This window comes from Nocardia sp. XZ_19_385 (assembly GCF_015355755.1).
Classification (GTDB): domain Bacteria; phylum Actinomycetota; class Actinomycetes; order Mycobacteriales; family Mycobacteriaceae; genus Nocardia.
Genome location: NZ_JACVEE010000003.1, coordinates 1 through 226,514 on the forward strand (window position 1 = coordinate 1; position 226,514 = coordinate 226,514).

The following is a 226,514-nucleotide window of genomic DNA, read 5'->3' on the forward strand; positions in this document are numbered from 1 at the left end:
GGCGGCAGCGATATCGGCCTCGCTCAGCCCGGCGCGGGCAGGGCAGAACAGTTTGAGCACGCCGATGCGTTCACCTCGCAACCGCATCGGCAGCGCATACACTGCGGCCCAGCCGCGGGCGCGGGCATGCTCGGCGAATCCGGGCCACCGCGCCGAGGACTCGGCGCCCAGGTCGGCCAACCGCACCTGCCGGCCTTCGCCGAAGGCGGTCAGGCTCGGGCCGGGCTCCACGGCGGGGGCCGGGAGCAGCTCCAGCAGCCGGGGCTCCTCGCTGGTGGCGGCCAGAACCTGCAACCGGTCCAGGTGGTCGGCGACCAGCACACCCGCCGCGGTGCCGGGCAGGACTTCGGCCAGGGTCTCGATCAGGTCTTGGGCCACTTCGACCGGGTCGTAGTCGGCGACCAGGGAATCGGCCAGACGCACGAAGGCATTGTTGAGGGCTTGCTCTCGGGTGGGCATCGAGGCTCCACTTCCACACGGCTGCTTTGCTGAACCGTGCTGGTTATTCGAGTCTAGGGCGCGCGCTGGTCCGGACCAACAGTGTCATTGGGGCTGAACCGAATCCGGTGTGCCACGACCTCGGCGGCCAGGGCCGCGATCGGGGCTCCGGTGGTGGCACAAGCTATCTATGCCGACCGCCGGAAACGTCGATGCGCGTCCCAGTCGTGCGCGACGGACGCTGATCTCGAGCTGCACCGGTGTGAGGCTAGACCGACCAGCTCGATCAGAGCGAAGGATTTCGGATGATTATCGTGCCGGGTAACGACATTCGAGGTTCCTCGGGGTTTCCGCCGAGGCGAACTACCAACTGCGTGCCGAGATGACCAACTCCACGTTGTCAGCTTCCAGGAACGATCCATCCGAGCCCGTTTCGACGAAAAGCGGCACTTCGAACGTCCCTTCTATGGCGTTGGCGTTGCCTTGAATCCAACTTGTGCCGGAGTCCGACAAACCGTGCACCGCAACGTCGGTCGAGCCGTCGCCATCGAAGTTCCCCCGGAAAAGGAACGAAGTGTCCGCGATGTCGAATCTGATGCCCTCGATACCGATGCTCGTCCACCCCGCAACGTCGCCGATATGGGGGTATAGGTGACCCAACTTGTGCATCTGCGCCGCGATGTCGGCGGGCAGCGATCTGGATCGGCGGCCTGGGTCTCGAGCTCGCGCGCGTAGGCGCGTTGCCGGCCGCGTTCTCGCGCAGCTCGGCGGCGAGGACGGGATCGTGGGTGCTCTCGGCGAGCAGGTCGTCGAGTTCGGCGTCGACGCCTGCCGAGGCGGACCCCCGTGAGCCCGTGCCGGATCCGGAGCCACTCGCTCGCCGCTTTGCCGCTGGTCCGTGGAGTTGTGCGTGATTGCCCGTTTCGAACCCGACTGCGCTGAGGCCGATCTCTAAAGCTACGAGCTGGTACGGCGCCACAGACGGGCGCCCCGCGGGGCGGAGCGTGGAGGGTTGGTGGGAATCAGTGACGACCTCGCCGAATTCTCCGGGCACCCTCCGATGCCCTCGGGGCCGTTCTCGCTTCGCAGGGCTACATCTGCACCAGCGACTGGGGCAAGCGGGTCGCGGCGTCTGGTGCCGGGCGCTACTTCGCTGGCGCCACGATCCGGATCGAAGATTTAGACCGATAGCAGCACATCGAGCCTCAGCCCCGGCGAGCCGAATTCGCCGGGGCTGAGTGCTGTCCCGGGCCTCATGTTTCCCGACCATTCGTCCCGCAAGGTGGGCCACGACCAAGGACGTCACGGTGATCGGCGACGAGCTCCATGGGCAACCAACCGGCACGCGCATGCTGCCCGACCATCTCGGACTCCGGCTGTGCTCATACTGGCAGATCCAGCTGGAGGCCTTGCGACACGCCGATGAGGCTCGTTTTCGGCCCGAAAGTTATCCACAGGGGGGTCACCTTTGAAGAACTATTTGCACCACCGGAATTGGGCTTGAGCAGCGGGAACAGCACCGCGTCGCCTGCATCGTCGAACCGCCCGTCTTCCGGCCGAAAGTTGTCCACAGGCTCGTTGTGGTGGCTGCTGCGCCAAACATACTGTGCACCTGTGAGATTCGGACCTATTAGCCCCTTCGGAACGCTGATTTCCCCGCATCTATTGCGTCGGTGGCGCGAAGTACTCTCTCGCACACCACCCGCTTGGGGTGGTTGCCGCTATGGCCCTTCGGGACTAGAGCGGTGAGGCGGCCCCTGCCACTACGGCGTCCAAACCTCGGCAGGGGCCGCGGCAACCCGGATATCTCTTGTGAGGAGGACCCAGGTCCATGAGGCTAACTACCTCGGCCGACAATTCTGGCCGATTTCCGGCTCGGCTGCACGCGACACAGGGACAGGCGGCCGCCCATGATTGAGCCGTTCGCCGGTTCGGGCGGGCAGGAACAGGCCGCCAAGCAGCGGCGAAACCGCCGCCGACGTTCCGATTCCCCGCCGGACTCGCGCCCCGCAGTCCAGCAGAACCGAAGACGGCCTGCACCACCAGAATCGCCTTCACCGCCCTCTCCTGCCCCGGCTGCGCGTCGGGATCTGCCGATCCTGCTGCTGGCGCTGACGGTCGGGATCGGTCTGTTCGTGGGTTTGGTGTTCGCCGGTGTGCCGGTAGTGGGAGCGATTGCGGGCCTGGGCGCGGTGGGCCTGTTCGCTCATCGTGTGGTGACCCTCATGCGCGGCTGAACAGCGCATACCGAACCTTAAGGTGCGGAAAGAACTTCAGTGTTCACACTCCGTCGTTACGGGCGGGGTGTGAACGATGAAACTGGGTTCGAGTGGTGGTGAGCCATATTCGGACGCTGCGGTAATCCACAGCAGGGAGACAGCTCGGAACATCCGCTAGCTAGCCGACGGGCGTGCATCGTTCGAGGCCTGCTGTCGAACTCGGCACCGCCGTCATCGCGGCCGAGGACGGTTCCATCGTGAGTGTCGCAAGATCCTGGCGAAGGAGGGCTGTGGCGGGGACGGATTCTGTACCGTCACGTCCGTGCCTGAGGGGGAGAAGCCTGTGCGTCGCGGTCCGGTCGAATTGCGCTGGCGCTCGGTTGGTCTCATGGCGGGCGGGGCTGGCGTAGCCGGGTTTGGGGCGGCCGCCTTGTCGGGAGTGACCACAAGTTTTTCTCAGCCGCTGGCCACGATGCTCGCCGGCGCAGGAGCACTCGGTGCGGGCGCTTTGGCCTATCTCAACGGGCAACGCACCCGAGCCCTCGATGCGGCCCATCATCAGGCTGATACCGACCGGGAGCGGGAGTGGCACCGCGACGACTCCCACCGAGCGCGGGAGTCGGCGCTGCGTGATCGCTACACCGCCGTGGCCGCGCAGATCGCCCACGAGTCCGCCGCCATCCGCCAAGCTGGGGTATACGCGCTGACCGCACTCGCCGACGACTGGCATTCCTTCGGCGAGGATGACGAGCGGCAGGTCTGCTCCAGTGGTACCTACGCGTCCCGTCGGTGATAAGCCCGAGAAGCCGGACCTATCCGAACGTGAGATCCGACAGACCATCGTCGGCATTCTTGCCAAACGCCGTCTCCGTGTGAGCGATGACCCGAAATCCTGGGCCGCAACCATCATCGAATTGGGCCGAGTCTCGCTCCCGGAGTGCGATCTCAGCGCCGTAGATCTCGCCGGTCTAGCTCTGGGTCGCGCGGACCTATGCGGTGCAAACCTGGATGCGGCGAACCTCGACGCCGCGAATCTGCGCTCGGCAAACCTGGCAGGCGCCAAACTGTTTGACGCGACATTGGTCAACGCGGATTTGTTTCACGCGAACTTGGCCGACGCGAACATGGACGTGGCGGACCTTACGGGTGCGGACCTGCGAGCGACGAACCTTGCTGGCGCGAATCTGCGCGGCGCGACCCTGATTGGCGCGCAAATGTTCCATGCGAACCTTATTGGCGCGAAACTGTTCCATGCGGACCTTACCGGCGCGAAACTGGCTGGCACGAGCCACGACGAAGCTACGGTCTGGCCAGAAGGATTCACTCCACCTACGCTGGAGTGAGCCGTTCGGAAACGATCTAAGGCAATCGCGTTGCATCTGTTGCGACGGCACTACCGTGCCCCGTTGCCGACAGTCGTATATCGGCTGGTCGAGTGGTGGGTTGCAGTTTGATCGCTGCGCATTCGACGCAGGTGTGCAGGCGATGTGAGCCACCGATCGCCTGGCAGGCGGCAGCAGTGGCGTGCCGCCGGGTCATCGGTTCGGCCCAGGTCGCGCGCTCGTAGCATTGGCTGTAGGAAGCGGCCGCACTGCACACCGTGGGTCCCACCGCGTGCGGGCGTGGATTGGCCGAATGCTCGGCGGCGCTGCGTGATCCGGTCGGCGACATCGTCATCAACCGGTTGCCGCTGGCGTCCACACTGTTCGTCGTGCCACCGTTTCGCCACGGCCGCGCCGCCACCGCCGAGGCGGACTTTGACGAGTTCCTGGCCGGGTCGGCCGGCGGGCGTGGTGAGATTCGGCGCAGCCTGGTGCTCGGCGAGATCCGCGCCATCTCGACTGCCGACCAGGGCAGCCAGTAGGTAAGCGGTGAGCCCTCGAGTTCGGGTGCCCGTTCGGCGACCTATTCTTTCGACTCTTCGAGGTTGCTGAGGGCGGCGCGGACTACAGGCAGTATCGCCGCTGGAATGCTGAATTCCGGTGCCCGCTGGTAGCTCGCAATCGACGGGTCGTAGTCGGTCGACAGCAAAGCCTCGGCATCGTCGGGGATCTGTTGTGCCGCTTGCAGCTTCTTGCGGATGGTGTTGATCGGGCGTGTGAATCCCCGCAAGTTCTCGCCGTCGCTGTATCCGGCGACGCGGTAGACGTCTGCGCGGGTGATCACTCCGCCCTGCTCGGCGGCTACGCGGATCACTTCAACCCGGTTGGCGTAGCCGTCGACGATGAGCTGGTGTAGCGCGTGCTGGACCGCGCTGACCGTCCACCCACCTCCGGTGAGGAGCGTGGGTTCGGTTGCCTCCGTGGCGATTTCTTCCAGAAATTGCTGAATTTTCGTACTGATCCTGCGGCGTTGGTCGTCTGTGTAGGCGGTGACGTCGATCTGGATCGTGACTCTGATGTCCGACATTCCGGCTTCCTTTGTGTGCTAGGTGTGCAGTTCCATCTGCACCGTCTTAAGTTAGATATGGATCTCAACACTATCAACAGTGAAAGTTGACATCGGCAGCCAGAATGCCACAGGCCGGTCCCCACGATCCAGCTGACGACACGACGAACCGATGGCGGTTTGGAGAATGTGTGGGGGAATGCGACCAGCGGCGCGGAATGGATGCAGGTAGTCGAGCAGGATCATCCTGCCTCCGTGGTGGGTGGTAGACGGGTCAGGAACGCTCGGCCTACCTGGCCGATCTCGTGCGCCAAGACGACCGGCGCCGGCGGCTGGCAGCGAATACCGCGACCCTGACCGCGGCCGCGGCTACACCCCCGATCACCTCGACGTTGACCGCCGGCCTTATCGGCGCGCAGCGTCGCACGGCCAGCTGATGGCGGCGCTTCCGCGGTTCGGGGAGGTCTCGCATGCCCTGGAGGGGTCGGTGCTGCCCGGCGGTATGCTGTGGCTGATCGTGTCCAACGACGACTACAACCGGATCAGGCGGCGGTTCGTTATCGTGGAAGTGGTCTCGGAGCCGCTCTCGGGCGACGCCATCATCTGCGATCTCGGCCCGGTCGGGGTGGCGATCACCGGCACCGTGCATACCGTCGGGCCGGGCTGGTTCGCGGGCTCGGAAGAGCCGATCGCGGTCATAGACGAGGAGACCGCGCGCCAGGCCGCCGACCAGATTCGGCACAACGTCCTGGGCCCGTAGCAACCTCGGGCCATCGAGGATCGATGTTCGGGCCGAAAACCACTCGCTCGCAGCGTAAGGATGCGCGACTATCGGAGGATGAGCAACCCCTTCGCGTCCGGACATGAATGCGACTGGCTGGCACCAGGACTCGAAGTTGTCGCGCTGCGTCTGGCCCGCGCTGACGCTGCCGTCTACGAGCTGTGCCGGGTCGCGGCTCTGTGGTCTATGCGGGGTCCGTTGGAGATCAAGCAGGTCGAGCGCACGGCCGGCGTCCTGGATATTGAGGTGATCGCGGTTCGGCCGGTGCCACCGGTGGTGGGCATGTTGTTCAGCGAAGCGGTGAACCATCTTCGGTCGGCGATCGAGAACACTCTGTTCTATCTGGTGGAGCAGAGCCGCGGTGCAGCGCTGCCCGAGGAGCAGGCGAAGCGGATTGAGATGCCCGTCAAGGCCGACTCGCTGGGTATGGCCGAATGGCACAAGTCGGTTGCCCGCAAGGTCCCCGAACTGGCCGCTGGCACCGTATTAGGGGGACGTGTTGCGGTCTTGCAGCCGTACGCGGATCCCACCGCGATCCCGTCCGTCGAACCAAGCGTGGCGGCCCTGATGGGCGTTCAGCCGGAATATGAGGCGCCCTTGGTTCTCTTGCAGCGGTACTCGAATACCGATAAGCATCGGTCGATTCGGGTTGGCGTCGCGCAGACGATGTTTAATCTCGACAGCACCCCCGATCCTGCCCGCAAGCGGGTGTTCGAGCCCATCGAGGTGGGGACGGTGCTGGCGAGGGTGCCGAAGGGCGTGCTTGAGTTCGGTGAGGCGCAGACCGCGGTAGTTGTCGAACGACCAGACACAGCAACGATGGTGGCACCGGCGATGGAGTTGACTCGCTTGCATCGGCATGTCGCTGACGTTGTGATCCCGACGCTGGTCACAGGTCTGGTCTTGCCGCGCAGCCTGCCACCAGGTCTTGATCTGGACGACACGGGTCTGTCCCTCCGCGAACGACTCCAGGTCGGCGATTGGGCGTACGCGACTGACCGATTCGGCCCTGAACGCGAAGCGCTCTACCTTAAGGCGATGCAGGCGCCCGCCCAGTTCCTCGATGTGGAACCGTCGGGCGAGTAAGCCCGGAGCTCGTGTGGCCGACTCTACGCGTGCCGCGTCAAGCAACACGGTCGCTGACCTAGTGCCGAATACGTCCTCGCAGAGGAATTGTCGCGGTAATGCGGTCGGGCTGACCGCGCTGGTCCGCGGCGTGACCCAACACGATGTTCGCGGTGATCGCCGCCGACGCGGCCGCGTGGCCCGCTACAGCTGCCCAATTACCGATATCCGGGTGGCGGAGCGCGCGGCCGGCGAACGCACGGTAGTGCCGATGACAACAAGTCGACCGGCAGTCCGTATCGACTGCGGGCGTCATGCGTGACTTGTCGATGTCGCGGCTGGGCGTCGCTGTTTCTCGGGCTGGTGGGTTGCGCGAGGTGCGAATCGACTGGCGTGGTATTTCGGCGGCGAGCAGCGCCGCTGTCAGGTTGGCGTGCTCGTCTTCGATGGTGGTGCCGTTGTGGCGGGCGCGCTCCTGGGGGACGAACAGCGGATCGGAGTGATCGCGTTGGTAGAGACCGGATCGCTGTCGGGGCACCAAGGTCAGCAGCCGCTGCTTCATGAGGTCGTCGTAGCGGCGGTCGGCGTCGCGCCAGCGCGCCGCGAGCCGTCGCAGCACGAGCGTATCGCGAACGCATAGGGCCTCAATCCTGTTGGCGCCGCCCCACACTCAGACGCACCTCCACCTCGAGGGGATGGTGCGCGCGCAGCCACCCATACCCGCGCGGCAACGAGATCAGCATCTTCCAGCCCGTGCAGACCGCGGCCGCCGTGGTGAGCGGCAGGACGCCGGTCTGGGCGGGCTGCTGAATCAGCTCCCACGGCGCGAGCATGCCGGTGAGGGCGTTGAGCGCGGCCGCCTCGGCGGTCCAGTGCAGCCGTTGATCGACCGCACGCCGCAACGCGGTGAACGCGCCGGGATCGGGGGCGTCGCCCAGGCTGGGCACCGGAGAGCTCTCGGCACGCCACCGCGCCGGCGGCGGGGCAGGTGCGGGGTCTTTCGGTGCGGGTGCAGGATGCGCGACCATGTTGGTGGCCCTTTCAGTCGGCCGAAGCCGGGCGAGATCGCGTCGTCGCCGTGGAAAGTTGCGACACGGTCTCCTCCGGTGCGTCCCCACGATGGGGCCGTGGCATCGACTGTGGACTGGGAATACTTTTCCGCCAAGCCTGGGATTACGCGCTGATCTGCGGGAATGTGTTTTCCCGCAGTGCTTTAGGTTTTCCCGTCGCGGGGCGCGGCGAGGGATTACGGTACAGGTGCGAACTACCACCGTACGAAGGACGACTGTGTCCAGGCCGCGTAAACGTCCCGACCCCACCGACGTTGCCGCGCCGATCTGCAATGCGGTAATCGACCTGCTCGAACGCGCCAACCTCTCCAATCTTGAGGTGTTGAGGCGCACGAAGCTGAGCATCTCGAAAACAACGCTGACCCGATACCTGCTGGGGCAGAACGGGGCTCGGCCCTCCCCCGAGCTGGTCGGCACCGTGGTCACCGTGGTCGCCGACGAGTTACGCGTCAACCCACACAGTCTCTACTCCGAGTACCCGGTGCTACGGGACTACGTGCAACCGGCCCCGGTGCCGCACAACGGCTTCGATGCATCCGAAGCAGAACAGGTACATCGCATCCCTGGAGATTTCGTGGAGAAGGTCGGCTGGCTGTGGGAACAGGTCATCGACGGCAACGAGTATATGGCCGCGGTTGCCCTGCATGGATTCTCCCCCGACCCGTTCAACGCCGCCGTTGCCTTGAGAATGATTGCCAAGCGGGACACCGGTGGCGCCGCAGCGCTGCTGCGAGCCCTCAGTGAAATCTACGGGCCCGCCTATGCCGAGAAAATTCTGGAGGGCCTGGATCGAGAAGCCGTGGCGAGTTTCGATGTGAGCAACTACCGCCAGAGCCCGCAGCCATTGTGGAACCCAGCTCACCGCGACATGCTTGAAGAGAGCAACCCCCGGCTCATCGGTCGCCGCCTCGGCATGCTGATCGGACGTGGTGACCACGCGCAAGCCCGGGAAGAACTGGCCAGGATCGCCGTGATGGATGCCCGATCCGGCAGTAGTAATGCTGTTCAGGTGCTCTACGGCATCGTTGAACCAGCACACCCCGGATACGAACGCGCACTCATTGCCTTGAACGCGGTGGTCACCCCGACAGATCAGAGCATGGCGTTGTACACCATCGTCGCCGCATTGTTGGTCGACGCGCGCGCCTCCGGCACCGCAGGCGATCACGACGCGCTGATCGCGGGGTTGTCACCGCCGGCTTTCGGCGCACTGCTTCGCCGGTTCAGCGCGCGGAGCCCGCTGACGAGCACCCCAGCGGGACGGGCAAATCTCACCGACTTCCTCGCGGCGGCGACCTTCGAGCAGGTCACGGAGGCGATGCCGCGAATCGACCCCGAACACAGCATCGATCAAATAGCCGCCGTGCTGCTCGCCGACAACCCGGGCCGCCTGCTCACTGTCACAGCCCATGTCCCCGGCCCTGCCGCAGAATTCGCACTGCACGCGTTCACACAATGCGAAACACACTGGCCCGAAGGCCCTTCGAAGAGTGTTTTCGTCGGCAAGCTCATCACCTACGTACGGAATGAAACCGATGAATTCCTCGCTTGCCTTGCTCGAACCTGGCCGCAGGAGACCATCGTCGAGCTGGTTGCGGGCATCATAAGCGGCCACGGGCACGGCACGAGCCAAGGTCTTCAATCCCTCGCGGCGCTCATCGTGTTCGCTGATCCGCCCTTCCGTGCGACGCTCACGCATCGAGTCTTCAGCGGCCTCGGCCACACCGACAGCGGGACTCGTCCCGAGGCGGATGCGGTGAAGACGTGGGTTGCGGTGATCGTGCGGTCCCCCGACATCGCGAAAGCCCTGGAGCCGACCGTCTCTGCGTTTCACGGTGCGATGCTGAAATTTCGCTATCCCCGGACACCGACGCAGGATGACCCTGTCTGGACACCGGAATTGGCCTGGAATACCGCAATGGAGGCACTTGAGGAAGGCGACTTCCCCACAGCGGCCGTGGAATTGCGGAAACTGCCACCTCGGTTCGATGCCACAAAACTTCCCTGGCTCAGTGCGAACAGTGGGGCGCCTGCCCCGGAAGCGGACCGAGACCCATCGCTCACCGAGCTGAACTGGCGGCTCGCACTGCGACGAGTTTTCCCGCCTCGCGCCGGACGCTAGCGGTCCCTCCTGGCGAGTCGGATGGCGATGTCGCTCCCGCGTTATGGTGTTGCCGCTGCACTCTTTTCACGGTGATCGAGGGGGAGGTCCACGGCTGGCAGGGCACGCCTGTGTGGCGCGGTAGCCGCCAGCTGTATCGGCGCGGGGCCGATCGTTGGGATTGCGCGGCATAAGGCTATGCGGACTTCGCGTCAAAAATTGCGCGCGCTAGGCACCTCCGCAGAGACCTTCCCCGCCGTGCGGCTACGCCTAGCGGCCGAACTCGACCGAGCCCGGGGCGCCGGACGGCTGTGGGGCGCAGTCAATCCCGCTTTCATTCGCTGTGGCTGGGCTCCAGCCAGTTAGCGCAGTTCAGCTCGTCCGCTCTCGCCATTGCGAGCCCACCACCCGACTACCAGTGGTCCGAAACCGGCAGGCAATGACCGAAATCGCGCGGGTAGGTGGCATTCTCGTTACCTTCAGCGGATGTGGCAGTACACCCTATGGGGGATGCTCGGTGCGGCTGCCAATTGCGGCGTCGTATTCCTCAGGCACAGCAAGCATGTGAAGGGCTGGCCTTGGCTGACAGCCAACGGTGGTCCGGGCGGAGATGTCTATTTGGCCTGGATCGCGGCCGAGATCGCCGTGGCCGGTGCGGGCACCTCCGCCCTCACCGCGATAGCGGGGGTCGCCAATGCAGCGGTCGCCTTCGGAGCGGGCGCCGCCGCTCCGGTGCTGGTGGAGAAGCTCGCCGCCTACGGTCAAGCAGCCTTGTCGGGCCCGGGAGAGCCTTCGGACGCTGAGAAGATCCGGAAGAAGGGCGAATTGCCGCCGGGCAAGCCTGCCGAGAAAGACACAGCGAAACAGCAGGTCGATGATGATGCCTAGCAACGACTCCTGGACACGACGGCTGCTGTCGGTAGCAGCTGGCACATGGCCGACATTCCAGCCCGCCCCTGCGGCTCCTCCCACCATTCACGACTCGTTCTGGCGACGGCTGCTCTCGATCACCGCGGGGACTTGGCCAGCATTCGAGCTCAACCCCGATCAGTACCGGCGGCCAGGCAAGGGCACATCAGCGGACAGTTCTGAGGGCTTGCTCGACGAGATTCGGCGCGCACCCAGAGAGCGCGGATGGCTCGTCCGCGAGGACAGGCTGCCCGCCTGGGACCTCACTAATGCGCAATTGTCCGGTCGGGATCTGACCGGTGCGAACCTGGTCAGCGCCAACCTCACCGGCGCGAACCTGACCGAGGCGAACCTGAACCACGCGAACCTTGTCGGCGCGAACCTGACCGAGGCGAACTTGTACGGTGCGAAGCTGGTTCACGCGAGCCTGCTCGGTGCGAAACTGATCCGGGCGGACCTGAGCGGCGCGGATCTGGATCGGGCGAACTTGACCGAGGCGAATCTGAATGGCGCGAAACTGGCCTGGGCGAATCTGAACCACGCGAATCTGTACGGTGCGAAGCTGATTCACGCGAACCTGTACGAGGCGGACCTGAACGGCGCGGACCTGAACGGCGCGGACCTGGAGGGCGCGGATCTGCTCGGCGCGAACCTGACCAGCGCGGAGCTGGGCGGCGCGAACCTTCGCGGCACGGATTTGACCGGAGCAGCCTTGCTCCGTGCGCATGCCCACATCGCGGATCTGACCGGTGCAAAGCTGACCAACGCGGACCTACGGAACACAAACCTGACCGGGGCGCTGCTGACGAGCGCGGACCTGACCGGCGCAAACCTGACCGGAACGGACCTGGGTGGCGCGAAACTAGTCGGGGCGACGCTGAGCCCGTTGGCCGAGTTGACGGATGTGTTGTGGTCGGAGGCAACGGAGTGGGGACACCGGGAGCACGAGATCTCGTTCCGTTCGAGGCAGACAGATTCCGGGCAATGGATACTTAACCCGACTCCCGGGAGATTCGATGGAGCACTGCAATCCTTGTGACGCATGCAGCCCGATGTCGGCTTCGCCGCACGGGTCGCCTGATAGTCCGTCGACGTGCACGTTACCGAAGCCCCTTCGGCCATCGGGGTTCAGTCGGCACAGCAATGGAGTCTCCTCCCCATGGAACTCCGCGTGCTGCGTGACGAGCTCGGCGCCGCCGCGCCGAGCGTTGAAGCGATCGCGAACGCGACAGAAGTTTCCCGTTCGGCGATCCACGCCGCGCTCGGTGGCAGGGCACTGAACACGACATTTACGCGACAGTCGCTGGTGGTGTGGCTACGGTCGGTGGCCAATCCTGCGGCTCAACATTGGCTGGTTTCGCGTTGAAATCGTTGTCCCACTCGAACTCCGGGGCCGGTGGCCCCCATTGCCGGGGTTCGATAAATCGGACCTTGCCCGTTCCGTAGTCGGTTGCCATAAACGTTGTCGGCCCCCCGAATGCAGATCTGTTGAACCAGGTGTCGCTGTTGAAGGTGGCCCTGTCGAACCTGGTGTCGCCGTTGAAGTTCGCGTCGGTGAACCTGGCGCGGCCGCTGAAGGTCGCCTCATAGAACCCGGTGCCGCTGTTGAAGGTCACCTCGCCGAATACTGTGGTGCCGGTGAAGGTGGCCCTGTCGAACCTGGTGACGCCGTTGAAGGTGGCGCCGGTGAACCCGGAGTCGCCGCTGAAGGTCGCCTCGCCGAACTCGGCGGTGCCATAGAAGGACGCCCTGTCGAATTCAGTGGGGCCATTGAAGGTCGCCTTCTTGAACCAGGCGAGGCTACGGAAGGTCGTCTTGTCGAACCTGGTGCTGTGGTTGAAGGTTGCCTGCTCGAATCCGGCGTGGCGGCTGAAGGTCGCCTCGCCGAACCACGTCATGCGGTTGAAGGATGCGCCGTCGAATGCGGCCTCGCCGCCGAAGGTCACCGTGTGGAACGTGGCGTCGCTGATGAAGGTCGTCCCGAGGAACCTCGCGCGGCTGCTGAAGGTCACCTCGCTGAACCGGGCGATGCCGTTGAAGGTCGCCCTGTCGAACCAGGCGCTGTCGCTGAAGGTCGCCGCGCCGAATCCGGCGGTGCCGGTGAAAGTCACTTCATCGAATCGGGCAGCACCGGAGAATACGGCCCCGGCGCAGGTCGACGTCTTCAAGGTGAGCGGTGCGGAAATCGAAATCACTTGCCGACCAACTGCATTCGGCTTCTGGGCGCAGGCGGCTCGCGATGACGCGAACGATAGTCTTCCGAACCTCGCTGTCGTTTTGTCGGTATTCGGTGTGTTCTTCCTGCTCGATCTCATCTCGGCGACTGACCACGCTCTTCGTCACCAGTTTCGTACGGCCGGATTCACCCTGTTCCGGGTCGTAGGGCAGGCGCAAGTAGCCGCACAGAACGTCGATGCACTGCTGCCGGCTCGCCCCGGATCTCTCGTCGGCGACACCGGCCATCGCGAATACCCCGGCGATACGAATAGCTGCGGACTTGTCGGCCAGCTGTGCTGCTGCCGCTCCGAACCTTTCCCACAACGCGGCCTCCCGCGCCTGTGCGGTGTCGTCGGCGTGCCGTTGTAGCTCGCGCGTCATCTGTTCGTTGTGATGTTCTTCGGCCTGTCTGCGGGTGTCTACGCCATTGAGGTAGGTCAGGATTCCGGCGGTGAGTACCGCCGTTCCGCCCAGCAGGGTGGCCCACGGCTGCGAAAGATGCGAGAGGCCGGTCTCCACCCCCGACAGCGCAGCCGCGCCGAACCCAGCTACCCCGGCCGCGCCCAACATGAGCCCCAGTGAGCGCCGCCGCAATTCGACCGACCCACGGCGCGTGGGCTTCTCCCCTTCGGACACGAACGCGACGGTACAGACCCCGGGCCCGCCTAGATGGGCCTTCGCGATTCAGACCCGAAGGCGTAACCGTACGGCGGAGCGAGTGCGTCACCCGAAGCCCTCCGCCGAGCTCGTTATCCGGTGCGCGAGAACCGCTTCCGGGCTGAAGCGGCGCGGGGGAGCGGGGCGTGCCAGCGGGAGGTGCCGTCGCCGCCGTCGGTGAGTATCAGTTCGGCGTTGTAGGGGCGGATGTGGCGGCCGGACACGGCCATTTCGAGGTGCACGCCTCGCACGCGCCCGGAGCCGGCGCCCAGGCCCTGGGCTTCGAGCTGAGTAACTACCCAGGGCAGATATCCAGGGCGGTACCGGGTGACATTGCCCTTGAGGCGCAAACCGCGGATGAACTGCTCGTAGCCGATCCCAGGGTGGAGCTGCAGCCGAAACACGTTGTCTTGGACGGCCTTATCCAGCGCCTGAGCATGGGTGAAAAACTGTTTGGCACCCCACCGTTTCATCGCTTCCTGCCGGATGAGGGTTTCGGCGAGCTTGCCGGCCTGCCAGGTCTTGCTGGTTCCGGGAGGGCCGTAGAGCACCAACTGCTGCTTCCACAGCAGAGCCTCGATGTCGGCTACCCCGTCAGTTGATCCAGATGACGGGGTGCCCCATATAGCGTGCAACGGCTGATGATTGAAATCGATGGAGCTGCGGCCGTCGTGGGTGTTGCCGTCGGGCAGAAAGGCCTGTAGGCGCTGGAGGATTGCGAAGAGCCGTTCGTCGACGTCAGTGGATGCGTCGGTGTCGAGGAAGCCGGCGAATGCTTTGGCGATCTGGCGTTTGTGTGTTCCGCTGGAGATCCGTTCGAACTCGTCGGGAAACAACAGGTGCAGAAGGATGTGTCGCATCTCGTTGGTCGACCATCGGGTGTCGTCGGCGAAGTCCCGGAGCTGCCAGGGGTTTTCCAGCAGTTCGATCCGGTGGTCGAGAGGTTGCTGTTTGAGTCGGAGTGCGAACTCGATGAAGTAGCCGAGCTGTTGATCGCGCCGGAGATTGAACCGCATCCCGGGATCGCCGATACCTTCGCCCAATGCGGCACCGACCGAGGTGGGCAGGCTGACTCCCGAGCCTTGCATGGTGCGTTCGATTGTCCGCCGCTTGCCTGCGGTGGTCATGGCGCTCGAGAACAGCAGATGCACGAGCATGGCTTCGGCGGTGAGTAGTCGCACCTCGACCGATGCGGGGGCGAGCTGTTCGTCGAGTTTGGTGAAGAACCGCCCACCAGCGGCCTCGCCAGCGAGGGGGTTGTCATTGAAGAGCCGGTGTAGTTCCTGCAACCGGTCTACCGACCACAGACCGTGGAAGTCCGCGAAGACGAGTGGCTCGTCTCCGAGAAGGCACTGCGACTTCCACCGGTGCACTGTCTGATCGATCTGTCCGCGTTGACGCTCGGTGTACCGGGCCACTACAACTCCTGAAGTACATGCCCCCACTGGACTCATCCGTCGTCGAGAATCTCAGAGCGGGAGGCGCATTGGCCAGTACAGATGGTCGTTTAGTTTGACGTTGACGTTGGCCGCGCGGACAGCGCCAACGCGAGTTGGAATTCGTTTCCGCAGGTCAGGATGTGGTGTTTGGAACCGGCCTTGGCGCGGGCAGGCGGGCTGGGATCTGACGGAGCGCAGCACTTTTCGCCCGCACGAGCCGTCGACCTGGATCCGGCGAGCCGAACTTCGCGGCGATCGTGGCCCAGTTCCCCGGCGTCGGCTACCCCCACACCCTGATGGAAGCAGTGGGCACCAGGATGCCCTGGCCGCGCAGCGTCGTCAGCGCGGCGAACGATTCCTCAAGTACGGTGCCTGGATCCGCACCGGTCGCCCGGCGAGCACTCCGTCGACGACGGTGGTCGGGGCCCGTAAGGACTCGACCAAGTCCGCGGTACTCGTATCGATGATGGTCGTTAGTCCGCGCGTGTGGGGGCGCGAGACAGCGACGTCGCCGGGGTTGCAGTCGAACCTGCGGACGAGTGCGGAATTGAACTCCGAGACCGGTGTGACGAAGGTATGCCTATGTCCCGCTCGGCACCTGGGGCGCAGGAAGTGATAGCGGATCCGCAGGAGCAGGCGACATCCAATCCTCGCCAATGCAATGCCATCGGCTACGTCGGGGCATATAGTTCTACTTGCAGCAACCGTGGTGTCGGGCACCCGGAACGAATCGAGCCTTGCGAGGGGCGGACGTGACCTCGACCTCGGATGAAGATCATTCATACATTGACAGTGCTCAAGAGAGCGAAGCTGCCAGCGATACCTCCCGTGCCCTAACACTGCTCCGTGAAGCGCAAGTAGCGCTTCGGGCCAGCAAGTTCGACGAAGCAATCGAACGCTGCGATGAGGCACAACCGTTGCTTATTACGTTGAACGAGGTCAAGTACACTGCGTTCCTCCAACTCATTTATGCCTACGCGTTGTTATCCATGCAGGATATCGATAAAGCGCAACCACGCGCAGCTCAAGCGCGCGAATTGTTCCAGTCACTGGGGGCGGAAGCCGAGACCACAAGTGCAGAAGGCCTGCTCGCCGCAATCCTTGCCAAGCAGGGCGCACGAGAGTTGAGCGCAAGCAACTACAGCACTGCGATTCGGATTCTTATTTCGGCTGAAAAGATTCACGGAGAGAATAGCGAAAGTGCACCCGCACAAGCTTGCAAGCTACTGCTGGGGTCCGCCTTTCTCTCAGAGGGTGAGCGCCAGTTGAAAGCTGGCGATCTGAAGGGCGCCGGCCAAAACCTCATATCCGCGCAAAACCTGTTCTCACACATCGGAAAGATTGAACGCGCAGCCTTTGCGGCATCACGCCTCGGTGCCGTGCACCTCCGCGAGGGCACACCCACATCGGCCGTCACGGCGTTCGAAACCGCCCGCGAATTCTACTCCCAAGCGGAATCACAGGAACTGAACGTCGCCATCTGCGACGAGAACATCGCCCGCGCTCACGTTTTCAGTGGAAGAGTCGATGTAAGCCTGCAACTTTTCGATAAAGCCCGCGCAACATTCGCCCAACTGGCACAACCTCGACGTGCCGCCTTGACGGACACGATATTTGGAGAAAGTCTTTACGGCTCCGGCTATAAGCAGTTGGCTAACCAGCACTTCGACAGGGCGATCGCCCAACTTAAATCCGCCAAAGCCGAGTTTGACCGCCTAGGCGATTCGAGAAATGCAGAGCGGTGCGGCGTCGACATGGGAGGGATTTGGCTACTTCGAGCCGAACGATTCAATGTCGACGAGGAAGTCGATGTGATCATTGAGAGGCTCGAATCTGCTGCGAGCGTCTTCGCAGAATCGAAAGCTCATCGAGCAGCGGCACAGTGTTTGAGCTTCATGGGGGATCGCTATTTGAAAAGCGAGAATTACCATGAAGCCGTCCGAGCGTATCAAACCGCCCAGATCGCATTCAATCAAGCCTCCGCGCCGATCGATGTCAACGACTGTCACAACAACATAGGTGTTGCGCAAGCCCTTCTCGGAAATGCAGACGATGCAATAGCGAATCTCCAGACCGCCTACTCTAAGTATGATGGCATCAAAGCGCACTATGCGACATCGATCGTGGACAAAAATTTGGCTGCGTGCAGGCGGCGCGAATCTGAACGGAGATCCTACTCTATCATCCATCATAATCTCCCGCACATCGAACAATTTTCTGACATACACGAGCTGCCAGACGGATCCGCGCCGAGTGTCTTCAGCCAGGGAAAGCAGCTGTATTTCGCGGCGAATCGAGACAACGATATTGAAGCCTTGAACAGGTCTATCGAAATATTCGGAAAGTGCGCTAAATCACCCGGAAGTGTCGAAATCTCCATCATGCTTGCCGGAGCTACATACCAACGCTTCAAGGAGTCGGGCTCTCTGGATGACATAACTGTAGCCATTGCAGAACTACGGCGGATACTAGCGCAGACAAGCAGGGTTGATCCAGCCTATACGCAATGGTCATACGGCCTGTCCGTGGCGTTACGATGTCGGTTCCAGCAGGCCAATGATGCCGTCGATATCCACGATGCATTGGATATCATCACCCCGGTCATTGATTCGATAGAAGTTGACAATTTGACCGACGCATCGACCGGGGCGGATGTTTTACGTGAATATGGAACCATTCTGTGTGAAATCTACGATTTCGAAGGTGGGCTCGGAAATATCGACGCCGCAGTCGATGCCTTACGTGCATCTCTGGAAATGTTACCCGCGGGCGAGCGCTCCAAAGAGCGGACGATAACAATCAATAATATTGCCGCAGCTCTGCGCAAAAGGCACGAAGCAACGCTGAATCCCGAAGACATACGCGAAGCTACGACCCTCAGTCGTCAAGCCATTGATGAAATGCCTCACGACTTGATTAACAAAGCACTGCTTTTTGACAATCTCGCCACTGCACTCAGGAGGTCATACGATTTCAGTAGAAATATTCGGGACCTCGACGATTCAATAGAATCGTATAAATTAGCGCTAGCGGAACCGTCAACAGAAAACAGCAGTCGGGCGAGTAGCCTTGCAGGCTTGGGTTTGGCGCTTCGATGGCGCTTCGATCATTTAGGCATCCTGAAAGACCTCGACGAATCAATCTCTCGCGGCGAAGAGGCGGTTCAGATTATCGAAGGAGCCACAACGGGTCGCCACACTGCTTTTGCCTTCTCTACGCTCGCAAGTTCATTGCGTGCACGCTACAGCCATACAGACGAAGTCGATGATATTCGCGCCGCATCAGCTTGGGCTAATAAGGCTGTGAACGCAATTGGCAACCACGATCCGGACCGGGCGTCTTACACCTATATCCTGGGTTCGATACTCATCGAGTACTATCAACGAGCCGGAAAAATCGAGCTACTCGATGAAGCCATTACGCAACTGCGCGCAACTGTCGCCAAGCCCCACGGGCAGACGTTCCTTCATCTAATCAATCTTGCTGGCGCGCTGCGACTGAGGTTCAATCAATCCGACGATAACGATGACCTCAATGCAGCTATCGACGCGCTCCGGCGAGCATTCGAAATTTCCGACATAGAACATCCAATCCGATCCAAGATCCTACACGATCTGGCTCAAGCCCTGCGTCGCAGATTCGATAAGATGAAGGTTCGCTCCGACCTGGACACCGTTGTCGGTCTAGCCCGCGATGCGATCCGGCTCGTGCCTATCGACCATACGATACGGCCAGGTTTGTTGACCAGCTTGGGTCTGGCCCTTAAGTTCCGATACTTTGCCCTTTCAAAGGTTTCTGGGACATCCGACCTCAACGAAGCGATCGATAGGTTCCACGAGGCAGTCGAAACTGCTGCGGCTGAAGATAAAGATCTCGGCACATATCTCCACGAATACGGAACCGCTCTTCTCGTACGCTTCAGGCTGAGCCGACAAGGTCTAGACGTCATTGAATCAGTGGCCGCATTACGTCGGTGTATAAGTGTTCTGCCGGAGGATGATGTTGACCGGCCGACAATACTGAATGCGCTAAGCGATTCGCTAGAAGAGCTGTCCACCCTGCCGGGCGACAGGGACGAGCTGGAGGATCTCGTCGAGACCGCCTTATTGGCAGCCACTCAAGAGCGCCGTTCTCGAAATAGAGAAGAGCGTGACTACAGTCTGGCGCGGGCAATGCGGCATCGTTTCGAATACCGTGGGCCAATATCCGATCTGGATAACTCGATAGAGATCTTCCGCAGAATCTCGGCGGCAGATTGTGATGCCGAGACGCACGCAAAATATCTGGGTGCGCTTGCCAGTAGCTTGAGCCTTAGATTCACCGCGACTGGGAATCTGTCGGACATCGATGAGGCGGTAGCGGTCGCACGGACCGCGGCTCGTGCAGGCGCGAACGGACCGCTAGCGTTTGCGTATGCGAGCGATCTCGGCGACGCCTTGAGGGTCCGTTACGAGACCAGCGGGCGCGCGGCAGATTTGGACCAGGCCGTCGACGCACTCCGAAACGCATTGGGACTTGTCGATCCGAGCGGCCATCTGGTGTCGACTTGCCACAATAACCTCGGCATCGCAATTCGCATCCGTTACGAGCGGTTCGGTCGGACCGATGACCTCCAGGAAGCCGTGGAAAATAATTGGCTTGCCACGGTCACCGCCTCGATTAATGACCCGCACTATTACAGATATCTTTCCAACTATAGTTTGTCGTTGTTTTGTTTGTATCGCCGTTATGGCAATGCCCAGCATCTGGACATAGCGATCGAGAAAGCTCGTCGCGCTGTCGACGCCTTGCCGGTTGGCCACCCCTCGCGCTCGCGTATACTTGCCAATCGTGGGATGACGCTGATGGAACGCGCTCGCCTGATCGGTGACGAAATAGATTTGGACGATGCGATCCAAGCCTTCACTGAGGCTGTTGACGCATCCGAACCAACGAGTGCGGGCTATGCTCCGAGCTGCAGCAATCTTGGCGCTGCCTACCACCGTCGATACGCAAAGACCAAGGACCCCTCGGATCTCACTGCCGCGATCAATATGTTGACGAAGTCAATCCAGCACACTCCGCCGCACGATTCCCGCTATTGCGCGCATCAAATGAATCTGGCGCGAGTCCTTAATGCTAAGTTTCTCGATTTCGGGTCGGAATCCGCTGGCAGACTTGCTTTGACCCATGCCCAGGATTCTGCCGGTCATCCCGGTGGCGACATCGATGAAAGAATTGAAGCGGCTCGGCTTTGGGGACGTATAGCACATGCCTTCGGTGATAGCGTTGCCGCATTGCAGGGCTATCGGTCAGCGGTCGGTCTTCTGCCGCAGCGAGCTTTGCGGGGTATGGATCGAGCGGACGGTGAGCGCCTTCTGGAGCGTTGGACTGGCCTTGCCTCCGAAGCTGCTGCCGTAGCCATCGACGTCGGTCAAGGCTCTGTTGCACTCGAACTTCTCGAGGAGGGGCGCGCTGTGCTGTGGTCCAAGATGGTCGAATCTCGCACAGACATTGATCGGCTACGCGCAGCCGACCAGGGTTTAGCCGATGAGCTGGCCGACCAGATCCGTGTCCTGGAGGCAGGGTCGAATGGCAGGAGTCGTCAGTTCGAGTCTTCTCACCCTGATCCGCGTATGGGGGATCGTGTCTTCACTGCCTCAATGACATTCGACGATATCGTAAACCGAGTTCGTAGAATCGACGGCCTCGATGACTTTCTCAGGCCCGTTCCTGCCATGGCTATGCATAGCGCCGCGTCGGCAGGACCTGTGATCGTGCTCAATGTTGCCGAGCGGCGGTGCGATGCCCTCGTCGTTCTGTCAGATCGAATCGATGTCATACCGCTGCTCGACCTTGAGTCAAAAGATGTCGTCGCCTGGTCGAAAAGGTATGTCGCTGCTCAAGAGATACTTGCAGATCCAAACTGCCGGCCGTTGGCGATGGCGGCGGCGGAGCACGAAGTAAGGCAAGCGCTTCAGTGGCTGTGGACATCAGTGGCGAAGCCGGTCCTGGACGGTGTCGGTTTCCTGGTCACCGAGCCACCGAAAATTGATGTCTTACCACGCTTGTGGTGGTGCCCGACAGGAGCGCTGTCGCTGCTGCCGATTCATGCTGCCGGGGAGGACTCAGGGAATAGCGTTCTAGACTACGTCGTCTCGTCCTACACGCCGACTGTGCGCGGTCTGATCGCAGCTCGTACGGCGCAGGGCGAGCCTAGCGGCCGCGGCTCGGATTTCTTGATTGTCGGTATGCCGAAGACCCCTGATCATGCTGATCTTCCTGCGGTAGAACACGAACTCCGCATCGTGAAGGAAATCTTTCGTCGTCCCGCCGAACTGATCGAATCAACCGCTACGCGATCGAATGTGCTGGAGGCACTGAGACTTCATTCGACGGCGCACTTGGCCTGTCATGGGGTACAGCGTTTCGATCAACCATCGGAGAGCGGCATTGTACTCCACGATGGCGTGCTGACGATTACCAATATTGTAGACGGGGAGCAGTCTGGTGGTGACTTCGTATTTCTATCAGCTTGTCATGGTTACACCGGGAGTTCGCGGTCCGCCGATGAATCAGTAACATTGGGGGCTGCCTTGCATTTCGTGGGTTGGATCCACGTAGTCGCGACAATGTGGAGCGTGAACGACGAAACGGCGGCCTTCATCGCATTTCACCTTTACAGCACGATCGTCGATCAGAACGGAAATATAGATCCGCGATCTTCCGCAGTGGCGTTGCACAATGCCACCCACATAGCTCGAGACGAGAAGGCATCGGAACTCTCCTGGGTTCCTTTCATCCATATCGGACCGTAGCCTCGCTAAGGCTTCAAATCATGACGGATGGCGGTACCGCCATACAGTCATGTCAACCGATTCAGGACCTTGAATCCATACGCGACTCCAGGCTGAATTGATCTCACGCTCGGATTCGATGTCTATCGGCAGCGGAATTCGTAGCGTGTTGAGTAGGTCGAACCGATGCATGTCGAAGGCAACGTGTAGTGTCTCACCATAGGTCAGCGCAGACTGGATTGCGGCAGCGTATGCCACAACACCCACGACGGCGGGCGCCAAGGCCAAGCAAGCCCACCAGCCAGATCCGGCAAGGAGCGCGGCGCTCGCAATTGTCGCAGTAGCGCCTGTCATGACCATGCGCGCTGATACATCAAGCTGACCTCTGGCGTCATCAACGATGATACGCATCCGGTCGCCCAGCACCGCATATAAGCGAGGCCACGCCGCCACGGCGCCGAATCCATAAGCCGATCCAGCGCTGGACTCGGCTGCTGCCAGTACGTTGCCGAGTGTGGTCGGCCGGATCTCCTCGTTCGGCGGAAAATAACGCTGCAGTCTTTGTACTGTCCTGCCAATTTGGATAATTTCTGCCTCGGTATACGGAGAATCGTGCTCGCGCGCCGTAAGCGGCTTCTCCAGATTTGCCTTTTTTTCACAAAATCGGCGCACTCGCCGGGACGCGAGAGATTTAGGCCAGTAGTAGCCTTCCAGGACGCGGAGGATCGCCTTTTGCAGAGGATGCAAGAGCAGTCCGAGAATGGTGACCACCAATACTATTACCAGCGCTTCACCAACTTTCAGTGAAGAAACTGTCCTCCATGCTCTTGAGAAGTCGAGTTCGCCCGGAGCCCCCGCCCAGATCAGGGTGAGAAAATAGAATGCCGCCAGATATGTCGGTAGAATGCTGACAAGATAGAATCGCCCGCGAGATGTTTCAGCAGATGCGAACAGCGAGGTGATGTTCACCTATCTCTCCAATGCATGGCCATCGTTGGGGCATCTAGGAGGTTCTCGGACGTCGAACCTGATCACCCAAAATCTTTCACGGCAAATAGTGCAAGACGTCGATAGCGCAACAAATCGCGGAGAACCAGCGAGGACGAGGCCGTCGCTCTGTCCTATATCACGGCTGGTTTTACCCTCAGAGCTCGAACCGCCGACTAGCTGCTTGAGTCTACCTGTCGCTGAATGACCGACGTAATCGCGTCCTGACCAGATCGCTACCGCGCCATCGACTTCTAGCCTCTCGACAAGGCCCTCAAGCGCATTGGCGACTTCATATATGGAGTTTTCGGCATCGAGCAGTAGTTTGACGGCATTGACCGGATATGGCCCATCGTCGAGTATACTTCGAATCCAGTCTATTTGGTTCACGTAGAGTTCCATCTCTATGCATGCGTTTAAGCATCTCTATAATCAAATAGCGAGTGAGCCTGCTAGTTGTTCTTATTTATTCTTGTCTGATGACAGCCCTAGAGCCCAGTAGATAGGACGGTTGCGGCGGAGCGGTGGTATCTGCCTCCGGAATATAGCTTCTACTTCTCCACTTTCATCTCGCTCCAGCGCCATTTGCCACCATTCGAAAGCCCGAGCAGGTCGACGCTGAGAAAGTTCGATATTGCCCAGTTGTAGCATGCAGTGTGCATCGCCGGCTTCTGCGCCGACATTCAGCCATCGGATCGATTCGCTCCTGTTGCCCTGCGAGGTAAAGAAGTTTGCCAGGTTGCGAGCGGCCCCCACGTGCCCAACGTCGAATGCGCGAACGAACCACCCCTCGGCCTCCTCGATATTGCCGTCGGCGCTATGTAGCGCTCCCAGGTTGTGCATGGCGAGCCCACTGCCGGCTTCGGCGGCGCGCTCATACCAAGACGCCGCCTTCTTGGTATCGCCCTGAATGAGCATCCGATACGCAAGCAAGCACATAGCCTCGATATTTCCCGCCAATGCCGCCTTCTGCAGCCATGTGGCTGCGTTCGACAGATTGTTGCGTCCTATGTAGATCATGGCGCCGATATCGCCTGCGCGCGCGGCCTTCAGATACCATCTTTCCGCTGCACCGACATCATTGTTCCGTGTGTACCTCAGGGCGAGCCAGCGCATGGCAGAACTCTCGCCGAGCGCCGCTGCCTTGCGGTACCACTGCTCGGCGTCCTGGTCAGCCCCCCGACGTTCCAGCACTCTAGCGAGGCCCTGCATTCCCGGACCGTGTCCAAGGTTCGATGCCTTCGTGTAAAGTTCCTCAGCTGTAGTGTCTTGTCCTCGTTTCTCAAACTCAAGCCCCTGTGCGGTAATGGCGTACAGGTCACCCGCCTTGACTGCAAGTTCGAGCCAACGGTCTGCTTCTTTTTCATTTCCACGATGGCGCAGCGTCGACGCGAGGTTAGTCATCGCGGGCGCGCTGCCCGACTCCGCCGCTTTCCTGTACCAAACCTCCGCTACATCGTGATCGCCCGACTCCGTCAGGATCGCTGCAAGGTGGAACTGCGCGTCCAAGTTCCCCGCCTCGGCGTACTGTGTCAGAAGCGTCATACCTCGGTTCGGCTCTTGCTCGGCCAATGACCCACCCCTGCACGCTCTTCGCCTGCATCGAGGTTGCAAGGTACTCGACGCGTCAGCCCATCGTACGACGAACGACTCGGTTGCCGCTGGAAGATAGCCTCCTGGGTGCAAGGGAGTGGTGCTGTTCCCGGCGAGACTTCAGCCATTCATCGCACACCTGCGAAACAGTGACGTCGACCCGGCCGACGAAAGTTCCTCCAGCGACGGCAATGCTGATTCGCCGGCACTCGCTACACGCCTGTTTGAGGGTGTCGTAGGTGAAGGTCCGGCGATCACGCTTGCCTTTTGAGCGCACTCCTACATCGATCTGGAACCAGTACGACTTCTTGCCGTTCGTGGCGACATGAGTGTTGATCGGCTCGGCCCGACGTGACTTTCTGGAAGCGCTGGCGGCGTTCAACTGCAGAACCTCCTGGGTGACTGGTGGCGGGCCCGCTGAAGTGAGATCGCCTGGGACAGCGAAATTGGGCCAGCCGCAGCTGGCTAGGCCTATCGCTGTCGCGGCCTTTAGTCAGCGAGAGGGCATGACGGCGATGTGAGCTGGGCGTTCATCCCGCCGCAGGTGACGGCAACGAGCTGCGCTTGCGTTGTTCGTGGCCTCCGTGCCGCGAAGGGCAAGAAAGTTCAGTCAATAGGCGCGTTCAGCTCTGAATGAGCGCAGGAGTGGTAGCCGGCAGTAACCACCATGCGGACCAAAAGTGCTGTCGATGGGCATCCGGATGCGGGATGTCATATCGAGCTGGGGTTGTCCTCGGAATCGACTGGCAATAGGAGGATCTCGCGGACCCATCGGGCCGGATGCGCACTCGCGCAGCTGGTACTTCGCCGGATTGGACCGCGGCGTAGAAAGTGGATCTGCCGATGCCAAGGAGCTGAGCTGTCTCAGCGACAAATATGGTTGGCCCGCACGGCGAGGCACCGGCCGCACCCCTGCACACCACGCGCACACCGCAACCGCACCAGCCTCCGGCGCCGGACGAGGCGGCTCCCGAGCATGGCGAACCCGACCGCGCGCTGCGCGAGTACCAGCGCGACCTGCGCCAGCGACCCGGCAGTGCCGCTTGGGCGATGAAAGAGACCGCGCGCCAGCGCCGGCCCAGCGCCCCGGTGACCTGCCCGAGCTGCGGCTACGCCCCGACCGAGCAGGCCGAATGCGGCCGCCTCGGTCAGGACATCAAGGTCAGCTGGATCGAACCCGTCCCGACCACCCCGGCGGCCTGCTCGAGGCTTGGCACTGCCACCGGTGCCGCCCCTCCGGGATGGCGGTGGCCGATATCGATTGCGCCGCTTGCGATTCGGCCGACCGCCCGCTGCTGGTCGAACACTGGGCCGAGGAACTGTGCCGCGACCGGCGAGGTCCCGGCGCTCGTACAGCGCGTACTCGCGGTGCGGCACTGGCGTGCGGTGCCCGGGGTCGGGATGATGTGCCCTGACCACCCCCAGTGAACACGCACCGCGAACCGCGAAGCACGCCAGAGTTCTACGGCCCGTCCTGCTGCGCCGCTTCGGTTCTCACGCGCGAGGATAAATTCCACAACAGGTTCATGACAACGAAGACCGCCAACGGGGCCAAATAATCCGCTGCCGAGTAGTCGACCGCAATGATCTCGCTCGGATGGTGGGTGTAGAGCCAAATCGCGCCGAGCTGACTCGCTGCACAGGCCAGCAGGCCAAGAAAAGAGAAGCACACGATGCTGAGGCGAGTCGGAGAGCGGAACTGGCTGAGAGTGACAGACCCGATGAGGATGCTGGCAAACGGAGAGCTCGCGATGCCGCCGGATCCCGCCACCAGCAGTAGGTGGGCGACCAGGCCTATGCCGAGCAGGCCGTACCACGGGGCGTGCGGCCGTCGGGCGCTCAACACCAGCAGCCACCGCGTGATTGCCAGCGGCGCGGTATCCAACCACGCCCTAAGCCGTGACGGCACAACCCATTTCGGGAGCTTGTCGCTGACCAATCGAGCAAGCCAGTTCGCGCATTGTCTTGTGGCGATACCCAGACGCACCAACCCGGCCGGGGCCACGCCCGTTCCGCCCGCAAGCAGGACCAGGCGCAGCCCGGTGAGAGCGAGTCCGGCGGTAACCATCAATACCTGTGGTTCCCAGTAGCCGATTTCGGTGCCGTCGAGCGCGCCGGTGAGGACCCACAGGACCGTGGCGATGATCGCGAGATCCGACATCATCAGCGCGAGCCACGCTCGGCGTTCGTCGGCCACGGCTTCCGCGGACATCAGGAAATCTCTGTTGCGGGCAGCTACCCGTAGGGTCCAGCTCACGAGCGGGGCGCCGCGCAGGTTCCGTGCCGCGGGGGCGAGCACGTCCGCGTGTCGGCGTTTCAACTCGTCGAGTTCGCCATGCCATTCGTCGTAGGAGCGCTGGCGGGCGTCCGCTGGCAACAGCCGAACCGCAGTCCAGATCAATCCGCTGGCCAGGGTGAACTTGAGCGATCTCCCGTACTGATCGAGTGGGGTCGTAAGAGTCATACCGCCGGTCCCCATCCTGGCTCGGGTGCGGCAGGCCGCCAGTCCGGGCGCGTTTTTTCCTCGACGGGCGCCAGGCGTTGGCGCATCTTGCTGATCTCGCTGTGGGCGGCGCTGGCCCCCTCCTGGGTCAGTTGGTAGTAGCGCCGCTTGCGCCGGCCTTCGGCGGACTCGTCGATGTCTTCCCAGGCGCTGGTGACCCAACCGGCGGTCTCCAGCCTCGTCATGATCGGGTAAATACTGCCGGTCGGCAGCCGGGTGCGCTCGGAGATCGCCAGGCCATAGTGCTCCTCATTCGGACGTACCAGCATCGTCTGTAGGACCTGGAGTGTCTGAACCGTCATCCGCACTTTTCCTAGCATGAAAGAGAGTCTACATTGGGGGCCAGAATAGATTCTCTATATAGGATCCGCGCTTGCGCTCACCCCGATCGAAGGAGTCGCACCCGATGAAAGACAACCCCACGGTGCTGGTGCTGTCACTGTGCCTGATGGTGGCCGTAGGAATCATCGTAGGCCAGCTCGCAGGGTTCCTCAGCTGGGCAGGGGGCGCCTCTGTGCCCCACGCGGTCATGCGTGGCGGCGCCGCATGCGGCGGCGTGCTCGCTCTGGGGATCGCCGTTATCGCGGCGCTCTGACCCTGCGGGCCGCACCGTACTGCGCGTGGCGGGACTCTATTCATGTGGTCGAGGCTCTTTTTACGGCGATGGTTGTGAAGTTATAGGCCGGGACGAGAGGATTCATCACGGCTTTCGAGTCGATCTAATCCTCCTGCACGACGACGAAATCTGGGTCGTAGAGGTAAGAAATCTCCTGGGGTCGCTTAGTGCAAATGCTGTCATGCGGTTGGCGGACGTACTGGAGCGGGTAGATGCAAACAGGAGGATCAAAGTGTCGTTCGGGCCTGTGACCAGGTCGGCACGCGCCGCTATTACTGAACGTGGCGGGATCGAGGTCATCGACGGGGAGCAGCTTGAGGGGATGCTCGAAACGTATCTTCCAGGCTGGCCAGACAATCTTAGTAACTAGCGCTGTGCCCCGTCTCGCGGTGATAGGTCGTCGGCACGACTTCGGTGGAGGCGAGGCCGCGCTGGCTTCTGCGGTGTACTGGTCAGTTTGCTTGGACCAGCGTCTGAGAGGCCAATGTTGAGAATGTGAGGCGCCGGCGTGCCAACCAGACCAGGCGTTGGTCCGCGACGGACCAGGCACACGCCATGTCGACAGCGGAGACCGGCCTGCTGTGTTTGCTTCGATCTACATCTTTTGCGGCGTGTCGCTGCGAAAGCTGGTGTGTGTCTCAACATTTGCCACCTGCTGCACGACTTCAAAGTATGACGCTTATGGTGGTACCTATAAGCCAGCGTGCGACGGCACCCTGGCCAGCGTGGTGTTCTACGTGCGTTCCATTGCTACCGGCACGCTGGGCTGATCAGGCGTGTTGGCTGGCTGAACTAGTACGGCGGCTCCGCGACAGATCGGGTTCCGATATGCGGCTTCCGTACGCTCAGCGTCTAGCGTGTTCCGCTGGCAAGGTGTGTAGTCGGCTTGCTGGAGGACAGCCGAAAGATGACTGACATCCCCGACGACAGGCTGACCAAGGCGCGGCGAAGGTGCGACGCGATCTTCCGCAGCCATTCGCGAGCGGTTTTCAAGATCGCCCGAAGGTCGCTCGACCATGAAGGCGCGAGCGACGTTGTGCAAGAAGTTTTCACCGCAGTGTGGGTTCAATACGAGCGTGACTTCGACAAGGTATCCGACGAGTCTCTCATTCGAATAGTGATGACCATTGCAACCCGAAGAGCTGCCGACCACGTACGCAAATTAGGCCACGGCTTCCTCCCGATGAATGAGTATACTTCCGATCAAATTCTTATCTTCATGTCTCACGGGATAACCGACCCGCTCGATAAAGTATTGAATCAGCAAGATTACGAACATTTCTGCGAGGTTCTTCTAAATGAATTGACGGATCGCGAATATCAGGCCGTGATGATGACCCACGTGCTCGGATTTGACGATAGGGAGATAGGCGAGCTGATGGGAGTCTCGGAAGGCACAGTACGGTCGCATAGGTCCAGAGCTCGAGTGAAAGTACACTACATCGTCCAGCGTGGCGGTCATCTTCATTCAGATTCCGCGAGACGGCACGAGCAGTCCTCGCATCGGAGGAAGGGTAGCGGAGGTGAATCCACAGCATGAATTTTGAAATGGAACACGAGCGCAACAAGTCAGATGTGGGGAGTCCGTCGCCTGACGAAGAGTACGACGTGGAGGCTGGGCTAAGGCAGCTACGGCGTCGGTTGGGCTTTGACAAGCCAGCCAACGGTATCCCTCAAGTGGCGCGGTGGAGCAGCCGCGGTGCCGACCAGCCGGCGCTGCGACCGCAAGTTCCGGTCGAGAGGGAGGATGTGGAGTGGGATCTGCCGGAGGTTGCTGCACGGGTCAGCGGGTTAATTGTTGGCCCTCTGAAGATCTCAAGTGCAATTACAACTCAGGTGGCAAGGCGACTGGGCAACTATCAAAACCGCGAGCAATGGGCAGTAAGCTGGCTGCCGGACAAGTTCTTCAGTCGCCGTCAGGCGTTAAGCGCCATGGTTATGGATGAAATCCTTGTTGACCCGCAGGATCTCGATAAATTGTCTCTAAAACGAATTTTGCGGGAACTTTCGAATGAGATGGGGATGACGCTGGCTGATGTGCTAGCCGAACATGCGGGCATTGGTCCTAGTTCATGGCGTCCCAGGGGCGTCGAACCGGTTTCAGGCACATTCGATTCCAAAAATGCTTAGTTGGCCGAGCTTCCGATGTTCATCGGTTGTGGATACTTCGCGCGGTTGTGAGAGTTGGAAAATGTCCTGCGGCGATGCCGGATTTTGTGATGGCGCTCAAGACGGCTCGTTTGTGCGATACGCGCAGACCAAGCCCTTCGATCTACTTGTGCTATTTACAGCGACTTCTGCGGCAGTGATAATGGTCACCGTCGGTCATGTCAACGCACCATTGCTAATAGCTGCCGGCGGACTGATTGCAGCCATATTCGGAGCTTGGCGAAGAAGTTGCGGGAAGGCAGGTGACGTTCAGCCGCTGCGAGGAGCGGTTGCGGACTAGGACCCAACCGGTGCGGCGGCGGGAACCTGGCTTGAGGTCGGCGGGGCTTTCCGATAGGACAAGCAGCGGCGAGTCAGATCGCCTTGGGAACCGGATGTCCCAAGGTCTCGTCGAACCGGTATGGACGACGACTCGATCGACCGCCAGGCCCTGCTCGACGCTGACCTGAATCCCGACGATCCTCTGGTGTGGGAACGCCAGCGTTGGGCGCACGATCTGCTGACCTGCCACGGCATGTGGCTGAAGTGGTGGGACGATCGCTGACCCAGGGACCCGAAACCGCCGGGTCTTGGATGGGACAATGCGCCGGATGGGCCCCGTCCAAGACTCTGCACCCTCATCCAGAAATAGCGTCTGAGCTGCACCTAGACGCCGCCGTCAGAGTTTTCGCTGCCGCGATCAACTGTTCACCGTCGAACAGGCGGTCCCGAATACTGTCGTTCGAAACAGCAGGTCAGGAAAACGTCAGTGGTTCCAAAGTGGTCGCTGGTCTGGACGCTCATCGAGATCGGTTCGCTGGTAACCGGATCCAGGCGATGGATCAGCTCGTCTGGTCGCCATCCGTAGGCGACCGTGGTCGTCGCGGCGACCAGACGGTTGAAGTCAGGGATGCGGCGCAGTTGGTCGAAGAGTTGCTGGGCGCGGGCAGAATCGCGGTGGCGTGCCAGCATAGCGAGAGCGGCGGCAGCGACTGGGGGTGCTTCGTGCTTCCAGTCGAGGACTGCCCGCCGCCCCTCGGGACTGAAGAACCACAGTATGAAATTGTGATCTGACTCGGCGAGACCGGGGAGCAGCCGTAGGGTTGAGGGGTTGGCTGCCAAGATGTCCCAGAGGTAGTTGTGGAACATCGCGCGCACACCGCGCTGCTCGTGATAGTCCAAGAGTTCTAGTCCGCTGGCTGCGGTGAGACGGCTGTGGAGATATACAGGTGGGGCGAGTTCGATTGCGGGATTCCACAACTCAAGCAGATACCGCGCCTGTGGCTCATCGAGTCCAAGAGCCTGCACGATCTTGTCGACGATGCGGTGTTCCGGCAAATGGTTGTTGGACTCGATCTTGCGGACCAGCGACGAGCTGATGCGAGCGCGCCGTGCGAGGTCTTCCTGGGTGATGTCTCGGTAGTTGCTGCGCAGGTGCCATAACCATATGCCGAAGTCGGGGATCTGCTTCGGTGGCCAGGTTTTGAGGCGTTTTGGCGGCTTGGGTCGGTCGCCGGGACTACTGCGTGGAGTTTGGTTCATTGACGGTTCCCTCTGTCATGGGGTGTTTTCCGCTGCCTTTCGTCAGACGGATGTACTGAGCGGTTGAGCCCCGAGCAGAACAACGTGACTCAGCGACAATCCGAAGAACTGTCTGACAAGCGGAAGGTGGCCCTCGCGACTCCGCAATCGGAATCGGATTCATGGCATGGGTCCATGGAATTCCGGCCCGATGCGGCATCTGATCCCTGGGTGCTCTATGGCACCAACTCGGCTATGGGGGTGGCCGGGTCTACTGTTCTTCACCTCTTTGCGCCCTTGCGAGCTGGAGCTGGACCGCTGCCTGTTGTGCTTACTGGAAGGCTTATCAATCCGTGCTCGCGAAACGATGGGCGCCAGCGAAGATCACGCACTGGAACGGTCAGCTGAATGTGAGGGAAGCGTGTGAGAAGGCTCTCGATCGCGACGCGTATCTCGAGACGAGCGAGGGGAGCGCCGAGGCAGTAATGCGGCCCGTGGCCGAATGCGAGGTGCGTGTCGCCGTTACGACGAGTGAGGTCGAGGTCGTCTGGGGCGGCGGTAAACCGGGGGTCGCGGTTGGCTGAGGCGAGTCCGAGCATGACCGTGTCGCCGGCAGGGATCTCGACACCGCCGATGGTCAAGGCCTCGGTTGCGAAACGCCTGATCGCATACTGGCTTCCGTGGGCGAATCGAAGCAGCTCCTCGATCGCAGCATCACTCAGCGCCGGGCCGCGGCGCACCAAAGTCAGCTGATGGGGATGTTCGAGCAGCGCCAACACGGCTTTGCCGATGAGGTTGACCGGGTTCTCGTAGCCGGCCCAGAAGATCAGGAATGCGAGGGAGACCAGTTGGACGTCGTCGATGCTGTCATCAGTGTGCGCTTGCGCGACTAGGTCGGACAGGAAGTCATCGGTTGGGTTGGAGCGTTTGTCAATCACCAGCTCCTGCAAGAACTCTTCGATCTGGGTGATCGCGTCGACGATCCGCTGAGGCCGGGTCGGGTCGGGCATGACCAGAGCGTTGGTCCCTGCCCGGAACCGCTCTCGAAAGTCTTCTGGAATGCCGAGAAGATCACCGATCACCGTGAGCGGCAGTGGGACCGCGAAGGTCTCGATCAGGTCCACCTCATCCTGATCAGCAATCAGGGAGAGGAGGCGATCGGTCTCGGCCTGAATACTCGCCCGCAGTCCTTCGACGCGACGAGGCGTGAAAGCCCGCGCGGCATGCCGACGCAGGCGCCGGTGGGTACTGCCGTCCCGGTTGAGCAGGTTCGCATCCAGTGCTGGTGGGAGATTGAAGCCCGTGTAGCCGCCGCGGCTGTGTTGGCGGTCGACCGAGAGGCGAGGGTCGGTCAGCGCTTGTCGTATATCTGTTTCGCGGGTGAGGAGCCACACCTCGGCACCATCGGGCAGTGCGATGCGGTGTACCGCACCACTTTCTCGCAGTGCGACGTGCACAGGATGCGGGTTCGTGAGGTAGGCCGTATCGAAAGGACAGGGGGCGTTCACAAGGCAACCTCCGAACTCGATGGGGCGCGGCGTAGGGAGGCAAGCACGTCGGCGACGACAGGAGAGCGCGCGAATGCGTCGGCGACCAAGAGCAGCCACTGCTGTTCTTCGTGCAGAGATTCGCCGGTCTGTTCAGGCTGATCGAATTCGCTGTCTACCACGGGCAGGGGCGCCTCGTCGGCGCGCTTCTTCTCGATCGCCGCCGCGAGGTTCGCCGCCTCGACGACCGCTTCGACCTCGAGCAGGCTCAGGCCCTCACTGTGGGCATGGGTCCGTGCCGCTGTGGCGACGGTCGGAGAGTAGAAGCGCTGCAACTGAATTCGTGCATCGCGGATCTCGACCATTCGTCGATAAAGGCGGAAGTCCAGCTGCCGAGGCGACCATCTGGCGGGTCCGCTGCTGTCAGGGGAGGCCAGGGCGATCCCCGGCAGGACATCGACTACGGCGCGCCACAACGGGCCCAGGCGCAGGTAGCTGCGGTAGCGTCCCACTTGTGCCCATGCCCCGGAGAGGGGAGGAGCCCACGTGGGCAGGGACCAGCCCAGCATCATCAGGATGGCAGCGCCCGCCGCGCCGATGCGGGCAAGCGGTTCCCACGGGTGGCCGGTGCCGCCGAGATGGGGCGCGATGATGTCGGCCGCACGCGCGCCCACGTACATCAGGCCGAAGGCGCTGCCGATGGCTGCCACGCGCAGGCCCCGGCGTAGTGACCCTGGCTCTACTTCACCGGAGTAGCGCCAGCACAGCCGCCCGGTTTCGACGAGGGTGAGGGCGTAGCAGCTCAGGTACAACACCAGATAGGCCTGGTAGGTGGGGATTTGTGCGGAATCTACGGCGAAGGTGTGCGGTCTGGTGGTCATCTGGGGGACCGACAGAGCAAACAATACCGACATCGCGACAATGACGAGGGCAGAAAACGCTAGCCGCCGGCGTATCCGACGCTTGGCCTCTTCCCATGGACTCGACCAAGCCAGAACTACCAGCTGTTGCACCACACCCGCTGCCAAGGCGCAACATTGGGTCAGCATCCCCGCCAAGTTCGGGACGCCTAACCCCTTGCTGACCGCGACGAAAACGGGTGGAATTGAGAGCCCGAAAGTGAACATCAGGCTGACGAAGTAGAGGCATAGCGCAACAAGGCCGGGTTCCGGTTTGCGGATCAGCGCAGGCAATCGGAGAAGTAGGGCGAGGAAGGCGATCAGGACACACGCCGGGTACAGTACGTAATTCACTTTGTCAGCCTCGATTAGTAGGGCGAGCCCAAAACCTTCTGTATTCGCTCCACGACGGGGGCGATATTGTCGGGCACTATCCACTCCGCTTGTGTCGGCCGCCACTCGTGAAGGGCCATGCCCATCACTGATGCGAACAGTTCGGCTTCTGCCTCCTGTTCATCGGAGTAGGCGGTCCGCTGAAGCATGCTGATGACGACGGAGGGATCGATATCTGGAAACATGAGTCGAGATCGCACGAGATCCAAGTCCGTGATCCCGCGGTGTTCGAAGATGAGATGGCCGATCTCGTGCAGGACCGTGTGGTTCTGATGCAGCTTCGAGGTATTCGTTGAGAAGAAGATCACGATCTCGTCCGGCGTACGCATCAGAAGGCCCGTGGGGCCCTCGGGTGGCATCACCGTCCCGATGGGGATTATCGGTCGCTGACACTTCGTGCTGACCCGCGCGAGCAGCGACTCGAGATCGACCGGGGTGTCGATCTCCTCGATGAGTGCGCCGCACCGCTGACTCATTCTCGACAACTCGTCGCTTGGCGAGCGACCCCAGAACGGCCGGCGAAGGTCGAAACCCATTACGGTTGCTCGCCTCGTTCGAGCCCGTGCAGGCGTGCGATCATCCCGTTCAGCAATTGAATGCTCGTTGGCGATAATTCGGAGATGCGGGCCAGGACATCTTCGGCGCCGGCAGCCTGCATGGTGTCGGCCAACGCTTGGAGACTCTGCAGCTGCTCCAGTTGCTGGTGAATCTGTCCGCTGCGCGGCGTGTCGAAGAAATACTCGGGATTGACACCGAAGAACCCGGCGAGCTTCTGCAGAGTGTCCCGCGTCGGGTTGCTCTTCTTGCCGGTGCGCAGTTCCGACAGCGCCCCGATTGAGATTCCGGTCTCGCGATGGACTTCTGGATGCGACCACGGTCCGCGGCCACGCGGATGAACATTGCGGAACAGATAGTCCACACGCTCAGCCAGGAATCGGCCTGTTCCTGTGGCGTCCTCTGCCACCGTATCCTCCTCGGTCTCACCCCGACCCTCCCTCCAGGCAGCCCCCGCTGCCTATCGCCACGATGATAGGGACTCTCGGTGGATTGTTCAACTGAGAACAGTTGCAACGCAATGAATTTGGGCTACTACAACTAGATCTGCACCTGGCGAGCGGCGGGATCTATCGCTGTGGCGACAGGCTTCAAAATTTGGAGGCGGTGTATCGCAGGGATGCGCATCCGTCCCGTCGTGGCGTTCTGCATCCGCGTCCGGCACGGCGCAGATTCTGAAGCTCTCCTCCTGCACTTGGGCAACCGCACAGGATAGGGCAACCCGTTCTGAACTGCAACAGGCTGGGCGGAAGAATCATCTGTGCCCCAGCGCTTTTGACACCTGAGCCATCGAGCCCGGTACGTTTCAGGACACCGGACCGGCGATAACGAGTGGTTCGGCACGAGCTCGGCAGCCTTCAAGATTGCCGACCGGAACCAGCTTCAACCCGTGCTCTGGTCGCGTCAACCGGCTGCCCTCGTTCTGATGCGCCCGACGAGCCGCCGCCCCGGCTGTCGACGTTGCAGGCTGTTCGCCTCAGGCTTGCCCAGCTGGTGCTGGAAACCGCTCGCTCAGAGGCGGTTCGGCGAGAAGTTCCCGAAAGAAGCAAGCGACAACGACGTTGTCGATCTGTGGAAAAGGTGCAGCTAAAGCGGGTTTCATGATCGACAAGCTCGTTACCGCCACACATCTTGTCACTCGAAAACCTTGCCCAGCACCCATTTTCGGGGTTTGGATATTGGAGCAATCGCAAACATCTCGAAAGGAAACAATTGTGGATCCCTTTGTCATCCTGCAGTGGGTGAACGGCGTACTGTCGATCGTCTCGAACGGCGTCTTCCTGGCCCAACAGGTCATCGGACTGATCTTCTAGCCAGCGCCTACGAGGTGGTCTCCCCGCCGCAACACCGCCGCTGGGAGACCACCGGACAGCGCTGAACAATTCTCGACAATTCCCTAACTCGACAACCCTGGAATAGGGCGTATTTGGCATGCTCAAAACACAAAACAAATGGGGCAAACAACCCTCAAGATACGGTCACCCATCGGTCACCGCCCGCGGCGCAACCTTCACCCGACGCCGGATCGCGGTCCTCAGCACGCTACCTGCCGCTGTGGTGCTGGTGTGTAGCGGAATCGCCTCCGCGGCAACACCGCTCGGGGAGGTCGCTGACCAGCCCGGCGTCACCAGCCCCACCCAACCCGGAACCACACCTGCCCCGCCGCCACCCCCGCCGGTAGAGCCCGCACCCGTACCCGAACCCGCCTACGAGCAGCCACCCGAAGTCCGCAACGCCGCCCCGAGCAGACCCACACCGTCCCCAGCACCCGCACCCCCGGTGGAATTGTCGGAGCTGCACTGGCCCGAACCGGTGCCACCGGTCGCCCCAATCGAGCCGCCGCCCAACAAGATTCGGATCGGTCAATTCGAAACCGAAACACCCCCGTGGCTACCACCGGAGGTCCGCGACACCATCAACGACGTCGCCGCCGGTGCCGAAGCCCAGGTCGCGACCGCGCTCGACTCGGTCGGAATCCCACCGGGCCGCTCGGACCGGGTCAGCGGCGCCACCACCGCCGGCCTGCTGGTCGGTGGAGCCGCCGGTGCCACCGTGGCCGGTGCGCCGGTCGCCGCCGCAGGTGCCCTCGTCGGCGGCGCGATCGGCGGCACCATCGGCGGAATCGCCGGCGCCGCAATAGGAACCGTCATTCCGGTCCCGGTCATCGGGACCGTCACCTCCGGCGTCGCCGGAACCGCACTCGGTGCCGCAGCCGGCGCGGCTGCTGGGGCGCTCATCGCCGGGGCACCGCTGGCCGCGATCGGTGCGGTTGTCGGCGGCACGGTCGGCGCGGGCTTCGGCGCCGGGGTCGGAGTGGGGCAGCCATGACCACCCATCAGAATCGGCGTGTTCGACCTGCGCTCTCCGCGCTGATGCTCGGTGCGGCAACAACTTTCGCTACCACCATGACGGCCGGTCCATCGCAGGCGGTCCCGATCGGGCCGGGCTGCCCGGGATTGTATGTTCTCGGGATCCAGGGCACTGGCCAGTCCTCGCCGACTGCTGATCCGCTCGCCGATACCGGCGTGGTAGGGGCTCTGCTCGGGCCTGTCGTGGCCGCGGTGCCGGGGTTGGTGCAGCGCAGCTACCTTGGATACGGCGCCGGCTTCGGCGGCATCGTGCCCGGCGGCGGACCCGACCCGTATGTCGCCTCGGTAACCGATGCGCGTGTTCAGCTCGACGCTGCTGCCCGCCAGATCACCGAGCAATGCCCCAACACTCTGCTCGCTGGTGTTGCGTATTCCCAAGGGGCGCACGCGATGTCGGCGTTCGCGCGGGACGTGGGCTCGGGTAACGGGCCCGTGGGCCCGGAGAAGATCGCCGCGATCGCGCTCTACTCCAACCCCACTCGATCCCCAGACAGCCCGATCTTCCCTGGCCGGCCTGGCCAGACCGTTCCTGATCCGGCTCCGGGCACCGCCGGTGGAGTTGTCTCCGGTGTGCAACTCGTCAACGCGCCCGCCGCGGGGAGCGGGCTCGATAGCAGCGCAGCCGGTTACGGAGAACTCGAGGGTCGCGTCGCCGATATCTGCGTCGACGGCGACCTGGCGTGCTCCGCACCTAGTCAGGCCAGCGTGCTGCGGATCGGCGCCCAGCTGTTCGCCCAAGCCAACCTCAACGACCCGATCAGCGCTCTGGCCTCGGTCAACGGTCTTTTCCACGCAGCCCTTGGCGAAGCCTGGGCGACGGTCATCAGCAGCGACTTCACTGTCGGCGGCGGCAACGTCGACTACACACCGAGCCAGAGCTTGTTGACGCGGATGATCGAGGCCGCCGACCCGCGCATTCCCGCCCCGACCCCGCAGGACGCAGACCTCGCACGGGCTCGGTGGGGTGAAATCACCGCCATTGTCGCGGCGAACCCGGTCGCGCTGGTGCCGAAGCTGGCCGGGCAGCTCGGTGCGGCATGGGGGCAGCTGGTCGCCGACAACGCATCCCTATCCGACCCAGGCGTGTGGCTGCACTTCGCCAACACCGTTGCCGCGCACAACGGCTACGCACTCAGCGGCCAACTCGGCTCCGGCATCGCCTGGCTCACTGCCTTGGCCCACGACATCGGACCCCGGCCATGACCGAACCGCGACTCGCCGACGACGAGTTCTACACCGCACCCGAGATCACCGGCCACCAGCCCGGAGCTCTACTCAAGATGCGTAAAGCCGTTCTGCCCCAACTCGACTCAGTCCAGGCGTGGCAGATCCTCTACGTCGCCACCGACAACTTCGGCGAAAAACTCCCCGCCTCGGGAAGCGTCATCGTCCCTGACTCCAACGCGGCCGCCGGAGCCGGGCCGCTAGTCGCCTATGTGCCCAGTTTCCACGGGATGGGCGGGCGGTGCGCGCCCTCGCAGCTGCTCCAGGGCGGCGCTGAGCGCGAAATCGATCACATCGCAATGGCGTTGGATCGTGGATGGACCGTGGCCATCCCCGACGGTCGGGGCCTTGGCGTCCACGATGTCGGTCCGCACACCTTCTTGGCCGGGTTCTCCGGCGGAGCAGCGGTGCTGGACATCGTGCGGGCCGCGCAAACGATCCCAGATCTGGACTGCCTCGACGCCCCGATCGGAGTCTGGGGTTACGCCGATGGCGGCCGGTACGCAGTCTGGGCCGCAGAGATGGCACCGGACTACGCCCCGGAGCTGGATCTGCGCGGTGTCACCGCTGGCGCGGTGATCGCCGATCCCGGCGAGCTGGCCGAACGATACGACCTCGGCCCCTATCCCGGCCTCGGATGGGCAGCGACGCTCGGGCTGGCCCGCGCCAACTCCCATTTGCCCATGCTGCACATGGTCAACCCGATCGGCCAGACCGTGCTGTCTTTCGTCCAGAACAGCACTGCCACACAGGTTCTGGCCAGGTTCGGGCGGCCGATCTCGCAGTATTGCGACCGAGCCGACCCGTGGTCCGACCCGGTCTGGCGCTACGCACTCGACCGTGAACGATCTGGCCAACGCAATCCCCGCTGCCCGCTGCACCTCTACCACGGCACCGACGACATCTTCGTGCCGATCGAGACCGCCGAGCATTTGCGCGATACCTACCGCGCAGCAGGCGTCGAGGTCAGCTGGCGCGACTACCAGTGCGGTCACTACGAAACCGCGACCGAAGGGGCGAGCGAAGCGGTGACCCGCTTGTCGGCCTACCTGCAGCACCAGCCCGACCGCCCAGACAAAGCCGGCCCCACCACGTTTCCGAGTGAGGCAGCCCCCTGATCCCTTCTCCGGGAAACCCTGCCCGCGTCCCTATTACTTCCCCTCGCGGGGCGCGGGCAGGCCCGAAGACCACAGACACCTACGAATTGAGGCCGAAACCCTATGAATTGCAACCACTCCTGGTGGATCGCGCGCCGCGTCACCGGATTCACAACGCGGGCGACCGGCGTGCTGTCGGGCGTGGTGGCGATCACGGTGATCGTTGGCGGGGCAGCTGCAGCGCAACCGCGCACCATCGACGCCCCGATCGAGGGCATCTGCCCGGCGCTATATGCCCTCGGCGTACAGGGACCGGACGAGAGCTCTACTGGCATCGACGTAACGACCGACAGCGGCGCGCTCGGCCAAGTTTTCGGACCCCTGCTCGCCGTTGCGCAAGGACTGGTGCAGCGGGCCTATATCCCGTACGGGCTTGGCGAGAACGGCGCACAGGAGCCCTACGAACAAGCCATCGAGACTGCGGCCGGACGGCTGGAAGCCGCCGCCGCTGAGGTCGTGCGCCGCTGTCCAAACACCAAGGTTGCGGTCGCCGGCTACACCCAAGGCGCACCCGCCGTAGCGAGGTTCGCCCAACGGGTCGGTGCAGGCAAGGCTGTCGTTGGCGCTGACCACATCGCGGCAATCGCTCTGCTGGCCAACCCATCCCGTGCTGCGGGCGCTCCCGTGATCATCGGGCGCGCGGGCGCCAGCAGCCCCGATGCGGTCCCGGGCACCCGCGGCGCCGAGATTTCGAAGATCGCCTTCAGCACCTCAGCCGAGGCTGGTAGGGGAGTAGACCGAATTGATACAACGGCAACCGGTTATGGAGCACTGACCGGCCGGGTCGCCGATCTCTGTGTCGCGGGCGACCTCACGTGCGCCACGCCGACCGAAGGCCCGATCGCGACCGCGATCACCAACATCGCCGCGCAATCCGACCTAGGGGACCCGGTCACTGCGATCACCACGATTGCGGAGTCCCTGGCGGCGACGGTCTACAAGACCGCCGTCGGAGTGGTCAACGAAGATCTGCACGGCCAGAGCCTCGACGAGCTGTCCTACGATCCCGCGAAGTCGCTGAGCCAGCGGGTTGCTGAAGCCTCGGATCCGAAAACGCCGTTACCCGGCATCGACGCGACACTCGCCGCAGTCCTGCGCGTGGGCACCATCGCCGTCAACGCGATCACAACCGTCGCGAAGAAGGTCATCACCCCGGCCACGATCGCCGAGCTCGCGACGGTCGGACTGGCGAACCCTTTGGCCGCGCTGGCCTCGCTGGGAACCAAAGTCGCGGGCGCGGTGGTCGAGCTGATCCCGCCGCGCACCGCCAACCGGTGGATCGAGGACGCCTTCGAAGCGATCACCACCAACATCAGCGACAACACCGAGCTGTACACCCTCTCCAGCGCTACCCAGTACAGCAGCGCCTCGGGGCGTCACGGTTCCTACAGCAGCGCACCCGCTACCCCGGCCGGGGAGTCCGCGTTCACAGGCGTGGCCGATTGGTTCACCGCCGCAGCCCGCGACCTTGCTGCCACGGTCTCCGTCAGCCGCACTCCAGCACCATCGAGCCCGGCCGCAGCCCCCACAAGCCCGTCACCGCCAGCCCCGACGACGACGCCACCGCCAGCCTCAGCGCCGCCGTTACCGTCCTCGTCGGTCCCGATTCCGAGTTCCGTTCCCGCCCGCGGCTCAGCCGCCCCCTGACCCCTTCGGGAGGGAGGCGTGTCAGCTCTGCACCTACCCCCCACAAGAGCTGATTCGTAAGTCGATCCCCGAGACGCTCCCCCCGAAGGGCCCACCCGAATCCATCCAAGGAGGTGAACCACATGGCTACCGATCCTCGAATCGACTCCCGCACCGGCGAAGCGCTGGGCTGGGGATGGCTCAACTCCACCACAGTCTCTCCGCTGCCCATCCACGGCATGCGCGACCCGCACAACCACACCGAGGAGCCAACCGACGAATGGGAATGGCTCGCACATGCCGCAACCGACCCCCAGCCCAGCGGCGCGAACAACACAGAACCGCGCCGCGGCATGCCGATGCCGCCCGTCGCGGTCTGGTTGACGATCGCGTTCGGCATCGCGGCCACGATCGCGGTGGTAGCCGTGCTGGCGCCGACCTCGCCGCAGCAAGACCGCGAAGCAGCAGCCGAACCCACAGTCGCGCTGGCGAGTACCTCAACTGTGCAGCCCTCGTCACCACCAGCTACACCGAGCAGCCCTGCCTGCACGGGACTGGCGGGATCCCTGGTCACCGCCACCACAGCATCCTCCGGCAGCAGCGTGATGCAGGCGATCAGCGGATTCGAGCATGCCTACTACGTTGCCCGCGATGTGGAAGCCGCGCTGCGGTGGCTGGCCCCGGGAGCAGGGATCGCACCCGAGCCGCTGGCGGCGGGCATCGCCTCCATCCCCTTTGGAACCGAGCACTGTGTGGCCATCACTGCGATCGCCGAGACCGCCGCGACGGTGCACCTGGTCGAAGTGCGCCCTGACGGACAACGCATCGACTACCTCCAGGTGATCAACGTCCGGCCCACCGGCGACGGCTCCGCGGTGATCACCAACATTCAGAGGCAGGGATCATGAGCGCAGCCCTGCACCGCCGCGAAGCCGAGGTCCTCGACATCGGACATCGCATGGAGCCCGCCACCGTCGCCGCCCCTCCACCACAGAGGCGAGCACCGTTCCGGCACAACGCATTACCGATTACCGGCCCGCACCCGCCCCTGTTCGCCGTCCTGGGCGCACACGGCGGAGCAGCCACCTCGACGCTGGCGCACTGGTGGGGCCCTGCCGCCGATTGCGGACTCGCCTGGCCGGCCTCACCGGCAACCACACAAAAAGTCGTCGTCGCGGCCCGCCTTTGCATGCCCGGACTGATCGCCGCGGCCGAGCGGCTGCGCGAATGGCACGCCGGACTGGCTCCCGAGGGTGTGGTGGTAATCGGGTTGGTGCTCTCGGCGGTGCGCCCAGGGCGGGTACCCGCGCCGGTGCGCCGCTACCGCGAGGTCGTCACCGAACTCGTCGGGTCGGTATACACGATCGGCTGGCACGACGAACTCACCAGGTGTGAACTCTCGGACCTCGTCGAATACCTGCCGTTCGACCCGCCGCCGAAGCGTCGTGCACCGATCACCAGCGCGGTGCCTCGCGATGTCCATCACGCCGGAGCGGCAATCATCGCCGACCTCGCACTGATCAGAAAACAGCTTGAGGCACAACATGATTCGGAGGATCCGTCATGAGTGCGACCTACCTGCTGCTGGAAGCCTCCAGCCTGCTCACTCAGGGAGAAATCAAGATCACTCCGAAGCCGCCGCCGGAGGCGGGCAAGCTCCTCAACATCATCAATTACATCGCGTGGATCGCGATGCTGGCCGGGGTCGCCTCGCTGATCTATGCCGGCGGCAAATTCGGCTGGGAACGATGGCATGGCGGGGCCTTGGAGTCTCCCAAGATCGTCCTCGGTGCACTGGTCGGCGGCATCCTTTCCACCACCGCAGGCGGAATCATGAACGCCATTGTCACCGGTGGTTGACCGCCGAAGCCACGTCTCCCTCCCATTGGCTTTGTCTCCCTAGGCAATTCGTCGAAAGAACTCTCATGTCGCTCGATACCCACCCTTTCGCCATCGCCGCCTCCGACGGTGTGCGACTCTCGGCAACCAGGATCGGCCGCCCCGACGCCCCGGCCACCATCGCTTACCTGCACGGACCGCTAGCCGATTCGACGTTCTGGACCCCGCTTACCGGTCGACTGCACCAGCGCTTGGGCAACGGCATCACCCAGCTCGTCTATGACCAGCGCGGACACGGCCATTCGCAGTGGCCGTCGAAACATGAACACACCACGCTGCGCCGTCTCGCCGAGGACCTCGACGCCGTGCTGACCCACGCGAGCGGCGCGGTTGTACTGGTCGTGCACTCCGCGTCCAGTCTCATCGTGCACACCTACGCCCAACAGCACCCCGACCACGCCGCCGACCTGGCCGGACTCGTGTTCTTCAACGCGGCCACGCACTTCAGGTTCCACGACATGGCGATGGTGCCCTCGCAGTGCCAGCCGACACTGTCACGGTTGCGCCGCCGGCGCCGCGGGCGTCTGGACCCGCTCGCCGCCGCAGGCCACGCGATGCTCGAGCGCCGCCTGCGCGCTCTGGACCGGCAAGGAAAACTCGCGCACTCTTTCGTCACCGGCGCTCGACGCGGTGATCCCCGCGTCCTGGCCGACTGGTTGCAGCAGTGCAACGAATTCACGCTGACCCCGGAGGTCGCGGTCGGGATGCGCTCGACACCGTCGTTCGTCCTCAGTGGCGAACTCGATCGCATCGTTGCTGCCGGCGAGTCCGCCCGGCTAGCGAATGCGATCTGGGCCGACTACGAAATGATCCCCCGCGCAACGCATTCGCTGCCCCACACCTACCCCGACTTCGCCGAGGACGCGGTCCTGCGCGCCCTTGAGGTCGCCTATCGCGACCACCAGTCCTTCCCCGCTTTCGAAGGTGCGGACTCGTGAGCGCCAAACCGCTGCCCGCCAGCGTCACCGACCCGCTCGTCCAGCTTCTGCAATGGCTGGCCTGGCTGGTCCTGGCGCTGTGCGTCGCCCGCGCGGTCTGGCTCGGCGGACTACTCGCGGTCCGGATCTACCGCGAGGAAAGCGTGGAAGGACTGTTCGGAACCGTCGCCGCGGCAGCTCTGCTCGCCTCGGCCGGCGGACTCGCTGCCGCGATCGTCGCCACCCGCTGACCCCAGGAGGAATCACCCATGGCACACCTAGTGCTACGCCGAGCCATCAGTTGCTCCGCCGCCTGCACGGCCCTCGCGATGACACTCGGCGCGCTCAGCTGCTCCCGCGATAGTGGTCCAGCATCGGTCGACACACCGGTCATCGATCTGCGTGTGCCCCCGAGTGAGCTGCGGTGGACGCCGTTCAACGGCATGCAGCTGCCGGTCGCACATCAAGGACCTGCCACCGATAATGGCGCGGTAGTGGCTGGATTCGACCGCTCACCTGTCGGCGCCGCGCTGGCCGCGATCCACGCCACTGTGCGCATGTCGGTGGCCCTCGACAGCCAGTGGCCTGCGGTGACCGCGGCGATGCTGGCCCCGGGGCCTGGCCGTGACCAGTGGGCAGTCCTTCGAACACAGATTTCGATCACCGAAGCCATGACCGGCGAAGCGCCGAGCATCGCGGGCTATCGGGTCGACCGCTACACCCCTGAGGCCGCCGATGTCTCGATCTACAGCCGCCAAGCCGACGCCTCGCTGACCCGCAACACCACCACCGTGCTGTGGCACTCCGGGGACTGGCAGCTACTGGTTCCCTACCAACGCGCTGTCTCAGCGGTCACCGCGGTGGAGGCCCTGCCCGCCGAGGCCGTCGCACTATCGCCAGCGTGAGAACGGATGTGCCTCATGAGGTTTCGCAACTTGCTGATCACGCTTCTGATCGGGATCACTGTGGCCGTCGCTGCGGCATTCGCTCTGGTGCTCACCGGAAACCAGGGCCCCTCGACACCGTCGAATCCGAGTAGCACGCCACCGGGCGCCACGCCACCGCCACGGATCACCCCCCGACAGGGCCCGACCATCGACAAGCCCCCGACGATCGACCGATTCGGAAACCGCCTCGAGGACAAAGGAACAGAGGAAGGGCTTGCCCTGCCCCAAGATCCGGCGGCCCGGTCCGCGCCGAGCCGCCCGGACTATCTGGCGGCGGTGCCGGCGCGCATGCAGTGGCAGCGTGGATGGGGTGGTGCGGCGCTGCCGATCTCGGGCAGCGACGGCCCCGCCCACATTCGTACGGGTGTCGCCTCTGGATTCGCTCAAACACCGCAGGGTGCGGCACTAGCGGCCTACGACGCACTCGCCCGGGCACTGGCAGCGCCGGACGGGGTGTGGCAACAGGTCGTCGCCCAGCGGTACCACGGCGGCGGGCAAGCGCTGCAAGCCCGTTTCGCGCGCGCCCGCAACTCCACGCCCGACGCTGGACAGTTCGTGGTGGTCCCAGAAGGCTTTCGTGTGCTGCCGGACTATCGAAACGACTTCGCTGTCGTTCAGATCGCCACCAAGGCCCCAGGCGGAAGCGCCTACTCCACCTGGCCGATGACTTGGACCGACGGGGATTGGCGAGTCCGTGTCCCCGAAGACATCGAAACCCTCTGGGCCCCAGCAACTCCGGTTGTGTCGTTGATCGACTTCACCAGCTGGAAGTCGATGCCATGACGACTCAGCTCGGTGCCTATGGATCGCACGCGGTTTTCGCTGATCCCTTGCATCAGCAGCTCCCACTGCCGGAGGTGTGCGACATCCCCGGCGGGCCGGGCGCGGTCTGTCAGCTCGGACGGCTCGGCAGTCAAGCGGCCAGCGATGTCGCCAGCTCGAGTTTCGACAAACTCGTAGACGCCTTTGTCGCTTCGCTGGCCGACATTCTGCAGTGGGCATTGACGTGGTGGCTCGACATCCCGTCACCGTCGCTGGCTACGCCGTCGGGCGAACCAGGAGCACTGATGGGTTCGATCCGCGATTACACCAGTGGTCTTCAGGTGTTGCTGCTGAGCGGTGGCATCATGTTCGCGGCCGCGCGCCTGGCTCTGGCGAAACGTGGAGGGCTGGCTGGCGAAGCTCAGGAATCGTTCATGATGTTCGCCAAGGCGGTCTTCGCCTCGGCGATGTTCGCCGGTGTTGTGGCTGCTGGCACTCGGGCTGGCGACGAGTTCTCGCACTGGGTGCTCTATGACGTGACCGAGGCGGATGCCCCTGGAGTCATCGCCCGACTTGCGGGATTCGACTTGCGGCATGGCACGAGCTTCGGCTCAGGGCTGCTGCTGATCCTTGCTCTGCTGGGGATCGTGAGTGCGCTGGTGCAATTGGTGATGCTGGTGGTGCGCCAAGCCCTGCTAATTCTGGTTGTTGCGGCGATACCGATCGCCGCGGCCGCTTCTGGGATGGGCCCGGGGGCTCAAGCCTACAAAAAGATGTTGGCGTGGGCGCTGGCCTTCGTGTTGTGGAAGCCGGTCGGCGCCTTGGTCTACGCGATCGCCTTCACCGCCGCAGGCGCTCCCAGCCCAGGCCAGCAGCAGGACCCGCAATTGATCCTGCTCGGTCTTCTATTGCTGGTAATGGTCCCGATCACGTTGCCTGCGTTGATGCGTCTCATCGCGCCAGCGGTCGCCGCCCTGGGAGGCGGGGGCGGTGGGGCCGCAGCGCTGGCGGGTGGCGGGCTGGGGATGGCGATGGCGTCAACGGGAGGGCGCGGCGGCAGCCAAGCCCGCAAGATGGGAGAAGGGGAATCATCGCCTGGTGGAGGCGGACCGCCGCCTCCACCGAGCGGAAGCGCCGGTGGCCGCCCGATGCCTTCCGGCGGCGGCACGAATCGCGGCGGCGGGAACGGAGCTTCGTCGCCCGGGGTGATCTCGGGCGGTGCCGCCCACCGCGCCCCGGACGGTTCGGCGTCGAAGGCGGCCTCGTCCAAGCAGGCCGCGACCGGCGCAGCCGCCGGTGGCGGCGGGCATGCCGCTGCGGGGGCGGCAGGCCCCGCCGGCGCGATCCTTTCGGTTGCGCAACTGGCGAAACAAGGTGCACAGCAGGGTATCTCGGCGGTCGACTCGACCGTGGCCGGGTCCGCGGACAGTTTCGATCTGCATGCCCCCGTCCCGGGAGAGGTGCGCCGATGACCACCTCACGGATGTACGGGCGCTGGGAAAGGCCTCGCAGCGCGGGATTCTTCGGATTGACTTGGGGTGCGTCGATGCTGGGCCTCGCACTGACCGTGGCGATGATGCTGGCGTTTATGCTCACCCGCTCACCGGCGGTGGTGGGGGTGTTGTTGCTGGCCAGCACGGTCGTGTTCGTGCCGTTGGTGATCACAGTCCGTGGCCGTACTGGCTGGGAAATCGCGGTACTGCGCGCGCAGTTCGCGCTGGCTCGCCACCGCGGCGAGCTGAGCTACCGCGCGGGCCGTTTCTCCCGTATCCCGGGGGCCTCGCGGCTGCCGGGATTGCTGGCCGATTCGCAGCTGAGCGAGTATGAGACCGCAGGCGGGCGGCGCTTTGCGATGATCCACATCCGGCGCCCCGATCACTACAGCGTGATCGTGCGGGTGATCCCACGCGGCAAGGAACTGGTCGATCAGGCCCAGATCGATTCCTGGGTCGAAGGCTACGGAGCCTTCCTAGCCGCTCAGAGCCGTGGCGGTGAGGTCATCGCGGTCACCGCAGTGCTGGAGAGCGTCGTGGAGACCCGGCTCAAACAGCGCCGCGAGGTAGCGCGCCTCGTGCGCCCGGGCGCCCCGGATTTCGCGGCCGCGGTGATGCGCGAGGCCACCACCGACAGCGGTGGCGGCGGCGCCCGCATCGAAGCCCGAATCACCCTGACCTACCGGGCAATCGGCAAAGGCAGGATCCGCCGCGATCCCGAAGAGCAGGCCCGTGAGATCGGCCAGCGCTTGCAAGGGGTCCTGTCGCAACTGGCTCGCGCCGGTTTGCCCGCGACACCGTTGCAGGCGTGGGAGGTGATCGGGCTGGTGCGTAGCCGCTACGACCTGGCCGCCCAACGTGATGTTGAGGCCGCCGGCGCAGCCCTGACCGATACCCAAACGTGGGACAAATCTGGACCTCTCGCCCATGAGGACCGCTGGGACCACTACCTGCACGACGGCGCACGCTCGATCACCTGGGAAATGGACGGCGCACCCCGCGGCGCGGTCACCGAAACCGGCCTCGAGGAGCTACTGCGCCCCCGCGCGGACGTCCCCCGCAAGAGGGTCGCCATCGTGTATCGCCTGCACTCGGCGGCCGAGGCCACCAAACTCGTCGACTCCGACTTCCGCGATGCCCTCGCGGCGGAACAAACCGAACGCGGAATCGCCTCTGCCTCTGCGTCATTGAGGGTCGGCAACACCAACGCCGCCCGCCAGGAACACGCCCAAGGTGCTGGGTTGACGCGGTTCGGTGTCTTGATCACCGTGACCGACACCCAGGACGCGGATATGCCCGGTATCGAAGCATCTGTACAGGGGATGTCGGCGGCGGCGCGGTTGGATGTGCGCCGCTGCTACGGCTCCCAGGCCGCGAGCTTTGCTGCCTCGCTGGGGGTCGGGTTGATCTTGCCCGAGCACGCCTCGATTTCCAAGCGGGTCTCGATGTGAGCAAACCAGAGCGCAGCACAAGCAAACGCGCGCCGAGAACGCAGAGCATCGCCGGAATCCGAGTGCTCACCGCCGCGGCGCGAGCACAGGTAGAAGCCGACGCCACCCGCCCCGGGTGGCGTGGAGCACGAGCACGGTTGGCGCTTTCGAGCGATGATCACCGGCGGGCCAACGCCGAACACCGGCTGGCCGACCTCGCCCGCGACGGTGGCTTCGTCAGAAAACTGGCCAAACTCACCGCTCGCGGCTATGCCGGGCCTGGTGGCGGCCGCGCCGCGGTGGTGGCCTCCACCCCGGAGTGGCGCGCGACCACCGTGCAGGTCGCCGGTCTATGGCCGTTTGCAGTCGGTGCCAGCGCACCGGTGGTCGGAACCCCGGTCGGGGCCCACTACATCACCGGAAGCACCGTCCATTTCGATCCGATGTCCTGGTTCCTTCGCGGCTTCATCACCGCCCCGATCCTGTTCGTGCTGGCGCTCAACGGTTTCGGCAAATCCTCATTGATTCGCAGGATCGTCACCGGTGCGGTTGCCTCGGGGGAAACCGTGCTGTGTATGGGGGACACCAAACCCGACTATCGCGACCTCGTGCTGCGATTGGGCGGGCAAGCCATCGACGTCGGCTACGGCTTCGGATGCCTGAACCCCCTCGATGTCGGGGCACTGGGATCGGTCATCGACCGTCTGCCCGACCCTGATCAGCGCCGCCAAGTCGCGGCACGAGTGGAGGCCGGCCAAGTCAACATCGTCGCGGGCCTGATCGAACTCGTGCGCGGCTCCCGCGTCGCGGACTACGAAGAGACGCTGATCGCCGCCGGGCTGCGCGAACTCTACAGCCGCACAAATGAATTCAACGCCGAGAACCCGCCGCTGCTCTCGGATCTTCTGGCGGTGATCTCCGACGGCGGAGAGCGACTACGGCAATTCGCCGAAGAGGACGACACACCCTCCTACCGAGCCAGCACGAAGACCTTGCGCCGCTCGCTGCGGGCGTTGGTCGAGGGCCCGATGGGCGCTATCTTCGACGGCCACACGACCACGCGACTGGCCTTGGACAGTCCGGCGATCTGTGTCGATGTCAGCCGGATCCCTGAAGGCGACAACAAACTGTTGGCCGCGGTGCTGATGGTGTGCTGGTCGTCGGGGTTCGGTGCGGTGGCCGCCGCCCACGCCCTCGCCGATGCCGGTTTGGCACCCAAACGCCTCTACGAGGTCGTCATGGACGAGATCTGGCGAGTCCTCGGAGTGGGGGAATTCATGGTCGACCGCGTCGACGCGCTGACGCGGCTGAACCGGCCGCTGGGTGCGGGATTGATCATGTGCAGCCACACGGTCAAAGACCTCACCGCCTTCGAATCCCTTGCCTCCCAAGCCAAAGCGCTCGGCTTTTTCGAACGCGCCCGCGCGAAGATTATCGGCCCAGTCGGGCCCGAGGAAGTCGAGCGGATCCGCTCCGCAGTCGGTATCACCGACACCGAGAAACTCTTGGTCACCTCCTGGGCCGCCCCGCGCCCACCCAGCGACGACGACACCACCACTGTGCGAGAGACCCCACCGGGCACCGGGTGCTTTCTGCTCAAAACCGGAGAGAGCGGCGAACCCGGGATCCCGTTCCGCATGGTCTTCACCTTGAGCGAGCGGGAATCAGACATTCACAACACCAATCGGCGCTTCATTTTCGACACCGAATCCGATGACGCCTCGGCGCAGGGGGCAGGCAGGTGAACCCCGATGGACTCCCCGAAGACCCTCGTGGCCGGCGCGTTGATGCTACCGATGTCGCTGATCCTGATGCTGCTGGTCTTCGTCGGCGCGGATCTCGCCACCTCCTGTGCGGCGGCCCTGTCCGGCCCTGCTGGGTCAGAAGGGTCGGAGTCCAGCGGTGCGAGTGTGGCCGGGTTGAACGAGCGTCAGCTGCAGCTTGCGCGCAACGGCGTCGCGATCGGCAAGCAGCGAGGAATGCCGGAGACGGTGATCTTGGCCGAACTGGTCGCCCAAGCCACAGAATCGACGTTCCGGAACCTCGCGAACTCCTCTGTGCCGGAATCGCTTTCCTACGCCCACGACGGGGTGGGACACGATCACGACTCGGTCGGTCCGCACCAGATGCGCGTCAGTGTCTGGGGCTCGGTGGGCATCGCGGGGTTGATGGACCCGCTTTATCAGATCAACTGGTTCTACGACCAATCCACCAAAATCGTTGGGGCGGAACAAATGACACCGCCGCAGCTGGCGCAGGCGGTCGAACGATCGGCGCCCAATGCCTACGCCGGCCAGATGGATTTGGCCCGGAAGGTGTATGCGATGTTCGCCGACACCGCCCCGGCGACGATGAGCCCACCCCAACCAGGGCAACTCGCTGCCGGATGCGGTCCCACCGGCTCGGGCGCCCCGACAACCCCTGCGGGCCCGTTCGGACAAGCCGTGATCGATGCGGCGATGCACTGGCTGCGCCGCGGCACTCCATATGTGTGGGGCGGGGGAGATCAAACCGGGCCCACCATGGGCGGTTTCGACTGCTCCGGGCTGACGCTTTACGCGATCTTCCAGGCCTCCGGTGGGCGAATCTTGCTGCCGCACTACACCCAGTCCCAGCAAGACCATTCGAGTGCGGTGGCGGTGCCATTCGCCGAGCGCGCCCCGGGAGATCTGATCTTTTTCACTATCCCAGGCAAGACCGATTCCCATCATGTCGGGATCTACTACGGCCGCGACGGCCAAGGCCAGGATTTGCTGCTGCATGCCCCGCAAACCGGACAGAACGTCACCATCACGCCCCTCTCGGCTTGGGAGGGCGAGCAGATGGCGGTTCGGCGCTACTCCCAGCCGCAGCCAGGTGCCACCGCGGGTGGTGTGCAGCCGCCCGCCGACGTCTGAGCCTGCCGGGTCTGCCGAGCCGCACGCAGGCTTTCCGCCCATTTCAGACCAACGCGGGATTGCGCGGCAATTCAACGACGAAGGGAACACTATGACGGTTTCGTCCATGACCGCCTCGTCCGAAATCAATGCCCCGCCAGTCATTCTCGCTTTGGAGGCGGAGCGGGCTGCCCAACGGCAGGAGGCTCGTGACCGGGCGCGTGCCCGTGCTGAGCTGGCAGCGCGCAGCGCGCAGGGACCGCAGCTGATGCTATGGGCCGCGGCCACCCGGGGGCAGGCCACGATCTGCCGCCCGGACGGCCGGGTGATCTGGCGGCAGTGTCTCAACGACCTGCCCGGTCTGCGTGTGGAGACCGAACTCGACGCCATCGCGGCCACCGCGCGCCAGGCGATCTGGATCGCCGGCCAAGCTCGGTTGGAATGGGGGGCCGAGGCGGGCGGACTGCGTTTGATCATGGACCGCTACCGCCGCAGCCTGCTCGACGATCTGCACCGCCACGCATATGTCGCAGCACTGGCGCTGAAGGTGATGGCCGAACCGATCGGCAATCCGGCCCGTCACGCCTGCGCGGAGACAACGCCGGTCGACTGGCACCCCAACCTCGGGCTGGCCGACCTACTCAACGCCCACCGGATCCCGACATGAGCCGCCGGATCCTCACCGCCGTGACCGTGCTCGGCATCGTCTCGACCGCCGGTTGCGCACAGCAAAATCTCGGACCCGCTGACGACAAGCGCTGTACCGCAGCGCGATTCGAAGCGCCGTTTGCCGCGATCGATCCGTGCTCAGCCGAAGCAGTATTGACCGCTGCGCTCGCGACGATGTTCACCTACACCCCGGCCACTCAATCCGACCAGCGCGCAACATTTCGGGCCGCTACCCCTCTGCTGGAGCCCGAGTACGCCACGCGTGGCGAGGCGGGCGCCACGGTGGTGCTAACGGTCACCGCGACGACCTGGCAGCGATGGCAAACCGCGTCGGTTTCATTGACAGCCGAGGTTCACGTGACCGGTGACGATCACCCGGTCGATACCGACACTGTGATCCACCGGGTGCTGGCACTGGCGTTGCAGCCCAGCGACAGCACCCCTGCATTGGCATTCACTGCCTACGCCACCGCACGCCGCGTCGACCGCAGTAGGCCGTGGCTGCTCAGCGCCCTGGGAGTGACGGGATGAGTGGCGGCGACCCGGTCGAAGAGGGCGGTGCCCAGTTGCGGCAGGGCTTTATCCAGGCTTTCCAGACCGGCGCGATGGTGGCCAATTTTCTGGAGCGCCGCGGTGCCGACGCACGTTCGGCCAGTGCCCATGCCCAGAGTATGCAGAACTCCGCAGCCCGTGAGGCACGAGACCTTCAGGTGCATCGGCTCAAGGTGCAGGGCTACGTCGACCGCCGGCATCAGGGGCAACGGCTATTCGAGCTCGATGAGAAGTTCAAGCTCGACGAGAGCGCGCGTAAGCAAACGCTGCACGAGCGTCAGGTCGAGGGCTACGACGACCGCCAACGGTGGGGCCAAGCCGAACACGACACCGAGCTGCAGGTCAAAAACGAACAGATCCGACGCGGCAACCGCGACCTCGCGCGTCGCGACTACGAGACCACTGTCGATCAGCAACGACAGAACGAGGTCCACGACAAGCGCATTCAGGGCTACAACGATCGCGCGAAATACGCCGAGACGCTGCACGACCTCGACGTGGAGTACAAGAAGCTGCTGATCGAGATCCGCCGCCGCGCAGCCGGTTTCGCCGATGATCTGAGTTCCTCGGGGCGGGCGGACGCGGAGGCGATGAAAGCCGCGGCAGGGTTCGCTTCCGCGCACTACACCTCCAATCTGTCTGATGCGCACGCCGCCCATGTCGATGCCTATCGCGAGCGTTTCGACGCCGACACCGGCCCGGACGCTGAGGATTTCCTCGACGATCTCAAGGCAGACTTCGCCGTACCACGCCAGCCAAAGGCGGCGGGACCGGAGATCATCGACGCCGAAATTGTCGGCGAGCTGCCCCACAGGCCCGAACCGGCTGCCTTACTCGATGTGATCGACGCCGAGATCGTGGACGACCCGAGTGCGGCGCGCGCCGTCAACACCACCGCGGCCCTGGCCAAAGAGCTGATCATGCTCGGACATGCCGAGCATGACGCGGCCACGCTCAGTGACCCCGCCGCGGCCCCTGACCTCGGAACAGAGATCGGTGAAGCCATTCAGTCCGCCGGCCTGACCGGCGAGGTCGGGATCGGGCTGGACCCCGAACCCGGCTTGCCCGAGCCCGGCCGCGCCCCCGATGCCGACATCGGAGTGCAACGGTGAGCACGAACAATCCGAATCCGGCTATCGAGTTCACCGGAGGCTGCGGTGAACTCGACCTGAGGCCAGAGTCGGAGTCTGGCTTGGAGGCCTCCGTGCGCGGCGTGGGCACCGGTGCGGGGGTGCGGCCATGAGCGCGCCGATACCGAATCCGATGATCGCCCGAGAGCTGCTGCGCTCGCTGCAGACCATGCATGTACGCATCAAAGAATCAGCGGACCGTGCCCAATACGGTTGGCAGCCTGAACAACTCGGCTCGACCCGGAGCTGGCAGGCCCAGCTGACCAGCCAGAGCTTAGCCGCTGAAGCCCTCGCCGAGCAGGCTGTCGCGATCGGTGTTCCGCAAGCGTGGATCGATCACGTGCGCGAACGTGGTGACAAGGGTTTGCAATGGCGAGTGGGGCAGAAGATGCCCACCGTGGCCGATGTCGACCGCACCGAGCTGTTGGCTCGGCTGGCGGGCCAGGTGGGCCGTCTCTACGAGATGGCCGCGATACGTGAAGTGTTCGTCGAGCGCTTCGGTGCCCCGGACACTCGTGCTGAGCTGTTCTGCCGTGAGGTCATCAGTGCGCTGCGTGAACGCATCGGCGCGGTCGCTGTCGCGATCGATCTGAGCGCCACTGAGCGGGATGCGTTGTGGGGCAGCGCGAAAGAGGACATCAGGATCCTCGCTGCGGGGCATCGCAGTTTCGACGACCACACCCTGGTCGCTCTGTGGGAGGCCCGAACGACCGCCGCTGCGGTGATGAGTGAACACCTCGCCAGCGAGATGCTGTCCGGGGCCGGCCTCACCCCCGATCTCAGCGAATCCGCCGGGCCGCTCCCCCCGACAGCGAACGAGCTGATGGCGACCGGCAGGACCGACCTCGGTGATGCCACATGTCTGATCGATCCCGGTGTCACCGCCGGGATTCCCGGCGGCGAGGCGGGGGCGGTGATCGGGCAGGCGATCGAGGCGGCGGGAATCAGCACGGACTCCGCCCTCACCGAATCCACCGGCTCGGACCCCGCGGAACCCGACGCGGTGACCGAGCCGGGCACGAGTGTCGAGCAACACGGCCACGATCCGAGCTGATTCGAACCGGCGGCCCATCACAGGAATGCACCCGATGACATCTGCTACCGAGCAGCGGAGAGGAAACGATGAACACCAAACACCAAGAACAGCAGGTCAATAGCGGATGCGACCCGATCCGGGACCGTACCGCCACCCACACCAGGGTGCGGGTGGCTGAGCCACCGGCCGTTACCCCAGGCCGTCATGGATGACCCCGCCCTACGCCTGCCCTCGGTCGCAGCGATCCACGAGCAGATCCTCAAGACGGTTCAAAATCTGAGCGCCGACCGCCACGTCTTGAAGCAGCGCCTGGCCCAGGTCCGGAACGCACTGGGGCCCCAAGCAAGCTACGAACAAGCCTCGGAACATCAGGTCGTCGGGCTGACCCATCTGCGGGATATCGCGATGCAACAAGCTTCCGAGATCGGGGTACCGGCCGCGGCAGTCGACACGGCCGTCATGCGCGGAGAACAGGCAAAACGATGGCAGCGCAACCAGCCGATGCCACGAGCGACCCCCGCCGACCGGCTGCACCTGATCAACGGGCTCCTCCAACACATGCGAGAGTTCAACAACATGGCCGCGGTGCACCGGGCCTATATACAGCGCTTCGGTGGCTCCTCGGACAACTCGGAGCGGTATCACCGGGCGACGTTGGAGGCGTTGCACGAACGCATCGGAGCGGTGGCCTACGCGTTGCGACTGACCCCTGGCGAGCAGGAATTCGTGTGGGGGCATTCGGAATACATCGTCAAGACCATGACCACCCACTACCTCGACGGTGAAGAATCCGATCTGGTCGCGCGCTGGGACAGCACCGCGACCGGCGCGAACTGGGTAAACGAATCCCAGCTCGGGGAAGTCCTGCGCGCGACGGGCATCACCCGCGAGGCGATCGCCGCGGCCGGTCAACTCCCACCGACGCCACAAGCACTCATCGCTGCCCTGGGCCCTGGCCCGTCGATACGCGGCACCGAAGCGACCTCCACACCCGAACCCGGCGGATCGGAGATCAGCTCAGCGATCGACGCCGCCGACCTCACCATCGACGGCATCGATCCCGCCTCGCCCGGCCGGGACCCGTCGGCTGGCAATGACCCGACACCGCCGGGCTTGGACCCCTGAGAGGAGGACCCATGGAAGACACCCCCATCGAACCGATCCCCGCCGTCGGCCACCGTCGGCCGAGCGCAGAAGTGGTTCAGCCTGAGCATGTTTCAAAGATCATTCGTCCCTCGGTGCCGTGGGCCGATCCCGGATGGCAGGCCCAGTTGCTGCGCCGCGTCCAGCACTGGGCCGCCGAGCACACCCGCATCACCGACCTCGGCCCCGCCGGCTACGACGGCACCGACCTCGAGCCCGAACAGGAGTGGGCCTCACAGCTGGACGCGGTGCAGGCGCAACTCGAGATCGCCGAGGACCTCGCCCGGCAAGCCGGTCTCGAACCGGCCTGGATCGAGGATGTTCGCGAACTCGGCCACCGCAGTGCGAAACCCGCACGCCCCGCCGAATCCACACCGGGGACCGTCACCGCGTCGACGCAGGCCCAGCAGTTTCTGGTGGACATGATGGCCGTGGACCTGTGGAATTTGCACCGCATGGCGTATTTGGTCGCGGCCTATCAGGACCGCGTCGTGACCGGCCGCTCAAGCATCACTTTCACCGCCGTGCAGCAGGTTCGATTCGACGAGACCATGCGCGCCCACCATGCCCGCGCGACCGTACTGGCGCACGCGGCGGGAATCACGGCGACCGAAGCCGAGCAGTTGTGGGGTACCGGCAGCAGAGGATGGAAAGTTCTGCACCACAGCTATGTCAGCGCTCACGATGAGGCCGGACTGGTTACTGAACTGCGCCGATACATGGGCGGTGAGACCGTGGCAGCGCTTCCGCCCGCTGTTCTCGCCGATCCCGGCGCACGGCCGCTCCCTGGTGCGCCACGCGTGCCGACACCGGAGGCCATGATCGCCGACGCGCACGCCGCCATCCGCGCGAACTTCATCGACAACGCCGTCGTCACCGGCGGCGGGGGCGCTGCGGCCGCAGCCATCGACAGCGCGCTGCCCGCCGCAGAAGTCGGCGACTGGTCGGCCACACCCATGGATGTCGATCAAGCTATGCCAGGCAAAACACCAGAACTGGGCCCAGCGCCCGACCCCTGACTCGGGTCGTGAAACACAAGGCGTGCAGGTCATCTGCGCGGCCGTAGGTGCCGGCCGTCCAGAGGACAACAATCCATCGGGGACATCAGCAATCCCACCGCGCAGCCCGACCATCCGCTCGCGGTACGCCGACAAGGTCGAGCACGATGTCCAACACCTCCCTCCCACATTCCCGCGAAAGACCCACTGCCCGAGCCGGAATTGCCGGCCGAACTCCTGAGCGCCACAGGCGCGCGGCGGAAGCGCCACGATGAGCTGGCAGCAACCGCCCCGCGGCTACACCGACCCGAGCTACTACACCGACGCGGCCTCCGACATCGAACGGAACCTGCGGGCCGATTTCGCGAAATACCATCTGCTGAGCCAGATCGCGCCCGGTGACACCCCGGAAATCATCGCCGACCGCAACGGCAACGCCTACGAGATCAGCCAACGGTGGGAAGACCATGAACAGCTCCAATTCCGTTGGCTGTGGCGACAACTCGGTATCGAGGCCACGCAATGGGAGCTGGACCCCGACGCCACCCGCGCGTTGTACGACGACCTCGCCCGAGCACGAGAGGCCGGTGAACCCAGCCTCGACGAGCTGAGCTGGCGCACGCTGCGTCAAGCGCGCGAGGTCACCGGCCACAGCGACGACGTCTCCTCAGCCGCAGCGCGAGCCGGTGCCCACTGGCAGATCCCCGGCCCACAGCTGCAATCGATCACCAACGCAGACAACAGCATTAGGCCCCAAGACACAGACCGTCACCTACGCGCGGTCCCCGGTAGTGGCCTCGAGGCACCGCCCAACGCGGCCGACCGCGCGCTGGGCGCACCCCGGCAGCTGCGGCTGCTGGACATGGCCGCGGTGGAAGAAGTGATCCAGGCTACCGATGACCTGCTCGACGTTGAAGAGGTCGTCGGCGATCGCGACACCGGCCGCGAGAAGCAGGCGACGCTGCTTCCGGCTGTCGTGCGGGATGCCCCGATTTCCTTCGACTATCGCGCGCTCGCCGAGCAGCATGCCCGCCACACTCGCGCGCTGGCCGCCGTGCAGAACTTGGCCGCAGAGCACACCCGGCTACATGACCGCTGGGGTGCCGAGGCCGGCTTCGACCAAGCCCAGGTCGCGCGCCTGGAAGAGCTGAGCAACGCGCTCAAACACGCCCGTCGGGAGGCAGGCATGGCCGGTGTCGGCGACACCGATATCGCCGCCGCCTATCAAGCGGGAGTGGCTGGGGTCGGCTGGAGTCAGCAGCCCGCACACCCGTTCTTGGGCCGGCTCACACAGCTCACCCGGCAACACGTGGCCGCCCTGGCCGAGATCGATGACCTCCGTAGCGCGATTGCCGAGCTGCACGACCAACGCGGCGGCAGTCGAGTGGCCTCGATGACGGTCGAAGTAGCGGCCGAAGCCGCACGTGCGCAAGCGAATTCCGGTTCCGAACATGGTCCAGATCACGGCGCCGGTGAGAGCGGCGGCCACGAGATCGGCGCGGCCATCGAGGCCGCCCTGCCCGAAGACCTGGACCCGGACTGGGACGCCCAGGACGGCGTCGAGACCGCACCAGCCGCGACGCCATCACCCCAACCTCACCTCACCGAGGAGCTCAACCGATGAACAACATCACCACACCCCCGTATCACAACCTGCCCGGCGTCGAACCCGAACCGTGGGAGCGGTCATGACCGCCACCCGGGAATCGCGGCGCCGCCGGGTCGGCGGACTCGGCCCCGAATTCAGCGCGCTGCTGATATTCCTCGGCGCGGTCGGCTTCGCACTGATGGCATGGGCGGCGTTGAGTATCGGGCGCTGGTGGGCCGGACTTCCCGTCACCGCGCACCCGTTCTTGGCGTTACTGGAAGTCGCTACAGGACAACAGAACTGGCCGTGGCAGTCCAATCTTGTCGCCGTCGTGCTGTGCGCGCCACTGGGGGCGCTGGTGTGGGCTGGCCGTCGACTGGCGCGGGGGAGACGGCGTATCGATGCCGCCGCGCACACCATGCAGCGCCCCAGCGAACTCGAGGTCGGACGCGCGGTCGACAACGCCGCCGCCGCACTACGGCTGCTCAAAGACGCACCCCCCGAGGTTCAGGCCGCGACGGGGCCGCCGCTGGGCCGCACCGTGCTCGGTGGGACATGGCTGTATCTGCCCGCGGAGCTGGGGGTATTCATCGCCGCCGGACAGCGCTCGGGCAAGACAGTGGCCTGGGCGATCCCGGCGGTGCTCTCCGGTTGGGGGCCGGTCCTGGCCACCAGCAACAAGCCTGACCTCTATCGTCACACCGCCGGAGCCCGCGCCGAGCAGGGCAGTCGCGTGTGGATGTGTGATCTGCAAGCGGTCACCGGCCGGATCGAGATCGGGTTCTGGGTCGACCTGCTCGCGCAGGTGCAGCACCTGCCCGCCGCCCGCAAAATCGCAGGCTTCTTCATCGGCCAAGAAGCCGAAAATGCCCGCCAGGACGCCTATTTCGACGGCGGCGCGAGAGAGCTACTGGCGCTGTACATGTTCGCCGCCGCCGCGGCGGGCGGTGATCTAACGCACGCCACCGAATGGCTCGGCCGCGACCAAGACCCCACCCCGGCGCTGATCCTGCGCCACGCGGACCAGCCCCGCGCCGCAGCGCGAATTCTGGAAGCCCAAGCCCTCTATGCCCGCCAGCGTGACGGCTTGTTCGACATGGCACGCCGGCATCTCAACGTGCTGACCCACAAGGGCTACGCCCAACTGGTCACCCCACCACGGCGGCGCACGATCCTGGCCAGCGAAGCCCGCGACGGCTCCATCGTCATCGACACCACCGACGGCCCGATCACCCACACGCTGCCGCAGTTCGATCCGCGCCGCTTCGTCGAAAGCAACGACACCCTCTACGCACTGTCGATGGCTGGAGCCGATTCGGCCACCCCGCTGACCTCAGCCCTGGTCGGCCAGATCGTGGAAGCCGCCCTGGAGGTTGCACGCGCGCGCCCGGACGGACGACTGAAGATCCCGCTGCTCGCGGTGCTCGACGAGGCCGCCAACACCGCGCGGATCGCCGACTTGCCGGAGTACTACACCTACTGCGGTGGCTGTGGCATCCTGCTGATGACGATCGTGCAGGTGCTCGAGCAGGGCGAAAACCTCTGGGGTGCCAAGGGTTTGTCGATCATGCGCGCTCAGTCGATCGAGATCTACGGCGGCAACATTGCCGAGCTGGACTACCTCGAGCATTGGTCACGCACCGTCGGCCAGCACGAGGTCGCCGACCGCACGCGCGGCATTCAGCCCGGCGGGCCCAGCCGCAGCATGATCTGGCGGGCCGAGGCGATTCTTGATGTCGCCGAGCTGAGCGCGATGCCCAAAGACCGCGCCCTGGTCCGGATACCCGGCTATGGCCCAATGCTGCTGCGCAAGGTGCCGTGGTTCGACAACCCGGACTTCGCGCCCGCGGTTAAACGATCGCTGGCGCAGTTCGAGAACCACACGCCGCCAGCGACTCTCACCGTCACCGATACCGGCAGCGGCGGGACTGGGCAGCAAGGGCGGCAGCCGTGAGCGGCCCTACTCCCACCACGCCTACACCTTCCATCAGCAGCCCGAAGAAGGCTCCACAGCCGCCGAAGTATCGGGACTTCATCGAGTTCACGCACAAGTGGCTGTTGCCCGGGGTCAACGTGCGGTTGGCCGAATCCCAGCGGGAGAACACCTTCACCTGGTGTCCGCAGTGGTGGTGCCATCGCCCGGTCGCGGTGCGTATCGCGCACCTGCACAGTGCTTTCGAGGCCTCGCGGCGCGCCAAAGGCGGCAACGCGCTGAGTTCGTTCCTGCTCAACCACCACGACCCACAGCTGCGGGTCATCCTCGACGCGGCAAACGGGCCCCTGCACCGCTGCACCCGCACCCAGCACACCGCCTTGGCCTCGCTCCCCGCCGACCCGGTGCCGCCGGGCTGGTTTCCACCGCCGGGCAAACCCGCCACCGATACCACCGACGCTGAGAAGAAGCCGCCGCCGATGTTCGCGCGCTGGTACGACTGGGTCGAGCAGTGGCTGCTGCCGGTCACCGCAGTCCGGATCACCTCGAATTCGCGTGAGGGCACCTACAGCTGGTGCCGGCAGTGGTGGCGCCATCACGAGGTGTGTGTACGCCTGGCCGCGGTGCACGCGGTGTTCGAAGCCGCGCGCCGTGCCGAGGACAAGGCGGCGATGAGCACCCTGTTCGTCCGCCACATCGACCCGCACCTGCGCAGCATTCTCGATGCCGCGAACGGGCCGCTGCACCGCTGCTCACCTACCCAGCACATCGACCTCGCAGGACTGGTCGGTGCTCCGGTCCCGCTCGCGTGGTTCGGCGTGCCGGGGGAGAGGACTCCGATCGAACGTCTGGGTTTCGGACCCGACTTCCGTGCTCTCGGGTCGGCGCTGGGTGGTGACCGGTCATGAAGAAACCGACCCGCGCACAGACCCGGGTGCTGCAAGCCCTGCACGCCCACTGGACCGAACTGGGGACCTTGTTCACCGAGGCCAACCAGCAGATGGAAACCACCAAACGGGCCCCTAGTCCGCAGTGGTTCGAGGACTATCACCAACGGGCAGTCCTGTGTGATGCGCTGGCCAGCGCTGCGCAGGCCGCCGCTGTTCCACGGGAATGGATCGCCCAGGTCCACGACGGCGATCGGGGCGTCGCGTGGTCGGAGATCGAACTGGTCGATCCGGCGCCGCCGGACTGGGATCGGGTGCTGGGAGATCTCACCACCCAGGCACAACAGCTGTGCGAATGGACCGCGCTCGACAGTGCACGCCGTCAGCTCGGCGCGGTGCCTGCCCAGGCCGTCGAGGCATTCGACCGCAACCTTGCCGCGTTGCGTGCCCGGCTGACCGGTGTGGTGAACCTGCTCGACCTCAACGCCACCGACGGCAACGGACTGTGGGGCAGCACCAGCGACTGGGTCGAAGCCGGCTACCAGCTGCTCGCTCACCACCCCGCCGAAGTCGTCCTGCAGCGCTGGAAAGCCGTGGCGCGCAGCGACGCCGAACCACTGGCACTGCAAGCCAAGGCATTGGCCCAGGCCCGGATCAAAACCCACACCTCAGTCGCTCTACCCGATCACGAATCACTCACCGCACGCCTGGGTGTGCTCGCCCTGGCCCAGCCGATGCTGTTCCATCACCCCGCCGCCGCCGCCGGCACCGACATCGGCGCCGCGGTCGAGGCCGCCGCCCTCGATCCCTCCGCAGCTGACCCCGACACCTCCTCCTCGAGATCGGTCTTCAGCCACGCCGAGCAAGTACAGCCGGTTGCCTACGAGGCCGACCTCGCGGTTGCGGCACCGGAGTTCGTGGCCCCGGCCAGCGAGTTAGACCTATGAGCGCGCCGGCGAAACAGCAAGTGCGCGTGCGCGATATCGAACCCGACCGCGCACAACTGCTGGAAAGAATCCATGCCCTTGCCGCGGAATCGGTCCGGCAGCGCCAAGCGATCCCGACCAGCGAACGCGAGGTCAACGACTGGAAACACCTGGTCGACCAGCTCGATGCGATCCACGGCGAACGCGACCTCACCGAAATCACCGCACGCGACCAAGGTATCCCCAACGCCTGGATTGACCTCGCCCGCAGACACGGCATCGAAGGCAAAGCCTGGACGGGTGATCAACTCCTACCCCCAGCGACGCGAACCTGGGGCCGGCGAACATCCAACAGGGTGATGCAGGACGCCAAACGGCTAGCCCACATGGCTGCCGTGAGCACTGTGCGCGACCATCTGCGCGCTGCAGCCGGAATCACGACCGAAGCAGATCCCGCTGCCGCACAACGCTTCCAACGCAATTTCCATGCACTGCGGACTCGTGCCGTGGCGATCGCCTCTTTCCCCGGCACGGGGCAAGCCAGAGTAGCCCACGCCTTCGCCGCCGCCAGTGATCTGCTCAACCACGAGATCAGCCAATACTTGACCTACACGCTGACCGACCTCGAAGCGATGTGGCAGCCGCTGACCAGCCGAGCCATCGCCTCCGATATCCGCAGGTCACTGAAGAGTCTGCAAATCGCTGATCCCGGCACCAGCACTGGCTCCCACCAAACCCTGGTCCCGACCGCCAACGCCTTGCTCGCGCGGGCGCGCGTAGCCCTCGCCGCCGCAGCCACACCCGATTCCGGGTCAGGTGCCGCGATCGAAGCAGCGATCTCGGCCGGGCTGGGCGAATCGGCAGCCCTGGACTGGGTCCCCGATATCGAAGCCGAAGGACTCGACAGCGCCACCGCCGAGGTACAGCACGAGACCGGACCCGATCCGCCGGCCACTGAGCTCAGGTAGCCAAGGCGTTTGCTCACGCCATCGAACAAGAATTCCTCACCACTCAGGAGAACACACCCGATGCACCCTCACGGCCGCGCAAACCCCCACAGCCCCGACTCCGAACGGTTCACCCGCCGGATCGCTGTCCGATCACCAAGTCCTGGCCAACTCAGCCGCATTCAGCACCCCGCCCGACATCGCAACTCACTGCGACCAGAAGCGGCATCGACCGCGCTCGCTTTCGAACTCTGCCGTGACGCACTGTGGTTGATCGCCCACATCCTTCGCAACGAACTCGACTATCGGATGCGACGAGCGGTACAAGCCGCACATGTCCGGCGGCACCGATGAGCGGGCGCAGCTACCGGCGGTGGCGTCTACGCTCTCCGGCGCGCAGCAATGATCAGAACCTGCAATCCAATTGGGCGATTCGCAGCCAGTCCGGGCAACGTTCCCGCGAGGATCGCGCAACCTTGCCCTCCGGGCGACGCGCCGCACTCGTCGCGCGGTTCGAGCAGGTGACAGGGTCACGGCTGATCCGGCTTTTCGCACCGGCCCTGCTCGACCAGGCCATGCTGCCCACCATCAGCGCGGCATTGGAATCCACCGGACGCCTTGTCCACTCACCGTGGGAGCGAGCCTCGGCCACCGCCGCCTCCGCACAGATTATGACCGCCGGCCACGCTGGTGACCGGATGCTCGAATCGCACAGGCTGCTGCGTCTGCACCGCGACATCAGCGGCGTCAGCCCCGTCACCGGCCTCCGATACTCGGCATATTCACCTCAATCGTGGAATTGGGTCTTGATCAGCGTCTTCCGCATGCAGCTCGCCGCGTATACAGCCTTGACGGGCCACCACCCGGACGCCGTCGAGAGACAAGCTCTGTGGGAGCACTACCGCGTGAAAACATCCGGGCTCGAGCTACCGGCAGGACGAAACTCCCAGCCGACTATGAAGAAGTCTGCGTGCATTACGAGCACACGGTCCGCGGGTCCTTGATGCGAACTCCCACCCTTGAGATCGCCACAGAGATCCTGCTGCATCGAGCCCCACGGCCGCCTTTCCTGCCCACCGCCGCCGACCCGGTGTGGAAGCTGATCCGGCCCGCCGCAGGGCACCTCGCGGCCGTATTGGGCTTCGGGATCATGCATCCAGAGGTACGAGCGATCGTGCCGATGACCTGGACCGCCTACCACCAAGTCGGTGCTCGAGCATCAATTCTTTTGCTGCGGTGGATATTTCGCGTCATGCCGACCGCGGCGACCGACACGCCGTTGGCACGCAACCGCCGCCAATACCGGCATCTGATCGGCAGGTACCGCCGACAGACCTCGGCCTGACTTCTCCCGAAGACATTCAGTCGCAACGGATTCGAGCGTCTCCCAGCGGCATCGAGACCCTCGCCTCTTCTGTGCGATCCCGCCAAGCCAGATCTCTTCAAACTGCCGCAAGGAGAAGAAGACCCAACATGAACAACTTCACAAACAGCAGCCGTCGCGACCCCGCTGGACAGTGCCGACTACCACCGGGGCGCGACCCACTCGATCTCGAGGTGGCGGTCATCGGCGCCGGATTCGGCGGCATCGGAATGGGTGTGGCCCTGCGCCGGGCCGGGATACGCAGATTCATCATCTTCGAAAAGGCTGACGACCTCGGTGGGGTCTGGCGAGACAACACCTACCCCGGCTGCAACTGCGACGTCCCCGCCCACTTGTACTCGTTCTCCTTCGCGCCCTACCGCGACCACCGCACCAGATATCCCAGCCAGCAACAGATCCTGGAGTACTTGCACCGCGTCACCGCCGACGCAGGCCTCGAACCACACGTGCGCCTGAGGACCGGCATCCAGGCCGCCACATACCTCGACGAGCAGGACCGATGGGAACTAATCACCGAATCCGGTGGCCGGATACTGGCCGACTCCATCGTTATCGCGGTCGGTCAACTCCACCGCCCCTACATTCCCGAGATCCCCGGACGCGCCGACTTCCCGGGCCCGGCGTTCCACACCGCGCGCTGGGACCACAGCCAGGACATCACCGGACGCCACGTCGCGGTGGTCGGCACCGGCTCCAGCGCCGCCCAGGTCCTGCCGCACCTCGCCGCGACTGCTCGCCAGGTAGATGTCTTCCAGCGCACACCACACTGGGTACTACCCAAGCCCACACTGCATTTCGGCCCCATCACCCGCATAGCCTTGCGGCTGCCCGGCGCCCACCGGGTCTACCGGGCCGCCCTTCATCACGGCGCGGACCTAGCGCTGTCGCCGATAATGCGCCGAGGCTGGTCGGCTCGTCCCGCAGAATGCATCGCCCGACATCACCTGCACCGCCAGATCTCCAACTCCGCACTGCGCGCGAAGCTCACCCCGGACTATCCGATCGGTGCCAAACGCATCATCCTCGACAGCGACTTCTATCCAGCCTTGACCAAGCCGAACGTCGAGCTGGTCACCTCGCCGATCCAAACCATGACCTGCGACGGCATCCACACCATGGACGGAAAACACCATCGCGCCGATGTCGTGGTGTGGGCCACCGGATTTCGCGCGACAGAGTTCTTACCTGGACTAGCCGTTCGTGGCCGTGACGGCGTGCTACTGGCCGAGCAATGGCGAGACGGCGCCGCAGCGTTCGCCGGCCTGGCGGTGGCAGGATTTCCCAATGCCTACTTGATCGCCGGCCCGAACTCCTTCAACCCGGCGGGCAGCAACCCGGAGATGAAGGAAACCCAAATCGCCTACATCATGGCGTGCTTGCGCTGGCGTACCGAAACCGGCGCTGCCGCAATCGAAGTCGATGCCTCGACCATGCAGGTCTATGGGTGGCGAGTGCAGCAGGCGCTTGCTCGCACGGTGTTCGGGACGGTGAGATGGAGCTGGTACAAACACCCCTCGGGTGCCCTCACCAATCCCTGGCCGGGATCAGCACGCCAATTCGACCGCCTCCTGCGACATCCGGTCTCCGAGTCGTTCCACAAGCTCACCCCGCACGCATACGCGAGCCATCGCACAGGACTGCCGGCCCGGAAATCGAGCTGACATGCCCGGCGGCCGGCGGAAACGATCGCGGTTCGCACGACAGCAGATGACGATCCGCCACAGAGAATTGGTCTTCGCCCCGACTCCTGGTAGAGATTTGGGTCGCCGCACCAGTCCCTCTATCTCGAGGCGGGTAGGCGGGCCGTGGCTGCGGCCGGGCAGCGCGTCGAGAACTGGCATGTCAATCGAACAGTGCGGGCAGCTCCGGATGAAGCCAATGGGCATGCAGCATCTGGATCTGATGTTCGAGGATCCGTGTCGTGGACAGGGGCGGCAGTTCATCGATGCAGAACCAGCCGATGGCCAAAGTCTCAAGCGGATCCGGTACACCGCCATCGGCGATCACATCGCACAGGTAATACATCTTCAGCACGGAAAACAGCAGTGGGGGTTGGTGACCCTGGGTGTCACGGTCCAAGGCAGCCACCAGCTTTCGCGGCTCCACCGTGAGCCCAGCCTCTTCCCGCACTTCCTTGACCACCGCCTGTGCAGTGGATTCGCCGGCATCGCACCATCCGCCGGGCGGTGCCCAAAGTTCGGTTCGGGGGTCCTGAATCAGAAGGATCCGTCCTTCGGTGTCGAAAACGCCTGCGCGGACGTCGACCTTGGGTGTGCTGTAGCCCGCTTCCGCGGCGAGAATCTCGGTGAGGTCCACAGGCGACTGGCTGCTGATGCAGGCCAGTAGTTCCGCTGTGAGCTTCTGAATGTCGGTATAGCGCTGGAGATCGAAATCGTCATTGCCGTAAGTCAATCCATTCTGAGCGGTATCGGCCAAGCGCTGACCGATATGCAGGAGATCGGCTTCCACCGAAGTGCGAGTGTCGCCCATAAGGATGTGGCCTCCAGGAGTGTGGGGAAATCGAGGGTCAGTGACGCAGGCTGTGACGATAGGTGGTGGCTTCTCGCGCTGTGAATCCGATCCGCTCGTATAGGTGGCGAGCTGCCCCGATCGGCTGAAATGACGCTCATGCCCGCCAAGTCCACCGAGCAGCCCGTCGATTACACCGGTCAGGTCCGCGTCGAGGCTCGTCTCGCGCAGGGATAGCGTCGGCGAGGTTCGCTCCGGCGAATCGCAGTGCACCCCGGGCTGAGGCTAGGGCTCAGTTCCAAGGAGTCGGTCCGGTCTGCGATTCCCACGCCGCGAGCGCTTTTGCCGGCATGAGTAGAATTCCTGCCCTGGCCGCGTACGCGGTCGCTTGCGCGGTGAACGCGCGCGCAGTGGTCACCACCGCGGCCACGTCCGCAGCGTGAATGGTGTGCGCCGTTCCGCCGAAGCGCTGCACGTCTTGGCTGCCCACCCTTCGGTCGCTGCGATATCGCTTGGCCTGCAATACGATCCGTCGCCCATCCGGGGCTCGTGCGATCACATCGGCGCCCAGATCGCCGGATCCACCCACGACCCGGACCTCGGTGCAGCCGTCGCGGCGGCACAACGCGGCCAGCGCCTGTTCGAACTCGGCGGGACTCAACGAGTTCTGTCGCAGCGCCACCAGCACCCGCGCGTCCTCTCGCGCACGCAGTCGACGGCGATGCCGGACCGCGAGCGCCGCGCCGAGGACCCCGACGGCCAATACGCACACTCCCGCACAGGCGAGGACCGCCGCGTGGCGTTCGGCGAGATCGGCGGCCTTGGGCGCGACCACCAGCACGGCCACCGCGGCCATGAACACGAATGCCAGCGCGTTCGATTCGCGGCGTGAAACTCGCCTTCCCATCCCGATTCCCCTCGATCAGCCCGGAACTTCGGTGGCCTGGGCCAGAGTGCGGCCCGACCGATCGATTGTCATGGCTTGCGCCGCATTCCATCGGCGATTCGAGATCAGCAAGAAGCCCGATTTGACTCAGTCACAAGATCATTCGCGCATTTGTTGTCGGTGCCGGGGTTCACACTGGGTTCCGCGGTCAGTCCCAGCCGAAGAAAATCATGCGCGGCTGCCAAGATCAGAAGGGGATCGCCGGTGTCGAAAAACCATGGCTGGAGCGGACAGTCCTGCGGGGCGAATCCCGCAAGCGGGCCACCAACGGTCCGTTGCGTGTATTTCTACCCTCCGCGGGTTCTTCGAATCTGCCCTGGACCAGGGCGGTGGTGGGCAAGGGTGTGCCGATCAAACCGATCGTTCACGGCGAGCGCAGAGTGTGGGAGCTAGCCGCCAACCATCTACTGCCACTGGCCGCTGCGATGGCCGACCGGTACGGCGAGGTCGAGATGCGACTACAGGTCTCACCAACGATGAACTGCACCTACAGCTGCAAGAACGCTCGACCGGACACGGTCTGGGAGTGCGTGTGCGAATGCGGTGGCCGCCACCACAGCGGCCAAGACGCCTACGACGACTGGTATTCCAAGGGTCGGTTCCGAATCGAGCGCCAAGGCGAGATCGAAGTGCGGTACCTGCAGATCCAACGTGGGCAAATCCCTCTGCCACCCCACATCTCGCCTGCGGCTCTACAACGCGCCCTGCCCAGATCTGCCCAACCGACCACACCGGCGCAGCGACAGAATCCGCGACCACCACTGCGCTTGGCCCCCACGCCATCACCCGCGCCGCAGCCTCAACCCGAGCCCGCGCCACCACTACCGCGGCCCCGTGCTGTGCCTGCACCGCCACCGATGCAGCAGCCTCGGACCGCGTCGGCCGGTGCACGTGATCTCGGGTCGCCGCCGCCCGGCGCCGCCGCACCCCAGCGACAGCCCGAACCGCCAATTCGGGTTGTCATTCCAGAATGCTCGAAGCCAGGCCAGCCCTCCGGACGGCTCGCTGTGGCGGCAGCCGTGGTCGCGGCGATCGGTCTGGGCCTGTGGCTTGTTCTGCCCGCCGATTCCACCGACGAACCCGCGGGAACGAGCACCTCGGAGACCGTCCAGGAGGACAGCATCGACTCGCCTCCACCGGTGGCCGAGGAGCCCGCCCCGCCGCCGACCGTCCAGGCCCCAGCACCCGTGGAGCCCGTGCGCCCGCGTGGGTGCTACCCGTTTCAGCCGAACTGCAGCTGAGCCCTAACCAGGCATCTCGGCGCCATGGTCAGTGTTGCGCCAACGGGATCAGGGCAGGCGATTCGCTGGCGGGAATTGATGGCGCTGCGAAACGGACCGCTCACGATGGGCGATGCGCCGCCCATCGCCGGGCAGCAGGTTCGATCTCGTCGTAGTACGCGGTCTTGGCGCGGGTGTAGTCGTCGTAGTCGTCGCCATCGGCGAAGCGTTCAGCCAGCGCTCGCTTATGGGTGTCGTAGCGGATCGCGGCGACGGGATTGGCGCGCAGCCAGTCCCGCAGCAGGAGAACCCAATCGGCGAACGGGGAATCCAGTAGCCGAATGTGCAGAATCGCTGACGTCGACGTCGATCGGAACAGCCACTTTTCGTACAGGTCGGGTGTGGCTAGCGAGCCTGGCCGCGGAGTATCGCGGTACACCCCGGGAGAATCCGGCCGGGCACCAGCTGCGGGGGCAAACCCTATGGCCGCCAGCGCCTTGATCAGGTCAGGCAGCGGCGGCAGCACCGCTACCTGCGCTTGCAGATCCAGAATCGGCTTCGCCGCAAGTCCCGGCACGGCGGTCGAACCGATGTGCTCGAATACTGCATCGCCGGCCGGATCGAATGAGACCAGCGCGTCCCGTACAAGCGCGAGTAGCTGCGCGGCATGTACCGGCCACGCAGGGTCGTAGTCGGAGAGTACGGGCGGACCGCTCTTGCCTGCGGGGGTATCTGCCTTGGCAGTTGCAACGGTGACGGTGGTCGCCAGCAGGCAAGTGAAACCGATAGTGGCAGAGCGAGATAGCGTGATATGGCGAGATTCCATCGCTCGGTTCCTATCTTGAGTTGGGAATGCACGCCGCCCCGGGCGGGTCAGAATCGGTTAATCCGAACCCATGTGCCCGCTCCGAACTGGCTAGTGCGCGATGGCGTCGATGATTTGTCGTGCGCCCTCGCGAAGCAGATCCGCACCGACGAAGAAGCCCAACCCTTCAGGATCCTCTGCCTCGCCCCAATGGTGGGCGTCGAGCCATCGGGTGCCCTCCGCGCTGAATACCTTGCCGCGCAAGACAAGTCGCCCGGTGGCGTCGGTGTTGGCGTAACCTGCGATCGGGGAATTGCAGTGCCCTTGCAGGGCATGCAGCATCGCGCGCTCGGCCTCGGCCTGGCGGCGGGTGGCGGCGTCGTCCAGTCGCGCGGCCAGCACGGCGGCTCCCTCGTCGGCGGCGCGGCACTGCACAACGATCACCCCAGCGCCGACCGGCGGGCACATGGTCTCCAGATCCAGGACTTCTGTGATCCGGTGCGCCTGGTCGACACGGTGCAGGCCGGACACGGCCGCGATCAGCACCTTGATATGCCCCTCGTCCAAGCGGCACAGGCGGGTATTCACGTTCCCGCGCAAGGGAATTGGATTCAGATGTGGGTAGTGCAATCGCAGCTGCGCAGTGCGGCGCACCGAGCTTGTCCCTACGGTCGTACCGGCGGGGAGCTCGGCCAGCGGCGAGCCGGAACGGGTGATCACCGCGTCATGGATATCGTCGCGGGGAAGATAGGCGGCGAATGCCAGACCCTCCGGGATCGGGACATCACCCGGGATGTCTTTGAGGCAGTGCACCGCGATGTCGGCTTCGTCGTCGAGGAGGGCGCGGTCGATCTCTTTGACGAACGTGCCTTTGCCGCCTAGCCGTGCTAGATCGCCCATCCAACGATCGCCGGCGGTCGTCAGCTTCATTAATTCTGTTGCCGCTCCGCAGGATTCCAGCGCGGCGGCCACGTGCTCGGCCTGAGCCAATGCCATCGGGCTGGATCGGGTGGCGATGCGAATGATGCGCGTGCGCGTCATCCGCGGCACTCTACTCGCCGGCTCGGCGCCGATGAATAGCCCGGTGCTCCAGTCGGCAGCGACGGTCACAGCGCCCAGCTCTATGCCGATATTGGCCGGGCGCACTGAGATTCACCATGGTTGTTCTCCATTATGGAGATAGGCCACCTGGTTGTCGTCGCGTGCGGTCAGTGCTGCATGGACACGGTTCCAGACGTACGGGCGGAGCCGACATTGGACTTGGTCGAGGGTGCAGAATTCGTAGGCGTCGAGTTCGCCGTCGCCGATGCGAAGAGCGGCTGCCTGCGCGGGCGCGAGGATTCCGGCGTCGAAGACGAACATCAGCGAGTCATCCCAGGGACCGTGAGGTGCGACCCAATCCACGCAGAGCAAGTTGAGGTGATCCGGCGGAATGTGGAGGTGGAGTTCTTCCGCGAGTTCGCGGCCCAGCGCGACATCTGCCGGCTCGTTGGCCTCGGCCATGCCGCCTGGCAGGTCCCAGTCAGGTTTGTAGTTGGGGTCGACCACCAGGATCCGGCCCTCGGAGTCGAAGACCAAAGCATCCGCGCCGACGCGTTTGCGAGCTTGGATTGCGTTTCCCTCGGCTAGGTGGCGTTTCCAGGCCTCGGAGTCGCGACGGTACAGCGGCTCCACAGAGTTCATGAGATCAGATCCGAGGGACCAACGGGGCCTGTTGCGTCGCGTGAGGCCACTAATGGGGGGCTACGACTGACTCGGGCTGCGCCGGCCGTCGGGCATGTCGTCCGCGTTTGCCGTGCATGGGCTGTACATGGGAGGCATCTGCTGACGGTTGGTCAACTAGAGGGCATTCGGTGGGCGAATCTATGTTGCAGCAGGGTGGGTATGAAGCGGGCTCCGTGACGTCATCTCTGAGCACCGGTGACTCGCGGGGTATCGGCACGGCCGCTCGCCATCGCCGTGGGCGACGACGAGCGTCCTGATCTGCCGCCGCTCCTGGCCATGCGGCGAACTCCGGGACTAGCGAGGCCAAATCATATGGACAGCAACGTCTTTGCGCTGGCCCACGGCGAGCTGGCTGAATGCTGGTGCCACGCCATGCTGATGGGTTTGACCCGCGTACGCCGCTGGCCTGCCGTGAGAGATCCACCGCCAACACCCGACCGATCTGACGACGGTCTGGTGCATCTGGCATCTGCTGTGGCGCCAACTGGAGACGACGACTCCTCGGCGCACCCCAACGATGCCTAATCAGGTTGCCCGATACTTCTCCAGCACATCCTTCACCGCGTCGGTGACCGGTGGCTCTTCGGCCAGGCTGGTCCAAGTGTAGGCGTCGTGTTCGGTCAGCTCGACCGGTTCGGGGTCCACCACGTCGACGGTGAAGTTGAACTGTCGGCTCTTCTTGCCGCTGCCGGACTGGTAGTCGAACTCTCCCAGGTACTTTCGGATGCCAGCAATTTTGAGCCCGGTCTCCTCCTTCACCTCGCGGATGAGGGCCTGGTCGAGGGCTTCGCCCGGATCGACCTTGCCACTGGGCAGTTCCCAGATGCCGCCCATGAAGTCGTCGGCCGGCCGTTGCAGCAGTAGGACTTTACCCTCGTGCGCGACGACGGCGCCGACGACGAGCTGTTGCACCTCGTCGCGTTGGGCTTCGTCTGTCAGCTTCTCCAACAGCGTGGATTCGATCATCGATCCCTATCCTTTCAACTCAGTGTGGTGCTCGGTGACTTTGCGGATGGCTTCGATGTAGCGGTCAACGACCGGCAGATCCTCTTCCCGGTGCCAGACCGGCAGTTTGAGCGTGGCGTGATGGATCTCCTCAGCCCGCGGGTAGTCGCCAGGCGCATAGGCCAGTTTGCCGGTGAATGCCGGGAACAGTGGTCCTGGTTCCTGGAACAGCGGAAGCAGATTGAGCGGACAGGTGGAACCAGGACGGTCGATCTCGGCGCAGCCTTCGGCCAGCAGTGCCGCGTGGAACCGTTCGACGGGCACATCATCGAAGGCATCGGCGGCGTACTGCATGGTGAGTCCATACCACGCCGAGCGAACCCCTTGGTCGGCCCACGGCATCGTCAGACCCGGCAACTCGTCGAGTTCTTCGGCGAGGTATTCGGCAATGCGCTTGCGTCCATCGAGATAGTCGTCCAGGTGCGGAAGTTGTTCCAGCGCAACCGCCGCGGCGAGCGGATGGATGCGGTGTTTGAGGCCCAGGCCAGTGACGGCGTAGCGGCTGAGTTCTCTCTCGGCCGGGATCTCGCTGCGGCAGCGCTTGTTGTACTGCCCGTGCAGCAGTACTTGGTGATAGACCTCGTCATCATCGGTCAGCACGAAACCACCTTCGCCTGCTGATAGCGGTTTGGGACCATTCATGCTGAACGCGGCGGCGCGTCCGAATGTGCCGACCTTCTTGCCACCCACGCTTGCCCCATGAGCGTGGGACGCGTCTTCAAGCAGTTGCACGCCGTAGGTGTCAGCCAGTCTTTTCAGGGTCTGGATCTGGGCGGGCATGCCCCACATGTGCGTCACCACAATGGCTTTGGTCCGGTTGGTGATCCGCCGGGGAACGTCGTGTGGATCGAGGTTGCCACGGGCATCACAATCGGCCAGTACTGGTACAGCGCCGAGGTGCAGGAGCGGGGTTGCCGTAGCGAAGAAGGTGTAGGCGGGCACGATGACTTCATCACCCGGCCCAATCCCACAGGCGGCATACATCGAGTACAGGGCTGCGGTGCCCGAGCTGGTCAGGACGGCGCGGTGCACACCGAAGTAGCGCTGCATGGCATCTTCCAATTGGGCTATCACACCGGAGCGGTTGTAGATGGAGATGCCATCACGTAGTTGATCGAGCACGGCGCTGGTGGTTGCGTCGGTCAGCGGCGGCCACGAAAAGTGCGGTGCCGCTTCACGGATAACGGGTTCGCCGCCGAGAAGAGCTAGCGAAGAGGTCACAGTAGCTCCTGTGGGTTGATGGGGTTGCGGGTGCGTGCGGCTTCGTAGCAGGCCGCAACGAATGCCATGTGGGCCAGGTTGTCGGCGGGGGCGCTGAGATTGGGGCGATTGCCTTCGATGACGCGGTGGAAGTAGTCGATCTGGCAGGCGGCGGCGGATGGCCAGGCTTGTTCGCGCGTTAGTGACTCGATGACGTCGCCTCCGTTCGTCAGCCGGCGGATGCGACCACGTTCCAGGTGGACGATGCCCTCCGAGCCGACCAGCCGAATCTCCTCGGCTTTGGGGCCGACGAAACGGGATAGCAGTAGTGAGCCGTACAGACCGCTGTCGTATGAGAAGTGAATGAGCGCAGTGTCTTCGGCGTCGTAGCTACGATCCGGCCTGGCGCTGACGGATAGGTCGGCGGTAATGCTGTCGGGTAGGCCGAAGTACCACAGAATCAGGTCGATCAGGTGGTAACCCATATCGATCACGCAGCCGCCCCCGGCTTTGGCCGTGACGCCGCGCCAGCCGTCGGACGGATCGTCTATATGCAGGGTGTAGCGTGCGTCCACCAGAAACGGCGTTCCGATCTGGTCGGCCAGCTGGGTAAAGCTGCCGTAGATCGGGTTGAAGCGGCGCTGCAGGGTGACCATCAGCTGGATACCGGATTGTTCGCACAAGTCGGCTAGTTCGATGGCCTCGATCAGGGTGGTGGCGAACGGCTTCTCCTTGAGTACGTGGACCCGGTGCTGTGCGGCAGTCTCGATCACCCTTCGACCAACGTCGTGCGGCACACATATGACCACAAAATCGAGCTGCTCCTGCTCGAACATCTGCTGGAAATCGGTGTATCCGGAAACCTGGTGCCGCTGCTTCTGTGCGGCCACGACTGCTGGATCCTCATCGCAGACGGCAACCAGCTGGGTGGTGCTGGAAGCGACCAGTCCCGGTAGATGGTCGACCACAGCCTGGCGGCCAAGTCCAACGACCCCCGCTCGCAGCACCGGTCGGCATTCCGTTGCGGCTCGCTTTGTGCGCCAAGATGGTTCGATTCCGGGTCGGATGATTCGCGGTGCGAGGCCGCTGCCAACGGTCCCGTGAAGTGAGCCGCACGGTTTCATGAGATCCCCCAGTTTGGTAAGGCGATGCTGCGGGCGATAGCCAGCTCGCACCAGGTGGTGACAGTGCCACCGCTATCGCGGAGCCGGGCATAGCGGCGGCTCAAAGTAGCAACCCGTTGGTTGAATTCCAGGCCGGTCACGGACTGAGCTGCTCGTGCATCACTGACTTCAAGCACCAGGTTCTGCTCGGTACGGCCGAGAAGAACGGTCAGCAGCTTCGATCCGGTGCCCGGCCCCGTATCGAGACGCAGATAGCCATGCCCCAGCGGTCTCATCGTCATCCCCATCCGGGCTCCGCACGGGGCTACCAAAACGGAAAGCTGCCGGTAGAGCCAATCGCGGCCCCTAGGGTCGGAACCTTCCCTTCCAGGGTCGGCGGAAATGAGGCCAAGCAAGAGGGCAAGTTACGGGGCAGACACCGTCCGGCCGCCACAGTCGGCTGGGCTGGATAAACTGAGCCGACTGGTTAATCGGCAAGGGGGCATATGCCACCGAACGTGCAGCTGCAACAGCGACGCGAGGCGACACCATCACGGGTCGAGCCTGGGCGTGCGATGGGCCGCGCCGAACTTGCCGAAGCGGTGAACGATTATCTGTGGCGTACACACCACGAACGCCGTGAACTTGATGCCCGCACTATCGCCCGCTATGAGCGCGGAGTCGTCAGGTGGCCGAACGAGCACTACCGCGAAGCCTTCCGTGCTGTTCTAGGCGCGACCGATAATGAACTCGGCTTCATCCCATCCCGTCAGCGACGGGAAGACGCCCAACATCCCGATAACACGCTGGCCGTGAATCTGTTCAGCCCGTTCGATCCGGGGGTCGTCCCGACCACGTACCTCGGACTGAGCACACCAGATGACAAGCCGATTGGCCGCGTTGGATGGAGCGAGGTCGAGCAAGTGCAGGCGGCCACATGGGAGGCAGCGTCGACCGAGAACATGCACGGTGGTGGGTCGGCGAGCGCAGCCGCGGGCGCACAGCTCAGCCGCTTCGTTCGGCTGCTTGATGGGCAGGCCGCACCGACCATGCGGCGTGCGCTGCTCGAAGCAGTGGGAAACCTCAGCGGCGTCGCCGGGTATGCCGCCTTCGACATCGGCGACTACCCGGTGGCCGAGCGCCGCTTCCGGTTAGCGCTGTGGTGTGCCGACAACGCCGGATCCTGGGAACTGCGCGCCAGCACGCTGGCGGATATGGCCCGGAAAATGGCGTATGTCGGCAACACCGACGGCGCACTGTCGTTGATCGAACTCGCGCAAGTCCGATCCGACCGTCTGTCGGCCACTGCCCGCGCCATGCTCGCCGCACTGCGAGCCCAGTTCCTGGCCGCAGCCGGCCGAATCGACGAGGCCCTCAGTGAAGTTGCCCGGTCCGACGAACATTTCGCCGACCGCATGCCCGCCACCGATGCTCCCTGGCTGTGCTACTACGACACCGCCGAACACCTCGGCAGCACCGGTAAAGCGCTGATTCCCGTTGCGAAGGCACGGAAGCGTATTGAGTTGGCAGCACCCAGGATTCGTGAAGCCGTTGCACTGCAAGGAACCGACTACCCGCGGTCGCGAACGTTCTCACTCACCCGACTGGCCACCCTGACGATGCAGTTGGACGACCCTAGAGAAGCCGCCGCGATCGGTCTGCAAGCCACACAGCAGGCCACCGCATTTCGCTCGCAACGCATCCAGAACGAGCTCCGCACCCTGGCAGCGGCTGCGGCGCCACGGCGACGGATGACTGAAGTGGCGGAGCTGCGATACGCCATTGCCAGCAGCACAACAACGGGTTCGGTGCGATGAGTCCGGCTAACTCGATTGACGAGGTGCTCACCAAAGCTGCGGAAATTAGCGGCGTCGATGTGCGTGGGGCCGAGCTAATTCGCGACGGCTCCCACGGCGTCTACCGGTTGGCCCATGAGATCGTGGCCAGGATCGGGCAGCCCGGCAGCATTGACGCCGCTCAGCGCGAACTCCGTATCTCCCAGTGGCTGAACGATTCCGGCATCCCGACAGTTGAGTCCGAAGCGTCACGGTCGCAACCGATCGTCGTCGCTGACCGTCCGGTCACCTGGTGGAAGCTGATCCCGGACCACCGTCCATCGACGCCGGGCGAGCTGGCCGCGATGCTGCACGCGCTGCACGCGCTCGCGCCCCCAATCGAATTCGAGCTCCCGACCTACGACCCCTTCACGGGGCTCAAGGAGCGCATCACCACCGCGGGCATGCTCGACCAGGACGATAGGGCATGGCTGCTTCAGCACAGCGCCCGCCTACACGAACAGTACGATGCATTGCCAGATCCCCCCTCGCGCTGCGTGATTCATGGCGATGCCTGGCAAGGCAACCTGGTGGTTCCGCCATCGGGAATCCCGACAGTTCTCGACCTCGACCAGGTGTCGATCGGCCGGCGCGAGTGGGATCTCATCCAATTGGCTGTGGACTACGTGGATTTCAGCCGCGTGCCTAGGGACGACTACCGGTCGTTCGTCGAGGCGTACGGCGGCTATGACGTCACTGGATGGCCCGGCTTCCGGGTCCTCGCCGACATCCAGGAGCTGCGGTGGGTCGCGTTTGCGGTGGCACAATCGGCCAGCAACAGCAATGCCGCTTTCCAGGCGAAACACCGGATTGCATGTTTACGCGGACAGGTGCCGCCGCCATGGCAGTGGGAAGCGTTGTAGGGCGGTCCCCAGAACAGCAAGGCGAAGCCACTGTTGGCTGACCGGCTTGAGGCAGCGCTCGATACGATTCGGGGCGGTACAACGGTGATTTGCGAGCAGGGCGTCCGGTCGCCTGGCTGAGCTTGGAGCAACTTGTTGGTAGAGACCAGAGAGTGGATCGAGTGACTAACCGCCCATACGTCCTGTTGAGCTGCGCAGCATCCCTCGACGGCTATATCGACGACAACACCAGTGAACGCCTCCTGCTCTCCAACGACGCCGACTTCGATCGGGTCGACGAAGTCCGAGCACAATGCGACGCAATCCTCGTCGGCGCCAGCACAATCCGCCGCGACAACCCGCGGCTGCTCGTGCGCTCCGAAGCTCGACGCGCTAGCCGCCTGGAACGGGGACTGACCGAGACCCCGACCAAGGCCACCATCACCCGAAACGGTGACCTTTCCTCTGACGCGCAGTTCTTCGCCGCTGGCGAGACAGACAAGGTCGTCTACGCAACCTCGTCAGGGTTCGACAAGACCCAACAGGCAGTCGGGGCAGTCGCCGACGTCGTCGACGCAGGCGACCCGGTCAACTTCGAACTTGTACTCGCCGATCTCGCCCGACGAGGAATCGGCAGACTCATGGTCGAGGGCGGCGGCAGCATGCACACCGAATTCCTCACCACCGGACTCGCCGACGAACTGCACTTGGTGGTGGCCCCGTTCTTCGTCGGCGACTCCGCCGCGCCCCGCTTCGTGAAGGACGGTGCTTTTCCCTGGAATAAGGATCATCGCGCGCGCCTTGCCAGCGCCACCCAGATCCAGGACGTCATCCTGCTGCGGTACGCGTTGTCCAACCGATTCCAGGATTAGCCACCGGCACAGAGAAAGCGCATGCCGACATGACCTCTACACGCGACGCCGCCGACCCGTCACCCATACCGAGTAGCGACATGAAACTGGTCGACATCGGCGGATACCGGCTCGCGACCTACGTTGCAGGAGAGGGTAATCCGCCGGTGGTGTTCATCGCCGAATACACCGGTGCGGCCGCGATCTGGGATGGCGTGTGCGCCGCGTTGCAACAACCTTGCATGACGGTCACCTACGACCGCCCCGGTCTCGGCAACAGTGACGATCTCCCCGGTGATGAACGTGCCCGGCCGCGAACCTGGGGCCAATCAGCCGAGGAACTGCATCGGCTGCTCGCCCTGCTGAACGTGGAGAGTCCGAGAGTGGTCGTCGGGCACTCCTACGGAGCCCTCATCGCCCGGGCATACGTCGAGCAGTGGCCCAACGACGTGGCCGGCCTGGTCTTGTCCGAGACCTCCGACCCGAACCTGTACGAGGACGGATCATTCCCAGACTGGATGAACTATGAAGACGACAACGGCAGGGCGGGAACCCGATTCGACGTCCTCACCGGCGCGAAAGAGAATCGGAGCCTGCACCCACGGCCCGACTTACCCACCGTCGTGGTGACCGGCGCAGTCGGCCGCTGGGAGCGCGCAATCGGAAAACTGGACGAGTACGGCGGGAAAACCTGGCACGAGATCGATGACCTGTGGCAAGCCAACCAACATGCCATCGCGCAACAAACACAGGCCGCACAGATCATCGCCCACACCGCAGGCCACCAACTATGCGTGGAGGCACCGGCTTTGATCGCCCGCGCCGTAGACGCCGTCGTTGCCGCTGTCCGCACCGGCACAGACATTCACCTCGACCCCGACCGCCGTCGGGGACGCCGGGGGCCGAGTCGTTCACCACTCGTAAGGGGGCGTGATCCGATGTGGACTCTGCGGTCCGCCCGCGCCGGCGATGGTCCGCTGTTGCGGGACCTGCGACTGCGGGCGCTTCGTGATGCCGGGCATGCGTTCCTCGAAACTGTCGATCAGGCCGGGCGATTGGATGCCGCTGGCTGGGAAGCGCGCATCGCGCGGTATACGCGTCCTGGCCGTCAGGTCCTAGTTGTCGCCGAAGATCCGCACGCTGGTTCGTGGTGCGGGATGGCGGGGGCGTTTGTGGACAGTGAACGCGACAACCCAGAATTCGATCTGCCTGTGCACCAAGGAGATCGGTGGGCGATGATGTGGGGAACCTATGTCGCGCCCGCGAGTCGGGGGAAGGGGATGGCCGATCGCCTCTGCGAATCGCTGTTCACCTGGGCAGTCGAACAGGCCCGCGTTGATTGGCTCGGACTACACGTCCGCGATTCCAACAGTCACGCGATCCAGCTGTATCAGCGCCAGGGATTCCATGTCGTCAGCCGCAACTTCCATCCGGCGCTACGCGTGACCTCCCTAGTTATGGTTCGGCCTGTCATGTAGTGGCTTTTTCAGCCCGGCGTGCCTCATCGGCAATACGCCGTGACTTTGTAAGGGGGCAGGGTCAGTTATAGGTTGTCCATCTCGCCGTTCGGTCACCGGCTTTGAACGTGGTGAATCGGTGGCGCCACTGGTCGAGCAATGATGTGTTGGAGCGCAGTACCGGTAATACGCTGGTGACGAGCTGAAATTCGCGTAGACGTTGGAATGTGGGGAAGTGCGGCCATCGGGTGATGTCGTACCCATATTCGGCTACGACATCGCTGTGATGGTCTGCTGGATAGTTGAAGCGGAGCTTTCCTACCGCGACCGGGGTGAGATCCCATTCGCGGGGTCCATCGGAGGCCGAGTCGAAATCGCAGATCACTGCCCCAGTTGGCCCTGCTATGAGGTTGCCGACAAAGCCGTCGCCGTGGATGGGCCCGGTTGGAAGTTGATAGTCAACCGCATCGAGCTGCTCAGCAAGTTCGTCATGGGTGTACTGCAGAAATAGGCGTTCGTCGGCGGTCAGAATCTCATCCTCGGCGATCCGCTGACGGATCCCGGTCAGCAGATCCCATTCCGGGAGATCGAACGGCGGACGGGGTAGCGCGTGGTATCGGCGAAGGATGCGGCCCAGATCACGGCCGTCCGGAGTGAGAGGGTGGGGTGGGGGTGTCACCGTGTGCCAGAACGTGATCATGTGTTGGTCGTCGAGGACGAGTGGCTGGGGAAGGTCTTCGACCAGGCGGACGGCTGGCATGTCGTGGTGGGCGAGCCATCGTGCCACCTCGATCACTTTCGACACTCGCTGCTGGATGACCGTAGAGCCAGCTATCCGTACGGTTACCGGAGCTCTGAGGTTGTAGACAGCATTGTTGGTGAACTTAATGAGCTTGGCGCCCTGGGGATCCAAGCCGACCTGCGCGCAGGCACCATCTAGGATTTCACGCGCCCATCCGACATCCACTCCGCCCACGGTAGCGGTCATCGAGGTGGTCATGCGCTCTTCCTCATGTTGTCGATGGCTTGCACGAGGGGGTGCAAACTGGCTGTCCGGCGTGCGCGTGCAGCGTCGCGAAGTGGTCTGAGCCTGTCGACCGTACGCACGGACCGCACTGCTGCCGCTGCCTTGAGCGACTGCTGGCCGATGTGAAGGCCGAGGTCAGTGGAGCCCTCCCGCACGTATGCAGTTGCCAGGGCTGTGAGCTCGAAGGTGCGGCTGCGGGTCATGTCGGGGCCCCGTTGATCGATGGCGCGGGTGATGTGATCGATTCCGCTGGCCAGATCTGTGGAACTCGGGGAGGGGAGCGCGGTCAAGGCGATGCCGGTAAGGGCATCGAGATCGGCTTCGCTGAAGAACCGGACCCAAGCCTGCGAGTCCCCGGGTGTCGATCGCGCGAACTCGTCTTGTGCACGTCCAAGGGAGCGCGACATCTGTGCGCGGTCCCCGAGGAGGCCATAGGCCCATCCCTCGTTGGCGCACAACATCGCCACCGTCAGCGAACTGCCGGAGTCTTGTGCGGTGATTTGCCCGAGCTGAAAGAATTTCAGAGCCACCTTGTACATCGCCACGCGCTTGTTCTCGGTGGCGCAGTCGGTGCCACGATGGAGGTGCAGTCTTCCAGTGCGGTAAAGGATATTTGCCGCCAGGGAATGATCTCCCGCTTGCTGGGCCATCGCGTGAGCACGACCGAAGTGTCTTCGGGCAACGCGGTACATACCGACGTCGAAGCTGGTCCAGCCAGCCAGGTTGTGGAGATCCGCGAGGGCTACAAGCAGCATCCGGTGAGTCACCTCGTTGCGCTCAGCATTGAGCAACTGCTGTGCCCATCGCACTTGTGCAGCAACGGCGTCGCGACAAGACCCGCCACCATGGCGGTAGTCCAGGGTGCGCATCGAATCGGTGAGCGCGCGGATGCGAATGACATCCGCTACATCTATACGTTCGGGCGCGGGGGCTGTCTCACTGTCGATGGGTTGCCACCACGCGGCGATGTCGTCGGTCGAAGTCCCCATCGTGACGTTCGCTGCGTGTGAGAGCAGTTCGCGGACCTCATCGCGTTCGTCGGCGTCAGTCGAACACGTTGCAGCGGCGAGGTCCAAGGCCAGCTCAGTGGTTCGGTCGTAGGCCAGACCCATGTAGCCGCGGGGAATCCCCAGACCGTCGGCGATGCGCGCGAGCACGTCGTAGGCCTGGATCTGCCGGTTCTTGTGAAGGACCTCGTAGATCTCGGACTGGCTTTGCCCTGTGCGCGAACCGATTTCGCGCTGGGAGACACCGCTGCTTCCGAGGAATTCGTAAACCTGCTTGAGGTCGCGAGTCGCTAGGGCGTTGCGCATCTTGGCCGATTCCCAGATCGCTGCACTCAGTCCCGTCGGCGCGCCATCTTCCACATTCACAGCCACTCCTTCGTCGCTGCCACCCACTTGTGACCGGCCTTCAGGCTAGCTCTCGCAGGCGGCCCACGGGAGCGTCGGAAGAGAATTGACTAGCGCTACTAGTCGCTGAACTGACTAGCCAATCGAATTGGTGCACCGACTTACGTTGTGAGCGTTTGCTGTAAATGCTATGTGCCACACAAAGATTTGAGGTTGCCCGAGCATTTCAGGGACCGACGAGCATCCCAGACCTGCTCACACCCTTGCCAAAGAGTTATTTCGGCGACCTAACACGGGAGGTCCAATGTCGAACTCTGCACTACCGCTACACATTCCAGATCAGCTGGGAGCACCTGCCTATTTTGAATTGTCGGTGGAGGCGCTCTACGCACTCCGGGAGGGCATACGCCAATGGGTGGCCGCCGACGCGGACAAGGTGACTGGTTCAAAGATTGGCACTCGATCAGTGGATGTACCTGCGGCGCGGGCACTTACCCGGGCCGAAGCCGTGGCTGCGCTACGAGCCACCGAGAAGACGGCAGATGGTGAGCTTCGTGTGGCACCGACTTGCCGTTCGGTCTGGCTGATCGGTCGGGCTGGAAAGGACATGGTCTGCAATGTTTGAAAGCTGCCATAGCCCAGAGGAAGTCGCCTATGTCTACACCCATCGGCACGGGCTGCCGGCCACGGTGGTTGACCGCCGAGTGTGTTACCTCACGACCTCGAATCTCGGTGCGGTAGTGATGCCACCCGAGCTCGGCCGGCGTGTATGGACTGCGATCGACCAGAGCTACCCGACGCTGATCATCCACCATGTCCAACCCGATCGGGTCTCGCGGCCATGGGTTTTCGTGGTCGGACCGAATTGCGGACTCGCTCGCAGTCGTGCGGTCGCTGCGCTCAAACAGCGCGGCGGATCGGTCGTGGGCGCAGGCCGATACCGCCGCTGGCGGACGACTGCCCGGAAACACGCTGCAGCCCAATGGAACTGCGGCAGGACAACGGACACCGAAGCCGAGGCTCAGGGGGCGTTGCGTGATGCGCAAGCAGTTGCCGGGTTCGCGCTCCGTGTACCGACCACGAAAACCGCTGGCTGACCAGCAATCAACCCGGAGAGGAGGACCGCGATGCTCGCGACATGCCACAGCCCACGAGAAGTGGCCTACGTGTACAACCGGCGATACCGGATCCCCGCCGAGCTGTTCCACCACCAGGCTTTCTACCTGACCGGGGACGCCCTCGGTGCGATCGAAATGCCCCACGAGCTCGGCAAACGAGTGTGGAGCGCGATCGACCGCCGGTTTGCCACGCCGATCATCCGCCACGCCCGCGCAGGTTCCCCGTGGATCTACGTCGTCGGCCCCAATCAGGGACACGTCCGCAGCCGCGCGCTGGCGGCGCTGAAAAGCCAAGAGGGGCGGGTCGTCCCGGCCCGCACCCGAGTGTGGCTGCCGATGTCGGACCATCAGACCGGATGGACGTGGCACTCGCAGCCCTCACGCGAAGAAGATGCGGTGCCTTCCCGCACCCGGCTGCTGCACACAGTGCTCAATATCGTTGACCCTGACCCGGTTTCGGTGCGAACGGTGCGGTGATCGCCGATGTGCGCAGCGCTTGCCTCCGTAGGGCCAATGCAGGCAGTGGCCCCCGACACCCTGTTGTCGTTCCCCTCCGAGGACGGACTCCTGTCTGCGATCCGCGGGCACCATGTCGGCGAGCACCGGCTGTGCCAACTCGCTCGCGACCTCGGCCGCCTGCACGACCAGCTGCGGCGGAGCCCCCGGAACCTCGAATTACGTTGCACCCGATGCGAACTCATCGACGCGATCGATGTGTGGGTGGCGCATCGGCTGCCGAGGCCGCATCCGCAGGCCAGGCTGCACACCGAGGGAATGGGTGCGGTGATCGATCGGGTCGCCGCCGCGCAGGTGCGGGCCTGGGACCTGGTGCTGACGGCGGACCTGACCGAACCGGAGGTCCATGCCGCCTGGTATCGCCTCGCCGAGCTCGTCGACGGATACACCGACCTGACCACCGAAGTCCTCGCCCGCTCGCGGCGTCTGCCGACCGTGGGGGATCTGCGGTGACCGTGATCGCGCTACCGGACAGGGACTCGATGCTCGCCGCCTGCCGGGGATTCCCGATGATCGTGGACGATCTGATCCTGGAGGCAGTGGGTGAGTTGACCGAGCTGCACCGTTGCCGCGAACACCTCGTCCCCATGAGTCGGGTGGCGAAGCTCGATCGGCGGCGCGCGCAGTTGATCCGGATGATCGACCGCTGGGTGAGCCTGACGGCCCCCATCCCATTTCCCGCCGCCCGCATGGCCACCCACACCGTGGGCGAGGTCGTCGACCGGCTGGCCGAGTACAACCATGCGCGCACATATCGCGTTGGCGTCCGGCCCCGATGCAGTCTTTCACGACGCGTGCGAGCTGCTCAGCGACTTCGCCGTCGGCTACCAAGACCTCATCGACGAGGTCCATGCCGGCACTCGAAGGCTGCCCACCTTCCCCATGGATTGGTGGTGACACGCCATCTCACCGGCGGGCAGCCCGAAGAGGTTCCGCCGTCCTTTGACGAAATCTATTGCTGTAGTTAGGGGTTCGATGCACCACGTTGCCACCAGCCAGTCCGCCTCGACAGCTCAACAGCCGTCATTCATGGACGCGGCCGCGAATCAGCCGATATTCACCCGTGCCCAACCCTTTTGGTGGCGTGGCCGAGTCGTGAGATCCGCCTCGGCCATTGCCTACATCCGCAGCGACGTCTCCGGCACCAGTCTGGAATGGGACAAGGTCCACACCCGGAAACTCATCGAGGACTGGGGCTACATCCCTGCGCGCTTGGTGGTTGTCGAGGCGAGCGTGGATTACCCGATGCTGCGGCTGCGCAACCTCGCCCGCAACTTGACCAAGGTCTACGGAGTCAAGATCGGGGCGGTGTTCACACCGGATCTCGGCCACCTCCACCAGAGCGTGCGGCCGGTGCTCGACTGGTGCGAGGAGGTCGTCACCGTGGAGGACGAGCGGGCTTACCGCTGGGGGCAGATGGCGGGGGCTGCGTGATGCCCTGGTGGCAGCTGGCCTTCGTCGTGGCCGTGACCGGGGTGTTCGCTGGCACGCTCACAGCCATGGCATGGCTGGTCCACCAGAGCCCAACCGAGGACGGCACCGATTCCGGCGTGGCCGCCGCCGAGATCCTTTCGCGCCTCGAACCCGAGTACAACCACCACGACCCGAGGAAGGTTTGATTTCGTGCCGTTTTCTCACGAGGCGCCACCGAAGTGGCGCCACTTCACGGACTTGGAGATCCTGCCGTGCCTGGCTCAACACCCAGCCTGCCTACCGGCCGAGGGCGGGAGCACGCCGGAGTCGTGTGGTGCCAAATGGTGGCTGCTGGCGCTAAGAGATGCCCGCGGGCTGGACTTCCCCATCCCTAATGCAGACAACGATCCCAACTCCGCCCCAGCCGACCATGCGGCCGCGGGCGGTGAGGACCGATGACGCGACATGGCTAGATCGCAGTCACCTGGCAACCGGGCTTATCGCCGCCACGGTCAACCACGATCAGCCGGTCGCGGGCTGGGGAGATCCGTGCCGGGGATCCGCTACCCGCCCCGTTCGGAGATCGACCGGATCCTGCCGATCCTCATGGCCAAACGAATCTTCGCGCGCGTGGAAGAGCCGCCGGAGCTGAAACTGGTGCACCTGTGGGCCTTGGCGTCCGACGACACCGCCGACCAACACCTGGCTTGGCTCCCGGTCGATCTCGACGTCGCCGCCGACGGACCGTCCCCGATACTGCGGGCTGCTGAGCAATTGTCGCTACAGAGTCCCACCCGGCTGTGGGGGTTCGGTTTGGCGTACTGCTCTGTGGGCGAACTCTTCCTCGGGCCCGAGGGACCGCCGCAGGATGCGGTACATGCCGCCTACGAAGGTCGGCTGCGCGAACGCCACACCGCTGATGACATCTGTGCGGCAACCATTTTCGATGCACGCGGGCGCGCGTTCAACTGCGCCATCTACACCCACATGCCCGAACTCGGCCCGACGAACTGGGACGACAACACGCTGAAAGCCGCCAAACAGACACAAACCTGGATCAGGCACTTCCACCTCGGCGTCATCTCGGCACACGTGTGGGTCGCCGCCCTGGCCCTGGATCCAGACCGAAACCGAAACCTTTTGAAGCGGCTCATCCAACACACCTCGTGACGGTCGGCCCATGCCCAAACCCGCAGTGGTGCTGGCCCTTTCGGCAACCGCGGGCAGATAGCTCGCCTGTCGGGCGACAAGCACCATGCCAACTCCGTACCTTGCCGACGGCCAGATCAAAGCCCACGGAACGCCGAATCTGGTGCAGAACAATCTCCCCTGGATCGAACCCTCGCATGTCAGCCATCTGGAACATCCGGCCGCCGCGCTCCCAATCCGATAGGAACGAAGTGAATAGCCACCAGCACAACGGGAACGCCGGCACTCGGGGCTCAGCTGGTAGACCATCATGTTTGTTCTGCCGCCTGAACGACCCGGTAGAGAACAAGGTGATCAGAGTGCATGGCTTGATGTATGCCCGCTGGGACAACTTCCCCGCGGCTCGCGGGCACATCGAGATCGTCCCGCGCCGTCACATCTGCTCCTACTTCGAGATGACCAGACGCGAGAACGCCGACCTCTACCACCTGGCGGGACTCATGAAGACCCAGCTGGATACCGAATACGGCCCCGACGCATACACCCTCGGGATCAATGACGGGATTGCTGCCGGGCAGACGGTCGCGCACCTCCACATGCACCTCATCCCGCGCTGGTACGGCGATGTCCCCAACCCCGAGGGCGGGATCCGCCAGATCTTCCCTGGCTGCGATCCCCGCAGCTGGTCCTCATGAAGACCCTCACGCCCCAAAGTCAATGTCGTACCCCTGCGTTAGGGTCTGCCGCTATGAAGCCCGCCACAGCGACGGTCGCTGAAATCGTCAGGTGTATCACGCCTCTGGATGCTCTGGAGCAGCAGCATCTGGATGAGACGATGGCGTGGCTAGACGCTACCGACGACATCTTCCGCCGCGCTAAACCTGCCACCCCGTCACCGCATTTGGTGGCCTATGTGGTGCTGGTCGACCCGGTCGGGCGCGCGGTGTTCCTCGGCCGCCACCTCAACGCTGGCTTGTGGCTACCGACCGGCGGCCACGTCGAACCGGGCGAACACCCCGCTGAGGCTGCGCGGCGAGAAGCTGTGGAGGAGTTGGGGATCGACCCCGATTTCAGTGTCACCGGCGCCGACCCGCTGATGCTGACCGTGACCACCACCGTCGGTCGTAATGCCGGACATGTCGATGTTTCGCTCTGGTACACGATCCGGGGCGACCGCACCCGTGACTACCCGCTCGACGCAGCCGAGTTCGGTGCGGGGCGGTGGTGGGACATCGATAAATACGCAGTGCCACAGTCGGATCCACACTTCAGCCGATTCTTGACCAAGCTCGACGCAGCACTCCCACCCACCGCATGACTAGCTCCGGAATGGAGATCGTCGCATGACCGATCGGTATCGCAGCATCGTTGATGTCCATGTCGTCCTGTGGCGCAATGGTTTGGTTCTGCTTGGGGAGAGGGCGAACACGACCTTCGGTAACGGATGCCTGAACTTGCCGAGCGGCCATCTCGAGGAGGGCGAGTCCGTCGTGGACGGTGCGGTTCGGGAAGCGAAGGAAGAAGTCGGAATCACCATCGCACCTGCGGATTTGCGGTTCGCGCATGTTATGCACCATCACAGCGAATCCGGTGGAGGGCGGATCGGATTCTTCTTCGAGGCGCTCCGCTGGGAGGGGGAGCCGGTAAACATGGAGCCAGAAAAATGCGCCGGCCTGGTATGGGTCGATCCAAAGAAACTGCCGCCCAACACGATTCCGTATCAGGAAGCAGGCGTGGTGAACTGTCATCAGGGACAGGCATTCGCCCTCGACGGCTGGGATTGATTAAGTTCGCCACCGCTGCCGTGGGACCACCGTGTTGCCAGTGGCGGGACCACGGACAGCAGGTGATCCGCCGAGAACATGTTCCAGATCTGCGGGGCGGGCAGATCACTGCGACGGCAGCAGATCGTCCGGAAATGCCGTTGCGACACGAAGTCGCACGATGCGAGTGAACTCGCAGATAGGAGGGCCGAATCTGAATTCGGCTGTGTGAGTTCCGGGCTCGTGCTCGATGCCCGGCCCCGCTCTGACGTGCGTTGCTGGTAACGGCAGGGTGCGAAGCTCAGGGAAACGCCGGAGGGTTCTCGTTCCATCCGAGGGCCACGGGCAAGGGGCAGGCCGGACGGGTGAATTGCGTGAACCTTTGTTGATGTCTCGTAAAGCGGACCCTGTTCGATGGATTGTGGTTGGCAGGGGGCAGGGACCGGCCGTTGCAAGGCGGCAGGCGCCGGTCGAGGACGGCACTCGACCGGGAGAGCACCGCCGTCCCCGGGATATAGAAGGCACCCTCCCCGGTCGTATCTCGCGCGTGTGGAACGTGGTAACCCCGCCGGGGTCCGGACGAAAGTTCGATGTCCGGTAGGCCGACTGTGAGGAAAGCTGAACTCCCCGAGCGGGATTGGGATGGCCCGAGAAGCGAATGCCGGTGGCCGAAAGGCAACGGGAAACCACGACGGTAGTCACTGGCCCCTCCGCTGGTGCGTGGTGGATAACCGACCGGATACCGGACCCTGTGTCCGGACCCGAAAGGGTGCTTACGCGGGCCAGGTGAGCCTGTGAAGGAAAAGGGTGGTCAAGACGCTGGAACCGACGGGCAAGTTAGACGCCGGATATCCGGTGAACGGACCAGAGGGCAACGTCTTCGATTGCGCCGCTGCAGGATTGGTGGACAGTCAGGACGTGTACGGCGACGACGGCACCTGACCTTCACGGGCTTGCTTGAGCCGGATGCATGGAAATCGTGCACGTCCGGTTCTGAGGGGGGCCGGGCGCAGTAATGCGCTCGGCCTACCCGGCATGTGCGTCCATCCGTTCAAGGACGCTGTCCAGCAAAGGGTCAACCCGACTTGTTGAACACCTCGCTTGTTCGACACGATTTCTGGACGCTGTCTGACTTCGGTCGTCACGAGGTGACGCGATCGGCCATGGCCAGTGTTCAACAAAACGAAGAACGTTTTACGAACACCACGGATCGTGTCGCTAGGCCTGCGGTCGCAGTACGGCTTCTAGCGTCGTGGCATGGAAGAACCTTCTCTCGGCAGGTACGTCCGCATCGCTATCGAGTTCATGACCATGTACATGGCAGCCGATGACCAGCCATCAATCGAGGAGGCGGCGGAGCATATCAAGAGCCGTCTAACCGGCCCCGACGCGGTAGACCCCGAGGCCGTGATCGTGGGACAACTTCTGCTCGGTCAGGCGCTCCTGATTGACTTGGCCCAGGGTTGCGGCGTGACTACGTCAGAAGGCTACCGAGCTTTCGCGGGGGAATGGTTGCGCGAGCACGCCCCCTTCTTGGGGGACCTGTAGCGCAGCATGGCGATCACCCGTCGACGGGATCGTTTTCGAACGCGTATCTGGGCCGACACTAGAGGTCTTCGAGCTCGATCAGGCCATCCTGCAAAGCGCGAGCGACCAGCGCCGCCTTCGTGTTCGCACTGCGCCCGACGGCAGCGTACTTGCCCCGAATTCGGGTGATGTGGGTGTTCAGCGTTCCTATCGACATGTAGAGCTGGTTGGCAACCTGGGTCTTCGAATCGCTGGCGATCCAGGAGGTCAAGACCTCGATCTCGCGCGCCGACAACGCCGGCCGTGTCCATGCGGTCTGCGCGGCCTCCTGCGCCTTCTTCGCCATCATCACGGCGTGCTCCACTCCGGTCGGCGGACTGATCCACGGGCAGGTCGTTGCCTCGTATGTATTGGGGTGTCTCGCTGATTCTGTCATGCTCTGTGTCGTTCGAACAACTGTCATTCAAACGTATGACATTGAACCGCCGACCTGGCTGGTCGCTACCGCTGTTGATGGAGCGTTATGGCACCCCCTACAGGCCCGACTCCCGCCGCCGCGGCCACGCCGCCCACCCACCTCAAAGCTCTATGGGTGCTCGTCTGCGCGTTGTCCGCCGTCGTGGTCGCCCTGGTGGCCGGGATCATCCTGGTCTGCCTCGGCACGCCAGTGCACTCCGCGATCTGCATCGGGGGCGGTGCTTTCGCTGGAACCCTCGGCCTCGGCCTGGGCATCCTCAACACTCTGTGGCCCAAGAACGGCAACGACGGCGGATAGCACACCCGCGGGCGGCTAACTCGCCTGGCGGTACATCGGGATCGATCGTTTCCGAACATCAACCAACGGCGTCTGGAAGGCCAGGGGCGCTTCGAATCGCTGGATTCGAAAACTATTTGCGGCACCGAGTGCACGAACAGATCGGCCGCGGTCTCTTCCCTGCAGCACCCCAAGTTGAGGGAGATAAAGAAGATGAGCGTGGAACTCGCTGGCCTGATAACTGCCCTGGCCGGGAATGCTTTGGCGGTCGTGGGCCTAGGGCTGCGGTTGCGATGGAAAGCTGTGCGGCAGAAGGAATGCCGACTGCAGATGGTCGAACTGGCCCAAGTGCTTCCTGAACACAGCACCGCGGAGTCGCAGGACGGACCCGGTGGCCTTCATATCAAGATGACGGTGGGCCGAGCAACGGAGCGCGACAGATGACAGACGAACCCGACCGGACAGGTGCCGACGTACGCGCCCCCGCGCACCTGCCACCTTCGCTGACTACCGAACTCGAGCTGATCTACCGGGAAGAGTTCAGCGCCTTCTACCGGGGCTTCATCGACAAGCTGGTCGGATTCCTCATCTTGCAGGGCGCGCGGCAAGGCGATGCGGCCGAGGTCGCACAAGAGACCATGATCAAACTCTGGCGCAAATGGGGTGATGTCGAGTCACCGGCGGCGTGGACACGAAGAGTGGCCAGCCGGGCGATGGCCCGCCGCATCGGCGATATCGAAGAAGATCCGATCGCTGAACTGGAGCACTCGGCTCTGCTGCCAGCGAAGTCCGACATCGATGAATGGGTGGAGCGCAACGACTACTACGAGGCATTGGCCCAGTTACCGCCGCGCCAGCGACAGCTCATGGTCTGGTGCCGGGAGGGGTACGAACCCACCGAAATCGCCGAGCAGCTGCAGATGAACCCGGCGACAGTGCGATCCAATCTTCGAAAAGCCCGGCGCACCCTGATGGGAACTTTAGGCAGGGGAACACAGCGATGAACGACAACCACACCCTCGACCTCGAATTGTCGAGCCGCCGCGAGCAGTTCTACGCGGAACTGGGCACCAAACTCGACGTGGAGGCAGGACTCGCTGAAGTGCTTCTCTCCGAACGCCACAGCGAGTTCTCCAAGGAGCTGCGCACCAAGCTCGACGTGGAGGCAGGACTCGCCGCTATCGTCCCGCCGGCACCGCCGACGACTGCAGAAGCAGAGCCGAAGGGCTCGATCGGTTGGGCCAGAGCACAGCTGACGGTGATGCCACTGCAGGACAGGCTGACGCTGCGCGCGTACTACGCGCCGACACTGGGAACTCTTTCGCGGGCCGTGCTGCGCCTAAAAGCCCGCGAAATTGAAAGAGACTTCCAGGACTGGGTGCGGCAGGTGCTATTGGGTCAAACGCCGTTGCCCAGCCAGTGGGGCACCCGCCTCCAGCGGAACGTAATCGACGAAATCGCGCAGGTCCTCCAGATATCTCCGGAGACCTTCTCCCGCCCTGTCACAGGCGTCGATATCGTCTTCCACGACACGGGCATGCAGCGCAATGGCCGTGTCAATCGAAACCCCCAGGAGGAAGACCTGGTGGTGCAGCGGCGGGAGTTGAACGCTTCTCCAGATGGTGTGAGTGAAGCGCAGCGCTGGATCGACGGAGTTGTCGAAGGTGTCGACGAGAAGACCTGGGAAATCGTCGAGGTGGCTGCCGCGCCACCGACTGCACGCTGGGAAATGGTGCTCAGCCGCATCCTGAAACAGCTTGCCGGGCACCTCGAAACGCTGGAACAGCAACTGAATGATTTCACCGGTGTCGATCTGCGCAATGTGGATCTGGCCGGGGTTCCGCTCGAAGGGCTGCGGTGGTCCATCGAGTCCACCCGCTGGCCCGAGGACTGGGTCGAACAGATCAAACACGACTCCATCGAGGTTGGGGATGGCATCTACGAGATCTACTACGGAAGCCACACCCCGTCCAACCAGACCGCCTCGGTATGAGGATCTCGAACGCCTCGCTGATCGGAACACTCTTTGTCGCCCATGGGCGACAAAGAGTGTTCGTTGCGCGACTCTCGCCGGTTGAGCTGACGGAGGCTCGCCGTGAGTAGGACGCTCTGGGGCAACCACATTGGCCGCTATCCAGTGCTCGCGGATGACCAACTGGCGCGTCGAGATCGCCAAACTGGCCGACGTCACGGCCCTGCAAGCTCTCGAAGCCACTCGGCGCTTGGTCAACCTGCTTACCGGCCGACGCTGGGCAACGATGCAGGCCGCGCGCGCGGCCGGCGCCAGCTGGTCGGAGATCGGCACCGGACGACGTCGTCCTGCAAGGAACGCCCGGCGGCCGACCTAGATCGGCTTACTCGACCGTAGACAGCACGGGCGCAACAACTCTCGGTCGCGGCCTTCGCCCTTGTCGGCGTGCTTAGCGTCGTCGGGCGAGCTGGAGAGGGGTCGGTGAAGGCGCTTTCCATTCAGGGAAGTACCGGTCGACGTGGTGGAACCAGTTGGTGAAGGCGCGATGTTCTTGCAGGCGAGCGGCTTGGTGCTCTCGGGCTTTTGGGTCTTTTATCTGCGCGAGGATCCAGTTCTCGCGGACGACGTGATCTTCCGCAGCTTGATAGCGCCGCCGCAGTTCGCGGACTGTGATCTTCTCTTTGTCCGACATCGGCAATCGCGCGAAGACCGCGATACGCCCCGGCCGCTCGATGTGCCGGACCTCTATCCGGCCGCGGTCCTGCAATGACCACGCGGCCCGCCGGAACGCGACCTGGACACTGCGAGAATCCCGGTAGCTGTAGAGGCCCAGATTTTGACCGAATTCCTCGCCGTAGCTGCCTGCATATTCAGGATTCGGCCAGGGAGCTGGGCGGTCGTAGGTGAAGAAGGCAAGTGAATGCCACAGGTCAGGCAGATCTTCGCAGCGAATCAGCCACAGTCGTCGGATGATCTCGCGTTGACGTGGACCCAGTCCTCTGCCCATGCACCCAAATCTAAGTGTTGCCTGTCAGTTTGTAAGCGCTATTCGGTCTCACGAAGACTTGATCTCAAGCCAGATCGAGCATCGCAGATCCTCACCTGGCCAACCGAAAAGAAGACCCTGAGCCGCTACCAACGACTCAGGGTCTAACGCCTCAACTCCCTCGCCGGGGACAGGAGACAAGAATGACAGTACCGGGACAGACATCCGGGAACGAACCCAATAATGGCAAGTCAGGCCGCCACTGGCGGCGCTTCGCCGCTGGCATGCTCGTGGCGGGCGGGATCGCATTGCCCGTCGTCATGTTCGGCGGGTGGGAGGCCGGCGCCATCGTCTTCGGTGGCGTCCTCACTGTCGCCCCGAGAGGACGTCACGACGGCGCGCAGTAAGCGCTGATTCGGTTCCGGCCGCCGGTAGAGCCACCTCTTCGTTCTATCGGCGGCCGGGGCTGTCGGCATCGGCAATGCTCAGCGAAGGTGTCCGCGACGTAGCGGAGCAAATCAGGCGTCGACGCCGTAGATGCTGCACCCGTGCTCGGAGTGGTTCCGGTATTCCACCAGCTGCCAGAAGCCGGGGGAGTAGATCCGGTTGCCGTAGGTTTCGCTCCGCACCTTCAGCACCCCGGAGGAGTAGATCGTGAAGCTGTCGTTATCGCCGAACTCGAGCCCTGCGGGAGACGCGTCTTCGGAGGTGTGAACGGTGAACGCCATGTAGCCGATTATGAAGGCGCCCACCGCCATACGGCGTCGATATGACGGTGCGCGGTGCTCGCGAGCAACGACATGTCGTTCCACGTTCCCAGTGGCTGGAGCCGAGGCGAGCGCCGAAAGTGCTTGGGAAGCAGTAGTTCTACCAGTGCATTACATCGGCAGCCGACGTCGAAATGCCGTGATGCGGAGATGCCGCGATGCAGCTATCGAGTGTGCATCTGCTGCGACTTTTCGGAAATTCCGGAAAAGGTGCCATCGTTACGAAATTCCTTGCAGCTCAGGGGGTTCGCAGCCAAGAAACCATCTCTGACCAGCTTGAATGCCTTTGTTGACGCGATAGTGTTGTGCCGCTATGCTTCTCGGCCATCGGGGACTCCTGTGCCCCTGAGCCCCCAGTCCTACGGCTGGGGCTTTGTCGTATCCAGATTCGAAAGGCCCTCGGCGGTGCGCCGGGGGCCTTTTGGCGTTTTCAGGAGGTTTCTTTGTTGGTCGATTCCGCATCCCCGGTGCTGGCGGGCAGTGTGTGGACCGTGTTCTGGGTTCAGTTACCGGTGCTGGTGCTGGCCGTGGCTGTCATCATCGTGGCTACCACGGCGTTGCGTCGGGCCCGCCCCGAAGACGTGCCTCGGGTGTTCGAAGCCTTTGCGACCGCGTTCGGTCGTCGTCGCCGGGACCAAGGGCGCACCGCGCGCCGTCGACCGGACGCCGGGCAGGGGAGGCCACGATGAGTCGCCGTAGATCGCGAAATTCTGACGCATTGGCCGATCGTGTGGCCGACAGCTTTCTACCCGGAGATATGCGTCGTGCATTGACCGAACTCGCCCCGAGCGAGGAATCCTTCATCCGGCATCTGGTCGAGGGGATGGCCTCGGACCCCGAGGAATTCTCCAAACCGGCCTTGATCCGGTATGTGCATCGCGGTCTTTCTCGGCTTCGGCACCACCCGGAACACGGGGCTGCCCTGCTGGCCTACTACGGCCGGGCGCTGACGGAGCCTGGACATTGTCGTGCGTGCAACCGCGAGTTGGGTGCGCGCTGTGGGCCTGGCCGGCGGCCGCAGTACTGCAGCAACCGCTGCAAGCAGTTGGCCTATCGCAATCGCAAACGCGCGCAGCGGCTACTGGATACCGATACGGAGCCACGCCTCGACCGCAGCGATCCGGCAGAGTTCGACTTCATCGCCGTCAAGGCCGACGGCGACGACCTCTTTGTCGAGGTCCGCTACCGCAAGAGGGAGCCGTGAGAAAGCCGGTACGGCCCGCATGACACAACATGTCGTGCTGGATGGCCCTGTCAGCCACCAGGAGTAGTGTTCACGTGAGATCACACAGGTGATCCGAAAACGCCGAAACCCTGCTGAAGGGTTGCTCCAACAGGGTCACGGGTGTCTTGCTACGGACTTCCCCGATCCTACGACGGCAGTCGCGCTTCGCGGTCAGGCTGACGTTGTTGGTATCCCCGTTTGTGCATGGTTTCCGGCCCTAACCGGCCCGTTCGCGGGCCATGAGAGGTTGGCAACATGCCTCCTGATCTGAACAAAATGGCTGATCGGTTCGGCCAGTTCCGCAAGGTTTTCAACGCCCCGACCATCGGGCAGCAACCCGTCCAGCAGGTGCTTGGTTCTCAGCTGGCCGGCTTGATGGATGCGGCGGGGATGAACCCGCTCGACCCGTCGTCAGCGTTGAATCTCCTGGACCCGAATCTGGGCAACGAACAGGCCCGGAATCCAGGGATGGTGTTGTTCGGCCGGTACATTCTGTCGATCACGGTGCTTCAAGGCAGGGGCGCGTCGGTGGGCCAGGTCCGCGAGATGCTCGCGCCGCTGGCGGAACGCTTAGAAGGCCTGGCTCGCGCCTGGTCGTCCGGTTCGGCCGACGCCGAGGAGCTGGAGAAGCTGAACGAGGAGAGCCGCGAACTCGCTGAAGAGGCCCGCGGTCTCGCGAACGGCCGGGCCGTCTGACGGCCTAATTAGCCGACTCTGGCCGCCGGTAACGATCACTTATCGGCGGTCAGGAATCAGCTCAATTCGACGCTGCGGCAAGGCCATACGCACGTGTCGGCGCACCGGAGGACGCTGACGAGACCCGCCAGAACCGTGTCGACGCTGCTCGATTGATTTCCGGATACCGGCGGAATGACGAGCATTGCCGCCGGTGCGGTGTCGTTAAGGAACGGTGAGGACTTGGACCGGTGTGCCCAGGGGTGCGCCGTTGCTGGTGGTGGTGAATTCGAAGTTGCCGCTGCAGCCTTGGATTGTGTAGTTGCCGTTGATGTTGCGGAGTTGGCCGAGCACGTCACCGGTTCCCGGCAGCCGGTTGGGTGCGTTGGCCAGCCGGATCGCGCGGGTCGCGGTGAGCACGGCGTCGTGGGTCAGGCAGGTGTAGGCGTCGGCCTCGGCCAACAGACCCGGAGCTTCAAGAATTTTGCCAGGGAGTTCACGCTCGGTCACCTCCACCGCACTGAACACAAAACGGTGAAGAAACAGAGAGGCGATGAGCGTAGCGGCGATCTTGCTGGTGCTGGCGATCGGAGGATTTCTCGCGCAGCTGGTGCAGGCGGGCCTTGCAGCCTGCAACTGCGCGTGCAGCGTCGAGAAGGCACACTCGAATCAAACGGTCCAGCCGAAGCGTCGGCGGCCGACAGCGTAGGGGAGGTCGCGGATCGCGATGACGATTTACGCCACTGAACGGTCGCTGACCAGCTCCGTCACCCCCGAATACGCCTACCGCGCCGACAATTCGGGAATCTGGAAGCTGAGCTGGCTATCTGACAGATCGCTGAACCGTATGCAGGCCTTGGCTGGCATGGAGCTCGATGAACTACTCAGCAGCCTCGACCTCGTAGACGATGAGGATGCATACCGGCACATCGCCGATCACGCAGCTTCCCTCGGTATGGACTGGTGGGACGTGGTAGTTCGCAGGGGCACGGGGTTGTCCGCGGCATGTGCCGACACCGTTGGAGGCGGGTGTCACAGACCGAGGTCGTGATCGGGGTCGCGGATATCGACCTGGGTGTCTACGTCATCGGCGGGTTCGATGCGGTGCTCGGCGACGTGCTGGCGCATTGTGTGTTCCCGGTCGGTCTGCTCAGGAGAGAGCTGGGTGCGGCGCTGTCGCTCGTTCTCGAGCTCGTCGAGCTGGCGTTGGAACTCGGTCAAGCGCGTGCTGTGCGGGTCGTCCGGTGCACGAGAAGCCCGACCTGATGCGGGGACTGGGGTAAGTGGTTGTTGCTGCGCATCCAGTATCTGCTGCCATTGTTGTCGCGGACCGGCGATCAGTTCGGCGTCGCGGCATGCGTTGCGGGCTGCGGATCGAGCCTCATTGCGGGTGCAGATGGTCGCTGCGTGGTTGCGTTGAGCCTCTGCGATTTGAGTCGTCAGGTCTCGGCGTTGACCACGCCGACGTCCGGGTGTGTCGTCGAGTTCGGCACGCAGGCCGGCCAGATCGGACTCGGCACTCCTGTGTGCGCGTTCGGCGGACCGATAGGCCGCCTCGGCCTCGATCGCCTGGGTGACGAGGTCTTGCTGCCTTTGCCGACGCACACGCTCCTCGGCTGGGTCGGGCACTGGCTCGGTGTAGGGAGCGAAGAGGAATTCGTCGGTGCCCGACATCGCGATCCGATGCGCGAGGTCGTCGATAGCCTGGCGCAGTTCGGAATCGCTGAGCCGGCCGAGCTCGTCGAGGACGGGATCGGGTTCCGGGAACGGGTTTCGGGTGACCCAGTCTTTGATCCTGGCGCGGGTGACGGGGCTGCCGATACGCCAGTCTCGTTGCAGCAGTGCACGTGTTTCGGCGGGGGTATGGATGGCGGCGATGTGATCGCAGCGGGCGCGGATGATCTCGGCGGGGTCGTGGTCGGGGATACCGGGCATGTTTTCGGCGCGGCATTCCCCGCACAGTCCGTCGTCACTGCGCGGCCGGATGCGTGTGGGATTGTCGACCTCGGGGCGTTCGAGCCCGCACGAAACACACGGCAACGTTCGGCTCTCGGCGAGCGCGGTGCGGTCGTAATCGAGGCTGTAGCCGCCTGCGTCGCAGTGCAGATCACGCTCGAGATCGGGTGCGCTGTTGCGGTAATGGTGGGTAAAGCCCGCGGGCATCGGCCGTTCGGTGGGCTCGTCATCGACCTCGTGACGGTGTTCGACGTATTCGGAGACCACCGGGGTTGTGTGCTCGTCCTCGGGCGCGGGCTCGGTGCGTGGTGTCGGCGTGAACGTCCGGTTGGGGTTGTCGCGTGCGGCTTCGTGACGGCGGCGGCGCTGGTACCCGGGCTCGGCTGAAGTCGTGTCGGGTTGATAGACCTGCGGGTCCGCGCGGGGTGTGCACGCTTCGATCAGCGCGCGGTGCTCGGGAAACCGGTGGGCCGCGTCGCGCAGATGCGCGCGGGCGACGGGATAGGCGTAGCGGTAGAGGGTTTCGGCGACACGGGTGATGATGTCGCGCTGCTCTGCGGTGGCCGCGGCGGTGAGATCGGCGAACCGCAGACTGGCGGCGCGGATGTGGCCGGCCTGGAAGAGCGCGGCGATCTCGGCGACACTGTGATCGAGACCGATATCCGGGCGGTGCGGTGCGCGATGGGATAGATCGGGCGGCGGTTCCGGCGGGGGGTCGGGCTCGGGTTCGCCTGCCGTTGGGGCATCGGACTTCTGCATCGTTGTGGGCTCGCTTTCGGTGGGGATGTCGTATTCGGCTGCGGTGAAGGGGGATTGGGGGCGTAGAAGGGCATCGACCCTCCAGGCGAGTGCGGCGGTGAGTTGGTCCGGGCGAAGCGCGGCGCCCTGGTTGGATTGCGCGCTGAGGAGCAGCTCGTGTGCGGTGGCCAGCAGATCGCGCGGGTCCCAGCCAGCAGCGATTCCGTGGTCGACAACCGCGACCAAGCGCGCCCACCCACGGTCGGCGATGACGCGTTCGGCGCTCTCGGCGCCGAGGACTTCGTGGAGGCTCTCTGTCCAGTCCGGGCGCACATCGATGTGATGGTCGAGGGCGGAGGGGTCCAGTTCCAGACGCGCCCACAGGGCCGCGGCGGGCATGTCATCGGGCAACGGACGCATTTCGGCGGCCTCGGTCAGCCGGGCGGTGATGTCGATTCCAGCGCGATCGGCGAGGTCGATTTTGTCCGCGAGCACAGGCCAGTACGGGTCGGCGGTCAGGCGCGGTTCCAGGGTTCGGGCGAGCGGGGCCCAGCGGTTGACGGGCCGGGTGAGGTCACCGACCGCGTTGCGGACGCGGTCGTCGAGGCGTCGCTGATGGCTTCGTTCGAGAACGGTGTGGCGTGGGGGTCCGGTGGGTCGCAGGTCGCGGTCGTCGAGATGCAGCGAGGCTCGCCACACCGCCAGCTCGGCCAGCAGCGCCGGATCGGCTCCGGCGAGTGGGCGCGCCCAATACGGTGCGGCCGCTGCGGACCATTGCGCAGCGTCGGCACGGATTTGAGCGGCGAGCTCGGCGACGATCCGCGCCCGCGCCCGCAGCGGTGCCAGATCGGCGGCGGTGTCCAGGCCGGCAGGCAGGCCGTGCGCCCACGGCAGCGGCCCTCCGCGGGCGGAGTGGCTGCCGGTCGAGTCGAGCCGCCAATCCAGGACCGCGGCGGCATCGACGGCGCTGTCGAGTTCCCGCTCGGCGGCAGCGACGCCCAACGCGGTGAACGGATCGCGTCCGCGCAGCGCCAGTATCGCCAGGTGCTGGCGAAGAACAGGGTAGGCGGGACAGTCGCTCAAGCCGGGATAGATCGCCTCGGCGGCCTGATCCAGGCGTGTGAGTGTGCCGGTGCCGAGCGCGTTTTCAGCGGCTAGGCCGAGGGTGTCGAGGTAGATGTCGAGGGCGCGTCCGATCCGGCGCACCGGGTCCAGGGCGTCGCGGTGCTCGGTGTGCGCGGACTGCTGGCGGCCCTCACGTCCGAGAATTCGTAACAGGATCTCCACAGCCGTGCGTGGAAACACCGCCGGTTCGGTGTAATAGGCGCCTTCGGCGGCTTCGAGGGCGGTCGGGACATAGAGGTGGTTGGCGTAGATGCCGCGAGTCATCGCGACATAGAGCTGGGGCAAGGTCTCCGCGCCGGTGAGGGCGACGTGGCAGGTATCGGCGGTCACGCCCTGGGCGGAATCGATCGTCGTCGCATACCCCAGCCGCACCTGGGTGCGCACATAATCGCCCGGAAGGCTCACGCTCTGCCCGAGTTCACGCCCGGCTCGTAGGTGCGTCACCTGCAAACTGCCGTCGGCGCCGACCGCGGTGACGATCCAGCGGTAGCCGTTGCGCACCCAATCCCCATCGGGCAGTTGCAGGCGCGGGTTGTTGTGGCGGGTGACGATGGTGTCGCCGACCGAGGCATACAGGTCATCGGCGAGCACGGTTTGCGGCCCGGTGGGTGCGCCGGCGCGGGCGAGGCGATCGGCGCGGGCGCGGCGATTGAGTTCGTCGACGATCGTGTGGATGCGGGCCAGCATGATCGTGTCCCGCCCGCCCAGATAGTCGGCGATCCACCGGGTGTAGGCGTCGTCGTGGACCGTGGCGGCGCTGCCGGAATGGATCCGGCCGTGATCGAGGTAGTAGCCCAGGGCGGCCGGATCGCCCTCGCGCAGCATCAGACTCGCTGATGCCTCGCCATGGGACGCGAAGCGAACAACATGGGACAGGCTCAGCACGGCTTCACCGCTGGCCTCGCTCATGTCGGCGTGCGCGCCACCGGCCTCGATCGAGGACAGCTGACGGGGATCGCCCAGACAGCGGATCGTCGCGTCGCGGGCGGTGAGGAACTGCAACAGCCGCAACCGTTTCCGGTCGCCGATCTTGACGTGCTCGTCGACGATCACCATCGTCGTGTGATCGATCTGGAGCACCCATTGCGGCAAATGGGGCGGTGGCCGATCACCTTGACCAGCAAGGTTTTCGATGCTGGGGGTGTGGCGTTCGAGGACATGCAGGAGCTTGTCGACGGTTTCGACCCGCACTCCGGTGGCGGCGCTGAGTTGGGCGGCGGCCGATGCGGTAGGCGCCAGCCCGAGCACGGTGCCGCCGCTGGCCGCACACGCTTGCGCCAAGACCCGCATCGCGGTGGTCTTGCCGGTGCCGGCTGGAGCCTCCACCGTCGCTATCCGCATCGGCGAGTTCGCAAAACCCTGCACCACCGCGATCTGCCCGGCGTTGAGCTGCTCGCCGGGATTGGCCTGGTTGTAGGCGCGCACCGCCTCGGCGAGGACGTCGGCGGGAATGGTGCGGCCACCGGGGGCCACGGCGAGGTCGATGAGCTGCTGGGTGGTGGCCAGGACTTCGGCAGAGGTGTAGACCTGCGATCCCGCACGGACATACACACTCTGAGCGTCATGGCGCGCGAAAGCTGCTGGTGTCGTGCGCAATCCGGGCTCTGCGGTGAGGTCGGGATCCTCGCGCGCGAGCACCTGCGGTGGTGCCAAGGCCGCTGCGACGACGGCTTCGGCGACACGGTGATAGTCACGCAAACGGATCTGGCCGCGCAGTTGTCGTTGCGTTTCCGACCAGATGTGATGGGCCCGCCAGGTCGAGCGCTGCTCGGATACGATGGCCACCACCGCCTGCGCGGTGCGCGCGATCCACGCCTCATCGGCGATCGGGCGAGGCCGCCGCAGCGGGTTCAGCGCTGCGGAAACCATGTTCGCCAGCACCGTTCGCCCACCCAGCACCGTGACCGCTTCGGCGCGCCAATCGGCGCGTTCCTGTGCCCGTGAGCGCGAATGCTGTTTGGCTGGACGGGTTTCCAGGGTGGCGCGTTCGGCCAGATCCCACACCTCGCCGGTGGTGGGTTCGCGTGCGAACGTGCGCTGGAACTCCACGGTGAGCTGCCCGAGGCGGGCGGTGATCGCGCTGTCGCGCTTGGACCAGTGCTCACACAGCTCAGCCGAAACGCCCACGATTTCCCGGATCGGACGTTTGGACGGGTCCTGCCCGGGACGTTCGGCGAACTCGAGACCCACCATGTCCTCGCCGAACAGCTCCAGAGCGGTGTTGTAGATCTCGGAAGCGGTGACCGCCACCTCGTAGAATCGTGCGCTGTCGAGGGTGCGCCACAACCCGTCCAGGGTACGCACCCGGTTGGCGATGAACACGTGTTCGTGCCAGTCCGGATCACCCGCGCGGCTCTCCCGGTGCAGCCAGCGGCTCGCGACCAGGCCCTCGACGTCGACCTGACGGATCCCGCCGCGACCCAGGCGGGTGTAGGTCGCGTGCTGTTCGATCCAGGCGATCGCGACATCGACCGCGGCCCGGTGCGCGGCCTCCATGCGCTCCGCCACGGCTTTCGGGGCCACCGCCCACAGCGCCGAAAACGATTTCACCGGTGAGAAAGTGAGGTCGTACCCGGCGATCGCGGTCGATTTCGGCCGCGAGTTACGCGCCACCCAGCTCGACAGTTCGCGACTGTCCAACGGTGCGCGATCGTATTGTTCGGTGAACATTTCGGTCGCGACTTCGGTGCGGATCTGCGCGCGAATGTGTTCGGGGAGATCATCATCGGGCTCACCGCCGCCGGCGATGTTGTAGAGCTCGTAGGCTTGCGCGCATCGTTTCCGGTAGGCGGTGCTGTCGGAATAGGTTGGAAATGGTGCACCGAGGCGTGCTTTTTTCTCGGCCGCACGGATCGCGTCTTTGAGCTTGGCCCCCTTGCCGATTTCCTCGTCGATGACGCGTGCTTCGATGTCTTTCGCGTTGGGATGGCGGCCGAGCCCGTACAGCGATTCCATCTGCGCTTCGGTAACTTCGTCACCTGGTGAGAGGTCCAATGCGGCCAGGCCTTTGCCGTACCAGGTGCCGGGGGCTTCGCCGTGGACGGAGTAGTAGTCGGCCAGGCTGGCGCGCCCGCGCGACGACGTATCGTTGGCGGCGACTTTGCGCAGGTAGTACAGGTATCCGTTGCCTGCGACAACTTTGTGCAGTGTCGCGGTCACACATCCATCGGACCGAACTCCAGGCTATTTGTGAATAGATCGGAGTGACAACATCTTTGACGGTTGAGGCAAACATACTGGTCGTTATGTAATCGTTATCCGAGGTGTAAGAGGTCTGCTTGTTGTGAAGGGGCGTGAGGGAGTGTGGGGGTGGGGGTAATGAGTGATTTTGAGCGAGGTGTAGTTGATGGTGAGAGAGTGCGAGGTGAGGGGGAGGTGCGTGTGTTGGGTGTGTGCGAGGGAAATGGTGGAGGTGTTGCAGGGGAGCTTCGGGAGAATTACGGCGAGGCGGGAACTTTCCGGAGTGGCCGTTCAGCGCGGCGGCGGCACAGGGTGCCATCGGTCGTGGGACCGGCGCAGCAAGCGGGGCGCGGCGGGTCAGGGATGGCGGAAGATTCGGGTGGGGATGCCCGCGCTGCGGGCGAGGGAGGCGGTGTGGCTGGCACCGCGTGAGTCGTCGCGGATGAACGCCAGGCAGACATCGGCCCCGAGTTCGACCATCGCCCGGTTGCGCACGTACCCGGCCGCGCGCCCGTGGGTGCGCCAGTCGGCGGGGTGGCGTTCGACGCGGCCACCCCAATGTGACCAGCACGCCTCACAGAGCGCGTCCGCGCCGCGCGGGCACGCCCCGGAAACCAAAATCGTTTCCGGTGACCAGACCTCGGCGAGGGCGGCGCGGATGATGGGCCGATCGATCCACGTGCGTGAGCCGGTGATGAGGATTCGCCGAGCGAGCATGATGCCCCACAGGAGTGCGGGCAGCGGAGGTGGGAGACAGGTCCGCCGCGGGATGGACACCGCGACGGACCTGAGAACAGCAGCGGGCGGGTTACCGGATGTGGTGACCCGCCCTCAGAACAGTCGGTGTAGGTCAGGCCGCGCGGCGTTGACGCGGTGCGGCCTTGTCGAGTTCGAGCCAGACCCAGCATTGGGTGCAGAACCCGTCGGCGTTGTGCACAGGTTTGATCTCGGTGCAGCCCTCACACCGGCCGCGCCGCATCCCTTCGGGCAGTTCCGGTTCGGTACGCCGCCGCGACTGCGACTGCGGCGAGGTAGCCGCGACGGCGGATTCGGCGACAGGCTCGGGTGCGCCGGGCAAGACCGGGTGCGCGGTGAGGAACTGATCGATGATCTCGGTCAGCCACTGCGGTGCGCGGCGGCGGACCTCAGCCAGCAGAGCGCGGGCAGCGGAGGGGTAGTGCTCGGCGTAGAACCGGCAGTAGGTGCGGGCGAGGTCGCGGGCGGTGTAGCGGCCGGTCAAGGCGGGCAGGCCGGGGCGGTCGGCGGCGCGACAGCAGTCGCACAGGCCGTCGTCGCTGAGCATCTGCCCGCCGCGGCTGTGCACGAGATACTGGTCGGCGGTGGGGCGTTCAATGAAGCAGGACACGCACCGCCAACCCGAGACCGGGATCATCGCGCCGTCGAAGTCGTCGCGGGCGTTGCCCTGGAACGGGATCCGGGCGCGGCGGTCGGCACCCTCTGCCAGTTGGGTGCGGGCTCCGGCGTAGTCGAGGGCGTCCTCGGTGGGGATCGGCGCGCTGCCATCCAGGGCGCGATCGCGGTTGTGCTGGTCGGCGACATAGCCGCAGTAGGTGTGTTCCCAACGCTGACGCGCGAGATCGGCGGGCAGCGGCGGCAACTCACCCGGAGTGCGGGGAATCCAGCCCCGGCGCGCGGCGGCCTCGCTGATCAACCCGCGTGCAGTCAGCTCGGCGACGCGCGCTCGAGCCTGAGCCTCCTCACGGGCCTGGGTGTCGACGAAAAGGTGCTCGGCGACGTAGGTGGACACGATCGGCGGCTCGACCGGCGCGGGGCGGCGTCTGCCACGCGCGGCGCTGCGCGCGGCGATCTGGCGCGCAGTCATACGCGATTTGTCGACTTCGCGGCTCGGCGCGGCGGTGAGCCGGGCGGGCGGGTTGCGCCAGGTGCGGATCGACTGGCGTGGCATTTCGGCGGCGAGCAGCGACGCGGTGAGGTTGGCGTGCTCGGCCTCGAGAGTGGTGCCGTTACGGCGCGCGCGTTGCTCGGCGACGAACACCGCATCGGAGCGATCGCGTTGGTAGAGACCGGGATCGCTGTCGGGTACCAGCGCCACGAGTCGCGCCTTCACCGTCTCGTCACCGACGCGGTCGGCTTCGCGCCAGCGTGCCTCCAGACGGCGCAGCACCGATTCGCGTGGATACAGCGTGAACAGCTCCACAAGCTCATCGAGGAAGGCGCGGTCCTCGTCGGTGGCCAGAGCGAGTGCGTCGGGAAACAACTCGACGGCGGTACGGCGGTCGAGGGAGAACATTTCGTGGAGGTCGTCGATGGCGGAGAGGAAGGACTGAGTGTCGGACACGGTGAAGCTCCTGTCTGTGAAGAGAGCTATGCCTGCGGCACCTCGGCGGGCTGGAAGCCGACGCTTTTCACCAAACGCGGGGTGCCGGGCTGGGGTGGGCCCAGCCGAGGGCGACCCGGCCAGGACAGCGCCCGACACGACGCGGGAACGCGCCAAAGCGTGCACACGCGAATCTCCGCGCACACCAACCCAACCGGCACGGTCGTTAGCGACGTCGCGCTGGGAGATTCGTGGGTGCCGGGCGCGGGCCCGTGGCGTGGCGGGTGATGGCCTGGCAGCCCTCGAGCGGCTGGGCCCACCCCAGCCCAGCACCCCGCCCCCGCACCCAACCCCTCGTTCGTGAACTCAGTTCGGGTTGTCGCGCCGATAAGAGATCTCGAACCCGTCACGGCGGAAGGTGACCACCATCCAGCCACCCAGTTCGGCGTATTTGCTGATCTCGTGCTGGAGCTGAATGTCGTCGGTGCCGTCGTGCCCGTCGGAGGTGTCGGTGAGGACCAGGTGCTCCACGAAGTGTCGGCCGCCGATCGGGGTCGAGCCCAACGCCGCCTCGCTGCCTGGACCGAACCCGTGGGCATAGACGCGGAAACTGCCCGCCGCCGGCCGAGCGGGGTCGGCGGGAAGACGCGGCCAGCCGGTCGATATCAGATACACCCCGTCGGCTACGACCAGCAGCAACGTCGGATCGACCGGAACCGTGACTGGACCGGGACTATCGACGAAGATCTTGTTCTCGTCGGCGTCCATCGCATGCCGTGACAGGGGAAGGACTTCGGGCAGGTGGAACCATAGGTCGACGACGTTGCTCACAAGTGCCCCTTCTGATTTCGAGCCGAGTCGGTCTCGGGCCCGGATCGCTGGAAGCCGACCACGATTCCGCGGGGTGAGACCGACAGGGTCATCCACGCCTCGACGCGGGCGTAGGTGCGGATGAGTCGATGCAACGGCACGCGGTCGCTTTCGCTTTCGCTGGTCAGGTCGAGGTAGTCGGCGAAGTCATCGCCGTGCCCGTCCTCGACCGAGCCGAAGTCCACCGAGGCCGCGCGTACGTGCCGGACGCCCCAGCGCGGCGGAACGAGATCCGGCGCGACTTGGCGCGGGTAGCCGTTGCTGAACAGGTACACCCCGTCGTCTCGCGCGAGCACGAGTGCGGGCGGGCAGTGCTGGCCTGGCTCGGTGAAAGGGTTGGCGTGGTAGGGGGAGTTCATCGCGTGTTCGGCCAGCGGTGCGATCTCGCGCACCGGAAACCACAACTGGAGTCTGTTCATCTCAACCTGTTCTGCTCGACAGGGCCGGGTCTCGGCACGAGGGTGTGCCGAGACCCCGACTGCGGGGTAGCGGGTCGGTCAGCTGGCGAGGCGGTCGGTAAACGGGTTAGGCCCGGCGAAGACCGGCACCTCCCACGCCTCGCGCTCCTCACGTGTACCGGCCTCGGTCTCGACCGCGGCGACCGCTGCCGAGATCGGCGCGCGCCCGAAACCGTTGCCGCTGTTGCTGCTTCGGCCGGACTTGCGGTTCACTTTCGCGGTGGCCCAGCGCAGCGAGGGCCCGACCTCGTCGACCTCGAGCTCGAACACGGAGCGCTTCTCGCCCTCGCGGGTTTCATAGGAGCGCTGCTTGAGCCGCCCGGACACGATCACCCGCGCCCCGGCTGGCAGGTCACTGTCGGCGAGGTTCTCGGCCGCCTCGCGCCAGAGGTTGCAGCGAAGGAACAACGGCGCACCGTCTTTCCACCCATTGGTGGCTCGGTCGAAAACCCGTGGAGTGGCCGCGACGGTGAAGCTGGCCACCGCCACCCCGGCTGGGGTGAAACGAAGCTCGGGCGTAGCGGTCAGATTCCCGATGTGGGTAATGACGGTATCGCCGGCGGACATGGGCAGTCCTTCCTGAAAACTGTTGTGCGGGTGGGATGGACGGCCCTCAGGCGGCGAGATCGATGTCGTTGTAATCGATCTCGCCGACGGCGGCCTGCTCCACATCGAGCAACGCGAAGTCGTTGTTCGCGGCGACCTCGGCGAGGAACTTCAAGTACCGGCCAGTGCTGGCGCCCGCGTCGCGCCACAGCGATTTGCCGATCACGACCTCGTGCTGGGCCATGATCATCGCCATGACGATCACCCACGCGCGCTGTGGAGTGGCGGTTTCGATTGCGGCGAGCAGGTTCTCGCGGCTGCCGCCGGCACCGAGCCAATGCAGCACCTTGCGCAGATCGTGCAAGTCCAGGCTGCGGGCGATGGCCTCGGCCACGAACTTCGCTGCCTTGGTCGGTGGGGTCCGCCGCTCCAGGAACTCCTTCACGATCTCGTCGCGGCGCTTGTTGGCGGCATCGCCGCGCTTGTTCAACTCGATCACCCGCCGCCGCGCCTGCCGGGCGTCCTCGCGTGCTTCGGCGGCTCGCTGCGCCTCGATCGCGGCGGCGGCTTGCGCGGCCTCGTCGACGGCCGGTGCTTGCAGGTGCAGGCCGCTCTCAGTGAGCAGCCGGGCAGGAAGGTAGATCAGCGGAGTCCAGCGCTCTCGTTCCTCGACCTGGGCGACGTGCAGCAACCCGGGCTCAGCAGTGGCCTCGGCATCGTCCTTGGTGGTCCAGTCGACGGCGCTGCGCTCGACAATCTCCCCGGTGGCCTTGTTCACCAGATCGGTGGCGTCCTCGCGTTCGAGGTACACCACATATCGTGACGGGTCGGCGTCGACATGCGCGACGGTGAGCGGGCTGCCCTCGGCGTCGACCAAGAGTTCGGCGGGCAGGAACTGCGGGTCCTCGCCGGTGGTGTCGGGTTCGGCGGTGAGTACACCGAATCCGCGCGCGCCGTAGGGCACCGACGCGTGTAGCGTCGCGCGCGCCGCGTCGTGTTCCTTGACGATGCGTTGGGCTTCATACCGGAAGGCGTAGCCCGCGCTGTTGGTCAACCGTTGCACGGCGTCGGTGTCGCCGAGGGCTTCGTAGTGGCCGATGATCGCGAGCTGTTCGAGACTGAATTGGTGGCCGTCGGCCAGATCGCGGGCGGTCGGTGAGGCTCCGATCTTGGCGGCGGTCTTGACCTCGTCGCGTTTCATCTGCAACTCGCGTGCGATCCGGGTGGGTTTCGCGCCGAGGTCGAGCATGTAGGCGATGCCGCGGGCTCGGTCACCCTTGGTCAGCGGGACCCGGCGGTCGTTGAACATCAGCTGGTCGCGGGTGCGGCTGATCTCGCGCTCTTTGTCGGAGATGCCCGTGGGTGCGGGTGTGATGAATACCGGCACGTACTCGAGGCCGACCTCGGCCGCGATGAGCAGGCGCAGCTGGCCGTCGTAGGCGACGATGCTCCCGTCGGCTTCGCGGGTGGCGTTGATCGGGTCGCGGACCCCGAATTCCTTGATCGCGGCGACCTGTTCGGGGTGCTCGGCCAGGTCGAAGGTTTTGCGGACGTTGTCAGCCAGGACGACATCGGCGACACGTACCCACTTGGCGTCGATCTCGGGCAGATCGGCCGGGAGATCACTGGACTCACCGGTGGTCGTCGCCTCGAGGTGGTCGTCGGTGTCGATGGCGTCGGGAACGACGGTCAGTGTGGTGGTGGCGCGGTCGGTTTCGGTTTCGGGCACTACTGCGGTTGCGGGCATGCGGACTCCTTGTTCGTACTAGAGCGGATCGGAGGGGTCAGGAAGAGCGACGACGGGTCACCTCGAGCGGGTGCAGGTACAAGATGTCGTGGTCGTCGGCGGTGTAGGCCCAGTGCTGCCCCGACCATTCCGGGTAGACCTCGCGCCAGTGTTCGAGCACCGCGGGGACCTGGATGGCATCGACCGAACCGGCAAGACCGGTGTGCTGGAGGCGCTCGTACTCGGTGCGGTCGACGGTGTGGACCGGGCGAGTTTTGGACATGCGAATGTTCCTCTCTACGAATGGACTGCGACGAAATCGGGTGGGTGGCCGACGTGGTGATGTGGCTGCGGTCGAGCACGTCGGCGCTGCGAGCGCGGGGTGGTGGTGCTGTCGTGGTGGAGTTCGTCTGGCCGCTAGGGGGTTTCGGCGAGCAGTGCGGACAGCGCTGTGATGAGTTGCTCGGTGCTGGTGACGCATTGGGCTTGTCGCGCGGCGATGAGTTCGTGACAGCCGCGTGAAGTCGCCGAGGTGATCGGGCCCGGGACGGCGAAGACCGGACGCCCGATGCGCGCCGCACGCTCGGTGGTGGCTCGGCTGCTGGCGCGCAGACCGGCTTCGACGACCACCACGGCGCGCGACAGGGCCGCGATCAGCCGGTGGCGGGCGAGCAGCGTCGTCTTCTGCGGGCGGACGCCGGGCGGGTACTCCGAGATGAGCGCGCCGGTGTCGGCGATCTGCTCGAACAGCGCCTGGTGTTCGAGCGGGTAAGCGCGATCGAGCCCGCCCCCGATGACCGCCACCGTCACACCGCCCGAGGCCAGGGCAGCCCGGTGGGCGGCAGCGTCGACGCCGTAGGCGCCACCGGACAGGATTGTCCACCCGTGGCTGGTTGCGGCGGTCACGATCTCGCCGGTGACGTGTTCGCCGTAGGTGCTGCTCGCGCGGGCACCGACCACGGCCAGTGCCGGTCGCAGAACCTCGTTCAAGGGCCGTCCGCGCACCCACAGTCCGGCCGGCACCATCCACTCCGGGGCGGCGTCGAAGTCGGACATGTTGGCAAGCGGATTGGCCGGCCATTCGGGGTCGCCGGGGATGACGAACCGGCCACCGAGGCGCTCGATGCGTTCGAGATCGTGGATAGCGCATTCGAACGCGCCTGCCCACTGTCCCTCGTACAGCTCGTCGATGAGGTTGTTCAGGATCGCGGTGGCGGCTTGGTCGGGGCCCAGCCGCTGGATCAGCGACAGGTAGGAGGCCGGGTCGCTGGAGGCCCGGCGCGAGAGCACCGCCCACAGGGCGCGCCGCCGGTCGATGCTGGTCACGGTTGTACCTCCGGGATAGTGGCTTGGGCGGCAAGATCGATCCGGAGCCTGATCGCGTCCGCGATGCCGTCCCAGACGACGCTGCGCAGAGGTACCGATGGCGTCGTGGTGCCCAAGGCGCGCGAAATCGTGCGGGCGAAGCGATGATCGGGCTCGGTGCCGAGCGCGATGTCCAGTGCGCGGCGGGCAAGAGCGTGAGACCCGGCGCGGGCGTAGAGCGAAAACCCCAGCAGTGCCGCGGGTTCGGCTCGATATGGTTCGGGCAATGCGCGGGTCAGCAGCATCCACATCTGCTCGGCGGTCTGCGCGCACGGATACAGCGGCAACGCCTTCATGACCGCCGACACCTGCGGATAGCGCAGCGCGATACCGAGTTCGGCCAGCTGATCCGGCGAGAGATCGTGCACCGCCGAGCGCCGCAGCAACTCGAACACACGCAGCACCAGCGCGGTAAGGACCCGATCACCGGGTTGTTCTGCCGCGCCGCGCAATCGGTGATCCGCGGCGATCGCGCCGGGCATCGCGGCACTGACTCGCCGGCGCAGCGCCGGGTCCGGTTCGAGGGACTCTCCGGCGGAGGTCGCGCGAGCTACGGGGGGTGCGGGCAGCCGTCCGTGGCATTGCGGGCAGTCGAGGCTGTGCCACGGTGCGCCCTCGACGATCGCGGTCACCGCCCACCAGCTCAACACGCGGACCGGGGTTCCGGCCAGCCGGTGGCGGAGCCGATCGAGCATGCGGCGTTGGCGACGTTTGTCGCGGGCGCGGCCATGGGTGGCCGAAACGCGGTCATCGACGATCACCGCCACCACACCCGCCGAGCCCGGACCGGCACTCAGGCGCTCCAGTTCAACAGCGATCTCGCTGTCGGCGAGACGACCGCGGATCGCGATATCGATGTCGATGTCGAAGCGGACCGCCCCGACCATCACCGTCGGGGCACCGGCCTCGTCGGAGGCCAACAGAGCGAACACCACCGACCGATGCGGGGTGCGGCCCAGAGTTGCGGGCAGGGCGGTGATGAGCGCGACGGGATCGAGCGTGCGGGCAGACGGCGGCATGCGCGTACTCCTCGGGAGACAGGTGGCAGGACGGGGAGCCGGGGTGAGGGCAGCGACAGTCCCGGCAGGAATCTGGTGCTGGGTGGCCGGGCGCGGCGTAGGTTCGGGTCATGGCCGAGGAAGAGGAGATCGACCGGTTACGGGCCGAGATCATCGACAGCAAGCTGGCTGAACTACGGGGCGACCGCGATGAACTACTCGCCGACCTCAGCGGGGCTCGGGGGCCGGATCGGGCGTTGCTGGAACGCCAACTCCAAGACGTCGACGACCAAATCGCGGCAGTGCTCGACCGCAAAACGCGACCGGCGCACCGCAGGCCACGACCTGATCAGCTGTTCTGAATACGCGGCGGCTGCCTGCACGCCCACCGCAGGGCGCGGTGAGGGGGGCCTGGGGAGGGCTGGTACCCGAGCAGGTGTGAGTACCGCCCCGCGCCGCGACGCCGATCCTAGGAGGGGTGTGGAGCGGCGTGGGCTGCATCGATCACGCCCGATAACCCGAACGAGCCGTTCGGTACGATGCGCGGCGACCCCGAGGCGAGTCTAACTGTGCTGCATCACTTTCAGACTCGACGACGGTGAATGCTGCTCTATTACAGCGGATTTCGGCTTGCCGGAGAGCTAGTGTTCACGCTGGCGGTGTGGGGAGCCAGCAGGTGCGGCTGCATTTCCCACCGCAGCAGTCTGTCAGCCCAGATCCCTGGCAGCAGCCGCCTTGCTGACGAACTCGGTGATCGCCTGCAACCCGGGTCGGTATCCCTCGGTGGTGTCGACCACTAAACCGGCGGCCTCTATCTGCACAGGCACGAAGGTGTCGGCCGCGCGAGCTCCGCTGGCGATCTCGGCGAGGAGGTCGCGGTCGGCGTGGGCTCTGCGGTGTGGATCGGTTCGTGCCCGGCGGGCGATGCGCTCGTGCAGGACCTCCGCAGGTGCGGTGCAGTGGATGACGCGGATCTCGGCGAACTCGGTCAACGGCATCAGGTTGGGTCGCCAGAGCTTGTCCTGGAACGCGGCTTCGGCAACGACGCTGACACCCGCGCGGGCCAGCACGGTCAGGACTGCGAAAAAAGCATCGAGTGCAGGGATGTTGAGGCCGTCGTAGTTGGGCTCATCGGTGGCGGTGGCCAGGACCATGCCCTGTTTGATCTCGTCGCGGATGATGGCCGGCACGCCGAGTTCGGTGGCCAGGGCATGGGCGAGGGTGGATTTGCCTGCCCCGGGTGGTCCGCTGACGACGGCGATCACGGGACGCCCCGGGTTTGTGACCATGGCGCATTCTGGCACGTCAGGCGTCCCCGGTGGTGCTGGTTGCCGGTGTGGTGAGTCGGTAGGCGATGAACCCTGGTTGCCGGGTGAGGGTTTGGTGTTCGGCGGGATGGGTGTGGGCCATCGCGGGGGTGGGTTGGTGTTCGGTGATCGCCTCGATGGTGAAGCCCGCTGCGGTGAATTCCGAACACCACGCGTGCAGGGGTTGGCGCCAGAAGCGGTGGGTGATGCCGCAGGACCACTGCTGTTGGACCCATCCGGTGTCGAAGTAGCTGCCGCCGGCGGCGAGCCAGTCGGCGGTGGGGTGGCTGGTGGAAATGATCAAGTGACCGCCCGGACGCAGGACGCGGCGTAGTTCCCGCAGGAGGGTGATCCGGTCCTCGATGTAGTGGAGAACCAAAGCGAGCAAACAGATGTCGATGGAGTTCTCGGCCAGCCAGTACAGGGGTTGGGTGAGATCGTGCTGGCGGACGCTGAGCTGTTCAGTGGCGTGGCGGCGGGCCAGGGCGATCATGTTGGCGCTCTGATCGAAGGCGATGACGTGAGCGCCGCGGGCGAGCAGTTCGGTGGCGTAGAGGCCAGGACCGCATCCGGCGTCGAGCACGACACGGTCGGTGAGGTCGCCGAGCAGCTCGAGCACGGCCGGGCGATCGTAGTGGGCGTTGTAGGCGCTGTGGGCGGCTTCGGCGGCGAACGCTGAGGCATGGCGGTCATAGGAGGTGGCGACGGGATCGGCGGGCATCGGTTCACCTGACTTCGGCGGTGTATCGGTGGGAGCTGTGATGTTGGGGGAGAAGGGTTTCCAGCAGCGCGCGGTCGGCTGGTTCGCCGTGGGCGAATCGCGATTGCAGCGCGCGCACGGCGGTTTCGAAGATGTGGTTCGGGATCGGTCGGCCGTGTTCGATGCGTCGGTCGAGACGGGCGTCGAAGTCGTTGAACCAGCCGCGGTAGTCGCTGATCTGCTGATCGGTACTGTCCCAGGCGTCGAACAGGTGACGGCGGGCCAGGGTGAACGGTGTCGGGCTGCTGGCATAGGCGGTGGACACCGCGCCGCGGCATTGCGGGACTTGGTGATAGACGCTGGTGATCTCGCCCAGGTAGGAGAACCGATAACCCAGCTCGTGGTGCAAGCGCAGCCACATGTCCCAGTCCTCGCAGTGCGACAACCATTCGTCGAACCGAGCAGTGGTGTCGGAGAAGTTGCGGCACACCACCGAACCGGTGTGAATGTAGTTCGCGATCAACAAGAATCGGGGATCGAACTCGTAGTCCTTGCGCGGGAGCCGCTGCGCGCGGCGAGGAGTGGTTTCGATCCATCGGGAACTGACCAGCGCCCCGCCATAGACCGCATCGGCGCTACCGCGGTTCAGGACGGTGTGGGCGGCGCGCAGGTGCCGGGGAAAGACGATGTCGTCATCATCGAGGAAGGCGACGAATTCGCCGGATGCGGCGTGCAATCCGGTGTTGCGTGCGCGGGAGACACCATGATGGTCGCCCTCGATCAAACGGATCGGCAATGTGGTGCGCCAGCTGTCGGCGACTGGTCGTGCAGAGCGCTCGCCGCCGTCGTCGACGACGATGACCTCGAAGTCGGTGATCTCCTGGCGTGCCAGGCTGCGCAGGGCTCGATGCAGCGGGCCGGGCCGGTTGAACGTGGGGATGATGACGCTGATCATCATGTCGTCCTCCGGTGGGTGAGTAGTTCGCATCGCAACATCTCGCGCGCTCTCTGCGTGGCTTGCACTGCGGTCGATCCGAGCCCGGCGGCGACCTGGCCGGTGACGGCGGCCATCCGATAGAACTGGGCGCGTTCGCCGGTGGTAGTCACTGTTGCCACAGCCCACACGAGTGTTCCGTCACGGGTGATTTCGAGTGCTCGCCCGCCCTGGGCGTCGCTGATGACGACGTTGCTGTTCGCGAGAGGTTCGGCACCGCCGGCCACCGGAGACGACAAGGTCTGTGGCGGGTCGGCGACGTACTGCCAGCAGATCGTGGAGTCCACTGGATCGAGTTCCAGGACGCGGGAGTGCCGGTCGGGTCGACCGTTGTCGAACACCAGCAGATGTCCATCGGGCAGTAGCGTCGGCTGGTGCTGGCCGGACAGTTCGCCCGGACCCCACCACCAGCGGACAACCCCGGCCTCGATGTCGACTACGGCGATGCAGTCCAGTTCGCGCATCGACACCAGCACGTCGCCCTGGGCCCACAACCCGTCCGGGTGCGCGGCCAGAATCTCGATGGTGTTGGTGTGCAGGACATCTGCGGGCGAACCGGGCACCTCCCGCAGTAGCCGCGAAACCTCATGCCCTGCCCAGACGTCTTCGATGGCGAGGTCGTGATAGATCCGCAAGGTTGAGCGGTGGTGTGGGGAACGTCGGCGGAGCTCGATGTGGCTGGTGATCAGTGCCGACAGTGCAGGATTGGTGGTGAGCAGATCGAACAGCGAGTACCTCGCGGTGAGCGCGCCGGTGCCGTCGAGGACGGCGATCGCATTGTCGAGCAGCACGAACGGCTCACCCTCGTGCTCGAGCAGGCGGGGGTGCTCGGTGAGGACATAGACCTGGCCTGTTGCGGTGAGCGCCAGGTCATGGTGGACGGGGAGCTCGGCGCGCCATAACAGTGAGGAGTCCGGTGCGAGTTTCAGCAGCGAGTGCAGCGGCACTGTGGCGTAGAGATTGCCGTCTGTGTCGAGCTCGACGTGGTTCCAGCCGCGCAGGTAGCTCGGCGGCCGGGTTGCCGGGTCAGGCTGGTCGAGGCCGCTGCTCCAGGCGTGGACGATCTCGCCGTCCCGGTTGATCAGGCACGCCACCGGCCGGGGGTAGGTCGCAGACGGGGAGAACAGGAAGTGCGTCGCATCGGGTGCATGCATTGTTCTCACACCCGCGCCGAGCTGGTGTCGAACTCGAGGCGGACCGCAGCCGCCATTTCGCGAGCGACCTGGTCGGCGACACGACCGCCGATGTCGGCGCTGGCCTGACGGGCGGTGTAGACGATCCCCGAGGGTGTCGCGGCGTCGGCAGGCACGGGGAACATGTGATAGAGGAACCGGCGCGGTCCCAGACCTGTCGAATCGGATTCGGCCAACTCCGGTTGGGTGGCGTCGGGGGCGATGTGCATGATCAGGCTGGATTCGACCATGCCCGCGTGGTGGTCATCGCTGCGCGCGACGCCGGTTTCGCGAGCCAGGCTGTTGCGGAAGCCCTCGCCGACAACATCCCACCAGTTGACGATCATGATCCGGGTGCCAGGGAAGACGGTGGTCACCACGCGGGCGGCTTCGCACAGGAAGCTGATGTTGTCGATGGCGGAGTTGACGATGATGTGTTGTCGCACACCGTGTTCGGTCAGGCTGGTCAGGACTTCGGTCACGAGCTGAGTGAAGGTCGACCCGCTGATCGCGACGACACCGGGGAAGTCACCGCCGAGTCGTTGCGGTGGAGTCGCGACGCCGTAACCGATGCTCGGGGCGATGACCGCGTCGATATCGGCGGCGAGACGGGAGGCGAAATGATCGCTGATCATCGTGTCCGAGCCCAGCGGCAGATGAGGTCCGTGGGGCTCGATGGCCCCGATGGGGAGGATCACACGGGTGGTCTGGGCGCGGGCGGCGAAGTCGGGCCAGGTCATGTCGGTGAGCAGCACGGGGGAATCGCTTTCTGCGGTGGCGGTATTCGGTGGGGTTCAGGCTTCGGTCCAGCCGAGGCTGGGCACGACGGTGGGGCGTAGCTGCTCGGCCACGCGCAGGTTGAGGAAGTCTTCTTTGTTGGCGCATCCTGAGGTGGCTTCGCATGGCGCCCAGGTGTTCTCGCGCAGTCGTAGTGCGAAGTCGGGGTCGAGGACGTTGCCGTAGCGGTGCAGCCCGAGAGCGGCATACCGCGAGCAGCGATAGACATCGCCGTGGATGTCGATGAACACGTAATCCGCGCCGGCCCGGCACGGACGGTGCTGCGGCGAACTCAACCCGATGAGGGCGGTGCGGGTCAGTTCGGTGTCGCCTCCGCACGCCGCGACAACGTCGAGGACGTTTCGTCCGCTGCGCAGCACGGGCACAGCAGCTCCGAGATCGGTGCCGCTGGTGGCCGAGGGCACTGTCGGGTCGTAGCCGAGGTCGAGATTGAACCGCAGTCCGGCCTCGACGCAGGCGGCTTTCACTTGCGCGATGGTGGTGGTGTCGTGGTCGGCGAACAGCAAAGTGTTCACCACGACGAAGCAGCCGTAGGCGTCCTGGGCGAACGCCGCGGCGGCGATAAATTTCTCCAGGCTGATCTGCTCTTGGTGCCAGGTCAGCCACAGCGACAACTTGCCGAGATTGGCGCGCGATTCCAAGCTCGGCAGTCGGCGCTGGATCAGCGAAGCGTTCGACAGCAGTTCCACGAACCGCACGCCGGGCTGGCGGGTGAGCCAGGCGGCGCGGTCGAGGAATATCGGGGAGGCGAAGGGTTCACCGAGACTGCCCAGGCGAACGTCCACCGGGTACGGTCGGGTGCCGATCCAGTCGACGATCGCGGTGAAAGCATCGCGGTCTTGGGCTGTGCGCCAGTCGAATCGGTTACTCTTGGCCCAGTCGCCGGTTGAGACACAGTAGCGACAGTCGAAGTTGCAGAGCCGCTGGGCCGCGACATACCAAATGCGCAGCGGGGGAGTCGTCATCACGGGGTCCTATCCGAAGGTCGCGAGGGGCCGGAATTCTCGGCCCGGGTAGTCGGGTGCCTGGTTGTGGCAGCGCCGGCACAAGAAACCCGCTGAAGCATCCGCGACACCGAATACCTTCTGTCGCAACACGGTTGCGGCGTCGCTGCTCATGAGTTCGTGCAGAGAGCCGTCGCGGATGTTGCCGAATCGTTCGCGCTGGTAGTAGTCGTTGCAGCACAGGAACAGATCCCCGGTGACGCTGATGTTGGCGTGGTGGACCGGCCACCCGCACCCGGTCAGCCGACCCCGGGCCTGCACGTTCTGGAAGTACTGCCCGCCGACGTCTCCGGCGCGGTCACAGGTGGCCGAGGCGCTGACCTCGACCCCGAGGGGCAGGTATCGGCGGCCGATCTGATCGAGGTTTTCGGCTAGCGCCTCACCGATTCCGTTGACCACGATCTGCACCCGGAACCCGGCATCGATCGCCGCGCGCAGATTCCGGGTCGTGGCCTCGTAACTGCGGGATCCGGTCAATGCCGCGAACTGGGCGGCGTCGATGCTGGGCAGATTGACAATCAAGTGCCGCAACACCTTCCGCTCCCGCAGAGCCGCGATTTTGGCCGGGGTGAGTGCGGAGGCGTTGGTGTACAGCGCTAGCTCCAGACCGTGATCGGCCAGGACGGCCAGGCGTTCGGTGAAGTAGCGGTCCAGGGTGGGTTCGTTGAAGAACTGGAAGGTGACGTAGTCGATGGTGCCGTGCTCGGCGAGCTTGGTGATGACTTCACCGAACAGCGGCATCGGCATGGTCTGGCGCGGTTTCGGGTCGGTGGCGACCGGGCAGAACCGGCAGCCCCAGTTGCAGTGCGCTGTTACCTCGATCTCCCCAGAGACCAACTGGTAGTCCCGGCACAGATCTCGCGGTGCGAGGAGCCAGCCCCTCCCGGCGGCCTCGGCTACCCGCATCTGACCGAACCGCGCGACCAAGGCCGTCGTCTCCCACGGCTGTGCAGCGGCGGCGACCAGCATCGCCAACACCGTCGGATCGTTATGCCACACGATCCGCCGGTCCAAGCCCACGATCCCGAACACCGCATCGGCAGAGGCGGGTTCGCCGTGGGGATAGGTCGGACCGAAGGTGTCGGTCAGATACACCACCGCCGGCGCGGTACCAGGGCTCACCCGAGTGAGATAGGGCGAGGTCTGTAGGGAGAGGGAAAGTTGTGCCATGTGCGGGCGCGCCTTTCTGGTTGTGCCACGACCCGGAAGTTGCTGTTGGTCGATTCCTGCCGTAGTGGCGGGTCTCTGGGGTCGCGAGATGTCCAATTTCGCCATGGATGCAGAGTGTTTCGGCAGAGTGGGCGCATACTCACGGAGGACTCACGCACACGCACACTCGGTGAAAAGGAGCGCCCGACAATGACTTCGGCCGTCGACTCGACTGGTAACGAACCCACCGGCCCGCAGCTCAACGTCTTCGCGCTCGAGTTGCGCCACTGGCGCGATGTGCGCGGGCTCTCGCGCAACGCACTGGCCACCAAACTCGGTTACAGCCGCCCCTATGTGTCCAAGATCGAATCTGGGTCCGAGAAACCGTCTCGGGACTTCGCCGGCCGTGCCGTAGCGACGCTGCAAACCGGTGGCGCCTTACGTGCGGCGTTCGCCGAATTCGCCGCGACGCGCACTGCTCCTGTCCGTGCGCCCGACGCCGCCGAGCTCACCGATGCGGCCGGCTCGCTGGTGGTCGAGCATGACGATGCGAGCCTGTCCTTCGACGGCCACACATACCGGCTCATCCAGCGACGACGCTTGATCAACGGCGGCACCGAGCCGATCACCCGCTACCTGATCAGGATTTCGGTCGACCGCTACCCCGGAGATCCCGAACGATCCAACCGGCTCTACCAAGAGAACCCATTGACCTGGGATGAAATCGACCTGCATGCCTGGCACGGTGAGCACCGCACGACACCCATGGCATGGACAGCACACCACGATCGCGATGCGTTCAAAGAAGTCTGGCTGAGCTTCAGCGAACTCGACGGTGGGCGTCACTTCCCGCTCTATCCCGGCCAAGCGTGCTGGATCGAGTACGAATACACGGTCTCGGCGGCCCACTGGGGCAACTGGTTTCAACGCGCGGTACGCCTGCCCACGAACTGTTTGTCGGTGCGACTGGACTTCCCGGCCGCGCTCGAACCCTCGGTCTGGGGCTTGCAAACCTCCATGGCCGCCGAAGGTCAGCCTTTCCCCACCCCCATCTCCCACCAAGTCGAACAGGACCGCCACATCTATTCCTGGTCGACCGACAAACCACCCTTGCACGCGCGGTATCGCTTGGAATGGGACTTTCGCGAGCGCGCAGACGACGAACGCACCCCGCCGAGCAAGGTGATGGCAGGGCTGGGTATCGCGCAGGAAGGAGAGGAGATCCTGCGCCGAACCGCGCGCCCGTTCGACCTGCCCGCCGAGGCCGAGGACGCGCGCCGCGTTGTCGCGGAACTGAATTCGGCCGCCCGGCGCGTCGCGCGAGCGCACGTGTTCGGCAAAGGAATGGGCATCGCCGCACCGCAGATCGGCATCAGCCGAGCAGCGGCGATCGTTCGTACACCGGATGGCGACACCCTCACTTTGTTCAATCCCCGTATCGTCGAAACCGGTGGCGGGGAGGACGAACAGTACGAAGGGTGTTTGAGCTTCTTCGATCTGCGCGGGAAGGTGCCTCGCCCGTTGACTATTCATGTCGAACACACCGACATCGACGGCAATACCCGCATTACCGTGTTCGACCGCGGTATCGCGCGGTTGGTTGCCCACGAAGTCGACCACTTGCACGGGCAGCTCTACCTCGATCGGCTGCGGCCGGGGGTGGAGCCCATTTCTGTCGAGCAGTACCGGGGCACCGGCACGAATTGGACCTACTGACCCTGCGAGTCAGTCCGAGGCCGGACCGACGGTCGGCAGCAAACCGTAAAGCTCAGCGTCAGTGGGGCTTACGAAGAGACGTTGTCGATACCGAAGAGCTTGCGTACAGCGTTGACCGCGGCGAGGAGGTCAGCGGGCTGGTCGATCTCGGTGTTGGGTGCGGCGTCGCGGATCTTGCGGAGTCGCCGGATTCGCGTCGGTGGTCGCAGGCTGATACCGACGGCCGGGGCGTAGCGCTCGTTGCCGGGATCGTTGACGATCCTGTAGTCGGCGAGGCTGATCCAGGCTTCGTACCAGGTGTCGGCGGGTGTTCCTTCACGATCGCCCTCGCGAGGATCGGGTTCGGGCACACTCCACCGACCGCACCCGCAGGCGGGGTCCGCGCAGTGGCGAAAGTGCTTGAGCGGGTTGGGATTATAGCGGGCCATTGCGCCAACCAGCATGGGGCACGCCTGCTTCGAATACAAGCCGCATTCGGGATGCAGCCCCGCCTCGACTGCCAAGCCGCGCTGGAAATCGTCAGGGCGGATGTAGACGACGAACGGGTCGCTGAGTCGTTCGCCGCAGATCTGGCAGAGCTTGTCCTCGAAGGCCGGCTGTACCCGGGCGGGATCGAGTTTGCCCCAGATCGGGCGGGTGCGGTCGGTATGAGCGAGGGTGATGAACGGCACCACCATGCCCGCCGAGATCGGGCTGTCGTGCAGCCGCGCCGGGATGCGCGTCCTGCCCGGTTGTTGGGATCGAAAGTCGTTGGCAGAGATGGGTGCACCTCACTGTCGTTGTCGGGCAACGGGTTCGGACTCACTCACGCTGTATCGGCGGTGAGGGTGATGGTGGTGTGGACCGATCGCTGACCCGGCACATAAACGTGGACGTCGATGCGGGCGGTGAGAGCCGCGGGGCCGGCATGCGGGTCGGCGTACCAGGGGTTGTCGGGGTCCTGCGGTCCGGGGTTGCGCAGCGATCCAGGCGGTGAGTTCGGCGCTGCTGGCGATCATGCGGGCCCGGCGTCCGGTGTAGGGGTCGTGGTCGTAGAGGGCCACGATCTCGGGTGCACCGGGCACCTGCGCGAGCACCGCCGGTGGGAGCATGCATCGATGCGCGCCGGCGCTCCACGACCCAGCAGCGAGCACCCACCGACCAGAGACCGGGTCGCGTTCGGCCGGGAGCAACTGCCACAGGATCCCGGAGAGATAGCCGGGAAACACCGCTTCTTCCCACCGGATATTGGTGGTGCCGTCCTCGTGTACCACCAAGCGCTCGGTGGCCTGCTCGATCCGCACCAAACCCACCGCCGGATACCGGGTTTCGACCAGATCAAGGGTTCCGGGAAACCCGGCCAGGGCGGTGCCGCGGGACGGGTTGCGAGCGAAGGCGGCGTGGTGGCCTACGACCAGGACCGGCCGCGCGGCAGTTCGTACTCGGGCACGCAGCAGTGGTGGGCCGGGTCGAGGCGGACTGCGGTGAGGTAGCGAGCGAGGTCGGCGCGCATCGCGCTTACCACCGCCCCGAGCCGAGAACGGAGGCAAGCGCAGCCGCTGCGGGCCCGGCCGATGCTGTGTCGATAAACGCGAGCGGCATCAGCACCGGCGGCCGGTCGCCTGCGGTGAGGACGGCGTGGCGGCGGCGCACGGCATCGATGTGGATGCCGGTGAGGGTGTGGCCACCGCGAGCGGTGATGGTGACCGGATGCCCGGCCGCACGCAACTGGTGCAGCTGGGTGGGCAGTGTGGTGGCGACCGGGTCGTCGGCCAGCAACACAGCAGGAACGGGTGGGGAATCGAGTTCGCTCATCGGGGTCTCCGATCGCAAGAAGACGGCGCCGACAGCGCCGTGCGGGTGAGAAGTTGTGCAGGCTGGAAGGCTCAGGTGTGCTCAAGGTCGAGCAGATCGGCGTAGCGGCTCTCGCCGGGGACTACCGGGCACTCGCACTCGGGGTAGCCGAGTTCGCAGGCGACACAGAAGCCGCACCAGTGGCAGTGCGTGCCGACCTGCTCGTCGAGTGGGTAGCCGCATTCGGTGCAGTAGTCGGTTTCGAGGAAGCCGGGCGGATAGCTGGCGTAGCGGGGGGCCAGGTAGCTGTGGTTGGAGTACCAGCGGCCGTCGTGCCAGTGCCCGAGGTGTTCGTTGAAGATGTAGGCGGGATGTTTGTAGGCGGGATCGCGGGTCAAGATGATGAGTTTGTCGCTGCCGAGCCATTTTTCGAGCCGGTCACGTCCCTGCCAGGAGTCCAGCGACCCGAAAGGCCGCTGCGGCAGAAAGTCCTCGGCGGCGATACGGGTGTCCGAACGCCAGTCCCCCTGCGCTGGGGCGACATTTTCGGGCAGGATTCCGTTGTGGGCCAGCACTGTCCGGATGTCGCCGCCGACGGCGAAAGGGTGGCAGTTGTCAAGATTACGGATCCCGTGGGTGGCGAAGCGGGAGTGGAACAAGGCCGGGCCGTCGGGGTTGGCTTCGCGGACTCGGGCGAAGTCGTCGAGGACGGCGGCGGCGTTCATCCCGTGTCCGACCAAGATGGTCTCGGCGGTCAGGATCGCGTAGCCGTGCCCGTGAGGGTTGGCTTCGGCGCCGGTAGCGAGGGCATCGAGGTCGGGAGTGATTCCCGGTTTGAGGAAACTCAGCAAGCACATTCGAGCGCCTCCAGATCGGTGAGTTCGGCCAGCAGCGGCGCGTACCGGGGGCGGGCGGCCAGCCACGTGACGAAGGCGTTCCATTGCCAGCCGTTATGGCGGGTGATCTGGGCGGCGGTGAGTGTGCGGGTGTATTCGACCGAGGCGTCAGCGAAAGCGAGCGCGGCCTGCACCTGCTGGGGTTGCAGCGAACTGGCGAACACCCGCAGCTCGAAGGTGTGCACCGGTCTGGTGTTGACGGCTTGATAGCGGTGACTGAAGAGGTCTTCGCCCTTGACGATTCCGCCGATGCGTTTGCGGGTGTTCGGGCAGAACTGAGCCCAGCGCGTGGACGCGCGGCGTGCCAGGGTCGTGACCGCAGATTCGTTGCGGTAGACGAACTTGAGCCATCGATACACGTGCGCCGGGGAGGTGAAGCCGGCGCGTGAGACGTGGACGTGGATCCCGACCTCGTCGTCGGTGTAGGCCCCGAGCTGGCGCAACCGCTCCAGCAGCCGCCACGGGAAATGGGTGTGCGCGTACTCGTACGACATCGGGTGGGTGACCAGTTCGAAGCCCCGGCCGTTGGTGATCGACCCGTCCTCCTTCAGGTAGCCGAGGCCATCCAGGTGATTGATCGAGGACTCGACCGCAGCGCCGAAAGCACCTCTGGGCGTCCGTAATTCGAGCTCGAGACCCAGATAGAGCGGACCGGTGCCGTGGAAACTCGGCACCGGCTTGTAGTCGGAGTCGTGGACCGCGTCGTGGCAGTAGACCGATTCGCAGGCCAAGCAATAGCGCCGGTCCCAGCGGATCATGGTGGAGCATTCGAGGCAGTCGTGATAATCCTGCTCGAGGCAGTCTTCGCAGACGCGTTCGTCGTTGTCGACGGCGGAGCTCTCGCGGGTGCGGCGGTGGCATGCATCGCAGGTGTCGTAGTTGTCGGCGCAGTCCTCGCACACGTCGGGGCCGTCGAGGATGGCGGTGATCTCGCGGGTGTGCCGACGGCAGTCCTGGCATTGCGAGAAGCGGAGCAGGCACTGCTCACACACCTGTTGGCCGTCGGCGGTGACGATGAGGTCGGCTTCAGGGGTGGGAGCGGAGCAGTTTTCGCACTGCGTGTCGACTGCTGTGGGTACGGGCATGCGGGGTCACGACCTTTCGTGAACGACGAAGAACCCCGCACCGGCCCGGGCGGGCTGGTGCGGGGTTCGCGGGAGAGGCTGGAGGCGGCGGCTAGTCGTGCTCGGGTGCGGCGCCCGTCTCGGGTGATGTGGCCTTGGCGAGCATGAGCGGTCGGACGCTGCGGTCGCTGATGCTGGATCGCGCTGTCAGGCAGGCGCATTCGAAGAGGGCAAGTTCGCAGTGGAAGCACCAGCCGCAGCGCGGGCAGTAGCGACCGGCACGGTTGCGGGGGAAATGGAAGCAACCCCCGCACATCAACCGCTCCCAATGGGCAGGCTCGGCGAGCGGGCGGTAGCTGGCGTTGGAGTACCAGATCTCATCGCGCCAGAACCCGGCCTGCTCATTGAAGATGTAGCCGCGCTGGCGGTAGGCGGGGTCGACGGTGAGGATCACCAGCTTGCTCGACCCCAACCACGAGGTCAGGCCACGAGCACCGCGGTGGCTGTCGAGGGACCCGAATGGCTTGGTGGGTAGGTAGTCCTCGGCGGCGATGCGGGTGTCTGAGCGCGGATCGTAAGCACGCGGATGCACCCGTTTGGGCAGTGTCCCGTTGTGCGCCAGCACCGTTCGACCGTCACCGCCGAGGTAGAAGGGGTGGCAGTTGCCGATGTGGATCGCGCCTTTGGTGGCGAAACGGGAATGGAACAACGCCGGACCACCCGGGTAGCGCGCACGCACCAGCTCGAAGTTCGCGATCACCCGGGCCGGATCGAGGTCGTGACCGACCACGATCTGGCTCCCGGCGACAACCGCGAACCCGTGCCCGTGCGGATTGACCACCGCACCCCGCACCAAGGCGCCGGTGTCGGGCGCGATACCGGGCGGGAAGTAGGTCAGCAAGCACATGCGAGCTCCCGCATCTCCGCGGTCAGCGGCCGGTAGTCCGGGTGCCGGGTGACCCAGGCAGCGAATTGGGGCCATTCCCAGGCCCCGTCGCGGACGTCGGCGACACGGATGGCGCGGGTGTATTCCACCGAGGCAGCGGTGAACGCCAGCGCGGCCTGCACGCTCTGCGCCGACAGCGACGAGGCGAACACCCGCACTTCCAAGGTCGTACGCGGGTTGGGGTTGATCGCCTGATAGCGGCCCAGCCGCAGCGCCCGATGCTTGCCCTTGGCGGTAGCGCCCGCGCCAGCGCGGCCGGTCCCGTCGAACATCGCGTAATGGCTACTGCGCCGGGCGAGGGTGGTGACCTCGGATTCGTTGCGGTACAACAGTTTCAGCCATCGGTAGATGTGGGCGGGATTGTCGAACCCGGCACGGCTGGCGTGCACGTGCAGGCCGACGCTGTCGTCGGTGCGGCAGCCCAGCTCGGCGAGCTGGTCCAGCAGTTCCCAGGGGAAATGGTCGAGGGCGTGTTGCCAGCTCATGGGGTGGGTGACGATCTCGAATCCACACGGCTCGATCGAGGAATCCTGCTTCAAATAGCCCAAGCCACCGAGGGCATCGGTGGCTTCGGTCACGCACTGGGAGTAGCGCCAGTCCGGGACGATGACCTCGAGCTCCATCCCGAGATGGAGCGGGCCCTCGCCGTGGAAGCGAGGGTCGGGCTTATAGGAGTAGGACCAGACCCGGCCGGGGTTACCGCACGGATCACAGACAGCGCCCGGCCTGACGAGGGTCGCGCATCCAGGGCAGGGGTTGTAGTGGGATTCGCAGCCAGGACAGACACGGGAGCCACCGGAGACATAGCGGGTGTCTGCGCTGTAGCGGCGGCAGCGCACGCAGCAATCGAAAAACGATGCCGCGCAATTACTGCACACCGGATCGTTGGTGACAGTGCGCATCGCGGGATTGGTCAGCCACGAGCACGACACACACGGCAGCCACGTCTCAGTGCAGCCCCGGCACAGCCGGTAGTCGTCGGCCAGCGCGGGCGGATCGAGCATGGTGGCGCCGCAGCCGTTGCATCGGGCCAGCATCGACCGGCATCCGGTACACACCATGGCCTCGGGATCGTCGCCGACCCAATGCCGATCCAGGCCCGCGCCGTGTCGACGCCGGCACCGCGCACACGGGGGGATGACCGCCAAATACGGCATGACAGAACACCTTCCGGAAAAGCAACGACGCCGCACCGGGGCAGGAGCCCGGATGCGGCGTCGATGTGGATGAGGTTGTGGGCAGAGGGGCCCCGGGGGCATTGCGCCCGAATACGACCGTTGTGCAGCGTTGGGGATAACCGGACCGTGCGGGGTTCAGAGCAGGTGGAGATCGGCGGGCAGTGCCTCGATGACCGGGGACCGGTTGATCAGCGCATGCACCTGCGCGGAGGTGAGGTTCGCGGCGATGTCGAGCATCTCCTCGAGGAAGTCGGCGGTGATGTAGGCGAGCTGGCCGCCGTCGTCGTGGAAAATCCCGAGGTTCCAGTACTCGTAGTCGTCGAGTTCCATCTCGCCGTTGGAAGCTGCCACCTTCAGGCCGTTGGGCAGCAGGGCCCAGATGGCGTTGAACTCACCGCCGGTGGAGTCGATCACCGCGGGAGCGGTGCTGTAGCGCGATACCAAGGCGATCTCGGCCTGGTATTTCTCGGTGAGGTAGTCGGCGTTCACGAACCCTCCTTGCGGCGTCGAGGCAGGCCAGGGATACAGGTATTGATCAACGCGGCGGGCACCGCGACCTGAGCGGGCAGCAGATGCTCGACATCGGCTTCGCCGTAACAGCTTTTGCAACACAAGCTGGTGTCGCAGAAGGTGGCGAACGCCGCACAGCAGGGTGTCAGCGCGATCAGTTCGCCGCCGCGGTCTATGACCAGGCATCCGGAGGCCGAAAGGCCCGCGAACTCCTCGTAGACCTCGCGGGTCATGGTGACCGCGAGGATGTTGATCATCACGAAAGGCCTTGGCGGGTCGTAACACTCGTGGCGGGCGTTGGGTGCGATGTTCTCAATTCCGGTGGGGCCGAACCCGCATCGGCAGTAGTAGATGTCACCATCGCATTGCGGTGGGTGATGCACGGAACTATCTCCTGATCACAGGGGTCGTGTGGGACTGGCCAGAGAAGGCATGAGGTGGTGCAGAAGGAGTCGGCGAGTAGGCCGTTAGGAGGCTTCCCAGAGCGTGCGCGCGAGGCCGCCGGTACCGCGGTCCAGGCGTGGGCGCGTCGGGCAGTCCCACCCGCGACGAGGGTGGCGCTGAGCCACCCCATGGAAGCCGGCGCCACGCAGGGAACTTCCGGTCTCGCTGTGGCGGGTGTAGGTGACCAGGCGGGTGTAGCCGAGGGCTTTGGCCGCCCGCCACGCCGTGCCCAACAGCAGACTGGCGGCGTTGCGGGTGCCGTCGGTCGCGAGGCGGCTCACCTCGAGGGTGGTGCCGTCATAGAGGAACCTGGCGGCCGGGCGCCCCACGATGCAGACACCGACGACGACACCGTCGAATGCGACGCCGAGGGAGAACTTGTGCCCCACGGCGGGGCGAGATGTCGATGATGCAGAGCGACGAAATCGCAAGCCTCGCTGAAACTCACCGGGCACAACCCGAGTCTCACCCCGGTCGACACAGTGGCATCTCCGTTCTAGCGGTGGCTCGTTCGCGGCCTATAGCGGTGTTCGCAATTCCCGGATGGCCCGACCGGTCTTGGCCGCCGCGAACAGCTGCTCGCAGGCCGCTTCGAGTAGATATTCCCCCTCGGCTGCCGAGCCAGCGTGCTCGATCGCCATCAACGTCAACCCACTGGCCCAGTTCAAAACAGCCTCCCGCGCCGCATGCTCGAGCCGCGACGGGTTCTCAACCCGGTGCAGTGCGGTGCGGGCCTGCAACGCCAGCGACAGTGGCCGGTTCGAGTCGGGCAGCATGATCGGCTCAGGCAGCGCTGCCAGGGCGGTGGCGATCTCGAGATGTGCGGCCGTGGCCAACGCGGTCATGGCGTCGGAGTCTCGGTAGTCGAATTCGCGGTACATGGAGTCCCTTTCGATGATCTCGGGTCCGGCCCAGTGGCAGTCGCCAACGACGAGCCGACTGCGGCCTCGGTTCGGTGTGCACGGGCGTTCGTTTCGGTGGGAGCAATGTCGTCCAGTCGACGAGGCGGCCGCTGTCCGCCCACTCCTGCACGAGGGCGTGGGCGCAGTCACGGTGGGCGACCGCGGCGGCCCGTCGTTCGATGGGCTGGCAGGCCGAGTGGGTGGAGCAACCTCGCACCCAGCCCGTTACGTCGTCGTCGAGCACGATGACGTTCACGCCGCGCAGCGGACCCTGGCAGCTCTGTGGTGCGAGCAGGACCGCCTCTGCGTGGCGGTCGCCCAGGGCCGCGACCGGCAGGATCGCGTCGTGCCAGCAGTGTTCGGGAGTGCGGACCGCGACCCGCACGGGCGACTCCAGCAGCGCGGCGGCGGCCCGGACAGCGTCCTCGACGTGGTCCCCATGGCAGAAGATGTCCAGCGGGGAGCCGTCGTGACTCGAATAGACCGCGGCGCACCAATTCTCGGGCTCCTCGTCGTCGAGGATCAGCCCATCGCCGTTGCAGACCAGCATCTCGACCGGGATGCCGCCGCGCACGTCCTTGAGCGGAATGTGGATGTTCACATGCCCGACAACCCGGACCCGCGCGTCGAAGCCGAGGTCTAGCAACAAGCGCAGTTCGGGCGCGTATCGAAGTTCTGCCTGGGCGATCAACGCGTCGAAACTCGGTCGTGTCATCGGGTTCCTCTCCAGCGAGCCGTGGGCCGGTGGGCGGGCCAGCGGTGGAGCACGGGCATCGGCGGCCTTATACAAGTGGGAGATGGCGCCGACAAGGATCGCGACGGCCGCGGTCATGGCAGCAGAGCGCGAGGCGGCCGGTAGCCCCTCGCATAGCGGCCCCAACTCGTCGGCCAAGACACTGAACTCGAAACCGGTTCGGGGCGCGCGTTTCTCGGCAACCCGAGCGCAGTAATGACCGGGAGCACACGTCCCGGTCCGCAGCGTCCACAGTGAGCGCGTCGTATCGGGCCAAGATGTCGGGGTCGGTTTCGCGGGTTCAGCCTTCGGTTGGGGTCGCGCCGAAGAGGGTGTGCTGGCAATCCCAGTGCTCGCGCGCGGCTTGATCGCGTTCGCTGGGAAGGTCCGAATCGTCGTCCCCACAAGCCCGACCAGGTCGAGCAACCGGCGGCGAAGGACGGCACGTCTTCGTCGACGACGATGACCGCTCCCACGAGTCTCGTGGCCTGGACGTCGATGATGGCGTGCGCTTCGCCGTCGAAGTCACCCAGGCAGCGGGTAAGGATCGACACGATTTTCCATGCCTCGGTGTGCAGGCTGTTGACCCCGACGATGCCGGAGGTCACCGCCCGCACGGCTACCCGGGTCGTGCTCGTCACGCTGGTCATCGCTGGAGTTCGCAGGCGGAGTCCTCGAGGGCCTGTAGGCGGTGATCGGCGTGGCCATGCCAGCGGGTCTCGAACCCGGGCCTGCGTTTATCGCTCACCACCGCCGGCGCGGCGGTGAAGAACCCCTCCAGCCGCGGGTAGGTCGTCGACGGTTCGGTCAGCCACACGCGGGTATGCGTGCCGTCCTGCTGAAGCGGCAGGTGAAGATGCTCGGCGAGCCGTGCGAGGTACAGGGCTGTGGCGGCGCGGTCGCCGCGGTGCACGGTTTCCACGGCCCGCCAGGCGTTGGCGGGTCGGCTGTAGCAGCGCCGTACCCGGTACACCGCCCATTCGCAGCGCTCCAGTTCGGCCTCGGCCAAGGCCAGTACCTGATCGGCGCCACCGCGATGAAGCCGGTCGGTCAGCGATTTGCCCGGCCCGAACAACCCGGATCGGGGGTTGAGCGCAAGGGTGACGTACTCGTCGACGACGTGCTTGAATGCTTCGGCAGGGGCGGTGTGGAAGCGGTCGAGCTGCTCAGACCAGCTCGGCACCGACACGAAACAGCATTGTCGGCAACACGATTTGGGCCACCACGCGCCGAATAGGCCGTAGAGATAGCCCTGGCATTTCGCCCGCGTCCAGCCTGCCTCGACCAGCGGGTAGATCGCGGTGCGCTGACCACCCATGGTGACCGAGGAATCCCGGGCCACCCGCGAGGTCTCATCAGCGTTGAAGCCCACCGCGTGCAAGTATGGAGTGTGGCCTAAATGTGTTGCACGCCAACGGTCTAACGGGAATCCCTTAGCTTTGGCCGAGCAGGATCTGGATCCACCTAGGGTAGGGAGAATGCCGTTGGCGCGATGCTCGGTACTCAGAGCGTAGAAGCCGTGTTCGTCGGCATCCGGGTGCAGCCGGACCGGTGTGCGGGTGTCTTGCAAGATGATGATGCCGTCGGCTTCGGCGGGACCGGCGCGCGCCACCTCGACCAGCCGGATCCGTCTTTCGGCGAGTAGCGGCAGGATATGTTCGGCGGCCAGGTCGCATGTGCTTCTCCATTCGTCGCCGGTCTGGGCGACCATCACGATCAGATTCGACAGGTCCGCGCGCAGCTGCGGAGGCCGGAATCCAGGATCGAGCAGCAATCGCGTGATCGCGGCAGTGCTCTCGACACCGAGACCCCAAGACCAGCACATCGGAACAGCATCGTCGCCGAAAAGTGCAGGAAGAGCGAACAATCCTTCGATGTCCTCAAGCATGGGGAACCTCTCTTTCTGCCCGATGGATCCGCTGTTGAGAGATCGGGTTCGGCTGCCTTCTGCTGGGAGGCCGGTATTCTGGGCCGTGGGATCGACGTGCGGATCCGCCGAGGAACGGCATGGACAGCACAAATAACCCAGGTCACGGCACCAGACGCAGGACACCCGAGGTGGTCGAGCGGCTACAACGTTCGCGTGATCGGCTCCGCGACCGCCGCGCCGCGCAGCGTCAGCGTGAACAGGCGGTCAGCGCCGAGGTGAAACGGTTCATCGCCGACTGGCAGGCGATCACCCGGATCGAGCAGGTCCGTGACCGCGAAATCTCTGACCTGCAAAGGCAGATGGTCGAGGTGAAAGCTCGAGCGCAAGCCGAGGCTGCGGAGCATCGTCATCAGCAAGCATTGGCCGCGGCGAACATTCGCGCGCAGGGCTATAGCGATGAAGACACTGCGGAGCTGCTGGAGATCACTCTCAAGCAAGCACGCCGACTGATCGCGGAAGCAAACGCGGATACCACTGAGCATGAAACCAGGAACGAACTGCCGGGCACGATCACTCGCACACCGCGTGCGGCCGACACAGCAGCGAACCCCAGTGGGCCGATCGCCGGGAACGAGTCTGCTCGAGAGCAGCCCTCGGACGAAGGATCAGGTCAGATGCAGTGATTCCCTGTGCTGAGTGTCACCAGGTCATCAGGTTGGCGTAACCGCCGACACTCCACACCAGCCACGTGAACTGCCGCGGTGGAATCGATTGCCGAGCAGGGATGTGCGGTGCCGGTGAATACGGCCAGAAGCACAACCCGCAGCCGTGGCAGTACTGGCCCGCCCGCCACACCGCCGAGGCTGTGTTGCGGCCGCGCGCGACTCGGCGCTTGCGCCGGACACGGTTGACGACCACTGTGAACGCCAGTGCCGCCGGCCAAGAAAAAAGCGCGAAGGCCAGTACACCGGCCAGGAACGTGGTCACCGCGGTGCGGCCGGGTTCGGGGTTCACCAGCATCGCGGTGAATGTCACGATGACCATCAGGCCAGGGATCGCCAGAACGGTGCCCAGTGCGATCAGTTTCCCCGATGACGGTACGTACGGTGTCAGTGGAAGAGAACGAGCAAGGTTTGAGACTGTAGTGCGCTCCACGGTGGCGGTGCCGAACGCTGGAACGAGCCCCGACGGCGCGACGCCGACGCCGGTGAAGTAGTCCACACCGGTCACCGTCTGAACGCCGGAGGCCCGGACCGCGGGAACGCTTTGGACCCAGTCGGATCGCCCGCAGTTCGGGCAGCTGATGTCGATCTCCATGTCGAGCTTCCTCCCAGGGGCTCAGGACCGGAACAGACAGGCGCCTCGGTTCTCCCGCAGCGCATGATGGCCTTGGTCCTCATATGGAACACAGTTCGGATGCGAATGTCGAGGGTTCACCAAACCTCTGGCCCACCTGGGGGCCGAGCAGGTCGAAAAAGCCCGGCTGGTGGGTGTCGGTACTGTGGTCGGTACCGGCTTAAGGGGCGTGATCGCGCTGACCGAATCCCCAGGTAGCGATATGGATTTCGTCCGTTGCCATCTTGCCGAGAACTTGCCAAGACAGGACGATACGAGCTGGACGCCTGGATACGCGACGACACGGAAACGCCTCTGAACTGGACGTACTGATACCAGTCGGACGGACTGGACGGTTCGTGGATCACTCGTAGTGAAAGGCATATTGGGGTGTGCGGTGCGGCTCTGGAGGGCGAGTGAGGTAGTCCGGTAGTGGCACCTTGCGGCGATGCGCAGCGAATGCCAATAGGTAAGACACTTGGGCTCGACCTAGCAGCCTTCGGCGTAGCCACGTGAGCGAGGCCGCACATCCACGAGGCCCGGAACGGATGAGTCCTAGTCTGGAGGAATGGCATCTGTGGCTGTATGGACTGTGACCACCACAACGCCTACCGAGCAATCTGCCGAAGAGATCGCGGAAACCGTAGTAGGGGAACAGCTTGCCGCGGCCGCGTGGATCAGCGGGCCGGTGAAGTCCGTGTGGTGGCATCTTGGAGAGCCCGGAAGCGGACAGGAGTGGCGTGTCGAGCTCCGGACCCTCGCCGGCATCGTGGACCGTCTGATGGTCCGGATCAGGGTTCTGCACCCGTGGGACAACCCGGAATTGGTCGGTATCCCGGTAGGTGCGTGCTCGCCGGAGTATGCGAAATAGGCTGAGCAGGCCATTGTCCCCGCGGAATAGCGTTAGCGACGCATCGCACCTTCCGGCCAAACCACGTCCACCGGAATGCCACGCTCGCGTGCCATTTCGACTACGGACCCCGTTCCGCCCTTGTCCCCATTCTCGCCGTCCCACACCGCGACGAGACGATCACAGGAATCGAGCACGGCGTCGTTGGCGGCCTCGTAGGCGTCCACGCCGGTGTCATCGAAGTCCATGGTCAGGACAACCTCGGCGCGATCGAGGAGCCGGTCGAACTGCTCAGCGTAGGCGGGTTTCACCTTACGCTGACGGTAGTTCCGGGACGGCAACACCACTTGGAGCCGACCGCCGGCTTCGAGTACCGCCTGCGCGAACACCGCATCCGCGCCGCGAGCGAGGCAGCTGATCCCCACCAACTCGCCGACATTAGCGGTGGTGAGCAGCGCAACGATTTCGGCATACACAAGATCCGCTGTCTCGGTGGTGATGTTCATGTGCCCGGTAACCCCGAACCGCATCTCGCTGCCTTCCGTTGTCGTGTTGAGGAGTGCGCGCGACCGATCATGCATCCCGGCGGCGGTAGCGGCGCCGGCTAGCGGCTCCCGTACTGATTGACCCTCAAGGGTCTTTACTCCTACCGATTCGACGTTGTTCTCCTGCGTCGCTAGCCCCGATCATGTCCCAGCTGACACGCCTCCTCACTTCCCACCCGATCAGCCGCGCGGCATGCGGCACGGGGATGCGTTCCGCCGCGGCGCCGACCCGAACCCACCGGCCGAGCGCTCAGCGGCATGTGAATGCATCCAGTGCGGTACGACCGCCACAGCAGCCCTGTGCAACCGCCCCCATCCTGGCGCAGGTCAGGATTGGGGCGGCAAATTGCGTATGCAGCGAAACGCAAGTCCGCCTACGCTTCTGATCATGGCGGGGATCCCAGCACAAGTTGCAATCTCAGTTCCCAGCGCTCTACTCGCCGTGGCATCAATCGCGGCGACGCTGCCGTTAACGGGCCGTCGACGCCATATGAAGCGAGCCGAACGCCTGGCCAAGATTATCAGCCTAGACACCGAGACCTGCCCCCCAGCCTTAAAAATGGCGTTGATGATCGAACGGAACTGGGTCTCAGCATACGAAACAATCCGCCCAGATTATCGCGCGAAAAGCGACTGGGCTGCTACAACTCTTACAGCCATCGCCACCTATCCAGCAACCGTCTACCTCGGCGCAGTGCTGAGTATGACTGGGAGGCATTCCGGAGTATCAAGCTTGACTCAATACCCAACCGGACCCTCAGGGCCGAGATTCCACTCGCGAGCATCAACAAGCGGAACAGCGCCGCACGCCGCGAGGCGCTCACTCACGGTGAGGAATTGCCTTGCTTGCTCCTCATCGGCGACATCGAAGTCGACCCCAGCCCATCCATGTAGCGAGTCGCACTTCAGCAGCGTTTCAAGGAACAGCTGAGGAAGCTGGTAGAGGGCAAAATCGGCTCGGTTGCTCCGAAACTCGGACTGGAGGGTGGTGAGTACCCCACCTGGCTCGCCCCACCCGTGACGCATGACTTCGCCCATCGAGAAATGCAGCGACCTGCTCGTTGCGCTGTGAAGGTAGCGATAGAGCGGCCCCCTACCAGTTTGCTCCGCGACCCAATCTGCAGGTGGGGACACACGTTTTCCCCACCCGAGCGCTTCGCCGCGTTTCTTCAATCCTCCCTTCAACTCGTTTTCTCGGTCTGCTGCCGTGTCGAGGAAAGCGACCGGGTACCAAAGTTGCTGCATCACTTGATCACCGACAAAGTCACGCTGAGCAACCAGCGAGCGCACCGCGTCGTATTGGCCCATGTCGAGCAGAAGCTCGTGCGCTACGGCCTTTGGAAGGTCTGTGACCCATGCGGTCCACAGCAACTCGTCGAGGGCGGGCCGAACGAACCCGACGGCCAGATGACCGAAGCCAGATCCCGCAAGCACCACAGTTGCTTCGAGGGCTTCGAGTTGACGCCGAACGACGTAATTCACTGCAAGCAAACGAAGGTCTGACATCGCGGTCTCCCACGCCACGTCGGCGATGACCAGGCCATGACGAAGTGATGCCAGCCATTCTGCGACTGCTGCGAGCCGGGCCTGAGAGCCAGTTCCGCCATCCATTCAGTCAGCTTGACATTCATAACCTCACGAAGATCGCGTGAAACGCGCAGATCTCGATATTCGGGATGAGCGCGCGTTCGGCGGGATGCACCCGTCGTCTTCTCGCCGACCTCGTACCGGTAACCGCGGCTGCCGGGGTCTGCATGGGCTGGAAGCTGGTGTTCGTGAGCCTGCCCAGGCTGGGCTGCGGGGTCGCCGAGCGTGGACTCCTGCACTTCGAAATACGGCTCAGTATCGGCAACTCTCAGTGCGGCCTGCCGGCGCCGTGCCAGCCGCCATCGCGGAGCACGCCAGCGCAGCCGGGCGCACGCAGCGATTGCCCACGAAGCAAGGGACGGCGAGTTCACCACAGCTCGCCGCACCTGTTCCGGTTCCGGAGCACGCGGGCTACGCTTTCGGGAGGTAGACGTCACCTGCGTCGCGCCGACCGCCGTTGCCCCTCGTCATGGCTGCATTTTGAGGAGCCCTCAACTTGCCGAGAGCTTGCCAAGACGCGCTGATACGGCACGGACGAGGCGGAACGACCGGGACGCGAAACCGCCGCTGACCTGGACAGGCGGGGATCAGCAGGACGAGATGGAACGTGTAAATGACACTGGCAGTGTGGGGGTCGCTTGTTCCGGGAGCCTGAATTCCACCGAGCCGATCCAGCTGGCTGTGCTGCCCCAGCGCGACACCACGCGAATCCATGCGCGTATCGGCTGATCCCCCCGTGGCGCTGCGCTGCGCTGTCGGGCCGAGCCCTCACTATGGATCCATGAGTGTCCTCACCAATGGCATCAAGACCTCGCCGTATCTCGAAGAGATGCGTGGGGAAGCCTCACGGCAAGTCGATGCGATCGTTCACGGCAGGCTTGTCAGGGACCTTCTCGACGAGTTGACTGATGAGATCTGGAATGAGTTTCATGTCGAGCGGATCGAACTGTTGACCAGCCAATTGACCGTTCTTCCTACTCAAGCCACTCAAGCCGGAAACTTGTCCGCTGGTCGGAAGGTCGTCATCAGCAATGAGCTGATGACGACCTTCCGACTGCCGTACACCGGATCACGGGACCTGTGGCGCACAGTCCCGAAGGGCGAGCTCCAGGTGGTTGGCAATGACGACCCGTTGGCACCGGTAGTCGTCGGTGGCGATGATCATCTTCTGATCCATGTCCGGGCCACAGACCGGCAGTGGGGAGAAATAGTCAACGACCGCGAACAGACTATTCGGGCCCTGCAGACCAAGATTGCGTGGCTGAACGAGGAAGTGGACGCGCACAACCAGGACCTTCGCGCGGTTGTCCGCGAGCAGCTGCTGCGGCGCATCGAAATGGTAGAGCATGCCGCTGCGCTGGATGCTGAATCCGACGTTCCGATTTACCGAACACCAGCGCAGGAGCAGGTGCCGATCCCGATCGAGCGCAAGATTCTGCGCCCCGCGGTTCCCAACGACGCGGCCCCTGCCGGGCATCACGAGCCGACCATGGCGCGCGAGATCTACGAAGACGTTGTACAGACGATCGAGCAGATGACTCTCGCGATGGAACGCACACCGACCGCCGCGAAGCTCGACGAGGAAGAGATCCGGAATCTGATCTTGATTGTGTTGAACGCCAACTACCGTGGTGCGGTCGCGGGCGAAGTTTTCAATGGCAATGGCAAGACCGACATCCTGCTGCGTTGGGAAGGCGCCAATGCGTTCATTGGTGAATGCAAGTTCTGGGACGGGCAAAAGGCCTTCTGTGAGGCGATTGATCAGCTTTTCGGGTATGTGACCTGGCGAGACACCAAGGCTGCCTTGATCATTTTCATCCGTGGTGGCGTGCCGACCGAGATCATGAAGAAGGCGAAGAAGGCATTGCACGATCACTGCTCTGTTGAATCCGAGCGGGCTGGCAGCAGCACGACGCGGGGGGACTTTGTGCTGCGATCCCCCCAGGATCCTGAGCAACTCGTCACGGTCGCTGTCATCGGCGTCGTACTGCCAGCGCCGGCGACCGCCAAGTCCTGATAGCCGTCAGTTCAATCAGCGGAGGACAGTCCAGAGCACGTCGAGGTCGATTGCGCTGGTGTAGTCGGCGGCCTCAGCCGGTTAGTCGATGTAGTACTTCTCCCCGGTGGCGCCTGGATGCTCCGGCCGTTAGATGGATGGTTGCACACAACCGAAAATCGGGGTTCTATGGATTTTGGGATTGACATGCGGACCAGCTCACAAAGTGAGCGAGCGCCATGTCCTCCATCGTCCCATCTTCCGCCCTTGGTCCTGAGGGGATCTGTCGGCTAGCGAAGCCCGATTCGTACCAGGGTCTGCGCTCCCATTGCGTCGCTGAGCGGATCTGGCTCAGCACGGTCGAGGTCGCTGCGCGCTTGAAGGTCCCTCCTAAAACCCTCGCGGCTTGGGCTTCCACAGGGCATGGACCGAAATATGCACGCATAGGCCGCTTTCGGCGCTATCGGCTGTCCGACCTCGTCGGCTGGGAACAAGAGCAAGTGGATCGGACATCGCCGCCACACGCTCGGCGTGCTTGTTGCTGCGCGCATGAACAGTGGCTGAGTACGGATGAGGTCTCCATGCGGTTGAAGATCCCGAAGAAGACGTTGGCGGCCTGGGCAGGCAGGAGTCGTGGCCCGCGGTTCGCGCGGATGGGCAGGCATCGTCGTTATCGGGAGGCCGATCTCGAGGCGTGGGAGCGGCAGCGATTGGCTGACACCTGACCGCTGGACTGTGCAGCCAGACCCTGTCCGAAGGGGGAGCCCACTACCAGAAGCAAGCTATCTGGTGGCTAACAATTCGATCTTGAAATCGCGTCGCAGATCTCGAAAGCTCGTCCTGGCAAGGATGTCTGTGAGTTAGCCGAATGCTTCGAGTTGCGACGGAAGGGGATCGACATGGGCGGGCGACTACCCAAGCCTGTCGGTACCTTCGGCGACGTCACGAAACCGAAGAAGCAGAAGAACGGCAGCTGGCGCACCACGGTCCGCTACTACGGCCCCGCCGGCTCCACCCAGCTTGAGCGGGTTGGGCGCAGCGCCGATGAGGCCAGGAACAAGCTCGCCGAGGCGATGCGAGACTTCAGCGAGATCCGCGGCAGCGAAACCATCGACCGTACTACCAAACTGATCGATCTGGCCGCCGAGCTGCTTGCCGAGATGGAGGCCGACGACACCATCACAGCGGGCAACATCGAGGACTACCGCCGGGAAATCTATGTCTCCACTGATAAGCGCGCCGATCCCGCGACCGTGAAGATCGAGAACTCCCTGGGTGGTCTGCAGGTCTGGCAGGCCACCACCGGTGTGCTCGATCGCCACCTCAAGGCGCTGATCGCGAAGGGCCTGCGCCGTAAAGCCAAGCAGCACAAAATCATCCTCACAGCGATGATGGGCTTGGCGACCCGGCACGGGGCGGTACCCCACAATCCGATGGCGGGCGTGGCGAAGATGGCACCGCGCAAGCATGCGGCCCGGGGCAAGGTCCAGGACCACCACGCGCTGCCCGCTTTCCGGGCCCAGGTTCGCGCCTGGGCACGCGGAGAGGAGATCCCCGGCACTCCGGCCTACCGCAGCGGGCCACCGCGCGACTGGTCGCTGGTCTGGGTCATCGACGTCATCACCGGCACGGGCATCCGCCCCTACGAGGTGTTCGCGCTCCTGCTCGACGACCTCGACCTCGACGCACCCGACCCCTACATCGACATCACCGGAACTCTGGTGGAAGCCAAGGGTGAGAAGGGCGGCTGGATCCGCAAGCCCGCGCCCAAGTCCGAGAACGGGTGGCGGCGAATCCTGCTGCCCGCCCACAGCATCGAGGCTATCCGGGAGGCGATCGAATACCTGCGGGTCTCGGGTCAGCCCAATCCGCTGGGGTTGCTGTTCCCCTCCCGGGTCGGCACGTTCCGCAGCCCCAACAACTTCGGCCGGACCTGGCGGGCCGCGCGCGGGAGTGTCTTCGCCTGGGTCACGCCGCGAACCTTTCGCAAAGGGGCCGCTACGGCGGTCGATCACGCCTCCAACGATCCCGAACGCGCGGCGCGCCAGCTGGGCAACACCACCGCGGTGGCCAAGCGCCACTACATCGATCGGCCCGAGACGGTGCCCGACAATCGGGAGACCCTCGAGCGGTGGGCACGGGGCGCCCCGACGGCGAAAGTGTGAGATTTTTGTGAGAATGGCTCGAATCCCGGGCCGCCCCGGCCAAGAAAAAACCCCTTCCGACCGAGGTCGGAAGGGGTTTTACTGTCGGGCTGACAGGATTTGAACCTGCGACCACCTGACCCCCAGTCAGGTGCGCTACCAAGCTGCGCCACAGCCCGTTGCTCCCGCTCAGCGGGTGCTTGAAGAGATTAGCGCACTACCCCCCGTCGGAACCAAATCGCCTGGTTCCGGCGGGGGTGTCGGCGTCTAGAGGGGGAGTGGGGCGTCCTCCTTGGTGGGTTCGGCGGTAGCCGCGGGCTTGGTGCGCAACAGCACCATTCCGAGCAGTGCCGCGGCGATGGTGAAGCCCGCGCTGATCCACGCGCCGTACGACATCGCGGTCGTGAACGCTTCCTTCGCTTGCTCGATGTATCCGAGTTGGAATGCGCTGCCGATGGATTCGCGCGCTGCTTCGGGGACCTCGGAGGGCATGTGGTCGGTGAAGACGCTTGCCAGGACGCTGCCGAGCAGTGCGATGGAGATCGCCATGCCGACTTGCTGGAGGGTGTCGTTCATCGCGGAGCCGACGCCGGCGTGTTCGAGGGGGATGGCGTTCATGATGGAGGCGTAGGCGGCTGGGCCGGCGAGGCCGCCGCCGATGCCCATGACGAGCATGCTGGCCAGGATCATCGTGTAGTTCTCGCTGAGGGCGAGGATGGCGAAGGCCAGGGACATGATGACCAGGCCGGAGACGATGAGGGTCTTGTTGCTGAGTTTTTTGCCGAGGGTGGCGCCGAGGCCGTTGCAGACGGCGGCGGCGACGGCGTAGGGGAGTAGGGCGAGGCCGGCTTTCATGGGGCCGTAGCCGAGGACGAACTGCAGGTACTGGGTGAGCATCAGCATGATGGCGCCCATGCCGAACACCATCAGGAGCAGGGTGGCGGCGGTGCCGCTGAAGTCGCGGTTGCGGAATACGCCGAGCGGGAGCATCGGATGTTCGCTGCGTTTTTCCCAGAGGATGAAGCCGGCCGCGGCGACGACGGCGAGGGCGATCACGGGGAGGTTCCATTCGCGTTCGATGATCACCCAGATGGCGGAGGTGAGGGCGACGATCGACAGGATGACGCCGACTGGGTCGACGGGGCGCTGGTCGCCGTAGGTTTCGGGCATGAGCAGGTAGGCGGCGGCGATGGCGAGGATGGCGACGGGGATGTTCAGCAGGAACACCGAGCCCCACCAATAGTGCTGCAGCAGAAGGCCGCCCAGGGTGGGGCCGAGGACGATGCCGACCATGGAGACGGTGGACCAGGCGGCCATGGCGGTGCGCCGTTCGTCTTCGTCGAAGGTGGTCATGAGGATGGACAGGGTCGAGGGCATGAGCACCGCGCCGCCGACGCCCATGGCCGCGCGGGCGGCGACGACCTGCCAGGGGTCGGTGGCCAGGACCGCGCCGAAGGAGGCGAGGCCGAACAGGGTCAGGCCGATGATCAGCATTTTCCGGCGGCCGAAGCGGTCGGAGAGGCTGCCGGCGGTGAGCAGTAGTCCGGCGAAGACCAGCACGTAGGCGTCGAGGATCCACTGGATGTCGGACGGGGTGGCGCCGAGCTCGGTGATCATCGAGGGGATGGCCAGGTTGAGGACGGTGCCGTCGATCATCAGGACGAGCAGGGACAGACAGAGGACAGCTAGGACCCACCAGCGACGCGGGTCTCGTACAGTGTTCGATTCCACTAGAACACCGTACGACAAACTCGCACAGTGTGCGAGTCGATATAAGATCAGTGCCGTGAGCAAACAGTTCTCGTCGGTTTTCACCCGCGAACCCCGTCCCGCGAAGGCGGCGGGGCTGGATCGTGACCAGATCGTCCGGGCGGCTGTCGAAATCCTCGACGCGGAGGGCACGCAGGCGCTGAGCATGCGCAAACTAGGCGCGAAGCTCGGTGCGGGGGCGACGAGTCTCTACTGGTACGTCGCCAACAAGGATCAGCTGATGGAGCTGGTGCTGGACGAGGTCTGGGGCATGGTGGAGACGCCGGAACCCGACGAGTCGTCCTGGCGGGAGTTGCTCACGACCTTCGGCTACAACTTGCGCGGAACGCTCTACGCGCATCCGTGGTCGACGGAGCTGATCGGCGGCTTTCCGAGCTTGGGGCCCAACGCGTTCCGGCTCAACGACCGGTTGCGGCGGGCGTTCATCCAGGCCGGGTTCAGCGGCATCGATATCTACATGGCCAGTGGCACGGTGATGTGTTACGTGCTCGGGCAGGTGATTCCCGACATCGCGTTTACGAAGGCGTTCGGGGGCGACCAGATGGATCCGGCGGGGGTCATCAAACGAATGGACGACCTCGCCTCGGAGTACCCCGAAATGCTGGCCGACTATCGATCGCAGGTTGGCATGGACGCCGCCGCCGCGCGTGCGATGTCCTTCGACTTCGGGCTGCTGTGCGTGCTCGACGGTTTGGAAGCTCGGCTGCGCAAGGCGCACAAGCTCTGAGCGCACTCACCGCATCCTCCCCTGAGGCGAACCCGTTGTAGTTCTGAAATCGGACATACCGCCTAATTGCCGAATATGCGGCCCGGTCCGAGGACAATGTTGGAGTCCCGGAGATCCTGCCCCTAATCTAGCTCGGGCAACTCCGAGGCTATCGTGATTCTCTGCTTCAAGTAGCGCGCTCGGAAGTCTGGTCGAAACCCTGCCCGGAATGCGGGTCGGGGACGGTTGGCATGAGGAGTTGGACGGTGCTCTCGCGAAGAACAACGATGTCCGCGGCAGGCTGCGGGCCCGCATGCTGATGCCGCGGCTGCCGCGCCGCGCGGAGCCCGTGCGGCGGGTCGCGAATTCGAGTGTGGCACCGGAGTATCGGCACGACCTGGACGGATTGCGTGGTCTCGCAATAGCGCTGGTCGTGGTCTTCCACGTGTGGATGGGGCGGGTGTCCGGCGGGGTCGACGTTTTTCTGGTGCTGTCGGGGTTCTTCTTCACCGGAATGCTGGTGCGCCGCAGCGAGATCAAGCGGACGCTGCTGCGGACCGGGCGGCGGCTGCTGCCCGCGCTCACGGTGGTGCTCGTCACGGTTCTCGGTGCGACGGCGATCGCGCGGCCCTACACGCAGTGGGGTGACATCTCGGGGCAGACGCTGGCTTCGGCGCTCTACTATCAGAACTGGTTTCTGGCGGGGGCCGAGCTGGACTATCTGGCGCCGGATCCGTCCGTCAGTCCGCTGCAACACCTTTGGTCGATGGCGGTGCAGGCGCAGTTCTACCTGGTGATTCTGGTGGTCGTGGCGGTGTGGGCGCGGCGGTCGGGTCAGCGAATGCTGTTGCTGGCGGGGCTGATCGGGGCGGGTGCGGTGTCGTTCTGGTACGCCGCCGAGGGTGCCGCCCAGCATCAGGCCTGGACCTATTACGACAGCGGCGCCCGCGCCTGGGAGCTGCTGGCGGGTGCGGCGCTCGCGGTGGCGGCGCCGTGGATCAAGGTTCCACATTCGGCGCGAGCGGTGCTGGCGATTCTCGGTCTCGCCATGGTGATTTCGTGCGGCATGCTGATCGACGGTGCGTCCCGGTTTCCGGGACCTGCGGCGCTGTTTCCGGTCGCGGCCGCTGTCGCGCTGATCGTTTCGGGGATGGGGACGGCGCCGTGGGTGAATCGGCTGCTGGCCGCGCTCGTGCTGGTGCGGCTCGGTGGGCTGGCTTATGCGCTGTACCTGTGGCATTGGCCGGTGCTGATCTTCTACCTGGCCCAGTACGGGAAGGTGACGCCCGGACTGCAAGGTGGGCTGCTGGTGGTCGGGGTATCACTGGTGCTGGCGGTGCTCACCGAGCGGTATGTCGAAACTCCGCTGCGGCAGCGCGGTTACACCGAGGGCATGCGCTATCGGCGCGGCGTCGGGTTCGTGACCGCGATGGCCGGTGTCGGGGTGCTTGTCGCGGCGCTCGGCTGGCAGGCGGTGCTGAAGGCCAATCCGGCGCATGCGCCCGAAGCCCTCGATGCCGTCCAGTATCCGGGTGCGGCAGTGCTTTTCGCCGGAGCGGTGGCCGAGCCCGAGCGCATGCGTCCCACTGTCTTCGAAGCGCAGAAGGACGCGCCACGGCCCACCTCCGACGGCTGCATCACCCCGAATCGCGACGTCCGCGTCTGCACTTACGGTGACGAAAACGCCGCACGCACCATCGCTTTGGTCGGCGGCTCGCATTCCGAGCACTGGCTGCCGACGCTGGAAGTCCTTGCCGCCGAACACCGATTCCGCATCGTCACCTACCTCAAGGAGGGCTGCCCGCTCACCCTGGTCGACGAGCCCTCCTACGCGCTGGCGCCGTTCCCGGAATGCCGCGAATGGTCCGTCGAGGTCCTGGACCGGCTCGCCGGCGAGCGCCCGGACTGGGTCTTTCTCACCGCAACCCGTCCGCGAACCGACGACGGCGACACCGTCCCACCCGAATACCTCGACATCTGGTCGGCCCTGTCCGAGCGCGCCCTCAACGTCCTCGCCGTCCGCGACACCCCCTGGCCGCGCCGCGACGGCGTCACCTATCGCGCGCTCGACTGCCTCGCCCACCGCGGCACCGCCTACAGCTGCGGCATCGACCGCGCCACCGCCCTCACCCCCGAAAATCCCGCCGCCCAACCAGCCTCCGCCTACCCCAACGTCTTCCCCGTCGACCTCACCGACGCCATCTGCCGCCCCGACCGCTGCCTCGCCGCCGAAGGCAACATCCTGGTCTACCGCGACGAACACCACATCTCCGCCAGCTTCGCCCGCACCCTCGCCCCGGAGCTGGGTCGGCAGATCGGTGCCATCACGCAGTGGTGGTAAGTGTTCAGCGCTCGGCAGTCGGCGTGCGGACGATCTCGATGAGGCTGGCGAAGCTCTGCGCGCCGAAACCCGCGGCGATGCCGGCGCGAGTCAGGGACCTGACCAGCTGAGGAAGTCTGGGGTCGACGCCGCGCTCTTCGGCGGTCTGTATCAGGTGATCCATGAGCGGAGCGTCGAGCTCGAGCCATTCCTCCGCGCCCGGATAGCGACGGCCGTCGATCTGCTGTGCGTAGTCGCTGATCACAGGCGCGATCGTCGTCGACATCCAGTGGGTCAGCAGCGGTGTCATCGTCATTGCCGGGATATCGGCCGTGCGAAGCAGCGCGGCGCTGTGGAGATATCCGACGAGGGTCGCCCACGCGAAGTTGAGCATGGCGGTCTCATAGAGCGTGGCGGTGGCCGGATCCGATCCCAGAAAGGTTGCGCTACCCAGTGTTTCGAGCACCTGCCGGTGTTGCTGGAACAGGTCCGGCGAGCCGCTGTAGACGAGCACAGTCTCGGATCTCCCGACATGCTCGGGGTGCCCCATGAGCGCACCGCCGAGGTATCGTCCGCCGCGCGCGGTCACCTGGGTAGCCAGCTGCCGAACTTGCGATTCGGTGCTCGAGGTGAGGTTCACGACATCTCGGGATGCGAGGTGCGGATCGGCGTGGGTGAGGATCCGAGCTGCGGCCTCGGGGTCGTCCGTGCACAGCAGGATCACCGCAGCGGAGGTAACGGCTGCTTGGACGCGGACGTCGCTGTTCTCGTCCCAGACCGTGACCAGGGTGTGGTCGGCGAGAATCCGCGCTAGGCCTGCAGCCCGCACGCCCTGCCCGAGAATGGTGACCGAAGGTGTTGTTGGCGTAGACATTTGACATCTCCAGGGTTGTGCTGCGGATAGTGGATGCCGTAACGCTAGGACCTCACATCTATGTGAGGGTCAAGGAAATTGGCCGATCCACGGGGAACGCCTTCGGCGTGCGCTCGGTTGGCATCGCGCACAACACGGATGCCTATTCTTCGTCGGCTAGGTGATGGTGGGCGGTGGTGGCGGTCGGCAGGCTGGGATGTATCTGTCCGCGGAACGCCGCGGCTGCCATCGAAGGAGCTGGCTGATGAGTGCATGGAATCGCATCGACCGGGGAGATGGACGACCGTTGGTGCTGCTGCACGGGGCGGGTGGGAGTGCGCGGAATTGGCTGCCGGTGGTCGAGCGGCTGGCTGAGCGTCGGCGGGTGATCGCCTTGGATTTCCCTGGATTCGGTAGGACGCCGCTGCCCGATCGCGTCGACTTCAGCATGGATTGGGCGATGGAGCAGTTGGCGGGGGAGTTCGAGCGGCTCGGGTTCGATGGTCCGGTGGATGTGGCGGGGAACTCGATGGGCGGCTGGTTCGCGCTGGAGGCGGCCAAGCGGGGGATGGCGCGGTCGGTGGTCGCGATCGCGCCGGCGGGTCTGTGGACCGACGGTATGCCGCCGCTGCTGTTCGCGCAGTTCCAAGCGCTTCTGTTGGGGGGCATGCTGACCCGGGGTCCAGGAATCGGGTGGATGGCCGTGCCGTTGATCCGGCATACCGGCCTGTCGTTGGTGGTCCGGCACCCCGAGCGGATGTCGCGGCGGGAAGGGATGCTCATGGTCCGGGATTTGGACCGTTCCCGTGTCGCCTTGCGGCTGGCGGTGCGGCATGCGCGTCCGCTGCGGTTCGAGGACGGCAGGGAGATCGACGTGCCCGTCACCGTCGCGTTCGGAACGCACGACCGGATGTTGACGCGCGGTGTCAGCCAGCTGCGTGAGGAACTGCCCGCGCACACTCGCTGGGTGACGTTGCCCGGATGCGGGCATGTGCCGATGTCCGACGATCCCGCGCTGGTCGCGCGAACCATCCTGGATGGCAGCGGTATCGCGCGGTCCACCCTGGAGGTCGGGGCATAACCGGTGCAGCTATCGAGGGGGTCGGGATAACAGGCCGTGGTCCATGGCGACGACGACGGCGTGCGTGCGGTCGCTGACGTCGAGTTTCGCGAAGATGCGCAACAGGTGGGTCTTGACGGTGGCTTCGGCGATGGTGAGGCGCTTGCCGATGTCGGGATTGGACAGGCCGTCGGCGACCGCGTGCAGGACGTCGATTTCGCGGGCGGTCAGGGTGACCGGGTCGGGGCGGCGGATGCGTGCGACCAGCCGTTCGGCGACGCGCGGGGCCAGGACGGTGCGGCCGCGGGATGCGGCGTGTATGGCGTCGACGAGTTGGTCGCGGCTGGTGTCCTTGAGCAGGTAGCCGATGGCTCCGGCTTCGATGGCGCGTTCGATGTCGGCGTCGGTGTCGTAGGTGGTGAGGATCAGTACCTGGGTGGTGGTGCGGTCGGCGATTTCGCGGGTGGCAGCGACGCCGTCGAGGACCGGCATGCGCAGATCGAGCAGTGCCACATCGGGTTTCAGGCGTTCGACGAGGGCGATCGCCTCGCTGCCGTCCGCCGCCTCGCCGACGATCTCGATGGTCGGTTCGGGGGCCAGCAGGGCCGCGATGCCCGCGCGCATGACCTCGTGGTCGTCGGCGAGGATCAGGCGGAGGCGTTCGGCCATGTCAGTTCCGATCATTCGAGGGTAGGGACGCGAAGATGCGGGTGCCTTCGCCGGGTGAACTCGTCACGGTGAGTTCACCGCCGAGTTCGGTGAGGCGATTGCGCATGCCGTTCAGGCCGAAGCCGCGGGCCTCGTTCGGGGTGAATCCGATTCCGTCGTCGGTGATTTCGAGTTCCAGGCCGGATGGACCGCGAGCCAGGACCACGCTCACGGTGCTCGCCCCCGCGTGCTTGCGCACATTGGCCAGCGATTCCTGAGTGCAGCGCAGCAGAGCGATCCGGGTGGGCTGATCGCATTCGATGTCGGCCAGCTCGGCGTGCACGATCAGCCCGGTGTCCTCGACGTATCGATCCAGGATGCGCCGCAGCGACTGCGCGATCCCCGCGGTCGCGCCGCCGCCTGCCGGAGCAGCCCCGACGAGAACCCTTGCCTCCGTGAGGTTCTCGCGTGCCGTGCGTTCGATGGACAGCAGCTGTTTGGCGCTGGCCGCCGGATCGTTCTCGATGCCGCTCCGGGCCGCCTCGGCCAGCACGATGATGGACGCGAAGCCCTGGGCGAGCGTGTCGTGGATTTCGCGTGCGAGCCGTTCGCGTTCCTCGGCCGCGCCCTGCCGCTGGTGCGCCACGGCCAATTCCGATTGCGTGCGTTCCAGTTCCGCGCCGAGGACGTGGGCGCGCTCATCACTCTGCGCGAGCACCCGGTCCATCCACAGCCCGATCAGCACGCCGCCCGCCAAACCGATCAGGGTGAACACCGCATTGCCCGGCGACACCGGCGGTCCTGCGACTGTTCCGATCAGCGTGGCCACCGCGCCTGCGACGAGGTAGCCGATCGCCTGCCGTGGCGTCCGGCTGTAGATCCAGAACATCGGCAGCGACACGATGAAGAACGCCGCACCGCCGTCGAGCAGGGTCGCCGTCGCACCGAGCACCAGGACGAGCAGCCCCAGGAAGCCGCTCGGCCGCACCAGTGGATTGCGGGGGAACAATTGCAGGATCAGGAAACCTACGCCGAGCACGGCGACCAGCGCCCACGTGCCGTACTTGGTGGCATCGATGCGGTCGTGCACGGCGACCGCCGGTGGGCACAGGCCGAACAGCATCCAGCAGCCGTTGTACCACCGCCGCAGGATCCGTATCCGGTCGTCGGTACGTGGTAGCTGGTCCATTTCGATCAGCCTACTTTCACCGGCACACGGCCTGCGTTGGTGACCGCAGGGGATCCCGGCCACCAGGTTCGATCACCCAGGAGCAGTAGCAGCGCAGGCAGGATCACGATCCGGATGACGAACGCGTCGAGCAGCACGGCCGCCGCGAGCGCGAAGCCCATCTGCTTCATCTCCATGATGTGCAGCGGGACGAAGCTGGCGAATACCGTCACCATGACGAACGCGGCGCTGGTGACCACACCCGCCGAACCGCCGACACCCTCGAGCACGGCTTGCCGGGTGGGCGCACCGTTCTGCACGGCTTCCTGGATCCGGCTCAGCACGAAGACCTGATAGTCCATCGACAGGCCGAACAGGATCACGAACAGCAGCAACGGAACCCGGGATCCGATCGTGCCGGTCGAGTCGAAATCGAGCAGGGTTTCGGCCCAGGTGTGCTGAAAGACCAAGGTCAGCAGGCCGAGCGCGGCGCCGGCCGACAGCAGGTTCAGCACCACACCGATCACGCCGAGGACGAGGGAGCGGAATGCCGCGGCGGTCAGAGCGAAGGTCACCAGGAGCAGCGCCGCGATGATCAGCGGCAGTTTCTGCTTCTGATGCTCCGGATAGTCGGCGTAGCGGGCGACGTCGCCGGTGACCGCGTATTCGACATCCCCGAGTGCGCCGAGCGTGGCCGGCACGTAGTCCGCGCGGACTCGTTCGAGTGACTGCTGCGCCGCACGGTCGCTGACATAGTGCGGCACAGGCAGTTCCAGCAGTTGGACGCGGCCGTCGGCCGAGGTGCGCAGCTGGGCGGCGCCGATCCGCACCGGGTCGTCCGCGGCCCGTTCGGCCAAGGCGCGCAGCGCGTTCGAGACGTCGTTCGCCAGTGCCGGGTCCGCCGTCACGACGATCTGGTGCATCGACTTCAGCTCCGGGAAGGCGGCATTCAGTCGATCGAAGGTCTGCATGGCCGGAATGATGCGTGGGTGGGTTTCGCGTCCCATATCGGTGAGTTCGAGGCCGAGCAGCGGTGCCGTGAGCCCGAGCATGGCGAGCACTGAAACAATCAGTGCGGCAGCGGGCTTCGCCGCGATCCTGCGCAACACGAACCCGGTGAATCGTCCGCCCTGCGACGATTCGCGGTGCACGGATGCGGCCCGCCCGGCCCGATCGGTGAGCACCGTCAACAGTGCGGGCAGCGCGGTGAGCGAGCTGGCCACCGAGACCAGCGTGACCAGGATCGCGGCGGTGGCGATCGAGGAGAAGATCACGTCATCGGCCAGATACAAGGTCGCGGAGGAGACCGCGACGGCGAGTCCCGACACCACGACGGCCCGGCCCGAGGTCGCGGCGGCTATCTCGACCAACGCCCGGGAGCTCAGCCTGCCGCCGGAGCGAGCGCGCTCCTCTCGCGCCCGCTTCAGATAGAAGAGCGTGTAGTCGACGCCGACCGCCAGCCCGATGAGCAGGATGATGCTGGTACCGACTCCGTTGTCCGGGAACAGATGTGAGGCAGGCATCGACAACCCGACGGCGGCGGCGATGGAGGAAAATGCCAGCAGCAACGGCACCAGCGCCAACGCCACCGACCGGAAGACCACCAGCAGTGTGAGCAGAGTGACCGGCACCGCGATCATCTCGGTACGAGTCAGATCCCGTGCCCGCAACGCGTCGGTCGCTTTGCTGACAGAGGGCCCACCCGTCTCCTCGATCAGCAGCCCCGGGTTCGCCCGCTGCACCAGCTCGGTCTGCGCCCGCAGTGCCGCCACATGATGATCGGCTTCGAGCTCCCCGCCGACCATCGTCACATCGACTCGCAAGGCCGACCCGTCAGTCGAATACACCGGCGCGGCAACGGATTCGACCTCCGGCAGCGCCCGCATCCGGTCGCTGATCTCCCGCGCCGCGCTGTCGGCGGCCGCATCCAGCCGCGTCCCGTGGTTGGTGATCAGCACGCGCTCCACCGGCCGCTGCTGCAATCCACCCGAGGTGGCGATCGCCTCACCGCGCCCTGCCTCGCCGATCCAGAAGTCCTCGGTGGTCGCGGGCTTCCCGCCGATGCCCATCCCGATCCCGAGGCACAGCGCCACGAATACAAACCATCCGACAATGGCCGGCCACGGGCGGGCCGCACTCCAACCGGCTATGGCTACCAAGCGATTTCGCATATCCGCAATGCTGCTCGGTTACCCGGCATCGCCGACAGCCCCGACCGGTCGAACTTCGTGTCCACCGATCGGTGGACACGAGCTCATACCGGAGTACTGCTCTCAGGCCGACGGGCTCGCGGGATGTTCGATCGCCCATGCGCAAATGGCCGCCAGGGGTGTCTCCAGGGATTTCCCGAGCGCGGTGAGGGTGTATTCGATGTGCTGCGGAGCGGTCTGCTTATAGACGTGCCGATCGACCAAGCCATCGGATTCCATGCCGCGCAGGGTCTCGGTCAGCACCTTCTGGGTGATGCCGGGCAGTCGTTGCCGCAGCCGGGCGGGTCGCTGGGGTCCGTCCAGCAGCGCGTAGATCAGCAGGATGCGCCACTTCGCGGATAGCCGCTCCAATGCCTGCCGGGTCGTGCACGATTCCTCGAGCACGTCCGGAATCACCAGGGACATCTCGCTTCCTCCCCGAAGGGCACCGCAAAGTGCCTTCTACCGCTGGTCGACTACCGGGCCTACCGTCGGGAAATGACTATCAGCACAGTCCCGTTCATTATTGCCCACGCCGGCGATCGCCTCGAGGGGACGCTGTATCTGCCTGCGGGGGCACCGACCGCGGTCGTGGTGACGACCGGTCCGCTGACCTCGGTCAAAGAGCAGGCGGCGGGCGTGTACGCGGCGGCCATGGCGCGGCGTGGTTTTGCGGCGCTGGCTTTCGATCACCGAACCTTCGGTGCGAGCGGGGGCACGCCCAGGCAGTTGGAGGATCCGCTGGGTAAGGCTTCCGATATCGCTGCGGCGGTGTCGGCGCTGCGGCTCGACGAGCGGTTGGCGGGGAAGCTGGTGGTCGGGCTGGGTGTGTGTGCCGGTGGCGGTTACATGGCGCGCGCAGTCGCCGACGATCCGCGCTTGCGGGCCTTCGCCGGGATCGCGGGGGTCTACCCCGCCGCCGCGCCGGACCCAGCCGTGATCGAGCGCGGCCGCCGCGCCCGGGAGCGCCGCCTGGCCACCGGTTTCGTCGAGACGATCCCGGCGGTGGCGGTGGACAACGGCGACGTGGCGATGCCGCTGCGCGAAGCGTTCGAGTACTACGGCACGCCGCGCGGAGCCGTACCCAACTACAGCAATGCCTTCGCCGTCGAATCCTATGAACACACAGCCGGTTTCGATGCTCAGGAGGCGGCCGCCAGACTGGCGGTCCCGTTCCTGCTCGTGCACTCCGATCGCGCTCTGGCCCCCGCCCTCGCCCGCAAGTTCTACGCCACCGTGGCAGCGCCGAAATCCGAGCTGTGGCTGGACTCCGCCGGCCAGATCGACTTCTATGACGAAGCGGGCTTGATCGATCCCGCCGCCGATGCCGCAGCCGCCCTGTTCCAGGACGCGGTCGGCTGAGGGTCGCTCGCGACAAGTTTTGAATGTTGGAGGTCGGGGTTGCGGAAGTCCGTGATGGTTGCGGCCGGGAGTGAGATCGGGAATCGGTATCGGGCGAACTTCGATGTCGTGCACCTGGGGCGGGAACCGTTGCTGGCCGTGGTCGCGGACGGGATGGGCGACGGGCAGGGAAGTGCGTTGGCAGGGCGGGTCGCAGTCGACACCTTCGTCCAATGGACTAGTAGCGCCGGTGCGATCAACGCGGAGGTGCTGCGGGACGCGGTCGCGCTCGCGCAGCAACGGGTGGGCGAGATCGGCAGGCAGGTGAAAGATCTTGCCGGGTGCACCTTGACGGCGTTGACGGAGTCGGCCGACGGGTTCTGGATTACGCAGATCGGGGATTCGCGGGTGTATCGGCTGCGGGATGGGTTGCTGGAGCTGTTGACCGTCGACCACACCATGGCGTGGCTGGGTGCCGTGCACGGTTGGTATTCGTTCGATTCGCGCGAAGCCGCCGCAGCGCGGTATCACCTGACGCGCTATATCGGCCAAGGGGCGCACACGGAGCCGGATGTCTTCAGCGTGACGGTGCGGCCTGGTGACCGGTATTTGTTGTGCAGTGACGGCGTCGCTGAACAGGTCGTCTATCAACAGATTCGGAACATCCTCGGGAGCGAGGAATCGCCCGAGATCATGGTTCGGCGGCTGTTGGACGCTGCCGAGGCCGCGGGTGGCAACGACAACGCCACTGCAATCGTGGTAGCCGCGAATTAGCTCGATTGAATAAGACGCGCCACCAACGGTACTGGACCATGCGGTCTGCTTTTGGCAGTCTGTCCGGTATGACCGTCTCTGAGGCGGCGCCTCAGTTGATCTATCGGGTCGAGATCACTCGCGCCGGCGCCCTTTCCGAGTCCGCGTGGTGGCAGGTCGGCAATACCGGCAGCCCCGCGCAAGTAGCTGCCGCCCTGGACGAGCTCGCCCACCGCGCCCAGCGCGACCTGCCCGCACCCACGGCCGACGACGACCAGGAGCGTTGCTGGATGCGCTACCGGGTGTGGTGGCCGGATGGTGTGGTCCTGGACAGCTTCGAAGGACGCCGCACTCCGTGCTTGGTCCCCGCTGAGCTGCGCGGACTCGCCTGCACTGTGACCGCGGCGGCGCTGCCGCGAGACCCCTGGCCGTAGTCGGTTACCGGTAGGACGCCGTCGGAACAACCTCGTCGAATTCGGTGATTCGGCTGAGGGCTTCGAGTGCGGCCGTAACCGCGGGTTCGCTGGCGGGTAGGAGGGGGAGGCGCACCGCAGGGGTCGGAATCTGGCCTCGGGCGGCGAGGACGGCTTTGATGACGGTGGGGTTGGGTTCGGCGAACAGGGCTGCGGAGAGCGGAGCGAGGCGGTGGGCGTGGGGACGGGCTTCGGTCAATGTGCCTGTGCGCCAAGCGGATATCAGGGCGGTGAAGGCGGCGGGTGCGACGTTGCCGGAGGCGAGGATGCCGCCGGAGGCGCCGAGGGCGAGTAGCGGTGCGGCGTGCAGGTCGTCGCCGGCGAGGACGTCGATGCCGGGTGCGAGGGTGCTCATGAAGGTGACTGTGGTGTCGTCGATGCCGCCGATGGCGTGCTTGAAGCCCGCGATGTTGGGGATTCGGGCGAGTGCGTCGAGTGTATCGGCGCTCAGGGTTCGGCTGGTGCGGTACGGGACGTTGTAGACGATGAGGGGGACGGGGCTGGTGGCGGCGAGTTGGCGGAAGTGGGCAAGTACTCCCGCTTCGGAGGGTCGCGTGTAATAGGGGACGACGGTGAGAGCGGCGGCGACCGAGGTGCTCAGGGCTGCAAGGGAATTGATGGACGCGGCGGTGGAATTCGAGCCCGTGCCGACGATGAGCGGAGCGTTGCGTTCCGTACAGACGCGGGCGCAGATCTCCAGGACCAGTTGGCGTTCTTCGGCAGTCAATGTCGCGGCTTCGGCAGTGGTGCCGAGGGCGACGATGCCGGTGGCCCCGGCGTCGAGGACGGTGTGCGCCAAGCCTTCCAGAGCATCGGTGGCGATGTCGTCACCGGCGGTGAATGGGGTGACGAGGGGGACGAACAGGCCGGTGAATGTCATGTTCTCAGCGTGGCCTGGCCAATGCGTCAGGTCTAGTTCATATTTCTACAAGTGAGCTTAAGCTGAGCTGATGCTCGACGTTCGAAGGTTGCGACTGCTGCGCGAACTGGCCCATCGGAAGACTATCGCCGCGGTCGCTGAAGCGCTGTCCTACACGCCGTCCGCGGTATCTCAGCAGCTGGCTGCTTTGGAACGCGAAACCGGTGTGGTCCTGCTGGAACGGACCGGTCGCCGCGTCGAGCTGACCGCCGCCGCACTCACCCTGGTGGAACATTCCGAGACGATTTTCGCAGCGCTCGCCCGGGCTGAAGCCGACCTGGCCGCAGGCCAAGGCGAACTCGCGGGGCCATTACGAATCGGCGCGTTCCCGTCCGCGGTTCCGACAATCGTGTCCCCGGCACTGGTGGCGCTCAGTCGGGAACACCCGAAGCTGGAACTGATGGTGGCCGAGGTGGATCCGGCGACGGTGCCGCAGGCCTTGCGCGCGGAGACGCTCGATGTCGCGCTCGTGCAGGAATACGACTACGTCCCCGCCGAGCCCGACCCGGCTATCGACAGCGAGCCACTGCTCGAGGAAACGATCTACCTGGCCGCCGTAGGCCCCGAACCGTTGGCAGCCCGCCGCGATGCGGCCTGGATCGCGGGCACACCCGGCACGCTGTGCCACACAATGACGATCCGCGCTTGCGAGGCCGCTGGCTTCAGCCCTCGAATCCGGCATCACACAGACGATTTCGGGACGGTGCTCGCACTCGTTGCCGCAGGGCAAGGCGTCGCGCTCGTCCCGGAACTCGGTGTCGTGGCGCCGCCCCCGGGCGTGGTCTTGTCAGCCTTGCCCGCGCGGCGCAGAACGTCAGTCGCCTACCGTCGCGGCACCGGCGGATCTCCGGTAGTGGTCGCAGTGCGCGCAGCGTTGCGTGATTCTGTCGCCGAAATGCGAATGACGGTCGTTGAACTCTCCGGCGCAGTGAGACAGTGATGACGACATCCGAGTGCCGCGAGTAATCCTGCCGCTGCAAGTCACCGGGAACGCAACCTCGACCGGAATGGCGCGGTGCCGCATCGTATTCGCGCCGGGGTGGCCCTGCTACCTGGGCACCTCCGGACTCCGCGTGCCAGCAGGCCTATGGGGCAGGGCGGGTCGCCCGGGCGAGGGCTATCAACACATCGAATTGCATTCTCCAACTGCCGAATTCGCATCCGGCGTGGACAGCGTCCGTTTGAATTCAGGACACTCCACCAGCCGGGAATGGGTGCAGGTGGCGGCGTGGTTCAGACCGTCGCGCATCCGGATGAGGCGGGCGATGTCTTCTTCGACTTCCCTGGCCTTGGTAGCCAGTTGGGTGCGTAGATCGGTGTCATCAGGGGTGGCGCGCAGGAACGCCTGAATTTCGGCGATGGTGAAACCGGCGCGGCGGGCGCAGTTGATCAGGGTGAGGCGGGGGACTACGTCGGCGGTGTAGGTGCGGCGGAGGCCGTTGCGGCCCGCGGAGCTGATGAGGCCCTGCTGTTCGTAGTAGCGCAGGGCGGAGGCGGCCAGGCCGGAATGGTCGGCCACCTCGGCGATGTCGAGCAGGGGAGTGGTCACTGTGCTCCTTGACTTGAAGTGCGCTTCAAGTCACAGACTAGCGGCATGAAGATTCATCACCTCAATTGCGGATCGATGGCGAAGATCGAAGGGACATATGCGCAGGCCGCTCCGGCACACACGGTGAACCACTGTTTGCTGGTGGAGACCGCCGATGAGCTGGTGCTTGTCGAGACCGGGCTGGGATTGGCGAACGTGCGGGATCCGGAGGGAACCTTGGAGGCGGACTGGGTGCGGTTCGCGCAACCGGTGCTCGACGAGCAGGAGACCGCTGTCCGGCAGATCGAGCGGCTCGGGTATTCGGCCGGGGATGTCGGGCATATCCTGCTCACTCACCTCGACGTGGATCACTCCGGCGGGCTGCCCGACTTCCCTGAGGCCAAGGTGCACGTGCATGCCGCGGAACTCGATGCGGCGCTGGCGGAATCGGCGGCCGGCCGGTATCGGCCCGCGCACTGGGCGCACGGCCCGAAGTGGGTCAGTTACAACCCGGAGCCCGGTGACGAATGGTTCGGTTTCACCGCGGCCGTCCCGGTCGGTCTCGGGCCGGACTTCCGCCTCGTCCCGTTGCGCGGTCACACCCCTGGTCACATGGGAGTCGCTGTGCGACAGGATGATCGGTGGCTGCTGCACTGTGGTGACGCCTACTACTACCACCGCGAGCTCGACCTGCCGCCGCAGCCGCATCCGGTTCTCGACATCCTGCAGCAGAGCGCGGAATTCGATCGGGACCTGCGACTCGGCACCCAGGCGCGGCTGCGCGAGCTGACGCGCACCCATCCGGAGCAGATCACACTGTTCAACGCGCACGATCCGTGGGATTTGCAGCATCACCAAAATGGTTCGCCCGCAATGCATTGAGCGTGTCTGGTGGCGGGCGACCGCCACCAGCAAGCAGGGGATCGACTGATGCGCGATCCGGTCAGTGTTCCTTGCAATAAGTGTGCGGTCGATCGTATGCTTAATTTATGACGACGACGATGCCTTCGATGACAGAGGAAACCGACCCGTTCTGCCTACAGCCGGTGGAGGCGGCAGCCCTGCTCTACGACGCGCCATGGCAGCGGTTCGGGGTGATCGGCGACAGCCTCTCGGCTGGAACCGGCGATCCTGCACCGGGTTACGCGCCGCTGGGATGGTGTGACCGGTTCGAGGGAATTCTGCGTAGCGTGCGCCCGGACCTGGCCTACCTCAATACCGCGCGGGTCGGCGCGAGGACGCCCGAGGTCGTGGCCGAGCAGTTCGACCGGATACGCGCGTTCCGCCCCGATCTGCTGCACCTGAATTCCGGTGCGAACGATATCGTCCGGCGCGATCCCGACTTCGATGAGATCGAGCGGGAGCTGCGGCATATGTACGAGCTGGCCGCCGGGACCGGAGCGCAACTGACGGTTTTCACGCTCGGCCGGGCGTATGTCGTTCCCGTGTTCGCGGATTGGCATGACCGGCTCAGTCGGCTCAACGACATCACGCGCCGGTTGGCCAGCGAGTTCGACGCGGTGCTGACCGACTTCTGGGACCACGACTTCAACAATCGGCCGAACCTGCTCAGCGCCGACGGCATCCACTTCTCCACGGCGGGCCAGGCGGTCATCGCCTCGGAGCTGGTGAAGCAGCTGGCACATCGGCTGGGTTCGGCACGCTGACAACTGAGAGTACGATCGACCGCATGCAGAGTGGGGCGGAAGCGCAGGTCACCGACAAGCGCCTGCTGCGTGGAGCGAAGACCCGGCAGCTGGTGCTGAGTCAGGCTGTCGACCTGGCGTCGCTGGAAGGGCTCGGGGGCTTGAGCTTCGGACGCCTCGCCACCGACACCGGCCTGAGCAAAGCCGGTATTCAGACCCTGTTCCGGACCAAGGAGACCCTGCAGCTGGCGACCATCGAGCAGGCGCGACGCCTGTTCATCGATGCTGTCGTCCGGCCTGCGCAGGTGGAACCCAGTGGGGCGCAGCGACTTCGGGCGCTTGTCGAACGGTGGATCGAGTACGCGGCGACGCCGCTGTTCGCGGGCGGCTGCTTCTGGACCGCGACCCTGGCGGAATTCGACAGCGTGCCCGGCCCGATCCGTGACGCCCTGTCCGCCACGAAAGTGGAGTGGATCACCGCACTCGCGGACGAACTGCGGCACGCCACGGAAGCGGGCGAGATCGGCACACTGGACGCCGATCTCGTCGCCTTTCAAATCGATGCGGTCTTGAGTTCGGCAAACACCGCGATGCGGTGCGGTGACGCCGCGGCAGTCGACAAGATCCGCCGCAGCGTCGCGAGTTTCCTCGCCTGACTTCAGGTCTGGCGGAGCGGCTCGTAGCTGTCCGCCGTCAATTCGAAGGTCCAGGCGACACCTTCCTTGGCGGTCCGGGTACTCGGCGGGACGCGCAGCCAGTAGGTGTGGAATGTGCCGTCCGGCTCCGCGGTCGAGTTGACCACCTCCACCATGACCACGTCCTCGTCGTCGGGCAGCGGTATCCGCCAGAGGATTCCGGTCTCGTCGCGGTGCACCGGCTGGGCGCCGGATTCGGCGAGATACCGCTCGTAGCCGAAGTATTCGAGCATGACGCGGCGGAGCTCCGCGTTCTCCTCGTCACGGATGCGCGCCGGGGTGAGGTCGCTCAGTTCGCTGAGAAAGGTTGCGGGGACCGGCATTCCGGCCCAGGCGTACAGCGCGAAACCGTCCGGGAAGATCAGCGCGGGCCCGTCGCCACAGTGCAACCGACCTGCTTCGTCGCGCTCCAGACGCAGGGGGCGTTCACAGAGGACAACCGCGTTCTCGAACGGCCACCACCAGCCCGCGCTGCGTGCGATCTGCGCCAAGCCGGTCAAACGCTCGGAGTCGTCGAACGCGGCCAGCCACGGTGCGTCGTGCTGGCCGAGCACGGCGTCCAGCAGCACCATGCGAATCTCGCGTTCGGCGGCGGCGCGTGCCGTGCGTGCCGCGCCGTCGTCGTCCTCCGTGGTTTCGGCAGGCCCGAGCATGTCGTCCACCACGCCGGTGCGGATCCGCTCGGCCAGCTCACGGGTGGTGTCCCAGAGTTGCGCACCGGTGGCGTTCCAGAGCTCGCTCCACCCGTCGGCGCCCAATTCCGTGAACAGCCGTTGGCGTTCGGCGGCCCAGGGCAGGGTGCGGACGGACTCGCGCACGCTGCGCCCCGGATGCACCAGCGTGCGCACCGCGGCGATACCCGCGACCGGTGAATCGGCCCAGATGATCCGGGCGGGCTCGGGCAGTCCGGCGTCGGTGTATGCGCGCCGCACTCCGGCTTCGGCGGCGGGCCGATCAGCCCGTCCGGTAGCGGCCGCGACGGTGCGCCAGTTGTCGATGGTGTGCATGAAAATCCGCTCTGTGATTCAGGGTTGGGAGAGGTCAGTCGGCGATGATGCGCACCGAACCGGGCACGTACTCGCGCTGCCGGATCACCCGGTACCAGCCTTTCGGCAGCGGGATCGGCGCGTGCTCCTCGTGCCCCAGCCGCCCGCCCTCGGGTAGATGCAGCAGCTTGGGCGCGGTGGGCCCGGCGGTCCGGATCAGCCGCCCGGGTGCGGTCAACGCGTGCGCGTGACCGGTGACCTCGCCCAGCGCCAGCACCATGCGGCCACGCCCGTCGCGCGGCTCGCCCGCGGCGTGCTGGAACCGCTCGGGCACGGACTGCTCCGCGATCGGCATGATCAGCACATCACCCTGTCGGAACATGGCTCTCTCCCTCCGAGCCGGCACCCCGTGCGCCGGCTCCCACATCTGAAACTAGCGGTGGGGTACGACAATTCACGGCGGCCCGCAGGGCTGTCGGACGCTCCTGGTAGAACTTGCTGCACATCGGATCGATAGGTAATGGGGAGCCCGCGAAATGGCCATTTCCGACCACATGGAGGAATTCCACGGACTACCCGTGTTCGAATTCCCCGACGCCGCAACGACTGTCGAGCTACCCGCGCCCGGCGCGGTGGCCTGGCGCATCGGCATCGAACCCTGGGACAGCAAGGAGACGTGGGCGGCCGCGTTCGCCCGCTTCCTGGACGCGGTGGACAGCACCGCGGTGCGCGCGCTCGTCGTCGGGGTGTGGGGCGAGGGCGATGACGATTCCGAGCCGGTCGTCGCCGCGCTGGTCGAGGCCAAGGATCGGTTGCCCGCCCTGCGCGCACTGTTCGTCGGCGATATCACCTTCGACGAGAACGAGTGCTCCTGGATCCATCAGTCCGATGTCACACCGCTGCTCGAAACCTTCCCGAAGCTGCGGGAGTTCGGTTTCCGCGGCGGCGAGAACATGCGGCTCCGCCCCTTCGAGCACACCGCGCTGCGGTCGCTGTCGGTCCAGACGGGCGGCCTGGACGTCGAGATCGTCCGCGCTGTCGCCGCGAGCGATCTGCCCGCGCTGGAGCGCCTGGATCTTTGGCTCGGCACCTCCGAATACGGTGCGACGGCGGAGGTCAGCGATCTGGAACCAATCCTTTCCGGCACCCAGTTCCCCGCCCTGACCTCTCTCGCCCTGCGCAACAGCGAGATTCAGGACCAGATCGCCATCGCGATCGCCTCCGCGCCGGTGGTGGCTCGCCTGAGCACCCTGGATCTGTCCATGGGCACGCTCGGCGACGAAGGGGCCGCCGCGCTCCTGGAAGGCCAGCCGCTCACCCATTTGAAGACGCTCGATCTGCATCACCACTTCATCAGCTCGGCGCTGAGCAAGCGGCTGGCCGCGGCGCTGGAACCGTCCGGCGTGGAGGTGATCCTCTCCGACGAAGAGGAAGCCGAGATAGACGACGATCGGGAGTGGCGCTACGTCGCGGTAGGGGAGTGAACGCCCGCCCCGCGCTCGCCATTGTCGGGATCCCGGGGAACCGGCGCGTCACCGGATTTCAGGATGCCTTGCGGCGGGCCGGAATCCCGGAGGCCAGGGTGGTGTCGTGGCTCGACGTGCTCGGCGGGCGCGTCGAGTTCCATCCCGGCGAGCTGGTGCGCCTCGACTCACCCGGCGAGGATCCGGAGGTCGATCGGGTCCTGCGTGACGCCGCCGATCCGACCCGGGTGGAGGGTTCGGCGCTCTGGTACCGGCGTTTCGTCGCGGCGGCCCGTGGGCTGTCGAACGCGGCGCGGCTGCTCGACGACCCCGAGGACCTCGCCGTCCTGTTCGACAAGCGCCTCTGCCACGGTGTGCTGTCCAATGCCGGTGTCCCCGTGCCGGTTTCGCCGACCTCCGGGAGTCAGGCACCCGTCCGTGGCTGGAGCGATGTGCGCGCTCTGATGAAGGACGCCGGATTGTCGCGTGCCTTCGTGAAACTCGCGCACGGTTCCTCGGCGTCGGGCGTGCTGGCTCTCGCGACGGCGAGCGGTGGGCGCGTCCAGGCCACCACGTCGGTGCGGCGCGATGCGCAAGGCGGCCTGTTCAATTCGCTGCGGGTGGCCACCTACACCACCGAGGCGGAGGTCGGCGCGATCGTCGACGCGCTGGCCCCGGACGGCCTGCACATCGAACGCTGGCTGCCCAAAGCGTCCCTGCACGGCCGCACCGCGGACCTGCGGGTCGTCGTGGTCGACGGCCGCGCCACGCACGCGGTGGTGCGGACCAGCCGGTGGCCGATGACGAACCTGCATCTCGGCGGTGCTCGCGGCGATCTCGCCGCGGCCCGCGCGGCCATCGGTGACCGCTGGGCGGAGGCGGTCGCGATCTGTGAACAAGCGGCAGCCTGCTTCCCCGGGTTCTCCCGCGTGGGCGTGGACCTGCTGCCCGCGTCCGGCTGGCGGCGCTTCGCTGTCGGCGAGGTCAACGCGTTCGGTGATCTGCTGCCGGGTCTGCGCGGATTCGAGGGCGGGGGAGCCGAATCCGGAGACGCCTACGACGCTCAGGTCGCCGCGATCCGGCGCCGGACAAGGAGCGAAACGCATGCCTGACCCGGATATGAACGAGGTGATCGGGCGCGACGATCTGCTGCTGGTCACCCTCGACACCCTGCGCTTCGACGTCGCCGCCGAGCTCGCCGCCGCGGGCCGGCTGCCGAACCTCGCGCGGCACCTGCCGGACGGCGTGTGGGAAAAGCGCCACGCACCCGGCAGTTTCACCTACGCCTCCCATCAGGCGATGTTCGCGGGTTTCCTGCCGACACCCGCCACGCCGGGCCCGCATCCGCGGCTGTTCGCGGCGCGGTTCGAGGGCAGTGAGACCACAGCGGGCCGCACTTTCGTGTTCGACACCCCGGATCTGGTGTCCGCGCTCGCCGCCGAGGGTTATCGCACCGTGTGCATCGGAGGCGTGGGCTTCTTCAACAAGCGGGGCCCGATGGGATCGACGCTGCCCGGCCTGTTCCAGGAAAGCCACTGGGAGCCCGAGTTCTCGGTCGCCGCACCGGATTCCTTCGAAGCACAGGTGAATCGCGCCGAAAAGGTAGTCGCCGCGTTGCCCTCCGAGCGCAGGCTGTTCCTGTTCGTCAACGTCTCCGCCCTGCATCAACCGAATTGGTTCTACCGCTCCGGTGCGACCAAGGCAGCCGGTGATTCACGCGAAACCCACGCCGCCGCTTTGGAATACGTGGATCGCCACATCGGCCGGTTGTTCGCCGCCGCCGGCAGTCGGCGGCGCTGTTTCGCCATCGTCTGCTCCGACCACGGCACCGCCTACGGCGAGGACGGGTTCACCGGGCACCGCCTCGGCCACGAATCGGTATGGACCGTTCCCTACGCCCAATTCTTCCTAGAGGCACAGCCATGACCACGATGACCCGCCCGCGCCCGTACCAGAGCTACGTCTACGGCTACCCGCACAAGACGGCATACCGCCCGCTCGACGACCGGCCACTCCTCACCGACCTCTGGGCGCAGGAACCGACCGAAGCGCTGTCGCTCTACGCGCACATCCCGTTCTGCGAATACCGTTGCGGCTTCTGCAATCTGTTCACCCGCATCGGCGCACCGGACGATCTGACCGGCCGCTACCTCGACGCGCTCGAACGCCAAGCGATCGCCGTCCGGACGGCCCTGGGCGACCGTCCCGCCCGGTTCACGGCGGCGGCGTTCGGCGGCGGCACACCCACCTATCTCAGCGCCGACGAGTTGACCCGGCTCTGCGATATCGCCGAACAGCGGATGGGCGCCGACCTGCGAGCCATCCCGCTCTCGGTGGAAACCTCACCAACCACCGCCACCACCGACCGGCTCGCCGTCCTGGCCGAGCGCGGCGCGACCCGGGTCAGCATCGGCGTGCAAAGTTTCATCGACAGCGAAGCCAAGGCGGCGGTGCGCCCACAACGCCGCGACGAGGTGGAGGCCGCGCTGGAGCGAATCCGGGCGGCCCGCATCCCGGTACTGAATATCGACCTGATCTACGGCATCGAGGGCCAGACCGAAAACACCTGGCGCACTTCGCTACAGGCGGCACTGGCGTGGCAGCCCGAGGAGCTCTACCTCTACCCGCTGTACGTGCGCCCGCTGACCGGACTCGGCAAACTCGGCACTGCCGCCGAGGAAGACTGGGACGAGCAGCGCCTGCGCCTCTACCGCATTGGTCGCGACCTGCTCCTTGAGAACGGCTATGAGCAGACCTCGATGCGCATGTTCCAGCGCATCGGTGCGCCCTCTATCGGCCCCGGCGATTACGCCTGCCAAACCGACGGCATGATCGGTCTCGGCTGCGGCGCCCGCTCCTACACCGCGGGCCTGCACTACTCCTTCGACTACGCGGTAGCGCCGCGCGAGGTCCGGGGGATTATCGACAGTTACACGCGGACAACAGAGTTCAGCCGAGCCGAAGTCGGCCGCAGGATCGACGAGGACGAAGCCCGGCGGCGGCATCTGCTGCAATCGCTGTTGCAGGCCGAGGGGATGGATGTTGTCGGCTACCGCACCCGCTTCGGTGCCGATCCTAGCGAGCACTTCGCCGCGGAACTCGACGAGTTCGCCGCTCTGGGCTGGCTGGACACGGCTGCTGGGCCATCGCGGTTGCGACTATCGGCCGAGGGCTTGGCTTACTCCGACGCGCTAGGCCCCCGACTGTTCTCACCAGCGGTGCGCACTGCCATGGCCTCCTACGAGCTGCGGTGAGAGTCGAATCGGGTGCGCAGTTGCAGGCGGCCACATTCACCGGGCCATCGATGCCGCGAACCTCAGCCGAGGGCGTCCAGACGTCGCAGTTCGAGCCGCACCTTCAGGCTGAGTGCGGCCTGTTCTCGCTCGCGACGTCCGCTGCCAGCGCCGAGCACGAAAGCGCAGCGCACCTATGGATTTGACGATTCTCTATCGCGGGCCGCTGGCCTCGTGCGACTACGACTGCCCGTACTGTCCGTTCGCCAAACGCCGTGATAGCCGGGACCAGCTGCGGGCCGATCGCGCCGCATTGGAGCGGTTCTCGAAGTGGGTGGCCGACCAGCGCGGCGACCGGCTGTCGATCCTGTTCACGCCGTGGGGCGAGGGTTTGGTCCGTTCTTGGTATCGGCGGACTCTCGTCGAGTTTTCGCAGCTGCCGCACGTGCGGCGGGTGGCGATTCAGACCAACCTGAGCTGCCGCACCGATTGGCTCACCGAGGCCGACCCCGAAACTCTCGCTCTGTGGTGCACCTACCATCCTGACCAGACGCCGTACGATCGGTTCGTCGACAAATGTGCGGAGCTGGCGCACAAGGGGATTCGATTCAGCGTCGGGGTGGTGGGATTCCCGGAGCATCTGGATACCGCTCGCAGGCTGCGCGCGGACCTGCCCGAGCACGTCTACCTCTGGGTGAACGCACCAGAGGGACACCAGCTCTCCGACGCGGACGCCGCCGCATGGCTCGAGCTCGACCCACTATTCGAGTACAGCTTGCACCCGCATCGCTCTGCTGGAATGCCTTGCCGCACCGGCGAGTCGGTGATCTCGGTGGACGGTGACGGCACCGTTCGTCGCTGCCACTTCGTTCGCGCGGAGCTCGGGAACCTGTACGACGGTTCGTACCGGGAAGCGTTGCGCCCACGGTCCTGCCCACTTGCCGTGTGCGACTGCCACATCGGCTACGTGCACATGGAGACACTGCCGCTCTACGACGTTTTCGCGGGCGGCGTGCTGGAACGGATTCCCGCGCGTCCGAACGAGGCACCCATAGAGCTAGCTAGGGCGCAGCACTCAATCGTGCGCCCCACCGAGTGGTCACCGATGCCCCTGCGGCCAGCTTGATCAGACCGTCGCCGCTCTGAAAAGCATTGGGCGGGCAGGTCATCGGCTCCGCGGCGAGCCCGGTGCGGCGGTGTGCGTGTCCGAGAGAGTCGGCGGTGAACAACTGGATCAGCGGGTAGCTCTCGTCGACCCACAGTTCGGCGACCTGGCTGTCGGTGCCGCGTAAACGGACCCAGGCGCGGCCGTCGTCGTCGCGCGCTAGGTCGGTGAACGCGTGATCGATCTCGGTCGAACCCACCTGCCGGGGACTCGTGAAATCGAATTTCGGTGTGTCCGTGACCGGTTCGATCCCGGCCGGTAGCTGGCGGTACGGGTCGGTACGGATGCGGGTGGCGGCGTCGAGGTGGAGGATCGCGTCATCGATCGGCCCGCTACCGGGCGACAGGTACGGGTGGTGGCCACAGCCGTACGGTGCGGGGATCGTTCCGGCATTCGTCGCCGTGGTCGTCACCGTGAGCCCCGCCTCGGATAGTGCGTAGTGCACGGCCACGTCGAGATGGAACGGATAGTCCGGCCGCGGGTACACCGTGGTCCGCATGGTGACCTCGTGCTCGGCCCGCGCGGTGGCAACCCACGGCCGCCAACGCAGAAAGCCGTGTATCGCATTGCTTTTCGACGGCTCGGTCAGGGGGACCTGATATTCGGAGCCGCCGAAGTGGTACTTGCCGTCGCGCAACCGGTTCGGCCACGGAATCAGCACCGCCCCGTGCGCGCCGTCGGCGATCGCGGTGACATCGTAGGGCTGGAATACCTCGCGCGAACCCACCCGGTACTCACGAATGCCGCCGCCGACCTCGACGATGATCGCTTCCTGCCTACCCCAGGCGATCCGGAACTGCTGCCCGGACGGCACCGGGGTCGAACCTACTCCAGGCGGCGCCGAGATCACGTCTGATCCACCCGGTGCGCTCCGGCCGAAGGTATCGCGACGAACGCTCGAGGGTCCGCGAAAAAGGCTGCCCGGAAACGGGTTTCGATCTCGGTGACAACGCGATCCTTGGCTGCGGCGTCGATGAGCGCGATGATGCTCCCGCCGAATCCGCCGCCCACCATCCGGGCCCCGTGCGCGCCGGCGTCGAGCGCGGCGTCGACCGCGGTGTCGAGCTGGGCGGTCGAGACCATGAAGTCGTCACGCAACGAGGTGTGCGCGGCGGTCAGGATCGGTCCGATGGTGCGCGGGTCGCGCCCGTCCCGCAGCGCCTCCACAACGGCCAGGACCCTGGCGTTTTCGCTCACCACGTGCCGGGCCCGCCGTCTCAGGACGGGGTCGGTGAGCGCCGCTACCGCCCGGACATCGGTCACGTCGCGGAGCCGGGCGACGCCCAATTCGGCTGCGGCGGCCTCACATTCCCGCCGCCGCCGCGCGTATTCGCCGTCCACCAGCGCATGCGGTGTGTTCGTGTCGACGATCAGCAGCGACAGCCGAGCCGCCGCGAGATCGAAAGGCACCTGGGCGGTTTCGCCCGTCCCGGCGTCGAGGAACAGCGCATGCCCCGCTCTGCAGCGGATGGACGCGGTCTGGTCGAGGGTTCCGGTGGGCGCGCCCACATAATCGTTCTCGGCCTTGTTCGCGATATCGATGAGGTCGGCGTCGGACACCGATAGCTCGAACAGATCGCGCAACGCGATCGCCACCGAGCACTCGATCGCCGCCGAGGAGGACAATCCCGCCCCGATCGGCACCGACCCGTCGAGTTCCAGATCGACCCCCGGAATCCGGTGTCCCCGGCGGTGATACTCGTACACCACCCCGAGCGGATAACGGGCCCAGCCCTTTACGGGCGCCTCGGCCAGCCCGGCGACCGCCACCTCGACCCGCTCGCCGGGATGCTGCTGCGAGCCCACTCGCACCAGACCGTCGGTTCTCGGCATCGCGGTACATCGCACCACCTGCGGCAACGCCATGGGCAGGCAGTAGCCCCCGTTGTAGTCGGTGTGCTCGCCGATGATGTTGACCCGGCCCGGGGCGGCCCAGATACCGCCCGCGCTCATCGCCGCCACATCCATCGATGCACCTTCGGACACCTGATTCACCGCACCTCCCGCAGTTCCGCCGCGACCTGTTCGGGCGTGGTATCGCTGATGAACACATTCATGCCCGATTCCGAGCCCGCCAGATACTTCAGTTTGTCCGCTGCCCGCCGGATCGAGAACAGCTGCAGGTGCAGCCACCAGTCCTGCCGGGGCACACCGGAATTCGGGGTCGGTGCCTGGTTCCAGGCTGCCACATACGGCATCGGGGCGGGGAAGCGCCGGGCGAAGCTGCGCAGCACATCCGGGTAGAGCCGGGCGAACGCGGCGCGCTGGGCGTCGTCGAGGTCGGGGATGTCGGCGACCTGGCGATGCGGGTACAGCTGCACCTCGTAGGGCCAGCGCGCGAACGGCGGCACGAACGCCGTCCACTCCTCGTTGGCCGCGACGACCCGGATCCCGGCCGCGCGTTCGGCGGCGAGCACGTCACCGAACAGGTTGGCGGCGTGTGCCTTCCGGTATTTCGCGACATTGGCGGCGATCTTGGCGACCCGCGGCGTCACGAACGGGTAGGCGTAGATCTGCCCGTGCGGATGCGCCAGCGTGACTCCGATATCCGCCCCGGAGTTCTCGAAACAGAACACCTGCCCGATACCGTCGAGGCTCGCCAGTTCCGCGGTGCGCTCGGCCCACACGTCCACGACCAGCCGCACCCGATCCGGTTCCAGCTGGGCGAACGACGAATCGTGGGCGCTGGTGAAGCACACCACCTCGCACTTGCCGAACCCATCCCGCAACAGCGTCTGCGGCGCAGCCTGCACCGACTCCGGCAGCTCGCTGTGCACCGGCGTCAGCGACGGGAACCGATTGTCGAAAACCGCTATCTGGTAATCGGTTTCGGGAATCTCGGTGGCTCGCTCGGGTGTCGACGGGCACAGCGGGCACAGATCCGCGGGCGGCAGAAAGGTGCGTGACTGCCGATGCGAGGCGACCACCACCCACTCGCCCAGCAGTGGATCGAACCGGGCCTGCGAGCTGGTGTGCGCGGCCGGCAGGTCCCGGGTGTCGACGGCGAGCCGCGCCACGGGTGCGGCGTCGTAGTACCGGATGGTCCGGCCGTCGGCCAAGGCGCGTTCGGTCTTGATCACCGATCCAGTATCGCCGACCATCAGCAAATATTCAGCAACCGCGCCTACTCGGTGACGAAGTCGGCCATCATCGCCATGTCCTCGTGCTCGGCATTGTGGCAGTGCAGCATGTAGGTGCCCGCGTGGTCGGTGAAGCGCACCGCGATCTCGACCGCCTCGGCAGGCCGCAGGTCGACGGTGTCCTTCCAGCCGGTGTCGGCGGGACGCGGGGCGCGGTTGTTGCGCGAGAGCACCAGGAACGGGTCCAGATGCAGATGGATCGGATGGTGGAAATCGCTGATCAAGCGCCAGATCTCGACGGTGCCCAGGCGAGGGCGGGCGAGCACGCGCCCGGCTTCGTAGGGCAGGCCGTTGATGGTCCAGCCGTGGTCGGGGCGCAGCTGGAAATGGAAGGTGCGGGCGGCGACGGCTCGGGCCGGGTCGAGGCTGGGCCCGGTGCTCAATCGTTCGGGTAGCGGAGGGTTGTCCCCGGTTGGGCCTGTGATGTCGAAGGACATGACCTCGGCGGTGGAACCGCTGCCCAGCCGGTTCAGCAGGCGTACCCGGGTGCCTGGCCGGTAGCGGGAGAAGTCGACGACGATGTCGAACCGTTCGGCGGGCGAGATTTCGAGCCGGTCGTGTGCGACCGGCCGCCCGAGCAGACCGCCGTCGGAACCGACCTGCACCAGCGCACCGCCGCCGGGGGGTTGCGGGTCGAGTTCGAGGCGATAGCGGCGAGCATTGGAGGCGTTGAGCAGTCGCAGACGGTAGCGAGCCGCGTCCACCCGAGCCACCGGCCACGGGGCGCCGTTGACCAGGATGACGTCGCCGAGCACGCCGTTCATGTACGGGGCGGTCACACCGTGCTGATGCGCGGCGGCGCGGGGATACCGGAACGACCCGTCGGCGGCGAAGGAGCGGTCGGTGATCATCAGCGGCAGATCGCGCGCGCCGGTGGGCAGGCCGAGTGCGTCCTGCTCGTCGTCGTGGATCAGGTGGAAGCCGGCCAGGCCCTGCCAGAGGGCGTACCCAGTGCCGCCATGACGATGATCGTGATACCAAAGTGTCGCCGCACCTTGCTGATTCGGATAGCTGTAGTCGCGCTGTCCGGCCGCCACATCACGGCCCGCGTGGTGCATCGCGTGCGATGCCGCGTGGGCGGGCAGGATGAGGTCCATCGGGTAGCCGTCGCTGTCGGCGGGTGTGTGCCCGCCATGGAGATGAACCACCGCGGGCTGGTCGAGCTCGTTGCGGTGCCGGACTACGGATTTGCGGCCCGATCGGGCGACGATGGTGGGCCCCGGGAAGCTGCCGCCATAGGTCCAGGCGGGTGTACGCAGGCCGGGCAGGATATCCAGTTCGGTTGAGCGCTGGATGATTTCGTAATAGTCGGCGCCGGCGTCGCGGCGGATCGGTTCGAGCACCCGGGGAATGGGCAGTTCGGTGGCGAACGGCCGGGGGAGTGCCACCTGGCTCGGCAGGAGCAACCCGGGATCGCCCAGACCGAGCAGGCGCGCACCGCCCGCCCAACCGGTCGCGGCGACACCGGCGGCCGCGACCGCCGCACCCAGAAAGCCACGTCGGGACATCGCGAAACTCATTGTGGGCCTTCCGGTATGCGCCGCCAGGCGGTGTAGGTCAAGTGCAGAACCCCGACGACAAGTAACACCGCCAACGGCAGGTGGACCGCCAGAATTCGCTGCTCGCCCAACGGGATCAACGCCGCGGTGACCACACACTGGGCGACGCTCGCGAGCACGGGTTGCTTGGTGGCCAAGCCCGCGCGCTTGCAGACGATCGCGGCGATCAGCTGAATCAGTAAGAACGCGGCCATGATTCGGGCGTTGCGAGCATGCGCGGCCAGCGCGGCGAACTCGCCGGACAGGAAACTGCCAGCGAGCGCGGCTTGCAGCAGTACCAGGACCGCGACGCCGGTGCTCGCGGCGCGCAGTAGCAGAATCGGCCAGCTGGTGCGAGGTTTGGCGTAGGTGAGTGTGGTCATGGCCGTTCCCGTCGATCGGGTTCGGCGCAGCACAAAACAAGCATGGGGTGTGCTCCTGGAAAAGGTTGTGGCAGAGAGAAAGTGGCTAGCTCAGTTGATGCTGGTGAGCTTGTCCGGATTGGTGATCGAATAGACGGCGGCGATGCGCTCGCCGTCCGGCGTGAGGTCCACGACCACGACCGCGAGCGGGCTGTCACCGGAAAACACCAGCGCGCACGCGTCGCCCGCCACCCGGCGGTAGCGCAGGTCCAGCCCTTCCGGCACCGCCGCGGCGACCGACATGAACACTGCGGCAACACTTTCCCGGCCGTGCACCGGTCGCAGATTGAGGGCGGGCCCCTTGCCGCCACCATCGGTCCACAGGGTCACATCCGGCGCCAGGATTTCCAGCAGCGCCTGCAAGTCGCCACCGAGAGCGGCCGCCGCGAACCGCTCGGTCACCTGAGCCTGCAGCTGCGGGGGAGCGCTGTGCCGGGGCCTGCGGGCATGGACGTGACGACGAGCGCGCGTCGCCAGCTGGCGCACCGCGGCGGGGGAGCGATCCAGCATTTCCGCGATCTCCGGATGCTGAAACCCGAAGACCTCGTGCAGCACGAACACCGCCCGCTCCAGTGGCGACAGTGTTTCCAGGACGACCAGCATCGCCATCGACAGCGACTCGGCGCGCTCGACGGTGGCCGCGCTGTCGTCCGCGGCGGCGACCAGTGGCTCCGGAAGCCACGGGCCCACATAGGTTTCCTTGCGCTTACTCAGCACGGCGCGCCGCGCCAGCGCCTGGTTCGCGGCGATCCGCACCAGATAGGCGCGCGGGTTCTCCACGGTCGTCGCGTCCGAGGTGTGGCGCGCCGTCCACGCCAGCCACACCTCCTGCAGCACGTCCTCGGTGTCGGCGACACTGCCCAGCATGTTGTAGACCACCGAGAACAGCAGCTCCCGGTAGCCGAGGAACTGATCAGTGGCGGTGCCGGAGTCCGGCGGAATGGATGTCATGTGTTGCCTCCTCGCTGTGTCAGGACCGAAGAGCCACAGGACGCCCCGAGTGTGACATAAGTGGGCAACGGTGTGATCGGGCCCACAGCGATGTCACAGTCCGGCGGCGCGGCCGCTCTTTGGTGCTGTCCGGGGATCGACTCCGGAAAATCAGCACCGCACAGGAGAATTCGATGCGCACAATCATTCGCGGAGCCCAGGTGTTCGACGGCGAGCGCACACTGGGCCGCACCGATGTGGTCCTGCACGACGACGTGATCGCGTCGATCGGCAGCACGGAGGGCACGGCCGACGTCGAGATCGACGGCACCGGCCGCACCCTGCTACCGGGCCTGATCGACGCGCACACCCATGTCTTCGAAGGCAGCCTCGCCGAAGCATTGCGGCACGGCGTCACCACCGAACTCGACATGTTCTGCCTGCCGGAGGTGCTCGCCGCACAACGCCGCCTGGCAGCCGAACGCGATGACATCGCCGACTTCCGCAGCGCGGGCACCCTGGCCACCGCACCGCACGGGCATCCGACGCAGTTGCTCGCGGCGATGGCGGGCATGCTGGACGGCGTCAGCACCGCGGTCGACTTCGTCTCCGACCCGGCTGACGCACCGGCCTTCGTCGAAGCTCGACTGGCCGAGGGCGCCGACTATCTCAAGATCGTCATCGACGACGGCGCCGTCCACGGCGTGGATCTCCCCGTCATGTCGCCGGAAACCGTAGCCGCCCTGACGGATTCGGCGCACGAGCGCGGTCTGCGGGTCATCGCGCACGCCATCACCGCCGCGGAGGTGAAGATCGCCCTGGACGCGGGCATCGACGGCCTGGCCCACGTCTGGACCGACGTCGCCCCGGGCGATCCCACCACCCGGGCGCTGGCCGAACAGATCCGCGCCCAGGGCGTCTTCGTCGTCACCACCCTTGCCTACTTCGAAGCGATCAGCGCATTCCAGGTGGACACCGCCGACTGCGCCCGCCCCGGCAGCTCCGCCAACGCGGTCGACGCCGTACGCGCCCTGCACCGCGCCGGCGTCCCGCTGCTGGCGGGCACCGACGCCACGCCGTTCGTCCCCACCCACGGCGCGGGTCTGCATCGCGAACTGGAGCTCCTGGTCGACGCCGGAATCGGCACCGAGCAGGTCCTCGCCGCGGCCACCAGCGTGCCCGCCCAGCATTTCGGGCTCCAGGACCGCGGCCGCGTCGCCGCCGGCTTGCGCGCCGATCTCGTTCTGGTGGAGGGAGATCCGACCCGGGACATCACCGCTGCCGGGCAGATCGCCGAGGTGTGGCGGCGCGGAGTCCGGCAGCAGCGCGACTTCGGCCGGATCTGATCGGTGGCGGGGAGGCAGCTCCCCGCCACCGGATGCTCAGCAGCTGGTGGGTACCGGCTCGTTGCGGAAGCGCGATTCCACGTAGTTCCACGCTTCGGTGAAGCCGGCCGCCGCGGCGGTCATGTGCTCGGCGATGTCATAGGTCACCAGCTTGACCGGCGCGCCGGCACGGCAGTAGCGGTCGGCGGTTTCCTCGACGGTGTTGTAGGGCGTCAGGGTGTCGTAGCGGCCCTGCCAGATGTAGGTGGGGGCGGTCGGGACGCCGTCGAAGTAGCGCAAGCTGTTCTCGTGCAGTACTTCCCGGGCCACGGGGCTGTCCATCAGGCTCTTGGTGGCGGCCAGCTGGTCGGCGCTGCGGAAGGCGCCGTGGAACAGCAGGAAGCGACGGCAGGCATCATGGGTGAATTCCCGGAACCACAAACCGTTTTCGTTGAGCTGGTCCGAAATCGGCAGGCGCTGCGGGTATTCCCGCTCCAGGCCCATGGCCGCGGCGAAGGCGAGGCCGAAGCCGGGGTGCGGCTCGAAGCCGAGGCCGAGGGCCATCTGCTCCAGATCGGCGGGGATACCGCCCGCGACGACCGCGGCGATCTTCAGATCGGGTGCGTAGGTGGGCTGCAACGCGGCGGCCCAGCCGGTGGCCATGCCGCCGCCGGAGTAGCCCGCGATGGCGACCGGGGAAGTCCCCAGGCCCAGTTCGGTGGCGCGCTGGACCGCCTTGACGCTGTCCAGGGTGACCATGCCGCTGAGCCGGCCGGCGCCGTAGGCGACATTGGGGCCCAGGTAGTCCGGCATCGAGACGGCCCAGCCACGGCCGATCGGCAGCATCGCGCCGGGCGCGTCCTGCAGCTCGCCGTTGAACAGCGACCGCGACGGGTTGCAGCGCGAGCCAAGGGAATTGATCAGCGCCTGGTAGGAGACCAGCGGTGGGTTGCGAACGCCGATGGGCAGCAGCACAGTGGTCATGCCCAGGATCGGGTTGCCCTGTGAATTGGTGGACCGGAAGGCGACCTGCCAGCCCTCGGTGCCGACGTAGATGGCGGTGTCGATGCGGCGGGTGCGCACCACGTCACCGGGTGCGAAACGGCCGAGGTCGGCCGGCACCGAGTAGAAGGGATCCGGATCTGGTTGCGGATATAGCGGTTCGGCATTGCTCGGCGCGGCGAACAAGCCGACGGCGATGATGCTCAGCGCCATGGTGAGAAAGCGAGTGAGGGTTGCGAACACGATCTTCTTTCGGGCAGAGCAGCATGGCCGACGGTGCGCCGCAGCAGGTTTGGTACCGGGCGGAGTTCGGCCAACGGGTCGGGGTGGGGCGGTGGCGCGAAGCACCTGCCGCGGGCGTGAACGTATCACAGGGATGATCTTGAAATTGCGGCAGTGAAAGTACTTTAATCCTGATCACATGAGTCCCGAAAATACGTTGTGACCTGCATTCTCGGGTAGAACCGACCCAGACAGAGAGCCGCGGCGGCCTATTCGTCAGAGCAACGGAGTGAGCGCGGGCGGCTGCCAGCGCCCGTCCAGCGCCTCCGATTTCGGCGCGTACACGCGCATGGTCAGGCTGAACATGCCCGCGGCCGGAATCGGCAGCCAATTGCCCTGGGGTACAGCCGGACCGGGATCGTCGGCCTGCACCGCGAGATCGACCGAACCGTCTGGGTTCGTCACGACGCCGGGCCCGACGGCGTAGATGCCCGCGGCATTGGGCACCAGATAGCTGTCGTTGGTGTAGGCGGTCAGTGACCAGAACGCGTCGTTCGGAGGGAGCTGACCTGGGGCGAAGTGCAATCGGTAGCGCTTCAGCGGCCCGGCGGTGAGCGCTTGAGTGTTGAGATAGATGGCGTCGCGGCGCAGATTGGCTCCGAGGCCGACCTGCGCGATGGTGGCCCGGGCCAGATAATCGGTGCCGTAGACACCGACGACTTCGGGTGTGAACCACCGATTCTCGGCTCCAACTAGAACCTGTCCCAGGAGCGCTGCCTTGATCTGCGCTTTCGCTACCTCTAGCGCCCGGTCGAGGATCCCGCCGGAGACCGTGGCGGTGTAGCGCCCCGGAGTAATCCCGATTGACGCGAACCGCTCGAGCACCGGCGCGTCGTCGGCTGCGGGCGGGTTGTCACCCATCACCGCGCACAGCCGGCGGAAGAAGGTGTCAGCGTCCATGCCCGCCACCACGTCCGGCGGCCGCGGCCCGCCACCGAGATTTCCGAGCCCGGCGATGCTCGTGCCCGGGCCCGCCGCGCCCCAGCTGCTCAGCGGGCTCAGCCGCAACTGCTGCTGGATGTCGTGCACAGCGGCGAGATCGGCGGGGCCGTCGACCTGAATCCGGCCCAGCAGCCAGGCGGTCGCGGTCTTCATCGGCAGCTGGGTGACCCCGGCGGGCAGGCTGCCGGTCCAGCCCGGGCCGGTGATCGCATAGGTATAGGGCGGCGCGCCGAGCGGGGCGATACTGCTCGGGTCGTGTTCGCTGTTGGTCCACATGTCGAGCACCTGCATCAGCCAGTACCGGCCGTCGCTCATAGCGGGCACCTGCATCATGACCGGCTCGGTGCGCAGATCGAGCCAGGCCTGCGAATACAAGGTGTCGAGGTTGGGGCGCACCACGTAGGTGCTGTCCGGGGTCGGCGTCGCGGCGACATTGGCGAGCCGGTTGAGCGGAAGGTGCTTGACCGAGGCCTCCCGGGTCACGTCCATCAGCACCAGCGGATACCCGAAGATGTAGGCCTGCACCGCGGCGGCGAGCGGATCACCCGGGTCCGCGGCCGCGCGACCGGATAACCCGGCACCGGCCACCGCGGCCGCGCCCAGCGCGAGCATGGAGCGTCGGGAGATAGGTCGCCATCCGGTCATCCACGGGTCCTTTCCAAAAAGCGTGTGCCGCATGATGGCATACGGCGCACAGGGTAAACCGAATGTGGTTCGGGATTGGCGACCTGTCTCGGCTGGCGGTTCAGAAGTCCTGACCGCTGGTTAAGGTCAGGCGGTGGTGCAACGTGGTGCTTATTCGAAAGGTATTGCCAAGCGGGAGGAAATCCTCACCGCGGCGCTCGACATCGTGGCGCGCAACGGCTACAGCCGGGCGACGGTGCGCGAGCTGGCCGACGCGGTAGGGCTCAGCCAGACCGGGCTGCTGCACTACTTCGGCACCAAAGAGCAGCTGTTCACCGAGATCCTGCGTCGCCGCGACGAGGTGGATCAGCGTTTCTACGGGGATCCCGATGCCGAGGGGCTGCCGGACATGGCCGGGGGCCTGCGGCGGCTGGTCAGCCACAATGCCGAGGTCCCCGGCCTGGTGCAGCTGTTTTCCCGGTTCTCCTCCGAGGCCGCCGAGCCCGGCCACCCGGCCCACGATTTCTTCCGCGATCGTTATGCGACCGCGCGCGAGGGGATCGCGCAGGGCGTGGAGCGGCTGCGTCAGGCCGGGCGGCTACCGGAGGATCTCGACGCGGACCGGGTCACGGTCCTGATGCTCGCGGTCATGGACGGCCTGCAGATGCAGTGGCTGTATGACCAGGATGTCGACATGGCCGAGCACATTGCTTACTTCTGGCGCCTCCTCGAGGGGGCGGGAGAGCGCGGTGTCCAGCCTCTCACCGCCGTGTCGACTGAGCCGCCACCCTGAAACGTTCGCAACGAGTCACTGCTAGAGCGCGAGTGGGCCCGTGTCCTCGATCGCCTGCGCGAAGGCGCGGATGAGGCTGGTCTCGGTAGCCGTGCGCCAGATCGGTGCCCACTGTGCCAGCGGAGCGTCGGTGATTGGGACGTAGGCGATTTGCGGGTGGGTGTGATAGCGCGTGGCTTGGGAGTGCACGGGGGACACCGCTTCTCCGGAGGTGAGGATCGGTGTCATCTCCAACATGTTGGTCACGATCGGACCGATCCGAATCGGCCGCCCGCTGGGTGTGCGCGTCGGGACGAGTCCCTCGCGCCAGTAGTCCGGCCGGGCGCCTCCCATCACGGTCAGGTCGCCGAGATCCTCGTAGGTCACCCAGCCGCGTTCAGCAAAAGGATGGCTTGCGGCGATGGCAAGCATCACCGGTTCGGTGTAGACGACCGGGCCGGTGGTGAGATCCGGCTCGCGCACCGGTAACCAGACGATGCCGATATCGAATTCGTCGCGTCGAAGCTTGCCGAAGGGATCGTCGAAACCCATGAAGCGGACCTGTAACTCGCATTCGGGATGCCGGGAGGTAAACAGGTCAAAGATCGGTTTCAGGTCGAACTGATTGGTAGTGATCATGGCGATCCGCAGCTCCGCGGTTTTGCCGCGTGCTGCGGTGGCGGCACGATCCAGGCTTTCCTGTAACCCCCGATAAATGGGGCGCAGATCGTCGTAGAGTTGCTTCCCGATCGGGGTCAGCGTGACCTTCCGGCTGGACCGCTCGAACAGGGCACCACCGATGCGCCGCTCCTGCTTTTTGATCGCCTGGCTGACGCGGGCCTGGGTAACGTGCAACCGCTCGGCCGTCCTGCCGAAATGCAACTCTTCTGCTAAAGCCAGGAAGATCTCGACATCCCGAAGCTCCACCTGACCTGCTTTCATTACCGCTGAGTAATGGCAGATTACCGGATCGGCCGTTGCTCGAGACATCTCGCACTATCAGGGTGAAGTCATGATCGTCATGAGATCCACCTTGTCGCTGATGGTGGATGACCCGCCGGCATCCAGTCGCTTCTTCACCACCTATCTCGAGTATCACGAATCCGCCGTCACCGGGGACCATGTGCGTCTGACCCGTTCGGACGCTGCCGTGGAGATCGTGCTGCGAACGCGCACCCACGCCGATGTCGCTGGACGGCTGCGTGACGAACGGCCCGGCGAATTCGTCGTGTCGTTCACCGTGCCCGACGTCGCCGCCGAGTACGACCGGCTCCGCCGCGCGGGAGCGCCCATGGCGGTGGCGTTGCGCGAAGAGCCATGGGGCGACCGGCTTTTCCAGCTCATCGATCCGAACGGCATCGTGGTCGAACTGGTGCAGTGGATTCCACCCGCAGGTGCCTGAGCGGACACGGCGGCCGAGCCGCGAACTCCAGCTTCACCCGAACCGACACATCCCGGAGTTGTTGTCATGACCACCGAAATCGTTTCTACACCAGCACAATCCGAACCGCGGCCCACCAACCCGGACCGACCCACCCGATCCGTCGGCATCCGGATTCTCCGTTTCCTCGGACTGTTTATCGCGTGGACGTTGTGCCTGGCGACAATCCTTGCGGGGCTTGTCTTCTTCGCGCCGCGGATACCGGGGCGCGCACCGCAGGATGTGGTCAGCATTGCCGCGCTCATCGTCCCGTGGCTGACCGCACCGCTGCTCGTCATGCTGCTGCTGACCGTGCTGATCGTGGCGGCGGCATGGTATTCCGGCCGCCGCATCCTCCTGACTGCCGGTGCGCTCGCGATCGTTCTCGGGCTGCTCCTGATCATCACTCCGTGGTGGTCGGCGCGCGGCACGGCGGCAACACATGGAGCAGCGCTGTCATGGTCGGAGTTCTTCCATACACCGGCCGCGCCGTCGCCCACCGAAACCCGCACCTACCAGCGAATCGAGAATCAGGACCTGGCCGCCGACATCTACCGCCCGCAGCGGCTTGCCCCGAGTCGGCCGGCGCTGCTGTATGTGCACGGCGGCGGCTGGAACTCGGGCACCCGCGCGGACAGCGCACCATGGTTCGAATGGCTTGCACAACAAGGGATCACCGTGTTCTCGATCGACTACCGACTTGCCCCGCCGCCACGGTGGCAGGACGCGGTCGGCGACGTCAAATGCGCACTCGGCTGGATCCGCGCCAACGCTGCCGATTACAGCATCGCACCATCCAACGTATCCATCGCCGGTGACTCAGCGGGCGGCCAACTGGCCATGATGGCCGCCTATACCATTGGCGACCAGCAGTTTCCGCCATCATGCGCGGTGCCAGAGGCGCCCGTCCGATCTGTGATGGGCTGGTACGCGCCGACCGACCTGCCCGCTCTGATCACACACACTCGTATGCCCAACAGCTTGGAAAACTATCTCCAGGACTACCTCGGCTCCGACCTCGAGACCCAGCGCGCCCGAGTCGAACAGATATCGCCGATCAACCACGTGCGTCCCGGCCTGCCACCGACGTTGCTTATCCAAGGCGGCATCGACCGCATGATCCCCGATACCCAAGCACCCGCACTCGCGGACCGGTTGCACGCGATGAACGTGCCCGCCGAAGCCGTCGTCATCCCATGGGCCGATCACAATTTCACCGGGCAATGGGGCAGCTGGGGATCTCAGATCTTGCGACCTGTCGCGCTCGATTTCCTGCAGAAGTACGCGATCAACGTGAATTGACATCCGGAGACACGTTCTTGCGCTCTCAGTCGTTCGCGGCGAAGAAGGCCGTCAGTAGCGACGTCTGAAGGTTGGCCGCGTTTTCCCGTGCGCTGCACCAGGATCGGGTTGTCGCTGTCATGGCGTCGGGTGCCGGGCTGCCGATGCAGTGCGGAGCCAGGGCCGCGAAATACGCATCGGGGTCGAGCAGGGTTTCGGGGGTGTGCACGCCGGGTGCGGCGGTCATCGTCGTCATCTGCAAGGCGGCGACGGCCAGCGGCACACCGGTGTTCACGGCCATGGTGCGCCCCGGAACCTGCGCGAGTGCGCTTGCGACAGTGGCTTTTTCGCCCGCCCTGGTGCCGGTCGCGAGGGCGAACAGCGGGGGTAACGCGCCGGATCCCATGCCGCCCGCGGGCAGGAACCCCGTGCCCCGATACGCCAGGTGGGCGGCGCGCTCTGGGCTGAGCAGGCGGCGATCGACCGACAGCCGCAGCGCCCGGCACATCGTGATGAGCAAGCGGCCACCGGTGATGAGATTGGTGTTGTGCCGCAGCTCCGGGAACGCCCGGTGCAAGGTCACCGCCTCGGGATGGCCGAAGCTCCAACCACTTCCGACTCCGATGCCCGGATAGTCGAGGGTGATCTCCTCCAACGCGGGCCGGTCGGTCAGCTCGCCGTCGCGGGTGACCTTGATAGTGCCGGTGATCTGCTGAATCGCGTGCAGGTAGGCGGCATTGGGTTGTTTGGCGCCGGAAGGCGCTGGTTCTCCGGCATCTTCGCCGTTCCAGGCGGTGACCAGCGACTCGACGGTGTCGAGTTCACGCGCGGCCGTGACCGCGAGCAGATTCGAGACCCCGGGGCTGGCGCCCATGCCGACGAGTGCGACAACGCCTGCGGCCCGGGCCCGTTCGTGCATGTCGAGCATGGCGAGGGTCGGCTCCCAGTCGTCGCAGATGTCGACATAGTCGCGCCCGGCCTCGATGGCCGCCGTCAGAATCGGCACCCCGAACCGAAAGTAGGGTCCGACGGTGTTGAGCACCAGATCGCATTCGTCGAGCGCCGCCCGCAGCGCCCGCCGGTCGGTGATGTCCAGGCCGAGCCCGGAAGCCTTGTCGCCCACGCTCTTCGCGACCGTCTCGGCTGCGCCCGCTTGCAGGTCGGTCACGACCAGGTGATCCACCGCCGGGGCGTCGGCGAGCACGCGTGCGGCGGCTCGTCCCATCAGTCCGGCGCCACCCAGCATCAAGATCTTCGTCATCGCGGAACGTCCCCTGTCGAAATGATCAACCTGATAGTGACTATCAGGTTGATTCGACTATACGTCTCTTGGGAGAAATTGCGAGGAGCTTTCAGTTTTTGCGACGCGCCCGGGCTGCGGGGGCCGGGAAGCCGAGCACGGCCTCGGCGCTGCGGATCAGCGCCTCGATGGCGTAGGCGAGCGCCTCGGCCAGCGGCAGGTCGAAATCGGTCTGCATCCAGTAGTCGAGCGCCGCGTCGAAACCCCAGGCCAGCATGGCCGCGAGCAGCCGGATTTGCAGATCGGCGGGGTCGCGGCCGATGCGCGCGCCGACCACTCGACGCAGCACGTCCTCGAGCTGGCGGGTCTCGCGGGCCAGGCCGTCGCGGACGTCGGGCTCACTGGCCACGTAACGCATGCGGCGCCGGATGCGTTCTTCGTCGGCGGCCAGTTCGCGGATCAGCGCGGGCACCGATTCGCGGATCTCCTCGACGAATTCCTGCGGCGTGACCACCTGGTCGCTGTTCTGGCTGAGCAGCTCGATGAGCTTCGGGTCGTACTCGTCCCAGAGGATCAGGGCCTCTTTGGTGCCGAAATAGCGGTAGATGGAACTGGGGGAGACGTGCGAAGCGGCGGCCACCTGCTCGACGGTCACCGCGCGGAAACCCTGCTCGTCGAAAAGATCCAGTGCGGCGCGCTGGATTTCGCGCATGGCCTGCAGTTTCTTGCGCTCCCACACCGAAATCGGGCGTGCGGAGGTGGCGGCGTTCGGCGCTGAACGAGACATCCGTCGAGCGTACAACCGGTGGAATAGCACAGCCCGCCGATGAATTTCGGCGGGCTGATCGGTCTGTATGGAGAGCGATCATCGACCCGGGAGAATGCGAATCATGGACCGTGAACAGATCCAGGAGCAGGTACGGAAAGAGCGGCTGGCGCTGGCGGACTTTCTCGAGGGTCTGAGCGCGGAGGACTGGGCGCGGCCGTCGCTGTGTGCGGGGTGGACCGTGCACGAGGTGCTCGCGCACGTCACGCTGTCGAACCGCGACACGCTGCGGACCGTCGTCGTGGAGGTCATCCGGGCCCGGGGGAATTGGGACCGGGCCAACGCCGACGCGGCGATCCGCCGGGCAGCGCAGTTCACGCCCGCGGAACTGATCGCGCAGCTGCGTGCGGGGGCGGACAACCATCGGCGCTCACCGGGCGCGGGGGTGCTGGATCCGCTGGCGGACATCATCGTGCACGGGCAGGACATCGCGCGGCCGCTCGGGCGGACGTTGCGCACGTCTCCCAAACAGGTGATCGCGCCGCTCGAGTATGTGCTGGGCAGCATGTTCTACGGCGCGAAGAAGCGGCTGCGCGGTAAGCGGCTCGTCGCGACCGATGTGCAGTGGAGTCATGGGGACGGGGCGGAGGAAGTCCGCGCGCCGGTGGTCGACTTGCTGATGATCGCCACCGGGCGGACCGTGGATCCGTCTCTTCGCTCAGGATGACAGGAGCGGCGTTGAGCTCAGGGCTTCGTGCCCTGGTTCGTCGCTTGTTTCCGGTCGTAGGGTGCGCGCCCTGCGGGTAGCGCGGGTGCGGGTTTCGGCTCCAGGTGCGGAACCTTCAGCGTGACAGGCGATTCGGTGAGTTCGAATGGTTCGCCGTGATGCTGGAGGGTCAGGGGTTCGCCTTCCAGCAGCCGGTAGGTGGCGGCCTCGCGGGTGATCTCGACCGCTATCCGGCTGTCCCGCCAGATGATTCGGAACGCCAGCCGGTCGAGCTCCTCGGGTAGCCGAGGGGCGAAACATAGTCGGCCGCCGTTGGTGCGCATGCCGCCGAAGCCGCCGACGCAGCAGATCCAGGTGCCCGCCAGTGAGGCGATGTGCAGCCCGTTGGAGACGTTGTGATGCAGGTCGTGCAGGTCCGTCAGCGCGGCCTCGCCGAAATAGGCGTAGGCCAGGCTCAGGTGGCCGACCTCGGCGGCCAGTACGGACTGCGGGCAGGCCGACAGCGACGAGTCGCGCACCGTAAGTGCCTCGTAGTACTCGAAATTGCGGGCCTTCTGCTCCGGGGTGAACATCTCCGGGCGCAGATACATCGCCAGGGTGAGGTCGGCCTGCTTCACCACCTGTTTCCGGTACAGGTCGAAGTAGTGATAGTGCAGCAGCAGCGGATATTTCTCCGGCGGTGTCGCGGCGAAATCCCAGCGTGCGTGCCGCGTGCAGCCTTCGGACTGTTCGTGTACGCCCAGTTCCGAGTTGTACGGCAGCGCCATGCGTTTCGCCGCGTCCCGCCAGGCCGCGATCTCGGCCTCCTCGACGTGGAGCCGCCGGGCGATCTCCGGGCGGCGCACACAGGCCTCGGCCGCTTCGTGCAGATTCTGCTGCGCCATCAAGTTGGTGTAAGCGTTGTTGTCGGCCAGCGCCGAGTATTCGTCGGGCCCGGTGACCCGGTCGATCCGGAACGCACCCGTCCCGTCGAGGTGGCCGAGTCCGGCCCAGAGCCGGGCGGTCTCCACCAAAAGCTCGACGCCGCACTCGGTTTCGAACTGCTCGTCGCCCGTCGCGGCAATGTAGCGCACCACCGCGTCGGCGATATCGGCGTTCACGTGCACCGCCGCGGTGCCGGTCGGCCAATATCCCGATCCCTCTTCACCATTGATCGAACGCCACGGGAACATCGCGCCGGGCTGGCCCAGCTCGTGGGCCCGTTGGCGGGCCTGATCGAGGGTGGCGTGCCGCCAGCGCAGTGCGTCGCCGGCCGCGATCGGGTTGGTGTACATGAGCACCGGTAGCACGAAAGTCTCGGTGTCCCAGAACGCGTGGCCGTCGTAGCCCGGTCCGGTGAGGCCCTTGGCCGGTATCGCCCGGGTCTCGCCGCGCGCCCCGGCCTGCAGCACGTGGAACAGCGCGAACCGCACCGCCTGCTGCAATTCCGGGTCGCCGTCGATCTCGATATCGGCGTCGGCCCAGAATTTGTCCAGGTACTCGCGTTGCCGCTGGAGCAGCTCGTCCCAGCCGGTTTCCAGGCCCGCGGCCAGGGCCGCGTCCACTTGTGCGCGCAGCGCGGGCGTGGATCGGCGGCTGGACCAGCCGTAGGCGAGATACTTTGTCAGGCACAGCTTGTCGCCCTTGGCCACGTCGACGGCGACGGTCAGCCGGGCCAGGTCGTCCTCGGCGTGGATGTCGCAGCGCGGCGTCTCGGTCACCGCCAGTTCGTGGTGCATGCCCGCCGCCACCCGGAGCCCGGACCGCCGGGTGTGATGAGCCAGGACCGCACTGAAGTCTCGTGCCGCCGAGAAGTCCGCGACCAGCGGGCGATCCAGCACTGCCGCCAGCCGTGGATCCCCGGCCTGCGTCGGAACCGGTTCGTTGGCAAGCAGATCGGACTGGATGACCAGGTCCATGTCGTCGTCGAGCGGTTCCACTTCGTAGCGGATCGCCGCGAGCGCCCGATCGGTGAACGACACCAGCCGTTCGGAATTAATCCGTACGTTGCGGCCGGTGGGGGAGGTCCACACCGTGGTACGGCGCAGGGTGCCGGACCGGAAGTCCAGTACCCGTTCGTGTTCCACCGCTTTGCCGTAGCGCATATCCAGGGGCTCGTCCTCGACGAGCAACCGGATGATCTTGCCGTCGGTGACGTTCACCATGGTCTGGCCGTCACCGGGATAGCCGTAACCGCCCTCGGCGTAAGGGAATTCGCGTTTCTCGTAGAACCCGTTGAGATAGGTGCCGGGCTTGCCGACCGGCTCGCCCTCCTCGAAGCTGCCGCGTAACCCGATGTGGCCGTTGGACAGCGCGAAGATCGATTCGGTGCGATGCAGTGCGTCCAGATCCAGTCCGCACCAGCGCAATTCCCAGGGGGCGATGTCGAAGCCAGAGCAATTGGGTTTCATCGCCGCTCCTCCAGTTCGGTGAGATCGGTGACGACCACGTCGGCGCCGGCTTCGCGTAAAGCCTCGGCGTGTCTGCCGTCGCGAACCCGATCGACACCCACCACGTACCCGAACGCCCCCGCGCGCCCTGCCTCGACACCGGCGACCGCGTCCTCGAAAACCACTGCCTGCTCCGGCTTTACGTCGAACGCCTCGGCTCCGGCGACGAACGAATCCGGCGCCGGTTTACCTCGCAGCCCCCGGCGCGAGATCTCCACGCCGTCGATCCGGACATCCACCAGGCGAGCCAGATCCGCGGCGGTCAGCACCGCCTCGGCGTTCGCCGACGAAGTCACCACCCCGATACCCAGCCCGGCCGCGCGCAGCGCCGACACGTATCCCACCGCCTCCGGATACACCCGGATCCCGTCGCGTTCGATCACCGCCAGCAGCAGCTGATTCTTCTGATTGCCGACACCGTGCACCGTCGAATCCCCGGGCAGGTCATCGGGATTGCCCTCCGGCAACGTGATGTCCCGCGACTTCAGGAACTCCCGCACACCGTCGGCGCGCGGCCGCCCATCCACATATGCCAGATAGTCGTCGTCGCTGAACGGCTCATAACTGTCGCCTATGCGCCGGGCCAGAAACGCGTCGAACGTTTCCTTCCAGGCCCGCCGATGCACCTGCGCGGTATCGGTCAGCACACCGTCGAGATCGAACAATGCCACCGTGATCGAAGCTGGAAACCCCATACCCCGGAGCTTTCCCGGATCGAGCCCGGCAAACCGGACGCTGCCGGGAAATTGTGCTCAGGGTCGGTCGGGCTAGTACGCGGGAAGATGGACGTGCAGTCGGCGGGCCAGCTCCGCGACCTGCGCGCAGGAATCATCCACGGTTAGTGGCGAATGATTGGTTACCTCAAGGAAAACGGTGCCCTCGGTGGTGTCGAAGCCGACGCCGCAGGTGTTGCGCGCGGGATCGCGAGTTTCGGTCGCCGCCCGATCATCGATGGTGACCGGCTCGGACCCGGAGAGGAAACCCGCGGTGTCGGCGAGCTGCCGCAACGGCAGCGTATGCGAGAAGGCGTTGAGTTCCCCGTGCCCACCCCGCCACCGGCACCCTTTGTCGCCCTTGCCTTTAGCGCTCTCGGCCTGGTTGTCCTTGGTTTCCGGATCGAACCCGGCATCGTGCAAGATGTTCTCCGGAATCCCCACGCACGGATCCCACAACTCTGCCACACCCAAGGATTTGTGCTGCGCGAAATGCGCCCGACCGACCTGCGTTTCAGAGATCGAGCACGCCGCCGTCCACACGACCCCCACGGCCAGCGCCAGCAGCGTGAACTCTCTCCCACGTGCGCGAAACTGCATGCGATCGCCGCCTTCCGTGCCTCCGCCTCGAAGCGAAACCCGCTCGTCGAGGGCCCCATTCCCTGCCAATGGCAATCGTATAGCTAATCGATATCCGAATGCGGGACCACCGACGGCGGGCCTATCGTTCGAATGTGACCGCCCCGCGCCCCCTGCTCTTCCTCGATGTCGACGGCCCACTCATTCCATTCGGCGGCACCGCGCGGGAGTACTCGGAGTGGCATCGCGGCCCGGAAATCCCGGAGGGTGCGAATCCGCTGTTGGTACGGGTCGATCCGGCGCACGGTCCGCGCCTGGCGGCGTTGCCGTGCGAGCTGGTGTGGGCCACCACCTGGACCACAGACGCGAACGAATTGATCTGCCCGCGACTCGGGTTGCCCGAATTCCAGGTGGTGCTCTGGCCGGAATTCGACTCCGACGATGACCACCGATTGCACTGGAAGACGCGTGACCTGGTCGACTGGGCTGCCGGCCGCCCATTCGTTTGGGTGGACGACGAGATTACCGAGGCCGACCGGAGCTGGGTGGCGGCACATCATCCCGCGCCCGCGCTGCTCCATCGGGTCGACCCGCGCAAAGGCTTGGCCGAGACGGACTTCGTTACGGTCGCCGCGTGGCTGGCGCACCTGTCCTAACGCACCGATACCCCTGCCTCGGCGGCGACGGATTGAAATGTCGCGGCCTCCAGTCCGCCGGCCGCGATGACCCGGCGCGCGGCGTCGGTGATTTGCTGGCGAGGAAACGCGGCGCGGAGGTTTCGGTGCGATAGAGCCGGGCATTTCCGGCGCGAGTCGGGTATCTGCTCGGCGAAAGGAAGAACTGTCATGTCAACTTCTGCAATGAACACCATGCGGCGGTCACCGGTGCAGCTCGGCGCCCTGGCCGTGGGCGCGGTATTCCTTCTGGTCGGTGTACTGGGGTTCATTCCCGGTGTCACCTCGGGATACGACACGTTGGAGATGGCGGGCCACGAATCGCACGCCGAACTGCTCGGCGTGTTCCAGGTCTCGATACTGCACAATGTCGTGCACCTGTTGTTCGGGCTGGCGGGCTTGCTCGCGGCGCGGACCGCGCAGGCGGCGCGGATGTACCTGATCGTCGGCGGCGCGATTTATTTGGTGCTGTGGCTCTACGGTCTGGTCATCGATCGCGCCAGCGATGCGAACTTCATCCCGGTGAATGTCGCCGACAACTGGCTGCATTTCGTCCTGGGTATCGGCATGATCGCCCTCGGATTCCTGCTTCCACGCCTGGGAGCCCGGACCGGCGGGGATTTCACAACCGGCAACTACCCGGCGGGTCCGGGCGTCTGACAAGCAGCACAATAACTTCCGGCCACATCCTGTGCGGATGGGGCCGGAAGCGTGTTACGGGATCTGGCGCCGTCCGCGCCGGCTGCCGGTGTAGGCGAGCTCCCGGACGGTGCTGACGAGCTCCGGGACCATCCGCACACCCGGCGGGCAATGCAGGATCGGATCGAAATAGTCGACGGGATGCTCGACCGCCTCGTCCTGGCGCAATGTCAGCTCGGCGAACTTGCGGTGCGGTTTGGCATAGCTGCTCGCTGTGAGCAGGAACGTCAGGAAGTTCTCCCGCACATATCCGTTGATCGCGTCCAGCGAGGCCGAATCCGGTTGCGCGAGATCGGGTTCGGCGAAGATCCAGGTCGCGTCGGAGTCGTCGAAACGGTAGGGCAGCAGGCTGCCGTAGCGGGCGGTGCGCCAGCCGCGGGTGGGTGTGACCAGGAATCGGGTCAGGTTGCCGGTCCCGGTGGTGGCGAGCGCGAAATCCCACGGCCGGTTGTCGCGGGTGGGGACCCGGAAGGCGAGGCCGAGCACATCGGGCAGGCCGGCGGGCATGGAGGTCGCCTTGGACAGCCGCGCGGTCACCGGCTGATCGCCCACGCCGAACAGGTGCTCGAACTCGCTGTCGGCCCGGATTCGCCCGGTCAGGTAGACGCCGTCGGGATGGAACACCCGCGCGCCGCGCAATCGCGCCACCACTCCGAATGCATTCTCCACCACCGCTGCTGGGTACTGAGCCATCGGAGTTCCCTTCACGCGTCGAATGCGTCCTCTTTTCGACTGCCCGCACCAGTGCGTGGTAAACCGCGTTATGAGAAAGGTGTCTTGTTGAGAACCTGATGCCTTGCTGATATGAATGGTGCGCACACGTAGCGCTTGGAAGGACCGAAGCAGATGCAGATCCGCGACAACGTCGCACTTGTGGCCGGAGGCGCATCGGGGCTCGGTCTCGCCAGCGCCCGGCGTCTGATCGACGCCGGAGCCGAGGTCGTGCTGTTCGACCTGCCGGAGTCCGAAGGCGAAGCGGCGGCCAAGGAGCTCGGCGCGGTCTTCGTGCCCGGCGATGTCACCGACGAGGACGACGTGAGCGCCGCCTTCGACCGCGCCGACGAACTCGGACCGGTGCGCGCGGTGGTCAACTGCGCGGGCATCGGCCTGCCGGGCCGCGTCCTGACCGGCGACCGCGTAATGCCGCTGCAGGCGTTCCAGCTGGTCGTCGAGGTCAACCTGATCGGCACCTTCAACGTGCTGCGCCTGGGCGCGCAGCGCATCAGCCGCACCGATCCGGTGGCCGGCGAGCGCGGCGTCATCGTCAACACCGCCTCCGTCGCCGCGTTCGACGGGCAGATCGGGCAGGCCGCCTACTCCGCGTCGAAGGCGGGCGTCGCCGGGATGACGCTCCCGCTGGCCCGTGACCTGGCCGACCGGCTTATCCGCGTGGTCACCATCGCCCCCGGCATGTTCGACACCCCGCTGCTCGCCGGGCTTTCGCCGGAGGCCCGGGAATCGCTGGAATCCCAGATCCCGCATCCGCAGCGGCTCGGCGATCCGGACGAATTCGGTGCGCTGGTCGCGCATATCGTCGACAACCCGATGCTCAACGGCGAGGTGATCCGGCTGGACGGCGCGATTCGGATGGCATCCCGCTGACGGTGTGTGGTAGGCGTACAGGGTGGATGGAACACCGTTCGGCCGGTATCGACTCGTCGAGATGCTCGGCGAAGGCGGCATGGGGCAGGTGTACCGCGCCCTCGACACCGAGACCGACCGGGTCGTCGCACTCAAGGTGCTGCCACCGCATTTCGCGCACGACAAGGTGTACCGGGAGCGATTCCGGCGGGAAGCGCAGGCCGCGGCGCGGCTGAGCGAACCGCACGTCATCCCGATCCACCACTACGGCGAGATCGACGGCCGCCTGTACCTGGACATGCGCCTGGTCGAAGGCACCGACATGGGCTCGCTGCTGGTACTGGGCGGGCCGCTGCCACCGGCCAAAGCGGTGTCCTACATCGAGCAGGTCGCCGCGGCGTTGAACGCGGCACACGTGGCCGGACTGGTGCACCGCGATGTGAAGCCCTCCAATGTGCTTGTCACAGCCGCGGATTTCGCGTACCTGATCGATTTCGGGATCGCGGCGGGGACCGGGGAAACAAGCCTCACCACGACCGGCGCGACCATCGGCACCTTCGCCTACATGGCGCCCGAACGCCTCACCCAAGGCAGCTACGACGGCCGGGCCGACGTCTACTCGCTGGCCTGTGTGCTGTACGAATGCCTCACCGGGGCAAAGCCTTTCCCCGGCGAGAGCGCTGAACGGCAGATCGCGGCACACCTCACCGAGCCGCCGCCCAGGCCGTCGAACGGGAATGTTTCACCCGCGTTCGACGAGGTGATCGCGGGCGGGATGGCGAAGGATCCGGCGCAGCGATACCGGACAGCGGGGGAGTTGGCAGCGGCCGCACGCGCGGCAGTCGTTGCGCCGCAGCCGGTTCGGGGCGCTCCGGCCACGGTTTTCAATCCGGCCCGGTTCGACCCGACCGAGTTCAATCGGAACCCATCGCCGGAACGTCCCCGTCGCTCCGGACGGACCGGAATCATCGTGGCCGCAGCCGCTTTGGTGGCCGCGCTGGTGGTCGGTGCGGTGCTCATCAGCCAACTCCAGGGCTCAGGCGGGTCGGCGGCGACCACCAGTGTGCTGCCGCCCAGCATTCCATCCAGCACGTCCGAGAAGACATCCGACTCGACGTCGACCACGACCCGAACCACTACCACCACGACCACTGCTGCCCCGGGCCCACCACCACCGCCGGTAGCGGACCGCATCGCCGCCTTCGTCCAAGACCATTACGCCCTACTGCCCGGCAACGCGGCTGCTGCCTGGGCCCGTCTCACCCCCCGCTACCAGAACTACATCGGTGGCTACTCCGCCTACCAAAGCTTCTGGACCACGGTCGCTTCGGTCGCAGCACAGGTCACCGCCACGGACCAGAACCAGCTGACCGTCACCTACCAACTGACTCTGCGCCACGACAACGGCAACGTCGCGACAGAATCGCGCATCGCCAGACTGGTTCCCTCCGGCGACACCTATCAAATCGACAGCGCCGAACTCACCTGACGAGATCCTTCGCTCCAGGGCGGGTCAGTAGGGGTTGGCCTGGGTGGCCCAGGAAGAGGACAGGGCGGCGGCGTCGGGGGCGGGGAAGCTGATTTCGGCGGGGGTGCCGTCGGAGGTGTAGCGGAGGGTGGGATTGGCGGCGAGCCAGTTGAGCCAGTGGGCGGAGTCGAAGGGGACTTCGCCTTTGCCGGAGCGGATTCGGGGGATGCCGGTGGGATCGATTCGGCCGTAGGGGGAGGGGGCCGGGTTGGCGCCGACGAGCATGACCGCGTCGAAGCGGTAGGTCGTGCCCTCCCAGGCGCCGGTGCTGGCGAGCGCCTGGTCGGCTGGTGAAATTCCCAGGGGTAAAGCCATGGTGCGCACCGGTTTTCCGGGGACCGCCGCTTGGATGGCGTGGACGTTCTCGGCGAATTCACGCTGGACTCCGGCGCCGTCGAGGCGGGCGAGGTTGGCGTGGCTCGCGGTGTGGGAGCCGACCTCGTAGCCGTGTTCGGCGAGCCAGGTGAGGGCGCGCGGGTTGTTGCCGAAGGGTGCGTTGTTGACGTAGAAGGTGGCCGTCGGGCGGAAGTCCGGGTAGCGGGTGCGGAATTCTTCGAGGATGCCGACCGCGGAGTCCGGGGCCGGGGTGCCGTCCGGGCCGAAAGTGAACTGGCTCAGGGTGGAATCGTCGAAGGTGAGCACCACCGGGTGGGTGCCGGCCGGGATGTCGATGGCGCCGGAGATGTAGTCGGCGGCTGTCACCGGGCGGTAGACCTCGCGGTAGAGGCGTTCGAGTTCGTCCCGGAATTCGGCTGGGGTCTGGTCGTATTCGCCGGTCGGCGTGGGCAGCAACTGGTGGTACATCAGCACCGGGACCAGGCCGAGTTCGTTGGCGTGCACTTGGGCAGGGTCTGCGGTAGGGGCGGGTGGGACCGTCGTCGGTGGGGGCGGTGGTGGTGGTGGTGGTGCGACCTGCGGTTCCGCACTCGCGCAGCCTGCCGCCGCAAACATCAAGGCCACCAACACACTTCGCACCATCCCACGCGCCACCGGCTCACGGTACGGGTGAATCGTTCGGCCGGGTGACCGGTCGGTGAACCTGCGACCAATTCGCAATCCGGGAATAACGATGTGCTGCACAAGATCGTGGAAAACCGGCGACGGGCGCGGCGGCCCGGGGATAGTAGAGTCCCCCCGAGACGAAAGTTGGTGTGCGCGTTGCTGAAACGGGTCCCGCAGTCCGGTCGTCAGCGGACAGTGCTGGTGGCGGTCGCGGTAGTGGTGGCGGTCGGGGTCGGGGCGATCGTGGTGGGGGCGATGCGGGGGTCGCCCGGCGAGCTCCCGGTAGCCGGGTTGCCGGAAGGGCCGGTCAACGCGCAGGCGCTGGCGGACATGGTGATTCGGGTCGACGCGAGCGGGCAGGACCCGCGCGCGGTGCGGGTCGAGGTGGACGGCGAGCCCGTCACCGGCACGGTCGAGGGTGAGACGGTGGTGGTCCGGCCGGGTCCGCGGACCGACGGCGTGCACCAGTTCACCGCCACCGTCCCCGGCGGTTTCCTGCGCAGCGGCCCCGAGACAGCGAAGAGCTTCACTGTCGACACCACCGCGCCGGTGGTGCTGATCACCGCGACGCCGCCGATGACCTCCTACCGGCAGCCGTTCGTCGTGCGCGGCACCGTCCAGGGCGCGCAGCAGGTGACGCTCGGCACGCAGCCGATCACCCCCGCCGCCGACGGTTCGTTCGAGGTCACCATGCCGCACGCACCCGTCGGCGCGGAAGTGAAAGCCGTGGACGCGGCGGGCAACACAACGACGGTGCCGGTCAACGCCGCCGTCGAGATCCCGCGCACCCGCGCCGTGCACGTCACCGCGCACGCCTGGTCGCACGACGGCCTGCGGGAAAGCGTGCTCGACCTGGCCCGGGCCGGCCGCATCGACACCGTGCAGCTCGACATCAAGGACGAGGACGGCGTCATCGGCTACGACTCGCAGGTGCCGCTGGCCCGCGAATCCGGCGCCGCGACAACGATTTACGACGCACCCGCCGCACTGCGTCAGCTGCACGAGATGGGCTTGCGGGTAGTCGGCCGGATCGTGGCGTTCCGGGACCCGACAGTCGCCGAGTGGGCCTGGCACAGTGGCCGCCGCGACTGGGTGGTCCAGAACGCCGGCGGCCAGCCGTACTCCAGCCACTACGGGCCGATCGCGTTCACCAACTTCGCGAACCCCGAAATCCGCAGATACAACATCGATCTCGCGGCCGAAGCGGCGAAACTCGGCTTCGACGACATCATGTACGACTACGTCCGCAGGCCCGACGGCCCACTCGGGCAGATGCAATTCCCCGGTTCCCCCACCGATCCGACCACCTCGATCGCGGAATTCCTGCATGAAAGCCGCGATCCGGTCCATCAGGCGGGCGCTGTCCTCGGTGCGGCCGTGTTCGGCATCGCCTCCACCCGCCCGGAGCAGATCGCCCAAGACATCCCGATGATCGCGAAGTACGTCGACTACGTCGCACCGATGCTCTACCCGTCACACTGGAACCCCGGCGAATACGGCGTCGCCAACCCCAACTCCCAGCCCTACGACATCATCTTCGCCTCCCTCGGCGACTTCATCAGATTGACCGAAGGCACTGGCGCGGAAGTCATCCCGTGGCTCCAAGACTTCAGCCTCGGCGTCACCTACGGCCCCGCCGAGGTCCAAGCCCAGATCGATGCCAGCGCCGCCGCCGGAATCGACAGCTACATCCTCTGGAGCCCCAATGTCCGCTATCACCTCTGAGCGGCACACGGTTGCGGCGAACGCCGAATAGCCCCTCCAAGGCGTGGCACTCGCGGTGGTCCGCGGGTTCGATGGACCGTCGTCGACCGTGGCCCTGGCGGATCGACGCCAGGGCTGCCGCTGGCGTCGAGGGCGACATCGTTCGAGCCTTACCGCCAGGTATCGCCTCTGCGAGTTGGTGAGTGGCACATCGCTGCGGCGGACGTCGAGCAGGCTCTCGAGGGTGTGCCACTCGGGCGCGAGATCGACGCCCGTGTTGCCGTTGGCTTCGCCATCCTTTGGGGGCCATGCCGTCAGATATTGCCCCCAGTTGGTGAGCGGTGCATGCCTGCGGCGAACGTCGAATATGCCCCTGTGGGGTGTGCCATTCGTGGCGGTCAGCGGCCGGTTGGGGTTAGGTGGCGGGTTCGACTATGAAGGAGGCGGTTGTGGTGGTGCTGCCGCCGAAGTTCAAGGTGGCGGCGCGGCGGGGGTTGGGGACCTGATTCGGAGCCTGGCCGGTGATCTGGTTGTGGCAGTCCAGGAGCATGCGGACGCCGGTGGCGCCGACCGGGTGACCGCCGCCGAGGAGGCCGCCGCTGGGGTTCATGGGGATTCGGCCGCCGATTTCGAGGTCGCCGTTGTCGATGGCCTGCCAGTTCTGGCCGGGGGCGGTGATGCCGAAATGGTCGATGGCGAGGTATTCGCTGATGGTGAAGCAGTCGTGGGTTTCGATGACGTCGAGATCGTCGACGCTCGCGATATCGGCGCGGCCGAAGGCGTCGAGGATGGTGGCGCGCACGTGCGGAAGTAGGTAGTCGTCGCTGCGGGAGAGTTTGGCGGACAACGGGAGTCCGACGGTGCGGTGGCCCCAGCCGGTGATTCGCGAGAGCGCTTCGGCGGCCGGATTGCGTTGGAGGAAGCGGGAGTTCACCAGGATCACCGCGGCAGCTCCGTCGGTCATCGGGCCGCAGTCGACCTTGTGCATCCGGCCTTCGACAACCGGGTTGGCGATCGGATCCGCGGTGAAACTCGCGGGACCGTATTCCCAGCTACGAGTTTGGGCGTTGGGGTTGGTGCGAGCGTTGCGTGCGTTGAGTTCGGCGATGGCCCAGAGCTTTTCGGGATCGAGCCCGTAGCGGCGATCGTATTCATCGGCGATCGCGCTGAACATGTACGGCCACATGAACTTCGCGCTCTGGCCCTCGTGCCCGGCCCAGGCCGCCGCGCCCATGTGCTGAGCGCCGATGTCCCCTGGGACGGTCTTCTCCAGTTCGATACCGATGACCAAAGCGCAGTCGTAGCGCCCGGATTCGAGATCTGCCATCGCCGCGAGCAGCGCGAGCGACCCGGACGCGCACGCCCCCTCGTGCCGGGTTGCGGGTACGCCCCACAGGTCCTCGCGCACGGTGGCGGGCAGTCCACCGAGTTGTCCTTGGCCCGTGAACAACTGGCCGAAGGCGTTGCCGACGTGGATCACCTGCACCTGGCCCGGATCGATGCCGGTGGCCGTGAAGGTGTGTTCGAGCGTTTCGGCCATGAGGGTCGAATTGTCGCCGCCCTCCTTGCTGATATTCCGCGCGAAGTCGGACTGGTATCCGCCCGCGATCCAAACCGAGCTCATGCGACTACCGCTTTCTATTGAAACTTGCCGCGACCGATGCGGGACCACAGCCGAGGGTGCAATTCACTACAGTTAATGAAGTACAGTGTTCGTCTAGGGAACGCAAGACCTGACCGCGGGCATCACTGCTTCGGCAGACTCGGATTTTGGTGAACACCAAGACCGGGGCATCGGAGTTGTCGCCAGGCGCTAGGTCCGACGCTGACCCGCGGTCCCAACTTCCGCGGAGAGGCGCGCGTCGGTTCCTGTGATTGACTGCTGGATAGGAAGGCCGACGCGTAGCGCTCCGCGCGGAGCGGGCAGTGGAGGAGGAGTTCGTGTCGCTGTCGGACGTGCGGCCGCCCGGCCGAGATTCGCGAGCTGCCGCTGCGATCGGCCCGGCCGCCGCAGTGATGGGCCCGGTTGCCGCCGCGATCGACCCGGCCGCCTCCGTGATCGGCCCGGCCGCCGCGATCAACCCGGCCCCCGCCATCAACCCGGCCCTCGCGATCGGCCCGGTTGCCGCCGCGATCGGCCCGGCCGCCGCGATCGACCCGGCCCCCGCGATCGACCCGGTTGCCGCCACCTTCGACCTGCTCGGCGACCGGCTCACGCTGGCCATCCTGCGCGACGCGTTCCTGCATGAGGCACGCCGATTCAATCAGTGGATCGAGCGCACCGGCGCCCCGCCCGCCATGCTGACTTCCCGGCTCAACGCGCTGGTAGACGCCGGTGTACTCCGCCGGGTTCCGCAGCCGAACGCCGTCGACCGGCACGAATACCTGCTCACCGACTTGGGTTTGGCGACCTGGGAGATCCTGATCTGTCTGTGGGGCTGGCACCGGGAATGGTCGCCGTCGGGTGCGCTGCAACCGGAACTGGTGCATACCGAGTGCGGGCATCGCGGGCCCACGGTGGTGATGTGCCGGGGCTGCGATGCCACCGTGACGCCGCACGAAACGGCGGTGGAGCTGCGGCCCGACGTGGTGTGGGCGCTCGGATCCAGTGGGCGCCGGCGGTCCACCCGGGCGCCGGAGGCGGCGCTGTCGGGCCGGGACATGTTCACCGAGGTGATGGTCGCGATCGGCGACCGCTGGAGTGCGGCGGTAACCGGTTTGGCGCTGGCGGGTATTCGCCGGTTCAGCGATTTCCGCGCGAACCTCGACATCTCCCCGACGACGCTCACCGATCGGCTCAATCGCCTGTGCTCGGCACAGATTCTGCGCAAATCCGGTGGCGGACGGGAGTATCGGCTGACGCCGCGCGGGCGGGCGCTGTTCGGGGTGTACGCCTTCCTGTTGTCGTGGTCGGCGGTCGCCTATCCGGGTGCGCGGCCGGGGGTGCTGATCCGGCACCGTACTTGCGGTCAAGCGCTGGTTCCGGCGCTGCGCTGCCGCGGCTGCGACGCGCGATTGGATCGTGCGGCAGTCGTTTTCGAGCCGCTGCCCGAGCAGTTGCGCGACCGCCTCGGCTGATTCGCCGCCGCACACTCGACCATCTCGCCTTTCTACTCTTGACACCCAACTCTGAGACCTGTATCACTTCATTAACTGTACTAACGAGGAGCAGTTGATGTCGCTGAACGAAGAGCTCGTCGCCCCCGCCGCGGAGGCATTCGCCAATCCGTATCTGGAGGGTCCCTACGCACCGACGCAGCAGGAGGTCACCGTCACCGGCCTGCCGGTGCTGCACGGTGAGATACCCGCGGACCTCGACGGTGTCTACGTGCGCAACGGCCCCAACCCGCAGTTCGCGCCACAGGGCCGCTATCACTGGTTCGATGGTGACGGCATGCTGCACGCGGTGCATTTCGAGAACGGCCGCGCCGACTATCGCAACCGTTTCGTGCGCACCACCGAGTTCGAAGCCGAGCGCGCGGCCGGAACCGCGCTGTGGCGCGGTGTGATCGAACCCTGGGACGACAACCCGCCCGGCGACCGCCGCGAACGCAATGCCGCCAACACCGACGTGGTGTTCCACCACGGCAATCTGCTCGCCACCTGGTACCGCGCGGGCAAACCCTATGCGCTGGACCCGATCACGCTGGAGACCCGCGGCGGCGACACCTTCGACGGCACGCTCACCTGCGAGATGTCGGCACATGCCAAGATCGACGAACGCACCGAGGAACTGGTCTTCTTCGACTACGGCATCCACACGCCGTACCTGCGCTACGGCGTCGCCGATCCGGGCGGCACCGTCACCCATTTCACCGGCATCGACCTGCCCGGCCCGCGCCTGCCGCACGACATGGCCATCACCGAGCACTATTCGATCCTGATGGACCTGCCGCTGTACAACGATCCGCGCGCGGCCGCGGCCGGCCGGTTCAAACTGTTCTTCGACCGGGAGCTGCCCAGCCGGTTCGCGATCCTGCCCCGCTACGGCGACGCGAGCACGGTCCGCTGGTTCGAGGCCGCGCCCGGCTACATCTACCACTCGGTCAACGCCTGGGAAGAGGGCGATGAGATCGTCCTGGTGGCCTGCCGGGTCTCCAAGCCGAGCCCCGTCACCGACCGCACCAACCCCCTGGCCCAGTTGCTCGCCTACCTGCGGCCCGAGGCGACGCTGCATCGCTATCGGTTCAACCTGCGCACCGGCGCGACGGTCGAGGAACCGATGGACGACGTGAACACCGAATTCCCCGCGATCGACCAGGGTATGACCGGGCATCGCAACCGCTGGTCGTACCAGATGCGGCTCTCGGTCGACCACACCATGTTGTTCGACGCGATCGTGAAATACGACGTGCTCACCGGCGTCAAGCAGACCCAGGAATTCGGCCCCGGCATCGCGGGCAGCGAAGTCACTGTGGTCCCGCGCCCGGGTGGCCGCGGCGAGGACGACGCGTGGCTGACCATGTTCGCCACCGATATCCGAACCGGCGACTCGGAGGTGTGGATCTATGACGCCGCCGATCTCGCGGCGGGGCCGATCTGCCGCCTCGGCATCCCGGTGCGAGTCCCCCTCGGCTTCCACGCCACATGGGTCAGCGGCGATCGAATGCGCGCTGCCGCGGCACCTTCCGAGATCCACAGCTGAGCACGGGCCTAGGGAGACTGCCGATGTGGTTCCATGTCCCCGCACTCGCCCGGCGGGAGTTCGTCCCGCCGTCGCGGCTCCCGGCGGATTCGGTCGAACCCGAGCCCAGAAGCCCTGCGGTGCAAGGAGTCCGGGCCGAAGTGCCACAGCACGGAGAGATCGTGTGCCATGAGTGACCGGCAACCGAGGCTGAGTGTCAGCCTGCCGTACTGGCAGGACCGGGACCCGCTGGAGGCCCTCGAAGTAGCCGACGCCGCCGACAAACTCGGCTACCACCAGCTGTGGGTCGGTGAAATGGCCACCTTCGACGCCTTCGCGCTGGCGACCGCGATCGGGGCCCGGCCCGGCGAAATTCCGTTGTGTCTCGGACCTTTCGCCGTCGACGTCCGAACTCCGGCGACGATCGCCATGGGGGCGGCCAGCGTCGCCGCGCTCACCGGGCGACAGGTCGACGTCGCCATCGGCACCTCCAGCACCGTGCTGGTCGAACAATGGCACGGCAGACAACGGCGTAGTCCCGCACGGCATCTCGAAGAATCGGCGCTGATCGTGCGCGGTCTGCTGGCGGGGGAGAAGGTCGACTTCATCGGACAGGTGGAATCAACGCGCGGGTACCGGCTGCGGCTGGACGCACCCACCTCGACCCTCACCGTCGCCGCCTTCGGCGCACGCGCGCTCGCCTGCGCGGCGCGGACCGCCGATCGAGTGGTGCTGAATCTGGTCACTCCGGCGCAGGTCCGCCGCTGCGTGGAAACGGTGTGTGCTGTCGCAGGGGACGAAAACCGGCCCGCCCCAAGGGTTGCCGTGTGGGTGACGGCCGCCGTTGATCCTGCGCCGGAAATCACGGCGACGGTCAGGCGCGGGATCGTCGGCTACCTGGCCGCCCCGGGGTACGGCGAAATGTTCGCCGAGGCAGGCTTCGGGGCGATCGTCGATCTGGCGCGCTCCGGTGCGCATCCGCGCGAAATCCTGGCCGCCATCCCCGACGAATTGACCCACTCGGTCGGAATGTTCGGTGACCGAGCGACAGTGGCCGGGCGTCTGGCCGAATACCGGGCCGCCGGAGCGGCAGAAGTCGTCGTCGTTCCGGCAACGTCCGCCGCTGACCCAGCTGGATTCAGAACGCTGGAAACCATCGTTCGTATCGACGACCAGGCGCAACCATGACACCGGCCCCAACCTCCGGCCCACGAGGACTGCGATGAACATCCCCGCGCACACCAGATCCCAGGCCTACATCTACGACGCGATCCGGCTACCTCGCGCTCGGGTCCGGAAGAACGGCGGCACGCTAGCCGATCTGCCCCCGTATGAACTCTTCGGACAGCTGCTGAACGCCCTCGAAACACGCTCACTACCAGTCGAACTCGTCGACGACGTGATTGTCGGTATCAGCACCGTCGCCGGTGAGCAGGGCGGTGATCTGGCGCGCGCCGCCGTGCAATGGGCGGGCTGGCCGGACACCATCCCCGGGGGCGTGGTGTCTCGCCTGTGCTGCTCGGGCTTGGATGCCATCGAAAGCGCAGCTGCCCGAGTAGCTTCCGGGATGGCGGATATCGTCGTCGCGGGCGGTGTGGAATCCATGTCCCGGGTCCCGATGCTCGCCGACCGGCCCGCCATCGCCACCGATCCGGACCTGGGCGAGCGCACCGGGTTCGTCACCATCGGCGTCTCCGCCGACCTCACCGCCGCCGTCTCCGGGATCACCCGCACGGAGCTGGACGCCTACGCGGTGCGCTCGCATCAACGCGCTCTCGCCGCTCCGCGCGGCAATTCGCTGATCCCGGTGCGCAAGGGCGAGGCGGTGCTGCTCGACGCGGACGAGGGCGCGCGGCCCGACGCGAATATCAAGGCCTTCGAACAACTTCCAGTACTGTTCGGTGACGACGCCGCCGCGTGGGAGCGAGTCGCCCGCCGACTCCCTGACGCGCCACGCCCGGCCGCGGGACTTCACACCTTGGCCACCGCACCCCAGCTCGCGGACGGTGCCTCCGCGGCGGTGATCGGAAACCATGCCGCCGCAGCACGATTGGGCTGCCAGCCGATTGCGATGATCGCCGGTACGGCCCAGGCCGCTGTGCGCTCCCCGTTGCTCACCGCCCCCACCCTCGCCGCAAAGGCGGCCCTGCACCGTGCCGGGATCACCGCCGCCGACCTGGACGTCATCGAGGTCAACGAATCCTTCGCCCTCACACCACTTCTCCTGACCCGCGACCTCGGCCTCGACCCGGCCCGCGTCAACCCCAACGGCGGCGCACTGGCAGTAGGGCACCCCCTCGGCGCGACGGGTGGAAACCTCCTCGCCATAGCCCTCGACGAGCTGACCCGCCGCGACGGCGAACACGCGCTGCTGACCATCCCCGCGGCACTCGGCCTGGCCTCCGCCGTCGTCATCCGCCGCCTCCGCTGAACTCCACCCCCAAATGCTCTCCACTGGCCCCGGCTTCCGCGGAGGACGCGAAGAGGCCGCCGAGAAACTCGGGCGAGGGGCTTGCAATACCTAAGACTCCGCCGCCGTCTGAACCGCACGCTAGGAAGAAAACTCATGCCCGATCAGCCACTCACCACTCGTGATCCCCAAGCCGATAGCCGCGGCGTCACCCGCTGCCACCCCGAGGAACGCGTCCGCGACTACCTCGACAAGGGCTGGTGGCAACCCGAGACCATGCTCGATGTCTTCGACAGCTGGGTCCAACGCCGGCCGGATGCGGCGGCGCTCACCGATCCTTCGAACCTGGCGGCGCTGACCGGTGCGCTACCGGAGGAACTGACCTGGCAGCAGCTGCATGATCGGGTCGAGCGAACGGCGGCAGCCCTGTACGCCAACGGAATCCGACAGGCCGACGTCGTCGCGGTGCTGGTGCCGAACTCGGTGGCGCTGGTGGCGAGTTATCTGGCGCTGTGGCGGCTGGGTGCGGTGGCGACGCCGATGCCGGTCTCCTATCGCGGCCACGAGATCTCCACGATCGTCGCCGCCTCGGGTGCGGTCGCGATCATCACCGTCGATACCTTGCAGGATCGCGCTCTCGCGCAGGAGGTTTCGGGTCTGGGCTTACGCACCGTCTTCACCTTCACCCCGGGCACTCCGGCGAGCCTGCACCCGGATGCCGCCGCCGATCCGGCTCCGATGCGCGAATACGTTGCGGCACTGGAGATCACGATCAACGACCGGATCACCATCTGCTGGACCAGCGGTACCGAGGCCGCCCCGAAAGGCGTGCCGCGCTGTCACGCGGATTGGCTCGCCATCGGCTGGGGTCCGCAGGAGGGCCTGGAAACCAGCACCGAATCGGTGATCCTGAACCCGTTCCCGCTGGTGAACATGGCCGGTTTCGCGGGTTCGCTGCTGCCGTGGCTGCTCGGCGGCGGTCAACTGGTGCAGCATCATCCGCTGGATCTGCCGGTGTTCCTCGGTCAGATCCAGAAGTACGGCGTCACACACACGTCCATGCCGCCTGCCCTGCTGACCATGTTGCTGCAGCGCGAGGATCTGCGCGGGCTCGCCGACCTGTCGTCGTTGCAGAAGGTGGGCTCCGGTGGGGCCCCGTTGCCGCCGAGTGTCGTGCGCGACTGGCAGGAAAATTTCGGCATCGCGGTCCTGAACTTCTTCGGCTCCAACGAGGGCGTCTGCCTGATGGGCGCGCCCGCCGACATCCCGGATCCGGTGCTGCGGGCACAGCATCTGCCCAACTACAGCACCCGCAGCCGCACCTGGGCGTCCCGGCTGGCGGGGAATACCGCGGTGCGACTGGTGGATCCGGCGACCGGCGAGCTGGTGCACGCCGTGGGCGGGCAGGGCGAGTTGCGCCTGAAGGGCCCCAGCGTCTTCGGCGGCTATCTCCCCGGCACCGCGACCAGCGAACCCTTCGACGCCGACGGCTTCCTCTGCAGCGGCGACGTTTTCGAACTGTGCGGCGCGGACGGGCAGTATCTGCGGTTCGTCGACCGGATCAAAGAGATCATCATCCGCGGCGGCATGAACATCGCGCCGGCCGAGATCGAGGGCCTGCTGCTGGACCATCCGGCCATCGCGGAGGTCGCCGTCGTCGGTTTCCCGGATCCCGTGCTGGGTGAGAAGTGTTGTGCCATAGTCGTCCCCAAGCCGGGGGCGAGCATCACCCTCGGCGAGGTCACCGACCATCTGCGTGCCCGCGACATCGCCTCGTTCAAACTGCCCGAACGGCTGGAACTCGCCTCGGCGCTGCCACGCAACCCGGTCGGCAAGATCCTGCGCCGGCAACTCCGGGATGAACTATCGGAACAAGGCTGATCGGTGCGGTTTCGGTAGTCCAACGTAGGGAATGACCGGGCAAAGCCACGTTCCCATTTGCGAGGAGTATCGATGTCTACCGACGCGATTGTTTTGCTGCGCGAGGATCACAAGGCAGTACGGAAACTGTTCCGTGATTTCGAGAAAGCGGGACCGACCGCTCAGAAGACCAAGAAGCAGTTGATCGAGAAAATCATCGAACTGCTCACCGTCCATACCTATATCGAGAACGAGTGCATGTATCCCGAGGTCCGGGCGCTGGTCCCGGACCTGGAGAAAGACATCCTGGAGTCCTACGAAGAGCATCACGTCGCCGACGTCCTGATCGCCGAACTGGCCGCGATGAAGCCCGATGACGAGCGTTTCACCGCCAAGGCAACCGTTCTGATCGAAAATGTCGATCACCACATCGACGAAGAAGAGAACGAATGGTTTCCCAAGGTGCGCGAACATTTGGGGCGTAAGCAACTTCAGGAAATCGGGGCCCGCATGCTGGAGTTGAAGGAGAAGGCCCCGACGTCACCGGCATGATTCCGGTTTTCCCGGGCGAAGCCAGGCTATGAGCTACTGCAGTTGCTGCTCATGAAACTGGGCAGCAACTGAGCGAAATCCGATGTGGCACTTGCGAGTCAGGCCACGCTGCGGCGGGCCGGGTGGGCGTTGCGGCCCATCACCTGTTCCCACCAGGAGTCCAGGGGACTCGGGTCGGGCCAGACGATAGGCGTTTCGTTGTCCGCTTCGGCGGGGTTCTGGCGGGGGCGTGCGGTAGGGGTGCGGTTGTCGAGACTGGCCACGATCTGAATTCCTCCGAGTGTTGAACTTCTCAGATGTGAACGGCGTCAGTAATTCCCGCGCCGCGCGGGCCTAAACGCCCAGAAGCGAAGGGATACTCGTCGGGAAGGGGCGGCCCGTGATGTGGTCGTACTCGGCGGCGCCCTACGCTCGTGCGATCCGCTCGGCAAGCGGTACGACATCATTGTCGGATTCGGTACCGGGAACCGGCACCTGCAGGTCAGCTTAGTCGTCTTTACTCGCTCTTGGGATGATTCTGGTCACGGGTGTCGCGCGAGCCCGGCCGTACGGCCGGGCTCGCGCGTCGTTCAGGCCCGGATGGCGCGGTTGTGGCCGTTGCCGCGCGCGATCTCGATTTTGCGGGGTTTGGCCTGCTCCGCGACCGGAATGCTCAGGCGTAGCACGCCATCGGTGTAGTCGGCGCGGATCTGTTCGGTGTCGAGGTTGTCACCGAGGATCAGCTGGCGGGTGAAGACGCCGCGCGAGCGCTCGGCGGCGATCATCTCCCGGTTCGTGTCCAGGGCGGGGCGTTCGGCTCGAACCGTCAGCATGTTGCGTTCGACGTCCAGGTCCAGGGAATCGGGGTCGATTCCGGGCAGGTCGAACTCGACGACGAAATCGTCGCCGACGCGCCAGGCATCCATCGGCATGACCGCGGGACGGGCCGCTGTGCCGAACACCTGCTGCGCGAGACGGTCCAGATCACGGAACGGATCGGTACGCATCAGCATGGTCGCCACCTCCAACTCACTCCATTCTCTCTCGGTTGTTCGGAGATTATCTATGCCTTGAGGCATAGATTTGTTATAGCACTGGCGGTATAACAGTGCAAGAGGTGAATTCAGATAATCTGTGTTGGCAGATCAGAGTCGAGGGAGGCCGGATGAATCAGGAGCAAGATCGGGCCGCCCACCTGCCCGATCCCGCCGCCGGTGTGTACGGGATCTCGGTGGCAGCGGGGCTGTCCGGTATAGGAGTGCAGACACTGCGGCTCTATGAGCGCCACGGGCTGCTGACCCCGTCCCGCAGCGACGGCGGTACCCGGCGCTACAGCAGCGACGATCTGGCGCGACTACAGCGCATTACCATGCTGGTCGACGCGGGCATCAATATCGCCGGCGTAGGCCGCATCCTGGATCTCGAGGACGACAATGCCGCTCTGCGCGCGGCCAACGTCCGGCTGGCCAAGCGGCTGGGCGAGAAGTGATCAGCTGTCCATGATGTGCGGCAGACCTTTTCGGAATCGGTCGGCGTCGAGCTGCTTGATCGGTTCGAAGGCGGGCAGCGAAACCAGGGGGTGGATCGGGACTCGCGGCGCCGGATCGTCCGCGGCGTCGAGCACGGCGTTGGCGACCGCGCGGCCGGATTCGTTGGCGCCCTCCATGGTCGCCAGGTCGATGTGCGAGCGCACGTGGTCGCCGCCGAAGAACAGGTTCGGGACCGCGCAGTGCGCGTGCGGGCGATTGTCGTAGGAGCCGACGGAGTTGACCAGCAGCGGGGTCTCGTTGTGGATTCCGCCCGCGGACCACGTGACACCAGGGTCGAGGTGCCAGGAGTGGATGTCCCCGTCGTGCAGCCAGTCGGTGGAGGTGTTGAGCCAGCGCTTCAGCTGCGCCCAGACTTCGGCGGCGATTTCCGCGGCCGTGCAGTCCTTGGCGATCTTGCCGTAGCGGATGCCGGGGGAATCCCAGTCCGAGACATCGACCGACAGGCATTCGCGCACGGTGCCGTCGCCGTAGCGGGCCGCGAAGTCGCCGCGCCACATCGGCGCCTGCCGCAGTGCGGTGATCGCCCAAGGGGATCCGAGGGCGGCGATGTGTCCCTGCGGTAGGCGAGTCGACTGCCGCAGGTAGTACTGGATGCCGACCATCCAGTCGGTTGTCAGGGCGGGCATGCCCGCCAGGTGCGGGTCGGCGTCGAGGATGTCGCCGGTCAGCAGGGGAACGGTCTTGTCGACGGGCATGGCGCACACGTACCAGTCGGCCTGGACCGTCCTCGTGCCGCCGGAGCCCGCGACGGTCACCCCGGCGATCACGCCGTCCCGCAGGTGGAGTCGGGTCGCGCGCTGCCCCATGACGAAAACCACTCCGCGAGACCGCAGATAGGTGACCCAGGGATCGATCCAGGCCTCGTTGGTCGGCCCGCTCAGGATCCGATCCACGCCGCCGCTGAACTGGGGGATCAGCCCGGAACCGGCCAGCACGAGCGCCTCGCCGATGGTGCCGATGGTGCGTGCCGAACTCACGTGTGGTTTCGCGGCGACGGTGATCCGGGTCAGCGCGTTCACCAGGTACTCGCGGTAGGCCGCGGACTTGCCGTGCGCCTGCAGCATCGCCTCCCACGTCACGTATTCCCATTGGCCGTAACGACGTTCGTTCGAGGAGGTGAACCACACGGCCATCTGCCGGGCGAAGAACGCCAGCTCCAGCGGGGGTAGTTGCGGGATGAAGCTGAACGCGGTGATGATCGCCGTCTGGAGTAGTTCCGGGGTGAGGTGCCGCAGGCCGGTCAGCTCGACGGGCGCGAAGATCGGTGGCAGATCGCGAAATCCGGCGATGGCGCCGTCGACCCGGACCAGATTTCCGGCGACGCCATCGGCATTGCCGGGGAACGGGATTCGGCGCATCGTGTCCGGAATGTTCTGGTAGCAGCCGGGGAAGAATCGGAAGCCGTGTTCGCCGGGCAGGTCCGCGCGTCCGTCGGTTCCGGTGCCGGGAACCCCCATGCTGCGGGCCTTGCCACCGAGGTAGAACGGCTCGTAAACCGTTACTTCGTACCCTCTTTCGATCAACTCGTGCGCCGCCGACAGCCCGGCGACGCCGCCGCCGAAGATCGCGACCGAGCGGCCGGTGGTGTGCAGGGCCGGCGCTTGCGGCTGGGCGTGGGCCTGTCCCGCGAACAGGCCGGGCGCGGCGCCCAGGATGAGCGCGCCGCGCAGCACGTCGCGTCTGCTGAGATCGAGGCCGGACGCGGGTCGGGGATCGGGCATGGCTAGCTCCTGGGAACGGGACCGCACGCCTGCGCGGATGGTCGGGGTGCAGGCGCGGGAGCAGGGGAGAGCGGAATCGCCTGGGCGGCGGCGCGAGCTTGCAGCCATTCGGCGGCGGCGTCGCGGATTTCCTGGCCCAGGTTCACCAGAACATCGGCGGGTGCGCCGCGCAGCAAGGCGCGCGCGGTCAGCGCGGTGACCCGGGCGGGCGTCAGGATCTCTTTGGGTGTCGTTGTGCGGGAGAAGATTTCGGTGGCGGCCAACGCGAGGGCGGCCTCGTGCTGGGCGGCGCGATAGAGCTCGATCTCCAACGGCCGCATCGGTTCGGCGCGGGCCAGTCGATTGGTCCATTGGTACATGTCCAGGCATTCACCGGCTCGTGCGCGCTCCCATTCCAGCGTGGTGCGATCGAGCGCGGCCGGATCGTCGAGAACCGGCGCCACCGCTTCGCCGAGCAGGCGGCCGTAGCGCAGGGCATCTCGAATCCCCTGGGCGGTAACGGGATCCTTGAAATGACCCGAATCGCCGGGCAGCGCCCAGCCCGGCCCGGACGAGCGCCGGAAATAGGAGACGATGCCGGTGGCAGCGCGCACCCGGCCGACCCTGGTGCAGCCTTCCAGCCGCGTCGCGAGCGCGGGCAGGCGGTCGAGCGCTGCCAGATACCGGGTTTCGGCACGTCCGGGTTCGGCAGGTGCGGCGGGCGGCTGCACCAGGCTCAGCACCAGCCCGTCGTCGCAGGGGAACGCGGTGCCGAGGTCGGCGCCCGCACGCCACTGGGCTGCGATGTGGCGCTGCGTGGAACCGGCGTCGCGCCAGTAGGCGAAATAGCAGTCCCGGCCGCTCGGGGCGCTCAGGTACGGCTGGTCGGCGCCGACCAGCCGGGCGACGGTACTGCGCCGGCCGTCCGCGCCGATCACCAGCGGGGCCCGCAGTTCCACGGTCGCGCCCGCGCGGTCGGTGTACCGGACGCCGGCGACGCGTCCACTGTCCCATACGATTTCGCCGACCTTCGCGCGCTCCCGTATTTCGGCGCCCGCCGATCGGGCGGTGTCGACGAGCGCGGCGTCCAGGCCGGGTCTGCGCACGCACAGCGCGTAATCGATGGCGTCGACCGGGCTGAACCGCGAGGTGACGCAGAATCCCGAGCCGCCCGCACGAGCGAGGGTCAGGTGCGGTGCGCCCAGGTGCTCGACGGCCGCGGCGGCTCCCAGCGGACCCAGTTCCGCGACTCCGGCGGGCCACAGCAGATGTGTCGACACCGTGTCGGACGGGAATCGCGCGCTGTCCAAACCGATTACCCGCCGCCCGGCCCGGGCGAGTGCGATGGCGGCGGCGGATCCGGCACAGCGCGTGCCGACCACGATCGCATCCACCTGCTCGACGGCGTTCGTGACACCCCGCACCCGTCGAATTGCGGTGTGGGAGCTGCGTATTCGATCATGGTTGCTCTCGGTCACTATGTCTCGGACACTGTGTCCGATGGTGAGCGCACCGCGGTCGAATGTCAACACCTGTCTGGGTCAGATGGCGGCCGGGTGTGGAAGGCGAAGGAGCACAATGGCAGCCATGGCGGACTCGACACCGGACCTCCGATGCCCTCGCTGACCCGCGCCGCGCGCCCCGCTCGGCCGCCGGACGACGATCGCCGCACCGATCTGGAGCGGCGAGTGCTCGGCGCGCTCGAACAGCTGCTGGCCGAAGGCATTCCGTTCACCGAGATCGCCGTACAGCGCATCGCGACGGCCGCTGGGATCGCGCGGTCGACCTTCTATCGCTATTTTCCAGACAAGAGTCAGCTGCTCATCCGCATGGCCGAGCTGGCCACCACCGACCTGTTCGGCGCGGCCGAATTGTGGTGGCGCGCAGACCACACCGACGAGCAGGCCGGTGTGGTCGTGGCAATGCGGGCGATGATCACGGGATTCCGTGAGCACCGCTACCTGTTGCTCGCACTCAGCGAAGTGTCCGCCTACGACCGGGATGTCGGCGCGTATTGGCGGGCGCGAGTGGCCATGTTCCTCGGCCTGGTCCGCGAGCGGCTCGAAGCCGACAAGCGCACCGGCCAGGTCAGCGCCGAGTTGGATGCCGCCGCAACGGCACTGGTATTGGCTTCGATGGTGGAGCGTACGATCGCGGTGAATTTCTCCGCTGCCGCCCCGGTGGCCGACGAGGTACTCGCCGAGGCGCTCGGTCGCGCGATCTGGCTCACGGTCTACGGTGACGCCCCCGCGTGAGGTGGCGTTATGCCTTGTGCGGCAGGATGTTCAGAACTAGGGCGAGCCCGATGGCGAGGCTGGCGCAGGCAGCGAGGGTAACGCCGGTTGACCGCGTGATGGCGGCGATTCCAGCCGAGAAGGCCAGGCAGGTCGAAGATGCCAGAACTGCGGTCCCCGGTTCCATACCGGCAATCCGGGTGGGTCGGTGATCCGTCATAGTCTGTTAGTACCCACTGCTCGTTGTTATGAAACCGTGATGGCGTATCGAGGGTAAGGTGATCCGGCCGTAATGGTCCGGACCGGAGAAGCGGGTCGCTGAATATGAAGGACATGCACGAGATCGTGGCTGCCGGAGTGCGAGAGCAGCGGGAGCTGCTGGACCGGGGGGAGATCTCGGCCGCGGAGCTGGTAGAGGCCACCCTGCAACGGATCGGCGAGTCCGACCTCAACGCCTTCAGTACCGTGCTGCGCGACCGCGCGCGGGCCGAAGCCGCCGAGCGCGACCGGGAACGCGCCGCGGGCGCGGACCTGGGTCCGCTGCACGGCATCCCGATCGCGGTGAAGGAAGAACTCGACCTGGCCGGCGAGGTCACGACGTTCGGCACCCGCGCCAATCACCGGCCGGCCACCGCCGATTCGGAGGTGGTGCGGCGGCTGCGGGCGGCCGGTGCGGTGATCGTCGGGAAGACGGCGATGCCGGAATTCGGGCAGTGGCCCTTCACTGAATCCACCACGCACGGCGTCACTCGGAATCCTTGGGACCGCACCCGTTCGACCGGCGGTTCCAGCGGTGGCTCCGCCGCAGCCGTGGCGGCCGGGCTGGTGCCGGTCGCGATCGGCGGCGACGGTGGTGGGTCGATCCGCATTCCGGCGGCCTGCTGTGGCTTATTCGGCTTGAAGACGCAGCGCGGACGGGTGCCGACCGCGCCTCACGAACACCTCTGGTGGGCACTGGGCGTCGTGGGCCCGCTGACGCGCACCGTCTACGACAGCGCCCTCGTCTACGACGTGATCCGCGGCAGCACACCGCGTGATCGTTTCCACGCACCGGACCCGATCATGTCCTTCGTCGCGGCTGCCTCGCGGCCGAGCGCCGGGCTTCGCATCGGCTACAGCACGAAATCGCCGACGCCCCTGGCAAAACCGGATCCCCAGCATGTCCAGGCCGTGCTCGACACCGCCGAACTGCTGGCGAGCCTGGGCCATTCGGTCTTCGAGATCGACCCGCACTACCCGGACCCGACCTCGGCCTTCCTGCCGCAGTTCTTCGGCGGCGTCCGCGCCGAGGCCGAACTCGTCGACGACCCGAAGCTGCTGGAGCGCCGCACCCGCGAAACCGTCGCCCTCGGTGCCTGGGCGCGCCGACCGGTCATCGAGCGGGCCATACGCCACGGAGAAGCGCTGGCCCACAAGGTCGATCGTCTCTTCGAGAGCTGCGATCTGCTGCTGACACCCACCATCGCGATCCGTCCGCCCCGCGTCGGTGTGCTCGACGGCGCGGGCAGCGTCCGCGCCCTCCTGCGCTCGATGCCGATGGTCGCCTACACCGGCATGTGGAACGTCACCGGCCATCCGGCGGCCTCCGTTCCCGCCGGAGTCGGCACCGACGGCTTGCCGCTCGCGGTCCAGCTCGTCGGCCCGTCGAATGGCGAAACCACGATTCTGTCGGTGGCCGCGCAGCTGGAAGAGGCTCGGCCGCAACCACGTCCGTTCTGAGCGCCCTCAGTTCGGCAGCAGCTCGCCGATCAATTCCTCGACCCGCTTCTTGATCTCGTCACGGATCGGCCGCACTGCCTCGACACCCTGACCCGCGGGGTCGTCGAGCACCCAATCGCGGTAGCTGACGCCGGGAAAATACGGGCAGGCGTCCCCGCAGCCCATGGTGATCACCACGTCGGAGCTCTGCACCGTGTCCGCGGACAGGATTTTCGGTGACTGATCGGCGATATCGATGCCGACCTCCGACATCGCCTGTACCGCGGCGGGATTCACCGACTCGGCGGGCGCGCTGCCCGCGGAGCGGACCTCGATCCGATCGCCCGCGAGGTGGGTGAGGAAGCCTTGAGCCATTTGGGAGCGCCCGGCGTTGTGGACACAGACGAACAGGACACTGGGCTTGGAAGCCATGGCGGATAACGCCTTTCGGTAGAGCGGGTCAGTGCTGCGCGGGTTGGTCGTGGCCGACCACGACATGGTCCGCGTGGTCGCCGGTATCGGGATAGAGGGCGATGATCAAGGCCAATCCGGCTCCGGCGCCGAGGATTTGGGCGGCGATGAAGGCCGGGGCCGACGTCGGGGCGATACCGGCGAAGGTGTCGGTGAAGACCCGGCCGATCGTGACGGCCGGGTTGGCGAAGGACGTGGAACTGGTGAACCAGTACGCGGCCCCGATCCACGCGGCGACCGCGACCGCCGACAGCGCCGCGCGACCGCTGCGGGCGAGCGCGAAGATCACCATGAGCAGGCCCGCGGTGGCGATGAATTCGCCGATCAGGTGGCCGCTGGTGATGCGGTGGTGGGTGGAGATCTGCAGTGCGGGCAGGTCGAACATGGCGTTGGCCAGGATCGATCCGAGGATGCCGCCGCCGATCTGCGCGCCGATGTAGGACGCGAGTTCGACGGGGGCCAGGCCGGTGCCGCGGCGGCGGCCCGCCAACCAGTCGGCGGCCGAGACGACCGGGTTGAAATGTGCGCCGGAGATCGGTCCGAAGACCAGGATCAGCACCGCCAAGCCGAATACGGTGGCGGTCGAGTTCTCCAGCAGTTGCAGGCCGACGTCACCGGCCGAGAGTTGCTGGGCGGCGATGCCGGAGCCGACCACGACGGCTACCAGCAGCGCGGTGCCGATGAACTCGGCGAGAATCCGGCGTGCCAGCGGGCTCACTGGGCGGCGCCCGTCGGCAACGCGATGTCGAGCAGCCGTGACAGCTGCGCCAACGCGGCGGGTTCCACCCGGTAGTAGACCCAGGTTCCGCGCCGTTCGCTGGACAGCAGCCCGGCTTCGCGCAGCACCTTCAGGTGGTGGGAGATCGTCGGCTGGGTGAGGTCGATGCCCGCGGAGAGGTCGCAGACACAGGCTTCCCCGCCGTCCCGGCTGGCGATGGCGCTCAGCAAACGCAAGCGGACCGGATCCGACAGCGCCTTGAACACACCGGCCAACTCGGTGGCGGCTTCGGCGGTGAGTGGCTCACGCACCATCGGTGCCGGAGAACACCCTTGCGCAGGTGTCACCGAGAGCTCTGACTTCGACATGCGTCTATATTGACGGATATCGAATCAGAGAGCAAGCAAACAGCTGGTGAACCGAGAGCTTTCGCCCAGAGGTCAGCAAGCGCCGGAGCGTCGTTCGATCAGCACGGTGTCGTGCCAGATGCCGTCGCGCTCGGCGATGCGTTCGCGAACACCGACTGTGCGGAAACCGGCACCGTGGTGCAGCGCGATGCTGGCGCGGTTCTCGGTGAAGATCGAGGATTGCAGCGTCCAGAGGCCGGCCTCGTCCGCGGCGTTGACCTGCTTGTGCAGCAAGGCTTTTCCGACGCCGCGACCGCGCCGGCCATCGGCGACGTACACCGAGGTCTCGGCCACACCCGAGTAGCAGCTGCGGGTCGACACCGGGCCGAGCGCGGCCCAACCGGCGATTTCGCCGTCGATCTCGGCGACCCACCGGTGGTCGGGCAGCCAGTGCGCGTCCAGGCTCGCGCGGCTGGGGACGGTGGTTTCGAAGGTGGCGATGCCGGTCGCGAGGCCCTCGGCGTAGATGCGCCGGACCGCACTCCAATCCTCGGAGTGCAGGGCGCGGACGGTGACGTCGTCCGGTACATCCTCCGGGCAGCATGGTCGCGGCGCGAGCAGGCCCATCACCGCGTCGGCGGCGTGCGGGAGACCCGCGCAGCAGGCTTGGTTCACCGTCACGATGGTGGCGGTGCCCTCTTTCTGCAACCGCACGAAGCCGACGTCGGCGAGCTTGCGCAGGTGATGCGAAGTAGTCGACTGGCTGGTGCCGAGGATCTGGGTCAGCGCGCCGACGGTGATCCCCTTCGGCGTCGTCGCCACCGCGTGCAGCAGCCGGACCCGCACCGGTTCGGCCAGGCAGGCGAACCACTCGGCGTAGGTGCTGGCTTCGCCGGTGGGCAGGATCTGGGCTTGCGGCAGTGCGGTGCGCATGGAGCCAGTATATCGATCAGAATCGATGGTTGCATTCATCGACCCCAGTCGATACTCTCAATTCCAGTCAATCGATGAGTATCGATGAAAGAAGGATTGCGATGAATGCCCTCCCTGTCGTGGTTGTCGGCGCCGGGCCGGTCGGTCTGGCGGCCGCCGCCGAACTCGCCGGACGCGGACTTCCGGTGCTCGTGCTCGAACGCGGCGCACAGGCCGGCGCCGCGGTGGCGCAGTGGAATCATGTGCGGGTGTTCTCCCGCTGGGCCGAGCTCATCGCGCCCGCCGCCCGGCCGATCCTGGCGGAGTCGGATTGGCGGGAACCGGACCTGGCCTCGTATCCGACCGGCGCGGAATGGGTTTCGCGCTATTTGCGGCCGCTCGCCGAGGGGCTGGGGGATCGGGTCCGCTACGGAGCCGAGGTCATCGGTGTGGCCCGGCGCGGACGGGACCGCGTCGTCGACGCGGGACGTGACACCGAGCCGCTGACCGTGCATGTGCGCACCGCCGCGGGGGAAGAACGCATCGCCGCCCAGGCGCTGATCGACGCCTCCGGCACCTGGACCGCACCGAGCCCGCTGGGTGGCGACGGACTGCCGGCCATGGGGGAACACGCTGCGGCCGAACGGATTACCTATCGCGTTCCGGATCTCACCGACGCCGCGGGCGTGGCCCGATACGCGGGCAAGCACGTGGCCGTCGCCGGGAGCGGACATTCGGCGCTCACCGCGCTGGTGGCGTTCGCCGCGCTGGCCGAGGATCATCCCGGCACCCGGATCACCTGGCTGTTGCGGCGCGGCGACATCGGTACGACCTTCGGCGGCGGCGCCGATGATCAACTGCCCGCTCGCGGTGCGCTCGGGGAACACGGCCGCAAGGCGGTCGAGGCCGGGCATGTCGAGGTCGTGTACGGCTTCCGTACCGAAACCGTCGACCGCGACGCCGCTGGTCGCCTTGTTCTGATCCCGGCCGCGGGAAATCCGGTCGAAGCCGTCGACGAGGTGGTGGTCCTGACCGGGTTCCGCCCCGACCTTTCCTGGCTCTCGGAGATCCGGCTCGAGTTGGACGCCACGCTGCAGGCCCCGGTCGCCCTCGCGTCCCTGATCGATCCCAATGTGCACTCCTGCGGAACCGTGTATCCGCATGGTGTGAAGGAACTTTCGCATCCGGAGCCGGGCGTCTTCCTGGCCGGGATGAAGAGCTACGGCCGGGCGCCGACCTTCCTGGCCATGACCGGGTACGAGCAGGTCCGCTCCATCGCCGCCGCGTTGGCCGGAGATCACGAAGCGGCCGAACGCGTCGAGCTGGTGCTTCCGGACACCGGAGTCTGCGGTGGCTCAGGGCTTTTTGACGCCCCGGCCGAGGAGTCCGGCGGCGGGTGCTGCTCGACGCCCGCAGCGCAGGACCTGGCGTTGTCGGCGCCGAACGGGAGTCCGCAGCTGCCGCTGCTGAATCGCTGAGACACCCCCTCGTCGTCCCCGTGCGTAGTCGGCCGGGACGACGAGCCGATAACGTTGATCGGGGACGGTTGGTGTCCACAGCGAGTGGTGAGTATGTGAGACAAGACATCTCGGTGTCGAACGAGCCCGCGAGCGATTCGGAGCTGCGACGGGTGCTGGCGGTGTTGTGCCTCACCGAGATCACCAGCTGGGGGATTCTGTACTACGCGTTTCCGGTGCTGGCCGGGCAGATCAGCGCCGAAACCGGCTGGTCGGCAACGGCTTTGACGGCGGCGTTTTCGGCCGGTCAGTTGGTGGGCGCGGGCGCGGGAATACCGGTCGGGCGGTGGCTCGATCGCTATGGGCCGCGCGGGGTGATGAGCGCCGGGTCGGTCCTGGGCGTCCTGTCGCTGGCCTTGGTCGCTTCGGCGCAGCACATTGCCTGGTTCTTCGTCGGGTGGCTGCTGGTGGGCGCGGCCAAGAGCGCGGTGTTGTATCAGCCCGCGTTCGCGGCACTGACGCGGTGGCATGGCGTCCGGCGGGTCCGGGCGATGACCATCCTGACGCTGTCGGGTGGTTTGGCGAGCACCGTGTTCGCTCCGCTTACCGCGGCTATCGCGCAGCGGTTCGATTGGCGGGCAACCTATCTCATACTGGCCGTGATCCTCGCTCTGCTGACGGTGCCCGCGCATTGGTATGGGCTACGGCTGCGCTGGCCACCACACCCGGTTGCCGCGCCTGGGCATGCTGTCAGTCCGGATCGAGCCGCACGCAGTCGTGAATTCCTAACTCTGACAGTTGCTTTGGCGACCACCTCCTTCGCGGTCTCCGCGGCGGTGATCCTGCTGGTGCCGCTGTTGATCGAGCGCGGCCTCAGCACAAGTACGGCCGCACTCGCGCTCGGGCTCGGCGGTGCCGGTCAAGTACTGAGTCGGATCGGCTACGGCACCTTGGAGCGCCACACCAGAGTCCGCACCCGCACAGCGCTGATCCTGCTCGGCATCGCCGCGAGCACCGTCCTGCTCGGAAGCCTCACCACCACTACCGCATTGATCGCCGCCGCGGTGCTCGCGGGCATGGCCCGCGGGGTCCTCACGCTGCTGAAAGCCACCGCTGTCACCGACCGCTGGGGCACCTCGCATTACGCGCGCCTCTCCGGGCTGCTCGCCGCGCCGTCGATCGTCGCCTCAGCTCTTGCCCCCTTCGCCGCCACCGCCCTGGCCCACGTACTCGGAGGCTACCCGCGGGCGTTCCAGCTCCTCGGCGTCTGTGTAGTCGCCGCCGCCTGCCTATCTGCGGCGACCATTCCTCGTCGCGGCCACTAACGTGTCTGCGCACCTCTCCGGCATCTGATCAGCTTGTCGCCTTGGCAACTGCCTGAATAGCGCGCAGATCTGTTTCGCGGTGCGCGACGCCGTGGCAGTTGCGTCCGCTGAAGCCGATAGGAGTGTTCAGCCGCTTCGAATCGCCGTCGTCGGATCCGGAATTCGAGGGGCGGGGTCCCTACGATGCCTTCATGACCGAGCATCGGACCAGTGGGTGGACTTGGCGGCATCGGATGACGCCGCGGAATCCGGAGGAGCAGCATCGGGCGGCGACGCCGTTGGAGCTGCTGCTGGATCTGTGCTTTGTGGTCGCGGTGGCGCAGGTGGCATTGCGGTTGGAGCACGCGCTGGCCGAGGGGCACTTCGCGGCGGGGATACCGAGCTACTTCATGGTGTTCTTCGCGATCTGGTGGGCGTGGATGAACTTCAGCTGGTTCGCGTCGGCTTTCGATACCGACGATGTGCCGTATCGGCTGTCCACATTGCTGGTGATGACCGGCGTGCTTGTGCTCGCGGCCGGGGTGCCGCGGGCCTTCGACGACGGCGATTTCGCGATCGTGTTCGTCGGTTACCTGGTGATGCGTGTCGGTCTGGTCGCTCAGCAGGTGCGGGCGGCGACCGCGCATCCGCAGGCGCGGACCACCATGCTGCGGTATGCGGGCGGGGAGTCGCTGGCCATGGCCGGGTGGGCCGTGGTCATCTTCGCGCTGCCCGAGCAACTGCGGCAGTGGGGCTTCCTGGCGATGGTGGTCGCCGAACTGCTGGTGCCGCTGTGGGCGGATCGGGCGTGGCCGATGCCGTGGCACCCGCATCACATCGCCGAACGCTATGGGCTGCTCACCATCATCGTGCTCGGCGAGACAATCCTGTCCGCCACCAACGCTTTTCGCGATGCGCTGACCGCGGCGGCGAACATCGAACTGCTGCTGATCGCGGCGGGCGGACTGCTCATCGTGTTCGCCATGTGGTGGGTCTACTTCTCGATGAACGCCGGTGAGCTGCTGGCGACGACTTTGCAGCCGTTCCTATGGGGTTACGGCCACTACGTGATCTTCGCGGCCGGTGCGGCGGTCGGCGCGGGGCTGTCGGTCAACATCGCCCAGGTCGAGCACCACACCGTCTTGTCGACGACCCAGGCGGGCTTGACCGTCACCGTCCCGGTCTTCTGCTATCTGCTGGTGGTGTGGTGGCTGATGGTCCGGCCACACGGCGCGAACGCGCCGTACGCCTGGACCATGCCGCTGCTGGGCACGCTCATCCTGGCAGCGAGTTTCACGCCCTACCCCGTCCCGGTGGCCGGTGTCCTGATGGCGCTGCTCATCGCCGTGAGCATTTACGCGCACTCCCACCGGCCGTCGACCGCCGACTGAATCGCTAGAGCGCTCGCTCCGCCCGTGCCGCCTTCAAACCGTATGGCGCGGGATGGATTCGACGCGTGAAGTCCATGACCTCGACCGCCCGTGGCCGCAGCCGCAGCAACACGAAGTCCCCGCCCTCGGGTCCTTCGGGAAAGAACATCTCGTACCCCTGCTGCCATTTGGCGTTCAATTCCGCTGCGTCGTCGACGATTTCGGCGGCGCCATACAGACAGGTGTAGGCCAGCGTGGCCCGATCCTCGATCGCGTAGGTGACTTCCGGCTGCAACGAAACATCAACCGCCTTCCGCGATTTCGGACTCGTCCCGATCCACATCGTCCCGTCGGCATCGACCTGCGCGGTCTGCACGAGCCGCGTCCGTGCAGCTCCCTCGACCACCGTCGTCAGAAACCCGTACTTGCTGGCCCGCGCGATTTCCGCTGCGACACCGAACAGTTCATCGGACATGTGCCGTCTCCCTTGCCTGATATAGATGGTTCGCTCTATATAGAGTGAACGTACTACAACGTGCCGCGTGCCTGTCAACAGCAGGTGGCTGAAGAGAAGTTGGTGACCTGCGATTACCAGATCAGGGTGCGGTCCCCAGCGCGGATACGGCCGAAGAACCGAGGCGGCAGGCCGGGGCCGGTGTGGTTGTAACTGTTGAGGATTTCGGCCAGTTCGGTGGCAAGGGATTGTAAAGCGGGAGTGGGGGTTTCGGTGCTGTCGGTCCAGCCCCAAGCGGGCGGGATGTCGTCGATGGTGATGTCGATGGCACCGGGGTTGGTGGTGCCGACCATAAAGCTGAGCTGAGTGGGGGCGTCGGCAAGGGGGTCGACAGGGGCGAGTTCGCCGGGGGAACCAGGAGTGACGTGGACGCTTCGGGCCAGGGCGATGTCGTCACGGACCATGTCGGCGATGGCGGAGAGGTCGGCGTGTTTGCCGAGACGACGGTGGCGCTCACCGTAGGTGCGGTCGGAATCCCCGGTTTCCGCGCCGGACTTGCTGAGGATTCGATCGAGCATGCGCTGAGCCGCAGCGCGTTCGTTGGGCCCGGTGCGAGGGTGCTCGATCAGGGTGCGCAGGCGAGAGATTCGCTGAAAGGTGGAGGTGGTCATCAGGTACCACTGTGGCAGAATCCGGCCGGGGAGGGACCGGATGGGGGTCTCCCGGTTCGGGATCGGAGCAGGGGTGAACAGCCATTACGGCGGCGGGGTACAAGGTCAGCCGGGGTACGGCCATTATGGGCCGTCGCCGGTCTATCCAGGGGCGGGATATTCGCCAGGGCCGGGGTATCCGCCGCCGCACAAGAGCCGCGGGCCGATTGTCGCGTTGGTCATTGTTCTGATTCTGGTGGTCGGTGGCGGTGCTGGCGGCTGGTGGTGGTACGAGTCGCAAAAGAACTCGGTAATCGATCTGCTGGGTGAGGGCGCCAGGCAGCCCATCCGTGTGCCGGCGACCGGCGACTGTACGAACAAGTCGGGACAGGTGATGATCAGCGGCCCCATCGACCCCGTCGACTGCGCGGATCCGACTGCGACCTGGCAGGTTGTGGTGTCGGAGCTCGAGCGGGACGGCCAGTGCGCCTCGGGCCAGATTCGAATCACCACCGACGGAACGCGCGACGGTGACTACACGATCGTGACTTCGTGTGCGAAACCGAATTTGACCGAAGGTAACTGCTACAAGAAGTACGGCAGCACTTATGAATTCGATCCGGTGTGTGCCGACGGCTCGGCGAGATTCGACCGCAGAGTGCTAGGTGTGGCCGATACCAAGGTGTGTGAGGAAGGGGTGCCGACCGAGGCCGGAAAGGATAGCGAATTCATTGCCCGCACCTTCTTGTTTCCCTTTGTCGACGAGGAAGAACCGGCTACCTACTGCTTCGTACCTGCCGGGTGGTAGTTCGTCGCCCGTCAATTATGTTGAGCTACAGGGAAAGTCAGTGCGACTGTGAGGCCGGTCGGGGCGGTGCGGTGGGTGGTGACCGTGATGCCGTGGGTGTGGGCGACGCGCGCGACAATGGCGAGGCCGAGACCGGAGCCGGGGACCGCGGAGACGTCGGGGGAGCGGTAGAAGCGGTCGAAGATCCGGGATGCGTCGGCGTCCGGGACGCCGGGGCCGTGGTCGGCGACCGAGAGGGTTTGGTCGTGGATGGAGATGACCACCGGTGGCGCACCGTATTTCAGGGCGTTGTCGATGAGGTTGGTGAGCAGGCTCAGTAGGTGAGTGCGGTTGCCGTAGACGTCGAGTGGGCTCAGGTCGCGTTCGATGGCGGCGTGCGGGTAGCGGGCGACTGCCTGCTCGACGAGGTCGTCGAGGGGGAGGAGTTCGCGGTCGGGGCGGAGACCGGCTTCGTCGATGCGGGCCAGGTCGAGGAGGTTGGTGACCAGCTCGGTCATATTGTCGAGGCCGGACCGCATCCGGGCTCGGGCGCGGTCGGCGCTGGCCTCGGGAAGGTCTGGGGCGCTGAGGAGTTCGACGTCGGAGCGCAAGGCGGTGAGTGGGGTGCGTAGTTCGTGGGAGGCGTCGGCGATCAGCTGTCGTTGGGCGGCTTGGGCCTTGCCGAGGGCGGCGAGCATGTCGTTGAAACTTGTCGAGAGGTCGGCGAGTTCGTCGTTGCCGCGGACCGGAAGATGTTCGTCGGGGTCAGCGGTCCGCGCGACGCGGCGGGCGACGGCCGCGACGCTGCCGAGGGGGCGCAGGCCGATGCGGGTCACCAGGTAGCCCGCGGTGCAGGCGAGGACGATGGCGGCGAGCACGCCGAGGGCGAGGACCTGAGCGTAGGTTCGAATGCTGGCGGACATGCTGTCTGTGCGCGTCCAAACCTGTACTGCGCGGCCGTCATTCACGGCGGTGGTGAGGACTCGGACGGGGTAGCCGCGGTATTCGCGATCCTCGAAGAGGCGGCCGGTGCCGTGGCGGGCGATCTCTCGTTCCGGATCGGTGATCGTCAACGCCGCAGCGTCCGGATCGGGCGGAGCTGTGGAATCAGCTGTGGCAGAGACGAATCGGCTGCACGGTGGGGAGGTCAGCCAGCGACAGGTCCCAGCCTGCTCCGGGGCCCAGATGCCGTGCTTCTCGGCGCGGATCGTCGAGGTCGCGGTTTGGACCAGGGTCTGATCCACCTGGCGGTGCACCTCACGCTGGAACAGCAAGAACGCCCCCAGCGCCATTCCGGTCGCCAGCAATGCGGCGGCGGCAGCAGCAGCAACCGCAACACGTCGGCGTAAAGACAAGCGGCGCACCATCATCGACACCTCCATGACGTGGCCTCAGACCCACCCACTGTCGGGTTGTATGCAATTCGTGCACTTATCCGCTGAAGTCGGCGACTTCGGCCGGTTTCAGGCGAAAAGTGCACGAATTGCATACCGGAGCTGGCGCGCACCGAGGCGGGGCCGTCAGGGAGCTCCATCAGGGCACTCGCACCTGGTAGCCCACACCCCGCACGGTGTGGATCAGCGGCGGGCATTCTGCGGCATCGAGCTTCTGGCGCAGGTAGCGAATGTAGACATCGATGGCGTTGCTGGTCTGGGGCAGGGTTCCGCCCCAGACGCGTTCGGCGATGGTGTCGCGGGACAGGACGAGGCCGGTGTTGCGAGCGAGGAGTTCGAGGACTGCGAATTCGGTCATCGTGAATTGGATGATGACTGCGCCGGCGCGGGTCGCTTGGCGGGACTGCGGGTTCAGGAGCAGGTCACCGAGTTCGATGCTCGAGGGATCCTCGGGTGTGCGGTTCGGTGCGCGGCGTAGGAGCGCGCGTACTCGGGCCCGGAGTTCGCCTAGGTCGTAAGGCTTGCCGAGGTAGTCGTCGGCGCCGTCGTCGAGGCCTTGGATGCGGTCGGCGGTGGTGTCGCGGGCGGTGAGGATGAGGATCGGCGTGCTGTCGCCGGCGGCGCGCAGGCGGCGGCAGAGGGCGGAGCCGTCGAGGCGGGGCATGGTGAGGTCCAGGACGACGGCGTCTACGCGGTGGTTGTCGAGGATTTTCAGGGCGGCGAGGCCGTCGGCCGCGCGCTCGACTCGGTAGTGGTCGAGGGCGGATAGGGCGTCGCCGAGTGCCTCGCGGACGTTGGGATCGTCGTCCACGACAAGCACGCGCGGTGCCTCTAATGAATCGCTCATCGTCGCTGCCTACCTTCGCCCGAGTGCCTATGGAAACAGTGCGAACACGACCCACACGGTATGCGGTGATGTTGCTAACCGCCGTAGCGGCCATTGCTGCGTCGGGCTGCTCGTTGGTGAACTCCGCCCAGAGTGCTTCGGCGAACTTACAGCTCGTCGACGGTAAACCTCGATTGGTTACCGCTGAGCACACCATCGATGTGGATCCCGCCACGCTGAAAGTCGACTCCGACATCGGCCCGCTCTCCGACGGTGCCGTGGAGGACCTGGGAGCGCCGAGCGAGGTCACCCGCGATGGTGATGCGCTGCGCTGGTCGCTACCGAAGGTCGGATTGGCCGTCTCCGCGCGCCCGGATGGTGACCGCATCGCGCTGTCCGTCACCGCCGACAAGACGGCGTCGTTGTCGTGGCCGGTCATGCCCGCCACCGTGCGGTCGATCCAGCTCCCCAACGGTGACGGCTTGGACATCCCGGCCGACGACCCGCTCTGGACCGACCCGGAGACCGGCATCGTGAACGAGGACGGCCGCCGACTCCAGGACCTCACCTTCCCCGGCCTCGGATTCTCCGGCGCGACGCCCGGCACCGGCGGCAGCTACATCATTCCGACCGACATCGGCAGCACGGTCACCTTCACCGACCGCGACAAGCGACTCGGCGCGACGGTGAAACACGACTTCGATCCGGCCGCCGCGACCGGCACCTACACCGTGATCCTCGACCCCACCCGCGGTGGTCCGATCGACAGCTCGCTGGACTACCGGCAGTGGCTCGACAGTCATGGACAACTCAGCTCGCTCAACGACAAGATCCGCGAAAACCCGGACGTGGAAAAGCTTCTCGGCGCGTTCCATGTCTACCTGTGGGGTGACGGCCGCAGCGCGCAGGGCGTCGAGGCCCTGAGAGCCGCTGGCCTGCGGAAACTTTGGCTCGGATATGACTCCGGTGACCCGCAGATCGGCACAGACGCGGTGGACGCCGCCGAACAGACCGGTTACCTGATCGGCCCCTACGACACGTTCTCCAACGTGCAGGACCCCAAGGGCGAAATCGACGCTCCCACCTCGAAATGGCCGGACCCGATCTGGCCCGACGGCTGTGTCCTCGACGCGAAAGGCAAGCCGGAGAGCGGTTTCGGCGGCCGCGGCTGCTACCTGAGCTCCGAGGCGCTGGCCCAGCACCCTGAACTCCTGGCCCAACGCGAACAGCAGATGAGCGCCAACGGAGTGAACAGCTACTTCGTCGACGTCGACGGCACCGGCGAAACCTTCCGCGACTACTCCCCGCAACACCCGATGACCGAGCAGCGCGACCGCGACAACCGCCTCGCGCGAATGCGCGCGCTGATGCCGCGGTTCGTCGTCGGCTCCGAAACGGTTGGCGCCTGGGCGAATTCGGCGGTCGACTTCAGCCACGGCTCGTCGACCCCGACACCCGACGGGATCTGGAAGCTACAGCGCGACAGGGAGTTCTGGGGCGGCTGGTCCGGCAAGAACGGTCCCGCGAACTTCCTGAAACCAGTCGACCTGCCCGCCGACATCACCCGCCAGATGTTCGACTTCACCTACCGGATTCCCATGTACCAGACCGTCTTCCACGATTCGGTGGTCAGCACCGACCGCTGGGAACTGGGCCTCAACAAGTTCCCGGCACTCGCCAAGACCCGCACCCTGGCCGCCATGCTCTACAACGCGCCACTGAACTACAACGTCAACCTCGACACCATCGCGGAATGGGGTCCATCGATGGCCACGGCCGAGGAGTTCTTCCAGTTCACCCAGGACGCCGCAGGAACAGCCGCCCTCACCGATTTCCGCTGGCTGACCGCCGACAAGCAGGTCCAGCGCACCGAATTCGGTGACCAGCTGACCGTCGTCGCCAACTTCGGAAGCGTTCCGTACACCGACCCGGAGATCGGCACACTCGAGGCAGGCTGTGTCACCGCCCGCAACTCCGGCGAACAGGCGACGACGCTGTGCCCGTGAGCGACCAGCACATTGGTCGTGAAGTACCGACCAGACCAATGCGTCGGATGGTATCGACCGCCGCGCCGACCTTCCCGGCCACTATCGCCGCGAATTCGGTTTGGGGAGTACGGATCTGGCTGGCGCTGATCCTCGGCGTCGCGGCTGCGTTGGTGTATTTCGTGACCGCGCGGACCGCGGCGGGGCAGGTCTGGGATCAGCAGGTCTTCCTGTTTGCCCGCAGCGAGCTTTCGGTTCTCTCCGTGCCGGGATGGGCACGGATACCGTGGGTTTCGAGTCCGGTGTTGTGGATCGGTGTCGCCACGCTGGTGACAGTGTTCGGCGTTGTTAGTGGATTGCGTTGGCGGACACTGGTTTATCTTGCGTTCCCGCCTGCGGCCATCCTGCTCGCTCGAGTGCTGCGCCTGGTCGTGCTCGACCGCCCGGAATTGGCGGATGCCGCCGGGTGGGCAGCCGCGAACGCGGCACCCAGTGGCCACACGACGGCTGCTGCGGCGAGCGCGGTTGTTCTGACCATGGCGGCACCGCGGCTGGTGCGCCCGTGGGTGGCCGTCGCGATGGCCGGCTGGGTGACCTTGATCGGCGTTCAGTTGGTGGTCGCGGGCTGGCATCGACCGGGTGATGTGTTGCTGGCGATCCTGCTGGTCGGCGCCTTGTCGGCGGCTCTACCGGCACCGCGAATCGCGCATGGCGCACTGCCTCTCGCGATCACCGCGGTCGCGGGTATTGCCGGAGGTTTGGTCGCGACCTGGGCAACCATCGGCAGCGACGGGTTCGGCCCTAAGACAACGCAGGCGTTCGTGCTGATCGCTGTGTGCGCCGGGCTGGTCGTTTCGTTCAGCGCAACGCCAGCGCCAGGAAGAAGTCGACTCGATCCTCGAGCCGCGACAGGTCGCGGCCGGTGAGCTCCTCGATCCGCTGAATCCGGTACCGCAGCGTATTGACGTGCACATGCAGCAGTTCGGCGGACTTTGTCCACGATCCCGAGGACTGCAGGAACGTCTCCAGCGTGTGCACCAGATCCGCGCGATTGTCCTGGTCGTAGCTGCTCAACGGGTCGAGCAAGCGCGTCCGGAACATCCGGCGCACCTCGTCGGGCACGCTGGCGAGCAGCAGCATGTGTGTAGCGAGCTGATCGTGCCCGACGACGCTCGCCGATTGTTCGGCGCGACCCGCCATGCGACGGGCGTAGCGCGCTTCTTCGACCGCACCGCGCAGGCCTTCACCGTCGACCACGCCGCTCACGCCGACCGACAGCCGGCTCTCACCCAGCGCCGGCGCCAATTCACTGACGGCCAACTGGATTTCGTCGAGAACCGAGCTGCGCGCCGGGATCAACGCGATCGCCTCGCCGTCGACCACACCGGCGGCAGGCCTTCGGCCGTAAAGGATTTCGCGCAACAGGACCCGTAATTCGCCGGGCCGCAAGGTGTCACCCGCGGAGGCCGCGGCGACCGCGATGTAGGTCTCGCCGGGCCCGAGCCCGGTCAGCTCCAGCCGCGAAATGATCTCCGCCGGTTTGGCATCGGAGACAATGAGCTCGATCAGTTCCTGCGCGAGCCGCCCTTCGGCGCTCTGCCGATCGTCCTGGCGGGCCCGCTCCAGCGACACGACGGCGGCGAGCTCGCCCGGCAGCGCCCGGCGCTCCTCGGACCATTCGGTGCAGTCGCCCTCGAACACCAGGAACCAGTCCGCGACCCGCGACGTACTGTGCTGGTCGACAGCGAAAATTGAATAGGGAGAACCGTTCTCACGCAGCACCAGGGGAAGCCGGCGGGCCCGGAGAAACTCCGCGGTCACCCCTTCGGGCGGCGTCACCGATCCGGCTACAACGCGCCCGGTGGAGGACATCACCCAGCAGCTCATCCCGAGATCGCGCTCGATCAGATCCAGCACCGATCCGAGACCGCTGCCCGCGACGAGCTGGCGGTGCCGATCGAGCACCGCGCTCAGGTCGGCGGCGCGGCCGGTGGACAGGTTGCGGGTGATCTGCTCGGTCACCGTCGCGAACGCGACGTTCTCCTGCACCCGGAACAGCGGGATGCGGTGCCGGCGGCAGGCCTCGACGATGTCCTCGGGCACGCCGCCGTAGCGGGCGTCACCGGCGGCCAGGCCCGCGACTCCGGCCCGGGCCAGCGCGCTGACGAAGGTCTCGCTGTCGGCGGGGCTGTCGCGCCACTGCAGCCCGGAGAGCACGAGCTCGCCGCCGGAGAGGTAGCGGCTGGGATCGAGCAGGTCGGTGGTTACCACCCAGCGCACGAAGCGGTCCAGGTCTTCCTCCCCGGTGAGGAGGTCCAGACCTAGCGCCGTCATGGTCAGCAGGGAACGTAATCGCACAGTTTCATACGCTAACAGCGGTCCGGGTACCTACCGCATTTGGAGATACGTACAAACCTTGCGGTGTGAACTGGGCCACAGTTCAGATTTCTCGTTCCTACCTGTTCATCTTCCGGCCAGCTGTACTTACGGACATGGATTTCTCCCGACTCGTGAGCCGGGCCGAGGCGCTCGGGTTCGAGGCCGCCCGGCTCGGGGCACGCACCGTTCCGGGCGACGTCGCCGGCGTGGCCGAGCCCGATGTCGACGAGAGCTGTCCCCGTGCGATCAGCAGCCTCGCGCTACTGTCTAGCAACGCGGAGATCAACTTCGACGCAGACCGGACGGCAGCCTGATGCGGGTGAGCTCCCACGGCTCGTTGAATGATCTGGTGGCACGCAATCCGCAATCCACCGAGAAGGCAGCGGCATGAAGACCGTCATCGAGAACGCGTACATCGCCCCGGTCACCGGGCCGGAGATCCCCTCCGGATATCTGGTCGCCGAGAACGGCCGGATCACCGCGCTGGGCCCCGGCCCGGCCCCCCGGATCGAAGGCGCCGAACGCATCAACGGCACCGGCTGCCTGGTCACCCCGGGCTTGGTCAACACCCACCACCACCTGTACCAGTGGGCCAGCCAGGGCCTGTTCCAGGACGCGACCCTGTTCGAATGGCTGACCGGGCTCTACCGGCTCTGGGCGCGCATGGACGCCGACATCGTCTACGGCGCCGCCTCGGCGGGCCTGGGCTGGCTCGCGCTGACCGGCTGCACGACCAGCTCCGATCACCACTACATCTTCCCGAAGGGCCGCGGCGACCTGTTCGACGCCGAGGTCCGCGCCGCCCGGGAACTGGGCATCCGCTTCCACCCGTGCCGCGGTTCGATGGACCGCGGGCAGTCCGACGGCGGCCTGCCGCCGGATGAGGTGGTGGAGAGCCGCGACGAAATCCTCGCCCACACTGCCGAGGTCATCGACAAGTACCACGATCCGTCCTTCGATTCGATGCTGCGGGTCGCGGTCGCGCCGTGCTCGCCGTTCTCGGTGAGCGCCGAGCTGATGACCGAATCCGCCACGCTGGCCCGCAGCAAGGGCGTGCGCCTGCACACCCACCTCGCCGAAACCCTGGACGAGGAAGAGCACTGCCAAGAGCAGATGGGCTGCACGCCGGTCGAATACATGGGCAAGCTGGGCTGGCTCGGCGACGACGTATGGTTCGCCCACGCGGTGCACCTGCACGACGCCGACATCCGCCGCTTCGCCGAAACCGGCACCGGTTCCGCGCACTGCCCGACCTCGAACGCCCGCCTGGGCGCGGGCATCGCCCGCGTCACCGACCTGATCGCCGCGGGCGCGCCCGTCGGTCTCGGCGTCGACGGCGCGGCCTCGAGCGAATTGACTTCCCTGGCAGGCGAAATGCGCCAGGCCCTGCTGTTCCAGCGCGCCGTGCGCGGCCCGAAGGCGTTTACCGCCCGCCAGGCCCTGGAGCTCGGCACCCTGGGCGGCGCCCGAAACCTGGGCCGCCAGAACGAGATCGGATCCCTGGAGGTCGGCAAGCTCGCCGACATCGCCATCTGGCGCGTCGACGGCTTCCGCTCCGCGGTCGAAGATCCGGTGTGCGCCTTGGTTTTCGGCCCCACTCCACCGTTGGCTCGGCTCATCGTCGGCGGGCACACCGTCGTCGAGAACGACGAGTTGCGCACCGTCGCCCACGATGCCACCGGCCGGGCCGGCGCCGACGCCCGCAAACGCCTGCTGCAGGAGGGAACTCGATGACGACCGAGGTATTCGCGGCACCCGCCGATGTCCTGATTGAGGGGGCCATCGGCGCAGCTCGCGAATACCAGCACTCCATCCCGGCAGTTCTCGATAGGTCGCTACAGCGGCCGGAGATTCGGGAAACCCACGGCGAGCCACCCATGCTCTCCGCCACCCCCGCGGGCGTTGCCGCCATCCGTGACGCGCGCCGCCCGCGGGGGACCACCGTGCACATCAACCGTGTGCCGGAACCACCGGAAGACATCTTCCGGAGCTGTTGATCAACGGGAGCGCCGCATCTTTCGCAACGAGGCGGCGGCGCTCCACAACCGCATAACCGACACCGTGTGGCCGGAATACCATCCCGGACCGCGAGTCGGCGCCCTGAGGAGGGCAAGCCCAATGACGCAGATGCAGACCAAGCCCGTCGCCGACGAGCCGCCGGTACCCAGAAAAGCCTGGCACGACCGGTTTTTCAAACTGACCGAGCGCAAGACCACCGTGTCCCGGGAGGTCCGTGGTGGTATCACCACCTTCGTCGCGATGGCCTATGTCATCCTGCTGATCCCGCTGATTCTCGGCGGCGTCACGGATATGAACGGTGACAAGCTCTCCATCGCGCAGCTCACCACCGCCACCGCGTTCTCCGCCGGCTTGAGCACTGTGCTCATGGGGCTGGTCGGCAATGTGCCGCTGGCGCTGGCCGCGGGACTGGGGCTGGTCCCGGTGGTCGCCTTCCAGGCGGCGCCGCATATGACCTGGCCGCAGGCCATGGGCTTGGTCATCCTGATGGGCGTGGTCATCGTGATCATGGCCGCGACCGGCCTGCGCACGATGATCATCAACGCCATTCCGGCGGCGTTGAAGCACGCCATCGGCGTCGGTATCGGCATGTTCATCGCGCTGATCGGGCTGGTCTCGGCCGGCGTGGTGGGCCACGGTGAGGCCACCGGTCCGCCGGTGACGCTGGGTGCGGGTGGTCATCTGAGTGGCTGGCCGGTGGTGGTTTTCGCGGTCGGCCTGGTGATCATGCTCGCGCTGTTCATCCGTAAGGTGCCCGGCGCCCTGCTGATCAGCATCGCGATCGCCACCGTGGTAGCGATCATCATCAACGCCAACGCCACCATCGATCCCAAGTCCTGGGGTCCGGTGGTGCCGGAGACGCCCGAAAAGCTGTTCGCCGCACCCGATTTCGGTCTGATGTTCAGCGTCGACCTGATCGGCGGCTTCGCCTCGGCCGGTGCGCTGACCGCCTCGATCGTGCTGTTCACCCTGGTGCTGACCGGGTTCTTCGACGCCATGGGCACCATCTTCGGTGTCTGCGACGAGGCCGAGCTGCTCGACGAGAACGGCACCATGCCCGGTCTCGGCAAGGTGCTGACCGTCGACGGTGTCGGCCAGATCATCGGCGGCGCGGCCGGCGGTGCGGGTGCGACGGTGTACGTCGAGTCGGCGACGGGTGTCGGTGAGGGTTCCCGTACCGGCCTGACCAGCGTGGTGACCGGCGGCCTGTTCATCGCCGCGATCTTCTTCACCCCGATCGCCGCGGTTGTCCCGATCCAGGCGGCGGCCCCGGCCCTGGTGCTGGTCGGCGCGCTGATGATGACCCAGGCGCGCAAGATCGACTGGAGCGATCTGGAGGTCGCGATCCCGGCCTTCGTGACCATCGCG

227 protein-coding genes, 1 tRNA gene and 1 pseudogene (1 of these 229 running past the window's edge) are annotated in these 226,514 nt (G+C 65.6%); 120 read left to right on the top strand and 109 right to left on the bottom strand.

What is annotated here, in order from left to right:
• Positions 1-459 (bottom strand): GAF domain-containing protein (locus IBX22_RS23510; RefSeq protein WP_194817889.1); only part of this gene is annotated, 459 nt, incomplete at its 3' end.
• A gap of 342 nt (positions 460-801) precedes the next feature.
• On the bottom strand, positions 802-1,107 hold the full coding sequence (locus IBX22_RS23515) for a hypothetical protein (RefSeq protein ID WP_194817890.1): 306 nt from the start codon (positions 1,105-1,107) through the stop codon (positions 802-804).
• A 1,241-nt stretch (positions 1,108-2,348) separates the two neighbouring features.
• On the opposite strand from IBX22_RS23515, the gene IBX22_RS23520 reads away from it, so the two are divergent.
• The 4 genes from IBX22_RS23520 (at position 2,349) to IBX22_RS23535 (ending at position 4,521) form a co-directional block, all read left to right on the top strand.
• On the top strand, positions 2,349-2,675 hold the full coding sequence (locus tag IBX22_RS23520) for a hypothetical protein (RefSeq protein ID WP_194817891.1): 327 nt from the start codon (positions 2,349-2,351) through the stop codon (positions 2,673-2,675).
• A gap of 421 nt (positions 2,676-3,096) precedes the next feature.
• A complete protein-coding gene (locus IBX22_RS23525) occupies positions 3,097-3,450 on the top strand; it encodes a hypothetical protein (RefSeq protein ID WP_194817892.1) in 354 nt (117 codons plus the stop codon).
• A 79-nt stretch (positions 3,451-3,529) separates the two neighbouring features.
• Positions 3,530-4,000 carry a pentapeptide repeat-containing protein gene (locus IBX22_RS23530; protein ID WP_309234763.1) on the top strand — a complete coding sequence of 157 codons (471 nt, stop codon included), beginning with the start codon at positions 3,530-3,532 and terminating at the stop codon, positions 3,998-4,000.
• Between the two features lie 257 nt (positions 4,001-4,257).
• On the top strand, positions 4,258-4,521 hold the full coding sequence (locus tag IBX22_RS23535; RefSeq protein WP_194817894.1) for a hypothetical protein: 264 nt from the start codon (positions 4,258-4,260) through the stop codon (positions 4,519-4,521).
• A 41-nt stretch (positions 4,522-4,562) separates the two neighbouring features.
• Here the strand turns inward: IBX22_RS23535 and IBX22_RS23540 are convergent, their stop codons facing one another.
• Positions 4,563-5,066, bottom strand: coding sequence for a hypothetical protein (locus tag IBX22_RS23540; protein ID WP_194817895.1), 504 nt, complete (start codon positions 5,064-5,066; stop codon positions 4,563-4,565).
• A gap of 415 nt (positions 5,067-5,481) precedes the next feature.
• Between IBX22_RS23540 and IBX22_RS23545 the strand changes: the two genes are divergently transcribed.
• Both IBX22_RS23545 and IBX22_RS23550 read left to right on the top strand, forming a co-directional pair.
• Complete coding sequence (locus IBX22_RS23545; RefSeq protein WP_194817896.1) at positions 5,482-5,805, top strand: hypothetical protein; 324 nt, start codon at positions 5,482-5,484, stop codon at positions 5,803-5,805.
• A 78-nt stretch (positions 5,806-5,883) separates the two neighbouring features.
• Complete coding sequence (locus IBX22_RS23550; protein ID WP_194817897.1) at positions 5,884-6,912, top strand: hypothetical protein; 1,029 nt, start codon at positions 5,884-5,886, stop codon at positions 6,910-6,912.
• A 58-nt stretch (positions 6,913-6,970) separates the two neighbouring features.
• Here the strand turns inward: IBX22_RS23550 and IBX22_RS23555 are convergent, their stop codons facing one another.
• Both IBX22_RS23555 and IBX22_RS23560 read right to left on the bottom strand, forming a co-directional pair.
• Positions 6,971-7,561, bottom strand: coding sequence for a hypothetical protein (locus IBX22_RS23555; protein ID WP_194817898.1), 591 nt, complete (start codon positions 7,559-7,561; stop codon positions 6,971-6,973).
• Positions 7,536-7,919: a hypothetical protein gene (locus tag IBX22_RS23560; protein ID WP_194817899.1), complete on the bottom strand. Its 384-nt coding sequence runs from the start codon at positions 7,917-7,919 to the stop codon at positions 7,536-7,538. The genes IBX22_RS23555 and IBX22_RS23560 overlap by 26 nt, the downstream gene beginning before the upstream one ends.
• Before the next feature lie 259 nt (positions 7,920-8,178).
• Here IBX22_RS23560 and IBX22_RS23565 point away from each other — a divergent pair, with 259 nt between their 5' ends.
• From IBX22_RS23565 to IBX22_RS23575, 3 genes are all read left to right on the top strand, one after another.
• Complete coding sequence (locus tag IBX22_RS23565) at positions 8,179-10,083, top strand: hypothetical protein (protein ID WP_194817900.1); 1,905 nt, start codon at positions 8,179-8,181, stop codon at positions 10,081-10,083.
• 465 nt (positions 10,084-10,548) lie between these two features.
• Positions 10,549-10,950 carry a hypothetical protein gene (locus tag IBX22_RS23570; protein WP_194817901.1) on the top strand — a complete coding sequence of 134 codons (402 nt, stop codon included), beginning with the start codon at positions 10,549-10,551 and terminating at the stop codon, positions 10,948-10,950.
• Positions 10,943-12,010, top strand: coding sequence for a pentapeptide repeat-containing protein (locus IBX22_RS23575; RefSeq protein WP_228539532.1), 1,068 nt, complete (start codon positions 10,943-10,945; stop codon positions 12,008-12,010). The genes IBX22_RS23570 and IBX22_RS23575 overlap by 8 nt, the downstream gene beginning before the upstream one ends.
• 250 nt (positions 12,011-12,260) lie before the next feature.
• On the opposite strand, the gene IBX22_RS37965 is transcribed toward IBX22_RS23575, so the two are convergent.
• The 4 genes and pseudogenes from IBX22_RS37965 to IBX22_RS23590 form a co-directional block, all read right to left on the bottom strand.
• Positions 12,261-12,917, bottom strand: coding sequence for a pentapeptide repeat-containing protein (locus IBX22_RS37965; protein ID WP_309234764.1), 657 nt, complete (start codon positions 12,915-12,917; stop codon positions 12,261-12,263).
• A 6-nt stretch (positions 12,918-12,923) separates the two neighbouring features.
• Positions 12,924-13,166: pseudogene (locus IBX22_RS38550) on the bottom strand (pentapeptide repeat-containing protein); the annotation flags it as partial.
• Positions 13,084-13,824, bottom strand: coding sequence for a hypothetical protein (locus IBX22_RS37970; RefSeq protein WP_194817904.1), 741 nt, complete (start codon positions 13,822-13,824; stop codon positions 13,084-13,086). The pseudogene IBX22_RS38550 and the gene IBX22_RS37970, both read right to left, overlap by 83 nt.
• A gap of 113 nt (positions 13,825-13,937) precedes the next feature.
• Positions 13,938-15,002 (bottom strand): hypothetical protein, encoded by a 1,065-nt coding sequence (locus tag IBX22_RS23590; protein ID WP_194817905.1) that lies wholly within the window; start codon positions 15,000-15,002, stop codon positions 13,938-13,940.
• A gap of 1,034 nt (positions 15,003-16,036) precedes the next feature.
• On the opposite strand from IBX22_RS23590, the gene IBX22_RS23595 reads away from it, so the two are divergent.
• A complete protein-coding gene (locus tag IBX22_RS23595) occupies positions 16,037-22,081 on the top strand; it encodes a CHAT domain-containing protein (protein WP_194817906.1) in 6,045 nt (2,014 codons plus the stop codon).
• A gap of 18 nt (positions 22,082-22,099) precedes the next feature.
• On the opposite strand, the gene IBX22_RS23600 is transcribed toward IBX22_RS23595, so the two are convergent.
• The 5 genes from IBX22_RS23600 to IBX22_RS23625 form a co-directional block, all read right to left on the bottom strand.
• Positions 22,100-23,029 (bottom strand): hypothetical protein, encoded by a 930-nt coding sequence (locus IBX22_RS23600; protein WP_194817907.1) that lies wholly within the window; start codon positions 23,027-23,029, stop codon positions 22,100-22,102.
• 480 nt (positions 23,030-23,509) lie between these two features.
• Positions 23,510-24,556, bottom strand: a complete 1,047-nt coding sequence (locus tag IBX22_RS23605) for a tetratricopeptide repeat protein (protein WP_228539358.1) — start codon at positions 24,554-24,556, stop codon at positions 23,510-23,512.
• A 118-nt stretch (positions 24,557-24,674) separates the two neighbouring features.
• Positions 24,675-25,022, bottom strand: a complete 348-nt coding sequence (locus IBX22_RS23610) for a hypothetical protein (RefSeq protein WP_194817909.1) — start codon at positions 25,020-25,022, stop codon at positions 24,675-24,677.
• Between the two features lie 1,080 nt (positions 25,023-26,102).
• Positions 26,103-27,017, bottom strand: coding sequence for a hypothetical protein (locus tag IBX22_RS23620; protein WP_194817911.1), 915 nt, complete (start codon positions 27,015-27,017; stop codon positions 26,103-26,105).
• Positions 27,018-27,100: 83 nt separating this feature from the next.
• Positions 27,101-27,445, bottom strand: a complete 345-nt coding sequence (locus tag IBX22_RS23625; protein WP_228539359.1) for a PadR family transcriptional regulator — start codon at positions 27,443-27,445, stop codon at positions 27,101-27,103.
• A 104-nt stretch (positions 27,446-27,549) separates the two neighbouring features.
• Between IBX22_RS23625 and IBX22_RS23630 the strand changes: the two genes are divergently transcribed.
• From IBX22_RS23630 to IBX22_RS23650, 5 genes are all read left to right on the top strand, one after another.
• Positions 27,550-27,738 (top strand): hypothetical protein, encoded by a 189-nt coding sequence (locus IBX22_RS23630; RefSeq protein WP_194818945.1) that lies wholly within the window; start codon positions 27,550-27,552, stop codon positions 27,736-27,738.
• Between the two features lie 25 nt (positions 27,739-27,763).
• Entirely contained in the window at positions 27,764-28,129 is a 366-nt protein-coding gene (locus tag IBX22_RS38555) for a restriction endonuclease (RefSeq protein ID WP_194817913.1), read from the top strand.
• Positions 28,130-28,666: 537 nt separating this feature from the next.
• Positions 28,667-29,299, top strand: a complete 633-nt coding sequence (locus IBX22_RS23640; protein ID WP_194817914.1) for an RNA polymerase sigma factor — start codon at positions 28,667-28,669, stop codon at positions 29,297-29,299.
• Entirely contained in the window at positions 29,296-29,889 is a 594-nt protein-coding gene (locus tag IBX22_RS23645; protein ID WP_194817915.1) for a hypothetical protein, read from the top strand. Before IBX22_RS23640 ends, IBX22_RS23645 begins: the two co-directional genes overlap by 4 nt.
• A 439-nt stretch (positions 29,890-30,328) precedes the next feature.
• Positions 30,329-30,472: a hypothetical protein gene (locus IBX22_RS23650; RefSeq protein WP_194817916.1), complete on the top strand. Its 144-nt coding sequence runs from the start codon at positions 30,329-30,331 to the stop codon at positions 30,470-30,472.
• A 143-nt stretch (positions 30,473-30,615) separates the two neighbouring features.
• Here the strand turns inward: IBX22_RS23650 and IBX22_RS23655 are convergent, their stop codons facing one another.
• The 5 genes from IBX22_RS23655 to IBX22_RS23675 form a co-directional block, all read right to left on the bottom strand.
• Positions 30,616-31,449, bottom strand: a complete 834-nt coding sequence (locus IBX22_RS23655) for a helix-turn-helix domain-containing protein (protein WP_194817917.1) — start codon at positions 31,447-31,449, stop codon at positions 30,616-30,618.
• A gap of 260 nt (positions 31,450-31,709) precedes the next feature.
• The gene (locus IBX22_RS38325) at positions 31,710-32,936 is read right to left on the bottom strand and encodes a cytochrome P450 (RefSeq protein WP_194817918.1); all 1,227 of its coding nucleotides are present in this window, start codon (positions 32,934-32,936) and stop codon (positions 31,710-31,712) included.
• Positions 32,933-34,168: an MAB_1171c family putative transporter gene (locus IBX22_RS23665; protein WP_194817919.1), complete on the bottom strand. Its 1,236-nt coding sequence runs from the start codon at positions 34,166-34,168 to the stop codon at positions 32,933-32,935. Before IBX22_RS23665 ends, IBX22_RS38325 begins: the two co-directional genes overlap by 4 nt.
• A gap of 14 nt (positions 34,169-34,182) precedes the next feature.
• Complete coding sequence (locus tag IBX22_RS23670) at positions 34,183-34,743, bottom strand: ImmA/IrrE family metallo-endopeptidase (RefSeq protein WP_194817920.1); 561 nt, start codon at positions 34,741-34,743, stop codon at positions 34,183-34,185.
• Entirely contained in the window at positions 34,743-35,171 is a 429-nt protein-coding gene (locus tag IBX22_RS23675; RefSeq protein ID WP_194817921.1) for a helix-turn-helix transcriptional regulator, read from the bottom strand. The genes IBX22_RS23670 and IBX22_RS23675 overlap by 1 nt, the downstream gene beginning before the upstream one ends.
• A 1,022-nt stretch (positions 35,172-36,193) precedes the next feature.
• Between IBX22_RS23675 and IBX22_RS23680 the strand changes: the two genes are divergently transcribed.
• The 29 genes from IBX22_RS23680 to IBX22_RS23820 all read left to right on the top strand — a co-directional run bounded on the left by IBX22_RS23680 (position 36,194) and on the right by IBX22_RS23820 (position 66,316).
• Positions 36,194-37,090 (top strand): hypothetical protein, encoded by an 897-nt coding sequence (locus IBX22_RS23680; protein WP_194817922.1) that lies wholly within the window; start codon positions 36,194-36,196, stop codon positions 37,088-37,090.
• Complete coding sequence (locus IBX22_RS23685) at positions 37,087-38,334, top strand: cutinase family protein (RefSeq protein ID WP_228539360.1); 1,248 nt, start codon at positions 37,087-37,089, stop codon at positions 38,332-38,334. The genes IBX22_RS23680 and IBX22_RS23685 overlap by 4 nt, the downstream gene beginning before the upstream one ends.
• Positions 38,331-39,473: a lipase family protein gene (locus IBX22_RS23690; RefSeq protein ID WP_194817923.1), complete on the top strand. Its 1,143-nt coding sequence runs from the start codon at positions 38,331-38,333 to the stop codon at positions 39,471-39,473. The genes IBX22_RS23685 and IBX22_RS23690 overlap by 4 nt, the downstream gene beginning before the upstream one ends.
• A 102-nt stretch (positions 39,474-39,575) precedes the next feature.
• Positions 39,576-41,159, top strand: coding sequence for a cutinase family protein (locus IBX22_RS23695; RefSeq protein ID WP_194817924.1), 1,584 nt, complete (start codon positions 39,576-39,578; stop codon positions 41,157-41,159).
• Positions 41,160-41,281: 122 nt separating this feature from the next.
• On the top strand, positions 41,282-42,046 hold the full coding sequence (locus IBX22_RS23700) for a hypothetical protein (RefSeq protein ID WP_194817925.1): 765 nt from the start codon (positions 41,282-41,284) through the stop codon (positions 42,044-42,046).
• Complete coding sequence (locus IBX22_RS23705; protein ID WP_194817926.1) at positions 42,043-42,705, top strand: hypothetical protein; 663 nt, start codon at positions 42,043-42,045, stop codon at positions 42,703-42,705. The genes IBX22_RS23700 and IBX22_RS23705 overlap by 4 nt, the downstream gene beginning before the upstream one ends.
• On the top strand, positions 42,702-42,998 hold the full coding sequence (locus IBX22_RS23710; RefSeq protein WP_194817927.1) for a hypothetical protein: 297 nt from the start codon (positions 42,702-42,704) through the stop codon (positions 42,996-42,998). The genes IBX22_RS23705 and IBX22_RS23710 overlap by 4 nt, the downstream gene beginning before the upstream one ends.
• A gap of 65 nt (positions 42,999-43,063) precedes the next feature.
• Positions 43,064-43,975: an alpha/beta fold hydrolase gene (locus tag IBX22_RS23715; RefSeq protein ID WP_194817928.1), complete on the top strand. Its 912-nt coding sequence runs from the start codon at positions 43,064-43,066 to the stop codon at positions 43,973-43,975.
• Positions 43,972-44,205: a hypothetical protein gene (locus IBX22_RS23720; protein ID WP_194817929.1), complete on the top strand. Its 234-nt coding sequence runs from the start codon at positions 43,972-43,974 to the stop codon at positions 44,203-44,205. Before IBX22_RS23715 ends, IBX22_RS23720 begins: the two co-directional genes overlap by 4 nt.
• A gap of 18 nt (positions 44,206-44,223) precedes the next feature.
• Positions 44,224-44,859, top strand: a complete 636-nt coding sequence (locus IBX22_RS23725; RefSeq protein WP_194817930.1) for a hypothetical protein — start codon at positions 44,224-44,226, stop codon at positions 44,857-44,859.
• A gap of 15 nt (positions 44,860-44,874) precedes the next feature.
• Entirely contained in the window at positions 44,875-45,684 is an 810-nt protein-coding gene (locus tag IBX22_RS23730; RefSeq protein WP_194817931.1) for a hypothetical protein, read from the top strand.
• Positions 45,685-45,758: 74 nt separating this feature from the next.
• Positions 45,759-47,135: a hypothetical protein gene (locus tag IBX22_RS23735; RefSeq protein WP_194817932.1), complete on the top strand. Its 1,377-nt coding sequence runs from the start codon at positions 45,759-45,761 to the stop codon at positions 47,133-47,135.
• Entirely contained in the window at positions 47,132-48,607 is a 1,476-nt protein-coding gene (locus IBX22_RS23740) for an SCO6880 family protein (RefSeq protein ID WP_194817933.1), read from the top strand. Before IBX22_RS23735 ends, IBX22_RS23740 begins: the two co-directional genes overlap by 4 nt.
• Positions 48,604-50,331, top strand: coding sequence for a hypothetical protein (locus IBX22_RS23745; protein ID WP_194817934.1), 1,728 nt, complete (start codon positions 48,604-48,606; stop codon positions 50,329-50,331). The genes IBX22_RS23740 and IBX22_RS23745 overlap by 4 nt, the downstream gene beginning before the upstream one ends.
• A gap of 6 nt (positions 50,332-50,337) precedes the next feature.
• Positions 50,338-51,483 carry a C40 family peptidase gene (locus IBX22_RS23750; RefSeq protein WP_228539361.1) on the top strand — a complete coding sequence of 382 codons (1,146 nt, stop codon included), beginning with the start codon at positions 50,338-50,340 and terminating at the stop codon, positions 51,481-51,483.
• A gap of 106 nt (positions 51,484-51,589) precedes the next feature.
• Positions 51,590-52,129, top strand: a complete 540-nt coding sequence (locus tag IBX22_RS23755) for a hypothetical protein (RefSeq protein ID WP_194817935.1) — start codon at positions 51,590-51,592, stop codon at positions 52,127-52,129.
• 20 nt (positions 52,130-52,149) lie between these two features.
• Positions 52,150-52,662, top strand: a complete 513-nt coding sequence (locus IBX22_RS23760) for a hypothetical protein (protein ID WP_194817936.1) — start codon at positions 52,150-52,152, stop codon at positions 52,660-52,662.
• Positions 52,659-53,795 carry a hypothetical protein gene (locus IBX22_RS23765; protein WP_194817937.1) on the top strand — a complete coding sequence of 379 codons (1,137 nt, stop codon included), beginning with the start codon at positions 52,659-52,661 and terminating at the stop codon, positions 53,793-53,795. The genes IBX22_RS23760 and IBX22_RS23765 overlap by 4 nt, the downstream gene beginning before the upstream one ends.
• A 127-nt stretch (positions 53,796-53,922) precedes the next feature.
• Complete coding sequence (locus tag IBX22_RS23770; RefSeq protein ID WP_194817938.1) at positions 53,923-54,867, top strand: hypothetical protein; 945 nt, start codon at positions 53,923-53,925, stop codon at positions 54,865-54,867.
• 186 nt (positions 54,868-55,053) lie between these two features.
• Positions 55,054-55,974 carry a hypothetical protein gene (locus IBX22_RS23775; RefSeq protein WP_194817939.1) on the top strand — a complete coding sequence of 307 codons (921 nt, stop codon included), beginning with the start codon at positions 55,054-55,056 and terminating at the stop codon, positions 55,972-55,974.
• Positions 55,975-55,985: 11 nt separating this feature from the next.
• Complete coding sequence (locus tag IBX22_RS23780; RefSeq protein ID WP_194817940.1) at positions 55,986-57,011, top strand: hypothetical protein; 1,026 nt, start codon at positions 55,986-55,988, stop codon at positions 57,009-57,011.
• Between the two features lie 250 nt (positions 57,012-57,261).
• Positions 57,262-58,614, top strand: coding sequence for a hypothetical protein (locus tag IBX22_RS23785; protein WP_194817941.1), 1,353 nt, complete (start codon positions 57,262-57,264; stop codon positions 58,612-58,614).
• 64 nt (positions 58,615-58,678) lie between these two features.
• Positions 58,679-60,532 (top strand): type IV secretory system conjugative DNA transfer family protein, encoded by a 1,854-nt coding sequence (locus IBX22_RS23790; RefSeq protein ID WP_194817942.1) that lies wholly within the window; start codon positions 58,679-58,681, stop codon positions 60,530-60,532.
• Positions 60,529-61,419 (top strand): DUF4913 domain-containing protein, encoded by an 891-nt coding sequence (locus IBX22_RS38330; RefSeq protein ID WP_194817943.1) that lies wholly within the window; start codon positions 60,529-60,531, stop codon positions 61,417-61,419. Before IBX22_RS23790 ends, IBX22_RS38330 begins: the two co-directional genes overlap by 4 nt.
• The gene (locus IBX22_RS23800; protein WP_194817944.1) at positions 61,416-62,345 is read left to right on the top strand and encodes a hypothetical protein; all 930 of its coding nucleotides are present in this window, start codon (positions 61,416-61,418) and stop codon (positions 62,343-62,345) included. Before IBX22_RS38330 ends, IBX22_RS23800 begins: the two co-directional genes overlap by 4 nt.
• Entirely contained in the window at positions 62,342-63,292 is a 951-nt protein-coding gene (locus IBX22_RS23805) for a hypothetical protein (RefSeq protein ID WP_194817945.1), read from the top strand. The genes IBX22_RS23800 and IBX22_RS23805 overlap by 4 nt, the downstream gene beginning before the upstream one ends.
• A 554-nt stretch (positions 63,293-63,846) precedes the next feature.
• Entirely contained in the window at positions 63,847-64,275 is a 429-nt protein-coding gene (locus IBX22_RS38560; protein WP_375540285.1) for an oxygenase MpaB family protein, read from the top strand.
• A complete protein-coding gene (locus IBX22_RS23815) occupies positions 64,242-64,616 on the top strand; it encodes a hypothetical protein (RefSeq protein ID WP_194818946.1) in 375 nt (124 codons plus the stop codon). The genes IBX22_RS38560 and IBX22_RS23815 overlap by 34 nt, the downstream gene beginning before the upstream one ends.
• 128 nt (positions 64,617-64,744) lie before the next feature.
• Positions 64,745-66,316, top strand: a complete 1,572-nt coding sequence (locus IBX22_RS23820; protein WP_194817947.1) for an NAD(P)/FAD-dependent oxidoreductase — start codon at positions 64,745-64,747, stop codon at positions 66,314-66,316.
• 181 nt (positions 66,317-66,497) lie between these two features.
• Here IBX22_RS23820 and IBX22_RS23825 read toward each other — a convergent pair whose 3' ends face one another.
• Together IBX22_RS23825 and IBX22_RS23830 are read right to left on the bottom strand one after the other, a co-directional pair.
• Positions 66,498-67,397 carry an NUDIX hydrolase N-terminal domain-containing protein gene (locus tag IBX22_RS23825; RefSeq protein WP_194817948.1) on the bottom strand — a complete coding sequence of 300 codons (900 nt, stop codon included), beginning with the start codon at positions 67,395-67,397 and terminating at the stop codon, positions 66,498-66,500.
• A gap of 19 nt (positions 67,398-67,416) precedes the next feature.
• Positions 67,417-68,031 carry a restriction endonuclease gene (locus IBX22_RS23830; protein ID WP_194817949.1) on the bottom strand — a complete coding sequence of 205 codons (615 nt, stop codon included), beginning with the start codon at positions 68,029-68,031 and terminating at the stop codon, positions 67,417-67,419.
• A 1,046-nt stretch (positions 68,032-69,077) separates the two neighbouring features.
• Here IBX22_RS23830 and IBX22_RS23835 point away from each other — a divergent pair.
• Positions 69,078-69,311 (top strand): hypothetical protein, encoded by a 234-nt coding sequence (locus IBX22_RS23835; protein ID WP_194817950.1) that lies wholly within the window; start codon positions 69,078-69,080, stop codon positions 69,309-69,311.
• 100 nt (positions 69,312-69,411) lie between these two features.
• On the opposite strand, the gene IBX22_RS23840 is transcribed toward IBX22_RS23835, so the two are convergent.
• From IBX22_RS23840 to IBX22_RS23870, 7 genes are all read right to left on the bottom strand, one after another.
• Positions 69,412-70,116 carry a GrpB family protein gene (locus IBX22_RS23840; protein WP_194817951.1) on the bottom strand — a complete coding sequence of 235 codons (705 nt, stop codon included), beginning with the start codon at positions 70,114-70,116 and terminating at the stop codon, positions 69,412-69,414.
• Positions 70,117-70,206: 90 nt separating this feature from the next.
• On the bottom strand, positions 70,207-71,241 hold the full coding sequence (hemC, locus tag IBX22_RS23845; RefSeq protein ID WP_309234765.1) for a hydroxymethylbilane synthase: 1,035 nt from the start codon (positions 71,239-71,241) through the stop codon (positions 70,207-70,209).
• 6 nt (positions 71,242-71,247) lie between these two features.
• Positions 71,248-71,778: an NUDIX hydrolase gene (locus tag IBX22_RS23850; RefSeq protein ID WP_194817952.1), complete on the bottom strand. Its 531-nt coding sequence runs from the start codon at positions 71,776-71,778 to the stop codon at positions 71,248-71,250.
• A 567-nt stretch (positions 71,779-72,345) separates the two neighbouring features.
• Positions 72,346-72,786, bottom strand: coding sequence for an NUDIX hydrolase (locus IBX22_RS23855; RefSeq protein ID WP_194817953.1), 441 nt, complete (start codon positions 72,784-72,786; stop codon positions 72,346-72,348).
• A 6-nt stretch (positions 72,787-72,792) separates the two neighbouring features.
• A complete protein-coding gene (locus IBX22_RS23860; RefSeq protein ID WP_194817954.1) occupies positions 72,793-74,046 on the bottom strand; it encodes a DegT/DnrJ/EryC1/StrS aminotransferase family protein in 1,254 nt (417 codons plus the stop codon).
• Positions 74,043-75,149, bottom strand: coding sequence for a Gfo/Idh/MocA family protein (locus IBX22_RS23865; RefSeq protein WP_194817955.1), 1,107 nt, complete (start codon positions 75,147-75,149; stop codon positions 74,043-74,045). Before IBX22_RS23865 ends, IBX22_RS23860 begins: the two co-directional genes overlap by 4 nt.
• Positions 75,146-75,436, bottom strand: a complete 291-nt coding sequence (locus IBX22_RS23870; protein ID WP_194817956.1) for a hypothetical protein — start codon at positions 75,434-75,436, stop codon at positions 75,146-75,148. The genes IBX22_RS23865 and IBX22_RS23870 overlap by 4 nt, the downstream gene beginning before the upstream one ends.
• Before the next feature lie 198 nt (positions 75,437-75,634).
• On the opposite strand from IBX22_RS23870, the gene IBX22_RS23875 reads away from it, so the two are divergent.
• The 4 genes from IBX22_RS23875 (at position 75,635) to IBX22_RS23890 (ending at position 80,134) form a co-directional block, all read left to right on the top strand.
• On the top strand, positions 75,635-76,945 hold the full coding sequence (locus IBX22_RS23875) for an XRE family transcriptional regulator (RefSeq protein ID WP_228539362.1): 1,311 nt from the start codon (positions 75,635-75,637) through the stop codon (positions 76,943-76,945).
• Positions 76,942-77,826 carry a phosphotransferase enzyme family protein gene (locus IBX22_RS23880; protein ID WP_228539363.1) on the top strand — a complete coding sequence of 295 codons (885 nt, stop codon included), beginning with the start codon at positions 76,942-76,944 and terminating at the stop codon, positions 77,824-77,826. The genes IBX22_RS23875 and IBX22_RS23880 overlap by 4 nt, the downstream gene beginning before the upstream one ends.
• Before the next feature lie 161 nt (positions 77,827-77,987).
• Positions 77,988-78,677 carry a dihydrofolate reductase family protein gene (locus tag IBX22_RS23885; RefSeq protein WP_194817957.1) on the top strand — a complete coding sequence of 230 codons (690 nt, stop codon included), beginning with the start codon at positions 77,988-77,990 and terminating at the stop codon, positions 78,675-78,677.
• A 29-nt stretch (positions 78,678-78,706) separates the two neighbouring features.
• Entirely contained in the window at positions 78,707-80,134 is a 1,428-nt protein-coding gene (locus IBX22_RS23890) for an alpha/beta fold hydrolase (RefSeq protein ID WP_194817958.1), read from the top strand.
• A gap of 61 nt (positions 80,135-80,195) precedes the next feature.
• Here the strand turns inward: IBX22_RS23890 and IBX22_RS23895 are convergent, their stop codons facing one another.
• Complete coding sequence (locus IBX22_RS23895) at positions 80,196-81,113, bottom strand: phosphotransferase enzyme family protein (RefSeq protein ID WP_194817959.1); 918 nt, start codon at positions 81,111-81,113, stop codon at positions 80,196-80,198.
• The gene (locus IBX22_RS23900) at positions 81,110-82,513 is read right to left on the bottom strand and encodes a hypothetical protein (protein WP_228539364.1); all 1,404 of its coding nucleotides are present in this window, start codon (positions 82,511-82,513) and stop codon (positions 81,110-81,112) included. The genes IBX22_RS23895 and IBX22_RS23900 overlap by 4 nt, the downstream gene beginning before the upstream one ends.
• Positions 82,514-83,619: 1,106 nt before the next feature.
• Here IBX22_RS23900 and IBX22_RS23905 point away from each other — a divergent pair.
• Together IBX22_RS23905 and IBX22_RS23910 are read left to right on the top strand one after the other, a co-directional pair.
• Positions 83,620-84,087 carry a hypothetical protein gene (locus IBX22_RS23905; RefSeq protein ID WP_194817960.1) on the top strand — a complete coding sequence of 156 codons (468 nt, stop codon included), beginning with the start codon at positions 83,620-83,622 and terminating at the stop codon, positions 84,085-84,087.
• Between the two features lie 36 nt (positions 84,088-84,123).
• Entirely contained in the window at positions 84,124-84,579 is a 456-nt protein-coding gene (locus IBX22_RS23910) for a DUF4254 domain-containing protein (protein ID WP_194817961.1), read from the top strand.
• 11 nt (positions 84,580-84,590) lie between these two features.
• Here IBX22_RS23910 and IBX22_RS37560 read toward each other — a convergent pair whose 3' ends face one another.
• Positions 84,591-84,869, bottom strand: coding sequence for a hypothetical protein (locus IBX22_RS37560; protein ID WP_228539365.1), 279 nt, complete (start codon positions 84,867-84,869; stop codon positions 84,591-84,593).
• Between IBX22_RS37560 and IBX22_RS37565 the strand changes: the two genes are divergently transcribed.
• The 9 genes from IBX22_RS37565 (at position 84,868) to IBX22_RS23950 (ending at position 89,999) form a co-directional block, all read left to right on the top strand.
• Positions 84,868-85,023 (top strand): hypothetical protein, encoded by a 156-nt coding sequence (locus tag IBX22_RS37565; protein ID WP_228539366.1) that lies wholly within the window; start codon positions 84,868-84,870, stop codon positions 85,021-85,023. The two genes, IBX22_RS37560 and IBX22_RS37565, sit on opposite strands and share 2 nt — an antisense overlap.
• A 198-nt stretch (positions 85,024-85,221) precedes the next feature.
• Complete coding sequence (locus tag IBX22_RS23920) at positions 85,222-85,560, top strand: hypothetical protein (protein WP_194817962.1); 339 nt, start codon at positions 85,222-85,224, stop codon at positions 85,558-85,560.
• On the top strand, positions 85,560-85,745 hold the full coding sequence (locus tag IBX22_RS23925) for a hypothetical protein (RefSeq protein WP_194817963.1): 186 nt from the start codon (positions 85,560-85,562) through the stop codon (positions 85,743-85,745). The genes IBX22_RS23920 and IBX22_RS23925 overlap by 1 nt, the downstream gene beginning before the upstream one ends.
• 343 nt (positions 85,746-86,088) lie before the next feature.
• Positions 86,089-86,709 (top strand): hypothetical protein, encoded by a 621-nt coding sequence (locus IBX22_RS23930; protein ID WP_194817964.1) that lies wholly within the window; start codon positions 86,089-86,091, stop codon positions 86,707-86,709.
• Between the two features lie 176 nt (positions 86,710-86,885).
• Positions 86,886-87,383 carry an HIT family protein gene (locus IBX22_RS23935; RefSeq protein WP_194817965.1) on the top strand — a complete coding sequence of 166 codons (498 nt, stop codon included), beginning with the start codon at positions 86,886-86,888 and terminating at the stop codon, positions 87,381-87,383.
• A 140-nt stretch (positions 87,384-87,523) separates the two neighbouring features.
• Positions 87,524-88,006: an NUDIX hydrolase gene (locus tag IBX22_RS23940; RefSeq protein ID WP_228539368.1), complete on the top strand. Its 483-nt coding sequence runs from the start codon at positions 87,524-87,526 to the stop codon at positions 88,004-88,006.
• Between the two features lie 25 nt (positions 88,007-88,031).
• Positions 88,032-88,472: an NUDIX domain-containing protein gene (locus IBX22_RS23945; protein WP_194817967.1), complete on the top strand. Its 441-nt coding sequence runs from the start codon at positions 88,032-88,034 to the stop codon at positions 88,470-88,472.
• Between the two features lie 786 nt (positions 88,473-89,258).
• Positions 89,259-89,393 (top strand): hypothetical protein, encoded by a 135-nt coding sequence (locus IBX22_RS37985; protein ID WP_255526490.1) that lies wholly within the window; start codon positions 89,259-89,261, stop codon positions 89,391-89,393.
• A 315-nt stretch (positions 89,394-89,708) separates the two neighbouring features.
• A complete protein-coding gene (locus IBX22_RS23950; RefSeq protein WP_194817968.1) occupies positions 89,709-89,999 on the top strand; it encodes a hypothetical protein in 291 nt (96 codons plus the stop codon).
• 58 nt (positions 90,000-90,057) lie between these two features.
• Here the strand turns inward: IBX22_RS23950 and IBX22_RS23955 are convergent, their stop codons facing one another.
• Positions 90,058-90,327, bottom strand: a complete 270-nt coding sequence (locus tag IBX22_RS23955) for a helix-turn-helix transcriptional regulator (RefSeq protein WP_228539541.1) — start codon at positions 90,325-90,327, stop codon at positions 90,058-90,060.
• 174 nt (positions 90,328-90,501) lie between these two features.
• Here IBX22_RS23955 and IBX22_RS23960 point away from each other — a divergent pair, with 174 nt between their 5' ends.
• From IBX22_RS23960 to IBX22_RS23980, 5 genes are all read left to right on the top strand, one after another.
• On the top strand, positions 90,502-90,753 hold the full coding sequence (locus tag IBX22_RS23960; protein ID WP_194817970.1) for a hypothetical protein: 252 nt from the start codon (positions 90,502-90,504) through the stop codon (positions 90,751-90,753).
• A 192-nt stretch (positions 90,754-90,945) separates the two neighbouring features.
• Positions 90,946-91,176 carry a hypothetical protein gene (locus IBX22_RS23965; protein ID WP_194817971.1) on the top strand — a complete coding sequence of 77 codons (231 nt, stop codon included), beginning with the start codon at positions 90,946-90,948 and terminating at the stop codon, positions 91,174-91,176.
• A complete protein-coding gene (locus IBX22_RS23970) occupies positions 91,173-91,736 on the top strand; it encodes an RNA polymerase sigma factor (RefSeq protein WP_194817972.1) in 564 nt (187 codons plus the stop codon). Before IBX22_RS23965 ends, IBX22_RS23970 begins: the two co-directional genes overlap by 4 nt.
• On the top strand, positions 91,733-92,725 hold the full coding sequence (locus IBX22_RS23975; protein WP_194817973.1) for a hypothetical protein: 993 nt from the start codon (positions 91,733-91,735) through the stop codon (positions 92,723-92,725). The genes IBX22_RS23970 and IBX22_RS23975 overlap by 4 nt, the downstream gene beginning before the upstream one ends.
• 154 nt (positions 92,726-92,879) lie before the next feature.
• Entirely contained in the window at positions 92,880-93,080 is a 201-nt protein-coding gene (locus tag IBX22_RS23980) for a hypothetical protein (protein WP_194817974.1), read from the top strand.
• A 72-nt stretch (positions 93,081-93,152) separates the two neighbouring features.
• Here the strand turns inward: IBX22_RS23980 and IBX22_RS23985 are convergent, their stop codons facing one another.
• Positions 93,153-93,710 (bottom strand): hypothetical protein, encoded by a 558-nt coding sequence (locus tag IBX22_RS23985; RefSeq protein WP_194817975.1) that lies wholly within the window; start codon positions 93,708-93,710, stop codon positions 93,153-93,155.
• Between the two features lie 182 nt (positions 93,711-93,892).
• Here IBX22_RS23985 and IBX22_RS23990 point away from each other — a divergent pair, with 182 nt between their 5' ends.
• Positions 93,893-94,096: a hypothetical protein gene (locus IBX22_RS23990; RefSeq protein ID WP_194817976.1), complete on the top strand. Its 204-nt coding sequence runs from the start codon at positions 93,893-93,895 to the stop codon at positions 94,094-94,096.
• 111 nt (positions 94,097-94,207) lie between these two features.
• Here IBX22_RS23990 and IBX22_RS23995 read toward each other — a convergent pair whose 3' ends face one another.
• Positions 94,208-94,417, bottom strand: coding sequence for a hypothetical protein (locus tag IBX22_RS23995; RefSeq protein WP_194817977.1), 210 nt, complete (start codon positions 94,415-94,417; stop codon positions 94,208-94,210).
• 757 nt (positions 94,418-95,174) lie between these two features.
• Between IBX22_RS23995 and IBX22_RS24000 the strand changes: the two genes are divergently transcribed.
• Both IBX22_RS24000 and IBX22_RS24005 read left to right on the top strand, forming a co-directional pair.
• Complete coding sequence (locus IBX22_RS24000) at positions 95,175-95,660, top strand: hypothetical protein (RefSeq protein WP_194817978.1); 486 nt, start codon at positions 95,175-95,177, stop codon at positions 95,658-95,660.
• A 276-nt stretch (positions 95,661-95,936) separates the two neighbouring features.
• On the top strand, positions 95,937-96,377 hold the full coding sequence (locus IBX22_RS24005; protein ID WP_194817979.1) for a hypothetical protein: 441 nt from the start codon (positions 95,937-95,939) through the stop codon (positions 96,375-96,377).
• Between the two features lie 204 nt (positions 96,378-96,581).
• Here the strand turns inward: IBX22_RS24005 and IBX22_RS24010 are convergent, their stop codons facing one another.
• From IBX22_RS24010 to IBX22_RS24060, 11 genes are all read right to left on the bottom strand, one after another.
• Positions 96,582-96,866: a hypothetical protein gene (locus IBX22_RS24010; protein WP_194817980.1), complete on the bottom strand. Its 285-nt coding sequence runs from the start codon at positions 96,864-96,866 to the stop codon at positions 96,582-96,584.
• 522 nt (positions 96,867-97,388) lie between these two features.
• On the bottom strand, positions 97,389-103,334 hold the full coding sequence (gene mobF / locus IBX22_RS24015; RefSeq protein ID WP_194817981.1) for a MobF family relaxase: 5,946 nt from the start codon (positions 103,332-103,334) through the stop codon (positions 97,389-97,391).
• 378 nt (positions 103,335-103,712) lie between these two features.
• On the bottom strand, positions 103,713-104,132 hold the full coding sequence (locus tag IBX22_RS24020) for an SLOG family protein (RefSeq protein WP_309234766.1): 420 nt from the start codon (positions 104,130-104,132) through the stop codon (positions 103,713-103,715).
• A 73-nt stretch (positions 104,133-104,205) separates the two neighbouring features.
• Positions 104,206-105,675, bottom strand: a complete 1,470-nt coding sequence (locus IBX22_RS24025) for a hypothetical protein (protein ID WP_194817982.1) — start codon at positions 105,673-105,675, stop codon at positions 104,206-104,208.
• Positions 105,676-106,020: 345 nt separating this feature from the next.
• Positions 106,021-106,485, bottom strand: coding sequence for a hypothetical protein (locus tag IBX22_RS24030; protein ID WP_194817983.1), 465 nt, complete (start codon positions 106,483-106,485; stop codon positions 106,021-106,023).
• Positions 106,482-106,943 carry a hypothetical protein gene (locus tag IBX22_RS24035; protein ID WP_194817984.1) on the bottom strand — a complete coding sequence of 154 codons (462 nt, stop codon included), beginning with the start codon at positions 106,941-106,943 and terminating at the stop codon, positions 106,482-106,484. The genes IBX22_RS24030 and IBX22_RS24035 overlap by 4 nt, the downstream gene beginning before the upstream one ends.
• A 78-nt stretch (positions 106,944-107,021) precedes the next feature.
• A complete protein-coding gene (locus tag IBX22_RS24040) occupies positions 107,022-107,549 on the bottom strand; it encodes a single-stranded DNA-binding protein (RefSeq protein ID WP_194817985.1) in 528 nt (175 codons plus the stop codon).
• Positions 107,550-107,595: 46 nt separating this feature from the next.
• Positions 107,596-109,275, bottom strand: coding sequence for a ParB N-terminal domain-containing protein (locus tag IBX22_RS24045; protein ID WP_194817986.1), 1,680 nt, complete (start codon positions 109,273-109,275; stop codon positions 107,596-107,598).
• A gap of 37 nt (positions 109,276-109,312) precedes the next feature.
• Positions 109,313-109,537, bottom strand: a complete 225-nt coding sequence (locus tag IBX22_RS24050) for a hypothetical protein (protein ID WP_194817987.1) — start codon at positions 109,535-109,537, stop codon at positions 109,313-109,315.
• Between the two features lie 134 nt (positions 109,538-109,671).
• The gene (dprA, locus tag IBX22_RS24055) at positions 109,672-110,580 is read right to left on the bottom strand and encodes a DNA-processing protein DprA (RefSeq protein WP_194817988.1); all 909 of its coding nucleotides are present in this window, start codon (positions 110,578-110,580) and stop codon (positions 109,672-109,674) included.
• Positions 110,577-111,638, bottom strand: a complete 1,062-nt coding sequence (locus tag IBX22_RS24060) for a DUF4192 domain-containing protein (RefSeq protein WP_194817989.1) — start codon at positions 111,636-111,638, stop codon at positions 110,577-110,579. The genes dprA and IBX22_RS24060 overlap by 4 nt, the downstream gene beginning before the upstream one ends.
• Before the next feature lie 110 nt (positions 111,639-111,748).
• Here IBX22_RS24060 and IBX22_RS24065 point away from each other — a divergent pair, with 110 nt between their 5' ends.
• Complete coding sequence (locus IBX22_RS24065) at positions 111,749-111,979, top strand: hypothetical protein (RefSeq protein ID WP_194817990.1); 231 nt, start codon at positions 111,749-111,751, stop codon at positions 111,977-111,979.
• 345 nt (positions 111,980-112,324) lie between these two features.
• Here IBX22_RS24065 and IBX22_RS24070 read toward each other — a convergent pair whose 3' ends face one another.
• Genes IBX22_RS24070 through IBX22_RS24100 form a run of 7 tightly spaced genes read right to left on the bottom strand, consistent with a single transcriptional unit; the run spans position 112,325 to position 118,762 of the window.
• Positions 112,325-112,906: an AAA family ATPase gene (locus tag IBX22_RS24070; RefSeq protein ID WP_194817991.1), complete on the bottom strand. Its 582-nt coding sequence runs from the start codon at positions 112,904-112,906 to the stop codon at positions 112,325-112,327.
• Positions 112,907-112,922: 16 nt separating this feature from the next.
• Positions 112,923-113,645 carry a class I SAM-dependent methyltransferase gene (locus tag IBX22_RS24075; protein WP_194817992.1) on the bottom strand — a complete coding sequence of 241 codons (723 nt, stop codon included), beginning with the start codon at positions 113,643-113,645 and terminating at the stop codon, positions 112,923-112,925.
• A gap of 4 nt (positions 113,646-113,649) precedes the next feature.
• On the bottom strand, positions 113,650-114,612 hold the full coding sequence (locus IBX22_RS24080; protein ID WP_194817993.1) for a glycosyltransferase family A protein: 963 nt from the start codon (positions 114,610-114,612) through the stop codon (positions 113,650-113,652).
• Positions 114,579-115,772, bottom strand: coding sequence for an arylsulfotransferase family protein (locus tag IBX22_RS24085; RefSeq protein ID WP_194817994.1), 1,194 nt, complete (start codon positions 115,770-115,772; stop codon positions 114,579-114,581). The genes IBX22_RS24080 and IBX22_RS24085 overlap by 34 nt, the downstream gene beginning before the upstream one ends.
• Before the next feature lie 5 nt (positions 115,773-115,777).
• Positions 115,778-116,545 (bottom strand): creatininase family protein, encoded by a 768-nt coding sequence (locus tag IBX22_RS24090; protein ID WP_194817995.1) that lies wholly within the window; start codon positions 116,543-116,545, stop codon positions 115,778-115,780.
• A 39-nt stretch (positions 116,546-116,584) separates the two neighbouring features.
• A complete protein-coding gene (locus IBX22_RS24095) occupies positions 116,585-117,553 on the bottom strand; it encodes a hypothetical protein (RefSeq protein ID WP_194817996.1) in 969 nt (322 codons plus the stop codon).
• Between the two features lie 9 nt (positions 117,554-117,562).
• Positions 117,563-118,762, bottom strand: coding sequence for a radical SAM/SPASM domain-containing protein (locus tag IBX22_RS24100; RefSeq protein ID WP_194817997.1), 1,200 nt, complete (start codon positions 118,760-118,762; stop codon positions 117,563-117,565).
• 189 nt (positions 118,763-118,951) lie between these two features.
• Between IBX22_RS24100 and IBX22_RS24105 the strand changes: the two genes are divergently transcribed.
• Entirely contained in the window at positions 118,952-120,457 is a 1,506-nt protein-coding gene (locus tag IBX22_RS24105) for a peptide deformylase (protein ID WP_194817998.1), read from the top strand.
• Positions 120,458-120,525: 68 nt separating this feature from the next.
• Here IBX22_RS24105 and IBX22_RS24110 read toward each other — a convergent pair whose 3' ends face one another.
• The 12 genes from IBX22_RS24110 to IBX22_RS24165 all read right to left on the bottom strand — a co-directional run bounded on the left by IBX22_RS24110 (position 120,526) and on the right by IBX22_RS24165 (position 130,728).
• Positions 120,526-121,134: a cell envelope biogenesis protein OmpA gene (locus IBX22_RS24110; RefSeq protein ID WP_194817999.1), complete on the bottom strand. Its 609-nt coding sequence runs from the start codon at positions 121,132-121,134 to the stop codon at positions 120,526-120,528.
• An 820-nt stretch (positions 121,135-121,954) separates the two neighbouring features.
• Positions 121,955-122,251, bottom strand: coding sequence for a hypothetical protein (locus tag IBX22_RS24115; RefSeq protein ID WP_194818000.1), 297 nt, complete (start codon positions 122,249-122,251; stop codon positions 121,955-121,957).
• Between the two features lie 71 nt (positions 122,252-122,322).
• Positions 122,323-123,087, bottom strand: a complete 765-nt coding sequence (locus IBX22_RS24120) for a hypothetical protein (protein ID WP_194818001.1) — start codon at positions 123,085-123,087, stop codon at positions 122,323-122,325.
• Positions 123,075-124,211, bottom strand: coding sequence for an amidoligase family protein (locus IBX22_RS24125; protein WP_194818002.1), 1,137 nt, complete (start codon positions 124,209-124,211; stop codon positions 123,075-123,077). Before IBX22_RS24125 ends, IBX22_RS24120 begins: the two co-directional genes overlap by 13 nt.
• 91 nt (positions 124,212-124,302) lie before the next feature.
• A complete protein-coding gene (locus tag IBX22_RS24130; RefSeq protein ID WP_194818003.1) occupies positions 124,303-125,097 on the bottom strand; it encodes a class II glutamine amidotransferase in 795 nt (264 codons plus the stop codon).
• Complete coding sequence (locus IBX22_RS24135) at positions 125,085-126,293, bottom strand: hypothetical protein (RefSeq protein ID WP_194818004.1); 1,209 nt, start codon at positions 126,291-126,293, stop codon at positions 125,085-125,087. Before IBX22_RS24135 ends, IBX22_RS24130 begins: the two co-directional genes overlap by 13 nt.
• Before the next feature lie 156 nt (positions 126,294-126,449).
• A complete protein-coding gene (locus IBX22_RS24140) occupies positions 126,450-126,803 on the bottom strand; it encodes a hypothetical protein (RefSeq protein WP_194818005.1) in 354 nt (117 codons plus the stop codon).
• Entirely contained in the window at positions 126,800-127,081 is a 282-nt protein-coding gene (locus tag IBX22_RS24145) for a hypothetical protein (protein WP_194818006.1), read from the bottom strand. The genes IBX22_RS24140 and IBX22_RS24145 overlap by 4 nt, the downstream gene beginning before the upstream one ends.
• 210 nt (positions 127,082-127,291) lie before the next feature.
• Positions 127,292-127,657 (bottom strand): XF1762 family protein, encoded by a 366-nt coding sequence (locus IBX22_RS24150; protein WP_228539370.1) that lies wholly within the window; start codon positions 127,655-127,657, stop codon positions 127,292-127,294.
• Positions 127,658-127,786: 129 nt separating this feature from the next.
• Positions 127,787-128,113: a hypothetical protein gene (locus IBX22_RS24155; RefSeq protein WP_194818007.1), complete on the bottom strand. Its 327-nt coding sequence runs from the start codon at positions 128,111-128,113 to the stop codon at positions 127,787-127,789.
• Positions 128,052-128,885, bottom strand: a complete 834-nt coding sequence (locus IBX22_RS24160; RefSeq protein ID WP_194818008.1) for a hypothetical protein — start codon at positions 128,883-128,885, stop codon at positions 128,052-128,054. Before IBX22_RS24160 ends, IBX22_RS24155 begins: the two co-directional genes overlap by 62 nt.
• A gap of 664 nt (positions 128,886-129,549) precedes the next feature.
• Positions 129,550-130,728, bottom strand: a complete 1,179-nt coding sequence (locus tag IBX22_RS24165) for a hypothetical protein (RefSeq protein WP_194818009.1) — start codon at positions 130,726-130,728, stop codon at positions 129,550-129,552.
• Between the two features lie 182 nt (positions 130,729-130,910).
• On the opposite strand from IBX22_RS24165, the gene IBX22_RS24170 reads away from it, so the two are divergent.
• Entirely contained in the window at positions 130,911-131,456 is a 546-nt protein-coding gene (locus IBX22_RS24170) for a hypothetical protein (protein WP_194818010.1), read from the top strand.
• Between the two features lie 16 nt (positions 131,457-131,472).
• On the opposite strand, the gene IBX22_RS24175 is transcribed toward IBX22_RS24170, so the two are convergent.
• The gene (locus tag IBX22_RS24175; protein ID WP_194818011.1) at positions 131,473-132,090 is read right to left on the bottom strand and encodes a hypothetical protein; all 618 of its coding nucleotides are present in this window, start codon (positions 132,088-132,090) and stop codon (positions 131,473-131,475) included.
• 595 nt (positions 132,091-132,685) lie between these two features.
• On the opposite strand from IBX22_RS24175, the gene cutA reads away from it, so the two are divergent.
• Positions 132,686-132,979, top strand: coding sequence for a divalent cation tolerance protein CutA (gene cutA, locus IBX22_RS24180; protein ID WP_309234767.1), 294 nt, complete (start codon positions 132,686-132,688; stop codon positions 132,977-132,979).
• Positions 132,980-133,011: 32 nt separating this feature from the next.
• Here cutA and IBX22_RS24185 read toward each other — a convergent pair whose 3' ends face one another.
• Together IBX22_RS24185 and IBX22_RS24190 are read right to left on the bottom strand one after the other, a co-directional pair.
• Positions 133,012-133,539 carry a hypothetical protein gene (locus tag IBX22_RS24185; protein WP_228539372.1) on the bottom strand — a complete coding sequence of 176 codons (528 nt, stop codon included), beginning with the start codon at positions 133,537-133,539 and terminating at the stop codon, positions 133,012-133,014.
• A 702-nt stretch (positions 133,540-134,241) separates the two neighbouring features.
• Positions 134,242-135,114 (bottom strand): hypothetical protein, encoded by an 873-nt coding sequence (locus IBX22_RS24190; RefSeq protein ID WP_194818013.1) that lies wholly within the window; start codon positions 135,112-135,114, stop codon positions 134,242-134,244.
• A 757-nt stretch (positions 135,115-135,871) separates the two neighbouring features.
• On the opposite strand from IBX22_RS24190, the gene IBX22_RS24195 reads away from it, so the two are divergent.
• From IBX22_RS24195 to IBX22_RS24210, 4 genes are all read left to right on the top strand, one after another.
• Positions 135,872-137,107 (top strand): hypothetical protein, encoded by a 1,236-nt coding sequence (locus IBX22_RS24195; RefSeq protein WP_194818014.1) that lies wholly within the window; start codon positions 135,872-135,874, stop codon positions 137,105-137,107.
• A 218-nt stretch (positions 137,108-137,325) separates the two neighbouring features.
• Positions 137,326-137,811, top strand: a complete 486-nt coding sequence (locus IBX22_RS37570) for a helix-turn-helix domain-containing protein (protein ID WP_228539374.1) — start codon at positions 137,326-137,328, stop codon at positions 137,809-137,811.
• A 143-nt stretch (positions 137,812-137,954) separates the two neighbouring features.
• Positions 137,955-138,110 (top strand): primase C-terminal domain-containing protein, encoded by a 156-nt coding sequence (locus IBX22_RS38565; protein ID WP_375540276.1) that lies wholly within the window; start codon positions 137,955-137,957, stop codon positions 138,108-138,110.
• A 49-nt stretch (positions 138,111-138,159) separates the two neighbouring features.
• On the top strand, positions 138,160-139,251 hold the full coding sequence (locus IBX22_RS24210) for a hypothetical protein (RefSeq protein ID WP_375540277.1): 1,092 nt from the start codon (positions 138,160-138,162) through the stop codon (positions 139,249-139,251).
• Positions 139,252-139,335: 84 nt separating this feature from the next.
• Here IBX22_RS24210 and IBX22_RS24215 read toward each other — a convergent pair.
• Positions 139,336-139,409, bottom strand: a tRNA-Pro gene (locus IBX22_RS24215).
• 88 nt (positions 139,410-139,497) lie between these two features.
• Positions 139,498-140,961, bottom strand: a complete 1,464-nt coding sequence (locus IBX22_RS24220; protein ID WP_309234768.1) for an MFS transporter — start codon at positions 140,959-140,961, stop codon at positions 139,498-139,500.
• A gap of 55 nt (positions 140,962-141,016) precedes the next feature.
• On the opposite strand from IBX22_RS24220, the gene IBX22_RS24225 reads away from it, so the two are divergent.
• The gene (locus tag IBX22_RS24225) at positions 141,017-141,727 is read left to right on the top strand and encodes a TetR/AcrR family transcriptional regulator (RefSeq protein WP_194818016.1); all 711 of its coding nucleotides are present in this window, start codon (positions 141,017-141,019) and stop codon (positions 141,725-141,727) included.
• 208 nt (positions 141,728-141,935) lie between these two features.
• Entirely contained in the window at positions 141,936-144,047 is a 2,112-nt protein-coding gene (locus tag IBX22_RS24230) for an acyltransferase family protein (RefSeq protein ID WP_228539376.1), read from the top strand.
• A gap of 4 nt (positions 144,048-144,051) precedes the next feature.
• Here the strand turns inward: IBX22_RS24230 and IBX22_RS24235 are convergent, their stop codons facing one another.
• Positions 144,052-144,900 (bottom strand): NAD(P)-binding domain-containing protein, encoded by an 849-nt coding sequence (locus IBX22_RS24235; RefSeq protein ID WP_194818017.1) that lies wholly within the window; start codon positions 144,898-144,900, stop codon positions 144,052-144,054.
• Positions 144,901-145,144: 244 nt separating this feature from the next.
• Here IBX22_RS24235 and IBX22_RS24240 point away from each other — a divergent pair, with 244 nt between their 5' ends.
• Positions 145,145-145,960 carry an alpha/beta fold hydrolase gene (locus IBX22_RS24240; RefSeq protein WP_194818018.1) on the top strand — a complete coding sequence of 272 codons (816 nt, stop codon included), beginning with the start codon at positions 145,145-145,147 and terminating at the stop codon, positions 145,958-145,960.
• 9 nt (positions 145,961-145,969) lie between these two features.
• Here the strand turns inward: IBX22_RS24240 and IBX22_RS24245 are convergent, their stop codons facing one another.
• From IBX22_RS24245 to IBX22_RS24260, 4 genes are all read right to left on the bottom strand, one after another.
• On the bottom strand, positions 145,970-146,608 hold the full coding sequence (locus IBX22_RS24245) for a response regulator transcription factor (RefSeq protein WP_194818019.1): 639 nt from the start codon (positions 146,606-146,608) through the stop codon (positions 145,970-145,972).
• A gap of 1 nt (position 146,609) precedes the next feature.
• Positions 146,610-147,776, bottom strand: a complete 1,167-nt coding sequence (locus tag IBX22_RS24250; protein ID WP_194818020.1) for a sensor histidine kinase — start codon at positions 147,774-147,776, stop codon at positions 146,610-146,612.
• 5 nt (positions 147,777-147,781) lie between these two features.
• Positions 147,782-149,926, bottom strand: a complete 2,145-nt coding sequence (locus IBX22_RS24255; RefSeq protein ID WP_194818021.1) for an MMPL family transporter — start codon at positions 149,924-149,926, stop codon at positions 147,782-147,784.
• A 102-nt stretch (positions 149,927-150,028) separates the two neighbouring features.
• Positions 150,029-150,370 (bottom strand): helix-turn-helix domain-containing protein, encoded by a 342-nt coding sequence (locus IBX22_RS24260; RefSeq protein WP_194818022.1) that lies wholly within the window; start codon positions 150,368-150,370, stop codon positions 150,029-150,031.
• A 72-nt stretch (positions 150,371-150,442) separates the two neighbouring features.
• Here IBX22_RS24260 and IBX22_RS24265 point away from each other — a divergent pair, with 72 nt between their 5' ends.
• The 3 genes from IBX22_RS24265 to IBX22_RS24275 all read left to right on the top strand — a co-directional run bounded on the left by IBX22_RS24265 (position 150,443) and on the right by IBX22_RS24275 (position 152,472).
• Positions 150,443-151,306, top strand: a complete 864-nt coding sequence (locus IBX22_RS24265; RefSeq protein WP_194818023.1) for an alpha/beta hydrolase — start codon at positions 150,443-150,445, stop codon at positions 151,304-151,306.
• Between the two features lie 39 nt (positions 151,307-151,345).
• Positions 151,346-152,059 (top strand): PP2C family serine/threonine-protein phosphatase, encoded by a 714-nt coding sequence (locus IBX22_RS24270; RefSeq protein ID WP_228539377.1) that lies wholly within the window; start codon positions 151,346-151,348, stop codon positions 152,057-152,059.
• A gap of 68 nt (positions 152,060-152,127) precedes the next feature.
• Positions 152,128-152,472 (top strand): hypothetical protein, encoded by a 345-nt coding sequence (locus IBX22_RS24275; protein ID WP_194818024.1) that lies wholly within the window; start codon positions 152,128-152,130, stop codon positions 152,470-152,472.
• Between the two features lie 4 nt (positions 152,473-152,476).
• On the opposite strand, the gene dapA is transcribed toward IBX22_RS24275, so the two are convergent.
• Positions 152,477-153,391, bottom strand: a complete 915-nt coding sequence (gene dapA, locus IBX22_RS24280) for a 4-hydroxy-tetrahydrodipicolinate synthase (protein ID WP_194818025.1) — start codon at positions 153,389-153,391, stop codon at positions 152,477-152,479.
• 70 nt (positions 153,392-153,461) lie between these two features.
• Between dapA and IBX22_RS24285 the strand changes: the two genes are divergently transcribed.
• Positions 153,462-154,370, top strand: coding sequence for a LysR family transcriptional regulator (locus IBX22_RS24285; RefSeq protein ID WP_194818026.1), 909 nt, complete (start codon positions 153,462-153,464; stop codon positions 154,368-154,370).
• Between the two features lie 180 nt (positions 154,371-154,550).
• On the opposite strand, the gene IBX22_RS24290 is transcribed toward IBX22_RS24285, so the two are convergent.
• Positions 154,551-154,979 (bottom strand): MerR family transcriptional regulator, encoded by a 429-nt coding sequence (locus tag IBX22_RS24290; protein WP_194818027.1) that lies wholly within the window; start codon positions 154,977-154,979, stop codon positions 154,551-154,553.
• A gap of 45 nt (positions 154,980-155,024) precedes the next feature.
• On the opposite strand from IBX22_RS24290, the gene IBX22_RS24295 reads away from it, so the two are divergent.
• The 3 genes from IBX22_RS24295 (at position 155,025) to IBX22_RS24305 (ending at position 157,260) form a co-directional block, all read left to right on the top strand.
• Complete coding sequence (locus tag IBX22_RS24295) at positions 155,025-155,840, top strand: MBL fold metallo-hydrolase (protein ID WP_194818028.1); 816 nt, start codon at positions 155,025-155,027, stop codon at positions 155,838-155,840.
• A gap of 128 nt (positions 155,841-155,968) precedes the next feature.
• Positions 155,969-156,625 carry an SGNH/GDSL hydrolase family protein gene (locus IBX22_RS24300; RefSeq protein WP_228539378.1) on the top strand — a complete coding sequence of 219 codons (657 nt, stop codon included), beginning with the start codon at positions 155,969-155,971 and terminating at the stop codon, positions 156,623-156,625.
• A gap of 23 nt (positions 156,626-156,648) precedes the next feature.
• Complete coding sequence (locus IBX22_RS24305) at positions 156,649-157,260, top strand: TetR/AcrR family transcriptional regulator (RefSeq protein WP_194818030.1); 612 nt, start codon at positions 156,649-156,651, stop codon at positions 157,258-157,260.
• A 2-nt stretch (positions 157,261-157,262) separates the two neighbouring features.
• Here IBX22_RS24305 and IBX22_RS24310 read toward each other — a convergent pair whose 3' ends face one another.
• Together IBX22_RS24310 and IBX22_RS24315 are read right to left on the bottom strand one after the other, a co-directional pair.
• The gene (locus IBX22_RS24310; protein ID WP_194818031.1) at positions 157,263-158,306 is read right to left on the bottom strand and encodes a DUF6745 domain-containing protein; all 1,044 of its coding nucleotides are present in this window, start codon (positions 158,304-158,306) and stop codon (positions 157,263-157,265) included.
• 34 nt (positions 158,307-158,340) lie between these two features.
• The gene (locus IBX22_RS24315) at positions 158,341-158,667 is read right to left on the bottom strand and encodes a hypothetical protein (protein WP_194818032.1); all 327 of its coding nucleotides are present in this window, start codon (positions 158,665-158,667) and stop codon (positions 158,341-158,343) included.
• A 154-nt stretch (positions 158,668-158,821) separates the two neighbouring features.
• Between IBX22_RS24315 and IBX22_RS24320 the strand changes: the two genes are divergently transcribed.
• The 5 genes from IBX22_RS24320 to IBX22_RS24340 all read left to right on the top strand — a co-directional run bounded on the left by IBX22_RS24320 (position 158,822) and on the right by IBX22_RS24340 (position 164,107).
• Positions 158,822-159,769, top strand: a complete 948-nt coding sequence (locus IBX22_RS24320; protein ID WP_194818033.1) for an STM4015 family protein — start codon at positions 158,822-158,824, stop codon at positions 159,767-159,769.
• Positions 159,766-160,860: an STM4014 family protein gene (locus IBX22_RS24325; protein ID WP_309234769.1), complete on the top strand. Its 1,095-nt coding sequence runs from the start codon at positions 159,766-159,768 to the stop codon at positions 160,858-160,860. Before IBX22_RS24320 ends, IBX22_RS24325 begins: the two co-directional genes overlap by 4 nt.
• The gene (locus tag IBX22_RS24330; RefSeq protein WP_228539380.1) at positions 160,853-161,674 is read left to right on the top strand and encodes an STM4013/SEN3800 family hydrolase; all 822 of its coding nucleotides are present in this window, start codon (positions 160,853-160,855) and stop codon (positions 161,672-161,674) included. Before IBX22_RS24325 ends, IBX22_RS24330 begins: the two co-directional genes overlap by 8 nt.
• Complete coding sequence (locus tag IBX22_RS24335) at positions 161,671-163,002, top strand: STM4012 family radical SAM protein (protein ID WP_228539381.1); 1,332 nt, start codon at positions 161,671-161,673, stop codon at positions 163,000-163,002. Before IBX22_RS24330 ends, IBX22_RS24335 begins: the two co-directional genes overlap by 4 nt.
• Before the next feature lie 175 nt (positions 163,003-163,177).
• Positions 163,178-164,107: an STM4011 family radical SAM protein gene (locus IBX22_RS24340; protein ID WP_194818035.1), complete on the top strand. Its 930-nt coding sequence runs from the start codon at positions 163,178-163,180 to the stop codon at positions 164,105-164,107.
• Here IBX22_RS24340 and IBX22_RS24345 read toward each other — a convergent pair.
• From IBX22_RS24345 to sigJ, 6 genes are all read right to left on the bottom strand, one after another.
• Entirely contained in the window at positions 164,043-164,960 is a 918-nt protein-coding gene (locus IBX22_RS24345; RefSeq protein ID WP_309234770.1) for an aldose 1-epimerase family protein, read from the bottom strand. The two genes, IBX22_RS24340 and IBX22_RS24345, sit on opposite strands and share 65 nt — an antisense overlap.
• Before the next feature lie 32 nt (positions 164,961-164,992).
• The gene (gene galK / locus IBX22_RS24350) at positions 164,993-166,114 is read right to left on the bottom strand and encodes a galactokinase (RefSeq protein WP_375540286.1); all 1,122 of its coding nucleotides are present in this window, start codon (positions 166,112-166,114) and stop codon (positions 164,993-164,995) included.
• A 23-nt stretch (positions 166,115-166,137) separates the two neighbouring features.
• A complete protein-coding gene (gene galT, locus IBX22_RS24355; RefSeq protein ID WP_194818856.1) occupies positions 166,138-167,205 on the bottom strand; it encodes a galactose-1-phosphate uridylyltransferase in 1,068 nt (355 codons plus the stop codon).
• A 65-nt stretch (positions 167,206-167,270) separates the two neighbouring features.
• Positions 167,271-168,794, bottom strand: coding sequence for a multicopper oxidase family protein (locus IBX22_RS24360; protein ID WP_194818036.1), 1,524 nt, complete (start codon positions 168,792-168,794; stop codon positions 167,271-167,273).
• An 8-nt stretch (positions 168,795-168,802) separates the two neighbouring features.
• The gene (locus IBX22_RS24365; RefSeq protein WP_194818037.1) at positions 168,803-169,207 is read right to left on the bottom strand and encodes a hypothetical protein; all 405 of its coding nucleotides are present in this window, start codon (positions 169,205-169,207) and stop codon (positions 168,803-168,805) included.
• 90 nt (positions 169,208-169,297) lie between these two features.
• Positions 169,298-170,197: an RNA polymerase sigma factor SigJ gene (gene sigJ / locus IBX22_RS24370; RefSeq protein ID WP_194818038.1), complete on the bottom strand. Its 900-nt coding sequence runs from the start codon at positions 170,195-170,197 to the stop codon at positions 169,298-169,300.
• 173 nt (positions 170,198-170,370) lie between these two features.
• Between sigJ and IBX22_RS24375 the strand changes: the two genes are divergently transcribed.
• A complete protein-coding gene (locus IBX22_RS24375) occupies positions 170,371-171,522 on the top strand; it encodes an amidohydrolase family protein (RefSeq protein WP_194818039.1) in 1,152 nt (383 codons plus the stop codon).
• A 36-nt stretch (positions 171,523-171,558) separates the two neighbouring features.
• Here the strand turns inward: IBX22_RS24375 and IBX22_RS24380 are convergent, their stop codons facing one another.
• Positions 171,559-172,716 (bottom strand): lipase family protein, encoded by a 1,158-nt coding sequence (locus IBX22_RS24380; protein WP_194818857.1) that lies wholly within the window; start codon positions 172,714-172,716, stop codon positions 171,559-171,561.
• Between the two features lie 285 nt (positions 172,717-173,001).
• Entirely contained in the window at positions 173,002-174,372 is a 1,371-nt protein-coding gene (locus IBX22_RS24385; protein WP_194818040.1) for a DUF1254 domain-containing protein, read from the bottom strand.
• A 133-nt stretch (positions 174,373-174,505) separates the two neighbouring features.
• On the opposite strand from IBX22_RS24385, the gene IBX22_RS38335 reads away from it, so the two are divergent.
• Complete coding sequence (locus IBX22_RS38335) at positions 174,506-175,144, top strand: TetR/AcrR family transcriptional regulator (protein ID WP_309234771.1); 639 nt, start codon at positions 174,506-174,508, stop codon at positions 175,142-175,144.
• 21 nt (positions 175,145-175,165) lie between these two features.
• Here IBX22_RS38335 and IBX22_RS24395 read toward each other — a convergent pair whose 3' ends face one another.
• Positions 175,166-176,065: a LysR family transcriptional regulator gene (locus IBX22_RS24395; RefSeq protein WP_228539384.1), complete on the bottom strand. Its 900-nt coding sequence runs from the start codon at positions 176,063-176,065 to the stop codon at positions 175,166-175,168.
• A 70-nt stretch (positions 176,066-176,135) separates the two neighbouring features.
• Between IBX22_RS24395 and IBX22_RS24400 the strand changes: the two genes are divergently transcribed.
• Positions 176,136-176,525 carry a VOC family protein gene (locus IBX22_RS24400; RefSeq protein ID WP_194818041.1) on the top strand — a complete coding sequence of 130 codons (390 nt, stop codon included), beginning with the start codon at positions 176,136-176,138 and terminating at the stop codon, positions 176,523-176,525.
• A 66-nt stretch (positions 176,526-176,591) separates the two neighbouring features.
• Positions 176,592-177,845, top strand: coding sequence for an alpha/beta hydrolase (locus tag IBX22_RS24405; RefSeq protein ID WP_194818042.1), 1,254 nt, complete (start codon positions 176,592-176,594; stop codon positions 177,843-177,845).
• 25 nt (positions 177,846-177,870) lie between these two features.
• Here IBX22_RS24405 and IBX22_RS24410 read toward each other — a convergent pair whose 3' ends face one another.
• Together IBX22_RS24410 and IBX22_RS24415 are read right to left on the bottom strand one after the other, a co-directional pair.
• Positions 177,871-179,085 carry a saccharopine dehydrogenase family protein gene (locus IBX22_RS24410; protein ID WP_194818043.1) on the bottom strand — a complete coding sequence of 405 codons (1,215 nt, stop codon included), beginning with the start codon at positions 179,083-179,085 and terminating at the stop codon, positions 177,871-177,873.
• A 91-nt stretch (positions 179,086-179,176) separates the two neighbouring features.
• Positions 179,177-179,851, bottom strand: coding sequence for a TetR/AcrR family transcriptional regulator (locus tag IBX22_RS24415; protein WP_194818044.1), 675 nt, complete (start codon positions 179,849-179,851; stop codon positions 179,177-179,179).
• Between the two features lie 103 nt (positions 179,852-179,954).
• On the opposite strand from IBX22_RS24415, the gene IBX22_RS24420 reads away from it, so the two are divergent.
• Positions 179,955-180,557 carry a maleylpyruvate isomerase family mycothiol-dependent enzyme gene (locus IBX22_RS24420; protein ID WP_194818045.1) on the top strand — a complete coding sequence of 201 codons (603 nt, stop codon included), beginning with the start codon at positions 179,955-179,957 and terminating at the stop codon, positions 180,555-180,557.
• A 17-nt stretch (positions 180,558-180,574) separates the two neighbouring features.
• Here IBX22_RS24420 and IBX22_RS24425 read toward each other — a convergent pair whose 3' ends face one another.
• The 3 genes from IBX22_RS24425 to IBX22_RS24435 all read right to left on the bottom strand — a co-directional run bounded on the left by IBX22_RS24425 (position 180,575) and on the right by IBX22_RS24435 (position 184,299).
• A complete protein-coding gene (locus IBX22_RS24425) occupies positions 180,575-182,947 on the bottom strand; it encodes a glycoside hydrolase family 65 protein (protein WP_194818046.1) in 2,373 nt (790 codons plus the stop codon).
• Positions 182,944-183,681, bottom strand: coding sequence for an HAD family phosphatase (locus IBX22_RS24430; RefSeq protein WP_194818047.1), 738 nt, complete (start codon positions 183,679-183,681; stop codon positions 182,944-182,946). The genes IBX22_RS24425 and IBX22_RS24430 overlap by 4 nt, the downstream gene beginning before the upstream one ends.
• Positions 183,682-183,753: 72 nt before the next feature.
• On the bottom strand, positions 183,754-184,299 hold the full coding sequence (locus IBX22_RS24435; RefSeq protein ID WP_194818048.1) for a DUF3558 family protein: 546 nt from the start codon (positions 184,297-184,299) through the stop codon (positions 183,754-183,756).
• A gap of 134 nt (positions 184,300-184,433) precedes the next feature.
• Here IBX22_RS24435 and IBX22_RS24440 point away from each other — a divergent pair, with 134 nt between their 5' ends.
• Positions 184,434-184,934: an HAD domain-containing protein gene (locus IBX22_RS24440; RefSeq protein ID WP_309234772.1), complete on the top strand. Its 501-nt coding sequence runs from the start codon at positions 184,434-184,436 to the stop codon at positions 184,932-184,934.
• On the opposite strand, the gene IBX22_RS24445 is transcribed toward IBX22_RS24440, so the two are convergent.
• On the bottom strand, positions 184,931-185,125 hold the full coding sequence (locus tag IBX22_RS24445) for a TetR family transcriptional regulator (protein ID WP_228539386.1): 195 nt from the start codon (positions 185,123-185,125) through the stop codon (positions 184,931-184,933). The two genes, IBX22_RS24440 and IBX22_RS24445, sit on opposite strands and share 4 nt — an antisense overlap.
• Positions 185,126-185,147: 22 nt before the next feature.
• On the opposite strand from IBX22_RS24445, the gene IBX22_RS24450 reads away from it, so the two are divergent.
• Positions 185,148-185,612, top strand: a complete 465-nt coding sequence (locus IBX22_RS24450; protein ID WP_194818860.1) for a DUF4383 domain-containing protein — start codon at positions 185,148-185,150, stop codon at positions 185,610-185,612.
• A 54-nt stretch (positions 185,613-185,666) separates the two neighbouring features.
• On the opposite strand, the gene IBX22_RS24455 is transcribed toward IBX22_RS24450, so the two are convergent.
• On the bottom strand, positions 185,667-186,344 hold the full coding sequence (locus IBX22_RS24455) for a phosphodiesterase (protein ID WP_194818050.1): 678 nt from the start codon (positions 186,342-186,344) through the stop codon (positions 185,667-185,669).
• 153 nt (positions 186,345-186,497) lie between these two features.
• On the opposite strand from IBX22_RS24455, the gene IBX22_RS24460 reads away from it, so the two are divergent.
• Both IBX22_RS24460 and IBX22_RS38340 read left to right on the top strand, forming a co-directional pair.
• Positions 186,498-187,253 (top strand): SDR family NAD(P)-dependent oxidoreductase, encoded by a 756-nt coding sequence (locus tag IBX22_RS24460; protein ID WP_194818051.1) that lies wholly within the window; start codon positions 186,498-186,500, stop codon positions 187,251-187,253.
• Between the two features lie 22 nt (positions 187,254-187,275).
• Entirely contained in the window at positions 187,276-188,721 is a 1,446-nt protein-coding gene (locus IBX22_RS38340) for a serine/threonine-protein kinase (RefSeq protein WP_194818052.1), read from the top strand.
• Positions 188,722-188,745: 24 nt separating this feature from the next.
• On the opposite strand, the gene IBX22_RS24470 is transcribed toward IBX22_RS38340, so the two are convergent.
• Complete coding sequence (locus tag IBX22_RS24470; RefSeq protein ID WP_309234773.1) at positions 188,746-189,600, bottom strand: polysaccharide deacetylase family protein; 855 nt, start codon at positions 189,598-189,600, stop codon at positions 188,746-188,748.
• 318 nt (positions 189,601-189,918) lie between these two features.
• On the opposite strand from IBX22_RS24470, the gene IBX22_RS24475 reads away from it, so the two are divergent.
• Positions 189,919-191,487 (top strand): putative glycoside hydrolase, encoded by a 1,569-nt coding sequence (locus IBX22_RS24475; RefSeq protein WP_228539390.1) that lies wholly within the window; start codon positions 189,919-189,921, stop codon positions 191,485-191,487.
• A gap of 394 nt (positions 191,488-191,881) precedes the next feature.
• Here IBX22_RS24475 and IBX22_RS24480 read toward each other — a convergent pair whose 3' ends face one another.
• Complete coding sequence (locus tag IBX22_RS24480) at positions 191,882-193,090, bottom strand: acetyl-CoA acetyltransferase (RefSeq protein ID WP_194818054.1); 1,209 nt, start codon at positions 193,088-193,090, stop codon at positions 191,882-191,884.
• Between the two features lie 317 nt (positions 193,091-193,407).
• On the opposite strand from IBX22_RS24480, the gene IBX22_RS24485 reads away from it, so the two are divergent.
• From IBX22_RS24485 to IBX22_RS24510, 6 genes are all read left to right on the top strand, one after another.
• Positions 193,408-194,544 (top strand): helix-turn-helix domain-containing protein, encoded by a 1,137-nt coding sequence (locus IBX22_RS24485; protein ID WP_309234774.1) that lies wholly within the window; start codon positions 193,408-193,410, stop codon positions 194,542-194,544.
• Positions 194,545-194,641: 97 nt separating this feature from the next.
• Positions 194,642-196,111: a carotenoid oxygenase family protein gene (locus IBX22_RS24490; protein ID WP_194818055.1), complete on the top strand. Its 1,470-nt coding sequence runs from the start codon at positions 194,642-194,644 to the stop codon at positions 196,109-196,111.
• 168 nt (positions 196,112-196,279) lie between these two features.
• On the top strand, positions 196,280-197,278 hold the full coding sequence (locus IBX22_RS24495) for an LLM class F420-dependent oxidoreductase (RefSeq protein WP_194818056.1): 999 nt from the start codon (positions 196,280-196,282) through the stop codon (positions 197,276-197,278).
• Positions 197,279-197,312: 34 nt separating this feature from the next.
• Positions 197,313-198,521, top strand: coding sequence for an acetyl-CoA C-acyltransferase (locus IBX22_RS24500; protein WP_194818057.1), 1,209 nt, complete (start codon positions 197,313-197,315; stop codon positions 198,519-198,521).
• Positions 198,522-198,656: 135 nt separating this feature from the next.
• Positions 198,657-200,381 (top strand): class I adenylate-forming enzyme family protein, encoded by a 1,725-nt coding sequence (locus IBX22_RS24505; protein ID WP_194818058.1) that lies wholly within the window; start codon positions 198,657-198,659, stop codon positions 200,379-200,381.
• A 72-nt stretch (positions 200,382-200,453) separates the two neighbouring features.
• On the top strand, positions 200,454-200,912 hold the full coding sequence (locus IBX22_RS24510) for a hemerythrin domain-containing protein (RefSeq protein ID WP_194818059.1): 459 nt from the start codon (positions 200,454-200,456) through the stop codon (positions 200,910-200,912).
• 98 nt (positions 200,913-201,010) lie between these two features.
• Here IBX22_RS24510 and IBX22_RS24515 read toward each other — a convergent pair whose 3' ends face one another.
• Positions 201,011-201,175 (bottom strand): hypothetical protein, encoded by a 165-nt coding sequence (locus IBX22_RS24515; protein ID WP_194818060.1) that lies wholly within the window; start codon positions 201,173-201,175, stop codon positions 201,011-201,013.
• Between the two features lie 306 nt (positions 201,176-201,481).
• Positions 201,482-201,904, bottom strand: a complete 423-nt coding sequence (locus IBX22_RS24520; protein ID WP_194818061.1) for an Hsp20/alpha crystallin family protein — start codon at positions 201,902-201,904, stop codon at positions 201,482-201,484.
• 152 nt (positions 201,905-202,056) lie between these two features.
• On the opposite strand from IBX22_RS24520, the gene IBX22_RS24525 reads away from it, so the two are divergent.
• Positions 202,057-202,380, top strand: coding sequence for a helix-turn-helix transcriptional regulator (locus IBX22_RS24525; protein ID WP_194818062.1), 324 nt, complete (start codon positions 202,057-202,059; stop codon positions 202,378-202,380).
• Here IBX22_RS24525 and IBX22_RS24530 read toward each other — a convergent pair whose 3' ends face one another.
• Together IBX22_RS24530 and IBX22_RS24535 are read right to left on the bottom strand one after the other, a co-directional pair.
• Entirely contained in the window at positions 202,381-204,162 is a 1,782-nt protein-coding gene (locus tag IBX22_RS24530; RefSeq protein WP_194818063.1) for an FAD-dependent oxidoreductase, read from the bottom strand.
• Positions 204,163-204,164: 2 nt separating this feature from the next.
• Complete coding sequence (locus IBX22_RS24535) at positions 204,165-205,565, bottom strand: FAD-dependent monooxygenase (RefSeq protein WP_194818064.1); 1,401 nt, start codon at positions 205,563-205,565, stop codon at positions 204,165-204,167.
• A 132-nt stretch (positions 205,566-205,697) separates the two neighbouring features.
• On the opposite strand from IBX22_RS24535, the gene IBX22_RS24540 reads away from it, so the two are divergent.
• Together IBX22_RS24540 and IBX22_RS24545 are read left to right on the top strand one after the other, a co-directional pair.
• A complete protein-coding gene (locus tag IBX22_RS24540; RefSeq protein WP_309234775.1) occupies positions 205,698-206,396 on the top strand; it encodes a TetR/AcrR family transcriptional regulator in 699 nt (232 codons plus the stop codon).
• 312 nt (positions 206,397-206,708) lie between these two features.
• The gene (locus IBX22_RS24545) at positions 206,709-208,094 is read left to right on the top strand and encodes an amidase (protein ID WP_194818065.1); all 1,386 of its coding nucleotides are present in this window, start codon (positions 206,709-206,711) and stop codon (positions 208,092-208,094) included.
• Positions 208,095-208,100: 6 nt separating this feature from the next.
• On the opposite strand, the gene IBX22_RS24550 is transcribed toward IBX22_RS24545, so the two are convergent.
• The 4 genes from IBX22_RS24550 to IBX22_RS24565 all read right to left on the bottom strand — a co-directional run bounded on the left by IBX22_RS24550 (position 208,101) and on the right by IBX22_RS24565 (position 210,542).
• Positions 208,101-208,505, bottom strand: a complete 405-nt coding sequence (locus IBX22_RS24550; protein ID WP_194818066.1) for an arsenate reductase ArsC — start codon at positions 208,503-208,505, stop codon at positions 208,101-208,103.
• 28 nt (positions 208,506-208,533) lie between these two features.
• The gene (locus tag IBX22_RS24555; protein ID WP_194818067.1) at positions 208,534-209,262 is read right to left on the bottom strand and encodes an MIP/aquaporin family protein; all 729 of its coding nucleotides are present in this window, start codon (positions 209,260-209,262) and stop codon (positions 208,534-208,536) included.
• A complete protein-coding gene (locus IBX22_RS24560; RefSeq protein ID WP_194818068.1) occupies positions 209,259-209,630 on the bottom strand; it encodes a helix-turn-helix transcriptional regulator in 372 nt (123 codons plus the stop codon). Before IBX22_RS24560 ends, IBX22_RS24555 begins: the two co-directional genes overlap by 4 nt.
• A 72-nt stretch (positions 209,631-209,702) precedes the next feature.
• Positions 209,703-210,542: a metalloregulator ArsR/SmtB family transcription factor gene (locus tag IBX22_RS24565; protein WP_228539392.1), complete on the bottom strand. Its 840-nt coding sequence runs from the start codon at positions 210,540-210,542 to the stop codon at positions 209,703-209,705.
• Between the two features lie 101 nt (positions 210,543-210,643).
• Here IBX22_RS24565 and IBX22_RS24570 point away from each other — a divergent pair, with 101 nt between their 5' ends.
• From IBX22_RS24570 to IBX22_RS24580, 3 genes are all read left to right on the top strand, one after another.
• Positions 210,644-211,999: an FAD-dependent oxidoreductase gene (locus tag IBX22_RS24570; RefSeq protein ID WP_194818070.1), complete on the top strand. Its 1,356-nt coding sequence runs from the start codon at positions 210,644-210,646 to the stop codon at positions 211,997-211,999.
• 95 nt (positions 212,000-212,094) lie between these two features.
• On the top strand, positions 212,095-213,303 hold the full coding sequence (locus tag IBX22_RS24575; RefSeq protein ID WP_309234776.1) for an MFS transporter: 1,209 nt from the start codon (positions 212,095-212,097) through the stop codon (positions 213,301-213,303).
• A gap of 191 nt (positions 213,304-213,494) precedes the next feature.
• A complete protein-coding gene (locus IBX22_RS24580; protein WP_228539393.1) occupies positions 213,495-214,673 on the top strand; it encodes a low temperature requirement protein A in 1,179 nt (392 codons plus the stop codon).
• A 4-nt stretch (positions 214,674-214,677) separates the two neighbouring features.
• Here IBX22_RS24580 and IBX22_RS24585 read toward each other — a convergent pair whose 3' ends face one another.
• Positions 214,678-215,127, bottom strand: coding sequence for a pyridoxamine 5'-phosphate oxidase family protein (locus IBX22_RS24585; RefSeq protein WP_194818071.1), 450 nt, complete (start codon positions 215,125-215,127; stop codon positions 214,678-214,680).
• A gap of 113 nt (positions 215,128-215,240) precedes the next feature.
• Complete coding sequence (locus IBX22_RS24590; protein WP_194818072.1) at positions 215,241-215,777, bottom strand: hypothetical protein; 537 nt, start codon at positions 215,775-215,777, stop codon at positions 215,241-215,243.
• 73 nt (positions 215,778-215,850) lie between these two features.
• Between IBX22_RS24590 and IBX22_RS24595 the strand changes: the two genes are divergently transcribed.
• Entirely contained in the window at positions 215,851-216,564 is a 714-nt protein-coding gene (locus IBX22_RS24595; protein ID WP_194818073.1) for a hypothetical protein, read from the top strand.
• 11 nt (positions 216,565-216,575) lie between these two features.
• Here IBX22_RS24595 and IBX22_RS24600 read toward each other — a convergent pair whose 3' ends face one another.
• Positions 216,576-217,913, bottom strand: a complete 1,338-nt coding sequence (locus tag IBX22_RS24600; protein WP_194818074.1) for a HAMP domain-containing sensor histidine kinase — start codon at positions 217,911-217,913, stop codon at positions 216,576-216,578.
• A gap of 163 nt (positions 217,914-218,076) precedes the next feature.
• Positions 218,077-218,784 carry a response regulator transcription factor gene (locus IBX22_RS24605; RefSeq protein ID WP_194818075.1) on the bottom strand — a complete coding sequence of 236 codons (708 nt, stop codon included), beginning with the start codon at positions 218,782-218,784 and terminating at the stop codon, positions 218,077-218,079.
• Positions 218,785-218,957: 173 nt separating this feature from the next.
• Between IBX22_RS24605 and IBX22_RS24610 the strand changes: the two genes are divergently transcribed.
• Together IBX22_RS24610 and IBX22_RS24615 are read left to right on the top strand one after the other, a co-directional pair.
• Positions 218,958-220,769, top strand: a complete 1,812-nt coding sequence (locus IBX22_RS24610) for a glycoside hydrolase (RefSeq protein WP_194818076.1) — start codon at positions 218,958-218,960, stop codon at positions 220,767-220,769.
• 47 nt (positions 220,770-220,816) lie between these two features.
• Positions 220,817-221,674: a phosphatase PAP2 family protein gene (locus IBX22_RS24615; RefSeq protein ID WP_194818077.1), complete on the top strand. Its 858-nt coding sequence runs from the start codon at positions 220,817-220,819 to the stop codon at positions 221,672-221,674.
• Here the strand turns inward: IBX22_RS24615 and IBX22_RS24620 are convergent.
• The gene (locus IBX22_RS24620; RefSeq protein WP_194818078.1) at positions 221,607-223,106 is read right to left on the bottom strand and encodes a PucR family transcriptional regulator; all 1,500 of its coding nucleotides are present in this window, start codon (positions 223,104-223,106) and stop codon (positions 221,607-221,609) included. The genes IBX22_RS24615 and IBX22_RS24620 overlap by 68 nt on opposite strands.
• Positions 223,107-223,240: 134 nt before the next feature.
• Between IBX22_RS24620 and IBX22_RS24625 the strand changes: the two genes are divergently transcribed.
• From IBX22_RS24625 to IBX22_RS24640, 4 genes are all read left to right on the top strand, one after another.
• Positions 223,241-223,441: a hypothetical protein gene (locus tag IBX22_RS24625; protein WP_194818079.1), complete on the top strand. Its 201-nt coding sequence runs from the start codon at positions 223,241-223,243 to the stop codon at positions 223,439-223,441.
• Positions 223,442-223,514: 73 nt separating this feature from the next.
• Positions 223,515-224,861: an 8-oxoguanine deaminase gene (locus tag IBX22_RS24630; RefSeq protein WP_194818080.1), complete on the top strand. Its 1,347-nt coding sequence runs from the start codon at positions 223,515-223,517 to the stop codon at positions 224,859-224,861.
• Entirely contained in the window at positions 224,858-225,124 is a 267-nt protein-coding gene (locus IBX22_RS24635) for a hypothetical protein (RefSeq protein WP_194818081.1), read from the top strand. The genes IBX22_RS24630 and IBX22_RS24635 overlap by 4 nt, the downstream gene beginning before the upstream one ends.
• Positions 225,125-225,254: 130 nt before the next feature.
• Positions 225,255-226,514 carry the 5' portion of an NCS2 family permease gene (locus tag IBX22_RS24640; RefSeq protein ID WP_228539559.1) on the top strand. 174 nt of this gene lie beyond the right edge of the window, so 1,260 of the gene's 1,434 nt are visible here — the first part of the coding sequence; it begins with the start codon at positions 225,255-225,257; its stop codon lies beyond the right edge, outside the window.

What these genes read in the sequence shown, in the direction of transcription:
- IBX22_RS23780 (WP_194817940.1), top strand. Translation starts at nt 55,986, where the DNA reads ATGGAAGACACCCCCATCGAACCGATCCCCGCCGTCGGCCACCGTCGG.
- IBX22_RS24260 (WP_194818022.1), bottom strand. Translation starts at nt 150,370, where the DNA reads ATGTCCCTGGTGATTCCGGACGTGCTCGAGGAATCGTGCACGACCCGG.
- IBX22_RS23960 (WP_194817970.1), top strand. Translation starts at nt 90,502, where the DNA reads ATGGCACCCCCTACAGGCCCGACTCCCGCCGCCGCGGCCACGCCGCCC.
- IBX22_RS24115 (WP_194818000.1), bottom strand. Translation starts at nt 122,251, where the DNA reads ATGAGCGAACTCGATTCCCCACCCGTTCCTGCTGTGTTGCTGGCCGAC.
- IBX22_RS24445 (WP_228539386.1), bottom strand. Translation starts at nt 185,125, where the DNA reads ATGACAGTTCTTCCTTTCGCCGAGCAGATACCCGACTCGCGCCGGAAA.
- IBX22_RS23715 (WP_194817928.1), top strand. Translation starts at nt 43,064, where the DNA reads ATGTCGCTCGATACCCACCCTTTCGCCATCGCCGCCTCCGACGGTGTG.
- IBX22_RS23630 (WP_194818945.1), top strand. Translation starts at nt 27,550, where the DNA reads ATGAAAGACAACCCCACGGTGCTGGTGCTGTCACTGTGCCTGATGGTG.
- IBX22_RS24265 (WP_194818023.1), top strand. Translation starts at nt 150,443, where the DNA reads ATGACTATCAGCACAGTCCCGTTCATTATTGCCCACGCCGGCGATCGC.
- IBX22_RS24240 (WP_194818018.1), top strand. Translation starts at nt 145,145, where the DNA reads ATGAGTGCATGGAATCGCATCGACCGGGGAGATGGACGACCGTTGGTG.
- IBX22_RS24365 (WP_194818037.1), bottom strand. Translation starts at nt 169,207, where the DNA reads ATGACCACACTCACCTACGCCAAACCTCGCACCAGCTGGCCGATTCTG.
- IBX22_RS23545 (WP_194817896.1), top strand. Translation starts at nt 5,482, where the DNA reads ATGGCGGCGCTTCCGCGGTTCGGGGAGGTCTCGCATGCCCTGGAGGGG.
- IBX22_RS24060 (WP_194817989.1), bottom strand. Translation starts at nt 111,638, where the DNA reads ATGCCGCCGTCTGCCCGCACGCTCGATCCCGTCGCGCTCATCACCGCC.
- IBX22_RS24165 (WP_194818009.1), bottom strand. Translation starts at nt 130,728, where the DNA reads ATGTGCTGGTCTTGGGGTCTCGGTGTCGAGAGCACTGCCGCGATCACG.
- IBX22_RS24605 (WP_194818075.1), bottom strand. Translation starts at nt 218,784, where the DNA reads ATGAGCGATTCATTAGAGGCACCGCGCGTGCTTGTCGTGGACGACGAT.
- IBX22_RS24295 (WP_194818028.1), top strand. Translation starts at nt 155,025, where the DNA reads ATGAAGATTCATCACCTCAATTGCGGATCGATGGCGAAGATCGAAGGG.
- IBX22_RS24075 (WP_194817992.1), bottom strand. Translation starts at nt 113,645, where the DNA reads ATGCCCGCCGATCCCGTCGCCACCTCCTATGACCGCCATGCCTCAGCG.
- sigJ (WP_194818038.1), bottom strand. Translation starts at nt 170,197, where the DNA reads ATGACATCCATTCCGCCGGACTCCGGCACCGCCACTGATCAGTTCCTC.
- IBX22_RS24625 (WP_194818079.1), top strand. Translation starts at nt 223,241, where the DNA reads ATGGATTTCTCCCGACTCGTGAGCCGGGCCGAGGCGCTCGGGTTCGAG.
- IBX22_RS24125 (WP_194818002.1), bottom strand. Translation starts at nt 124,211, where the DNA reads ATGCCCGTACCCACAGCAGTCGACACGCAGTGCGAAAACTGCTCCGCT.
- IBX22_RS23925 (WP_194817963.1), top strand. Translation starts at nt 85,560, where the DNA reads ATGCCCTGGTGGCAGCTGGCCTTCGTCGTGGCCGTGACCGGGGTGTTC.
- IBX22_RS23865 (WP_194817955.1), bottom strand. Translation starts at nt 75,149, where the DNA reads ATGAAACCGTGCGGCTCACTTCACGGGACCGTTGGCAGCGGCCTCGCA.
- IBX22_RS24635 (WP_194818081.1), top strand. Translation starts at nt 224,858, where the DNA reads ATGACGACCGAGGTATTCGCGGCACCCGCCGATGTCCTGATTGAGGGG.
- IBX22_RS24630 (WP_194818080.1), top strand. Translation starts at nt 223,515, where the DNA reads ATGAAGACCGTCATCGAGAACGCGTACATCGCCCCGGTCACCGGGCCG.
- IBX22_RS23875 (WP_228539362.1), top strand. Translation starts at nt 75,635, where the DNA reads ATGCCACCGAACGTGCAGCTGCAACAGCGACGCGAGGCGACACCATCA.
- IBX22_RS24615 (WP_194818077.1), top strand. Translation starts at nt 220,817, where the DNA reads ATGGTATCGACCGCCGCGCCGACCTTCCCGGCCACTATCGCCGCGAAT.
- IBX22_RS23990 (WP_194817976.1), top strand. Translation starts at nt 93,893, where the DNA reads ATGACAGTACCGGGACAGACATCCGGGAACGAACCCAATAATGGCAAG.
- IBX22_RS24600 (WP_194818074.1), bottom strand. Translation starts at nt 217,913, where the DNA reads ATGATGGTGCGCCGCTTGTCTTTACGCCGACGTGTTGCGGTTGCTGCT.
- IBX22_RS24410 (WP_194818043.1), bottom strand. Translation starts at nt 179,085, where the DNA reads ATGACGAAGATCTTGATGCTGGGTGGCGCCGGACTGATGGGACGAGCC.
- IBX22_RS23575 (WP_228539532.1), top strand. Translation starts at nt 10,943, where the DNA reads ATGCCTAGCAACGACTCCTGGACACGACGGCTGCTGTCGGTAGCAGCT.
- IBX22_RS23540 (WP_194817895.1), bottom strand. Translation starts at nt 5,066, where the DNA reads ATGTCGGACATCAGAGTCACGATCCAGATCGACGTCACCGCCTACACA.
- IBX22_RS23895 (WP_194817959.1), bottom strand. Translation starts at nt 81,113, where the DNA reads ATGACCACCTCGATGACCGCTACCGTGGGCGGAGTGGATGTCGGATGG.
- IBX22_RS23985 (WP_194817975.1), bottom strand. Translation starts at nt 93,710, where the DNA reads ATGGGCAGAGGACTGGGTCCACGTCAACGCGAGATCATCCGACGACTG.
- IBX22_RS24305 (WP_194818030.1), top strand. Translation starts at nt 156,649, where the DNA reads ATGCAGAGTGGGGCGGAAGCGCAGGTCACCGACAAGCGCCTGCTGCGT.
- IBX22_RS24210 (WP_375540277.1), top strand. Translation starts at nt 138,160, where the DNA reads ATGCGAGACTTCAGCGAGATCCGCGGCAGCGAAACCATCGACCGTACT.
- IBX22_RS37560 (WP_228539365.1), bottom strand. Translation starts at nt 84,869, where the DNA reads ATGGTTGTACTCGGCCAGCCGGTCGACGACCTCGCCCACGGTGTGGGT.
- IBX22_RS23805 (WP_194817945.1), top strand. Translation starts at nt 62,342, where the DNA reads ATGAGCGCGCCGGCGAAACAGCAAGTGCGCGTGCGCGATATCGAACCC.
- IBX22_RS24120 (WP_194818001.1), bottom strand. Translation starts at nt 123,087, where the DNA reads ATGTGCTTGCTGAGTTTCCTCAAACCGGGAATCACTCCCGACCTCGAT.
- IBX22_RS23980 (WP_194817974.1), top strand. Translation starts at nt 92,880, where the DNA reads ATGACCAACTGGCGCGTCGAGATCGCCAAACTGGCCGACGTCACGGCC.
- IBX22_RS23905 (WP_194817960.1), top strand. Translation starts at nt 83,620, where the DNA reads ATGCTCGCGACATGCCACAGCCCACGAGAAGTGGCCTACGTGTACAAC.
- IBX22_RS24250 (WP_194818020.1), bottom strand. Translation starts at nt 147,776, where the DNA reads ATGGACCAGCTACCACGTACCGACGACCGGATACGGATCCTGCGGCGG.
- IBX22_RS23515 (WP_194817890.1), bottom strand. Translation starts at nt 1,107, where the DNA reads ATGCACAAGTTGGGTCACCTATACCCCCATATCGGCGACGTTGCGGGG.
- IBX22_RS24050 (WP_194817987.1), bottom strand. Translation starts at nt 109,537, where the DNA reads ATGTCCAAAACTCGCCCGGTCCACACCGTCGACCGCACCGAGTACGAG.
- IBX22_RS24505 (WP_194818058.1), top strand. Translation starts at nt 198,657, where the DNA reads ATGCCCGATCAGCCACTCACCACTCGTGATCCCCAAGCCGATAGCCGC.
- IBX22_RS23785 (WP_194817941.1), top strand. Translation starts at nt 57,262, where the DNA reads ATGAGCTGGCAGCAACCGCCCCGCGGCTACACCGACCCGAGCTACTAC.
- IBX22_RS23790 (WP_194817942.1), top strand. Translation starts at nt 58,679, where the DNA reads ATGACCGCCACCCGGGAATCGCGGCGCCGCCGGGTCGGCGGACTCGGC.
- IBX22_RS24580 (WP_228539393.1), top strand. Translation starts at nt 213,495, where the DNA reads ATGACCGAGCATCGGACCAGTGGGTGGACTTGGCGGCATCGGATGACG.
- IBX22_RS23955 (WP_228539541.1), bottom strand. Translation starts at nt 90,327, where the DNA reads ATGATGGCGAAGAAGGCGCAGGAGGCCGCGCAGACCGCATGGACACGG.
- IBX22_RS24175 (WP_194818011.1), bottom strand. Translation starts at nt 132,090, where the DNA reads ATGGAGATCGACATCAGCTGCCCGAACTGCGGGCGATCCGACTGGGTC.
- IBX22_RS24320 (WP_194818033.1), top strand. Translation starts at nt 158,822, where the DNA reads ATGGCCATTTCCGACCACATGGAGGAATTCCACGGACTACCCGTGTTC.
- IBX22_RS24040 (WP_194817985.1), bottom strand. Translation starts at nt 107,549, where the DNA reads ATGTCCGCCGGCGATACCGTCATTACCCACATCGGGAATCTGACCGCT.
- IBX22_RS23800 (WP_194817944.1), top strand. Translation starts at nt 61,416, where the DNA reads ATGAAGAAACCGACCCGCGCACAGACCCGGGTGCTGCAAGCCCTGCAC.
- IBX22_RS24405 (WP_194818042.1), top strand. Translation starts at nt 176,592, where the DNA reads ATGACCACCGAAATCGTTTCTACACCAGCACAATCCGAACCGCGGCCC.
- IBX22_RS24460 (WP_194818051.1), top strand. Translation starts at nt 186,498, where the DNA reads ATGCAGATCCGCGACAACGTCGCACTTGTGGCCGGAGGCGCATCGGGG.
- IBX22_RS24155 (WP_194818007.1), bottom strand. Translation starts at nt 128,113, where the DNA reads ATGACCGCGTTGGCCACGGCCGCACATCTCGAGATCGCCACCGCCCTG.
- IBX22_RS23695 (WP_194817924.1), top strand. Translation starts at nt 39,576, where the DNA reads ATGAATTGCAACCACTCCTGGTGGATCGCGCGCCGCGTCACCGGATTC.
- IBX22_RS24425 (WP_194818046.1), bottom strand. Translation starts at nt 182,947, where the DNA reads ATGAAACCCAATTGCTCTGGCTTCGACATCGCCCCCTGGGAATTGCGC.
- IBX22_RS23935 (WP_194817965.1), top strand. Translation starts at nt 86,886, where the DNA reads ATGTCAGCCATCTGGAACATCCGGCCGCCGCGCTCCCAATCCGATAGG.
- IBX22_RS23685 (WP_228539360.1), top strand. Translation starts at nt 37,087, where the DNA reads ATGACCACCCATCAGAATCGGCGTGTTCGACCTGCGCTCTCCGCGCTG.
- IBX22_RS24235 (WP_194818017.1), bottom strand. Translation starts at nt 144,900, where the DNA reads ATGTCTACGCCAACAACACCTTCGGTCACCATTCTCGGGCAGGGCGTG.
- IBX22_RS23975 (WP_194817973.1), top strand. Translation starts at nt 91,733, where the DNA reads ATGAACGACAACCACACCCTCGACCTCGAATTGTCGAGCCGCCGCGAG.
- IBX22_RS23970 (WP_194817972.1), top strand. Translation starts at nt 91,173, where the DNA reads ATGACAGACGAACCCGACCGGACAGGTGCCGACGTACGCGCCCCCGCG.
- IBX22_RS24035 (WP_194817984.1), bottom strand. Translation starts at nt 106,943, where the DNA reads ATGAACAGACTCCAGTTGTGGTTTCCGGTGCGCGAGATCGCACCGCTG.
- IBX22_RS23750 (WP_228539361.1), top strand. Translation starts at nt 50,338, where the DNA reads ATGGACTCCCCGAAGACCCTCGTGGCCGGCGCGTTGATGCTACCGATG.
- IBX22_RS23840 (WP_194817951.1), bottom strand. Translation starts at nt 70,116, where the DNA reads ATGGAATCTCGCCATATCACGCTATCTCGCTCTGCCACTATCGGTTTC.
- IBX22_RS37570 (WP_228539374.1), top strand. Translation starts at nt 137,326, where the DNA reads ATGTCCTCCATCGTCCCATCTTCCGCCCTTGGTCCTGAGGGGATCTGT.
- IBX22_RS24335 (WP_228539381.1), top strand. Translation starts at nt 161,671, where the DNA reads ATGACCACGATGACCCGCCCGCGCCCGTACCAGAGCTACGTCTACGGC.
- IBX22_RS24070 (WP_194817991.1), bottom strand. Translation starts at nt 112,906, where the DNA reads ATGGTCACAAACCCGGGGCGTCCCGTGATCGCCGTCGTCAGCGGACCA.
- IBX22_RS24450 (WP_194818860.1), top strand. Translation starts at nt 185,148, where the DNA reads ATGCGGCGGTCACCGGTGCAGCTCGGCGCCCTGGCCGTGGGCGCGGTA.
- IBX22_RS24275 (WP_194818024.1), top strand. Translation starts at nt 152,128, where the DNA reads ATGACCGTCTCTGAGGCGGCGCCTCAGTTGATCTATCGGGTCGAGATC.
- IBX22_RS24395 (WP_228539384.1), bottom strand. Translation starts at nt 176,065, where the DNA reads ATGAAAGCAGGTCAGGTGGAGCTTCGGGATGTCGAGATCTTCCTGGCT.
- IBX22_RS23625 (WP_228539359.1), bottom strand. Translation starts at nt 27,445, where the DNA reads ATGACGGTTCAGACACTCCAGGTCCTACAGACGATGCTGGTACGTCCG.
- IBX22_RS24170 (WP_194818010.1), top strand. Translation starts at nt 130,911, where the DNA reads ATGGACAGCACAAATAACCCAGGTCACGGCACCAGACGCAGGACACCC.
- IBX22_RS24560 (WP_194818068.1), bottom strand. Translation starts at nt 209,630, where the DNA reads ATGTCGAAGTCAGAGCTCTCGGTGACACCTGCGCAAGGGTGTTCTCCG.
- IBX22_RS24570 (WP_194818070.1), top strand. Translation starts at nt 210,644, where the DNA reads ATGAATGCCCTCCCTGTCGTGGTTGTCGGCGCCGGGCCGGTCGGTCTG.
- IBX22_RS24095 (WP_194817996.1), bottom strand. Translation starts at nt 117,553, where the DNA reads ATGACGACTCCCCCGCTGCGCATTTGGTATGTCGCGGCCCAGCGGCTC.
- IBX22_RS23775 (WP_194817939.1), top strand. Translation starts at nt 55,054, where the DNA reads ATGGATGACCCCGCCCTACGCCTGCCCTCGGTCGCAGCGATCCACGAG.
- IBX22_RS23560 (WP_194817899.1), bottom strand. Translation starts at nt 7,919, where the DNA reads ATGGTCGCGCATCCTGCACCCGCACCGAAAGACCCCGCACCTGCCCCG.
- IBX22_RS24430 (WP_194818047.1), bottom strand. Translation starts at nt 183,681, where the DNA reads ATGGGGTTTCCAGCTTCGATCACGGTGGCATTGTTCGATCTCGACGGT.
- IBX22_RS23890 (WP_194817958.1), top strand. Translation starts at nt 78,707, where the DNA reads ATGACCTCTACACGCGACGCCGCCGACCCGTCACCCATACCGAGTAGC.
- IBX22_RS24330 (WP_228539380.1), top strand. Translation starts at nt 160,853, where the DNA reads ATGCCTGACCCGGATATGAACGAGGTGATCGGGCGCGACGATCTGCTG.
- IBX22_RS23830 (WP_194817949.1), bottom strand. Translation starts at nt 68,031, where the DNA reads ATGGGAAGGCGAGTTTCACGCCGCGAATCGAACGCGCTGGCATTCGTG.
- IBX22_RS24480 (WP_194818054.1), bottom strand. Translation starts at nt 193,090, where the DNA reads ATGAGCTCGGTTTGGATCGCGGGCGGATACCAGTCCGACTTCGCGCGG.
- IBX22_RS24110 (WP_194817999.1), bottom strand. Translation starts at nt 121,134, where the DNA reads ATGGTGGTGCCGTTCATCACCCTCGCTCATACCGACCGCACCCGCCCG.
- IBX22_RS24420 (WP_194818045.1), top strand. Translation starts at nt 179,955, where the DNA reads ATGGACCGTGAACAGATCCAGGAGCAGGTACGGAAAGAGCGGCTGGCG.
- IBX22_RS38565 (WP_375540276.1), top strand. Translation starts at nt 137,955, where the DNA reads ATGCTTCGAGTTGCGACGGAAGGGGATCGACATGGGCGGGCGACTACC.
- IBX22_RS24190 (WP_194818013.1), bottom strand. Translation starts at nt 135,114, where the DNA reads ATGGATGGCGGAACTGGCTCTCAGGCCCGGCTCGCAGCAGTCGCAGAA.
- IBX22_RS38560 (WP_375540285.1), top strand. Translation starts at nt 63,847, where the DNA reads ATGCTGCCCACCATCAGCGCGGCATTGGAATCCACCGGACGCCTTGTC.
- IBX22_RS23645 (WP_194817915.1), top strand. Translation starts at nt 29,296, where the DNA reads ATGAATTTTGAAATGGAACACGAGCGCAACAAGTCAGATGTGGGGAGT.
- IBX22_RS24525 (WP_194818062.1), top strand. Translation starts at nt 202,057, where the DNA reads ATGAATCAGGAGCAAGATCGGGCCGCCCACCTGCCCGATCCCGCCGCC.
- IBX22_RS24375 (WP_194818039.1), top strand. Translation starts at nt 170,371, where the DNA reads ATGCGCACAATCATTCGCGGAGCCCAGGTGTTCGACGGCGAGCGCACA.
- IBX22_RS24065 (WP_194817990.1), top strand. Translation starts at nt 111,749, where the DNA reads ATGGCCGAGGAAGAGGAGATCGACCGGTTACGGGCCGAGATCATCGAC.
- IBX22_RS24510 (WP_194818059.1), top strand. Translation starts at nt 200,454, where the DNA reads ATGTCTACCGACGCGATTGTTTTGCTGCGCGAGGATCACAAGGCAGTA.
- IBX22_RS23700 (WP_194817925.1), top strand. Translation starts at nt 41,282, where the DNA reads ATGGCTACCGATCCTCGAATCGACTCCCGCACCGGCGAAGCGCTGGGC.
- IBX22_RS23705 (WP_194817926.1), top strand. Translation starts at nt 42,043, where the DNA reads ATGAGCGCAGCCCTGCACCGCCGCGAAGCCGAGGTCCTCGACATCGGA.
- IBX22_RS24135 (WP_194818004.1), bottom strand. Translation starts at nt 126,293, where the DNA reads ATGCCGTATTTGGCGGTCATCCCCCCGTGTGCGCGGTGCCGGCGTCGA.
- IBX22_RS23940 (WP_228539368.1), top strand. Translation starts at nt 87,524, where the DNA reads ATGGCGTGGCTAGACGCTACCGACGACATCTTCCGCCGCGCTAAACCT.
- IBX22_RS24085 (WP_194817994.1), bottom strand. Translation starts at nt 115,772, where the DNA reads ATGCATGCACCCGATGCGACGCACTTCCTGTTCTCCCCGTCTGCGACC.
- IBX22_RS24080 (WP_194817993.1), bottom strand. Translation starts at nt 114,612, where the DNA reads ATGCGAACTACTCACCCACCGGAGGACGACATGATGATCAGCGTCATC.
- IBX22_RS37565 (WP_228539366.1), top strand. Translation starts at nt 84,868, where the DNA reads ATGCGCGCACATATCGCGTTGGCGTCCGGCCCCGATGCAGTCTTTCAC.
- IBX22_RS23650 (WP_194817916.1), top strand. Translation starts at nt 30,329, where the DNA reads ATGGACGACGACTCGATCGACCGCCAGGCCCTGCTCGACGCTGACCTG.
- IBX22_RS23770 (WP_194817938.1), top strand. Translation starts at nt 53,923, where the DNA reads ATGAGCGCGCCGATACCGAATCCGATGATCGCCCGAGAGCTGCTGCGC.
- IBX22_RS24230 (WP_228539376.1), top strand. Translation starts at nt 141,936, where the DNA reads ATGCGGGTCGGGGACGGTTGGCATGAGGAGTTGGACGGTGCTCTCGCG.
- IBX22_RS24300 (WP_228539378.1), top strand. Translation starts at nt 155,969, where the DNA reads ATGACAGAGGAAACCGACCCGTTCTGCCTACAGCCGGTGGAGGCGGCA.
- IBX22_RS24545 (WP_194818065.1), top strand. Translation starts at nt 206,709, where the DNA reads ATGCACGAGATCGTGGCTGCCGGAGTGCGAGAGCAGCGGGAGCTGCTG.
- IBX22_RS24100 (WP_194817997.1), bottom strand. Translation starts at nt 118,762, where the DNA reads ATGGCACAACTTTCCCTCTCCCTACAGACCTCGCCCTATCTCACTCGG.
- IBX22_RS24130 (WP_194818003.1), bottom strand. Translation starts at nt 125,097, where the DNA reads ATGTGCTTGCTGACCTACTTCCCGCCCGGTATCGCGCCCGACACCGGC.
- IBX22_RS23740 (WP_194817933.1), top strand. Translation starts at nt 47,132, where the DNA reads ATGACCACCTCACGGATGTACGGGCGCTGGGAAAGGCCTCGCAGCGCG.
- IBX22_RS23570 (WP_194817901.1), top strand. Translation starts at nt 10,549, where the DNA reads ATGTGGCAGTACACCCTATGGGGGATGCTCGGTGCGGCTGCCAATTGC.
- IBX22_RS23945 (WP_194817967.1), top strand. Translation starts at nt 88,032, where the DNA reads ATGACCGATCGGTATCGCAGCATCGTTGATGTCCATGTCGTCCTGTGG.
- IBX22_RS24160 (WP_194818008.1), bottom strand. Translation starts at nt 128,885, where the DNA reads ATGACACGACCGAGTTTCGACGCGTTGATCGCCCAGGCAGAACTTCGA.
- IBX22_RS23520 (WP_194817891.1), top strand. Translation starts at nt 2,349, where the DNA reads ATGATTGAGCCGTTCGCCGGTTCGGGCGGGCAGGAACAGGCCGCCAAG.
- IBX22_RS24500 (WP_194818057.1), top strand. Translation starts at nt 197,313, where the DNA reads ATGAACATCCCCGCGCACACCAGATCCCAGGCCTACATCTACGACGCG.
- IBX22_RS24415 (WP_194818044.1), bottom strand. Translation starts at nt 179,851, where the DNA reads ATGTCTCGTTCAGCGCCGAACGCCGCCACCTCCGCACGCCCGATTTCG.
- IBX22_RS24585 (WP_194818071.1), bottom strand. Translation starts at nt 215,127, where the DNA reads ATGTCCGATGAACTGTTCGGTGTCGCAGCGGAAATCGCGCGGGCCAGC.
- IBX22_RS23850 (WP_194817952.1), bottom strand. Translation starts at nt 71,778, where the DNA reads ATGAACTCTGTGGAGCCGCTGTACCGTCGCGACTCCGAGGCCTGGAAA.
- IBX22_RS23680 (WP_194817922.1), top strand. Translation starts at nt 36,194, where the DNA reads ATGCTCAAAACACAAAACAAATGGGGCAAACAACCCTCAAGATACGGT.
- dapA (WP_194818025.1), bottom strand. Translation starts at nt 153,391, where the DNA reads ATGACATTCACCGGCCTGTTCGTCCCCCTCGTCACCCCATTCACCGCC.
- IBX22_RS24255 (WP_194818021.1), bottom strand. Translation starts at nt 149,926, where the DNA reads ATGCGAAATCGCTTGGTAGCCATAGCCGGTTGGAGTGCGGCCCGCCCG.
- IBX22_RS24550 (WP_194818066.1), bottom strand. Translation starts at nt 208,505, where the DNA reads ATGGCTTCCAAGCCCAGTGTCCTGTTCGTCTGTGTCCACAACGCCGGG.
- IBX22_RS24435 (WP_194818048.1), bottom strand. Translation starts at nt 184,299, where the DNA reads ATGCAGTTTCGCGCACGTGGGAGAGAGTTCACGCTGCTGGCGCTGGCC.
- IBX22_RS24455 (WP_194818050.1), bottom strand. Translation starts at nt 186,344, where the DNA reads ATGGCTCAGTACCCAGCAGCGGTGGTGGAGAATGCATTCGGAGTGGTG.
- IBX22_RS24145 (WP_194818006.1), bottom strand. Translation starts at nt 127,081, where the DNA reads ATGATCAACATCCTCGCGGTCACCATGACCCGCGAGGTCTACGAGGAG.
- IBX22_RS23730 (WP_194817931.1), top strand. Translation starts at nt 44,875, where the DNA reads ATGAGGTTTCGCAACTTGCTGATCACGCTTCTGATCGGGATCACTGTG.
- IBX22_RS23950 (WP_194817968.1), top strand. Translation starts at nt 89,709, where the DNA reads ATGGAAGAACCTTCTCTCGGCAGGTACGTCCGCATCGCTATCGAGTTC.
- IBX22_RS24195 (WP_194818014.1), top strand. Translation starts at nt 135,872, where the DNA reads ATGAGTGTCCTCACCAATGGCATCAAGACCTCGCCGTATCTCGAAGAG.
- IBX22_RS23725 (WP_194817930.1), top strand. Translation starts at nt 44,224, where the DNA reads ATGGCACACCTAGTGCTACGCCGAGCCATCAGTTGCTCCGCCGCCTGC.
- IBX22_RS23670 (WP_194817920.1), bottom strand. Translation starts at nt 34,743, where the DNA reads ATGGGTTTCGACCTTCGCCGGCCGTTCTGGGGTCGCTCGCCAAGCGAC.
- IBX22_RS24105 (WP_194817998.1), top strand. Translation starts at nt 118,952, where the DNA reads ATGACTTCGGCCGTCGACTCGACTGGTAACGAACCCACCGGCCCGCAG.
- IBX22_RS23995 (WP_194817977.1), bottom strand. Translation starts at nt 94,417, where the DNA reads ATGGCGTTCACCGTTCACACCTCCGAAGACGCGTCTCCCGCAGGGCTC.
- IBX22_RS23855 (WP_194817953.1), bottom strand. Translation starts at nt 72,786, where the DNA reads ATGATCGAATCCACGCTGTTGGAGAAGCTGACAGACGAAGCCCAACGC.
- IBX22_RS23640 (WP_194817914.1), top strand. Translation starts at nt 28,667, where the DNA reads ATGACTGACATCCCCGACGACAGGCTGACCAAGGCGCGGCGAAGGTGC.
- IBX22_RS24565 (WP_228539392.1), bottom strand. Translation starts at nt 210,542, where the DNA reads ATGCGCACCGCACTGCCGCAAGCCCAGATCCTGCCCACCGGCGAAGCC.
- IBX22_RS24245 (WP_194818019.1), bottom strand. Translation starts at nt 146,608, where the DNA reads ATGGCCGAACGCCTCCGCCTGATCCTCGCCGACGACCACGAGGTCATG.
- IBX22_RS23755 (WP_194817935.1), top strand. Translation starts at nt 51,590, where the DNA reads ATGACCGCCTCGTCCGAAATCAATGCCCCGCCAGTCATTCTCGCTTTG.
- galK (WP_375540286.1), bottom strand. Translation starts at nt 166,114, where the DNA reads ATGGATGTGGCGGCGATGAGCGCGGGCGGTATCTGGGCCGCCCCGGGC.
- IBX22_RS24315 (WP_194818032.1), bottom strand. Translation starts at nt 158,667, where the DNA reads ATGTTCCGACAGGGTGATGTGCTGATCATGCCGATCGCGGAGCAGTCC.
- IBX22_RS23690 (WP_194817923.1), top strand. Translation starts at nt 38,331, where the DNA reads ATGACCGAACCGCGACTCGCCGACGACGAGTTCTACACCGCACCCGAG.
- IBX22_RS24045 (WP_194817986.1), bottom strand. Translation starts at nt 109,275, where the DNA reads ATGCCCGCAACCGCAGTAGTGCCCGAAACCGAAACCGACCGCGCCACC.
- IBX22_RS24400 (WP_194818041.1), top strand. Translation starts at nt 176,136, where the DNA reads ATGATCGTCATGAGATCCACCTTGTCGCTGATGGTGGATGACCCGCCG.
- IBX22_RS23655 (WP_194817917.1), bottom strand. Translation starts at nt 31,449, where the DNA reads ATGAACCAAACTCCACGCAGTAGTCCCGGCGACCGACCCAAGCCGCCA.
- IBX22_RS23880 (WP_228539363.1), top strand. Translation starts at nt 76,942, where the DNA reads ATGAGTCCGGCTAACTCGATTGACGAGGTGCTCACCAAAGCTGCGGAA.
- IBX22_RS24310 (WP_194818031.1), bottom strand. Translation starts at nt 158,306, where the DNA reads ATGCACACCATCGACAACTGGCGCACCGTCGCGGCCGCTACCGGACGG.
- IBX22_RS23965 (WP_194817971.1), top strand. Translation starts at nt 90,946, where the DNA reads ATGAGCGTGGAACTCGCTGGCCTGATAACTGCCCTGGCCGGGAATGCT.
- IBX22_RS24360 (WP_194818036.1), bottom strand. Translation starts at nt 168,794, where the DNA reads ATGTCCCGACGTGGCTTTCTGGGTGCGGCGGTCGCGGCCGCCGGTGTC.
- IBX22_RS24590 (WP_194818072.1), bottom strand. Translation starts at nt 215,777, where the DNA reads ATGACCACCTCCACCTTTCAGCGAATCTCTCGCCTGCGCACCCTGATC.
- IBX22_RS23765 (WP_194817937.1), top strand. Translation starts at nt 52,659, where the DNA reads ATGAGTGGCGGCGACCCGGTCGAAGAGGGCGGTGCCCAGTTGCGGCAG.
- IBX22_RS24340 (WP_194818035.1), top strand. Translation starts at nt 163,178, where the DNA reads ATGGATTTGACGATTCTCTATCGCGGGCCGCTGGCCTCGTGCGACTAC.
- IBX22_RS23550 (WP_194817897.1), top strand. Translation starts at nt 5,884, where the DNA reads ATGAGCAACCCCTTCGCGTCCGGACATGAATGCGACTGGCTGGCACCA.
- IBX22_RS24185 (WP_228539372.1), bottom strand. Translation starts at nt 133,539, where the DNA reads ATGCATGATCGGTCGCGCGCACTCCTCAACACGACAACGGAAGGCAGC.
- IBX22_RS24385 (WP_194818040.1), bottom strand. Translation starts at nt 174,372, where the DNA reads ATGACCGGATGGCGACCTATCTCCCGACGCTCCATGCTCGCGCTGGGC.
- IBX22_RS24005 (WP_194817979.1), top strand. Translation starts at nt 95,937, where the DNA reads ATGCCTCCTGATCTGAACAAAATGGCTGATCGGTTCGGCCAGTTCCGC.
- IBX22_RS24490 (WP_194818055.1), top strand. Translation starts at nt 194,642, where the DNA reads ATGTCGCTGAACGAAGAGCTCGTCGCCCCCGCCGCGGAGGCATTCGCC.
- IBX22_RS24520 (WP_194818061.1), bottom strand. Translation starts at nt 201,904, where the DNA reads ATGCTGATGCGTACCGATCCGTTCCGTGATCTGGACCGTCTCGCGCAG.
- IBX22_RS24380 (WP_194818857.1), bottom strand. Translation starts at nt 172,716, where the DNA reads ATGGCGCTGAGCATCATCGCCGTCGGCTTGTTCGCCGCGCCGAGCAAT.
- IBX22_RS24285 (WP_194818026.1), top strand. Translation starts at nt 153,462, where the DNA reads ATGCTCGACGTTCGAAGGTTGCGACTGCTGCGCGAACTGGCCCATCGG.
- IBX22_RS23910 (WP_194817961.1), top strand. Translation starts at nt 84,124, where the DNA reads ATGCAGGCAGTGGCCCCCGACACCCTGTTGTCGTTCCCCTCCGAGGAC.
- IBX22_RS24530 (WP_194818063.1), bottom strand. Translation starts at nt 204,162, where the DNA reads ATGCCCGATCCCCGACCCGCGTCCGGCCTCGATCTCAGCAGACGCGAC.
- IBX22_RS23820 (WP_194817947.1), top strand. Translation starts at nt 64,745, where the DNA reads ATGAACAACTTCACAAACAGCAGCCGTCGCGACCCCGCTGGACAGTGC.
- IBX22_RS23710 (WP_194817927.1), top strand. Translation starts at nt 42,702, where the DNA reads ATGAGTGCGACCTACCTGCTGCTGGAAGCCTCCAGCCTGCTCACTCAG.
- IBX22_RS23870 (WP_194817956.1), bottom strand. Translation starts at nt 75,436, where the DNA reads ATGGGGATGACGATGAGACCGCTGGGGCATGGCTATCTGCGTCTCGAT.
- IBX22_RS23590 (WP_194817905.1), bottom strand. Translation starts at nt 15,002, where the DNA reads ATGCTCGTGCATCTGCTGTTCTCGAGCGCCATGACCACCGCAGGCAAG.
- IBX22_RS24495 (WP_194818056.1), top strand. Translation starts at nt 196,280, where the DNA reads ATGAGTGACCGGCAACCGAGGCTGAGTGTCAGCCTGCCGTACTGGCAG.